The 230,686-nt window shown below is 58.9% G+C and carries 195 protein-coding genes, 4 tRNA genes and 4 pseudogenes (2 of these 203 only partly in view); 98 read left to right on the top strand and 105 right to left on the bottom strand.

What is annotated here, in order from left to right:
• The 3 genes from JN524_RS02445 to JN524_RS02435 form a co-directional block, all read right to left on the bottom strand.
• A protein-coding gene (locus JN524_RS02445) for an extracellular solute-binding protein (protein WP_202368340.1) crosses the window boundary here: on the bottom strand, positions 1-650 show its 5' end (the start). 1,219 nt of this gene lie to the left of the window's left edge; only the first 650 of its 1,869 coding nucleotides appear in the window; its start codon is at positions 648-650; its stop codon lies off the left edge, out of view.
• 135 nt (positions 651-785) lie between these two features.
• Positions 786-1,067: a peptidylprolyl isomerase gene (locus tag JN524_RS02440; RefSeq protein WP_007912303.1), complete on the bottom strand. Its 282-nt coding sequence runs from the start codon at positions 1,065-1,067 to the stop codon at positions 786-788.
• Between the two features lie 96 nt (positions 1,068-1,163).
• Positions 1,164-2,033, bottom strand: coding sequence for an esterase/lipase family protein (locus JN524_RS02435; protein ID WP_202368339.1), 870 nt, complete (start codon positions 2,031-2,033; stop codon positions 1,164-1,166).
• A gap of 337 nt (positions 2,034-2,370) precedes the next feature.
• On the opposite strand from JN524_RS02435, the gene JN524_RS02430 reads away from it, so the two are divergent.
• A complete protein-coding gene (locus tag JN524_RS02430; protein ID WP_202368338.1) occupies positions 2,371-3,549 on the top strand; it encodes a hypothetical protein in 1,179 nt (392 codons plus the stop codon).
• A 73-nt stretch (positions 3,550-3,622) separates the two neighbouring features.
• Here the strand turns inward: JN524_RS02430 and JN524_RS02425 are convergent, their stop codons facing one another.
• A complete protein-coding gene (locus tag JN524_RS02425) occupies positions 3,623-4,687 on the bottom strand; it encodes a 3-deoxy-7-phosphoheptulonate synthase (protein WP_202368337.1) in 1,065 nt (354 codons plus the stop codon).
• 616 nt (positions 4,688-5,303) lie between these two features.
• Here JN524_RS02425 and JN524_RS02420 point away from each other — a divergent pair.
• The 9 genes from JN524_RS02420 (at position 5,304) to JN524_RS02380 (ending at position 11,014) form a co-directional block, all read left to right on the top strand.
• Positions 5,304-6,065 (top strand): carbon-nitrogen hydrolase family protein, encoded by a 762-nt coding sequence (locus tag JN524_RS02420; protein ID WP_202368336.1) that lies wholly within the window; start codon positions 5,304-5,306, stop codon positions 6,063-6,065.
• Positions 6,062-6,505 carry a GNAT family N-acetyltransferase gene (locus tag JN524_RS02415; protein WP_202368335.1) on the top strand — a complete coding sequence of 148 codons (444 nt, stop codon included), beginning with the start codon at positions 6,062-6,064 and terminating at the stop codon, positions 6,503-6,505. The genes JN524_RS02420 and JN524_RS02415 overlap by 4 nt, the downstream gene beginning before the upstream one ends.
• A gap of 127 nt (positions 6,506-6,632) precedes the next feature.
• The gene (gene gacA, locus JN524_RS02410; RefSeq protein ID WP_024012761.1) at positions 6,633-7,274 is read left to right on the top strand and encodes a response regulator transcription factor GacA; all 642 of its coding nucleotides are present in this window, start codon (positions 6,633-6,635) and stop codon (positions 7,272-7,274) included.
• A 2-nt stretch (positions 7,275-7,276) separates the two neighbouring features.
• Positions 7,277-9,100 (top strand): excinuclease ABC subunit UvrC, encoded by a 1,824-nt coding sequence (gene uvrC, locus JN524_RS02405; protein WP_202368334.1) that lies wholly within the window; start codon positions 7,277-7,279, stop codon positions 9,098-9,100.
• Positions 9,101-9,132: 32 nt separating this feature from the next.
• Positions 9,133-9,693, top strand: a complete 561-nt coding sequence (gene pgsA, locus JN524_RS02400; RefSeq protein WP_007965084.1) for a CDP-diacylglycerol--glycerol-3-phosphate 3-phosphatidyltransferase — start codon at positions 9,133-9,135, stop codon at positions 9,691-9,693.
• Positions 9,694-9,753: 60 nt separating this feature from the next.
• Positions 9,754-9,829, top strand: a tRNA-Gly gene (locus JN524_RS02395).
• 46 nt (positions 9,830-9,875) lie between these two features.
• Positions 9,876-9,949 (top strand) — tRNA-Cys (locus tag JN524_RS02390).
• A 194-nt stretch (positions 9,950-10,143) separates the two neighbouring features.
• A tRNA-Leu gene (locus tag JN524_RS02385) sits at positions 10,144-10,230 on the top strand.
• Positions 10,231-10,573: 343 nt separating this feature from the next.
• Positions 10,574-11,014 (top strand): hypothetical protein, encoded by a 441-nt coding sequence (locus JN524_RS02380; RefSeq protein ID WP_202368333.1) that lies wholly within the window; start codon positions 10,574-10,576, stop codon positions 11,012-11,014.
• 152 nt (positions 11,015-11,166) lie between these two features.
• On the opposite strand, the gene JN524_RS02375 is transcribed toward JN524_RS02380, so the two are convergent.
• The 12 genes from JN524_RS02375 to JN524_RS02320 all read right to left on the bottom strand — a co-directional run bounded on the left by JN524_RS02375 (position 11,167) and on the right by JN524_RS02320 (position 22,488).
• Positions 11,167-11,328: a hypothetical protein gene (locus JN524_RS02375; RefSeq protein ID WP_166495875.1), complete on the bottom strand. Its 162-nt coding sequence runs from the start codon at positions 11,326-11,328 to the stop codon at positions 11,167-11,169.
• Positions 11,329-11,529: 201 nt separating this feature from the next.
• On the bottom strand, positions 11,530-12,036 hold the full coding sequence (gene msrA, locus JN524_RS02370; protein ID WP_202368332.1) for a peptide-methionine (S)-S-oxide reductase MsrA: 507 nt from the start codon (positions 12,034-12,036) through the stop codon (positions 11,530-11,532).
• 207 nt (positions 12,037-12,243) lie between these two features.
• Positions 12,244-12,528 (bottom strand): hypothetical protein, encoded by a 285-nt coding sequence (locus JN524_RS02365; protein WP_098964161.1) that lies wholly within the window; start codon positions 12,526-12,528, stop codon positions 12,244-12,246.
• A gap of 107 nt (positions 12,529-12,635) precedes the next feature.
• Positions 12,636-12,866, bottom strand: coding sequence for a hypothetical protein (locus tag JN524_RS02360; RefSeq protein ID WP_202368331.1), 231 nt, complete (start codon positions 12,864-12,866; stop codon positions 12,636-12,638).
• A 122-nt stretch (positions 12,867-12,988) separates the two neighbouring features.
• A complete protein-coding gene (locus JN524_RS02355; protein WP_007964938.1) occupies positions 12,989-13,219 on the bottom strand; it encodes a hypothetical protein in 231 nt (76 codons plus the stop codon).
• Positions 13,220-13,289: 70 nt separating this feature from the next.
• Positions 13,290-14,915: an ABC-F family ATP-binding cassette domain-containing protein gene (locus JN524_RS02350; protein WP_202368330.1), complete on the bottom strand. Its 1,626-nt coding sequence runs from the start codon at positions 14,913-14,915 to the stop codon at positions 13,290-13,292.
• Between the two features lie 146 nt (positions 14,916-15,061).
• Positions 15,062-16,090: a DNA topoisomerase IB gene (locus JN524_RS02345; protein WP_166495871.1), complete on the bottom strand. Its 1,029-nt coding sequence runs from the start codon at positions 16,088-16,090 to the stop codon at positions 15,062-15,064.
• A gap of 69 nt (positions 16,091-16,159) precedes the next feature.
• Positions 16,160-17,239, bottom strand: a complete 1,080-nt coding sequence (gene modC, locus JN524_RS02340; RefSeq protein WP_202368329.1) for a molybdenum ABC transporter ATP-binding protein — start codon at positions 17,237-17,239, stop codon at positions 16,160-16,162.
• A gap of 3 nt (positions 17,240-17,242) precedes the next feature.
• Positions 17,243-17,923, bottom strand: coding sequence for a molybdate ABC transporter permease subunit (gene modB, locus JN524_RS02335; protein WP_003225407.1), 681 nt, complete (start codon positions 17,921-17,923; stop codon positions 17,243-17,245).
• Entirely contained in the window at positions 17,924-18,691 is a 768-nt protein-coding gene (gene modA / locus JN524_RS02330) for a molybdate ABC transporter substrate-binding protein (RefSeq protein WP_202368328.1), read from the bottom strand.
• Between the two features lie 168 nt (positions 18,692-18,859).
• Entirely contained in the window at positions 18,860-19,924 is a 1,065-nt protein-coding gene (locus JN524_RS02325; RefSeq protein WP_202368327.1) for an NAD(P)H-dependent flavin oxidoreductase, read from the bottom strand.
• A 101-nt stretch (positions 19,925-20,025) separates the two neighbouring features.
• On the bottom strand, positions 20,026-22,488 hold the full coding sequence (locus JN524_RS02320; RefSeq protein WP_202368326.1) for an autotransporter: 2,463 nt from the start codon (positions 22,486-22,488) through the stop codon (positions 20,026-20,028).
• A gap of 188 nt (positions 22,489-22,676) precedes the next feature.
• On the opposite strand from JN524_RS02320, the gene acuI reads away from it, so the two are divergent.
• Positions 22,677-23,660, top strand: a complete 984-nt coding sequence (acuI, locus tag JN524_RS02315; protein WP_202368325.1) for an acrylyl-CoA reductase (NADPH) — start codon at positions 22,677-22,679, stop codon at positions 23,658-23,660.
• A gap of 61 nt (positions 23,661-23,721) precedes the next feature.
• The gene (locus tag JN524_RS02310) at positions 23,722-24,180 is read left to right on the top strand and encodes a GyrI-like domain-containing protein (RefSeq protein ID WP_202368324.1); all 459 of its coding nucleotides are present in this window, start codon (positions 23,722-23,724) and stop codon (positions 24,178-24,180) included.
• Here the strand turns inward: JN524_RS02310 and ada are convergent.
• The 5 genes from ada to JN524_RS02285 all read right to left on the bottom strand — a co-directional run bounded on the left by ada (position 24,177) and on the right by JN524_RS02285 (position 27,311).
• A complete protein-coding gene (gene ada / locus JN524_RS02305; protein WP_202368323.1) occupies positions 24,177-25,244 on the bottom strand; it encodes a bifunctional DNA-binding transcriptional regulator/O6-methylguanine-DNA methyltransferase Ada in 1,068 nt (355 codons plus the stop codon). The two genes, JN524_RS02310 and ada, sit on opposite strands and share 4 nt — an antisense overlap.
• Positions 25,245-25,330: 86 nt before the next feature.
• A complete protein-coding gene (gene alkB, locus JN524_RS02300) occupies positions 25,331-25,996 on the bottom strand; it encodes a DNA oxidative demethylase AlkB (RefSeq protein ID WP_202368570.1) in 666 nt (221 codons plus the stop codon).
• Positions 25,997-26,001: 5 nt separating this feature from the next.
• Complete coding sequence (locus JN524_RS02295; protein WP_202368322.1) at positions 26,002-26,712, bottom strand: 2OG-Fe(II) oxygenase; 711 nt, start codon at positions 26,710-26,712, stop codon at positions 26,002-26,004.
• 95 nt (positions 26,713-26,807) lie between these two features.
• Positions 26,808-26,978: a hypothetical protein gene (locus JN524_RS02290; RefSeq protein WP_202368321.1), complete on the bottom strand. Its 171-nt coding sequence runs from the start codon at positions 26,976-26,978 to the stop codon at positions 26,808-26,810.
• A gap of 30 nt (positions 26,979-27,008) precedes the next feature.
• A complete protein-coding gene (locus tag JN524_RS02285; RefSeq protein WP_024164475.1) occupies positions 27,009-27,311 on the bottom strand; it encodes a DUF1883 domain-containing protein in 303 nt (100 codons plus the stop codon).
• 212 nt (positions 27,312-27,523) lie between these two features.
• On the opposite strand from JN524_RS02285, the gene JN524_RS02280 reads away from it, so the two are divergent.
• Positions 27,524-27,880 (top strand): hypothetical protein, encoded by a 357-nt coding sequence (locus JN524_RS02280; protein WP_027612690.1) that lies wholly within the window; start codon positions 27,524-27,526, stop codon positions 27,878-27,880.
• Positions 27,881-27,952: 72 nt separating this feature from the next.
• Positions 27,953-28,183, top strand: a complete 231-nt coding sequence (locus tag JN524_RS02275; protein WP_003225391.1) for a hypothetical protein — start codon at positions 27,953-27,955, stop codon at positions 28,181-28,183.
• Positions 28,184-28,186: 3 nt separating this feature from the next.
• Here the strand turns inward: JN524_RS02275 and JN524_RS02270 are convergent, their stop codons facing one another.
• Positions 28,187-28,474, bottom strand: coding sequence for a hypothetical protein (locus tag JN524_RS02270; RefSeq protein ID WP_007964655.1), 288 nt, complete (start codon positions 28,472-28,474; stop codon positions 28,187-28,189).
• Positions 28,475-28,625: 151 nt separating this feature from the next.
• Positions 28,626-28,811: a hypothetical protein gene (locus JN524_RS02265; RefSeq protein WP_007964653.1), complete on the bottom strand. Its 186-nt coding sequence runs from the start codon at positions 28,809-28,811 to the stop codon at positions 28,626-28,628.
• Positions 28,812-29,069: 258 nt separating this feature from the next.
• On the opposite strand from JN524_RS02265, the gene galU reads away from it, so the two are divergent.
• Positions 29,070-29,909 carry a UTP--glucose-1-phosphate uridylyltransferase GalU gene (gene galU / locus JN524_RS02260; RefSeq protein WP_007912230.1) on the top strand — a complete coding sequence of 280 codons (840 nt, stop codon included), beginning with the start codon at positions 29,070-29,072 and terminating at the stop codon, positions 29,907-29,909.
• A gap of 341 nt (positions 29,910-30,250) precedes the next feature.
• Here galU and JN524_RS02255 read toward each other — a convergent pair whose 3' ends face one another.
• Together JN524_RS02255 and JN524_RS02250 are read right to left on the bottom strand one after the other, a co-directional pair.
• Positions 30,251-31,999 (bottom strand): phosphoethanolamine transferase CptA, encoded by a 1,749-nt coding sequence (locus tag JN524_RS02255; RefSeq protein ID WP_202368320.1) that lies wholly within the window; start codon positions 31,997-31,999, stop codon positions 30,251-30,253.
• 199 nt (positions 32,000-32,198) lie between these two features.
• The gene (locus tag JN524_RS02250; protein ID WP_202368319.1) at positions 32,199-32,381 is read right to left on the bottom strand and encodes a DUF6026 family protein; all 183 of its coding nucleotides are present in this window, start codon (positions 32,379-32,381) and stop codon (positions 32,199-32,201) included.
• A gap of 250 nt (positions 32,382-32,631) precedes the next feature.
• On the opposite strand from JN524_RS02250, the gene gnd reads away from it, so the two are divergent.
• The 3 genes from gnd to JN524_RS02235 are packed head-to-tail and all read left to right on the top strand — an operon-like array spanning position 32,632 to position 35,959.
• Complete coding sequence (gene gnd / locus JN524_RS02245; protein ID WP_337248647.1) at positions 32,632-33,636, top strand: phosphogluconate dehydrogenase (NAD(+)-dependent, decarboxylating); 1,005 nt, start codon at positions 32,632-32,634, stop codon at positions 33,634-33,636.
• On the top strand, positions 33,633-35,156 hold the full coding sequence (gene zwf / locus JN524_RS02240; RefSeq protein ID WP_047598529.1) for a glucose-6-phosphate dehydrogenase: 1,524 nt from the start codon (positions 33,633-33,635) through the stop codon (positions 35,154-35,156). Before gnd ends, zwf begins: the two co-directional genes overlap by 4 nt.
• Positions 35,153-35,959, top strand: a complete 807-nt coding sequence (locus JN524_RS02235; RefSeq protein WP_202368317.1) for an HAD family hydrolase — start codon at positions 35,153-35,155, stop codon at positions 35,957-35,959. Before zwf ends, JN524_RS02235 begins: the two co-directional genes overlap by 4 nt.
• A 100-nt stretch (positions 35,960-36,059) precedes the next feature.
• On the opposite strand, the gene nhaB is transcribed toward JN524_RS02235, so the two are convergent.
• From nhaB to JN524_RS02220, 3 genes are all read right to left on the bottom strand, one after another.
• Positions 36,060-37,562 carry a sodium/proton antiporter NhaB gene (nhaB, locus tag JN524_RS02230; protein ID WP_202368316.1) on the bottom strand — a complete coding sequence of 501 codons (1,503 nt, stop codon included), beginning with the start codon at positions 37,560-37,562 and terminating at the stop codon, positions 36,060-36,062.
• A 67-nt stretch (positions 37,563-37,629) separates the two neighbouring features.
• A complete protein-coding gene (locus JN524_RS02225; RefSeq protein ID WP_202368315.1) occupies positions 37,630-38,919 on the bottom strand; it encodes a hypothetical protein in 1,290 nt (429 codons plus the stop codon).
• Positions 38,920-39,199: 280 nt separating this feature from the next.
• A complete protein-coding gene (locus JN524_RS02220; RefSeq protein ID WP_003225374.1) occupies positions 39,200-39,466 on the bottom strand; it encodes a hypothetical protein in 267 nt (88 codons plus the stop codon).
• Between the two features lie 346 nt (positions 39,467-39,812).
• Between JN524_RS02220 and JN524_RS02215 the strand changes: the two genes are divergently transcribed.
• Positions 39,813-41,138 (top strand): sigma-54 dependent transcriptional regulator, encoded by a 1,326-nt coding sequence (locus tag JN524_RS02215; RefSeq protein ID WP_134786491.1) that lies wholly within the window; start codon positions 39,813-39,815, stop codon positions 41,136-41,138.
• Positions 41,139-41,224: 86 nt separating this feature from the next.
• On the opposite strand, the gene JN524_RS02210 is transcribed toward JN524_RS02215, so the two are convergent.
• From JN524_RS02210 to JN524_RS02170, 9 genes are all read right to left on the bottom strand, one after another.
• Complete coding sequence (locus tag JN524_RS02210; protein ID WP_098964145.1) at positions 41,225-42,547, bottom strand: hypothetical protein; 1,323 nt, start codon at positions 42,545-42,547, stop codon at positions 41,225-41,227.
• A gap of 45 nt (positions 42,548-42,592) precedes the next feature.
• Complete coding sequence (locus JN524_RS02205; RefSeq protein WP_123586475.1) at positions 42,593-43,339, bottom strand: hypothetical protein; 747 nt, start codon at positions 43,337-43,339, stop codon at positions 42,593-42,595.
• A 44-nt stretch (positions 43,340-43,383) separates the two neighbouring features.
• A complete protein-coding gene (locus tag JN524_RS02200) occupies positions 43,384-44,064 on the bottom strand; it encodes a C39 family peptidase (RefSeq protein WP_007964629.1) in 681 nt (226 codons plus the stop codon).
• 63 nt (positions 44,065-44,127) lie between these two features.
• Positions 44,128-45,126 carry a heme utilization protein gene (locus JN524_RS02195; protein WP_098964144.1) on the bottom strand — a complete coding sequence of 333 codons (999 nt, stop codon included), beginning with the start codon at positions 45,124-45,126 and terminating at the stop codon, positions 44,128-44,130.
• A 73-nt stretch (positions 45,127-45,199) separates the two neighbouring features.
• The gene (locus tag JN524_RS02190) at positions 45,200-45,772 is read right to left on the bottom strand and encodes an adhesin (protein WP_098964143.1); all 573 of its coding nucleotides are present in this window, start codon (positions 45,770-45,772) and stop codon (positions 45,200-45,202) included.
• 1 nt (position 45,773) lies between these two features.
• On the bottom strand, positions 45,774-46,223 hold the full coding sequence (locus JN524_RS02185; RefSeq protein WP_139053894.1) for a hypothetical protein: 450 nt from the start codon (positions 46,221-46,223) through the stop codon (positions 45,774-45,776).
• A gap of 335 nt (positions 46,224-46,558) precedes the next feature.
• Positions 46,559-47,083, bottom strand: coding sequence for an AAA family ATPase (locus tag JN524_RS02180; RefSeq protein ID WP_202368314.1), 525 nt, complete (start codon positions 47,081-47,083; stop codon positions 46,559-46,561).
• A complete protein-coding gene (gene pnuC / locus JN524_RS02175) occupies positions 47,080-47,643 on the bottom strand; it encodes a nicotinamide riboside transporter PnuC (RefSeq protein WP_098964140.1) in 564 nt (187 codons plus the stop codon). The genes JN524_RS02180 and pnuC overlap by 4 nt, the downstream gene beginning before the upstream one ends.
• 150 nt (positions 47,644-47,793) lie before the next feature.
• Positions 47,794-49,428, bottom strand: coding sequence for a methyl-accepting chemotaxis protein (locus JN524_RS02170; protein WP_202368313.1), 1,635 nt, complete (start codon positions 49,426-49,428; stop codon positions 47,794-47,796).
• A gap of 303 nt (positions 49,429-49,731) precedes the next feature.
• Between JN524_RS02170 and JN524_RS02165 the strand changes: the two genes are divergently transcribed.
• Together JN524_RS02165 and JN524_RS02160 are read left to right on the top strand one after the other, a co-directional pair.
• On the top strand, positions 49,732-50,562 hold the full coding sequence (locus JN524_RS02165) for an undecaprenyl-diphosphate phosphatase (protein WP_027612707.1): 831 nt from the start codon (positions 49,732-49,734) through the stop codon (positions 50,560-50,562).
• Positions 50,559-50,987, top strand: a complete 429-nt coding sequence (locus JN524_RS02160) for a DUF1294 domain-containing protein (RefSeq protein WP_202368312.1) — start codon at positions 50,559-50,561, stop codon at positions 50,985-50,987. Before JN524_RS02165 ends, JN524_RS02160 begins: the two co-directional genes overlap by 4 nt.
• A 126-nt stretch (positions 50,988-51,113) precedes the next feature.
• Here JN524_RS02160 and JN524_RS02155 read toward each other — a convergent pair whose 3' ends face one another.
• Both JN524_RS02155 and JN524_RS02150 read right to left on the bottom strand, forming a co-directional pair.
• On the bottom strand, positions 51,114-51,473 hold the full coding sequence (locus JN524_RS02155; protein ID WP_139053898.1) for an MmcQ/YjbR family DNA-binding protein: 360 nt from the start codon (positions 51,471-51,473) through the stop codon (positions 51,114-51,116).
• A complete protein-coding gene (locus JN524_RS02150; RefSeq protein WP_202368311.1) occupies positions 51,470-52,378 on the bottom strand; it encodes a LysR substrate-binding domain-containing protein in 909 nt (302 codons plus the stop codon). Before JN524_RS02150 ends, JN524_RS02155 begins: the two co-directional genes overlap by 4 nt.
• A gap of 125 nt (positions 52,379-52,503) precedes the next feature.
• Between JN524_RS02150 and JN524_RS02145 the strand changes: the two genes are divergently transcribed.
• Both JN524_RS02145 and JN524_RS02140 read left to right on the top strand, forming a co-directional pair.
• Positions 52,504-53,115 carry an FMN-dependent NADH-azoreductase gene (locus JN524_RS02145; protein WP_027612710.1) on the top strand — a complete coding sequence of 204 codons (612 nt, stop codon included), beginning with the start codon at positions 52,504-52,506 and terminating at the stop codon, positions 53,113-53,115.
• 238 nt (positions 53,116-53,353) lie between these two features.
• Complete coding sequence (locus tag JN524_RS02140; RefSeq protein ID WP_027612711.1) at positions 53,354-54,391, top strand: alpha/beta hydrolase family protein; 1,038 nt, start codon at positions 53,354-53,356, stop codon at positions 54,389-54,391.
• Positions 54,392-54,483: 92 nt separating this feature from the next.
• Here the strand turns inward: JN524_RS02140 and JN524_RS02135 are convergent, their stop codons facing one another.
• Both JN524_RS02135 and JN524_RS02130 read right to left on the bottom strand, forming a co-directional pair.
• The gene (locus tag JN524_RS02135; RefSeq protein WP_202368310.1) at positions 54,484-55,671 is read right to left on the bottom strand and encodes an MFS transporter; all 1,188 of its coding nucleotides are present in this window, start codon (positions 55,669-55,671) and stop codon (positions 54,484-54,486) included.
• 241 nt (positions 55,672-55,912) lie between these two features.
• Positions 55,913-57,499: an ABC-F family ATPase gene (locus JN524_RS02130; RefSeq protein WP_027612713.1), complete on the bottom strand. Its 1,587-nt coding sequence runs from the start codon at positions 57,497-57,499 to the stop codon at positions 55,913-55,915.
• A gap of 390 nt (positions 57,500-57,889) precedes the next feature.
• Between JN524_RS02130 and lpxO the strand changes: the two genes are divergently transcribed.
• Positions 57,890-58,789 carry a lipid A hydroxylase LpxO gene (lpxO, locus tag JN524_RS02125; RefSeq protein WP_027612715.1) on the top strand — a complete coding sequence of 300 codons (900 nt, stop codon included), beginning with the start codon at positions 57,890-57,892 and terminating at the stop codon, positions 58,787-58,789.
• Between the two features lie 135 nt (positions 58,790-58,924).
• On the opposite strand, the gene ku is transcribed toward lpxO, so the two are convergent.
• Positions 58,925-59,797: a non-homologous end joining protein Ku gene (gene ku, locus JN524_RS02120; RefSeq protein ID WP_202368309.1), complete on the bottom strand. Its 873-nt coding sequence runs from the start codon at positions 59,795-59,797 to the stop codon at positions 58,925-58,927.
• A 189-nt stretch (positions 59,798-59,986) separates the two neighbouring features.
• Here ku and JN524_RS02115 point away from each other — a divergent pair, with 189 nt between their 5' ends.
• Positions 59,987-60,328 carry a hypothetical protein gene (locus tag JN524_RS02115; protein WP_202368308.1) on the top strand — a complete coding sequence of 114 codons (342 nt, stop codon included), beginning with the start codon at positions 59,987-59,989 and terminating at the stop codon, positions 60,326-60,328.
• A 52-nt stretch (positions 60,329-60,380) separates the two neighbouring features.
• Positions 60,381-61,526, top strand: a complete 1,146-nt coding sequence (locus JN524_RS02110; protein WP_202368307.1) for a PQQ-dependent sugar dehydrogenase — start codon at positions 60,381-60,383, stop codon at positions 61,524-61,526.
• A 146-nt stretch (positions 61,527-61,672) separates the two neighbouring features.
• Here JN524_RS02110 and JN524_RS02105 read toward each other — a convergent pair whose 3' ends face one another.
• Positions 61,673-62,782, bottom strand: a complete 1,110-nt coding sequence (locus tag JN524_RS02105) for a peptidase C39 family protein (RefSeq protein WP_202368306.1) — start codon at positions 62,780-62,782, stop codon at positions 61,673-61,675.
• Positions 62,783-62,874: 92 nt separating this feature from the next.
• Here JN524_RS02105 and JN524_RS02100 point away from each other — a divergent pair, with 92 nt between their 5' ends.
• On the top strand, positions 62,875-64,449 hold the full coding sequence (locus JN524_RS02100; protein WP_237402915.1) for a RimK family protein: 1,575 nt from the start codon (positions 62,875-62,877) through the stop codon (positions 64,447-64,449).
• A 7-nt stretch (positions 64,450-64,456) separates the two neighbouring features.
• Positions 64,457-65,380, top strand: coding sequence for a magnesium transporter CorA family protein (locus tag JN524_RS02095; protein ID WP_202368305.1), 924 nt, complete (start codon positions 64,457-64,459; stop codon positions 65,378-65,380).
• Positions 65,381-65,519: 139 nt separating this feature from the next.
• On the opposite strand, the gene JN524_RS02090 is transcribed toward JN524_RS02095, so the two are convergent.
• Positions 65,520-65,855, bottom strand: coding sequence for a DUF2834 domain-containing protein (locus tag JN524_RS02090; RefSeq protein WP_202368304.1), 336 nt, complete (start codon positions 65,853-65,855; stop codon positions 65,520-65,522).
• A gap of 351 nt (positions 65,856-66,206) precedes the next feature.
• Here JN524_RS02090 and ilvA point away from each other — a divergent pair.
• Positions 66,207-67,202: pseudogene (ilvA, locus tag JN524_RS02085) on the top strand (threonine ammonia-lyase, biosynthetic); the annotation flags it as partial.
• 30 nt (positions 67,203-67,232) lie between these two features.
• Here the strand turns inward: ilvA and JN524_RS02080 are convergent.
• Positions 67,233-67,538, bottom strand: coding sequence for an NIPSNAP family protein (locus JN524_RS02080; protein ID WP_003225174.1), 306 nt, complete (start codon positions 67,536-67,538; stop codon positions 67,233-67,235).
• A 22-nt stretch (positions 67,539-67,560) separates the two neighbouring features.
• Positions 67,561-68,046: a serine protease inhibitor ecotin gene (gene eco, locus JN524_RS02075; RefSeq protein WP_202368302.1), complete on the bottom strand. Its 486-nt coding sequence runs from the start codon at positions 68,044-68,046 to the stop codon at positions 67,561-67,563.
• A 370-nt stretch (positions 68,047-68,416) separates the two neighbouring features.
• Here eco and JN524_RS02070 point away from each other — a divergent pair, with 370 nt between their 5' ends.
• Positions 68,417-68,686 carry a DUF1652 domain-containing protein gene (locus JN524_RS02070; RefSeq protein WP_007964586.1) on the top strand — a complete coding sequence of 90 codons (270 nt, stop codon included), beginning with the start codon at positions 68,417-68,419 and terminating at the stop codon, positions 68,684-68,686.
• Here JN524_RS02070 and JN524_RS02065 read toward each other — a convergent pair.
• Both JN524_RS02065 and JN524_RS02060 read right to left on the bottom strand, forming a co-directional pair.
• Positions 68,683-69,081: a hypothetical protein gene (locus tag JN524_RS02065; RefSeq protein WP_202368301.1), complete on the bottom strand. Its 399-nt coding sequence runs from the start codon at positions 69,079-69,081 to the stop codon at positions 68,683-68,685. The genes JN524_RS02070 and JN524_RS02065 overlap by 4 nt on opposite strands.
• 90 nt (positions 69,082-69,171) lie before the next feature.
• Positions 69,172-69,441, bottom strand: coding sequence for a DUF2790 domain-containing protein (locus JN524_RS02060; RefSeq protein ID WP_202368300.1), 270 nt, complete (start codon positions 69,439-69,441; stop codon positions 69,172-69,174).
• A gap of 489 nt (positions 69,442-69,930) precedes the next feature.
• Here JN524_RS02060 and JN524_RS27225 point away from each other — a divergent pair.
• Positions 69,931-70,228 (top strand): annotated as a pseudogene (locus JN524_RS27225) (hypothetical protein).
• 97 nt (positions 70,229-70,325) lie between these two features.
• Here the strand turns inward: JN524_RS27225 and JN524_RS02050 are convergent.
• From JN524_RS02050 to JN524_RS02035, 4 genes are read right to left on the bottom strand one after another with little or no spacing between them, the layout of a single operon-like run.
• Positions 70,326-71,339: a tetratricopeptide repeat protein gene (locus JN524_RS02050; protein WP_237402914.1), complete on the bottom strand. Its 1,014-nt coding sequence runs from the start codon at positions 71,337-71,339 to the stop codon at positions 70,326-70,328.
• Positions 71,339-74,869: a LysM peptidoglycan-binding domain-containing protein gene (locus tag JN524_RS02045; RefSeq protein ID WP_237402913.1), complete on the bottom strand. Its 3,531-nt coding sequence runs from the start codon at positions 74,867-74,869 to the stop codon at positions 71,339-71,341. Before JN524_RS02045 ends, JN524_RS02050 begins: the two co-directional genes overlap by 1 nt.
• A gap of 29 nt (positions 74,870-74,898) precedes the next feature.
• The gene (locus tag JN524_RS02040; RefSeq protein ID WP_202368297.1) at positions 74,899-75,756 is read right to left on the bottom strand and encodes a DUF4123 domain-containing protein; all 858 of its coding nucleotides are present in this window, start codon (positions 75,754-75,756) and stop codon (positions 74,899-74,901) included.
• Entirely contained in the window at positions 75,747-77,795 is a 2,049-nt protein-coding gene (locus JN524_RS02035; protein WP_202368296.1) for a type VI secretion system Vgr family protein, read from the bottom strand. The genes JN524_RS02040 and JN524_RS02035 overlap by 10 nt, the downstream gene beginning before the upstream one ends.
• Before the next feature lie 374 nt (positions 77,796-78,169).
• Between JN524_RS02035 and JN524_RS02030 the strand changes: the two genes are divergently transcribed.
• Positions 78,170-79,471, top strand: a complete 1,302-nt coding sequence (locus JN524_RS02030) for an OprD family porin (protein WP_202368295.1) — start codon at positions 78,170-78,172, stop codon at positions 79,469-79,471.
• Between the two features lie 111 nt (positions 79,472-79,582).
• Here the strand turns inward: JN524_RS02030 and JN524_RS02025 are convergent, their stop codons facing one another.
• The 10 genes from JN524_RS02025 to JN524_RS01980 form a co-directional block, all read right to left on the bottom strand.
• On the bottom strand, positions 79,583-80,200 hold the full coding sequence (locus tag JN524_RS02025; protein ID WP_372241192.1) for a transglycosylase SLT domain-containing protein: 618 nt from the start codon (positions 80,198-80,200) through the stop codon (positions 79,583-79,585).
• A 46-nt stretch (positions 80,201-80,246) separates the two neighbouring features.
• A complete protein-coding gene (locus JN524_RS02020; protein WP_202368294.1) occupies positions 80,247-81,185 on the bottom strand; it encodes a carbohydrate kinase family protein in 939 nt (312 codons plus the stop codon).
• Between the two features lie 13 nt (positions 81,186-81,198).
• Positions 81,199-82,695 carry a xylulokinase gene (xylB, locus tag JN524_RS02015; protein ID WP_202368293.1) on the bottom strand — a complete coding sequence of 499 codons (1,497 nt, stop codon included), beginning with the start codon at positions 82,693-82,695 and terminating at the stop codon, positions 81,199-81,201.
• 151 nt (positions 82,696-82,846) lie between these two features.
• Positions 82,847-84,322: a mannitol dehydrogenase family protein gene (locus JN524_RS02010; protein WP_202368292.1), complete on the bottom strand. Its 1,476-nt coding sequence runs from the start codon at positions 84,320-84,322 to the stop codon at positions 82,847-82,849.
• A gap of 17 nt (positions 84,323-84,339) precedes the next feature.
• Positions 84,340-85,443: an ABC transporter ATP-binding protein gene (locus JN524_RS02005; RefSeq protein ID WP_202368291.1), complete on the bottom strand. Its 1,104-nt coding sequence runs from the start codon at positions 85,441-85,443 to the stop codon at positions 84,340-84,342.
• Positions 85,444-85,561: 118 nt separating this feature from the next.
• Entirely contained in the window at positions 85,562-86,392 is an 831-nt protein-coding gene (locus JN524_RS02000; RefSeq protein WP_098964116.1) for a carbohydrate ABC transporter permease, read from the bottom strand.
• An 8-nt stretch (positions 86,393-86,400) separates the two neighbouring features.
• The gene (locus JN524_RS01995; RefSeq protein WP_003225141.1) at positions 86,401-87,327 is read right to left on the bottom strand and encodes a carbohydrate ABC transporter permease; all 927 of its coding nucleotides are present in this window, start codon (positions 87,325-87,327) and stop codon (positions 86,401-86,403) included.
• Positions 87,328-87,482: 155 nt separating this feature from the next.
• A complete protein-coding gene (locus JN524_RS01990) occupies positions 87,483-88,793 on the bottom strand; it encodes an ABC transporter substrate-binding protein (protein ID WP_202368290.1) in 1,311 nt (436 codons plus the stop codon).
• A 240-nt stretch (positions 88,794-89,033) separates the two neighbouring features.
• Positions 89,034-89,939, bottom strand: a complete 906-nt coding sequence (locus tag JN524_RS01985) for an AraC family transcriptional regulator (protein ID WP_047597152.1) — start codon at positions 89,937-89,939, stop codon at positions 89,034-89,036.
• 92 nt (positions 89,940-90,031) lie between these two features.
• Positions 90,032-91,351, bottom strand: a complete 1,320-nt coding sequence (locus JN524_RS01980) for a glycosyltransferase (protein ID WP_202368289.1) — start codon at positions 91,349-91,351, stop codon at positions 90,032-90,034.
• 277 nt (positions 91,352-91,628) lie between these two features.
• Here JN524_RS01980 and JN524_RS01975 point away from each other — a divergent pair, with 277 nt between their 5' ends.
• A complete protein-coding gene (locus JN524_RS01975) occupies positions 91,629-93,851 on the top strand; it encodes a hypothetical protein (RefSeq protein WP_202368288.1) in 2,223 nt (740 codons plus the stop codon).
• Between the two features lie 48 nt (positions 93,852-93,899).
• Here JN524_RS01975 and JN524_RS01970 read toward each other — a convergent pair whose 3' ends face one another.
• Complete coding sequence (locus JN524_RS01970) at positions 93,900-94,262, bottom strand: response regulator (RefSeq protein ID WP_202368568.1); 363 nt, start codon at positions 94,260-94,262, stop codon at positions 93,900-93,902.
• 262 nt (positions 94,263-94,524) lie between these two features.
• Here JN524_RS01970 and JN524_RS01965 point away from each other — a divergent pair, with 262 nt between their 5' ends.
• The 5 genes from JN524_RS01965 to JN524_RS01945 are packed head-to-tail and all read left to right on the top strand — an operon-like array spanning position 94,525 to position 101,078.
• Positions 94,525-98,025 carry a response regulator gene (locus JN524_RS01965; RefSeq protein ID WP_202368287.1) on the top strand — a complete coding sequence of 1,167 codons (3,501 nt, stop codon included), beginning with the start codon at positions 94,525-94,527 and terminating at the stop codon, positions 98,023-98,025.
• On the top strand, positions 98,025-98,858 hold the full coding sequence (locus JN524_RS01960; protein WP_027612745.1) for a CheR family methyltransferase: 834 nt from the start codon (positions 98,025-98,027) through the stop codon (positions 98,856-98,858). Before JN524_RS01965 ends, JN524_RS01960 begins: the two co-directional genes overlap by 1 nt.
• Positions 98,855-99,448 carry a chemotaxis protein CheB gene (locus JN524_RS01955; RefSeq protein WP_202368286.1) on the top strand — a complete coding sequence of 198 codons (594 nt, stop codon included), beginning with the start codon at positions 98,855-98,857 and terminating at the stop codon, positions 99,446-99,448. The genes JN524_RS01960 and JN524_RS01955 overlap by 4 nt, the downstream gene beginning before the upstream one ends.
• Positions 99,442-100,656 carry a hybrid sensor histidine kinase/response regulator gene (locus tag JN524_RS01950; protein WP_202368285.1) on the top strand — a complete coding sequence of 405 codons (1,215 nt, stop codon included), beginning with the start codon at positions 99,442-99,444 and terminating at the stop codon, positions 100,654-100,656. The genes JN524_RS01955 and JN524_RS01950 overlap by 7 nt, the downstream gene beginning before the upstream one ends.
• Before the next feature lie 44 nt (positions 100,657-100,700).
• Entirely contained in the window at positions 100,701-101,078 is a 378-nt protein-coding gene (locus JN524_RS01945; RefSeq protein WP_007963558.1) for a response regulator, read from the top strand.
• A gap of 42 nt (positions 101,079-101,120) precedes the next feature.
• Here JN524_RS01945 and JN524_RS01940 read toward each other — a convergent pair whose 3' ends face one another.
• The 8 genes from JN524_RS01940 to mexE form a co-directional block, all read right to left on the bottom strand.
• Complete coding sequence (locus JN524_RS01940) at positions 101,121-102,032, bottom strand: halovibrin HvnA (RefSeq protein WP_202368284.1); 912 nt, start codon at positions 102,030-102,032, stop codon at positions 101,121-101,123.
• 240 nt (positions 102,033-102,272) lie between these two features.
• Entirely contained in the window at positions 102,273-103,199 is a 927-nt protein-coding gene (locus JN524_RS01935; RefSeq protein ID WP_202368283.1) for a halovibrin HvnA, read from the bottom strand.
• A 205-nt stretch (positions 103,200-103,404) separates the two neighbouring features.
• The gene (locus JN524_RS01930; RefSeq protein WP_202368282.1) at positions 103,405-105,075 is read right to left on the bottom strand and encodes an ATP-binding protein; all 1,671 of its coding nucleotides are present in this window, start codon (positions 105,073-105,075) and stop codon (positions 103,405-103,407) included.
• Positions 105,072-106,574, bottom strand: a complete 1,503-nt coding sequence (locus tag JN524_RS01925; protein WP_027612749.1) for an ATPase domain-containing protein — start codon at positions 106,572-106,574, stop codon at positions 105,072-105,074. Before JN524_RS01925 ends, JN524_RS01930 begins: the two co-directional genes overlap by 4 nt.
• 140 nt (positions 106,575-106,714) lie before the next feature.
• Entirely contained in the window at positions 106,715-107,770 is a 1,056-nt protein-coding gene (locus JN524_RS01920) for a tetratricopeptide repeat protein (RefSeq protein WP_202368281.1), read from the bottom strand.
• Positions 107,771-108,035: 265 nt separating this feature from the next.
• Positions 108,036-109,457, bottom strand: coding sequence for an efflux transporter outer membrane subunit (locus JN524_RS01915; RefSeq protein ID WP_027612754.1), 1,422 nt, complete (start codon positions 109,455-109,457; stop codon positions 108,036-108,038).
• Entirely contained in the window at positions 109,457-112,645 is a 3,189-nt protein-coding gene (locus JN524_RS01910; protein ID WP_098964106.1) for an efflux RND transporter permease subunit, read from the bottom strand. Before JN524_RS01910 ends, JN524_RS01915 begins: the two co-directional genes overlap by 1 nt.
• 15 nt (positions 112,646-112,660) lie before the next feature.
• A complete protein-coding gene (gene mexE / locus JN524_RS01905) occupies positions 112,661-113,914 on the bottom strand; it encodes a multidrug efflux RND transporter periplasmic adaptor subunit MexE (RefSeq protein ID WP_139053919.1) in 1,254 nt (417 codons plus the stop codon).
• Between the two features lie 425 nt (positions 113,915-114,339).
• On the opposite strand from mexE, the gene JN524_RS01900 reads away from it, so the two are divergent.
• Positions 114,340-115,530 carry a sugar transporter gene (locus JN524_RS01900; protein ID WP_202368280.1) on the top strand — a complete coding sequence of 397 codons (1,191 nt, stop codon included), beginning with the start codon at positions 114,340-114,342 and terminating at the stop codon, positions 115,528-115,530.
• 125 nt (positions 115,531-115,655) lie between these two features.
• Here JN524_RS01900 and JN524_RS01895 read toward each other — a convergent pair whose 3' ends face one another.
• The 6 genes from JN524_RS01895 to hxsD form a co-directional block, all read right to left on the bottom strand.
• Positions 115,656-116,594 (bottom strand): hypothetical protein, encoded by a 939-nt coding sequence (locus tag JN524_RS01895; protein WP_202368279.1) that lies wholly within the window; start codon positions 116,592-116,594, stop codon positions 115,656-115,658.
• 116 nt (positions 116,595-116,710) lie between these two features.
• The gene (locus tag JN524_RS01890; RefSeq protein WP_202368278.1) at positions 116,711-117,124 is read right to left on the bottom strand and encodes a hypothetical protein; all 414 of its coding nucleotides are present in this window, start codon (positions 117,122-117,124) and stop codon (positions 116,711-116,713) included.
• A gap of 51 nt (positions 117,125-117,175) precedes the next feature.
• On the bottom strand, positions 117,176-117,784 hold the full coding sequence (gene hxsA, locus JN524_RS01885; RefSeq protein WP_202368277.1) for a His-Xaa-Ser repeat protein HxsA: 609 nt from the start codon (positions 117,782-117,784) through the stop codon (positions 117,176-117,178).
• A complete protein-coding gene (gene hxsC / locus JN524_RS01880; protein ID WP_202368276.1) occupies positions 117,781-119,016 on the bottom strand; it encodes a His-Xaa-Ser system radical SAM maturase HxsC in 1,236 nt (411 codons plus the stop codon). Before hxsC ends, hxsA begins: the two co-directional genes overlap by 4 nt.
• Positions 119,016-120,503, bottom strand: a complete 1,488-nt coding sequence (gene hxsB / locus JN524_RS01875; RefSeq protein ID WP_202368275.1) for a His-Xaa-Ser system radical SAM maturase HxsB — start codon at positions 120,501-120,503, stop codon at positions 119,016-119,018. The genes hxsC and hxsB overlap by 1 nt, the downstream gene beginning before the upstream one ends.
• Positions 120,500-120,799: a His-Xaa-Ser system protein HxsD gene (hxsD, locus tag JN524_RS01870; protein ID WP_202368274.1), complete on the bottom strand. Its 300-nt coding sequence runs from the start codon at positions 120,797-120,799 to the stop codon at positions 120,500-120,502. The genes hxsB and hxsD overlap by 4 nt, the downstream gene beginning before the upstream one ends.
• A gap of 681 nt (positions 120,800-121,480) precedes the next feature.
• Here hxsD and JN524_RS01865 point away from each other — a divergent pair.
• Together JN524_RS01865 and JN524_RS01860 are read left to right on the top strand one after the other, a co-directional pair.
• Positions 121,481-122,437, top strand: coding sequence for a DUF2971 domain-containing protein (locus tag JN524_RS01865; RefSeq protein WP_202368273.1), 957 nt, complete (start codon positions 121,481-121,483; stop codon positions 122,435-122,437).
• A gap of 116 nt (positions 122,438-122,553) precedes the next feature.
• A complete protein-coding gene (locus JN524_RS01860; protein WP_202368272.1) occupies positions 122,554-122,841 on the top strand; it encodes a hypothetical protein in 288 nt (95 codons plus the stop codon).
• 214 nt (positions 122,842-123,055) lie between these two features.
• On the opposite strand, the gene JN524_RS01855 is transcribed toward JN524_RS01860, so the two are convergent.
• From JN524_RS01855 to JN524_RS01845, 3 genes are all read right to left on the bottom strand, one after another.
• Positions 123,056-124,135 (bottom strand): hypothetical protein, encoded by a 1,080-nt coding sequence (locus tag JN524_RS01855; protein ID WP_202368271.1) that lies wholly within the window; start codon positions 124,133-124,135, stop codon positions 123,056-123,058.
• Between the two features lie 105 nt (positions 124,136-124,240).
• Positions 124,241-125,767, bottom strand: a complete 1,527-nt coding sequence (locus JN524_RS01850; RefSeq protein WP_202368270.1) for a phosphorylase family protein — start codon at positions 125,765-125,767, stop codon at positions 124,241-124,243.
• Between the two features lie 50 nt (positions 125,768-125,817).
• Positions 125,818-126,636, bottom strand: coding sequence for a helix-turn-helix transcriptional regulator (locus JN524_RS01845; RefSeq protein WP_237402911.1), 819 nt, complete (start codon positions 126,634-126,636; stop codon positions 125,818-125,820).
• Positions 126,637-126,981: 345 nt separating this feature from the next.
• Here JN524_RS01845 and JN524_RS01840 point away from each other — a divergent pair, with 345 nt between their 5' ends.
• From JN524_RS01840 to JN524_RS01795, 10 genes are all read left to right on the top strand, one after another.
• Positions 126,982-127,926, top strand: a complete 945-nt coding sequence (locus JN524_RS01840; RefSeq protein WP_202368268.1) for a CBASS oligonucleotide cyclase — start codon at positions 126,982-126,984, stop codon at positions 127,924-127,926.
• Positions 127,923-128,411 carry an HORMA-1 domain-containing protein gene (locus JN524_RS01835; RefSeq protein WP_081360873.1) on the top strand — a complete coding sequence of 163 codons (489 nt, stop codon included), beginning with the start codon at positions 127,923-127,925 and terminating at the stop codon, positions 128,409-128,411. Before JN524_RS01840 ends, JN524_RS01835 begins: the two co-directional genes overlap by 4 nt.
• Positions 128,411-129,307 carry an ATP-binding protein gene (locus JN524_RS01830; RefSeq protein WP_202368267.1) on the top strand — a complete coding sequence of 299 codons (897 nt, stop codon included), beginning with the start codon at positions 128,411-128,413 and terminating at the stop codon, positions 129,305-129,307. Before JN524_RS01835 ends, JN524_RS01830 begins: the two co-directional genes overlap by 1 nt.
• A 64-nt stretch (positions 129,308-129,371) precedes the next feature.
• The gene (locus tag JN524_RS01825; protein ID WP_202368266.1) at positions 129,372-129,920 is read left to right on the top strand and encodes a 3'-5' exonuclease; all 549 of its coding nucleotides are present in this window, start codon (positions 129,372-129,374) and stop codon (positions 129,918-129,920) included.
• A 109-nt stretch (positions 129,921-130,029) separates the two neighbouring features.
• Positions 130,030-131,058 (top strand): hypothetical protein, encoded by a 1,029-nt coding sequence (locus JN524_RS01820; protein ID WP_202368265.1) that lies wholly within the window; start codon positions 130,030-130,032, stop codon positions 131,056-131,058.
• A gap of 75 nt (positions 131,059-131,133) precedes the next feature.
• Entirely contained in the window at positions 131,134-131,418 is a 285-nt protein-coding gene (locus JN524_RS01815) for a hypothetical protein (RefSeq protein WP_202368264.1), read from the top strand.
• A gap of 304 nt (positions 131,419-131,722) precedes the next feature.
• The gene (locus JN524_RS01810) at positions 131,723-133,867 is read left to right on the top strand and encodes an Hsp70 family protein (RefSeq protein WP_202368263.1); all 2,145 of its coding nucleotides are present in this window, start codon (positions 131,723-131,725) and stop codon (positions 133,865-133,867) included.
• A gap of 51 nt (positions 133,868-133,918) precedes the next feature.
• Positions 133,919-135,361, top strand: a complete 1,443-nt coding sequence (locus JN524_RS01805; protein ID WP_337248642.1) for a hypothetical protein — start codon at positions 133,919-133,921, stop codon at positions 135,359-135,361.
• A complete protein-coding gene (locus tag JN524_RS01800; protein WP_202368262.1) occupies positions 135,358-137,316 on the top strand; it encodes a hypothetical protein in 1,959 nt (652 codons plus the stop codon). The genes JN524_RS01805 and JN524_RS01800 overlap by 4 nt, the downstream gene beginning before the upstream one ends.
• Positions 137,301-140,039, top strand: coding sequence for a DEAD/DEAH box helicase (locus JN524_RS01795; protein WP_337248641.1), 2,739 nt, complete (start codon positions 137,301-137,303; stop codon positions 140,037-140,039). Before JN524_RS01800 ends, JN524_RS01795 begins: the two co-directional genes overlap by 16 nt.
• Here JN524_RS01795 and JN524_RS27220 read toward each other — a convergent pair.
• Positions 140,027-140,129, bottom strand: a pseudogene (locus JN524_RS27220) (IS5/IS1182 family transposase); the annotation flags it as partial. The gene JN524_RS01795 and the pseudogene JN524_RS27220 overlap by 13 nt on opposite strands.
• A gap of 604 nt (positions 140,130-140,733) precedes the next feature.
• On the opposite strand from JN524_RS27220, the gene JN524_RS01790 reads away from it, so the two are divergent.
• The 4 genes from JN524_RS01790 to JN524_RS01775 are packed head-to-tail and all read left to right on the top strand — an operon-like array spanning position 140,734 to position 146,459.
• Positions 140,734-142,308 carry a hypothetical protein gene (locus JN524_RS01790; protein WP_202368260.1) on the top strand — a complete coding sequence of 525 codons (1,575 nt, stop codon included), beginning with the start codon at positions 140,734-140,736 and terminating at the stop codon, positions 142,306-142,308.
• A gap of 12 nt (positions 142,309-142,320) precedes the next feature.
• Positions 142,321-142,821: a hypothetical protein gene (locus tag JN524_RS01785; RefSeq protein WP_202368259.1), complete on the top strand. Its 501-nt coding sequence runs from the start codon at positions 142,321-142,323 to the stop codon at positions 142,819-142,821.
• Between the two features lie 14 nt (positions 142,822-142,835).
• Positions 142,836-143,342 (top strand): hypothetical protein, encoded by a 507-nt coding sequence (locus tag JN524_RS01780; RefSeq protein WP_202368258.1) that lies wholly within the window; start codon positions 142,836-142,838, stop codon positions 143,340-143,342.
• A 3-nt stretch (positions 143,343-143,345) separates the two neighbouring features.
• Positions 143,346-146,459, top strand: a complete 3,114-nt coding sequence (locus JN524_RS01775; RefSeq protein WP_202368257.1) for a DEAD/DEAH box helicase — start codon at positions 143,346-143,348, stop codon at positions 146,457-146,459.
• 117 nt (positions 146,460-146,576) lie between these two features.
• On the opposite strand, the gene JN524_RS01770 is transcribed toward JN524_RS01775, so the two are convergent.
• Positions 146,577-147,491 carry a LysR family transcriptional regulator gene (locus JN524_RS01770; protein WP_097087432.1) on the bottom strand — a complete coding sequence of 305 codons (915 nt, stop codon included), beginning with the start codon at positions 147,489-147,491 and terminating at the stop codon, positions 146,577-146,579.
• 269 nt (positions 147,492-147,760) lie between these two features.
• On the opposite strand from JN524_RS01770, the gene JN524_RS01765 reads away from it, so the two are divergent.
• From JN524_RS01765 to pgm, 4 genes are all read left to right on the top strand, one after another.
• Positions 147,761-148,783: a zinc-dependent alcohol dehydrogenase family protein gene (locus JN524_RS01765; protein ID WP_123586427.1), complete on the top strand. Its 1,023-nt coding sequence runs from the start codon at positions 147,761-147,763 to the stop codon at positions 148,781-148,783.
• A gap of 550 nt (positions 148,784-149,333) precedes the next feature.
• Complete coding sequence (locus JN524_RS01760) at positions 149,334-150,806, top strand: hypothetical protein (protein ID WP_202368566.1); 1,473 nt, start codon at positions 149,334-149,336, stop codon at positions 150,804-150,806.
• Between the two features lie 48 nt (positions 150,807-150,854).
• Positions 150,855-152,255 (top strand): aminotransferase-like domain-containing protein, encoded by a 1,401-nt coding sequence (locus tag JN524_RS01755; protein ID WP_202368256.1) that lies wholly within the window; start codon positions 150,855-150,857, stop codon positions 152,253-152,255.
• 96 nt (positions 152,256-152,351) lie between these two features.
• Complete coding sequence (pgm, locus tag JN524_RS01750) at positions 152,352-153,998, top strand: phosphoglucomutase (alpha-D-glucose-1,6-bisphosphate-dependent) (RefSeq protein WP_007963538.1); 1,647 nt, start codon at positions 152,352-152,354, stop codon at positions 153,996-153,998.
• Between the two features lie 183 nt (positions 153,999-154,181).
• On the opposite strand, the gene JN524_RS01745 is transcribed toward pgm, so the two are convergent.
• Positions 154,182-154,877: a pirin family protein gene (locus tag JN524_RS01745; protein ID WP_123586423.1), complete on the bottom strand. Its 696-nt coding sequence runs from the start codon at positions 154,875-154,877 to the stop codon at positions 154,182-154,184.
• A 279-nt stretch (positions 154,878-155,156) separates the two neighbouring features.
• On the opposite strand from JN524_RS01745, the gene JN524_RS01740 reads away from it, so the two are divergent.
• Entirely contained in the window at positions 155,157-157,631 is a 2,475-nt protein-coding gene (locus JN524_RS01740; RefSeq protein ID WP_202368255.1) for a UvrD-helicase domain-containing protein, read from the top strand.
• Between the two features lie 57 nt (positions 157,632-157,688).
• Here JN524_RS01740 and JN524_RS01735 read toward each other — a convergent pair whose 3' ends face one another.
• Positions 157,689-157,961, bottom strand: coding sequence for a DUF1652 domain-containing protein (locus JN524_RS01735; RefSeq protein ID WP_025109621.1), 273 nt, complete (start codon positions 157,959-157,961; stop codon positions 157,689-157,691).
• 263 nt (positions 157,962-158,224) lie between these two features.
• Between JN524_RS01735 and JN524_RS01730 the strand changes: the two genes are divergently transcribed.
• From JN524_RS01730 to JN524_RS01665, 14 genes are all read left to right on the top strand, one after another.
• Positions 158,225-159,040: a helix-turn-helix domain-containing protein gene (locus tag JN524_RS01730; protein WP_202368254.1), complete on the top strand. Its 816-nt coding sequence runs from the start codon at positions 158,225-158,227 to the stop codon at positions 159,038-159,040.
• Between the two features lie 52 nt (positions 159,041-159,092).
• A complete protein-coding gene (locus JN524_RS01725; protein WP_202368253.1) occupies positions 159,093-160,499 on the top strand; it encodes an NAD(P)/FAD-dependent oxidoreductase in 1,407 nt (468 codons plus the stop codon).
• Positions 160,500-160,530: 31 nt separating this feature from the next.
• On the top strand, positions 160,531-160,875 hold the full coding sequence (locus JN524_RS01720) for a cupin domain-containing protein (protein WP_123586418.1): 345 nt from the start codon (positions 160,531-160,533) through the stop codon (positions 160,873-160,875).
• A gap of 55 nt (positions 160,876-160,930) precedes the next feature.
• Positions 160,931-162,016, top strand: coding sequence for a polyamine ABC transporter substrate-binding protein (locus JN524_RS01715; protein WP_202368252.1), 1,086 nt, complete (start codon positions 160,931-160,933; stop codon positions 162,014-162,016).
• A 437-nt stretch (positions 162,017-162,453) separates the two neighbouring features.
• Positions 162,454-163,917, top strand: a complete 1,464-nt coding sequence (locus JN524_RS01710; RefSeq protein WP_202368251.1) for a serralysin family metalloprotease — start codon at positions 162,454-162,456, stop codon at positions 163,915-163,917.
• Between the two features lie 93 nt (positions 163,918-164,010).
• Positions 164,011-164,439 carry an AprI/Inh family metalloprotease inhibitor gene (locus JN524_RS01705; RefSeq protein WP_202368565.1) on the top strand — a complete coding sequence of 143 codons (429 nt, stop codon included), beginning with the start codon at positions 164,011-164,013 and terminating at the stop codon, positions 164,437-164,439.
• A 203-nt stretch (positions 164,440-164,642) separates the two neighbouring features.
• Positions 164,643-166,418 carry a type I secretion system permease/ATPase gene (locus tag JN524_RS01700; RefSeq protein ID WP_202368250.1) on the top strand — a complete coding sequence of 592 codons (1,776 nt, stop codon included), beginning with the start codon at positions 164,643-164,645 and terminating at the stop codon, positions 166,416-166,418.
• The gene (locus JN524_RS01695; RefSeq protein ID WP_007963525.1) at positions 166,415-167,764 is read left to right on the top strand and encodes an HlyD family type I secretion periplasmic adaptor subunit; all 1,350 of its coding nucleotides are present in this window, start codon (positions 166,415-166,417) and stop codon (positions 167,762-167,764) included. Before JN524_RS01700 ends, JN524_RS01695 begins: the two co-directional genes overlap by 4 nt.
• A gap of 2 nt (positions 167,765-167,766) precedes the next feature.
• Positions 167,767-169,131, top strand: coding sequence for a TolC family outer membrane protein (locus tag JN524_RS01690; RefSeq protein ID WP_202368249.1), 1,365 nt, complete (start codon positions 167,767-167,769; stop codon positions 169,129-169,131).
• A gap of 159 nt (positions 169,132-169,290) precedes the next feature.
• Complete coding sequence (gene eprS / locus JN524_RS01685) at positions 169,291-172,242, top strand: autotransporter serine peptidase EprS (protein ID WP_202368248.1); 2,952 nt, start codon at positions 169,291-169,293, stop codon at positions 172,240-172,242.
• 281 nt (positions 172,243-172,523) lie between these two features.
• Complete coding sequence (locus tag JN524_RS01680; protein WP_202368247.1) at positions 172,524-175,610, top strand: autotransporter serine protease; 3,087 nt, start codon at positions 172,524-172,526, stop codon at positions 175,608-175,610.
• Between the two features lie 56 nt (positions 175,611-175,666).
• Complete coding sequence (locus JN524_RS01675; RefSeq protein ID WP_202368246.1) at positions 175,667-177,355, top strand: polyurethane esterase; 1,689 nt, start codon at positions 175,667-175,669, stop codon at positions 177,353-177,355.
• A gap of 199 nt (positions 177,356-177,554) precedes the next feature.
• Positions 177,555-179,408 carry a polyurethane esterase gene (locus JN524_RS01670; RefSeq protein WP_202368245.1) on the top strand — a complete coding sequence of 618 codons (1,854 nt, stop codon included), beginning with the start codon at positions 177,555-177,557 and terminating at the stop codon, positions 179,406-179,408.
• 256 nt (positions 179,409-179,664) lie between these two features.
• Positions 179,665-180,039 carry a hypothetical protein gene (locus JN524_RS01665; protein WP_202368244.1) on the top strand — a complete coding sequence of 125 codons (375 nt, stop codon included), beginning with the start codon at positions 179,665-179,667 and terminating at the stop codon, positions 180,037-180,039.
• A gap of 117 nt (positions 180,040-180,156) precedes the next feature.
• Here JN524_RS01665 and JN524_RS01660 read toward each other — a convergent pair whose 3' ends face one another.
• Entirely contained in the window at positions 180,157-180,381 is a 225-nt protein-coding gene (locus JN524_RS01660; protein ID WP_041064149.1) for a YgdI/YgdR family lipoprotein, read from the bottom strand.
• A 204-nt stretch (positions 180,382-180,585) separates the two neighbouring features.
• Between JN524_RS01660 and JN524_RS01655 the strand changes: the two genes are divergently transcribed.
• From JN524_RS01655 to JN524_RS01640, 4 genes are all read left to right on the top strand, one after another.
• Positions 180,586-182,238 carry a VRR-NUC domain-containing protein gene (locus tag JN524_RS01655; RefSeq protein WP_202368243.1) on the top strand — a complete coding sequence of 551 codons (1,653 nt, stop codon included), beginning with the start codon at positions 180,586-180,588 and terminating at the stop codon, positions 182,236-182,238.
• Positions 182,235-184,526: an ATP-dependent DNA helicase gene (locus JN524_RS01650; RefSeq protein WP_202368242.1), complete on the top strand. Its 2,292-nt coding sequence runs from the start codon at positions 182,235-182,237 to the stop codon at positions 184,524-184,526. The genes JN524_RS01655 and JN524_RS01650 overlap by 4 nt, the downstream gene beginning before the upstream one ends.
• 76 nt (positions 184,527-184,602) lie before the next feature.
• Positions 184,603-186,525: a hybrid sensor histidine kinase/response regulator gene (locus JN524_RS01645; RefSeq protein ID WP_202368241.1), complete on the top strand. Its 1,923-nt coding sequence runs from the start codon at positions 184,603-184,605 to the stop codon at positions 186,523-186,525.
• Between the two features lie 66 nt (positions 186,526-186,591).
• A complete protein-coding gene (locus JN524_RS01640) occupies positions 186,592-187,128 on the top strand; it encodes a hypothetical protein (protein ID WP_007967008.1) in 537 nt (178 codons plus the stop codon).
• Positions 187,129-187,182: 54 nt separating this feature from the next.
• Here JN524_RS01640 and JN524_RS01635 read toward each other — a convergent pair whose 3' ends face one another.
• The 4 genes from JN524_RS01635 to JN524_RS01620 form a co-directional block, all read right to left on the bottom strand.
• Complete coding sequence (locus JN524_RS01635) at positions 187,183-187,479, bottom strand: hypothetical protein (protein WP_202368240.1); 297 nt, start codon at positions 187,477-187,479, stop codon at positions 187,183-187,185.
• 187 nt (positions 187,480-187,666) lie between these two features.
• Positions 187,667-189,010 (bottom strand): cation:proton antiporter, encoded by a 1,344-nt coding sequence (locus tag JN524_RS01630; RefSeq protein ID WP_202368239.1) that lies wholly within the window; start codon positions 189,008-189,010, stop codon positions 187,667-187,669.
• A gap of 7 nt (positions 189,011-189,017) precedes the next feature.
• On the bottom strand, positions 189,018-189,875 hold the full coding sequence (locus JN524_RS01625; RefSeq protein ID WP_202368238.1) for a glucose 1-dehydrogenase: 858 nt from the start codon (positions 189,873-189,875) through the stop codon (positions 189,018-189,020).
• Between the two features lie 205 nt (positions 189,876-190,080).
• Complete coding sequence (locus JN524_RS01620) at positions 190,081-191,235, bottom strand: MalY/PatB family protein (RefSeq protein ID WP_202368237.1); 1,155 nt, start codon at positions 191,233-191,235, stop codon at positions 190,081-190,083.
• Between the two features lie 300 nt (positions 191,236-191,535).
• Between JN524_RS01620 and fdnG the strand changes: the two genes are divergently transcribed.
• From fdnG to JN524_RS01585, 7 genes are all read left to right on the top strand, one after another.
• Positions 191,536-194,601, top strand: a complete 3,066-nt coding sequence (fdnG, locus tag JN524_RS01615) for a formate dehydrogenase-N subunit alpha (RefSeq protein WP_202368236.1) — start codon at positions 191,536-191,538, stop codon at positions 194,599-194,601.
• Positions 194,602-195,537 (top strand): formate dehydrogenase subunit beta, encoded by a 936-nt coding sequence (gene fdxH, locus JN524_RS01610; protein ID WP_135295846.1) that lies wholly within the window; start codon positions 194,602-194,604, stop codon positions 195,535-195,537. It begins immediately after the preceding gene.
• The gene (locus tag JN524_RS01605; RefSeq protein WP_202368235.1) at positions 195,534-196,199 is read left to right on the top strand and encodes a formate dehydrogenase subunit gamma; all 666 of its coding nucleotides are present in this window, start codon (positions 195,534-195,536) and stop codon (positions 196,197-196,199) included. The genes fdxH and JN524_RS01605 overlap by 4 nt, the downstream gene beginning before the upstream one ends.
• Positions 196,200-196,202: 3 nt before the next feature.
• Entirely contained in the window at positions 196,203-197,129 is a 927-nt protein-coding gene (gene fdhE, locus JN524_RS01600; RefSeq protein ID WP_202368234.1) for a formate dehydrogenase accessory protein FdhE, read from the top strand.
• A 49-nt stretch (positions 197,130-197,178) separates the two neighbouring features.
• The gene (selA, locus tag JN524_RS01595; protein WP_202368233.1) at positions 197,179-198,591 is read left to right on the top strand and encodes an L-seryl-tRNA(Sec) selenium transferase; all 1,413 of its coding nucleotides are present in this window, start codon (positions 197,179-197,181) and stop codon (positions 198,589-198,591) included.
• On the top strand, positions 198,588-200,504 hold the full coding sequence (selB, locus tag JN524_RS01590; protein ID WP_202368564.1) for a selenocysteine-specific translation elongation factor: 1,917 nt from the start codon (positions 198,588-198,590) through the stop codon (positions 200,502-200,504). Before selA ends, selB begins: the two co-directional genes overlap by 4 nt.
• 7 nt (positions 200,505-200,511) lie before the next feature.
• Positions 200,512-200,607: transfer RNA gene (locus JN524_RS01585), tRNA-Sec, on the top strand.
• A gap of 49 nt (positions 200,608-200,656) precedes the next feature.
• On the opposite strand, the gene JN524_RS01580 is transcribed toward JN524_RS01585, so the two are convergent.
• The 6 genes and pseudogenes from JN524_RS01580 to JN524_RS01555 form a co-directional block, all read right to left on the bottom strand.
• Positions 200,657-201,178, bottom strand: coding sequence for a hypothetical protein (locus JN524_RS01580; protein ID WP_202368232.1), 522 nt, complete (start codon positions 201,176-201,178; stop codon positions 200,657-200,659).
• Positions 201,175-201,696 carry a hypothetical protein gene (locus JN524_RS01575; protein ID WP_098964065.1) on the bottom strand — a complete coding sequence of 174 codons (522 nt, stop codon included), beginning with the start codon at positions 201,694-201,696 and terminating at the stop codon, positions 201,175-201,177. Before JN524_RS01575 ends, JN524_RS01580 begins: the two co-directional genes overlap by 4 nt.
• Positions 201,693-202,352: a hypothetical protein gene (locus JN524_RS01570; RefSeq protein ID WP_237402910.1), complete on the bottom strand. Its 660-nt coding sequence runs from the start codon at positions 202,350-202,352 to the stop codon at positions 201,693-201,695. Before JN524_RS01570 ends, JN524_RS01575 begins: the two co-directional genes overlap by 4 nt.
• A 277-nt stretch (positions 202,353-202,629) precedes the next feature.
• Positions 202,630-202,713 (bottom strand): annotated as a pseudogene (locus JN524_RS27420) (DUF6124 family protein); the annotation flags it as partial.
• Positions 202,714-202,800: 87 nt separating this feature from the next.
• On the bottom strand, positions 202,801-204,093 hold the full coding sequence (locus JN524_RS01560) for an OprD family porin (RefSeq protein ID WP_202368231.1): 1,293 nt from the start codon (positions 204,091-204,093) through the stop codon (positions 202,801-202,803).
• Positions 204,094-204,293: 200 nt separating this feature from the next.
• The gene (locus tag JN524_RS01555) at positions 204,294-205,676 is read right to left on the bottom strand and encodes an aspartate aminotransferase family protein (RefSeq protein WP_202368230.1); all 1,383 of its coding nucleotides are present in this window, start codon (positions 205,674-205,676) and stop codon (positions 204,294-204,296) included.
• 159 nt (positions 205,677-205,835) lie between these two features.
• Here JN524_RS01555 and JN524_RS01550 point away from each other — a divergent pair, with 159 nt between their 5' ends.
• A complete protein-coding gene (locus JN524_RS01550; RefSeq protein WP_202368229.1) occupies positions 205,836-206,444 on the top strand; it encodes a TetR/AcrR family transcriptional regulator in 609 nt (202 codons plus the stop codon).
• A gap of 6 nt (positions 206,445-206,450) precedes the next feature.
• On the opposite strand, the gene JN524_RS01545 is transcribed toward JN524_RS01550, so the two are convergent.
• From JN524_RS01545 to JN524_RS01535, 3 genes are all read right to left on the bottom strand, one after another.
• Entirely contained in the window at positions 206,451-207,044 is a 594-nt protein-coding gene (locus JN524_RS01545; protein ID WP_202368228.1) for a hypothetical protein, read from the bottom strand.
• Between the two features lie 294 nt (positions 207,045-207,338).
• Complete coding sequence (locus JN524_RS01540; protein ID WP_202368227.1) at positions 207,339-208,010, bottom strand: DUF3313 domain-containing protein; 672 nt, start codon at positions 208,008-208,010, stop codon at positions 207,339-207,341.
• 35 nt (positions 208,011-208,045) lie between these two features.
• Positions 208,046-208,369, bottom strand: a complete 324-nt coding sequence (locus JN524_RS01535; protein ID WP_115989750.1) for a hypothetical protein — start codon at positions 208,367-208,369, stop codon at positions 208,046-208,048.
• Positions 208,370-208,534: 165 nt separating this feature from the next.
• Here JN524_RS01535 and JN524_RS01530 point away from each other — a divergent pair, with 165 nt between their 5' ends.
• The 7 genes from JN524_RS01530 (at position 208,535) to JN524_RS01500 (ending at position 217,206) form a co-directional block, all read left to right on the top strand.
• Positions 208,535-209,245: a response regulator gene (locus JN524_RS01530; protein ID WP_027614282.1), complete on the top strand. Its 711-nt coding sequence runs from the start codon at positions 208,535-208,537 to the stop codon at positions 209,243-209,245.
• Positions 209,242-210,570, top strand: a complete 1,329-nt coding sequence (locus JN524_RS01525; RefSeq protein WP_202368226.1) for an ATP-binding protein — start codon at positions 209,242-209,244, stop codon at positions 210,568-210,570. Before JN524_RS01530 ends, JN524_RS01525 begins: the two co-directional genes overlap by 4 nt.
• Positions 210,571-210,632: 62 nt before the next feature.
• Positions 210,633-211,817, top strand: a complete 1,185-nt coding sequence (locus JN524_RS01520; protein ID WP_202368225.1) for a DUF2252 family protein — start codon at positions 210,633-210,635, stop codon at positions 211,815-211,817.
• A gap of 93 nt (positions 211,818-211,910) precedes the next feature.
• Positions 211,911-213,200, top strand: a complete 1,290-nt coding sequence (locus JN524_RS01515) for an NAD(P)/FAD-dependent oxidoreductase (protein WP_202368224.1) — start codon at positions 211,911-211,913, stop codon at positions 213,198-213,200.
• Positions 213,201-213,213: 13 nt separating this feature from the next.
• Entirely contained in the window at positions 213,214-213,771 is a 558-nt protein-coding gene (locus JN524_RS01510) for a helix-turn-helix domain-containing protein (RefSeq protein ID WP_183779823.1), read from the top strand.
• Positions 213,772-213,792: 21 nt separating this feature from the next.
• Positions 213,793-215,139 (top strand): glutamine synthetase family protein, encoded by a 1,347-nt coding sequence (locus JN524_RS01505; RefSeq protein WP_202368223.1) that lies wholly within the window; start codon positions 213,793-213,795, stop codon positions 215,137-215,139.
• An 819-nt stretch (positions 215,140-215,958) separates the two neighbouring features.
• Positions 215,959-217,206 (top strand): MFS transporter, encoded by a 1,248-nt coding sequence (locus JN524_RS01500; RefSeq protein ID WP_202368222.1) that lies wholly within the window; start codon positions 215,959-215,961, stop codon positions 217,204-217,206.
• A gap of 310 nt (positions 217,207-217,516) precedes the next feature.
• On the opposite strand, the gene JN524_RS01495 is transcribed toward JN524_RS01500, so the two are convergent.
• Together JN524_RS01495 and JN524_RS01490 are read right to left on the bottom strand one after the other, a co-directional pair.
• On the bottom strand, positions 217,517-217,735 hold the full coding sequence (locus JN524_RS01495; RefSeq protein ID WP_134786422.1) for a hypothetical protein: 219 nt from the start codon (positions 217,733-217,735) through the stop codon (positions 217,517-217,519).
• Between the two features lie 222 nt (positions 217,736-217,957).
• A complete protein-coding gene (locus tag JN524_RS01490) occupies positions 217,958-218,875 on the bottom strand; it encodes a LysR substrate-binding domain-containing protein (RefSeq protein WP_202368221.1) in 918 nt (305 codons plus the stop codon).
• A gap of 179 nt (positions 218,876-219,054) precedes the next feature.
• Here JN524_RS01490 and JN524_RS01485 point away from each other — a divergent pair, with 179 nt between their 5' ends.
• Complete coding sequence (locus tag JN524_RS01485) at positions 219,055-219,702, top strand: hydrolase (RefSeq protein ID WP_202368220.1); 648 nt, start codon at positions 219,055-219,057, stop codon at positions 219,700-219,702.
• A gap of 189 nt (positions 219,703-219,891) precedes the next feature.
• Here JN524_RS01485 and JN524_RS01480 read toward each other — a convergent pair whose 3' ends face one another.
• Together JN524_RS01480 and JN524_RS01475 are read right to left on the bottom strand one after the other, a co-directional pair.
• Positions 219,892-221,202: an ArnT family glycosyltransferase gene (locus JN524_RS01480; RefSeq protein ID WP_202368219.1), complete on the bottom strand. Its 1,311-nt coding sequence runs from the start codon at positions 221,200-221,202 to the stop codon at positions 219,892-219,894.
• 518 nt (positions 221,203-221,720) lie between these two features.
• The gene (locus tag JN524_RS01475) at positions 221,721-222,611 is read right to left on the bottom strand and encodes an AraC family transcriptional regulator (protein WP_202368218.1); all 891 of its coding nucleotides are present in this window, start codon (positions 222,609-222,611) and stop codon (positions 221,721-221,723) included.
• Between the two features lie 143 nt (positions 222,612-222,754).
• On the opposite strand from JN524_RS01475, the gene JN524_RS01470 reads away from it, so the two are divergent.
• Together JN524_RS01470 and JN524_RS01465 are read left to right on the top strand one after the other, a co-directional pair.
• A complete protein-coding gene (locus tag JN524_RS01470; protein ID WP_134786418.1) occupies positions 222,755-223,828 on the top strand; it encodes an aldo/keto reductase in 1,074 nt (357 codons plus the stop codon).
• A 42-nt stretch (positions 223,829-223,870) separates the two neighbouring features.
• On the top strand, positions 223,871-224,389 hold the full coding sequence (locus tag JN524_RS01465; protein WP_202368217.1) for a nuclear transport factor 2 family protein: 519 nt from the start codon (positions 223,871-223,873) through the stop codon (positions 224,387-224,389).
• Between the two features lie 181 nt (positions 224,390-224,570).
• On the opposite strand, the gene JN524_RS01460 is transcribed toward JN524_RS01465, so the two are convergent.
• Complete coding sequence (locus JN524_RS01460) at positions 224,571-225,485, bottom strand: LysR family transcriptional regulator (RefSeq protein WP_134786416.1); 915 nt, start codon at positions 225,483-225,485, stop codon at positions 224,571-224,573.
• Between the two features lie 109 nt (positions 225,486-225,594).
• Between JN524_RS01460 and JN524_RS01455 the strand changes: the two genes are divergently transcribed.
• Together JN524_RS01455 and JN524_RS01450 are read left to right on the top strand one after the other, a co-directional pair.
• Positions 225,595-226,407 carry a phytanoyl-CoA dioxygenase family protein gene (locus tag JN524_RS01455; protein ID WP_134786415.1) on the top strand — a complete coding sequence of 271 codons (813 nt, stop codon included), beginning with the start codon at positions 225,595-225,597 and terminating at the stop codon, positions 226,405-226,407.
• 86 nt (positions 226,408-226,493) lie between these two features.
• Complete coding sequence (locus JN524_RS01450) at positions 226,494-227,462, top strand: glycine betaine ABC transporter substrate-binding protein (protein ID WP_202368216.1); 969 nt, start codon at positions 226,494-226,496, stop codon at positions 227,460-227,462.
• 29 nt (positions 227,463-227,491) lie between these two features.
• Here the strand turns inward: JN524_RS01450 and JN524_RS01445 are convergent, their stop codons facing one another.
• Together JN524_RS01445 and JN524_RS01440 are read right to left on the bottom strand one after the other, a co-directional pair.
• On the bottom strand, positions 227,492-230,113 hold the full coding sequence (locus JN524_RS01445) for a bifunctional diguanylate cyclase/phosphodiesterase (RefSeq protein WP_202368215.1): 2,622 nt from the start codon (positions 230,111-230,113) through the stop codon (positions 227,492-227,494).
• A gap of 138 nt (positions 230,114-230,251) precedes the next feature.
• Positions 230,252-230,686, bottom strand: partial view of an anti-sigma factor family protein gene (locus tag JN524_RS01440; RefSeq protein ID WP_202368214.1) — the 3' portion only. 306 nt of this gene lie beyond the right edge of the window; only the last 435 of its 741 coding nucleotides appear in the window; its start codon lies off the right edge, out of view; the stop codon is at positions 230,252-230,254.

The raw sequence follows: 230,686 nt of genomic DNA, 5'->3' as shown, positions 1-230,686 counted from the left end.
AGTGGCGGTTCATAACCACCACCGCCAGCGAAGTCGCGGGTTTTCCACCAGTGCTCGGGGAATACCGGCAGGGTAGCGATGTCCAGCGGCAAGGTGCGGTTCTCATTGCTCTTGAAATCGAAACGCACGGTCAGCGGCGCTTCCACTTCGACACCTTTGACGTCGGCGAACTGCGTGCGATAGCGCAGGCTGCCCTGGGTCATCAACAGGTCATAGGTGTAGCGCACGTCTTCGGCAGTGATCGGCTTGCCGTCAGCGAAACGTGCCTTGGGATCGATGAAGAAGCGCAGCGACAGGCCATCCTGCGAGCGCTCCATCTTTTGCGCCACCAGGCCGTAGACCGTGTAGGGCTCGTCCATCGAGCGCTGGGCCAGCGGCGAATAGAGCATGCCGTCGATCTGGGTGACGCCGATGCCTTTATCTATATAAGGCAGGATGTGATCGAAATGCCCGATCTCTATCGCCGAGCGGCGCATGGTGCCGCCCTTGGGCGCCCGCGGATTGGTGTAGTCGAAATGGCTGAAACCGGCCGGGTATTTGGCAGGTTCGCCATAGACGGTCAACGCGTGTTGCGGGGTGGCGTCCACACCAGCGGCGCCCAACAGCAGGGCCACGGCAGTGAACAGCAAAGTCGGGAAAGCCAGTCGCATTGTCAGCCTTAAAGCCGGGTGATAGATAAGCGCAATTTGTACGCGAGCGGCGCGTCAGTCGCCAGCCGTATCCTGTAACCAAAACACAACGGCCCACCAGAAGGCGGGCCGTTGGGGCAGCAATCAGGCGACTAATCAGTCCTGACGGCTGGTGACTTCGAGCAGGTGATAACCGAACTGGGTCTTCACAGGGCCTTGCACGACGTTGATTGGCGCGCTGAAGACCACGGTGTCGAATTCCTTGACCATCTGGCCAGGACCGAACGAACCCAGATCGCCGCCCTGACGGCTGGACGGGCAGGTGGAGTTGGCCTTGGCGACTTCGGCGAAGTCAGCACCGCCTTCGATCTGGGCCTTGAGTTCGTTGCACTTGTCTTCGCTGGAAACCAGGATGTGGCGGGCAGTGGCTTTAGCCATGGGGAAATTCTCCAATCTATTTCAGTAAAGTGTGGAGCCTACCGGATTCAGTAAGCGATTTCTCGGCAAAGTTCCACTCGGTACATTGACGCACATCTACAGTTGCGCGGCTTTCAGGCGCATCGCGTGTTCGACATAAAGGTCGACGGGATCCGCGCCGGGTATTCGCAACCCGCCCGGATGGCGCAAGCTGCCAAGGTGATTGAGGGGGTAGTCGGAGCGGATGACCCGGCCCAGATGAGAACTGTAACGGCCCACGAAACCATCGTTCTGTCCGGCCTCCGTGACGAAATGGCTGGATAATGCGTGGCAGACGGAATGCACTGGATCCAGTGCCTGCAACAAATTGTCCTGCAGCGTGCCGCTCCAGGAGTAGTAGTGAACGTCATTGACCCGTTCCGCCCCCTGGCCGCCCCAGGTAGAAGGCAGGCCTTGAGGGTATTTTTGGTTGAATTGCCTGACGTCCGCAGTCGTCAGGGCATTGAGTGCGGCTACGGCGTTCTGCGGCAGACCCGGTTGACCGCTGAGCTGCGATAGGAATCGCGCAAACTGTGTCGCAGCGTGCTCCGCTACCTGCTCCGGCAGGCCTCCCGGAATCAGCGCCAGGCGTAAGGCGTCAGCCAGTTCCGAGCCGTGATTGGGGCCGCTGACCGATGTCACTGAGGCGACTTTTTTCGGCGCGAGCGCAGCGGCATAACGGCATGCCAGCGCGCCCTGGCTATGTCCGATCAGGTTGACTTTACCGGCGCCGGTGCCTCGTAGAACGCGTTCGATCTGCAACATCAATTGCTGGCCGCGAACTTCGTTGTCATGGGTTGCGGACAGCTGCGGCACAAACACTTGTCCGCCTGCCTCCCTCAGCGCTTGCTTGACATCATGAAAAAGCTCGAAATGGCCGATACGGTCAAACCCGAACAGGCCATGGACCAAAAGGATGGGGTAGCGGGTTGTCGCATTCCGTTGCATGTTCCTGCCTCTTTTGCAGATGCTTGTCAGTGGTTTGTGCGTGCCACTGTAAAACAGGCCTGCGGGTCGGCGATGTCTGAAAACTCCTCGGTACTGAAAGGAAACTGGGCCAAAAGCGGTACGAATATTCGCTTCTGCTTGAGAGGGTAGTCGGAACATTTGGCAATCTTTTGCCCGGTATCGCTGGATTCTGCTTCGTAAGCCTACGTCATGCGGTGTATTTACCCTGCCGATGGAAGGCGTTGTGCTGACTTCCGCCGAGCGCTGGATGGTGTTCAATGGATTTCGTTCGACGCGGCCTTCACGGCGGCGTTTTATCCAAGGAATGGAGCTACGAATGTCTATATACGAAGCCAACGGCGATTCTTCTGTGGCACCAGCGTCAAGTATGTCCCCGGTAGCGGATGACTCCGGTGGACGCGGTCTTCTGAATTTGAAGGTGGACGGCGAAAACTTCGAATTCTGCTATCGACCCGCGCCTGCAGCGGCATCCTCCCCAGTCTCCTGGCTGCCTGCTCCGATGCTCGAGGTCATGGAGGGCGGAATGCTTGATCCCTCACTGGACAACGCATTTGTCAGGGTGGCGGCTTACCCGAACATGTTGTGCGGCGACAAACTTGTGCTGAGCTGGCAAGGGCTGGATGACGAAGGATTGCCGTATATCCACGAAACTACACGTGCGGTCAGTGAAAGTCAGGTGGGGCAGGAACTCGTCTTTGTCGTAAAGGGTTTGCATATTGCAGCGCTGGAGCGCGGCTCGCTTGAGCTTTACTGGACGCTGTACAGCGCTGCGCTGGCAAAGCCGGTGTCATCCAGTCGTTTGCAGCTGAATGTGGGTGATCCGGAACCCGATCTGCTGGCTCCGATTCTTGAAGAGACGGTGGGCGGGACGCTCGATCCAGCCCGTGTTCCGCAGGGCACTAGCGTTGTCGTGCGACCTTACGCCCGCATGGCTGTCGGGGACCGGGTCGTCCTGTCGTGGCAAGGTGTCGAAGGACTGCCGGTGATCAGTGATGTGCTGCTCGTGGAGCCGTTTGCTGTCGGCGAAGCGCTGTCTTTCTGGATACCCGCAGATCGCATCGCCCCTCATCGTATGCAGGAGGTGAGCGTCAGCTACCGGGTGGAATCAAGGTCGGCGCAGGTGAGGAACTCTGCAACCTCGCGAATTTTGATCGCGCCATTGATGCGAGGCGATCTCGCAGCTCCGCAGGTACTGGAAGCGCAAGATGGTGAGCTGGAGGTAGCAGATGCCGAGGATGGCATTACCGTGGTGATCGGCAATGCCCAGGCCGAGCAGGGGGAGCTGGTTTACTTGAAATGCGATGGTGAGTATTTCAGTCATCGCGATGACCGGGACATCACCCGGGAAACTGCAGGCCAGCCATTGGTATTCATCGTGCCTTACCGTTTCTGGCGGGAACATCGGGAAACTGTGGTGCAAGTGTCGTATTCGGTGGAGCGGCTGGATGATGTCAGCCAGGCTTCCGAGATAACCCGCATTCGGGTGCGGGCATGACCCGGTGGTGAAGGCTGAGCGATGATTCAGCCTTTGCGGGATTTTGATAAGCCCGCAAAGGCTGCTCGGATCATCAGGCTCGAAGTCGTTTGGCGGCATTCGACAGCAACTGCTCCGTCGCGCTGAACCCCAGGCAGCCATCGGTGACCGATACGCCATAACGCAGGGCAGGGCTCAAAGGCTGGCAGCCCTCGAACAGATGGGACTCAATCATCATGCCGATCAAGGTGCGATCACCTTGCAGCCGTTGTTCGAGTACCTCGTTGAACACATCGGGCTGGCGCAGTGGATCTTTGCCGCTGTTGGCGTGGCTGCAGTCGACCATGATGCGGCTCGGAATCTTCAGGCGGTTCAGGTCGGCATGTACCCGGGCGACGCTTTCGCGATCGTAGTTGGGGCCTTGATGACCACCGCGCAGTACCAAGTGCGTATCGGGGTTGCCCGGTGTCTGAATGATCGCCGGGTGCCCTTGGCTGTCGACGCCGAAGTGTCGATGCGGATGGGCCGCCGAGCGCATGGCATCGACGGCTACGGTTACGCCACCGTCGGTGCCGTTCTTGAAGCCAACAGGTATGTTCAGGCCGCTGGCCATTTCCCGGTGGATTTGCGACTCGGTGGTGCGTGCACCGATGGCAACCCAACTGAGCAGGTCGTCAAAGTAGCCGGCCGCCATTGGTTGCAGCAGCTCGGTAGCGATGGGCAGCCCCAGGCGGATCATCTCAAGCATCAATTCACGCGACAGGGTCAGGCCGGCTGCCATGTCATCGCTGCCGTCCAGATGCGGGTCGTAGGCCAGACCTTTCCAGCCAACGGTGGTGCGGGGTTTTTCGATGTAGGCGCGCATTACCAGCAGCATCTCGTCGCTGACCTCATGGGCCAGTCGGGAAAGTTTTTCGGCGTATTCGAGTGCGGAGCGCGGGTCATGAATCGAGCAAGGGCCGACGACGACCAGCAGGCGATGGTCTTCGCCATTGAGAATCGCGCGGACCGCCTGGCGGTGGGCTGCGACTTGCTGGGCGAGGGCGTTGCTCAGGGGCAATTGCTGTTTGAGCTGCAACGAGCTGGGCAGACGCAGGGTCAGTGCTTCGTTGGCAGAGTTCAGTGTGGTCAGTGGCAGAGCAGAAACAGACGAGTTCATATTCGGGATTCCTGGGCTGGCGGCGGGTGCTTCCCGCTCACTCGGCCCTACTGGGGTGTTCGACAATTGGCCGGATTGGCTGCGTGTGTGTGCTTGCCACCTGTGGGTGACCGATCGGAGGCGGCAGGCTGTCCCGAGCGGAGGCTGCTAAATCGCCAGGCGGTAAAAGTGTCGTAACGGTAATAAGTGGCGTAGTTCATGTGTTGATTCCTCAAAGTGTCTGGTGTGTTGCTGAAAAATTCGGGCCTGAAAAAGCAAAACCCCCGGTCGGGAGGCCGACCGGGGGTTGAGAATTCTCTGGTAGGCGACCCGTTTTCATGGGCGCCGTGTGGGTATCAGGCGCGCCAGTGGCTAAACCAATACCCAAAATAAAAGCTCGCTGGAGCGCAAACGTCATTCGCCCGGGCAGCCGCAACCGAGCGCAGGGCGCTGGCGGAACGAAGCTGTGAGAGGGCGTTGAACATGATCTGTCTCCGATGAATGCGCCGAGCTTACTAGAGGCCCGTACGCCTGAGCAATCAGAAATTGCTATCGCTCATTCAAGGCGTTACCTATCGCTTGAGTGCCACAGACGTTGTGACACACTGCGGGTTTGGCACAACCCCAAGGATGAATAATGTCGACGTTCACCATTGCTGCAGCCCAATCGTTTTCCGTTGCCGGTGATCTGGCGGCGAACATCGCCCGTCATTTGCGCTTCATGGCCGTGGCAGCGGAGCAGGGCGTCGAGCTGCTGGTGTTCCCGGAACTGTCGCTGACAGGCTACGAAGGCCAGATGGCCGCAGACCTGGCAATCGATCCGCAGGATGCTGTGCTGCAACCCTTGCGCGATTGCGCTCGCGAGCTGAGCCTCACCGCTGTCGTCGGCATGCCGATTCGCGATAGGAACAGTTCGAAGATATTGATCGGCGCGCTGACATTAGGAGGGGATGGTTCTCTTGAGGTTTACAGCAAACAACATTTGCACAGTGGCGAAGAGCTCTTCTATGCCCCTGGGGCTGGTGGTTCTACCTTGCGGATAGGCAGCGATTCCGTCGCAATGGCGGTTTGCGCTGATTTTTCCCACGCCAGTCACGCGGCAGCGGCTGCCGAGTTTGGCGCCGACCTGTACGCAGCAGGCGTGCTGATTGGCGAGAAAGGTTATGGCGTGGATAGCGCAATACTGCAGGGCTATGCCCAAAACTACTCAATGGCTGTGCTGATGGCCAATCACGCCGGACTCACGGGTGGATGGCAGTCAGCAGGGCGCAGTGCTGTCTGGTCTGAAAACGGCGCACTGGTCGCCGCCGCACCAGGCCCGGGTGAGCTGTTGGTCGTTGCGCGACGTGATGCCGGCGAATGGCAGGGGCAGGTAGTACCTGTGGCGGCGGGGCAATGACCTATCATTTGCGTCGCGCCGAACCGGCAGATCGGGCGTTCGCCCGAGAGCTGACGTGCCAGAACATGCTGCGCTATTACATTGGCCACGATCTGCTGTGGCAGGACCAAGCGTTCGACGTTGCCTGGGATGGCCGTGACAACTGGCTGATCCTTCTTGCTGAAATTCCTGTGGGTTTTTTCAGTCTCAGTCGCGATCGCCGGGCCTTGTACATACGCGAGCTACAAATAGCCGAGGCCTCTCGCAGGCAGGGCGCAGGATCCTGGGCGATTGATCAGGTTGTCGCTCTGGCTTGCAGCGAAAAACGCCCGGCACTGCGATTGACAGTATTCAGAAATAATCCGGCACAAAGTCTGTATGAGAGAAAAGGCTTCAAGGTATGCGGCGAGGACGAGTGTTTCCTGAGGATGCAGCTCGATTTCGGTACACCTGTGCTCTGAAACCCACGGCCGGCAAGCCCTCGATGATGAATTGAAACTTTTTAAATGACGCTTGCCGCTAGGTCTCACCGGCACTTTTTGCTAAGGTGTCCGGCATCCCAATAAGACCATATCGCGAGGTGTCTGCTTGATTAGGGTGCTAGTGGTCGATGACCATGATCTCGTTCGTACAGGCATTACACGGATGCTGGCCGATATCGATGGCTTGCAGGTGGTTGGACAGGCCGAGTCCGGGGAAGAGTCCCTGATCAAGGCTCGTGAGTTGAAACCCGATGTGGTCCTGATGGACGTCAAGATGCCTGGTATCGGTGGCCTGGAGGCCACGCGCAAGCTGTTGCGCAGTCATCCGGACATCAAGGTTGTCGCTGTCACGGTGTGTGAGGAGGATCCGTTTCCTACACGTCTGTTGCAGGCAGGCGCCGCCGGCTACCTGACCAAGGGCGCCGGGTTGCCGGAAATGGTTCAGGCGATTCGCCTGGTATTTGCCGGGCAGCGTTACATCAGCCCGCAGATTGCCCAGCAACTGGCGATCAAATCGTTCCAGCCAACCAACGATTCACCTTTCGATGCCTTGTCTGAACGGGAAATCCAGATTGCGTTGATGATTGTCGGCTGCCAAAAGGTGCAGATCATCTCCGATAAACTCTGCTTGTCGCCGAAAACGGTGAACACATATCGCTATCGGATCTTCGAAAAGCTGTCGATCAGCAGCGACGTAGAGCTGACGCTGTTGGCAGTACGCCACGGCATGGTTGATGCCAGCGCCTGATCATGACTGAAACATTCGATTCCGGCGCCTTTCTGGCGACAGTCAGTGGGCGTCCCGGCGTCTATCGCATGTTCGACAGCGAGGCGCGCCTGCTGTATGTCGGCAAGGCCAAGAACCTCAAGAAGCGCCTTGCCAGCTATTTTCGCAAGACCGGGCTGGCGCCGAAAACCGCTGCGCTGGTCGGGCGTATCGCGCAGGTCGAAACGACCATCACCGCCAACGAAACCGAGGCGTTGCTGCTTGAACAGACGCTGATCAAGGAGTGGCGTCCGCCGTACAACATTCTGTTGCGCGACGATAAGTCCTATCCCTATGTCTTTCTGTCTGATGGCCAATTCCCACGTCTGAGCATCCACCGTGGCGCGAAGAAGGCCAAGGGCAGGTATTTCGGCCCGTACCCGAGCGCCGGGGCCATTCGCGAAAGCCTCAGCCTCTTGCAAAAGACCTTTTTCGTCCGTCAGTGCGAAGACAGCTACTACAAGAATCGCACGCGCCCGTGTCTTCAATATCAGATCAAGCGTTGCAAGGCGCCTTGTGTCGGCCTGGTGGAACCTGAGGTCTACGCCGAGGATGTACGCCATTCGGTGATGTTTCTCGAGGGGCGCAGTCACGCCCTGACCAATGAGCTGTCAACCGCGATGGAAGAGGCGGCAATCAATCTCGAATTCGAGCGCGCCGCCGAGTTGCGTGACCAGATTGCCTTGCTGCGCCGGGTCCAGGATCAGCAGAGCATGGAAGGCGGCACGGGCGATATTGATGTCATCGCCGCCTTCGTCAATCCAGGCGGCGCTTGCGTTCACTTGATCAGCGTGCGCGGCGGTCGTGTATTGGGCAGCAAGAACTTTTTTCCGCAAGTGGGTATCGAGGAGGAGGTTGGCGAAGTCATGGCGGCGTTCCTCGGTCAGTACTACATCAGCAGTCCGGAGCGCGACCTGCCGAGCGAACTGATCGTCAACGTGGTGCCGGAAGATGCCACGGCCTTGATCGAAGCCATCCACGAGTTGCGCGGTCGTGAATTGACCATCAGCCTTCGGGTGCGTGGCACACGGGCGCGCTGGCAGCAGTTGGCGGTCACCAATGCCGAGCAAGCGCTGGGCGCACGCCTGGCCAACCGTCAACACACGGCTGCGCGCTTCGATGCACTGGCTGAAGTGCTGAACCTGGATGAGCCGCCGCAGCGTCTTGAATGCTATGACATCAGTCATTCCAGTGGTGAGGCCACCGTCGCTTCCTGTGTCGTGTTCGGCCCGGAAGGCGCAATCAAATCCGACTATCGTCGCTACAACATCGAAGGCGTTACGGCGGGCGATGACTATGCGGCCATGCACCAGGCGTTGACTCGGCGCTTCAGCAAATTGAAGGACGGGGAGGGCAAGTTGCCGGACATTCTGCTGGTGGACGGTGGCAAGGGACAATTGTCGATGGCCCGTGACGTGCTCAATGAATTGGCGGTGCCGGATCTGATCCTGCTGGGTGTGGCCAAGGGCGCAACACGCAAGGCCGGCTTCGAAACTTTGTATCTTAATGATGCCGCCCATGAGTTCACATTGCGCGGTGATTCACCGGCACTGCACCTGATTCAGCAGATTCGTGACGAAGCTCACCGCTTCGCAATTACCGGCCACCGCGCGCGGCGCGGCAAGACCCGCCGCACCTCGACGCTGGAAGGCGTTGCGGGTGTCGGGCCGACCCGACGTCGGGACTTGTTGAAACATTTTGGTGGATTGCAGGAGCTGTCTCGTGCAAGCATCGAAGAGATCGCCAAAGCACCGGGGATCAGTAAAAAGCTCGCAGAGTCGATTTATGCAAACCTGCATAGCGAGTAGAATGCCAACTCACCTCGTAGCCAGTTGTGCCGATGAATATCCCTAATCTGATTACCGTTCTCCGCGTCCTGCTCATCCCGATCTTCATTCTGTTGTTTTACCTGCCTTACCAGTGGAGCTACATGGCCTCCGCTTCGGTATTCGCCTTTGCGGCGGCAACTGACTGGCTGGATGGCTATCTGGCCCGGCGGCTTGAACAAAGCACGCCGTTCGGCGCGTTTCTCGATCCGGTTGCCGACAAACTGATGGTGGCAGTCGCTTTGGTACTGCTGGTTCAGGAGCACGGCAATTTGTGGCTGACACTTCCCGCAGCCGTCATCATCGGCCGCGAGATTGTCGTATCGGCCTTGCGTGAATGGATGGCCGAACTCGGTGCCCGCGCTCATGTGGCAGTGTCCAATCTCGGCAAGTGGAAAACCGCGGCGCAGATGCTGGCGCTGGTGATCCTGCTGGCCAATCCCCGCGATTTCAGCTTCTGGGTCTTGCTGGGCTACTCCTTGCTGATGATCTCGGCAGGCCTGACATTGTGGTCGATGGTTCAATACCTGCGGGCCGCCTGGCCGCATCTGAAAACTGACGTTGAAAAGAAATAAAACTTTTTTGAATCAAAGGGTTGACGGGGCATCTGAAATCTATAGAATGCGCCACACCAAGCGGGAATAGCTCAGTTGGTAGAGCACGACCTTGCCAAGGTCGGGGTCGCGAGTTCGAGTCTCGTTTCCCGCTCCAAGTTTGTACGCGGTTGTTGTTGTGCTACTAAACAGCGATCGTTTGAGGCCGAGTAGCAAAATGGTTATGCAGTGGATTGCAAATCCACCTACGCCGGTTCGATTCCGACCTCGGCCTCCACTATAAACAAGCTCCGTAGATCCATGATTTACGGAGCTTTTTTATTTTCAGTGCGCTGCAAGATTAAGTCTTGAAATCAGCTACTGTGAACTTGCTTCACCGGGACGTGATGTATATATTTCCCGCTCTGCTTCAACGGCTCAACACAGACAGATTCTCTGGTCGACTGATTTGAGCACTACAACAGCGCTACCGCCCGAATGGCGAAACTGGTAGACGCATGGGACTTAAAATCCCCCGCTCGTAAGGGCGTGCCGGTTCGATTCCGGCTTCGGGCACCATCTCTAAAATCAAGGGTTTGCGGGCGAAAGCTGAGGCAAACCCTTGTTTGTTTCGGATCGCCATTTTTTGACTGGCGCCTCCTCAATTCTTTTCATCCCTTCTTGTTCCTGCGCGCAGAGACCGTTGGTCACTTCTCGATGCAGCCAATCCTGCAAGCGTCTACGTTTGTGGCTTGGTCGAAGATATCAAAAGTCATTGAGTGAACATTTGAGCTTGACCCGATGGCGTTGATATCAGGATGGATCTTGATCACGGCGCGGTGCATCGCTCAGGCGATGGGTATTCAGACGGCCTGTCTGTCACGCCAGACCCGCCATTTTGGACGTGTTAAGGAGAACACCGATGGCAATCAATCAAGTGCACGCAGCAACCGATAAAACCGCTCTCGTCGAAGCCGAGGTGTACCGTTGGTACAATCTCTTCTTTCCGTGGTCGCGCGGTATGTCTTCCCAGTCGGAAGGCGCTATCAAGCCTCTGTACGATGCGTTGGCGAATGACTTCCGTGTGGTACTCACCGATGGACAGATCATGAGCCGGGCGGACTATTGGGAGCGACTTTGGGGCTTGTATGGCAAGCGTGCTGGAAGCCCTGAGTCGCACATCACCAACCTCTCGATCACAGCGCTTCCCGGGGACTGCTTCCTGGCCGTCTTCGACCTTGTCAAAGACGGCATTACCAAGAAGAAAGTCGATTCGGCGCTTATGCGCGTCGACCAGGCCTCGCCATCCGGAGTTTCATGGGTTTATGTCCATGAAAGCGAGCACGAGAGGAGCTTTGCGTAAGTCACTTGAGTTGCACTCTCGTGGCTAAAAAGCCTGGATGTTTTTAACGGTGACGAAAAATCAAGCCCAGCCCCGCGCTGGGCTTTTTTGTATCTGCTGTTCAGCCAGAAACAAAAAGCCCGGACGGATCCGGGCCAGTTGAGGGAATACATTCAGCGCGAATCAACCTCTTTTGCAGCCTGGGCGTTTGATCGTTCCTTGCGCCTGCGCAGCCAGCTGAAGAATGCATGTACCGGGTGTAAAAACGCAGCCAGTACGCACAGTAGCATGATGGTGAAAATGGCAATCAGCGGGAGGCTTTCGTGCGAGAACATGGTGGGGTACTCCTGTAGGCACTATGTTGGAACCCGCAGGCTAGACGCTTTGAGCCATGCTTGCGATGAACGTATGTTCATCCTCGGGCGCTTGAACTGTGCTACGGAAGGCTCACCAAAATGATCGATTCCAGAGGTGCGCAAGCGCCGGCCTTCAGTTGAGGCCAGCGCCGTGCGTTGAGTGATTACGCAGGTATGTTTTCAGCTGCGTTTCGGCAGCTTCCAGTTTGGGCGGATGAAATGGCAGGTGTAACCGTTCGGGATCCGCTCCAGGTAGTCCTGGTGCTCAGGTTCAGCTTCCCAGAAGGGACCCGCCGGTGCGATTTCGGTGACCACGCGTCCCGGCCACAGCCCGGAAGCGTCGACATCCGCAGCAGTGTCTTCGGCGATGTCACGTTGTTGTTCATTGAGATAAAAAATCGCCGAACGATAGCTGGGGCCGAGATCGTTGCCTTGACGGTTGGGTGTACTCGGATCGTGGATCTGGAAGAAGAACTCGAGGATCTGCCGGTAGCTGATCACCGCCGGGTCGAAAACGATCTCGATGGCTTCGGCGTGGTTGCCGTGGTTGCGGTAGGTGGCATTCGGTACATCGCCGCCGCTGTAACCGACGCGGGTTTCCAGCACGCCGGGATAACGCCGCAGCAGGTCCTGCATACCCCAGAAGCAGCCGCCGGCGAGAATCGCGGTTTCGGTTTGTCCGGTCATGATTTTTTGCCTCTAGGTGACGGTGGATATGGTTCTGGTTATGAGGGCGCGTTGGCTATTTGCAAGCCTGATTCAGGGCTACGGGCTGCTCGAACCGGAGTTTTCAACAAAAAGCCCTGACGATAAGGCCAGGGCATTGATGGGTTCGAGCGGTGAATTCGTGGCAATTCACGTCGAGTGATGGACTAAAAACACGACATCAATCGGTTATACGAACGCTTGCCCGAAAAAGCCCCTTGGCAGGCGCTGCGGCCCGGCCAGCGCGGTCAGGCGTTCGATCCACTCCGAACGCCAGTTTGACGCACCGTGATCAGCCTTGGTGTGGCGCGCTGCGCGGCGTGCGGCATTGCGCTGGGTCTTGCGTGCTTCTTTGTAGGCGTCGGTGTTGCGGCAGCTGCGGCATTTGACGCGATTGAGTTCCAGGCTTGAGGCAAGGTTGTCGCCCTTGTGACCACAAGCCAGATGTCCTTCTGTTTTGAAATGGATAACCATGAACCGTCTCCTGGGTGACGTGTACAGGTTTTGACCGCCCACACCTCGGGGCGTTCGGTACATCGGCCAGACGGTACGCCGGTTAGCTGTCGTTTATCGCGGTGCAGTCATCTGAAACGTGGCAGTGGCCGCTCGACCGGTTGTAGCGACGACAGGGTGCTGCGGATCAGCGGTGTGTCTTTTTCGATGTCGTTCAGTCGATCGCGGATGCGCAGGGCAGTCGGATGGCCGCCTTGATGATCGACCCAGTCGGCGATTTCCTTGCAGGCCGCCGCCAGGCGAGACTGACGGGAGTCGAGCAGGGTGAGGAGGGTGGTGATGGACTCTTTTTCGGACATGGAACACCTCCGTTCAGACAAACCGTTGAGAGGCAGCAAAAAGCCCGCGGGCTGCGAGCTCTCTGCCGTTGGGGCGCTGGTCCGTCAGCTGCTTTGAGTATAGACCCCGCCTGTCAATTGCATCAGCCGGCCGATTGTCGCGCCGGCAGCGGCGAGCTGGCCGCATTGAGCCGTCGGCATTCGCGTCGGGCATCTTCCTCAAGATCGTAGCCGTCGCCGATGAAGCCGCCGGTGCGGGTGTCGTTGATCCGAAACCAGCTGCTGGCCTCAGCGGGTTCATGTTGGCTTTCCCCGGCACGGCGGCCGTGAATGATGATCTTGTTGCAGCGTTTTACGACAAAGATGTCTTCCATGGCGTCACCACAGCAAATAGGTGTCAGATCAACTATAGAAGCCCTTGCCAATCGTGCAAAAAATAGCCAGTCAGTTCGTCGGTTGCAGCCGCCACTCTGTGGCATGCCAATCCAGGCGGTGCGTCGGTTTCAACGCCTGTAGAAACTCAGTGTCGTGGGAAACCGCAACAATTGTGCCGGGAAACGTCTGCAATGCCTGCTCGAAAGCCTGAACCGATGGTAGATCCAGATGATTGCTCGGCTCGTCGAGCAGCAACAGTTGCGCAGGCGTCTTGCCCCACAAGGCCACCGCCAGCGCGGCTTTCAAGCGTTCGCCACCACTCAGTGACGCGCTCGGTCGGGTGACCCGTTGCGCGTCCAGTTGCAGATGAGCCAAATGCCCGCGCAATGCACTTTCACTCAACGGACTCTGCAGCGCGAGCAGTTGCTCGATGACGCTGAGACGATCATCCAGCAGCTTTAGATGCTGGTCCAGATAAGCCACGGGAACATGGGTGATGCATTCGCCGCTGGCGGGATGCAGTTGACCCGCGAGCATCCTGAGCAACGTCGATTTGCCGCAGCCATTCGGACCATTGACGGCGACGCGCACTGGTCCGCTCAGCGCGATGTTGAACAGCTGCGCCGGCAACCATGGCACGCACGCATCAATCAGCGTACAGACTTTGCGCGCAGCAGGCACTGCGCTGCCGGGCAGGTTCATCAGCACCACATCGTCCGGGAGTACTTTGGCGTAGGCATCGCGCACCTGCGCATCGAGTTCGGATTTGCGCTGCTGATGACCATGACGCACCTGGCCTATGATCTGCCTCGCGGCACCTTTCAGGCCGGCGCGCTCGAAGCCCGAGACGTTGGCGGTTTTGGCATTGCGCAGTGAGCGGGCGGCATGCCGCTGGATGGTGTCGTGCTCGTTTTGCAAGCGCTGCTGCTCGCGCCGGCGCTCGGTTCGGCTTTGATCCAGCGCCGCTTGCGCCGCTGCCTGATGGATTTGCCGTTGCTGCTGGTAAGCGGAAAAATTGCCGCCGTACACCGTGACACCCAGCGGCGTCAGCTCGACGATACGCTGCATGCGCTCAAGCAATTGCCGGTCGTGACTGACGACGATCAATCCGCCGCGCCAGCGTTCCAGTTCGCTCATCAACCAGTCGCGGCCGTGGCCGTCGAGATGATTGGTCGGCTCATCCAGCACCAACAGGCGCGCCGGACTCAGAAACGCCCCGATCAAGGCCAGCCGTGCCTGCTGGCCACCGCTCAGCGGTAGGGTCAGATCCGTGGGAGCAATGTCCGGCAGACCGGCGTTATCCAGCGATTGGCGCAGGCGTTCGGGCAGATCCCAGCGCTCGCTGGCGATATCGAAATCTTTCGCCGCCGCCTCGCCAGACTGCAGCCGTTGCAATGCGCAAAGAGCGGCCGCGGTGCCCGTGGCGTCGGCCACGGTCTGTCCCGCGTCAGCGGTGAATGTTTGCGCCACATAGGCCAATGGAACTGAGCACGTCACGCTGCCGGCAGTCGGTTGCAAGTGTCCGGCAATCAGCTTGGCCAGCACGCTCTTACCGACGCCGTTGCGCCCGACGATGGCGGTGTGGGTGTGATCGAATTGCAGATTCAGGTCGTTGAAAATCGTCTCGCCATTGGCGAACTGAAAACTGGTTTGATTCAGGGAGACGAGGGCAGGCGTACGCGAGACGTGAGTCATCGGCACCTCCGAAAAATGTCGTGAACACTGACAGGCGCTATTCAGCGCTTATCGCGATTACATTTTCAGAAGGCTTGATTGTTCACTTTCTGCGGTCGTCCTGAAGGGGGGAAAGGTGGCTAGCCTAGATCACCCATCCAGCGCGATCAAGGCGCGTCCATCATTTGCTCGAGAAACATCGCCAGCGCCACTTCCTCGGAGCGCAAGCCCTTGCGCACCCGCGGGCGTGGCAGTTCAGCCAGCGCACCGAGCAGGAAGCGCTCGACCACCGCCGGATGGATGTAGCACTTGCGGCACACCGCCGGGGTGTTGCCCAGCTGTTTGGATACGCTCTTGACCATCTCCACTACGTGCCGTTTCGCCTCGGCTTCCGACTCCCATTGCAGTTCGCGCAATACCGCCAGGGCCAGTGCGCTGCCGGCCCAGGTGCGGTAATCCTTGGCGGTGAAGTCGGCACCGGTGAGGGTTTGCAGGTAGCTGTTGACGTCGTGGGAACTGACGGTGTGCCGCTCGCCGTTTTCGTCCAGATACTGAAACAGATTCTGTCCGGGGATTTCCAGGCAGCGCTTGATGATGCGCGCCAGGCGACGATCCTTGACGGTGATCTGGTGTTCGATGCCGCTTTTGCCGCGAAACTGGAACAGGATCGCGCTGCCGTTGACCTCGACATGTCGGCTGCGCAGGGTGGTCAGGCCATAGGAGCGGTTGTCCCGCGCGTATTGGGTATTGCCGACACGAATCAGTGTGGCGTCGAGCAGCGTGATGACCGTGGCCATGACTTTGTCGCGGCTGAAGCCGGGGGCGTCCAGCAGGGTTTCAAGCTGTTTGCGCAACTTCGGCAATGCCATGCCGAACTCACGCAAGCGCGAGTACTTGTCGGCATCGCGCACCTCGCGCCAGCGCGGGTGATAGCGATATTGCTTGCGGCCCCGGGCATCGCGTCCGGTGGCCTGCAAATGGCCACGCGGATCGGCGCAGATCCACACGTCGGTGTAGGCCGGCGGCACTGCCAGCGAATTGATCCGTTTGATCTCATCAGGGTCGGTAATGCGCTGCCCGGCCGGATCGAAATAGGCGAACTTGCCACGCAGCTTTTTACGGGTGAGGCCGGGCTGGGTATCGTCGACGTAATGCAGGTCGGGCGGTAAGACGTCGGCTAGTGCGGTGTCGGGCATGGCGGTGTCCTTGGCGAATCGCTCTGTTACAGCGATTGACCGCGTGCCGTGCCCGTCGTGCCAACCAATTCAGGCCAGTACGGCGACGGCCTTGATCTGCGCCCATAAATGCTGGCCCGGGTGGATGCCGAGCTGATCCCGGGAAAACCGCGTGATCCGCGCCAGCAACGGTGTGCCGCCGGCATCCAGACGAATCAGCACATGCGCGGCATTGTCCGCCGCCAGCTCGCTGACCACGGTCACCGGCAAGCGATTGAGGATGCTGCTGGCCTCGCTGTTGTGCAGGGCCAGACTGATGTCGCGGGCGTGCACCTTGCAGCGCAGTGCCTGACCGACCGCCATCGGCGCGTGAGTCACACGGATGTTCATGGCAGTCGCCGGCAATTGCAGACTCAGCAACTGGTACTCGGCATCGTAGGCGCTGACCTGGCCTTCGATGATCACTCCGGCGTCATCACCCAACGCCATTGGCAGGTCCAGCCGGGCAAGGGTCTCGCCAATCGGGCCGCTGGCCAGGGCCTTGCCGTCGCTGAGCAGCACCAGATGATCGGCCAGGCGGGCGACCTCATCCTGCGCATGGCTGACGTAGAGCACCGGGATGTCCAGCTCGTCGTGCAGACGTTGCAGGTATGGCAGGATTTCATTTTTACGCTGACTGTCGAGGGCGGCCAGCGGCTCATCCATCAGCAACAGTTTCGGGCTGGTCAGCAACGCGCGGGCGATGCCGACACGTTGGCGTTCGCCGCCGGACAGATGCTGCGGATGACGCTCCAGCAAATGACCGATGCCCAGTAGTTCGGTGGCTTGCGCCATGTCGACCCGACGCTGGGCCTTGGCGATGCGTTTAAGGCCAAATTGCAGGTTGGCCAGCACTGACAGGTGCGGAAACAAACTGGCTTCCTGGAACACGTAACCGATTGCACGTTTGTGCGGCGGGACAAAAATCCGCCGTTCGCTGTCCTGCCAGACTTCGTCGTTGATTCTGATAAAGCCCTGTTCAGCCCGCTCAAGCCCGGCGATACAGCGCAGGCAAGTGGTTTTGCCCGACCCGGAATGACCATACAGCGCAGTCACGCCACGCCCCGGCAAATGCAGATCGACATCCAGACTGAAACCCGGATAAGTGATTTTCAGACGTGCATCAATCATCGATCAGCTCCAGCCCGCGCGGGTCTTGCGGCTGGAGTAGAGCGCCAGCAACACCAGAAACGAAAACACCAGCATCGCCCCGGCCAGCCAATGGGCCTGGGCATATTCCATCGCCTCGACATGGTCGTAGATCTGCACCGAGACCACGCGGGTCTTGTCGGGAATGTTGCCGCCGATCATCAGCACCACGCCGAATTCACCAACGGTATGCGCGAAACCGAGGATCGCCGCCGTCACGAAACCGGGGCGGGCCAACGGCAGGATCACGCTGAAAAAAGTGTCCCAGGGATTGGCGCGCAAGGTCGCGGCCACTTCCAGTGGGCGGGTGCCGATGGCGGAGAACGCGTTCTGCAACGGTTGCACCACAAACGGCATGGAATAGATCACCGAACCGATCACCAGCCCGGTAAAACTGAAGGTCAGAGTGCCCAGACCCAGCCATTGCGTGAAGTGGCCGAGAAAGCCATTGGGCCCCATCGCCAGCAGCAGATAAAAGCCGATCACGGTCGGCGGCAGTACGAGGGGCAGGGCAACGATTGCGCCGATGGGGCCACGCAGCCAGGAACGGCTGCGCGACAACCACAGGGCAATCGGCGTGCCGACGACCAGCAGGATAGCGGTGGTCAGGGACGCCAGTTTCAGGGTCAGCCAGATCGCCGCGAAGTCGGCACTCGTCAGCGACATTTACAGCTGGTAACCGTAGGACTTGATGACCGCAGCGGCTTTCGGGCCTTTGAGGTATTCAACCAGCGCTTTGGCGGCGGCGCTGTCCTTGCCTTTGTTGAGAATCACCGCGTCCTGTTTGATCGGGTCGTGCATGTCGGCCGGAACGATCCACGCCGAACCGCTGGTGACCTTGCCGTCCTTGTAGATCTGCGACAGCGCGACGAAGCCCAGTTCGGCGTTGCCGGTGGACACGAACTGGTAGGCCTGAGTGATGTTCTGGCCTTCGACGATCTTCGCCTTGGTCGCCTCAGTCAGATTGAGTTTTTCCAGCACTTGAGTGGCGGCCAGACCGTATGGCGCGGCTTTCGGATTGGCGATGGACAGGTGCTGGTATTCATTTTTCTTCAGGACTTCACCTTTGGCGTCGACATAACCGTCTCTCGCCGACCACAGGGCCAGGGTGCCGATGGCGTAGGTGAAGCGCGACCCCTTGACGGTGTCGCCTTCTTTTTCCAGTTTTTCCGGCGTGGTGTCGTCCGCCGAGAGGAACACTTCGAACGGCGCGCCGTTTTTGATCTGGGTATAGAACTGGCCAGTGGCACCGTAGGCGGCGACCAGTTTGTGCCCGGTGTCTTTTTCGAAATCGGCAGCAATTGCCTGGATCGGCGCGGTGAAGTTAGCGGCAACCGCCACTTGCACTTCATCAGCCTGAGCGACACCGAAGGCGAATACCGAAAGCAGCGTTGCCAGGCAGGTTGGGGCAAGACGTGGGGCACGAATGGTCATGTAACAGCTCCGTTATGGGCGAGTGCAGAGGGCAGTTATTGTTGGAGGTGGACTGCACCGATGCGAAGGGTGAAACGCTATATAGCGAAATATATAGCGAAATGCCGCTAAACAGGAAGTGCTGTTGTATACAGGATAAGGCTGCACCGTGCCTTATCCTGTATCGGATCAGCGCCGGACCAGTTTTGCCAGCGCGCCTTGCGCCAGTTCCCGGGTCAGATCGGCGCTGCTCAGTTCCTTGCCCAGCGGGAACGCCTGACCGGCCCAGAGGTTACTGAACTGCGCTTCGCTTTTGGCACGCAGCGGCATCAGCGCTCCGCCCGCCAGCGGGAACGCCGGGGCTTTCGGTGACATCGGGCCGATTTCGCGCATCACCCGATTGAGAATGCCGCGAGCCGGGCGGCCAGTGAACAGGTTGGTAATCGCGGTTTCGCTTTCCTTGGCGCTGCGCAGCGCCTGGTGATGCGAGGCGCTGACTTTCGCTTCCGGCGTGAACAGGTACGCGGTGCCAACCTGCACCGCCGATGCACCCAGCATCAACGCCGCCGCCACCCCGCGCGCATCGGCAATGGCGCCGGCAGCGATCACCGGCACCTTCACCGCATCGACGATCTGCGGCACCAGCGCAAAGGTGCCGACCTGGCTGCTCAGTTCATCGCTGAGAAACATCCCGCGATGACCACCCGCTTCGTAACCCATGGCGATGATCGCGTCGCAACCGTTTTGCTCAAGCCACATCGCTTCATCGACAGTGGTGGCGGACGAGAGGATTTTCGCGCCAGTGGCCTTGACCCGATCCAGCAGGGATTTTTCCGGCAGACCAAAGTGAAAGCTCACCACCTCAGGACGAAACTCTTCGAGCACGGCGCACGCTGCCGCATCGAATGGCGCGCGGTTGGAAACCGGTGTCGGTGCGTCGAAATCGACGCCCAATTCGCGGTAGTAAGGCTCCAGCAGATTTTTCCAGTCTTGCGCGCGCTGTTCATCGGCGGCCGGTGGCTGGTGGCAGAAGAAATTGACGTTGAACGGTTTGCGGGTGTGCTCGCGAATGGTCTTCAGCTCTTCGCGCAACTGCTCGATGCTCAGCATTGCGGCAGGCATCGAACCCAGGCCGCCGGCGTTGCACACGGCGACTACCATGGACGAGTTCGTGGCACCGGCCATTGGGCCCTGGATGATCGGCAGTTCAATGCCAAGCAGGTCAAGAATGCGAGTGTCAGGCCATTGGCTCATGAAAGCGGTTCTCCGAACGATGAAGCGGGGCAGGGACGGCAGAGCCGGTTTTTTAACAGCAAAACCGGACTCGGGGCCAGTCTGAATTTTCAATGCAGCCATCAGCGGCGATGAAAACCGCCGCCCCCGCCGCCCCCCAATGAACGGTTCATGACTTGCGAGGAGTTGTGGAAGTTGTTGGTGCGCTGGTTGCCGAAGTTGCGCGCAGCAGACTCGCGATTGAGGTTCTGCAGTTGCGCATTGTTGTTGACCGGCGCCGTGCGGGCCGGGCTGCCCTTGACCATCGATTGCCAGCCGTTGTCGGTTTTCTTGTAGACGTTGCCGTCGCGCCCGGCATAGACGTTGTCGCCAACCCGTGCGGCGCCGCCGTTGCGGCCTTTCACGCCAGCATATTGTGTGGTCTTGTCGGTGTTGGGGTTGTATACCGCGCCACGATTGGCGGTGACCTGGGTGCCATTGCGAGCGTTGCCTGCGGTCACCCGTCCACCGGCGATGGCGCCACCGTTCGGCCCGACCACCTCACCGCTGCGCCCGGCCGCATAATTGCCGTTATAGACATTGTGTACGGCCCCGCGCTGGCCCGCCGCTGCAATGCCGGTGCGCGAGTTATAGGACGAGCCAACCTGACCGGCCCAGCGATTGCCGGTCCAGGCGTTGTATCCGGCGCCATAGCGACTCACCGTCGCGCGATCCCCCCACTGACGATAAATGTTGCCGGTGGTGCCTGCCCAGCCACCGGGCCCCCAGGCCACAGCACCGCCACGATAGCCATAAGCGGCGCCGCCCCAGGCCAGTGGCGCGGGGTACAGGCGCGGGCCCCAGGCGTAACCCCAGCCATAATTGCCCCACCATGGATAAGCGCCCCAGCCCCAACCCATCGCCACGGTGTTGCCGCCCCAGCTCCAGCCGAAGCCGAAACCGAAGGTCCAGCCTGTCCACGGCGTATAGCGCATGGCGACGCCGAAACCGTAGGTCACCGGTGGCCCATACCAGACGCTGCCGACCCACGGCGTGTAAGGATAACCGGTGCCGTAGACCACCACGCCGGTGGCCGGATCCAGATTCGACCCTTGATAACCCGGGGTATAGCCGACCACCACGGTGTCGCCACTGGACTCATAGACTTTGACGTAGGTGAGGTAATGCATCGGCGAACTCGGCGGGATCGAATAGATTACCGCCGGTACCGAACTGGCCACGGCCCATGGCCCGTTCACCGAGGTGGCGCTGAACCAGATACCGTTTTCCACCGCATACCAACTGTCGTTATCGACCCGGATGATCGGTGTCGCGCTGTTGACCACGTACTGCAGCGATGTGCTGCTGATTGCCTTCAACTGCGGTTCGCCATCGAACTGCGGCGCGGTCATTTTTACAGCGCTCTTCTTGATCGCCGAGGTTTGCGGGATGGTCGCCGCGATCGCGGCTTCCTTGGCCTGTGGCGTGCCGGCGACCGAGGCCTTGACGTTCTCTTTCGGGCTGTCGTCCGGGATGTTGGCGAAATCTGCCGGCAGTTTGTCCGCCGGGGTAAATGTCCATGGGCCGTGCATGTCGGCAGCGCGAAACCAGCGCCCGGAAATCAGCACGTAACTGTTCTGGTCGCCGATTTCCTTGAAAATGTGCCCGGTGGTGTTGCTCACGTAAAGCAGGCTGGTGCCCTGAATTGGCAGCCACTGCGCTGCGCCGTCGGTGACGATCAGCTCGGTGGGCGTGGTGGCGATGAAAATTTTCGGCTGCGGCGGTCTGGCCAGATTTGGCACCTTGTCTTTCGGATCACTCTGCCCGGTCAGCAAATCGACCTGACGGTTCTGGATCGCCGCCTGTTTGGCCTTCTCCAGATCGGCCGGCGGCGTGGTCAGACGGGTGTATGCGCCGCTGAGGCTGTCAGCGACCATCCAGCCATCGAACACATGCAGGTAGTGCTTGCCCTCGGCGTCCTTGAGCAATAGCGGGCGAGTGTTGATCACCCGCTGCAGCGCGGTGCCGTCGACCGCCCGGTACACGGCGTCGCCATCGATGTAGACGAGCAGTGCGGGAACGTCGGAACTGATGATCGTCGGCGGGGTGTTTTCCAGCGGCGCGCTGTCGGCTTTCTGCTCGGCCGACAGTACGCCGACGGCGGCTTCAAGTTGATCGAGGGAGATGGTTTTCTTGCGACTTTCGGCATCTTTCTGCAGCGCGCCGAGCCAGACGTCGGCCTGACTGGCGTCGGCAGGGAAGTCGGCCTTGATGATCTTGTACTGATCCAGTGCGACCCAGCGCGTGGCCTTGTCGACCAGCGTGTGCGCGCTGAACTGGACGATGCCGAAGGTGGGTTTGCCGTCGGCGCCGGTGGCTTCGACGGCAGCCCGGGCATTGAGGGTGTAGCCATCCCAGCTGTCGAGTTGCGGCTGGTAAACGGTCAGTTTGGCCTTGCCGCTGGTGATCACTTGCGGCCACGTCGGCGCGCTCGGGGCAGCGTCGGCAGCAGCAGGTTTGCTGGCGGTAGCCGGGGCAGCCCAAGTGTTGCCAACCGTCAGCAGGCACAGCATCAGTATCGCAAGCAACGAGCGCGGGTAAGACATTGTCAGCTCCATCGACAGGGCCGCTTTCAGCAGGATGGCAGCGAAAGCACGACCGTCGAAAAAGCATAGCCGCCCGCTTCACAATTACCGGGCGGATTCGCGAATTGGCGCAAAGTCGGGTGGGGCAATGTGTTGCTTTGTGTTATTTCAGGGTACGAGGATTTGAATCCATTGATTGAGAGGCAGCCATGTTCAACGGCATTTTGATCGACAAAGACGACAGCGGTTACCGCGCCAGCCTGCAGCAGATCAGCGAAGCGCAGTTGCCTGAAGGCGACGTGACGGTGAAGGTTGCGTACAGCACGCTGAACTTCAAGGACGGTCTGGCGATTACTGGCAGCAGCCCTGTGGTGCGCAAGTTCCCGATGGTGCCGGGGATCGATCTGGCGGGTACGGTCGAGGTCAGTTCGCATCCCGATTACCAGGTCGGTGATCAGGTGCTGCTCAACGGCTGGGGCGTGGGCGAGAGTCACTGGGGCGGGCTGGCGCAAAAGGCGCGGCTCAATGGCGACTGGCTGATTCCGTTGCCCAAAGGCTTTACCGCGGCGCAAGCCATGGCCATTGGTACCGCCGGCTACACGGCGATGCTGTGCATTCTGGCGCTGGAGCGTAACGGCGTGTCCCCGGATCAGGGCGAAGTGCTGGTGACTGGCGCCAATGGCGGGGTGGGCAGTTTCGCCATCGCCTTGCTCAGCAAACTCGGTTATCGCGTGGTGGCGTCCACCGGCCGGGTGTCCGAGCATGAGTACCTGAAGCAACTGGGTGCCAGCGAGATCATCGATCGCGCAACTTTGTCTGAGCCGGGCAAGCCCTTGGCTAAGGAACGCTGGGCCGCAGTGATCGATTCGGTCGGCAGTCACACCTTGGCCAACGCCTGTGCCAGCACCCGCGCCGAAGGCACGGTGGCGGCCTGCGGTCTGGCCCAGGGCATGGATTTTCCGGCGTCGGTGGCGCCGTTCATTCTGCGCGGTGTGACCCTGGCCGGAATCAACAGCGTGACCCAGCCCAAGGCACGGCGGATCGAGGCCTGGGCGCGCCTGGCCAAGGATCTGGACTTCGCCCTGTTGCCTTTGATCAGCCATGAAATCGCCCTCAGCGAAGCCATCGACGCGGCGCCGAAGTTGCTAGCCGGACAGCTTCGCGGCAGGGTTGTGGTCGACGTCAATCGCTGACAGAGTAGGCGTCATTGCGGCCCTGTGTGGCCGCACTTCTATACAGGGAGCCGCAATTTCGATGGATTTGAAACGACAGCAAATCGACGCCTTCACCGTTGCTGGGCTGCAGGTTCGCACCACCAACGCCGCAGAGCACCAACCCGAAACCGCGAAAATCGGCCCGATGTGGGGCCGGTTTTTCGGCGAGGAGTTGGCCGAATCCATTCCCGGCAAGTCAGCCCATTCGCCGATTTATGGCGTGTATTCGGCTTACGAGTCGGATGCTTCGGGTGCGTTTGACGTTACCGCTGGCGTTGCCGTGAATGCTTCAGTCAAAGGCTTCGAGTCCGTGCGGATCGAAGCGGGCGAGTATCTGGTGTTCGAAGCACAAGGGCAATTGCCTGATGCGGTCATCACGACCTGGGGGCGGATCTGGGAGTTCTTTGAGCAGAATCCACAGATTCAGCGCCGTTACGCCACGGACTACGAGGCCTATACCGGCCCCGAGTCAGTGGCGGTCTATATCGGCGTCCGCTAAGGCTGCGTTTCGCGCTCCAGCAATTGACGTTTACGCTCTACGCCCCAGCGATACCCCGACAGATTGCCATCGCTACGCACCACGCGATGGCAGGGGATTGCCACGGCCAGGCGGTTGGCGCCGCAGGCCTGCGCCACGGCGCGCATGGAGGTTGGCGCGCCAATGCGCTGGGCGATTTCGGCGTAACTGGCGGTGCGACCCACCGGGATTTCCCGCAGCGCCTGCCACACCCGTTCCTGAAACGCTGTGCCGCGCACATCCAGTGGCAAGTCGAGGCCCAGCGCTGGCGCTTCGATGAAACCCACCACCTTTGCAATCAACTGCTCGAAGCCGGCATCGGCGCCAATCAGGTTGGCCTGACGGAACTGATCCTGCAGATCGCACACCAGTTGATGCGGATCGTCGCCCAACAGAATCGCGCACACGCCGCGCTCACTCTGCGCCACCAGAATTGCCCCGAGGGAACATTGGCCAACCGCAAAATGAATGTCGTTGTTGCGACCGGCAGCGCGGTAGTCACCGGGTTTCATGCCCAGTACCTTGTCGGCTGCCTCATAAAAGCGGCTGTTGGAATTGAATCCCGCGTCGTACAGCGCATCGGTCACCGTGCCGCCATCCGCGAGCCGTTCACGCACCCGGCGCGAACGATGCGCCGCCGCGTAACCCTTGGGCGTCAGGCCGGTAGCAGCCTTGAACACCCGATGAAAATGGAACGGGCTGAGGCCGGCGGTTTCGGCGAGTTCATTGAGTGCGGGCACTGTTTCACTCGACTCGATCTGCCGACAGGCCATCGCCACGGTCGCGGCGTGCTGGCTGGCGACTTCAGTCTGATCCTTGCTGGTGCGCTTGCTTGGGCGGTAACCCGCCGCCTCGGCAGCTTGAGCACTTTCGAAGAACTCGACGTTCTGCGGCTTGGGCAAACGTGAAAGGCTGCTGGGGCGGCAATAGATGCCGGTGGTTTTCACCGCATAGACAAACTGCCCGTCGGCCTGTGGGTCCCGTGCAACGACGGCGGCCCAGCGTGGATCGGTTTCAACGTTGATGATAGGCGAAAGCTTTTTCATGGCGAGTAGTCCGTTGACCTGTTTGATTCAGGTTAACCAGCAGCAATGTTGGTAACACTCCGGGCCTTGCGGTCAAACTTTTCAGATCACCCGGCGACACGCAAGGTCAGGTTGATCCGGCGTTCGCCCAACTGCGGATGCCGCCCGGGTTTGATCGGCAGCACGCCGTGAAAGCGCAAGCGATCAACCCCGCCCCAGACCACCATGTCGCCATGCAGCAGAGGAATGCGCTGGCTTTTGTCGCTACGGGCAAAACCACCGAACAGGAACATCGCCGGCAACCCCAATGACAGCGAAACGATCGGCGCCGCGTAGGCATTTTCGTCTTTGTCCTGATGCAAAGACATTTTCGCGCCGGGTACATATTGGTTGATCAGGCAGGAGTCTGGATGAAAGTCGGCAAATCCAGCGCGCTGTGCTGCTTTGCGCGCCAGTTCTGACAACACTTCTGGCATCGCCGGCCAGGGCTGGCCACTCAGCGGGTCGACGGTGCTGTAGCGATAACCGCTACGGTCGGTGATCCAGCCCAGGGTTCCGCAACTGCTGGTGCCCACCGACATGCTGAAACCGCCCGGGGTCATCATGTGGCGCAACGGTGCTGCGGCGAGAATGGCTTCCAGCGCGGGCAACAGTTGATCGATCACCGGCAGAGCGAAGCCGCGCAACACCCACGATTGTTCGCCGATCTGCTCGGCGCGGGGTTGTTGCTCGGGTTCGTGGTCGGCGAACAGGTCGAAGGTGGTCGGGTGCATGGCGTTCATGATGCGTCGTGGAAGATGATGCCCAGAGTATGCCGATTTCCGCTGTGCAGGCGACTGACGCCGTGACGCATGGTCACTCGATAATCGCCGCGTGTGCCGCTGACCGGGCGTTGGTTGACCGCGAATATAACCGCGTCACCCTTGTGCAGATCCACGACGTGCGGGCGCGACTGCATGCGTGGACGCTGCTCGGTCAGGACGAACTCGCCACCGGTAAAATCCTCTCCGGGCTGCGACAGAAGAATCGCCACTTGCAGTGGGAAAACCAGTTCTCCGTACAGATCCTGATGCAGGCAGTTGTAGTCCTGCGGGCCGTATTGCAGCAGCAAGGGTGTCGGCCGCAGTTGGCCGGCAGCCTGACAGCGCTGCACAAACTCGGAATGGGTTGCGGGAAAGCGTACAGGCAGATTCATGCGTTCGTACCAGCGGTTGGCCAGCGGCACCAGGCGCGGGTAAAACGCAGTGCGCAGACGTTCGATGGCTGTCGGCAGGGGATAGCTGAAGTACTTGTATTCCCCGCGACCGAAACCGTGGCGGGCCATGATGACCTGCGAACGAAACGGTTCGGTCTGCGAATACAGGGCGCTCAAGCGCTCACAGGTTTGCGCCGACAGCAACGAGCGGACGATGGCATAGCCATATTGATCCAGATGCTGTTGGAGGCTTGCCCAATCGAGCGCATCCAGCCGAGACGGGGACATTGACATGCTGACTCCTGAACCCTTTGGTCGAGGCTGTCAGTCTGGGCAAATACCGGCGGCAGAACACTCCGCCGCTTGCGGTCGAATCCCGTAATGTGGTGTTACAGGGCTTTGCTCACGGCGATGTCGCTGATCTCGTCTTCAGTCTGGCCATGGATGGCGTCCAGTGCGGCCTTGGCCTCTTCGACGGTGCCGTTTTCCAGTTGCGCGAACTCGAAACGGCGCTCACCGTTGAGCTTGTATTTGATGACGTATTTGGTCGTTTGGGCCACGGTCGTGCTTACCTTTGTGTCAGGGGCGACTCAGCTCAGTTTGGAGCTGGAGCGGCGGATGATCTTGATCGAGTGGGTCAGGGTCGGCTTGCGCGTGACGCTGATGGCGCGACGGTTGACGGTGTCGATGGTGATGTTCCAGAAACCGGTGCTCGGCGCGGTGATGCGCGCAGGAAACGTGTCGAAAGCGCCGCCGTGGTAGGTGTGGCGGCCGCCGTTCTTGAAAGCGCGGAAGTTGGCGTCGTTCATCAAGCGGATGTTGCAGGTTTGCGAGCATTGGATGACGACGATGTCGTCTTCGTTGAGGTGCTCGCGCTGGTGAATGAATTTCATGGGCGCCTCCAGAAGGGCTTTTTCTACTAAATCAAAACGATAGCATGTGCGATTGGCGCAGTTTATCAGCCCGAACGGGTTATTATCCCGCCGTCGAGCGCTGCTTTGACAATTAAAAACAGTTATTCGCGATTCCATGCGGGTTTAATGGAGTAAGCCTCGGAGAAAAATGGCATTACTGCTGTCCGAGGGTCTTTATGGGAGGTATTTGTATGAAGTGGGGTGTGGTGTGTCTGCCGTTGATGTTGGTCGTGGGTGGTTGCGCGAGTGTTTCCGAAATCAACGAAACCTTGCCCACCATGAGCGTGATTTCCGGCAAGAAACCCCATGAGTATGCTCAGTGCCTGGCCGACAAGCTTGCCAACAGCCGAGGCGCGCTGCAGATGCAGCCGCACAAGGATGGCGTGCGAGTGATTGTTCCCGGGAAATTTTCCACCGGCGCGGCTGCGGTGTTTGATATCGAAGACCGTTCCGGCGGCAGCAGCATCAAGCTGCATGAGCGGATGTCCAATGTGCCGGTTCGTCCCCGTGACGTGCAAAACGCCGCCAATGCCTGTATTTCCGGCTGATAGAATAGCGTCCATCAGCACCGATGCCGTCACAGTCTTGCTGTGGCGGCATTTTCATTTCTGGAGTCGCGCATGAAGCGAGAGCAAGTACGGGAACGGCATGCAGAGGGCCTTATCTCTGCCACGCATGTGATTCAAAATCCGGCGAACCCGGGCGAGTGGATCGTGTTTTTCAAGAAGAGTGCCGGTCGCAGCTATTTTCTGGTGGACGATAACGACGAAGTCGAATCCTTTGCCCGGCTCGACGACCTGATCGAGATCGTGCGCGGGCTCGGGATCAAGTTCGCCGAGATCCACATGTAGGGTCTATTTGCAGACCACCACCACACTGCGGTTCTTGTAGTTGCCGACATCGACTCCCAGGGTCTTGTCGCTTTCCTTGGGCGCCGGTGTGCCGTCGGTACCGACGATGCGATAGCCGGTGCCGGCGCAGGAGGCGTCAGCCTTTTCGTAGCAGGTGGCCCAGGAGTTGGCTTCCCCGGAGCAGTCGATGCTCAAGCCCTGTTCGCCGTTGTTCAGGTAGGTGGTTTCCGAGGTGGCACAGCCACCGAGGGCCAATACCGCGATCAGCGGCAGCATTCTGTTCATGTTCATAAGTGTGTCGTCTTCAGCGAGGGAGGGGCTAAACGCTCTGACAGCGCCAGCATGAAAAGGTTATAGCGATTGGCCACTTGTTTTCATCATGCTGCGAGCGGCCACAAAAAAGCCCTGCACAAGGGCAGGGCTCGGCGCGTGTCGCAACAGATCAGTCCTGATCTTTGCCACGGCGTTTGGACGACGCAGGGGTGTCGGTGAATACCGACGCTACATCAGTCGCCAGCTGCTCGCTGTCGAAAGGACCGGCGATGTGTTCGCCATTGGTCGTGGTCAGGTTCCACTTGCCGTCTTTCTTGTCGATCACATACCCGTTGATGATTTTTACCGCGGCCATCTATCTGTCTCGTTCGCTGGTTCAAAGGCGCCATGATACCGACAAATCCTCACATTGGGGGATGATGAGCGTATGGTGATGCAGCGCATTTGCGTGTTTGAGCTACTCTGTTTTCGCGGGTCGAAGTCGCCAACGGAACTATCGGCGAGAATATTTCTCTATGTTGGCATCGGTTAGCCAGTGCGGGGCATTGTAAGGTGCACGCCGCCTGATTAGACTGCGCCGAAACTCGTACACACAGCCCTTTCAAGGACTTATATGATCAAGAAATGCTTGTTCCCAGCAGCCGGTTACGGTACTCGCTTCCTGCCAGCGACTAAAGCCATGCCCAAAGAAATGCTGCCGGTGGTAAACAAGCCACTGATCCAGTACGGCGTTGAAGAAGCTCTGGACGCTGGCCTGACTGAAATCTCGATCGTGACCGGTCGTGGCAAGCGCGCTCTGGAAGACCACTTCGACATCAGCTATGAGCTGGAAAACCAGATCAAAGGCACCGACAAGGAGAAATACCTGGTCGGCATCCGCAAGCTGCTCGACGAGTGCTCGTTCTCCTACACCCGCCAGACCGAAATGAAAGGTCTGGGCCACGCGATCCTCACAGGTCGCCCGCTGATCGGTGACGAACCGTTCGCCGTGGTACTGGCGGACGACCTGTGCGTCAACCTCGAAGGCGACGGCGTACTGACCCAGATGGTCAAGCTGTACAAGCAGTTCCGCTGCTCGATCATCGCCATTCAGGAAGTCGATCCGCAGGAAACCAGCAAGTACGGCGTGATCGCCGGCGAGATGATCCGCGACGACATCTACCGCGTACACAGCATGGTCGAGAAGCCAAAGCCGGAAGACGCGCCGTCGAACCTGGCGATCATCGGTCGTTACATCCTGACTCCGGACATCTTCGACTTGATCGAACAGACCGAGCCAGGCAAGGGCGGTGAAATCCAGATCACCGATGCCCTGATGAAGCAGGCCCAGAACGGCTGCGTCATGGCCTACAAGTTCAAGGGCAAGCGTTTTGACTGCGGTGGCGCTGAAGGCTACATCGAAGCCACCAACTTCTGCTTCGAGAACTTCTACAAGACCGGCAAGGCTTACTGATAGCGCCGGACCTGCATCGCGAAGGGTGTGAAAGTACCCAAGTGAACGCACCCACAAACGCCCCGACTTGTTCGGGGCGTTTGTTTTTGTGCTGGAACAATCCTTGATCCTGGTGGTGCAATTTACTGGCGCCCTCTGAGCGCGCTGGCTGCTCTTTCAGGGAGGAGGGTACGTGCGAGCATGCTGGCTGCTCCGATTTCCCTCAGGCGGTACAGTAGAGCCCCATAAAGCGGGCTACCTGACCGCCAAAAACGAAAAAAGCTCCGTATCTTGCGATACGGAGCTTTTTCTTTATGCGTTACACCGGTTGCGATCTCTCGAAACCGATGCCTTCCGAGCGGTTACTGCTGCACGACATTCGCTGCGGCAGGGTCGACCTTTTTCGGCTTCATCAGGCTGAAGTCGATCAAGGCGCGCTGCTCGCGTTCGTACGGGTTGCCGATCATCAGCGGACGCGGTTTGAAGCTGTCGCTGACCAGACTCTTGCTGCGATCCAGCTCATCGAAACTCAAACCGGCCATGTCCGCCCAGGTGTGGATCAGGTGCGAGCTGCTGTACGGCCGGCCGAGGTCGGCGGCGAAGTTCCAGTCGTGGTTCTCGCGCCATTTCGGCGACGCCCAGGCCATGAACGGAATGGTGTACATCGGCGCGGTCGGTTTGTTCTCGTTACGGCCGAGGGTGTTGTGGCCGGCGGAGTCGAACACGTCTTCACCGTGGTCGGAGAGGTACAGCAAGAAACCGTTCGGATCGGACTTGGCGTAGTCCTTGATCAGGCTCGACACCACGAAATCGTTGTACAGCACGGCGTTGTCGTAGCTGTTGTAGGTCGGTACCTGATCGTCACGTACGCCGGCCGGCACGCCGGTACGGTCCTGGAACTTGTCGAAGGTCGGCGGATAGCGGTACTGGTAGCTCATGTGAGTACCGAGCAAGTGCACGACGATCAGCTTGCGCTGCGCCGGGTCAGTCAGCGCCTTGTTGAACGGCTCGATCACGTCACCGTCGTACTGCGCGGCGTTCTGGTTGCGGTTGTTGTTCAGGTACACCTGCTCGTCGGCCTGCTCGGAGAAGGTCGTGAGCATGGTGTTGCGCTTGGTCATGGTCTGTTGGTTGGTGATCCAGAAGGTCTTGTAACCGGCCTGTTTCATCATGCTGACCAGCGACGGCGTGGACAGGTACAGATCAGGGTTTTCTTCGTCGGCGAAGGTCAGCACCTGCTGCAGCGCTTCAATGGTGTAAGGGCGCGGGGTGATGACGTTGTCGAACACCGCGAGCTGATCCTTGAGCTTGTCCAGTTCCGGGGTGGTGTTGCGTCCATAGCCGTACAGGCTCATGCGCTGACGGTTGGTCGACTCGCCGATCACCAGCACCAGGGTCGATGGTTTATCGGCATCGGCAACTTTCAGGTTATGCAGCGGCGGCACCTTGCTGGTGCTGTGCAGCATGTCTTGCATGCCGGCCAGAGTGTCGAGGTAACGGTGGTAAGCCACCGCCATCTGCCAAGGCACGGCTGGCTCGATGCGGTCTTCGAATTTCTCGAAACCGCCGGCGAAACTGCCGGTACGCTGGGTCTGCTTGATCAGTGGGTAGCCGACCACGGCGAAGACGATCGCGATCGCGGCCACGAACGCGCGGCCTCGGGGCATGTACACCGGGCGCAGGCGGGTCCACAGGAAGTAGGCGAAAGCGGTATGGGCGAGGAACGCCGGGATCATCCACCAGGCGAAGTACTGCGTCATGTATTCGCCGGCTTCAGAGATGTTCGACTCGAACATGATGAAGATGACGCTTTGCGAGAATTCCTGCTGATAGATGAAGAAATAACCCAGGCTGGCCATTGAGCAGGCCCACAGGACGATACCGATCAGCGCGGCCAGCAGTTTGGTGCGTTTGGGAAACGCCAGCATCGGGGCGAGCCACAGCGCGCTCATCACGAAGGCCTGACGGAAACCGCTGAAACCGGAGGTGCCGGTCAGCTGGATCAACAGTTGGGTGATGCCCGAGAAATACCAGAAGAAAGCGAACAGCCAGAGAACCCCGGCCCAGTCGAAACCTGTCGCAGTCGTTTTGCTGCGTTTGAACAATGCCATTCAGCACTCCAGCTCATCGTCACTAACCACCGTCGGAGCGCTACATCAAACCGACGAACGGAAGCCGCGCGCAAACGCACGGCCAGAATGGGCCGGAGTATCACCAAGGCAGTGTGAAAACTTCGTTAGTTGCCGATCAGGGGCAGGGGAGCATCATGTCGGGAACGACAGGCGCCGTTCCCGAAGCTGGCGGGGCAGGTCAGGCGTGCGGATGGCGCTGGACCACCGGCAGAGGTTTGGGCTGAGCGCTCTGGGTCAGCGAGCGCAGCTGCGCCAGCTCCTGCTTCAACTGGTCGCGCTCGTCTTTCAACTGACGCAATTCATCGCGACGGATCGTGACGTACAGGGTTTGTGGCGGCATTGCTGTGTGTACTGTGCCCATTGCTCACCTCGCAAATGGCGTGTCTCAACTGCAAATCGTCCCCGCGTCGGGGCTACTGACTTGCTATCGGCGCCAATTTTGATTTCTTTTGCCCGTGAATGGAACTTTTTTATTTTTCATGGTCGGTGTGTCTTCGGCAGGATTCGGGGCGTTATCAGTCTGGATCGGGCACAATGCCCGGAAACTTCATCGCAACGCTCTGGACTAACCTCCATCAGTCGCGTTGGGCTATAACCAATGACACACATTTATTTGTAGTAAGGAGCATCAGCACATGCAACTCGGGATTATTGGACTGGGCCGCATGGGCGGCAATATTGCGCGACGTCTGATGCTCAACGGTCACACCACCGTTGTTTACGACCGCAATACCGCCTTTGTCGACACCCTGGCCGCCGAGGGCGCCACGGGCGTTGCCGACCTTCCAGCCCTGGTGGCAGGCCTGGCCAAGCCGCGTGCGGTATGGGTCATGTTGCCGGCCGGCGCGCCGACCGAAGACACCATCAACACTCTGAGCGACTTGCTGGAAGCCGGTGACACCATCATCGACGGCGGCAACACCAACTATAAGGATGACATTCGCCGGGCGAAAACCCTGGCCGAGAAGGGCCTGCACTACATCGACGTCGGTACCTCCGGCGGCGTCTGGGGCCTGGAGCGCGGCTACTGCATGATGATCGGCGGCGACGCCGAGACCGTGAACCGTCTGGACCCACTGTTCGCAGCGCTGGCGCCGGGCATGGGCAACATTCCGCGCACCAGGGATCGCAAGTCCGAGGATCACCGCGCCGAGCACGGCTACATCCACGCCGGTCCTGCCGGTGCCGGGCACTTCGTGAAGATGATTCACAACGGCATCGAATACGGCATGATGGCCGCCTTCGCAGAAGGCTTCGACATCCTCAAGACCAAGTCCAGCGAGCGTCTGCCGGAAGATCAGCGTTTCGACCTGAACGTGGCCGACATCGCCGAAGTCTGGCGTCGTGGCAGCGTGGTCTCGTCCTGGCTGCTCGACCTGACCGCCGACGCACTGGCCAGCGATCCGAAACTCGACGGTTTCTCCGGTTCGGTGGCTGACAGCGGCGAAGGTCAATGGACCATCGAAGCGGCCATGGAGCAGGCGGTGCCGGTTCCGGTGCTGTCCAACTCGCTGTTCTCGCGCTACCGCTCGCGCGGTCAGGGCACGTTTGGCGACAAGATTCTCTCGGCCCAGCGCTTCGGCTTCGGCGGCCACGTGGAGACACCGAAGAAATGACCCATACGATCCGCAGAAAATCCAAGGCAGAACCCGCACCACCGACCACGCTGTTTTTGTTCGGTGCCCACGGCGACCTGGTCAAGCGCTTGCTGATGCCGGCGCTGTACAACCTCAGTCGCGACGGCTTGCTTGACGAGAATCTGCGGATCGTCGGCGTTGACCACAACGCCATTACCGATGAGGCCTTCGCGCAAAAACTCGAAGACTTCATCCGCACCGAAGTGGCGGCGAAAGTCGGCAAGGGCGATCAGATGCTTGATCCGGCCTTGTGGGCCAAGCTCGCCAAAGGTATCAGCTACGTCCAGGGCGACTTCCTGGACGACAGCACTTATTCCGCGCTGGCGGCAAAAATTGCCGACAGCGGCACTGGCAATGCGGTGTTCTACCTGGCCACCGCGCCACGCTTTTTCAGTGAAGTGGTACGCCGTCTCGGCGCGGCCAAACTGCTGGAGGAGACCCCGGAAGCGTTCAGAAGGGTGGTGATCGAGAAGCCGTTCGGCTCCGATCTGCAAACCGCCGAAGCGTTGAACGCCTGCCTGCTCAAGGTCATGTCCGAGAAACAGATCTATCGGATCGACCATTACCTGGGCAAGGAAACCGTGCAGAACATTCTGGTCAGCCGGTTCTCCAACAGCCTGTTCGAGGCGTTCTGGAACAATCATTACATCGACCACGTGCAAATCACCGCCGCTGAAACCGTCGGCGTCGAAACCCGTGGCAGTTTTTACGAGCACACCGGTGCGCTGCGTGACATGGTGCCCAATCACCTGTTCCAGCTGCTGGCAATGGTCGCCATGGAACCGCCGGCCGCGTTCGGCGCTGATGCGGTGCGTGGCGAGAAGGCCAAAGTGGTCGGCGCGATCCGCCCATGGAGCGTTGAAGAAGCGCGTGCCAACTCGGTACGCGGTCAGTACCGCGCTGGCGAGGTCGATGGCAAAGCGTTGAATGGCTATCGCCAGGAAGCCAACGTGGCGCCTGACAGCAACACCGAAACCTACGTCGCGCTGAAAGTCATGATCGACAACTGGCGTTGGGTCGGCGTGCCGTTCTACCTGCGCACCGGCAAGCGCATGAGCGTGCGCGACACCGAAATCGTCATCTGCTTCAAACCGGCGCCGTACGCACAATTCCGCGACACCGAAGTCGACGAGTTGCAGCCGACCTATCTGCGTATTCAGATCCAGCCCAACGAAGGCATGTGGTTCGACCTGCTGGCCAAACGGCCGGGGCCGGCGTTGAACATGGCCAACATCGAGCTGGGTTTTGCCTACAAGGACTTCTTCGAAATGCAGCCGTCCACCGGCTACGAAACGCTGATCTACGACTGCCTGACCGGCGACCAGACACTGTTCCAGCGCGCCGACAACATCGAGAACGGCTGGCGTGCGGTGCAACCGTTCCTTGATGCCTGGCAACAGGATGCGAGTGTGCAGACTTACGCTGCCGGGGAAGACGGCCCGCAAGCCGCCAATGATCTGCTGACTCGCGACGGTCGCGTCTGGCATGGTCTGGGATGAGTGACTCGATCCGTTTTTTATTGAGTGACATGGATGGCACGCTGTTGCTGCCCGATCACAGCCTGAGCCAGCGCACCATTGACGCCGTTCGTTCGCTGCGCGAGGCCGGCGTGTTGTTCAGCCTGGCCACCGGGCGCCCACCCAAAGCCATGTTGCAGCAGATCGAAGCCTTGGGCGTCGATCTGCCGACCGCCGCTTTCAATGGCGGCACCATCGTCAATCCGGATGGCAGCCTGTTGGTGGCGCATTACCTGCCGGTGCCGACCGCGCTGATTGCCCTGGCGTTGTTTGCTGACCAGCCGGATGTGGAGATCTGGGTGTTCAGCGGTGGCGACTGGTTGCTCAAGGATCCGCACGGGCCGATGGTGCCGCGCGAGCAGCACGGCCTCGGTTATCCGCCGGTGGTGGTGGAAAGTTTCGAGCCGTACCTGGAGCGCATCGACAAGATCGTCGCCACCAGTAACAACACCGATCTGCTGATCGAGCTTGAGGCGCGCCTGTTGGCCAAGGTCAGCGGCATGGCTCAGGTCTCGCGTTCGCAACCGGTGTATCTGGACGTGACAGCGCTGGAGGCCAACAAGGGTACCGCACTGGCGACGATTGCCGCCCATCTGGGCATACCGCTGGAACAGACGGCAGCGATTGGCGACGGCGGCAATGACCCGGCGATGTTCCATTGCGCGGGATTGTCGATTGCCATGGGGCAGGCGGACGAGGCGGTCAAGCGCCAGGCTGATGTCGTTACAGCCCCCAACACCGAAGACGGCGTGGCGCAGGCGATCGAAAAATACATCCTCCAGTAACACCTGTAGGAGCTGCCGCAGGCTGCGATCTTTTGATCTTGTTTTTTTGCAGCAAGATCAACAGATCGCAGCCTTCGGCAGCTCCTGCATGAGGTTGTTGTCAGAGCCAGTAACTCACCGCATACCAGCCCAGCAACCCCATCACCACGGTGTACGGCAGCGCCATCCACACCATCCGCCCGTACGACAGGCGCACCAGCGGCGCAATCGCCGAAGTCAGCAGGAACAGGAACGCCGCCTGACCATTGGGCGTCGCCACGCTTGGCAGGTTGGTGCCGGTGTTGATCGCGATCGCCAGGGTCTCGAAATGCTCGCGGCTCATGTGCCCGGACAGGAAGGCCTGTTTCACTTCGGTGATGTAGATCGTGGCGACGAAGACGTTATCGCTGATCGCCGAGAGCAGGCCGTTGGCAATGAACAGCATGCCCGGCTGTTGCTCCGCCGGCAGCGCCAGCACCCACTGGATCAGTGGGGCGAACAGTTGTTGATCGTGAATCACCGCGACCACGGCGAAGAACACCACCAGCAATGCAGTGAACGGCATGGCGTCCTTGAACGCGCTGCCCAGACGATGCTCGTCGGTGATGCCGGTGAACGCAGTGATCAACACGATCACCATCAAACCGATCAGCCCGACCTCCGCGACGTGAAACGCCAGACAACCAATCAGGATCAACGCAGCAGTGCCTTGCACCAGCAGGGCGGCACGCTGACGCGGGGTGCGTTCGGCGTTATCTTCGGCGGCGTAATTGGCCAGCACGGCGCGGACGTTGTCCGGCAGCAGGGTGCCGTAGCCAAACCAGCGCAGTTTTTCCAGCAGCACGCAGGTCACCAGACCCGCCACCAGTACCGGTAACGAAACCGGCGCGACTTTCTGGAAAAACTCCGCGAAATGCCAACCCATCTCATGGCCGATCAGCAGGTTCTGCGGCTCGCCCACCAGGGTGCAGACTCCACCGAGTGCAGTACCGACCGCGCCGTGCATCAGCAAGCTGCGCAGGAATGCGCGGAATTGCTCCAGGTCTTCGTGGTGCAGCGCGGGCAGATGGCGGTCGTCGCTGAACTCGCTGTCCTGACGCGGATCATTGCCCGAGGCCACACGGTGATAGACCGAATAGAAGCCGACCGCCGCGCTGATGATCACCGCGGTGACGGTCAGGGCATCGAGAAATGCCGAGAGGAAGGCCGAGAGGAAGCAGAACATCAGCGCCAACAGCGCCTTGGAGCGCACGCCCAGCAGCAACCGTGAGAACAGAAACAGCAGCAGATCCTTCATGAAGTAGATGCCCGCGACCATGAACATCAGCAGCAGGATCACCGGGAAGTTGTGCACCAGTTCATCGTACAGTGCCTGTGGTGAGGTCATCTTCAGCAGCAGGGCTTCGATCAGCAACAATCCACCGGGCATCAATGGATAGCACTTGAGGGCCATGGCCAGGGTGAAAATGAATTCGATCACCAGCAGCCAGCCGGCGGCGACCGGGCCGACAGTGAACAGCACCACGGCGTTGAGGATCAGGAACCCGACGATGCACGCCTTGTACCAGCGGGGCGAATGCCCGAGGAAGTTATGCGCGAACGCCTGGGCCAGTGAACCGGACATCGGTTGCTCCTTGTATTAAGAAGCGCGCAAGTTGCCGCAAGTGCCTGGCAAGTTCAAGTCTGGAGAGTTATTGATTCAGATAGCGCGCGACCATGGCGCGGTAGTTGCCGTCGAGTGAATAGCCGCCAACCAGGATTTGTCCGTCCGCCTGCACGGCGAGCGAGTTGGCGGTGTCCAGGCTGTGTCCCAAACGCGTGCGGAGCCAGCCGTGCCCGTTGCCGAACCGCGCATCGAGTCGCCCGTCGGGCAGATAACGCGCGACGATGAAGTCCGCTTCGATCCCGCCAATCGTTGCACCCACCGCGATGATGCGTCCATCTGTCATGCGCTGGGCCGCGCTCCATTGGCAGCCACTGGGGCCGATTTCCAGCAGATGCGGATGACCGGCGTTGTTGCGCAACTCCGGTCGGCCGTTGTTGTGCAGGCTCAATGCCAGACAGCGGATCGGATCGCGACTGCTGCCAAAGCAGTGCAGATGCTCCTGCGATTCGATGACCTGACTGACCATGGCACTTTGGCCGTGGGCCTTGAAGGCGAGGAAGCCATCCACCGCGAAACGGTCATCCAGACGCCCGTCAGGCAGATAGCGCGCGACCAGCCCCTCTTGGGGGAAGTCGATTGAACCGGCGACCAGTATCCGCCCGTCCGTCTGCAATAAAAGGCTGCTGAGCCAGGTGTTGAGCAGCAGATGGCGGATCATCACGAAGCCGCGGCCATTGAAGCTTTTATCGGGCTCGCCGTTTGGCATCAGGCGGATCAGCATGCCGGCATGGTCGGCCAGTTCGAAGTGGTGGTTGGCGATCAGCAGAATGTGCCCGTCGTCTTGCACGGCGATGTCGCAGGCTTCGGCGCCAGGCACACCGGGCGGCAGCCAGGTATCGCGGGAGCCAATGGACAGGTCGCCGGGCAGGCGCACCACTTTGCGCCCATTTTCACCAAAGCCGGGGTCGGGGATTCCGTCAGCGCTGAACAGCGCTAGGGCGGGCAGGGTGCGGTGGGCGGTTTGATAATGCAGACCGGCCAGCAGGATTCGTCCATCGGGCAACACCTGAACCTTGCCAGCGGTGGCTTCGAAGCCGGGTTCGAACTCGCCGATGACGCTGCCTTGCTGGCCGAAAGCGAGGTCGGCCGAACCGTCAGCGAGTATTCGCGCCAGACCAAATCGGCTGCCTTGGGCAGTACCGATCTTGGCCGCGACCAGCACGCGTCCCTCTCGATCCAGCGCAACCCCCTGGGTCATGCTGGAAACACTGCCAGCGAAATAGACCTGAGCAACGCCAGTCTTGGCGAATTGTCTGTCCAGTTGTCCGCAGCGATTGAGTAGTGCCGGTCGCGCAAAGGCGTTCTCGGAGGACATGCATGCTTCTCCTTGCAAGTTGACCAGGCCCGAATCGGGCGGGTAACTGCATGAGCGGAACATTCAATCCCTGAATAGACGCGAGTTCAACTGACAGAACTAACAGGTGGAGGGTCGCACTGTGCCATAACAGTGTCTTTTTGAACCAAATGAAAGCATGCCAAGCAGTGGCGCCTGATGCTGTAAAGGAAGTTGTACAGAAGTACTGGAGATAAACTGCTGCAGATAACTAACAGAGCAGTGGGCGGATGACTTGGTAGTCATCCGCCCGATGCTCTGATCAATGTGGCATCGACCACGATTGCAGCAGGTAACCTTCTTTGCTCAATTCGGCGCGGGCCTGTTGCAACAGCAGTTCCAGTTGCGCCGGGTCGGAGTAGGCGCTGCTCGGAATCTGCTGGCGACCGATGTGCGAGTTGGTACGATCAATGACGGTCAGGTTCAGTTCGCCATTGCCGTCTTGTGGGGCCCAGGCCACGCACTGAAAGGGTTTGAACGCGTGGTTGGCAATCAAAAGAGCTTCGTTGATACGGAGCGGGGCGGTCATTGGGGTCTTCTCTCTGTCGTGCCCAATCAAGTGATGTGCCGTCGGTTGGGCTTACCGTTCGGCTGGTTACTTGTACTGATGCACGCAACCCCGTGGCAGGTCACACACGAAACAGAGAAATTTCAACTTAATTGCTCAGGCTCAACATTCCGAACGTTTTTGAAAGCCTGGTGAAAGATAGCAACTCGATAGCTGACTAATAAACTTGCTTCTTATAACTCGTTAGCTTGTACATCTATAAGCAATCGATACAAGGCCCTGTCAATTTCTTGCTAATGTTACAGTCGGGTCTGCCAAATGACTGTTTTTACAATAATTTCCTTAAATTTGGCGCCAAGGAACAGTCATGATCGAAGCGCCTGCGTTACGACGTTTATTGGTGGTCGACCCGTGCGACGACTGTCACCGGTTATTACCTGGTTTGCGCTCGGTGGGCTGGGATGTCGACAGTTGTACCCTGGAAAATGCCGCCGATCGGACATGCGATGTCGGGCTGCTGCGACTGCAACCTTTTCACCTTGAACGTCCCGAAGCGGTCAAGGAACTGATCAGCCGCAGCGGCACCGAGTGGATCGCGGTGTTGAACCAGGAAGTCCTGCGGTTGCAGAACGTCGGTGACTTCGTTTGCGAATGGTTTTTCGATTTCCATACCTTGCCGTTCGATGTCTCACGGGTCCAGGTGACCCTGGGCCGCGCGTTCGGCATGGCGCGTTTGCGCGGGCAAGGCACGATTCATGTCGACCAGCCTGAACACGAGTTACTCGGCGACAGCAAGCCGATCCGTGAGCTGCGCAAGTTATTGAGCAAACTGGCGCCGACCGAATCCCCGGTACTGATCCGCGGTGAAAGCGGAACCGGTAAAGAACTGGTGGCGCGCACGCTGCACCGCCAGTCCCAGCGCCACAGCAAGCCGTTTGTGGCGATCAATTGCGGGGCGATTCCCGAACACTTGATTCAATCCGAACTGTTCGGCCACGAAAAAGGCGCCTTTACTGGGGCGCATCAGCGCAAGGTCGGGCGCATCGAGGCCGCGAATGGTGGCACGCTGTTTCTCGATGAAATCGGCGATCTGCCGCTGGAATTGCAGGCCAATCTGCTGCGTTTTCTGCAGGAGAAACACATCGAGCGCGTCGGTGGCAGTCAGCCGATTCCGGTTGATGTGCGCGTGCTAGCGGCCACCCACGTCGACCTCGAGGCGGCGATCGAGAAAAAGCGTTTTCGCGAAGACCTGTATTACCGCCTCAATGTGCTGCAAGTGGTGACCGCGCCATTGCGCGAGCGCCACGGTGATCTGTCGATGCTGGCCAACCATTTCTCGCATTTTTACAGCCACGAAACCGGCCGCCGCCCGCGCAGCTTCAGTGAGGATGCGTTGATCGCCATGGGCAAGCACGACTGGCCGGGCAACGTTCGGGAGCTGGCCAACCGCGTGCGACGGGGTCTGGTTCTGGCGGAAGGCCGACAGATCGAAGCCCGGGACCTGGGATTGCTCAGTCAGCACACGATTTCGACGCCGATGGGTACGCTGGAAGACTACAAGACGCGCGCCGAACGCCAGGCGCTGTGCGATGTGTTGAACCGCCACAGCGACAACCTTAGTGTGGCGGCGAAGGTGCTGGGAGTGTCGCGGCCGACGTTTTATCGTCTGCTGCATAAGCATCAGATTCGCTAGAGACCAAAGCTCAAAAGATCGCAGCCTGCGGCAGCTCCTACAGGGATTGACTCTGTAGGAGCTGCCGCAGGCTGCGATCTTTTTCTTTAGAAGTAGTACGGGAATTTCAGGCTGAAGGAAAAGTCGGGGGCATCCGGGGTCATGCCGATCGACAGGTTGGGCACGATAGTCAGGTTGTCCGTGGCGGCAATGGTCATGCCGACGTTGAAGTAGCCTGCGTTGGCGTCACTGGACACCACCGATTGCCAATCCCCGCCATCGGGTTTGAGTTTGCTCCTGCGTTGCACCAGATCAGACATCGAAAACGACATGCTCATCTTTTCGTTCAGAGCAAACGCAATACCGGCGCCGATCTGGAAGCTGTCGCCGATGCTGACCTTGCCCGGGGTTTTCTGGTTGACGGTCGAACTGATGTCGTCGAACGACTCTTCCAGGTTGTGGGTGTAGGACAAGCTGCCGAACAGCACTGCCGGGTCGAAGGTCTTGACCAGCGAAACCCCGGGTGTGATCGACCAGACACCGTTACCGGTTGGCAGCGTGTCAGGTACGAACAGGTTGGAGTTGGCGTCCGTCTGACGCAGCTTGATCCCGAACGGGTCTTTGCCGGTAGGTGCCTTGACCCGCAGGGTGACCACGGCGTCCGGCGTGTTGACCGACTCGTCGAGGAACTTGTAGGCAATACCGAAGTTGACGTCGCCGATGGTTGGATCACGCGAAACATCCTGTTCCGTCGTGACGTTGGACGCACCACCGTTGCCGCCACCGGACTGGTAGGTCGATTCGCGGTAAACCACCGGCACGTTCACGTCGAACTGCCAACGGTTGTCGAAGTTGTAGCGCCCGGTCAGATCCAGCGTCCAGGTGTCGGCCTTGATCCGGTCGAGGTTGATGTTGCCCAGAAAGATCGAGTCCAGCGCGAGGAAGCCGTTGAGGATCAGCTGTCGGGTGTCGTAACGCGAATAGGTCACGCCGGTTTCAAAGCTGAATTTACCGCCGCCGAAGAAGCCGCTGGCCTCGTCGTAGAGGTTGGACACACTCTGGGCCGGTTGCGAATCGTCGGCCAGTGACTGGCCGTAAGAAGCGCCGCTGCCCCCGGCGGCGCCCCCCGACGCTGCTGCCGCGCCAACTCCGGGAGCCCCGGTACCGGTCGCGACTTTTGGATTGCCTTTCATGTCAGACGGCGACTTGGCCAGCCGTTTGGGTTGCGGGGCTGCCGGTTGATCTTCGACCTGACGGACCCGTTGTTCGAGCACCGCCAGGGCCTTTTGTTGTACTTCGTATCGTTGCTTCAGCTCCAGAAGTTCCTGTTTCAGGGTCTCCACATCTGCGTCGGGTGCTGCTTGCAGCATCGCCGCGGGTAGAAGAGTACTCAGACATACAGCGGCACGCAGTGATACTGATCGATACATGAATAAGCCGTCCCTTTAAGCCCAATGATCGAGACTCAGCGTAGTTCAATATCCGATATTGCGTAGTGCCCTGAGTTGAGTCAGGTTGCAGTCCAGTGCGCCGGGGCTGATGCCGTTATTGTTAAGCACAACATTGAGTTGGGTCATGTTGTTGACCACGTTGGCGCTGCCCAGCAGGCGGGTGTTCTGCAGCAGGCCACCCTGAGCGACCTGTTGCAGGGCGGTGCCCTGATTTCCCGAGGCCTGAATGGCCATTTGCACGCCACTGTTGCTGGCCGAAACGGCGACACTGCCGGCGGCATTGCTGGCGCCGATGGTCTGCCCGGCCATCAGCGCCTGGCCTTGTGCGGGTGCCAGTGGCGGAGGTGTATTGGCTTCTTTTACGTTGATTGCCACGTTGTTGCTGGCGGTGTTGCCGTCGCCGGCGGCGCGTACGCTTTGGGTCACGCCCTGGCTGCTGTTGAGTGCCGCGCCACCAATGACATTGCCAGTGCCCGGAGTCGGGGTGCTGCCGTTGCCCTGTTCCTTGATGGTCGAGACATAGAATTCCGGTTTGATCGTGGCGGCCTGGATTTGCATCGACGTCGCAGCGCCGATCAGATCACCACTGGCGTTGCGCCAGGTACTGCTCATGACAATGCCGAAGCTGATGATCCGCCCCGGCATGACATAACGACCGCGAAGCTGGGACAGCTCCTGATCCTGAACTTCGATGGGTTTGAATCCTGCATTGGCATAGCCTGACGCGCTCGCTGCCAGGCAGGCGGCGGCCAGCCAGTATGAGGTTTTCATCTGCTGCTCCCGGGACATCCAGCCCCATTCTTTATAATCGGCGATTAAAAGAAGTCGCTCTGTATGAACCCGAAGTCCATCAATTCGGCATCTCTGACAGGGTTGAAGTTATCCAGCTTGTTCTTCGCGGTCAGCGGGGTCGGCGGCATGCGCAATGCATTGGTTTTGTCATAACCGGGGCCGACGATGGCGAAGACGATGCCGTTCCAACCTTTGACAAAGTCATCATGGGCGTAGCGTTTATGGCCTAAGACCGGATCTCCGATATAAACCCAATCCTTGTCCGAACGCTGCAGCACCACGAAATGCTTGTAGCCGCGAATTTCCATCAGTACCACCACCGGGATTGTTACGTCGTCGAGTTTTTCCGGTGGAATCTTGTAGCCCCTGGCGCGCATGCCGATGCTTTCTATGTAGCGTTTCATGTCCAGCATGGAGAAACCTTGGGTACGAACAAGGTCCTGGTCAGCGTTGACCAGCATGCCTTTGATGATGTGCTCTTCATCGACGTCGAGCCAATAAGCCTGGCGCAGTACCGTGGCCAGTGCGGCGGCGCCGCAGCTGAAATCGGTTTTTTGTTCGACGATGTCGGCAAACTTGCGTTCACGAATGCTTTGCACGTTCTTGTAGACGAGTACGCCGCCGGGCAGGGCAGCGACGGGCATCTGGGCAGCCTGGGTCAGGCCGGACAGGCAAAGCAGGGCGATAAAGGCAGTCTTACGCATGATCGATACGCCTTTGCGGACTGAGGAAAAGCCCCGTTTCCGGGGCTTTCGTTTCGATCGCGATTACATGCAGGCTTTGCAACCTGCAGCGATGGACAGCGAGTTGCTTTGTTGGTTGCCAACACCGGCAGCGTTGTTGAAGCCACCGTTACCCGACCAGTTGTTGCCTACGTTGGTCATGCTGGCGTTGTTGGTAACTGGGTTTTTCCAGCCGTCTGGGGTCAGCACTTGTTGCGTGGTTACACCAGCAAGACCGAAGGCACCCACAGCTTCGAAGGTGGCTTTCTGATCTTTGCTGCCGCCATTGCCGCCATGGCCTTTGTCGTCGTTGCCATAACCGCCACCGCCGTGGCTGTCACCTTTAATGGTAGCTTCGCCCACGGCGCCGAATACGCCGACGGCGGCGACAGTGCCAGTGAGAGTGTCTTTTTTGTAGGTCTGAGTGCCGTTGTTGCCGACTTGCAGACCGGTAGTGCTTTGGTTGGCCGCAGCAGCGGCTTGCGCTACACGACCACCGGACACAGCGATTGCCAGGTTGTTTTTCTGTTGGTTGAAGTTGCCGGCAGCGTTGTTCACGCCAATGTTGCCCGAGCCACTGTTGCCGACGTTGTTCATGCCGGCGTTGTTGGTGCTGGAGTAGTTGCCAACGGTGTTGTTGCTGTTGACTTGAGTGGCGCTGGAAGCGGACACCGCAGAGCCGAAGATGAAGCTTTCGTCAGCGGTGGCCAGAGCAGCGGCGTTGTCTTGCTGGTTGCCGTCACCGGCCACGTTGTTGGCGCCGATGTTGCCGTTGGCGCCGTTGAGCGAGCCACTGATGCCGGCGTTGTTCTGGGTGCCCTGGTTCAGGACGGTGTTACCGCCGTTGTTTTGCACGTCGAGCACTGCGGCACCGGCACCTGCGCCGATTTGCAGCAGTTCTTCCAGGGTAGGGCCTTTTGGTGGAGGAGGGTTGTGACCGTGACCACCATTGTTACCATGATCATTGCCGCCTGCTTGAGCCGCCATTGCCATTACTGCTGCAAGTGCGAAAACCAGTGGTTTGAGAGCCATTGTAGTTTTCATGGTGTTTCTCCATCGTGCTTATTAGTTGGTTAAGTGTTGGTACTTTCTAATTGCACTGCTTTTGTTGTTTGGGTCAGTCAGCGACCCGGATGCTCAGGGTGTTAGCCATACGGTTCCCCACCCCGGCACTCTGGTTCACCTGAATCACCCCTCGGCTGCCGGTGAAGGCCTGATCACTTGTGGTGACCTGGCGACTGCCGGGTGAGGTGCCAGTTGCTCCTGAGCTCGGTAAAAGCGCCACGTTCTGTTGCGACAGGGCGCTGTCGTCAACGCTTTGCGGGGCAGCACTGATGCTGACGCGCGTCACGTTGGCCATCTGGTTGTTGGCACCGGCGCCCTGGTTCACGCCCAGGATCCCGTTGCCATTACTGAAAGAGGTGCCGCCAATGGTGGCGCTGGCGTTCATCGACGGGTTGGCAGGGGTATCCAGCTTTTGCCTGACGATGGTGGTGGCACTGGCATTGGTGCCTATGGCGATCGCTTTGGTGTTGGTCTGTTGCATCTGGTCGCCGGCGGCCTGGTTGACGTTGAAGTTGCCGCGGTACTGCACACCGGTATCCTGGATGTCTGCGTTGTTCACGGAACTTGGATCGGCCATGACGCTGGCACAGCTGAAGAGGGCAAGCAGCAGAAGGGAACGATTCATCTCATTGACCTCCAGCCATGCGAGTCAGCGGCGCCAGACCGGTGCTCAGCGAGCGGTTGATCGTGTTGGAGATCGTGCCGCCACCGCCGCCGCCGTGACCGGCACTCATGCCAGGCAGGCCGTTGGGGTTGGTCAGCACGTTCATGCCGGGCATGTCCGAGTTCGGCGTGATCATGTTGCTGCGGATCGAAGCGCCGCTGGCGACACTGGCAAAGTCGCCGTCACTGAGTTCGGTGCTGGTCATCGCTTGATTAATTCGATCGGAAGGGTTGGCGTTGACCGTGGTTGGATACGGGTCTTTGCCACCGCTGCGCCCGATTGCAATGGGCTGGACGTCGCGGTTGAGAACGATCACGCCATTGCCTTCGGCCTGAACGTTGAAACTGATGAATGTGCTGGCGGCTGATCCAATCAGCAGAAGGCAGGTCAGGCCTTTATTGATATTCCCCACGGCGGCAATTCCTTCTTCAGTGGGCTGGCTCTTGTCAGCGTTGGGAAGGAGAGAGCGAAAGCTGTGCCGCTTTTGAGTTGTCTATTGTTTTCAACGGGTTGGCGCTGAGGCACGCAACGTTGATACATAACCTGTTTCAGCGCTGAAACAGTCGTGCCGACCGCGGCGTGGGCAGGGGCGGTGCAAAGCTCTGGAACAACGGTTTGCGCCGGGGTGTTTCACCGGCGTAACAGATACCCTGACAGAATGATGAAGGCCATTTAAACGGCTGCTTTGCGCGGGAGTGGGTGTTTCAGGAATGGACACTTGGGGCCCGAAAGTAGCTGCTTGCCAGGTCAATCAGCCATCAAACGCGCCACGGCTTCGAAAGCCAGAGAGCGACGTTCATCCCAATCGCCCTGAATGATCTGCAACGGTTGCCCGTGCTGTTCAAGCCAATCGCGGGTGGCCTGAAAGAACGCCATGCGTTCGCTGAGTTGCGGCTGGCAGCGCTGGCCGTCGTCGGTCCAGTCGATCTGCTCCGGCGACAACAGCAGGTGCAAGTCGTAATGCCGGGCCAGCAGCTCGGGTTCCAGCCATGCCGGGCAGGCGCCAAACAGAGTCTGGCTCCAGAGGATGTTGCTCAGCAAATGGGTATCGAGAATCAGCAATTGCGGTTGCTGCGCCCGAGCCTGATCTTCCCACTGCAACTGCCCACGGGCGATAGCGGGGATGTCATTGAGGCAGGTGTCGCGTGGATTCTGCTCGATGAACCAGCGCACGTATTCGTCCACCCGCAGGCCGCCGAAGCGCTCCTGGAGGCCTGCAGCCAGCCAGCTCTTGCCGGTGGATTCCGGGCCGGTGAGGACAACCACCTTCATCGCTGCAGCGCCGGATCGGCACGCCATTCGCGCCAGCCTTGCACAGCAATCAGGGTGAACAGGGCATACAGCGCGGCGGTGAGGTACAGACCCTTGTACAGGAACAGGCCGACGAAAATCACATCCAGCACGAACCACAGCGCCCAGCATTGCAGACGTTTCTGCGCCATCCACAATTGCGCAACCAGGCTGAATGCCGTCAGCGCGGCATCGAGCCACGGCTGCGCCGCGTCGGTCCAGTGCGCCATGGCCGCACCCAGCAGCAGGCTGCCGAGGGCGCCTACGCTCAGGCCGAGCAGTATCGAGCGCTGATCCAGGCGCGTGACTTCACGGCCGTCATGCATCGTCCCGGCGCGGGTCCATTGCCACCAGCCGTAGACTTGCAGCGCGGCGTAAATCACTTGCAGCAACATGTCCGAGTACAGCTTCACGTCATAGAAAATCCAGCTGTACAGCAACACCATGACCAGGCCGATCGGCCAGCACCACGGATTCTGTTTGACCGTCAGCCAGACGGCGATCACACCGAGGGCGGCGGCAAACAGTTCAAGCCCGGACATGGGGGTTCCTTGGGGGAATTGACGAGGGAGCGGATTGTACCGAAAAACCTGTAGGAGTGAGCCTGCTCGCGATGGCGGTGGGTCAGCCGCTCTGTGGTTGACTGATACGACGCTATCGCGAGCAGGCTCACTCCTACAGGGGGAACGGGGTCAGACGCGGAACTGGCGCAGCAACTGGTTCAACTGCTCGCTCAACTGTCCAAGCTTTATGCTCGCCACACTCGACTGCTCCGCCGCCAGCGCCGTGCTGTGAGACAGGCCGGCCGCCTGCGTGACGTTCTGATTGATGTCCTCGACCACATGCGCCTGTTGCAGTGTGGCGCTGGCAATCGAGGCGTTCAGGCCATTGAGATTGCGCAGCGCTTGGCCGATGGCATTCAGGCTGGCGCCGGCCAATCCCGCCTGTTCGATGGTCAGTTGCGAGGCCTTGCTGCTGTCGCCAATGACTTTCACCGCTGCTTCGGAATGATTCTGCAGGCGTTCGATCATGCTTTGAATTTCCGCGGTCGACTTTTGCGTGCGCTGCGCCAGCAACCGCACTTCATCGGCCACCACCGCAAAGCCCCGGCCCTGTTCACCGGCGCGGGCCGCTTCGATGGCCGCGTTGAGTGCCAGCAGATTGGTTTGCTCGGCAATCGAGCGGATCACCTCAAGCACACTGCCGATCTGCGTGCTTTCGGCTGCCAGGGTGCGAATCACCTCAACCGCCTGGTCAATGGTTGCGGACAATTTGTCGATCTGTTGCAGGCTGCCGTCGATGTTGATCTGACCCTGCTGCGCCTGAGCTTCGGCATCGCGCATTTCAGCGGCAGCGTGTTCGGCGTTCTTTGCCACATCCTGCACGCCATAGGTCACTTCGTTGATCGCGGTCGCGACCAGTTCCATCTGCTGCGATTGCTGCTGGCTGCGCTGCTGGGCCTGGGTCGCGTCGTTACCCAGTTCACTGGACGACTGGCCGAGCGCACTGGCCGAAACCTGCAAGTCACCGATGACCCGGCGCAACTTGGCGGTGAAGGCGTTGAAGTGATGCGCCAGTTGCGTGACTTCGTCCTGGCCGTGGGTGTCGAGGCTGCGGGTCAGGTCGCTCTCGCCGCTGGCGATGTTGGCCATGGCGTTCACGGTTTCCTGCAACGGACGGACGATGCTGCGGGCAATCAAAATCACCAGCAAGGCCATGATCACGGCGATCACCAAACCAATCACCGAAGCCTTGATCAACTGCCCCCGGAACTCGCTCTGCACATCATCGACGTAAACGCCCGAACCGAGCACCCAGCCCCACGGCTCGAACAGTTTTACGTAGGAAGTTTTCGCCACCGGTTCGCTGGCGCCGGGCTTGGGCCAGCGGTAATCGACCATGCCGGCGCCTTTGCTTTTGGCGATCGCGACCATCTCGTTGAACACTGCGAAACCGTCCGGATCGCGGATCGCCGAGAGGTTCTGGCCTTCGAGTTTGGGGTTGGTCGGGTGCATGACCATCACCGGGGTCAGGTCGTTGATCCAAAAGTAATCGCTCTGGTCGTAGCGCAGGCCGCGAATCGCGGTCAGCGCCTGTTTCTGCGCGGCGTCGCGGGAGAGGGTGCCGGCGGTTTCCAGGTCGTGGTAATAAGTCAGCAGGCCGCTGGCGGTCTGCACCACATGCTGGGTTTTCTGCGCCTTGGCGTGGTACAGGTCATCGTGGATCTGCTTGAGCATCAACACGCCCAAGGTCAACAACATGACCACGGCCACAATCAAAATGAGCCACAAGCGTCGGCTGATCGACACACTGCGCAAGCTGTTCATAACGCTGTCACTCCGATTTCTTTTTCTTGTAATAAATCAACGCCAGCATCCAACCACGTTTGGGTGGTCAGGCATACGCGACCCAAGTCGAATAACGCCGCAGCACTATTAAGGCTTGTCTGTTAGGATTTCGGCCCCGCGCGTGAAAACCTGAATCCAAATTGATATTTCACGGAATTTTGACCGTTTCGTGTGGATGCTGTGTGCGCGGAATCGGTACAGCAACAAACAGCTACGCTGATCGCAGTGAACGTAAAAAATATTATCGGGGCATGCCACCGTGTATCGCTCTTTGGGGGACTGATGGATCTTTGGACCGCCTTGCAGGCACTGATTCTTGGAGTTGTAGAGGGGCTGACGGAGTTTTTGCCCATTTCCAGTACCGGACACCAGATCATTGTTGCCGACTTGCTCGACTTCGGCGGCGAACGGGCCATGGCGTTCAACATCATTATTCAGCTCGGCGCGATCCTCGCGGTGGTCTGGGAGTTTCGCCGCAAGATTCTCGACGTGGTGATCGGCTTGCCGACGCAGCCGAGTGCGCGGCGTTTTACCGCCAACCTGCTGATCGCGTTTCTGCCGGCAGTGGTGCTGGGGGTGATTTTTGCCGACCTGATTCACCAATACCTATTCAATCCGATCACCGTCGCGACCGCGCTGGTGGTGGGCGGTGTGATCATGCTGTGGGCCGAGCGTCGGCAACATGAAGTGCACGCCGAAACCGTGGACGAGATCACCTGGAAGGACGCGCTGAAAGTCGGTTTCGCCCAGTGTCTGGCGATGATCCCCGGCACCTCGCGTTCCGGCTCGACGATCATCGGCGGCCTGCTGTTCGGCCTGTCGCGCAAGACTGCGACCGAATTCTCGTTCTTCCTGGCGATGCCGACCATGGTCGGTGCGGCGGTGTACTCCGGTTACAAGTATCGCCATCTGTTCGTGCCGGCAGACTTTCCGGTGTTCGCCATCGGCTTCATCACCGCGTTCATCTTCGCCATGATCGCCGTGCGCGGTCTGCTCAAGTTCATTGCCAGCCACAGTTACGCGGCATTCGCCTGGTACCGGATCGTTTTCGGTCTGGTGATTCTGGCGACCTGGCAGTTCGGCTGGGTGGATTGGTCGGCGGCGAAACCATGAGTGATTCCCGCGCGCGCCGCCCGGATGGACGCCCGTCCGGTGGCGGCATTCAGCATCTGAAATTGAAACTGGTGGTGCTGCTGATCGTCTGCGCGCTGCCGCTGTTCGGCTCGCTGTCGATGTGGCTGCGCGGCATTTCGCTGGTGCCGTTGACCGCTTATGGCGTGGTCAGCGTGCTGGCGTTTTTCATGTACTGGGCAGACAAGCGCAAGGCCCGCGCCGATACGTGGCGCACGCCGGAAAACATCCTGCATGCGCTGGAACTGGCCGGCGGCTGGCCCGGCGCGCTGATCGCCCAACAGGTGTTCCGGCACAAGACGCGCAAGGTGTCGTTTCAGATTCTGTTCTGGGTGATTGTGGCGCTGCATCAGGTGTTCTGGATCGACCAGTTGTTTCTTGGTTCGAACCTGCTGTCACTGTTCTGAATCACCACAAATCCCCTGTAGGAGCTGCCGCAGGCTCGGGCCGCGTTCGGACGATCTTTTGATCTTGCTTTTACAAGATCCAAGTCAAAAGATCGCAGCCTGCGGCAGCTCCTACAGGGATCGGGTTTAGAGCAGTAATCCGATTTGGGTCTTCTTCGGCAACTTGCCCACCACCAATTGATGCGAACGCGTCAGCAATCCCTGCAGTTCCTCCGCGCCCAGCGGGTAGGGCGGGTGCATGATGATCCACTGCGCCCGTGCCAGATAAGGTGCCGGGTGAATACCCGGGCGGTCGCAATGGCCGAGAAACAGATCCTTGTCGACCTTGAACGCCAATGAATCCCCGCGCAGCCCTTGCAAGGCAAACATCTTGTTGCCGGCAATCGAGAACACCCGCACGCCGCCCCATTTGTAATCCTCCCGCGCACCCGGCAAGGCGAGGCAGAAGGCGGCGACATCCGCTTCGTTCATCTTTCCCTGTTTCATAACAACCGCTCCCCACACGCATTGAACGATTCGACCAGATGATCGATCCATGCCCGCACCGCCGGCATCACCCCGCGCCGATGCGGGTACACCGCCTGCAACCACCCGCCGGGCAACGACCACTCGGGCAACAGTTGCACCAGCGCGCCGCTCTCAAGGTCCGCTTCGCAATACATCATCGGCAGCAGGGTAAAACCCTGACCGGCCAGCACACAGGCCTTGCGCACGATGAAATCATCGATGCCTAGCCGCGCCTCCATGTTCAGTTCGACGCTGTTGCCTTGCTCGTCCAGCAAGCGCACATGCACCATGCGATCGGCCTCCAGCGCGCCGAGCACCGGCAGATGCTTCAGATCCAGCGGGTGGGTGATGGTCTTGCCCTCGACAAAAGCCGGGCTGGCCACCACGACCATTTGTGCCTGGCGCAGACGGCGGGTGACCAGCAACGGATCTTCATCGCCCAACTCGCGTACACGCAAGGCCACGTCGAAGCCTTCGGCGACCAGATCCACCCGGCGATTGAGCAGCACGACCTCCAGTTGCACCTGAGGGAATTTGCCGAGGAATTCACTGATCACCCATGGCAACATTTCCCGCGCCAGACCAGTGGGGCAGGACACCCGCAAGCGGCCACGCGGCTCGCTGGACATGCTGGCGACCGCTTCGTCGGCCATCTCCGCTTCCAGCAACATCGCCTGACAGTGGCGCAGGTAGCGCTCGCCAACAGCGGTCAGGTTCAACTGGCGGGTGGTGCGTTGCAGCAGACGGGCGCCGAGGCGCTCTTCGAGTTCGGCAATGCGTCGTGACAGGCGAGACTTGGGAATGCCCAGCAAACGCCCGGCCGCCGCGAAGCCACCGGCCTCGACCACCTTGGCGAAATAGTAGAGATCATTGAGATCCTGCATGAAAAGTCCACCGTTCTATCAGTGGGACGAACTATCGCATTGTCGGCGGCTAATCAGCTATTGGTTTCTTCCGTAGGATTGTCTCCATTCCGTCGCCGCCGGCGATTCTTTCCAGGAGATTCCACATGAAACTGCTGCACATCGATTCGAGCATTCTGGGCGACAACTCCGCTTCCCGTCAGTTGAGCAGCCAAGTTGTCAAAGCCTGGCAAGCTGCCGAGCCAACCGCCGTGGTCACCTACCGCGACCTGGCCGCCGACGCCATCAGCCATTTCTCGTCGACTACCCTGGTGGCTGCCGGTACCACCGCTGAACTGCGCGACGCCGCACAACAGCACGAAGCTGAACTGAGCGCCTCGACCCTGGCCGAATTCATCGCTGCCGACGCCATCGTCATTGCCGCGCCGATGTACAACTTCACCGTACCGACCCAGCTCAAGGCCTGGATCGACCGCGTCGCTGTTGCCGGCCAGACTTTCCGCTACACCGAAGCCGGCCCTGAAGGCCTGTGCGGTGGCAAGAAAGTGGTGATCGTCTCCACCTCCGGCGGCATCCATGCCGGTCAGGCGAGCGGCATCGCTCACGAAGAATATCTGAAGCTGGTACTGGGCTTCCTCGGCATCACCGACATTGAAATCGTCCGTGCCGAAGGTCTGGCCTACGGTGATGAAGTGCGCAACAACGCGATGAGCGCTGCTCAGGCGAAGATCAGCGAGCAGTTGTTCGCCGCCGCGTAAGCATTGCGTAAAGACCAGCTGCCGTTCAGGTAGCGCCTCAAAAAACTCTGTATTCTGGTTCTGCAAGGGCCAGATGCGGAGTTTTTTGTTTCTGACTGTTGCATAATCTGGCCCGGGTTATGCAGTCAAACGATCAACGTCTGAGTGCAACGCCGCGCCGGATTACCGAACCACCGGGTTTCGGGCGTGTCGGAACACAAAGGATCTTTCGATTGAGTAACACAGGGTGGGCCATCCCATGATGCGTCTTTGTGCAACGTTACTGATTTGCCTGCTCGGCAGCCTCGGTTCAGTGCATGCCGCGCCCGGGCGACACCCTGTCTGGAGTGTCGGTTACCACGAAATGACATTCCTCGATCCGCTGGATCTGCAACCGATGCGCGCCATCGCCTTCTATCCTTCCAGCGACCGCGAACACAGCAGCCTGCTTGAGGGTTACACCGTCGAGGCCGGCGCCGACACCAAGGTTGCCATCGGTCGTTTTCCGATGCTGATGTTGTCCCACGGCAACACCGGCACGCCGCTGGCACTGCATGACCTCGCTACCTCACTGGCACGCAAGGGCTTTGTGGTGGTCGCGGTGATTCATCCGGGCGACAACTCCAAAGACCACAGCCGCCTCGGCACTCTGAGCAATCTGTATGGGCGGCCGATCCAGATTTCCGAAGCGATCACCGCCACCCTCGGCGACCCGATGCTCTCGCCTTTCGTCAACGCTGATCAGGTCGGGGTCATTGGTTATTCGGCCGGTGGCGAAACCGCGTTGATTCTCTCCGGCGCGCAGCCGGATCTGGATCGTCTGCGTCGTTATTGCCAGGAACGTCCGGACGACCATGATGCCTGCAACACTCAGGGTGAGCTGATCGTCGATCGCGATGATTTGCAGCCAGTGGCCGATTCGCGCGTGCATGCCTTGCTGCTGATGGCACCGCTGAGCCTGAAATTCGGCCGTAGCACCCTGGCGGACGTGCATGTGCCGGTGCTGCTGTACAGCGGCGATGGCGACAAACTGGTGGCCTTCGACAAAAACGCCGCGGCTCTGGCGCGCAAACTGCCGACCGCGCCGGACTTCAAGTTATTGGCCGGGGCAGGGCACTTCGTATTCATGGCGCCGTGCAACGAAGAGCAGATCCGCGCCATGCCGGCGTTGTGCACCGACGCCGACGGCGTGGATCGCGAAGACATTCACCGCAACCTGATCTCCGAGGCCGGGCAGTTCTTCTCGCGCACGCTGGGCAAGCCGAGCCGGGCGGGGATGCAGACCGCGGATCAATAAAGATCAAAGATCAAAAGATCGCAGCCTTCGGCAGCTCCTACAAAAATCGAGTGTAGGAGCTGCCGAAGGCTGCGATCTTTTGATCTGGTTTTTCAACTCATCGCCCGGCGCTTGAGCAGCAAGGTCAACCCCAGCCCGATCACCGACAACAGCGCCGCGCTGAAGAAAATCCACGCATACCCCAGATTCAACGCCACTGCGCCCATCAACGGCCCGGCAATCGCCAGCGCCAGATCAAAGAACACCGCATAAGCCCCCAATCCCGAGCCACGGCTGGAACTGGGCACCTGCTTGATCGCCTCGACCCCCAGCGCCGGATACACCAGCGACAAGCCAACCCCGGCCAGTCCCGCGCCAATAAGGGCGAACGCGGTAGAGGGCGCCAGCCACAACAACACCAGGCCGACGGTCTCGATGCTCATGCAGGCGATCGCCGAATTGAAGCCGCCAAAACGGCTGATCGCCGAAATGAACAGCAGCCGCGACACGATGAAACACACGCCGAACACCGTCAGGCAATACGCCGCGCCGCTCCAGCCTCGGTTGAGGTAATAAAGGGTGATGAAGGTGGTCAGCGTGCCGTAACCGATCGACGCCAGACTCAAACTGGCCCCATACGGTGCAATCCGCCCGAACACCGCCCAAAAAGGCAGCCGTTCGCCGCGCACCACCGGCACCGAAGGCTTATTGCGGATCAACACCAGGGCGCCCGCGGCCAATATCGACAAGGCGATACCCAGGCTGGCAAAGCCGTAGTCGGCGACCATCACCACGCCCAGTGGCGCGCCAATGGCAATCGCGCCGTAAGAGGCGATGCCGTTCCAGCCGATCGACCTCGCTGTGTGTTCGACGCCGACCTGGCCCATGCACCAACTGATGGTACCGACCCCGATCAAGCCCTGTGCGACGCCGAGTAGCAGTCGACCGAAGATCAGAATGATCAGGCTCGGCAAAGGAAAATCCTGCAACAGCGTCGAAATCAGCGTCAGTAGCCCGCTCAGGACAATCCCGCACAAGCCATAGACAATCGCCCGTTTAGTGCCCAGCGTATCCGACATGCGCCCGGCCATCGGCCGACTGAGCAGGGTAGCCAGATACTGCGAGCCGATCACCAGCCCCGTAATAATGGCGCTGAAACCCAGCTGCTCATGCACATAACCGGGCAGCACCGCGATCGGCAGGCCGATGCACAGGAAGGCGACAAAGGTGTAGAACACGATGGAGACGATCTGCAGGGTGATCGCCAGGGAGCTTTGCGGAGGCTGTTGCTTCGCAGACATGTGGACTCGTTCGCGGGCGGCGGTGGGAGAGTGGGCATCATGGCTGGGCGTTGAAATAAAAGGAAGCAGGCTAACTATTAAAACGATCGTCCGATCGCAGCACGAGCCTCCGGCAGCTCCTGCACAGATCACAAGCTGACCAGGTAGGAGCTGCCGAAGGCTGCGATCTTTTGATCTTCAGGCCTCTGAAATGTAAAAAGCCCCGTCACATGGACAGGGCTTTCTTCAAAACTGAAACAATTTAGAACACCACACCCTGACTACGCAGGTAGTCATCGTAAGTGCCGCTGAAGTCAGTCACGCCGTTGGCGCTCAGCTCGATGATGCGCGTCGCCAGGGACGATACGAACTCACGGTCGTGGCTGACAAAGATCAGCGTGCCCGGGTAGTTTTCCAGCGCCAGGTTCAGTGCCTCGATCGATTCCATGTCCAGGTGGTTGGTCGGTTCGTCCATGATCAGCACGTTCGGCTTTTGCAGGATCAGCTTGCCGAACAGCATGCGGCCTTGCTCACCACCGGAAATCACTTTGACCGACTTGAGAATCTCGTCGTTGGAGAACAGCATGCGGCCCAGAGTGCCGCGAATCATCTGCTCGCCCTGCGTCCACTGACCCATCCAGTCGAACAGCGTGACATCGTCTTCGAAGTCGTGCGCGTGATCCTGAGCGTAGTAGCCCAGCTCCGCGGCGTCGGTCCACTTGACGCTACCGGCATCCGGGGTCAGTTCGTTGACCAAGGTACGCAGCAGGGTGGTTTTGCCGATACCGTTCGGGCCGATGATCGCTACGCGCTCGCCCGCTTCAACCTGGAAGCTGAAGTCTTTGAACAGTGGCTTGCCATCGAAGCCTTTGGCCATTTTTTCGACCATGACCGCCTGGCGGTGCAGCTTTTTGTTCTGCTCGAAGCGGATGAACGGGCTGACGCGGCTGGAAGGCTTGACCTCGGCCAGCTGGATCTTGTCGATTGCCTTGGCGCGGGAAGTCGCCTGTTTGGCTTTCGAGGCGTTGGCCGAGAAGCGGCTGACAAACGATTGCAGCTCGGAAATCTGCGCTTTCTTCTTGGCGTTGTCCGACAGCAGTTGCTCGCGGGACTGGGTCGCCACGGTCATGTACTCGTCGTAGTTGCCCGGGAACAGGCGCAGCTCGCCGTAATCCAGGTCAGCCATGTGCGTGCACACGCTGTTCAGGAAGTGACGGTCGTGAGAGATGATGATCATCAGGCTGTTACGCTGGGTCAGAACGTTTTCCAGCCAGCGAATGGTGTTGATGTCCAGGTGGTTGGTCGGTTCGTCGAGCAACAGCACTTCCGGATCGGAGAACAGCGCCTGCGCCAGCAATACGCGCAGTTTCCAGCCTGGCGAGACTTCGCTCATCGGGCCGAAATGCTGTTCCAGCGGAATACCCAGACCCAGCAGCAGTTCACCGGCGCGGGATTCGGCGGTGTAGCCGTCCATCTCGGCGAACTCGGTTTCCAGCTCGGCCACGGCCATGCCGTCTTCTTCGCTCATTTCCGCCAGCGAGTAGATGCGATCGCGCTCGGCCTTGACCTTCCACAGCTCTTCGTGACCCATGATCACGGTATCGATCACGGTGAATTCTTCGTAGGCGAACTGGTCCTGGCGCAATTTACCCAGACGCACGTTCGGCTCGAGCATGACCTGACCGCCGGACGGATCGAGGTCGCCGCCGAGGATTTTCATGAAGGTCGACTTGCCGCAACCGTTGGCGCCGATCAGGCCGTAGCGGTTGCCCGCGCCGAATTTGACCGAAACGTTTTCGAAGAGCGGCTTGGCGCCGAACTGCATCGTGATGTTAGCTGTAGAAATCAAAGGTTTTTCCTGCGAAGCATTCTGAGTAGCGAGGGTGCGGCTGGAGCGCTTGGCCCGAGTCAAAGTGCGCTGAAGCGGGACAGTCCCGTCATCAACCAAGGGGGGCGCGTAAAGTTTGGCGGCGATTGTACTGGTCTGGCTCTTTAAACGATAGGGCGATGACGTCGCGCCTGCTGTTTGGCAGATTCAGCGGACAGTTTTTCACAGATCAGGTTCACTATTGGTTACAAAGTATGGCTAAAATGCCATCCGATTACCCAATAGCCGCTAACGGCATGGGCTCAAGGAAGTGCCACCGGGATAGTATTTGTATTCATGCCACTGCATCAGACCCTGGGCCTCCGGCCGGCAGGCGCGCAGTTTGTTCACTTTTGACGTGTGACGATTTCCGTGAAACTCATCATTGCCGCTATTTATGTCATTTCGATTGCATACGTTCACCTTCGTGGCCGTGTGCGTCACAAACTGGGCCGTCAATTGAGCGATCACTCGACGTTTCTGGCCCCGATCAACTGCTTCCTTTACCTGTTTTCGAAGAAGCCGAACAAACCGTATCTCGATCCGTCCGAGTTTCCGGATCTGAGCCCGTTGCAGGCGCATTGGGAAGAAATTCGCCAGGAAGGGCAGGATCTGCTGCGTGCCGGTGAGATCAAGCGCTCGAATCAATACGATGACGTCGGTTTCAACTCGTTCTTTAAAAGCGGCTGGAAGCGTTTCTACTTGAAATGGTACGGCGAGAGCCATCCGTCGGCGATGAAGCTGTGCCCGCGCACCACTGAGCTGGTGCAGAGCATCGGTTCGATCAAGGCGGCGATGTTCGCCGAGCTGCCACCGGGGTCGAAACTGGTTCGCCACCGTGACCCGTATGCCGGTTCGTACCGCTACCACCTGGGTCTCGACACGCCGAATGATGCCGGTTGCTACATCAATGTCGATGGCGAGAGCTACCACTGGCGCGACGGTGAAGCGGTGATGTTTGATGAGACTTACATCCACTACGCCGAAAACACCACCGACAAGAACCGCATCATCCTGTTCTGCGACATCGAGCGCCCGATGAAATATCGCTGGGCGGCGGCGTTCAACAGCTGGTTCAGCCGTACCGTGATGTCCGCGGCCGGTGCGCCGAATGACGCCGGTGACCGCACCGGTGGGATCAACCGCCTGTTTACCAAAATCTACAAGGTTCGCCTGCGTGGTAAAGAGCTGAAAAAACGTAATCGCGCGCGCTATTACATGGAAAAGTGGGCGATCTTTGGCGGTTTGCTTGCGATCTTCATTCTGATCTGACTGCTGTACCGCGCCTGTTTATGTCATCGCCAGCAGGCTGGCTCCTACAGTGGAATTCCAACTGTGTGGAGCTACCTGCTGGCGATGAGTCTCTCAAAGCCAACCTGTCAGCTTCCTGACAGGAACCGCATCTGACTACGCCCCCGAAGCCTTTTTAGTCTTTCTCGCCGGGGCCGCCTTGCTGGCAGGCTTTTCTTTTGCCTTCGCTTTGGTCGGCGCTTTCCCGCCCAGACTGCGCTTAAGCAACTCGGTCAAGTCGATAACATCCGCAGACTTGCGCTCTTCCTCGCCACCCACGGTCTCGACATCCTCGATCTTGCCTTCATGGGCCTTTTTCTCGACCAGGGCCATGATCTTGTCCTCAAACTCGTCCTTGTAATCCTCCGGGCTCCAGTCGCCGCTCATGTCCTGCACCAGACGTTTAGCCATGTCCAACTCGCCCTTGGCCAGTTGCGGTTTGGTCACTTCGCTGCCCAGTTCCAGCTCATCAAGGCCGCGCACCTCCTGCGGCCAGCGCAGTTTGACCAGCACCAGCGCCGATTCCAGTGGCATCAGTGCCGCCAGATATTGCCGAGTGTGCAGGACGACGCGGGCGAGGGCGACCTTGTTGGTTTTGCTCAATGTTTCACGCAGCAACGCGTAGACCTTGCCGCCGCGTTTGTCCGGGGCCAGGTAATAAGGCGTATCGATGTTCTGCAGCGGGATCTGCTCGGCATCGACGAAGGAGAAAATGTCGATGGTCTGCGTCGACACCGGGTGCGCCGAGCGGATTTCTTCCTCGCTGAGCACCACGTAGCGGCCCTTTTCATAAGCCACGCCTTTGACGATGTGTTCCTTGGTGACTTCCTTGCCGGTGACCTTGTTTACCCGTTTATAACCCACCGGATCCATGCTGCGGCTGTCGAGCCAGTCAAAGTCCACGCCGTGCGAAGAGGTTGCCGACACCAGCGCGACAGGGATGTGTACCAGTCCGAAACTGATCGCGCCTTTCCAGATTGCCCGAGCCATGGTGAGTTCTCCAAGTGATAATCAGGTGACCTGTGGCGCAGTGCGAAAGTTTCCGGCATTTGCGTGGCGCGCGGCGTTGCCGGTCAAGCCGTGTTACATCTTGTTTAAGGGCGACGGGTTAACAAATCCGAACCCGGGGCGTAGCGTGGACTCGAAGGCTCTATCACCTGTGCATCGAGAGGCCACCCCATGAAACGACTACTGCCAGGCATTATCGCTCTGCTCCTTGGGGCAGGTCTGGCGCATGCCGGCGTCGCGGCACCGTCCGCGCCGCTATTGCTGGCGCAAAGTCCCACCGGCACCAACAACAATCCCTACAACAGCCCGATCCGCCGGGCCAATCCCAACAGCATGCAGGGCACGCAGCCCAGCGCGCCGGCGATTCGCGGGCCGAATACGGTGCCGGTACCCAGTACGCCCACCGTTGGCAACGGCGGGATTGGCAATGGTCAGCAGCAACGTTCGGTTCCGAGTACGCCGCCCAGATTCATCCCCAACCCAGCGCCACGCGATGGAGACAGCAACCGTTGAACGACGGGACTGCGTTCCTGTCAGCCTTTGAAATGAACAAAAGGAATCGTGCATGTTGCGTAAAACCCTTCTAGCCACGCTGTGCGCCGGCGCGCTGATCAGCGCTCCAGCTTTCGCCGCTGCCCCCCAAGAGCTGCAAAGCGAGCAGGGCACCCTTGAAGTCACCACGATTACTCAAGGCCTCCAGCACCCTTGGGCGCTGGCGTTTCTGCCGGATCGTCAGGGCATGCTGGTGACCGAGCGGCCGGGAACCCTGCGGCTGATTACAGCCGACGGCAAGCGTTCCGAGCCCATCAGTGGCGTGCCGAAGGTCTGGGCCAAGGGCCAGGGCGGTTTGCTCGACGTGGTGCTGTCGCCGGACTTCAAACAGGATCGACTGGTCTATCTGTCCTACGCCGAGGGCGGTGGCGCCGGGGACAAGGCTGGAACGGCGGTGGGGCGCGGCCGACTGTCAGACGACTTGAAGACGATCAGTGATTTCAAGGTGATCTTCCGTCAGGAGCCGAAACTCTCGACCGGCAACCACTTTGGCTCACGACTGGTGTTCGACCGCGACGGTTATCTGTTCATCACCCTGGGCGAAAACAACGACCGACCGACCGCACAGGATCTCGACAAGCTGCAGGGCAAGGTCGTGCGGATCTTCCCCGACGGCAAGGTGCCGGATGACAACCCGTTCGTGGGCCAGTCCGGCGTGCGTCCCGAGATCTGGTCCTACGGCCAGCGCAATCCGCAGGGCGCGGCGCTCAATCCATGGAACGGCACCATCTGGGAGAACGAACACGGCCCCCGTGGCGGCGATGAGGTCAACATCATCGAGCGCGGAAAAAACTATGGTTGGCCGCTGGCGACCCACGGCATCAATTATTCGCTGCAACCGATCCCGGAAGCCAAGGGCAAGAGTGTCGAGGGTGCGGTTGATCCACACCATGTCTGGGAGAAATCACCCGGTGTCAGCGGGATGGCGTTCTATGATGCTGACCGCTTCAAGCCTTGGCAGCAGAACCTGTTTATCGGCGCGCTGGTTAGTCAGGAGCTCATTCGTTTGCAGTTTGACGGGGACAAGGTGGTGCACGAGGAACGGCTGCTGGGTGAGCTGAAACAGCGGATTCGCGATGTGCGGCAGGGGCCGGATGGCTATCTGTACGTGCTGACGGATGAACAGGATGGTTCGTTGTACAAAATCGGTCTGAAATAACTTCACTTCAGACACTCAGTCTCAATTGTAGTGAGGGGACTTATCCCCGATGGCCTGTGCAGCAGGCCCTTAAAAATTCAGGAGGGCTCGCTTCGCGCGCCATCGGGGCGGTGCGACGTTTCGCTAAATCCCCTCACTACAACGGGTCAGCCAGAGATTTCATTCCGGGCATACAAAACCACCGCCGCCCGCAATTTGCCACGCCCAAACCGGCTCATCTTCTCAAACTCGCCATGGCTGACCGGCACGTGTTGGCAGTCCATCGGCTGACGATGCTGGCTGTGATCGACATCCGGATCGTGCAGATAAACGAAGTCTTCATCGCAGTCGGTCACCATGACCCAATGCGGTGATTTGGAGCGGGTCAGGCGATAGCTGCTGATCAGCACCAGAGGCTGTCCGCCAGCCTGTAACAACTTCGGCAAATCCAGGTGGGTGCCAATCTGCCGATCGATGTCGGTTTCGTGCATTTGCGCAGTGAACTCCTCGTGCACCAGGCGCATGACGTCTTTTTTATGCTCATCGCGCACGCCATCGAGAAACAACGGTCCGGCCATACTCAGTTGTAGACTCACCCGAAACCCCCGTCGCCAGGCCGCCAGTGCCAAGCCCTGGGGGCTGCAGCCACCATGGCCGGAAGTCATGAACACCGTGGTCGCTTCACGCCAGATCTGCAATTCCTCACGCCGCTCCAGCAAGCGCTCAGGTTGCAGCGCGCCCATGGCCATCAGCAGACAAGCCGGGCCACAGGTGAACTCAGTGGTTTGCGGGTAATAGGGCACCTTGATGTTGCGCGAATCACGGTGCTGAACAATGCGCTTTTCCAGACGCAACGCATCAGCGTGGTCTTCGTAGTAATCATGAATCAACGCAAAGCGTCGGTAGCCGTTGCGCTCGTAAAGCGCGATGGCGGTGAGGTTGTCGATACGCACTTCCAGGCGCAGGTATGCGCAGTCATGCTCGACGGCGCAGGCCTCGATACGTTGCAGCAACTGTTTGCCCAATCCGCTGCCGCGAGCTTCCCCGGCAATGGCGATCGAGTACAGGCGCGCCAGCGAGGTGCCGCGATGAAACAGCACCAGTGCGTAGCCGAGCAATCGACCGTCAAACTCGGCCACCAGCAATTGCGCGTGGGCGCGAGTGATCATCCATTGAAAGCTGCGGCTGGTGAGCCGGTCGGTGGTGAAACATTGTATTTCCAGGGCCAGCAGCGCTGGCAGATCTTCAACTACCGCCAAACGAAAAACAGCATTCATATGACCACCGTAAAAGTTGCGTAACGAAACGGGACTTTCGAAAAACTTCGTGCTTAATAGAAATGGTCTTGTTCTCCAACGGATCAATCTCTATGTCAGCGGTACAGGGTCATTGGCGCGAAGTATCCGAGCAAAGTTTGCCGGCGGCAACTTTTTTAAATCCAGCCATCAGAACTTCCAGTCAAGTGTTGATTATCGTCGAACGCAAGGAAGACTGGGCCTCGTACTTTCCCAGCGAGGACATCGTCACGGCTCAGGAGTACCTTGAGCAAACCCGTGACAACGAGCCGGGCAAGCGGGTGCAGGTGATCAATCTGTGCCGCAGCTACAAGTACCTGGGCCACGGTTACTACTGCTCGCTGCTGGCTGAGGCCCGCGGCCACAAAGTAATTCCATCGGTGCGCACGATCAGCGAACTGACGAAAAAATCGCTTTACGGTCTGGCACTGGACGACCTAGATAAAACCCTGGAAAAAGCCCTCAGTCATCACCTTTACAGCGATACCGAAGGTTTTACCCTGACACTTTACTTCGGCAAGACCCATATCGAGCCGCTGCAGGATCTGGCTCGACAGTTATTCGAAGTATTTCCGTGTCCGATCCTGTTAGTTGAGTTTCGTCGAACTAACGGTTGGCACATCGAAGGCATAAAGTCCGGCGCGCTGCACAAGTTGCGCGACGATCAGGAAGACCAGTTCGCCAATGCGCTGGACGGCTTCAGCCGTAAAGTCTGGCGGGCGCCACGCTCGCCACAAGTGGCGCGTTACGACCTGGCGATCCTGCACGATCCGCAGGAAGCCTTGCCGCCATCCAACGCCAAGGCACTGGAAAATTTCGTCCGGGTCGGCAAGCGCATGGGCATCGATGTCGAGCTGATCGAACGCAAGGATTACGCGCGGATCGCTGAGTACGACGGCTTGCTGATCCGCGAAACCACCAGCGTCGACAACCACACCTATCGCTTCGCGAAAAAAGCCGAAAGCGAAGGGCTGGTGGTCATGGATGATCCGACGTCGATCCTGCGCTGCACCAACAAGGTCTACCTGACCGACCTGCTCAACAGCCATCAATTGGGCATGCCCGCCACGGAAATTCTCTACAAGGAACGACCGGAAGACTTCGAACGGGTCGGCGAACGCCTCGGTTTTCCGCTGGTGCTGAAGATCCCCGACGGCTGTTTTTCTCGCGGAGTGATCAAGGTCGAAAGCCAGCAGGCGTTGCTCGAAGCCACCGCCGAACTGTTCGAGCACTCGGTGTTGCTGCTGGCTCAGGAGTTTTTCTATACCGAGTACGACTGGCGCATCGGCGTGCTCAACCGCAAACCGATCTTCGCCTGCCAATACTTCATGTCCAAGGGACACTGGCAAATCTACAACCACAAAGCCAAGGGCCAGGACATCAACGGCGAGTGCCGTACCCTGGCCGTTCACGAGGCGCCGCGAGCGGTGGTGGAACTGGCGGTCAAGACCGCCAACCTGATTGGCGATGGCCTCTACGGTGTGGACCTGAAACAGGCCGGCGACAAAGTGGTGGTGATTGAGGTCAACGATAACCCTAACCTCGACGCCGGCATTGAAGACGCCTACTTGCAGGACGATCTGTATTCACTGGTGCTGGAAGAGTTCGTGCGACGGCTGGAGCTCAAACGTCGCGGCCAGGCTTGGTGAAACGCCGATGATCAGCAGTTTCGCATTGAGTCATGGCGCACTGCAGCGGGTCGAGCGGCTGGACGCCGAGGTGATGTTGTTCAGCAATCCCGATGCGGCCGAGCGCGATTTGCTCCACAGCCACTACAAGGTCGACGAACACGCGTTGGCCTCGGCGCTGGACCCGGACGAAGTGTCGCGAATCGAGTTTCACCCCGATCACTTGTTCCTGATCTGGAAACGCCCGGAAAACTATTCCGGTGGTGGCAGCCTGGCGTTTGAAGTGTCGTCCTGTGGCCTGCTGTTTGCGCCCGGCCAACTGCTGGTGATCGCTACCGACGACACGCCGCTGCACGGCATCGGCACGCGCCAGCCGCTCAACGCGCCGCTGGATGTGTTGCTCGATTTGCTGTTCTACAACATCCACCATTACCTTGGCCATCTGAAGGTGATCAAACTGGTGGCCCGCGAGCTTCAACAGAAATTCAACGCCTCGATGCAGAACCAGCACCTGGTGCAGATGTTCAACCTCAGCGAAAGCCTGATCTATTACATCAATGCCCTGCACAGCAACGGCGCGGTGCTGACGCGGCTGCGCAATCATGCGGAAAAACAGCATTTCGGCAGCGAGGCGATCGGGCTGATCGACGACCTGATCATCGAAAATAACCAGTGCTACAAGCAGGCGGAGATCTACTCCACGGTGTTCTCCGGGCTGATCGATGCGCGTGGCAACTTGATGAATAACAGCATGAACAACCTGCTGCGCAAGCTGACGTTGATCAACGTGGTGTTTCTGCCGTTGAACCTGATTGCGAGCATTGGCGGGATGTCGGAATTCAGCATGATGACGGCGGGCACGCCTTGGTGGATTTCCTACCCGGCGTTTCTGCTGTTGATGATGTTGGGGGCAGGGGGGATGTTGTTTGGGTTGCGGCGGCTGGCCAAGTGATCTGTGGTGACTTGGCCTACGCCATCGCTGGCAAGCCAGCTCCCACAGTTTTTTTGGGGGGGCGCGAACCTTGCAGGCAACTCCAGTCTTTGTGGGAGCTGGCTTGCCAGCGATAGCTATTCAGCAGGAAAAATCAGGCTTAGCTCGCTTGAGTCGCCTCAGCAGACTTCCTCTGCTCCCGAACCCCACGCACCACCAGATACAGCAGCGGCCCAATCGACACAAACACCGCCGTCAGCAACAGATATGGCACCACGGACCAGACCGACATCCCCCGCGCTCGCGCATCCTTGACCATCCATACCCCGGCCAGCGTCGCCAGCAGATACAGATCAACCACCACCTGCGCCGTGTCCGGACGCGACATCAGGCTGAGGCCGAAGTCGATCAACGACTGTTCGGCCTGGAGCATCACCGATACGGTGTAGCCAGTAAACGCAATCAACGCAGTGAGGGGCAGGGCGACAGACATCATGCATTCCTTCCTTGGGGTGATGAGCAGAATCGCCAGCCTACCTTGGCGTCCGCAAATAAGCCATTGACTCGCCGGCCGCCGCCGGGCTAATTTCAGGCCCATGACTTCCACCGTATTGCGCTGCCAGCCAAGCATTATTACCGCCATTCCTCATTTGGCGGGCTAGCTCACGACTGCAGCACCCAACCCGCCCTAGAGGCGGGTTTTCATTTTCTGTCTCCAGGGTTTTAACAACGATGGCTCCCTGTAGGAGCTGCCGAAGGCTGCGATCTTTTGATCTTGCTTTGGATTTGAGAAATACAAAGTCAAAAGATCGCAGCCTCCGGCAGCTCCTACACAGAGCGCACGGAGATGACGATGAAATACAGCCCCGACCAGCAAGCCCTGCTTGAGCAGTACGTGAAAAAGATACTCGCCGCGCCGGTCTACGACATTGCCGTGCGTACGCCGTTGCAAGCGGCGCCGGCGCTGTCCGAGGCGCTGGGCAACCGGATCCTGCTCAAGCGCGAAGACCTGCAACCAACGTTCTCCTTCAAGATTCGTGGCGCCTACAACAAGCTGGTGCAATTGAGCGATGCGCAAAAGGCGCGCGGGGTGATCACCGCTTCGGCGGGCAATCATGCCCAAGGCGTAGCTCTGGCAGCGCGGGAACTGGGGATCGCGGCGACCATCGTCATGCCCTCGACCACGCCGGAACTCAAGGTGCTTGGGGTACGAAGCCGGGGTGCCGAGGCGCTGCTGCACGGCGAGAGTTTTCCGTTTGCCCTGGCCCATGCGCTGCAACTCGCCGAGCAGACCGGGCGCACCTTTGTCTCTCCATTCGACGACCCGGACGTGATCGCCGGCCAAGGCACGGTGGCCATGGAAATCCTCCGTCAGCATCAGGGGCCGCTGGATGCGATCTTCGTTCCGGTGGGCGGGGGCGGCCTGATCGCCGGCATCGCGGCTTACGTCAAATACCTGCGTCCGGAGGTGCGGATCATCGGTGTCGAATCGGAGCACTCGGCCTGCCTGAAGGCGGCGCTGCAAGCGGATGCGCGCGTTGTGTTGCCCAGTGTCGGAACGTTCGCCGATGGCGTGGCGGTGGCGCAGATCGGCGCTTATGGTTTTGAGGTGTGCCGGTTTTGCGTGGACGAGGTGGTCACTGTCAGCAATGACGAGCTGTGCGCGGCGATCAAGAATATCTACGACGATACCCGCTCGATCACCGAGCCTTCCGGGGCATTGGCGGTGGCCGGGATAAAGCAATACGTGGGACGCAGCGGTGTTCGCGGGCAGACCTTCGTCGCGATCGACTCCGGCGCGAATATCAACTTCGACAGCCTGCGCCACGTCGCCGAGCGCGCCGCGGTGTGCGGCGTCCCGGCGTGATACCGCTCAGGGCAGCAGTGGGCGCAGGAAACTGCGCTCGTAGCTGACGATGAATTTCTTCTGCACCAGTGATTCCACCAGCGCCGTGCTTTCCGGGTCGGTCAGCGCGATGTGCCGGTAGCTTTCGTAATCGGCCAGCGAAGGAAAGCTGAACAGGCAATAAGCGATGTTGCTCGCGCCCTCGGAGGGCAGAAAATAGCCGTGATGAGTACCGCCCAAGCGCTCGACGATGCCCAGCCAGGCCTTGGCGTAGGCCTCGAATTCGGTCAGTTGGTACGGATCGATCACGTATCGCACATGGCAGGTAATCACGGTTGGTGCTCCCTGTTTCAGATCATTCCACGATGGCGGTGCCGACCTTGTCCGAAGCCGACCAGATGCGATAGCGCACCTCGACATCTTTCGGCGCGTAAATCACCAGCGGCAGCTTGCTGTTATAGCGCAGCATGAAGCCGTCACCGACGACCGGAACAAACGCGCGTTTCTTCGCGGTGCCGGGTGGGCAGGCCATCATGGTACTCATCGGGCCAATGGCTTTTTCCAGACGGTAGAACGGATAGCCCCAGCCTTCGAGGTTTTTCTCGTCCAGAGCGCCGCCCAGGCGCTGGCGATTGCAGTCGACATCCAGGGTTTTGCCGGCGAGCACTTCAACCTGGAAGTTCTCCTCCTGATCCTGTTTGGGCAGGTAGATGACTTGGCGGGTGAAGCCGTTTTCCGCCTTGGGATACGGCGCGACGTCTTCGAGTTTGGCCGCGTGGGCGAGGGTAGACAGGCCAGCAACGAGCAGACCGATTGTCGCGCGAGCGCGTAAAGAACCCATGAAAGCCTCCTGGCGGGTGTAGGGTGGATGTCGGGCATTCTCACTGTCATCAGCGATGAATGCAAACCGGCGTCGACTTGCAAATTGCAGTGCTCAGGAGAGTCGATCTTGCATTTTGCAACTGGCCAACTGCTGGCCACCGCGCCAAGTGCTTGATTTCATGAGGGTCGAAATGACCCGATGAAAGGCACGTTTTATGCGTCGCTTTGGTGCAGCGCACCGGCTTCGGGCGCCTACACTCCAATGGGCATTTCGCAGTACAACCGTTTGCCGCACCAGGGAATCAGCGGGGACACACCCGTGAAGGGGCAGCAAAAGCGGTCAACGTGAAGAGTTGATTGGCAGTTTCATCAATAAGGAGAGGTTCACCATGTTTCTGTCTGCCTTGGAACTACGCAATATCATTGAAAGCAGTTTTCTGCCTAAACGTTGCCAGTGCACGCTGTCGCCAGACCTGTCGATGACCGTCAAGGTCTTCGGCGACCACCAGACTGACCAGGTTGATCTGCACGTCAGCGGTATCGACGCCAGCCATCTCAATGGCTGTCGCGAGATCAACGAACTGATTGCCGGCCTGCGCTCGGATCTGGCGCAACAAACCACGCCACAGCATTACAGTCCTCGCTCCAGAGCGCTTTAACTCACCGTTTCACCCAGTTCGACCGTCACGCGCCGGGCCTGCACAAAGCCAAGGCCCAGCGCGAACTCGACCAACACCGCGAGCAGAATCCCGGGGCCAGCATGGCCGTTCAGCCATTCGCCAAAACCCAGTACCGCCAGACCAAAACAACCGACGGTAAACCCGTTGCTCAGGGCATTGCGACCCAGCGACGGCGGTGCGCTGCGCACCAGATAAAACATCACCCCCAACGCCGCAAACAGCACCGCACTGCGCCGCGCTACAAAACCGGCAGCGAACGAATACTCAATGCTCCAGATCGCCAGCAACACCTGCGGGAAAAAGCCCCAAGCCAGCGCCAGCACGAAACACAACAAAGACGTGATGATCGACAACGTGCGAAACGACAACTGCATGGCGTGTCCTTGCGGCAGTGAGAAGTGACCCCGAGCATAACCCGCGAACCCTTCACCGCCTACCGCAAAGCCGCAAATCAGAGCCTTCTGTCAGTTCTGGAAGCTGCAGGCGTCAGACATTTTCCGGTAGGTGATTTCCGCCGGCTTGCCTGCATTGTCGATGTACTTCATGTCGGCGGTGATGACCTTGCACTGCTGAGTCTGTGGCTCGGTCAGGGAAATCACTTTGTTCACATGCAACGGCATGCCGTACTGATAGGGAACGGGCTGGGTAGCAGCGTTGGTGTCATTGGCCTGAGCCAGCCCGGCGAATGCGCTGCAGGCGAGGGCGGAGGTAAACAATAGCGTGCGAATGTTCATGAATCAGACTCCCGTGCGACGGAATGAGCGTTCGGCGCCATACGGCCGAACCTGCCGCACTCGGCGCCAGCCAGGGGCTGAGGTGTGCGGTTCAGTAAAGTCTTGGACTGCGGCGTTAAGCGATGGTTAACCTGGCTGAACGCCGGCTGTCTGGCAGAGGGAGGATTTCTTGGGGATGCGGTGCCGATTCCTACAAGGATGGATGCTTTGTCTGCTTCCGGCGGCGGGAACGGGGCGGTTATGGTTTGGCGTCGCTGCAAAATCAGCGATTCGGGTTTGGTCACCTGAGAATAATCGATTGCATATGTGCCATCATTTGCACCGCGGAGTTCTTTGACCGTGTAGTGCATTGCTGTGGTGGCCGTGTGCAGGACGCCTTCGGGCGAGCTGAGTTGATTGTTCTCGGTTGACCAAGCCTGTACACGGTCCGCCTCCCATCGTTTGGTCACGGTGCTGGCGGGTTACTTTCGAAACAATCGAGTAATCAATATGCCAATACTAAATCCGGTTCCAAACCGCTATCACCCGCTAAACAGCGGCGTCACCGACAGCGCGCCAATTGTCATCAACACCCTAGCCAACCCCCAAAGACATCCTCGAGTCCGCCGTCCAGCGCATCCGCGCCTGCAGCGACCTGCTCGAAACTCTGCATTGCATGTGCTTCCGGCATGGCGATGTTCAGGACATTCCACACATTACCCATGCGCTGTACCTGCTGGCGCAGGACGGCAATGATTTGCTGCAGGTGGCACAGCAGCAGATGCTGGATTGGAAGGCGCCGGCTTGATGTTGTAGCAAGAAGCGAATGAGTGAGGTTGAAGTAGAGTTCATACAACTCACTCTTTCCGTTATTTACGGCATTTCTTTCGCAGAAATAATTGATTTTAACGTCCCAGTTTGTCGGGGAAAAAGGAGAGGGGCGGGTGACTGTCTTTCCATTTTTTAGCGACTGCTTTTGAGCTTTCAATCTGTTCGGAAGTCATCTTCGCCCCAATCTCTTCAAGAGTATCCTGAACGAAATCCTGAATGGCACCACCCCCATCCAGCTCTTTGAGCAGGCTAATCAGTGCATAGCCCTTAACCAAATCCAAAGGGTAACCAACCTGATCAGGCGCATGAGCAAGGTAAGAGCCATAGCTGCTGATTGCTTTTTGATCCCCTGTTTCAGCCGCTACTTGAAGCCAATGACGGACGCCCTCGAGATCGTTGTTTTTATAAAGGATCTCAATGTAATCCATCATTGCTTTTGGATTCCCTCCCTCAGAAGCCGCTTTCAACCATCGGCTTACTGATGCTTCCCGCTTCCCGGGAAGAAGGAAAAACCCCTCACCTTGCCGATCACCGACGGCCATCCAATACTGCGCGAGTGCGTAGCCTGAGCTAGCCGATTTTTCTAACCAGGTACGATCGAAAGTTATTTCATACATCAAATACAAAGACTCAGGATCGCCTTTGCTTGCTCCCTTCATAGCTTGATCTTTTGCGTGGCTCAACCATTCGGCGCTTGATTTTTCGCTCGGGGGGCAGTTGTTCATTTTTTTGCAAAGATCATTGTTTTGGCGACCTAATTGAATCATCGCAAATATAGACCCATTGTTCGCAGCTTTTTCATACCATTGCTGTGCTTCGCTCGTCATGTAGCGATTCCGCTTTCGAAGAGCCTCTCCTAAGTAATATTGGGAATCTATATCGCCGGCCTTTGCGTCTTTTTCTAATTGTGGAATGGCAGCGTCGATTTTTAATTGGTTGTATAAGATGATTCCGCTAATTTTGTTGCGGTTACTCTGACTGTCTGGCGTGGAAGCAAATGCTGCAGTACTTACGCTCTGAGAGAAAATAACAGACCAGATGATTAGCGAGCGAAGCGCCTTATAAATACTCATATTTTCTGTGCTCATTAGAAATTTCTTAAAAATGGTGACGCTCCACTACTAGAGTAGTTTGGACGAGGAACGAAATTTTTCTGGCAATACTCTGAAAGGTTTGCGCCAAGCAGCCTTACGTGATTTTTGTAACGCTCTCTGGCACTGTTGCTTTGTTTGTCTAGTAAGTTTTGAACGCCTTCTGCCATGAAGCTATCTAGCGCAAATCGATTCTTGCAGTAATCTTGCTCTGAGTTAGCAGCTCTTACGCCGAATTCATTCATCGACATACACGCCATCTCAAACTGGCTTTGTGCTTTGTCAATAGTGTTGTTCTTCTGTGCGTTTTTAACAATCCAACCTAAAATCCGCTCGATGGCTTTCTGTTGAAGTGCATGAGCTTCCGATTGTGGATATGTCCGTTTTGAACCTTCGCTATTTACAGAGAACGCCTCAGGCGGGCTACTTAATGTTCTAAGTAGCGGGCCCAATGCGCTAGGGATTGCATTAATACACCAGTCCTCTAGCTCGCTCTGGTTGCCGTACTCAACAATCGCATCCGCAATTGGGCCACCCTTGCCACTACGAGTCAGCGCCTCATATAGGCTCATCACAACATCCCAACGCATCATGTACGCCATCGCCACGTTCAACCCGGCAGCACCCAATGCATTAAGCGCTGACGCATATTCACTCGCTTCAGGATCCATCCACTCGACCTTACTACCTTTAGTCTTGTGAAGTTCCTTACGGTACAAGTTGATGATATCAACCACCGCCTCATAACCAATCTCAAACTTAAAGCTGCCGTTAGCACCTGGGCCCAGCACTACCGCAGCCTTCAGATTGAGAATAAAGCGGCCCTTATCCACAGAAATCTGCGCCGTTCCCTGGAATCCTGCGCCCAGCGCAACGCCCACAGACCCACTCAGCTTGGCAAGGGTTAGCCATGGATTGGCTTTTTTCGCGTCTTTATCGCTGCCGATACCCATTGTTGGAGCGGTGCGCAGTGCGATCAGTTCTTTAGGTGGTGCCCAGTTCAGTGCGCCGGTGAGTTCGATGGCGGCTTGCAAGCCTCCGAAAACATTGAAAGTCGCTTTCGCTCCGTTTTCGATCTGGACATTGGCGGCACGCCCGGTCAGCACTTGGTCTGTGCTTTTGGTGCTGGCCACGGTTCCGGATTTGGACTTGTGTTCAAGATCGGGAGTAGGGCTGTTGTCGCCGCTGTCGGCCTTGGCTTTCTTGGCCGCATCGTGATCTGCACGTTCTTCTTTGGCTGATGCGTCTTCACGCTGTGCGCGTTTGACCGGGCTGAGGGAGGCGCCGTATTTGACGTTGCCGAGGATGGGGCTCAACTCGACAGTACCCGCCAGTAGCAGCGATGCCCCGGCGTACCCCCAAGCTTTCACACCAAAGTGAAAGGAGAACCGGCCGAAGCTCATTTTCTGCGGCACGCCGTCCAAAGAATAATCCAGCGTTATATCTTTAGCGCTCGTTTTGGCAGGCATGTCGATTTTCATCAACTGTACTTCGCCGCGTGCCAGGTCCAGGCTCAGACCTACGTTGGCCGACATCTGAAAGCCTTCGGCCGCGGACATTTTGGGGCCTTCCAGCTTTACTTCACCGTGAATGCTTGGCTGGGGAGGAGTCAGGCAGCGGACGAATTGCGCCTGAGGGCTGTTATCGAAGAGTCGGATTTTTCCGCGAACGCTTTTCCGGAAGACCAACTGCTGCAGGTGCTTGCCCCAACTGGTCAACGCTGCACTGTTCTCCAGTTCAGTGACGGTGTAGCCCTGTTTTTTCAAATAAGTGTAGAAATCGTTGGCTTTAAACCAGCCCTTTTCATCAAAACAGTCACCTACTTGGTCGCTGAACTTGACTGCGCCCTGCGCGAGGAGCCATTCGCGGAATGAGCTGGTTTCACTGTTTTTATCAGAATCTTCTGTCGCGTCGGTAGGTGGGCTTTTTACGACCTTTTTTAACGAGCCGCCTAAACTTTTTCCATCCTCCTTCAGGATTTTTTTAGCATCTTTCAGGTTTGTCATGCTGAACCAGCCCAAAGGCGTACCCTTGGCGTCCGAAAGGCTTACCTCTCGAAGAGGAAACCCGGGTTTAACCATGCGGTCGACGGGTTTAGGCTGGAACTCTTCTGGCTCCCAGATGAGATGACGCCCAGGCTTGGTTGCACTGACATTACTTTGGGCTGTTGCCTGAAGGTCGTCCTTGATTTTTTGCAGGCGATCCCACTCGGCTCGCTCCACGTCAACCAAGCCCGCAGGCGCTTGGGCATTTTGACCGGTCGCCTCGATCCAGCGTTTGTATTTTTCCTGAAGCTGAGCCGTGACTTCTGCCTGCTTCTTCTCTGTGTCCAGATACAACTTGAATTGCGCGATGCCCGATGGAAGGCCGTCACTGATAAGCGCGAACTCCGGAAGTGCGATACCGTACTCCGAAACTTTGATGATGGACTCAGTGTAAGCATGGTAATTCAGTGCGTCGGCGTTCTTGATCAGCGTGTAGACATACCCAGACATGTCCGCTGTACAGTCGCTCATACCGCTGCATATGCTTTCGTAACTTTTTTTCTGCTCAGCTAGCGCCTTTGCAACGTCTTCAAGGGGAACTTGTTTGAAGTCTTTATTGCTGAGTATTTTTTTTCGCGCTTCAAGATATGCTTGCACGCGCGCGCGGGCTTCAATTGCCTCCTTGGAGTACAGCGATCCACTTTCGTAGGAGTAGCCCTGAAGCTTCGCCGCTTTTATCGCTTCCTTTTTCAGCTCAAGCCACTCAGTCCGCCGTTTGTGGAAATCTACAAACTCTTTGCGAATATTTTGCTGGGTAGCTATGTCCGCATTCAAACGGTCAATGCGCGATTGTGCAGTGTCTTCCTGCGGAGGTTGCGCAGGTGCGGCTACCGGCTTGTTTCGATTGGCTTCGTTTTGTCTTTTCTTAGCGGTTGCGGGATCGATTTCGATCTCATCTCCCATCGCCTCGAACTCTTCCATACGCGTGCGCTGAGCGCCCGTGAGGAAATTGCTCAACTTTGGTTCGAGGAAGTATTGAAGTAGACCTGACTCCTGCAGCCCGTTGAGGCGTGCATCACGCGCCTTGTTTGGTGCGATCATTTTCTCCAGCGCGAACATCGACTCTTTGATGGCGGACTTTGCCCGCTCAGGGAGTAGCCAGAACTCTTGTTCCTCTGTCGCATAAATGGCGCTCGCAAAAGTCTTGGAGCAGGGTGGGGCGTGAGGCTTGAAGGTCTTTGAGGAACCATCGGGAGAGTCCTTGACCGGATCCAGCTCAACCAAGTCTTCCGCAGAGCACTGCGTTGCAGCATTCGGAGCCGTCTCGGCAGGCGCTTTAGGCGCAGCGGGTGTCGAAGCAGCGGGTGAAGCTGAGGCGGTTTGCGCGCTTTTAGGGACGCTCAGGTTCCATCCGACTTTGACGTTGTTCGGATCGGTGATGAATGGGTTGAGTTGGCGAAGTTGCGCCACGGTGCTGTTGTAGCGCGAGGCAATCTGGCTCAGGGTTTCGCCGGGCATGACGGCGTGATTCGTGATTTCCATGGTGATTCCGTTCTGTTGTCGCGTCGCCGTTAACGTTGGGCGACGGCGGCTGATTCCAGGAGCCGATCTACTTTGATAAACGACTCGTCCTTTGATTGCAGGATCGCCATGATCTCCGGCTGTGTTTCAAACAGTGGGCCGTTCACGGCATGTCCAAGCTTGAGCAGGTGATCACCTTCATAGATGTTGCTCTTGAGCAGCAGGTCGAGGTTATCGGCGATATCGTTCAGACGATCATCACTTGGCTCTTCAAAAGCTGTGTATTCCTCGTCTACCCAATACACCCAGCCGAGGCGAGCTTGAACTTGCGCGGCTGCCTCCGGAAGGTTGAATGGTGCTTTGTCACCTGGCCATGTCGATTCTTTGTTGGCTATCCAGGCCAACCATGGACCACGCTGCTCGCCGAAGTTCTTTGGCGCCGGGGAGTAAACGGCGCTCCAGCAACCCAGTAACTGGTCAAAGGTTTTACCGGCGGTGTAAGCCAATGCTGCCCACAGGCTCGGTTTGTGGAAGCTCAACAAACTCTGCCCGCCAGAACCGTCGTTGACTCTGAGGAGCCAGCGTGCGTGAGCCAGGGCTTTTTCCGGGTCAGGTGTTGAGATCGCAATTCCCGAAAAGTGTTCCTCACAAAGTTTTGTCGCTTCTGCAGCCAGTTTGCTGCCTCTGGAGGCGATCAACCACAACGGCCCCTCAGGAATTTCGGCGAAGTCAGTACCGAAGAACAGCCCTTGGGAAACAACGGGTTCACCTACTCGGTAGAGCCGACTCAAGGCTTGCGGCTGCAGGCCCTGATCGATGATGAAGCACAGCGATTCGCTGGCAGCGGGCAGATCCGAGAAGTTGTAGCGAGGCTCTGCCAGCAGAGCGCTCAGCGCTTTTACATGCATGTGCAATCCTTACGGCTGCAAGCGCCGTTACTCTGTTTGCCGCACAACGGTGTGATGCCTGATTCATTGAGACGAGCGGGGAGCGGTGCTTTGCCCGCCTTATCCGCATCCGCCACCTTCATCGGCCCTGGCAGCAACGGCGCGGCCGGCGTACCTACGCCCGGCGCACCGCCGGTATTGACCTTCACCTCGGCGCCGCTGATGGTCACGCCACCGGCGTCGACCTTGACGAAGCTGCCGCCGGCTTTGGCGGTCAGTTCCATTGCGCCTTCGACGACGACTTTCTGGCCGGCGTAGTAATGGATTTCGCTGCCGGCTTCGACGAATTGCGCCGTGCCCACTTTGAGGTGCTGGGTGACTGCGACGGTCAGGTGATCATCTGCGCGCATTTCACTGACGCGATTCAAATGGGTGATGCGGTGCTCTTCGACTTTGAATTCGCTGTAGGTGTTGGCCTCAACCGTGTCATGCCGCTCATTGCCCACGCGGATCTTCTGGTCGTGCTCGATGTTCTCGTCCCAATCGCGCTGGGCATGGATGTAGATCTGCTCGGCACCCTTTTTGTCTTCAATCCGAAACTCGTTGTAGCCCTTGCCGCCCGGGGAGCTGAGGGTTTTGAAGGTGCTGCGGGTCTTGTTTGCCGGCAGGTCGTAGGGGACGACGTTTTCTTTGTGGTACAGGCAGCCGGTGACGAGTGGCTGGTCGGGGTCGCCTTCGAGGAAGGTGACGAGGACTTCCATGCCGATGCGCGGGATGGCAATGCCGCCGTAGGCCGCGCCGGCCCAGCCGCTGGCGACGCGTAGCCAGCAGGTGGTTTTGTCGTCGGACTGGCCGTCGCGGTCCCAGTGGAACTGGACTTTGATGCGGCCGTACTGGTCGCAGTGGATCTCTTCGCCGGCCGGGCCGGTGACGATGGCGGTCTGGCTGCCGAGGACTTTGGGTTTCGGGTGTTCGAGGGCAGGGCGGTAGTGCGCGTCCCATGGGGTGGCGAGGAAGCTGTTGCGGTAGCCCTGGTGGAAATCGCTTTTGTTGTCGGTGACGTCGCTGGTGACGTTTTCACCGAGCACTTGCGGTTGTTTGCCTTCGTGGAAGACTTCCAGCAGCAGCCACAAGTCGTTCCATTCGCCGCGCGGGTGTTCGGCCAGGGTCAGGAAATGGCCGCTGGTCAGGGTCGGTTCGTCACCTTTGCCTTCGGCGAGTTTGTAGTCGCTGCGATGACGTTCAAGGGCGCGGGTCGAGAGGAATTTGCCGCGCTCGCGGGTGGTGAAGCGACCGGGGTAATCGTAGTCCTCAAGGTCCGGGGCGAACTCGGATTTGACCGCGCCTTCGGGCAGGATCTTCGGTTTTTCGAAGTCGTAGTCGCGGCGGCTGACGCGGGTGGTGCGGGTTTCCAGGCGCAGGTTGAAGCGTTTGATCACCGGTTTGTCGGCGCTCATGCCGGAGTCTTGCTGGTAGCTCACGGCCTTGAGTTTGCGAAACACCGTCTGGTCGTCGCCGAACACCAGTTTGTGCCCGCTGCTGCTGTGCTGGAAGTGGAAGTGAATGCCTTCCTCTTCGCACAGGCGCTGGATGAAGTGCAGGTCGGACTCGTCGTACTGCACGCAGTAATCGCGTTGCGGGTACTCGGCGTTGAGCTGGAAACTGTAGGCGTCGGCGAGGATGCCGCGATCTTCCAGCACCTGGGCGATGATCTTCGGCACCGTGAGGTTCTGGAAAATCTGCTGGTCATGGTTGTGCCGCAAATAGGCCAGTTGCGGCACCAGGCTGATGCTGTAGCGGGTCAGGGTCTTGCCGGAATCGCCTTGTTCGATGCGATACACCAGGCCATGGATCTGGCCTTCGCCGGTGGCGCCGAAGGTCAGGACGCCAGGCTTGTGCAGCAGCTCTTCGAGTTTCAGGTCGGGGCGGGCGCTGACCAGTTCGAGGTCAAAACGGAAAGGCTCGTTGAGGGCTTCGCGACCGGTGAAGCTGAGCACTTGCAGGTCGGCGGAGGCGCCTTCGAGCGTAAGGGTAATGTGGGTAGCGTTGGCGTCCAGCATGCCTTGAATTCCGTCCATTGAATAAGCAGGTGACGGATGATGGAGGATTAAACCGCCCCGTTCAAGGCGCAAATGCCGTAGGGACGGGGCCCGTGGGGTATAGGGAAAACCCCTATGCCGGCGTTTTCACCCAATGAAACCGGGGATTTCGCAGTCGTGAGCCACTGGCCGGCACCTGGTTTGAGCCCATCGCAGGCCGAAGAATCGCCAGTCAGTTTCAGACTAAAGTCGCCTTCAGACCGTCAAAGCCATCTGCCATCATTGCCCCTCACCCCTGCGTGTCCACTTCTTCCCGGCTGTTTTTGACCCGGGACGGGAGCTATTTTTCTGGCTGACTGCGCCCCGGCGCAAACGCTGTACTGTTGGAGTTTTTCATGCGTCCCCCATTCCCTCTCATCACCCCGCGCCAGTCGTTTGGCTTCGGAGCCGTTGTGCTGTGCGCCGGTTTTGCCGCGCAGGTTCAGGCCAGCGGTTTTCTCGAAGACACCACGGCGAAAATCGAATCGCGCACGGTGTACTTCAACCGCGATTTCCGTGATGGGCACACCTCCAGTGACCAGGGCGCTTCCAAGCGTGAAGAGTCGGCGCAAGGCTTTATTCTCAATCTGCAATCGGGTTACACCGAGGGCACGGTCGGCTTCGGTATCGATGCGCTGGGCATGCTCGGTTTTCAGCTCGACTCCAGCCCTGATCGCAGCAACAGCGGCTTGCTGCCGTCCAGTGGCGAGAACCCGCGCGGCTCGAAGGGTCAGTACGCGAAAATGGGCCTGACCGCCAAGGTCAAGGTCTCGGACACGGTGTTGAAGTACGGCGCGCTGCTGCCGGATCTGCCGTTGCTCAAGTACAACGACGGCCGCTTGCTGCCGACCATGTTCAACGGCGCCATGCTGACCTCCAGGGAAGTGAAGGATCTGACCTTCATGGCCGCGCGTCTGGACAAGTACACCGCGCGCGATTCCACCGATTCGCAAGACATCCGCGTGCACTGCAAGAACAAGCGCTACGCCTGCAACACCACCGCCGATCATTTCGACATGTACGGCTTCGACTACAAGATCAACGATCGCCTGACCGCGCAGTATCACTACGCCGAGCTGGAAGACATCTACCGCCAGCACTTCATTGGCTTGCTCGGCAACCAACCGCTGGGTGACGGTGTGCTGAAGGCCGATCTGCGTTTGCTGAAAAGCGCCGACAGCGGTGATGCGAAGGCCGGCTCCATCGACAACCGCGCCTTGAGCGGCATGCTCTCGTACGGCATCAGCGGCCACACCTTCAGCGCCGGCTGGCAGCGCATGAACGGCGACAACTCGATGCCGTACCTCGATGGCAGCAACCCGTATCTGGTCAACTACGTGCAGGTCAACGACTTCGCCGCGGCGCAGGAACGTTCCTGGCAGCTGCGTTATGACTATGACTTCAAGGCCATCGGCATCAACGGCCTGAGCTTCCTGACCCGCTATGTCAACGGTGATCACATCAAGGTCCCGGGCAGCGATCAGGAAGGTAAAGAGTGGGAACGCGACAGCGAGTTGAAGTACGTGATCCAGACGGGCACGTTCAAGGATGTCAGCCTGCGCCTGCGCAATGCGACTTACCGCACCAACTATGAAAAGTTTGCCCGGGATGTGGATGAGACCCGGTTGATTGTGAGTTACAACTTCTCCGTCCTGTAAACCTCACCCCTGTAGGAGCTGCCGCAGGCTGCGATCTTTTGATCTTGATTGTAAAAAAACAAAATCAAAGATCGCAGCCTGCGGCAGCTCCTACAGGGGATCTTCGGCGGGCTACAACCAATGCCAGAACCGGCTCCAGAAGCCGCGATTCAGATCCTCTTTGCACCCGGCATACTGCCGCGCATACACGTCGGAACGCGCCTGCACCTTGCGCGCAGTCGGCATCAACCAGGCCTTGCTGGCGTAGGTCTTGTTGCGGAAGCCGCCCCAGCCTTCGTGGTAGTTCAGGTACTGGTTATAGGCGTCGTACTTGTACACGCCGTTGATCGAAGTGGTCTTGTCCATGTACCAGCCGACGAAGTCGATGGCGTCATCGAAGTCTTCGCGGTCGGCGCCGTGTCGGCCGGTGCTTTTCTGGTAGTCGGACCAGACTTCATCCTTGGCCTGGGCGTAGCCCGAGGCCGTGGTGACCCGGCCCCACGGAATCACCCACAGCAGGTATTTTCGCGGCGTCTTGGCGTCGTAGCGGTAGCCGGACTCCTGATACATGATCGCGAAGGGCACCTGGATCGGCACGCCCCAGCGCTTTTGCGTGACTTGCGCCGCATCGTACCAGTCGCTTTTCTCGCGGAAGATCGCGCAGATGTCTTCCGGCGAACGCGGCGGCGAGGTGCCGCAGCCGCTGAGTAATCCCGCCAGTATCAAAAGTCCCGCCGTCCGCCCCGACATCAAACCGTCATCCCCATGCGCGCAAAAAGGCCGACAGTCTACGCGCTCAGCTCAACTGGTGACGATAGGGTAAATCCGGGCCGGTCTTGCTGCACGTAAGGGCGGCGGCCTGCACGGCAAACCTGAGCATCGCGTCGATCTGCTCGCGGCTGAGCTCCTGAACACCTGCGACCGAGTCCAGTCCTTGCTCGGTCAGCCAGGTGATCAACGCTGCTTGAAAGGTATCGCCGGCGCCGACGGTATCGGCGATCTTCACCGAGCACGCCGGTACTGACCACGAACCATGAATGCGGCTGAAAACCGTTGCGCCTTCGCCGCCACGGGTCAGGAATACCAACTGGCAGCGATGCTGCAGCCAGCCTTCGATCACGCGCTGCGGGTCCTGTTCGGGATACAACAGGCTCAGGTCTTCGTCGCTGACCTTGATCATGTCGGCCAGTTGCACCAGGGTCGCCACGCGCTGGCGCCACAAGTCGATGTTTGGCTCCGGGTTGAGCCGTACGTTGGGATCGAGAGTGATCAGGCGCTTGCCGCTTTCGCGCTGCACCAGAGTCAGCAGGGTGTCGGCGATCGGCTGCACCACCAGCGAGAACGAGCCGATGTGCAGACCACGCACGTCATCTCCGAGCTGCGGCAGATGGGCGAGGCTTAATTGGCGATCAGCACAGCCCTCGCCGCGAAAACTGTAATGCGGCGAACCGTTGGCACCGACCGCGACCATCGCCAGCGTGGTTGGCGCGGCGAAGTCGATCAGGTAGTCCGCACGCACGCCTTCTTCCTGCAGCACCTGCTGCAGACGTCGGCCCAGATAGTCGGTGGACAACCCGGCAAACAGCGCCGAATCCACACCCAAACGGCGCAAGCCGACCGCGACGTTGAACGGCGAGCCGCCGGCAATCGCCTTGAAATTGACTTTCGAGGCCAGACCGCTGGCATCGTCTTCGCTGAAGAAATCGAACAGGGCTTCGCCACACACCAAATACATAATTGTTTGCTCTTTATAGGGTTGCGACATGCTGTTGATAGCGTTCATAGGCCTGCTGGAACGCCGCGACATGGGCGGCGACCGGCAGGGTTTCACTGTGCAGATCGAGCTTCACGCAGCGCTGGCACAGGTCGGCCAAAGTGTCTTCGTGGCCGTTCGACCATGACTTGCACCACGCCGCCTGAATCGCCGCGCCAAGGGCTGCGGCTTCGCTGTGTTCGGTGCAGATCACCGGGGTGTTCATGATGTCGGCGACGATCTGCCGCCATACCGCGCTTTTCGAACCGCCGCCGATCAGGCAAATGCTGCGGCTTTGTAAACCATTGTGGCGTAACAGATCCAGCCCATAACGCAAACCGAAGGTGGTGCCTTCAACCACAGCGCGACACAGGTTGGCCTGGGTCAGGTTGCTCAGGGTCAGGCCGTGCAGGCTGCCGGTGGCATGGGGCAGGGCGGGGACGCGTTCACCGTTGAGGAAAGGCAACATGCTCACGCCCTCCGCGCCGATCGGCGCCTCGGCCACGAGTTGATTGAACTGCTGCAGATCGAGGTCGAACAGTTCGCGGATCGCACCGGTGGCGTTGGTCAGGTTCATGGTGCAGATCAGCGGCAGCCAGCCGCCGCTGGACGAGCAGAAGGTCGCGACCGAAGCATCCGCGCTGACCTGCGGCGCCTCCGCGTAGGCGTACACCGTGCCGGAGGAGCCGAGGCTCATGGTGATCGCTCCCGGCTGAATATTGCCGGTGCCGATGGCGCCCATCATGTTGTCGCCACCGCCGCTGGCGACCAGCGCATTCGGGTTGAGGCCGAGCTGTTCGGCAATCGCCGGCAGCAGCGTGCCGACCGCCTGATGCGCGTCGATCAGCTCCGGTAACGCGGCTTGCAGGCGACCCGTGGCGTCGATATCGCGCAGCAGTTGCAAGTCCCACTGACGGCTGCGCACGTTGAAATAACCGGTGCCGGAAGCGTCGCCATACTCGCTGCAGGCGCGGCCGGTGAGCCAGAAGTTCAGGTAGTCGTGGGGCAGCAGGACGCGCGCAATACGCGAGAACACCTCCGGGTGCTGTTCCTTGGTCCACAGCAGTTTGGACACGGTGTAGCCCGGCGCGATGACCACGCCCAGACGCTCCAACGAGCCTTTTTCACCGCCCAAGTGTTTGAGCAGACGGTCGTTTTCATCGGTGGTTTCGGTGTCGCACCACAGCTTGGCCCGGCGCAGCACCTGGCCCTGATCGTCGAGCAGCACCAGACCGTGTTGCTGGCCGGAGACGCCAATGCCGAGGATCGCCTGACCGTCGACATTGGCTGCGAGTAAGGCGCGGCGGGTGGCGAGGGCGAAGGCGTCCAGCCACTGTTGGGTGTCCTGCTCGCGCCGGCCGTTGGCACCGCTGATCATCGTATGCGTGGCCGCGCCTTCGCCGAGCACCTGACCGCTGCTGGCATCGAGGATGATCGCTTTGGTGCCCTGGGTGCCGCAGTCGATGCCGAGGAAGAGTTGTCGGGTGGTCACAGTGAGGTCCTCAGGGTGTCAGTGAGTCAAGGTGAAGCCAATCGCTGGCAAGCCAGCTCCCACAGGTTCTCGGTTGTACACAAAATCCATGAACGATTGAAAACCCTGTGGGAGCTGGCTTGCCAGCGATGGCATCGGTGGTTTCACCGCATCACTCAGCCAGCACCCGCTCCAACGTGCGCGTCACCCCCACCTCACGCAAGCTGTTGCAGCACCATTCAAATGCCGCCACAAACGCCGCCGAACGCGGTATCGCCGTGCCGAAGATCTCCTCAACCGCCAACAACCGCTGGGTGATCAACGCATCATCCGCCACCAGCCCCTGACAGAATTCCGCCCGTGGATCAGGAATCGAATAAGTGTCGCCATTCTCATCCACGCCCTTCAGATAAAGCGCCCAGGCTGCCACCACCAACGCCGCACGCCTGGTTTCCTGACCGTCGGCAATCAAGCGATTGATCGTCGGAATAGTGAACTTGGGAAACTTCGACGAGCCATCCGAACACACCCGCTCCAGCTGATCGGCAATCGCCTGATTGGAAAAACGCGCCACCAATGTGTTTTTGTAGTCGGTCAGATCGATGCCCGGCACCGGCGCCAGTTGCGGGGTGACGTCGAGGTCCATGTAGGCGCGCATGTAGCGCACGAACAGCGGGTCGTTCATGGTCTCGTGGACGAAGCGATAGCCCTTCAAAAAGCCCAGATACGTCAGCGCCAGATGGCTGCCGTTGAGCAGTTTGATCTTCATTTCTTCGTAGGGCGAAACGTCGTCGGTGAACTGCACGCCAACCTGTTCCCAGGCCGGGCGCCCATTGACGAACTTGTCTTCCAGCACCCACTGCACAAACGGCTCGCAGACCACCGGCCAGGCATCGTCGACCGCGTGTTTGTCGGCCAGTTGCAGACGATGCGCGGTGCTGGTCATCGGCGTGATGCGGTCGACCATGGCGTTGGGGAAACTGACGTTCTGCTCGATCCAGTCGCGCAGCCCCGTGTCACGCAGGGTGGCGAAGGCCAGCAGTGCCTTGCGGGTCACCGCGCCGTTATGCGGCAGGTTATCGCAGGACATGATCGTGAACGCCGGTGTGCCCGAGCCACGGCGTTTTTCCAGCGCCGCGCAGAGAAAACCGAACACGGTTTTCGGCGTTTGCGGATGTGCCAGATCGTGTTGAATCTGCGGCAGGTGCGCCATGAATTCGCCGTTGCTGTCGTCGATGCAGTAGCCGCCTTCGGTGATGGTCAGCGAGACGATACGAATCTGCGGATCGGCAAGTTTGTCGATCAGCGCCTGCGCGCCATCCTCGGCCAGGAGCATGTCGCGGATCGCACCGATCACCCGCACTTCGGTGTCGTCGTTATCGCCGAGTTCGAACAGGGTAAACAGGTAATCCTGCTCCTTGAGGTCGTCACGGGCGCGGCGGTCTTCCGCGCGCAAGCCGACCCCACAGATCGCCCAGTCCAGCGCCTGGCCGGTGTTCATCAGCGCATCGGTGTAATACGCCTGATGCGCGCGGTGGAAGCCGCCGACGCCAATGTGCGCGATGCCCTGACGGGTGTCGCTGAGGTTGTAGGCCGGCAGTTGCACCTCGGGGGCGAGGCGATGCAGGTTTTGTTCATTCAGTTTCATCGGGCAGGTCTCGAAATTCAGGCCGCCGCGCGCAGCGGGCGGGTCAGCGCCACGCCATCGGCGTCGAACAGGTGGCAATGGCTGGCGTCCAGGTGCAGGTTCAGTTGCTCGCCATAGCGGCTGGCCAGATCACCGCGCACGCGCAGGGTCAGGGCTTCGCCGGCGTTGGTGGTGACGTGGCAGAAGGTGTCGCTGCCCAGGCGTTCGCTGACGTCAGCGGTGACTTGCAGGGTGCAGTCGCCCGCTTGCGCCAGTTCCAGATGTTCCGGGCGAATGCCCAGGGTCACCGCGCTGCCGACGCTCAGGTTGGCGGCGTTGAATGGCAGGGTGATGCGCGTGCCGGCATCCAGCGAGGCCTCGCAGGTCTGGCTGTCGACACGGGCGATTTTGCCCTTGAGGAAACCCATTTTCGGCGTGCCGAGAAAGCCGGCGACGAACAGGTTGGCCGGGTTGTGATAGAGGTCCAGCGGCGAGCCGACCTGCTCGATTTTGCCGCCGTTGAGCACCACGACTTTGTCGGCCATGGTCATGGCTTCGACCTGATCGTGGGTCACGTAGATCATCGTGGCTTGCAGGTCCTTGTGCAGACGCAGCAGCTCCAGACGCATCTGCACGCGCAGCGCGGCGTCGAGGTTGGACAGCGGTTCGTCGAACAGGAAGATTTTCGGGTTGCGCACAATTGCCCGGCCGATCGCGACCCGTTGCCGTTGGCCGCCGGACAGCTGTTTGGGCTTGCGCTCGAGCATCGGCCCGAGTTCGAGAATGCGCGCCGCTTCGCCGACCTTTTTCTCGACTTCGGCTTTCGGGACACCGGCCAGATCGAGGGCGAACGACATGTTTTTCTTCACTGTCATGTGCGGGTACAGCGCGTAGGTCTGGAACACCATCGCCAGATCGCGCTTGGCCGGGCTGACTTCGGTGATGTCGCGGCCATCGAGCTCGATGGTGCCGCCGCTGACTTCTTCCAGCCCGGCAATCAGTCGCAGCAGGGTGGATTTGCCGCAACCGGACGGGCCGACGAAGACCACGAACTCCTTGTCATTCACCTCAAGGTCGATGCCCTTGATGATGGAGAAACCTTCGAAGCCTTTTTGCAGATTCTTGATTTTCAGGTTGGCCATTTTGATGGGCCTCCGCATTGTTGTTTTTTTTAAGATCAAAAGATCGCAGCCTGCGGCAACTCCTACACAGTGCCCCTGTAGGAGCTGCCGCAGGCTGCGATCTTTTGCTTTTAAATCTTCATTTCACGGCGCCGAACGACAGGCCGCGCACCAGTTGTTTCTGACTGATCCAGCCGAAGATCAGGATCGGCGCACAGGCCAGGGTCGAGACTGCCGACAACTTGGCCCAGAACAAGCCTTCAGGACTTGAGTACGAGGCGATCAGCGCGGTCAGCGGCGCGGCTTTCGACGAGGTCAGGTTCAGCGACCAGAACGCCTCGTTCCAGCACAGGATCAGCGACAGCAGCACGGTGGACGCGAGGCCGCCCTTGGCGATCGGCAGCAGCACGCGAACCATTTCCTGCCACAGCGTGGCGCCGTCGAGGCGAGCGGCTTCGAGGATGTCCTTGGGGATGTCCTTGAAGTAGGTGTAAATCATCCACACCACGATCGGCAGGTTGATCAGGGTGTAGATCACGATCAACGCGATGCGCGTGTCGAGCAGGCCGAAACTCTTGGCCAGCAGGTAGATCGGCATCAGCACGCCCACCGGCGGCAGCATCTTGGTCGAAAGCATCCACAGCAGCGTGCCCTTGGTGCGCTGGGTTTCGTAGAACGCCATCGAGTAAGCGGCAGGCACCGCGATCAGCAGGCACAGGGCCGTGGCGCTGAACGAGATCACCACCGAGTTCCAGGCAAAACTGAAGTAGTCGCTGCGCTCGTTGATGTGCAGGTAGTTCTCCAGCGTTGGTGTGAAGATGAACTGCGGCGGCGTGGCGAAGGCGTCGATTTCGGTCTTGAAACTGGTCATCACCATCCAGAAGATCGGAAAGAAAATGATGATCGCGATGGCCCAGGCCAAAGTGCCGAGCAGCAGGCTTTGCAGCCGGCGGGATTGTTGAAGAGTCATGGCAGGCCTCAGGCTTTGTCAGTCAGGTTTTTGCCGATCATCCGCACCAGAATGATCGCGGCGATGTTGGCGATGACCACGGCAATCAAGCCGCCCGCCGAGGCCATGCCGACGTCGAACTGCACCAGCGCCTGGTTGTAGATCAGGTAGGCGAGGTTGGTCGAGGCGTAGCCGGGGCCGCCGTTGGTGGTGGTGAAAATCTCGGCGAACACCGACAGCAGGAAGATCGTTTCGATCATCACCACCACGGCGATCGGGCGTGCGAGGTGCGGCAGGGTCAGGTGCCAGAAGATCGCGACGGGGCCGGCACCATCGAGACGCGCTGCTTCTTTCTGTTCCTGGTCGAGGGACTGCATGGCGGTCATCAGGATCAGGATCGCGAAGGGCAACCATTGCCACGAAACAATTATGATGATTGACAGCAGCGGGTAGTGCGCCAGCCAGTCCACCGGCTCGGCGCCGAACAGCCGCCAGACGTAAGCGAGAATCCCCGAGACCGGATGGAAAATCAGGTTCTTCCAGATCAGCGCGCCGACCGTGGGCATAATGAAGAACGGCGAGATCAGCATCACCCGCACGATGCCGCGACCGAGAAATTCGCTGGCCTCGAGCAACGCGCTGATCAGCACACCGAACACCACGCTGATCAACAGCACGCTGCCCACCAGCAACAGAGTGTTGGTGGCGCCGGGCAGGAACCCGGAGTCGGTCAGAAAGTAAGTGAAGTTCTCCAGCCCGACGAATTCGTTGACGCCAGGATCGAGCAGGTTGTAGCGAATCATCGAGAAGTAAATGGTCATGCCCAACGGCACGATCATCCACAGCAGCAACAGGGCCACCGAAGGGCTGACCAGAAACCAGCCGGGATTGCGTACGCGGACCTTGCGCTGGGGTTGCGACAGGTCGAGGTGGGCTTTGGCAGTTGAAGTATTCATGGTGATCACAACCGAGTCATACAGACCTATGGAGATCCCGTGTGGGAGCGAGCCTGCTCGCGAAAGCGCGGGATCAGTGCCATGTGTATTGGCTGGCACGACGCCTTCGCGAGCAGGCTCGCTCCCACAGGAGGCAGGAGCAAGTCGTTCAGTGGTTACTTGGGATAACCGGCGCGCTTCATCTCGCGTTCGGTGGTTTGCTGCGCGGCGGTCAGGGCCTGATCCACCGTGGTCTGGCCGATCAGCGCTGCCGAGAACAGCTTGCCGACCTGGGTGCCCACGCCCTGGAATTCAGGAATGGTCACCAGCTGAATACCGATGTAGGGCACCGGTTTCAGCGTCGGTTTGCTCGGGTCAGCGGCCTTGAGCGATTCCAGCGTGACCTTGGCGAACGGTGCCGCGCTCATGTACGCATCGCTGTACGTCGAGGTGCGGGTGCCCGGCGGCACGTTGGCGATGCCGTCGGTCTTGGCCACCAGCTCGCCGTATTCCTTGGAGGTGGCCCAGGCGCTGAACGCCTTGGCGGCGTCCTTGGCCTTGGAACTGGTGGGAATCGCCAGTGCCCACGAATACAGCCACGCCGAACCTTTGTCGGTGACCTGATGCGGAGCGAAGGTAAAGCCGACGTGGTCGGCGACCTTGCTTTGGGTCTTGTCGGTAACGAACGAGCCGGCAACGGAAGCGTCCACCCAGATCGCGCATTTGCCGCTGTTGAACAGCGCGAGGTTTTCGTTGAAACCGTTGCTGGAGGCGCCCGGCGGGCCGGATTTCTTCATGGTATCGACGTAGAAATTCAGCGCGTTTTTCCATTCCGGGCCGGTGAATTCCGGCTGCCATTTCTCATCGAACCAGCGCGCGCCGTAAGCATTGGCGACAGTGGTGATCAACGCCATGTTCTCGCCCCAGCCGGCCTTGCCGCGCAGGCAAATGCCGTACTGCTCTTTGTCCTTGTTGGTGAGTTTTTCGGCGAAACCGGCGATCTGTTCCCAGGTCGGGCGCTCGGGCATGCTCAGCCCGGCATCCTTGAACAGGTCGGTGCGGTAATAGGTGATCGAGCTTTCGGCGTAGAACGGCAGGGCGTACAGCGAACCCTTGACCGACAGGCCCTCACGCACCGACGGGAACACATCGTCGAGGGCGTAACTGGCCGGCAGGTCCTTCATCGGTTCCAGCCAGCCTTTGGCGCCCCAGAGTGCCGCTTCGTACATGCCGATGGTCAACACATCGAACTGTCCGCCCTGAGTGGCGATGTCGGTAGTGAGACGCTGGCGCAGGACGTTTTCTTCCAGTACCACCCAATTGAGCTTGATCTCCGGATGCTCGGACTCGAAAGTTTTCGAGAGCTTTTGCATGCGGATCATGTCGCTGTTGTTGACGGTGGCGATGGTCAGGGTCTGGGCGCCAAGGCTGACGCTGCTGAGGGTCATGCAGGTGAGGGCTAGCAGAGCTTTTGCAGTGGGTTGCATCGTGCACTCCTTTTCTGCGTCCGTGGGGAGGCAGAAGGACAGTTATTGTTTTTGTGTCTTCCGAATGCAGGAAGAATGTGTGCTGATTACAGCCCTCAATCGACGGACTGACAAATCATCCGTCGCACTTGAACCGATACTTTTTTGCACTGGCTAAAAATCAAAAGATCGCAGCCTGCGGCAGCTCCTACACCGATTCCTGTAGGAGCTGCCGCAGGCTGCGATCTTTTGATGTGGCCGTTAAGCGTGATTCTGTTCGGTCAGGCGTTGCACCGCGAGGCGTCGATAGTGTGACGGCGTCATGCCCTTGAGTTGCTGGAAGCGCCGATTGAAATTGGAAATGTTGTTGAACCCCGACTCGAAACACACCTCCGTCACCGGTTTGTCGCCATCGGCCAGCAGTTCGCAGGATTTGCTGATGCGCAGACGATTGACGAACTCGATGAAGTTGCGCCCGGTGGCCTGTTTGAATACGCGGCTGAAATAGGTCGGTTTCATCCCCAGATGTTCGGCGACTTCTTCCAGGGTCAATTCGCGGGCGTAGTGGCTGAAGATGTAATCGACCGCGCGGTTGGTGCGGTCGATGTTGTGCTCGTCGGCCAGTTGCGTGTTGGTGGCGCCGGACAACAATTGATAATCGTCAGTGGCCGCCAGCAGCTCCATCAGAATGAAAAAGTGCCCGAGACGAGTGATGCCGCGGCTGTCGGCAATCAGCTGCATCAGTTTCATCGCCTCGCGGATCGTGTCCTTGTCGCGAAATTCGATGCCGTACTGCGCGCGTTCCAGCAACGGCGTCAGCGTCTTGAGTTCGGCGAATACCTGATGGCCGCTTTCGAACAACTCGTCGGTGAAGTTCACCAGCATGTCGCGCTTTTCCACCACTTCGTCTTCGGCCACCTGGCTGATCCAGTTGTGCGGCAGATTGGGGCCGGTGAGAAACAGTGTTTGCGGGTAGAAGTTGCCGATGTAGTCGCCGATGAAGACCTTGCCGGAACTGGCGACGATCAGGTGCAGTTCGTATTCCTTGTGGAAATGCCAACGCACCAGCGGGCACGGAAAACCATGCTGACGGTAGATGATGGACAACCCGTTATGGTCGTCCATCAGCTCATAGGAGGGATCAGTGATTCTGGTGGCCCGGGTCATGTCCGATGCGTCTTGTTGTGGTGTTCAAGTGCCCATCATGCACGCGCGACAAGGACAGTTCCAGCGCCTCAGCCCGGGCCTTGCTGAGACCCTCAGACTGATTGACCTGTTGGCAATGACCGATCTTTCTGGTTTTTTGCTTCGATCCACTGCGCCATGTACTGGGTGCTTTTATGCAAATGGTGACGCAACATGCTGCCAGTAAAGTTGGCGCGACGTAACGCTGACAAGTTGTCGCGGCAATGTTGCAGGCGATCGATCAGCGCCGGGCCGTGATCAGCCTGCCGATAGCGCGCGTTCAACAATACGACGCCGGCCTGTTGTGCGTCAGTCCAGCGCAGTTTGTCTTCGTGCAGTGCCACGGCGGCGTCGGCCAATGCTTGAGCCGATCGAGCCACCGCACCAGGCCAGGGCAGTGCGTCGCCCATGCCTTCGGCGCCGATGGGCGTCGTGACATTGGGCGTGCCGCAGAGCATCGCATCGACGATCTTGCCCTTGATCCCTGCGCCGAAACGCAAAGGCGCCAAGCAAACCCGGGCTTGTGACATCACCTGCAGCGCATCTTCTGCCCAGTTCATCACATGAAACCCCTGCGCCGCGTTGTGCAGGGCTGTGGCCTTGGGCGGCGTATAGGCACCGTAGACATGCAGTTGGGCGCCGGGCAATTGCTGGCGGATCAGCGGCCAGACGGCGGTCTTCATCCACAGCACGGCGTCCCAGTTGGGCGCGTGACGGAAGTTGCCAATACTGAGAAAGTGCGCGCGCTCCTCAAAGGGTACGAACGAATCGCGCGGTGGTTCGAGCATCAGCGGGCACCAGTGCAGCAGCTCGCCCGGGACTTGAAACTGCTCGACCAGCAACTGGATTTCCACTTCGGAAATCATCAGATTCAGATCGCAGCGATACAACGCGGCGATTTCCCGTTTGGCCAGGTCAGTATCGGCCATCAGCTCGAATTCTTCGCGCAGCGCCGGTGCGAACAGGGCACTGAAATCCTGATTGTCCGGGTCGTCTTTCAAACGCTCCTTGAGCCGGTGGTGGCGGGCATGGCGCAGGCTCTGCAGGTCGGATGTCTCCAGGACGCGCAAGGCGTTCGGGCATTGCTTTTCGACACGCCAGCCGAACTGCTCTTCCATCATGAACTGGTCGAACAGCACGATATCCGGGGCCAGTTCACTGATGAAACTATCGAAGCTGCTGTTGTTGAGTTCGATCGGCACTTCGCGGATGCCCAGCGCGGTCAGGTCAGCCTTGTGCTCGCCCGGGCCGGCCGGGCTGCTGAAGGTGATGTCCCAGCCTTGCTGCAGAAACGTCTCGAGAATCTGCATCACATGCCCACTGGCCGCTGAAGAACGCGGTTCGGGCCAGACGTAACCGATGACCAGAACTTTGGTGGCGGGAGATGCGGGCATTGACGGGTGTTCCTTGCAGGCAGGCGGGTAAAAACGCGGCGCAATTAGACCACATCTGAGTCAAGTTTTTACAGGGCAGGAAGTTGACCGACTTGCGGGTTTGACCGTGTCATCTAACGCGGAAAGCGTTTTTTCCGAAATTTTATTGTTGTCGAAATATTGGAAAAGTTTACTGACTTAACTTTTCTTAATTTTTATTTTTAGCTCGGTATGTTGTACACGGCTCAATTAACTCAAGTCGGCATCAGTGCCTGATCTCTTACCGGGAAGTCAAATTATGAAAATGGATGCAGATGTTTTTGATCTGGGTGCCGCAGCATCTGAGAACTGCGGCTTATTGGCGCTGCTGGATCCCTGGGGAACACAAGGCAACTCGAACGAACCACGCGTGGAGGCGCTCACAGAGGTACCCGCCGGACAAAACGCCGAAGACTTCATCGATGCGGTGAATATCAAGGAACTGGCTGACAAAATTGCCATTCATTGTGCCGCCCTGACGGATCCTGCCAGTTTTCACCCGGCCTACTTTATCCGCACCCGCATCGAAGATACGGCACGTGCGCTGGTCACTGCCCCCAAGGAGCTGGCCCAGATCACCTATGATGCGATCATTCCTGTCAAATATCTGGAACATGATGCGGTCAATCGCAGCGATTCGCTGAAACCCGAGAAACCACCGGCCAAGTGGCGTCAGAAGAACTTCACGCTGGCCGAGATCTGTACCGATCACCATCTGGTAGTGCTGAAGGAACATGGCTACAAGGAGATTCTCTGGCCTTCGTTCTATCCCAAGGCATTGATCGAGGCCTTTCTGGATGCCAACTACCAGGACGATTTCAAACAGTATGTAAGGGATAACCTTTTACCTGACGGCGCCCGGGTATTCGGCAACTATCTGAAGCGAACGGAACTGATAAAACTGGTGGTCGAATTTATCAAGGACGAGAAGCAGTCTGTCGATGATCGGCAAATAGCCTTTGCGTTTTTGAAAGGCACCCTGACGCCGCGCACTCTGTTCTTGCACAGTGACCCGAGTCTGCCAGTCGACAACGCGGTTTTCATCGGGGCCGACAATTTGGCCAAAGGCATTCTGTTCTTTCTGGGCGAGGACAGGCAGGCCATGGTTTTTCCGGCCGGACATGACGCTAGGGGGGCGTTTCTCGAAAGCAATGCCCGACTGCAGACATTACTGCTCAAGCGGGTATCGCTTCGCGCGCAACAACAGGCGCATGTCAGGGACTTCAAATATCGCGGCAGGGAAATGCCGTTGTTCGCGACCAGACCGCATTATCGGGAGCTGGTGTTCAAGCCCAGCAGTAATATCGGTCGCAGCCTGTACGAGCTCCAGGTCGTGCGCGCATGGGCGGATATCGATACCCTGGTGTCGACATCGGAGGAGCGCATAACCGACCTGGCGCTCGAGGCTGCGGGGCACGTCCTGCAATGTCTGGCATTGGCTGCTTCGATGCCTTGGGGGGGCAGCGGTGTGCTGGCCTCGACCTCGGTGAAAGTTCTGGTATCCCTGCTGGTGGGACTCGGAGCGGCATCAACCGATCTGATCCGTGCGGAAATTGCCGACGATCCCGCCGAAACCGACCGTTTGCGCATCTCTGCCGCGATCGGCGTACTGGCTGAACTGGCGGGTCCTGTCGGCGAGAGATTGATCGGCAAAGCCTTGTCGGCGGCGGCGAAAAAACGCTTGAGCCAGCGCATCCTCAATACCCTTGGCCAGGCGAACAGGCCCTCGTTGTTGCGTCGGCCGGGCGGGACTCTGTCGCATCACCTGGCGAGTACGGCTGGCAAGGAAATACCGGACGTGGCCAAAGGCGCGGTCGTCGCCGGTCAACTGCAGGAGCTGGCGGGAGGGCCGAGTGTCGCGCAACTGATCGCCAATGAAACTCAGCTTGTGCGCCATGCCGGGCCACAGAAGGGATTTGTGTATCAGGGCTTCACCTTTCGCGGCGACACCCGTGATCCGTCGATTATATTCAAGGAAGGTTTTCGCCAGCGCACGCCCATCACGGACCTCAATCAGGTCAACGGCTTCAAGGGTGGCTACGGCGGCGCGCACGATGCGTTGGCACCGGACGGTGCCGGCATTTCAACGTCGGCATTTTACAAGAAGGATGGTGCTGGAGCTTTTGTCTACGGTGGCGCCAAGGGCGGCCACACTTACTTCATCGATGCCCGGCAACTGGAAGGGTTTCACTTGTATGCCAACACCGAGCTGGCGTTTCGGCCAAACTCCGGCCTGAAGATATTGCCACCGCTGGAAATCAACTATGCAGTAGATATTTCCCCCCGACTGATCCTTGGGGCCTATGACAGTGCGGGTAAATTCATTCCCAATCCACAGGCGCTGCGATCGGCGATCCAGGCGAGTCAGAACGGCGTCAGTAACGGGTTCGGCCGGGATCTTGCAAAAAAGGTCGGCGGTGCGGCTGATCAAATGATTCCCACCGAGGGTCTGGCTTACGGCAATGAAGCCGGGGTCGAGTAAATAACGATGCCCGGGGGCAATCGGTTTGCCCCCGGGCTTCGTCCGCGATTAATTGCCCAGAATGCCCTTGACCTTGTCACGCAGTTGATCGATCGAGAATGGTTTGCCGATCACGTGCATATCCGCAGGCACGTCGATGTTTTCGGCGTATCCGCTGGCGAACAGCACGGGCAGGGAGGGGCGCATTTGACGTGCCTTTTCGGCGAGTTCACTACCTATCATGTCCGGCAGACCGTGGTCGGTCATCATCAAGTCGATAAGCTTGCTCTGATCCCGGAGAGTGTTCAGCGCAGATTCGCCATCTGCCGCCTCCAACACCTTGAAATCCAGCTCCTCCAGCACATCGACGATGAGCATGCGTACGATGTCGTCGTCTTCTACTACAAGGATGGTGGACTCTGGGGTGGACATAGGGATAGCTCTCAAGAAATGAAATCGGAACGGCGACCGGTCGAAAATGCCGGGCTCTTGCATGAGTAAGTGGCGCATGGCCACAAGTTCCCGAGCGGATACGAAAAAGATTAGCTGCAGATCGGGGCGGCAAGGATACCCGTTGCCTGATCGGGAAGTGCAGCAAATGTAGGAAATTGCCATCATGGCGGTGAGAAAAATGGATCCATAGTACCGTTTTGGGGCAAACTCCCGGGTTTCGACAGTTCGACAAGGCTGCCTCATGTCCACTCGGTCTACAGTTGACGAAGCACGGTTCCGTAAACTCCTGACGCGCAACATCAGTCTGCCCTTGGGCGTCGGCGCGATCAGTGCTGTGTTTTTCATTTCGCTGATCACCTATTTGCTCTCGGTGATCCAGTGGGTGGAACACACCGACCGGGTGATCAATAACGCCAACGAAGCGGTGAAACTCACCGTTGATCTGGAAACCGGCATGCGCGGCTTCCTGCTCAGCGGCGACGAGCACTTCCTCGACCCGTACGAGACTGCCAAGCCGCGGATCAACGTGGCGCTCAATACCTTGCTCGAATTGACCGCCGACAATCCCGTGCAAACCGATCGTCTGCGGCGTCTGCAGGCCTTGCAGACCGAATGGAGCAACTACGCGCAATCGATGATCGATCTGCAGCGCTCCAGCGGTGACTACCGGGGCGCGGTCAAGGCCGGGCGCGGCAAGCGCCTGACCGATGAGATCCGCAAGCAGTTCGAAGACGTGATCGACATGGAGCAGCAGTTGCGCACCACGCGCAACGAAGAGGTGCGCCGCACCACGATCTGGAGCATCACTCTGTACCTGCTGTTCATCGCCGGTATCAGCGGTTTGCTGGCCTATGTCGGCCGGCGCGATCTGGTCAGCCTGTCGGACAGCTACAGCGCCAACCTTGCGGCGCAGCAAGCCAGCGCCGAGCGTCTGGAGCGCCAGGCGTGGATGCGTAGCGGCCAGACCGAACTGGCGGAACAGGTGCTGGGGCAACTGACGCTTAACCTGCTGGGGCGCAACATCCTGCAGTTCTGCGCGCAATATCTGGGCACTGCGGTGGCGGCGCTGTACGTACGCGAAGAGCACGGCGGCCTCAAGCGCGTGGCGTCCTATGGGTTCTCCCGCGAACAGGAAGAAAAAGATCAGCAGATCTACAGCGGCGAAGGCATCGTCGGCCAGGTTGCCGAGCAGGGACAACTGATTCGCCTGGATTCGGTTCCGGACGACTACTTCAAAGTCAGCTCCGGCCTGGGTGCGGGCCTGCCGCGCAGTGTGCTGGTGGTGCCGACCAGTGATGATGACCGGGTCAACGGCGTGATCGAACTGGGCTTTCTGCGCCCGCTCACCGAGCGCGATATCGATTTGCTGGAACTGATTGCCGGCAACATCGGCACCTCGATCGAAGCGGCGCGTTATCGCCAGCGTCTGCAGGAAGTGCTGGCCGAAACCCAGCAGCTCAACGAAGAGTTGCAGGTGCAGCAGGAAGAGCTGAAAACCGCCAACGAAGAGCTGGAAGAACAGTCGCGGATTCTCAAGGAATCCCAGGCGCATCTGGAAACTCAGCAAGTCGAGCTGGAGCAGACCAACGAGCAGCTGGCCGAACAGGCGCAAACCCTGGCCGAGCAGCGCGACGCCATGGACCAGAAGAACACCGAGCTCAATCAGGCTCAGGTGCAGCTCGAAGAGCGCGCCGAAGAGCTGCAGCGTTCGAGCAAGTACAAGTCCGAATTCCTCGCCAACATGTCCCACGAACTGCGCACGCCGCTGAACAGTTCGCTGATCCTCGCCAAGTTGCTGGCCGAGAACCCGCAGGACAATCTCACGGCCGAACAGGTCAAGTTCGCCGAGTCGATCTATTCGGCGGGCAACGATCTGCTGAACCTGATCAACGACATTCTCGACATTTCCAAGGTCGAGGCCGGCAAGCTGGAAGTGATCCCGGAAAACACCAGCGTCGCGCGTCTGGCCGACGGCCTGCGCAGCGTGTTCGAACCGCTGGCGGCGGACAAGCAACTGACGTTCAGCGTCGAGTTGCAGCCGGATGCGCCGATCATGCTGTACACCGATCGCCAGCGTCTGGAGCAGGTGATCAAGAACCTGCTGTCCAACGCCGTGAAGTTCACCGAACACGGCGCGGTCAGCCTGACCATCGCCGGCCAGCCGAACGAACGCATTGCGTTCATCGTGCGCGATTCGGGGATCGGTATCGCTGCAGATCAACAGGAAAGCATCTTCGAAGCGTTCCGCCAGGCAGACGGCACCACCAACCGCAAGTACGGTGGCACCGGTCTGGGCCTGTCGATCTCGCGCGATCTGGCAGCCTTGCTCGGCGGCTCGATCAGCGTCAGCAGCGCACCAGGGCAGGGCAGCGTGTTCACCCTGGTGCTGCCGCAGCAATACAGCGAGCCGGGTGACAGCCCCGCAGCTACGCTGACCTTGACGCCGCCGGCATTGGCTCCGACACCGGTGGTTCAGCCGCCATCGATCGCGGTGTCGCCGCTGGCGCCGGTGCACATCCCGCGCTTTGCCGACGACCGTGGCAAGGCGCCGTTCGCCACGCGCTGCATTCTGGTGGTGGAAGACGAGCCGAATTTCGCCCACATCCTTTACGACCTGGCCCACGAACTGGGTTATCAGTGTCTGGTGGCGCACGGAGCGGATGAAGGTTATGACCTGGCCCGCGAGTTCGTGCCGGACGCGATCCTGCTCGACATGCGTCTGCCGGACCATTCCGGGCTGACCGTACTGCAACGCCTGAAAGAACACGCCGAAACCCGGCACATCCCGGTGCACGTGATCTCGGTCGAAGACCGCGTTGAAGCGGCGATGCACATGGGCGCGATCGGTTATGCAGTCAAGCCGACCACCCGCGAAGAGCTCAAAGACGTGTTCGCTCGTCTCGAAGCCAAGCTGACCCAGAAGGTCAAGCGCGTGCTGCTGGTCGAAGATGACGATCTGCAACGCGAAAGCATTGCCCGCCTGATCGGTGACGAGGACATCGAGATCACCGCCGTCGGTCTGGCGCAAGACGCGCTGGAGAAGCTGCGCACGACGATCTACGACTGCATGGTGATCGATCTGAAGCTGCCGGACATGCTCGGCAACGATCTGCTCAAGCGCATGTCGACCGAGGACATCTGCTCGTTCCCGCCGGTGATCGTCTACACCGGACGCAACCTGACCCGCGACGAAGAGGCCGAGCTGCGCAAGTATTCACGCTCGATCATCATCAAGGGCGCGCGTTCGCCGGAACGTCTGCTGGATGAGGTGACACTCTTTCTGCACAAAGTCGAATCGCAGTTGTCCCATGAACGGCAGAAGATGCTCAAGACCGCCCGCAGTCGCGACAAGGTCTTCGAAGGCCGCAAGGTGCTGCTGGTGGACGACGATGTGCGCAACATCTTCGCCCTGACCAGTGCGCTGGAGCACAAGGGCGCAGTCGTGGTGATCGGCCGTAACGGTCGCGAAGCGATTGATAAGTTGAATGAAATCGAGGACATCGACCTGGTGCTGATGGACGTGATGATGCCGGAGATGGATGGTTTTGAAGCCACCATTGAAATCCGCAAGGATCCGCGCTGGCGCAAGCTGCCGATCATCGCGGTGACGGCCAAGGCCATGAAGGACGATCAGGAGCGCTGCCTGCAGGCGGGCGCGAACGATTACCTGGCCAAGCCCATTGATCTGGATCGCCTGTTCTCGTTGATTCGTGTGTGGTTACCGAAGATGGAACGCATTTAGTGGATAGCAGTCACTCCGCGGAGCGCAACAGCGAAATCGAATTACGCCTGTTGATTGAGGCTATCTACCTCAAGTACAGCTACGATTTTCGCGATTACTCGGGCGCTTCGATCAAGCGCCGGGTGCAGCACGCCTTGAGTCAGTTCGAATGCGCGACGATCTCGGCGTTGCAGGAGAAAGTCCTCCACGATCCCACGGCGTTCATGCAGTTGCTGCAGTTGCTGACGATCCCGGTCAGCGAGATGTTCCGCGACCCGTCGCACTTCCTGGCAATCCGCAAGGAAGTGGTGCCGCTGCTGCGCACTTATCCGTCGCTGAAAATCTGGATCGCCGGGTGCAGCACTGGCGAGGAGGTCTATTCGATGGCGATTCTGCTGCGCGAAGAAGGCCTGCTCGACCGTACGATCATCTACGCCACCGACATCAACCCGCGCTCGCTGGACAAGGCCAAGCAGGGCATTTTCTCGATGGAGAACGTGCGCGCCTATACCGCCAATTACCAGCAGGCCGGCGGTCAGCGTTCCTTTGCCGATTACTACACTGCAGCCTACGGTTACGCGATTTTCGACAAGAGCCTGTGTGAGAACGTGACCTTCGCCGACCACAGCCTGGCGACGGACAGCGTGTTCTCCGAAACGCAATTGATTTCCTGCCGCAACGTACTGATTTACTTCAACAAGAAACTTCAGGACCGTGCCTTCGGTCTGTTTCACGAATCGCTGTGCCACCGTGGTTTTCTGGTGCTGGGCAGCAAGGAAACGCTGGATTTCTCCGGCTACTCGAACCAGTTCGAGCCGCTGGTCAAACAAGAACGGATCTACCGCAAATTATGAACGATGCCGTGGATTTGCCTCGCGTCGAGGCCATTGTGGTGGGGGCTTCCGCCGGAGGGGTCGAGGCCCTGCTGACGCTGCTCGCGCCGCTGCGCCGGGGTTACGTGTTGCCGATCATTGTCGTGTTGCACCTGCCGGAGGAGCGCCGCAGCCAATTGGCCGAGGTTTTCGCCCGGCGCCTGATGCTGCCGGTGGCAGAGGCGACCGACAAGCAGGACATCATGCCCGGCACGGTTTATTTCGCCACGCCCGGGTATCACCTGTCGGTGGAACAGGATCGCAGTCTGTCGCTGAGTCTTGAAGACCGCGTGCACCATTCCCGTCCGGCCATTGATTACTTGTTTGAATCCGCCGCTGATGTTTACGGCGAAACCCTGGCTGCCGTGTTGCTGACCGGCGCCAATCACGATGGCGCTCGCGGCCTGGCGCAAGTCAAGCAGCGCGGCGGACTGACCATCGTTCAAGACCCGCAAGATGCACAGGTCGCCACCATGCCTCAGGCTGCGCTGAAAATTCAGCAGCCTGACCATGTCCTACCCATTCACGGCATCGGCCGTCTGCTTGTCGAGCTGGAACGAATCGCATGCTGAGTAATATCCAGGCCAAATTGCTGATCGTCGACGATCTGCCGGAGAACCTGCTGGCCCTCGAAGCGCTGATCAAGCGCGAGGACCGCACGGTGTACAAGGCGCTGTCGGCGGACGAGGCACTTTCGCTGCTGCTGCAACACGAGTTCGCCATGGCCATCCTTGACGTGCAGATGCCGGGCATGAACGGCTTCGAACTCGCCGAGTTGATGCGTGGCACTGAAAAAACCAAGAACATCCCGATCATTTTCGTCAGCGCCGCCGGCCGTGAACTGAACTACGCGTTCAAGGGCTACGAGAGCGGGGCGGTGGACTTCCTGCACAAGCCGCTGGATATCCACGCGGTGAAGAGCAAGGTCAACGTGTTCGTCGACCTGTACCGCCAGAGCAAGGCCATGAAACAACAGGTCGAAGCCCTGGAGCAGGCGCGCCGCGAGCAGGAAGCGCTGCTGCAACAATTGCAAAGCACGCAGTCAGAGCTGGAGCAGGCGGTGCGCATGCGCGACGACTTCATGTCGATCGTCGCCCACGAAGTGCGCACGCCGCTCAACGGCCTGATACTTGAAACCCAGTTGCGCAAGATGCACCTGGCGCGGGACAACGCTGCGGCGTTCACCCTGGACAAGATGCACGCGATGGTCGATCGCGACGAGCGCCAGATCAAAAGCCTGATCCGGCTGATCGAAGACATGCTCGACGTTTCGCGTATCCGCACGGGCAAGCTGTCGATCCGGCCGAATCGCTTCGATCTGTCGCAACTGGTGGGCAACCTGCTGCAGAATTTCGCACAGCAGATAGAGGCGGCCGAGACCGAAGTATCGTTCACCGCGTCCGGGCCGGTGGAAGGTTATTGGGACGAATTCCGCATCGAGCAGGTGGTGTCCAACCTGCTGACCAATGCCTTGCGCTACGGCGGTCGCAGCCCGATTCAGGTGCGCGTGTACCGTGAAGGCGACGAGGCGCGGGTCGAAGTTCAGGACCGTGGCATCGGCATCAGTGAAGAGAATCAGAAACGTATTTTCCAACAGTTCGAACGGGTTTCCGCCAAGACGGTAGTGGCTGGTCTCGGGCTGGGTCTGTTCATTTCCGAGCAGATCGTCGCCGCCCATGGCGGTTCCATCGTCGTCGAGAGTCAAATCAACGAAGGCGCCCTGTTTCGCGTTTGTCTGCCAATCCAGGAAAACGGCATATCCGACGCAACCTCTGAGTGACCGCACGGTCGTATCAGCAGCTATTGACCGAACAAAGGCTTCCCATGAGCGTAGATGCACAAGATGTAGTACTCGTCGTCGAGGACGAACCGGTTATCTTGATGGTGCTGACAGATTACCTGTCTGGGCAGGGGTACCGCGTGTTGCAAGCCGAAAACGGCGAGCAGGCGTTCGAGATTCTCGCGAGCAAACCGCATCTGGACATGTTGATCACCGACTTCCGCCTGCCGGGCGGGATCTCCGGTGTGCAGATCGCCGAGCCGGCAGTAAAACTGCGCCCGGATCTGAAGGTAATCTTCATCAGCGGCTACCCGCAGGAAATCCGCGAGACCGGCAGCCCGATCACGCAAAAGGCGCCGATCCTGGAAAAACCGTTCGATCTGGATGTATTGCAAGAAAAGATTCAGGAATTGCTGGCCTGATCCGTAGCGGCTGATGCTCCTACAGTTGTTTTGGGGAAAGTTCTAATAAAACTGATCCGCTTGATTGAAACTGAACGTGGCATCCGCCGCCGGCGTGGATGGCAAAACGATCCTGATGATCGGCACTACTTTGCCGCCCGTCGAATTGAAAAAATCTTTCTGATCAAACTGCGCCCCGGCCAATCCTCCATCCAGATAAAAGAACGCCTGAATTGGCAGCTCTTTCGGAATGTTTTGCGCCCAGGTCGCCAGAATCAACTCGATATAGTCATGTTGACCGGCGAAAAAACCGCCCAGCTGATGAGCACGAATGGTCTGGTAAAAAGAGTCCGCGCCCAGGTGATTCATCGAGTCACGCACATCGAAGCTGCAAATATTCCAGCTATTCGCCCGACGATTGGCTAGCCAGCCTTCGGCTGTGCCTATGCCAATGGTCTGGCAGCGTCGACTGCGATCGGGTGAGTAGGGGTGTGCGCCGCAACCGGGCGCAATTCTCAATTGCGTGGCGCCATCGAGTGGATAGGAGCAAAGCACTTCAATTTGCCGTGTGCCGGTGGGGCGCGATATCACGGGGAAAAAAATGAAGCCGTTCTTCTGACCAAAAACCAGTCCCGTGAACTTGGCGTCTTTGCTCAGGAATGAAAAGGACACACCGCCACTGGTCTGAGAATGAGGGCTGGGGTTCCAGGCCTTGTAAGCCGTGGAAGGAACGGTTGAGCGCAGCATGATCCCGCGACAGAGAAACGCCGGCATCGAAGCTGAGCCGCAATTGAGCCGCACATCGTTGTAACGCGCCGTCAGATCCGCGGCGACCTGCGGGCCAGTCTGTGCCGTACTGGAGGCCGCACTGGATACGCCGATCCCACTGTCGGTTTTTACCTGTGCCTGTTCGGGGGGCAAACAGCCCGCCAACGACAGCGACAGCATCAATATCAGTGCAAGATTTCTATTCATTGTGCCTTCCTCTGTTTCGCTCATGTGTCAAGCAGGCACGGCTTCCCTAGACAGGGGCGGAGCACCTTTCTCAGCGATTCAAACAAGGGTGACTGCAGCTGGATAGCTGTCAGAGTTGACAGGTTTCAACCATGAAATAGCGGCCTATGCTGAGCAGTTGGTTGCTGACGAGCTTCAGTTGTTCTGCCATGTTCAGGCGTCAGCATCGAATCATCTCCCGCACCGTGGCGGGTACGTCTCTCAATAAAGCTGATCCGCTTGGCTGAAGTTGAACGTGGCGTTCGCCGACGGGGTGGATGGCAAAACGATCTTGATGATCGGCACCACCATGCCTCCAGTGTGGTTATAGAAATCACGCTGGTCGTGTCGAGCATTCGCCAGACCGTCGTTGATGTAGAAGAAGGCCTGGATCGGCAGTTGCTGCGGCACGTTCTGCGGCCAGGTTGCAAGAATCAATTCATTATGTTGATGAAACCAGGAATCCCCCAGCATGTTCCTGACGCGTATCGACTGGTAGAACGAATCCGCCCCAAGATTATTCATACTGTCTCGAACATCAAAACTGCACTGGTAGGCTGGACCATTTCCGGGAGTCGGTACAGCTCGCCAGTGCGCCATCCACTGTTCAGCTGTGGTGATGCCGAGGGTTTGACAGCGTAGGCTCTGCGTCGGGTAGTAGGGATGTCCGCCACATCCCGGTTTATCGCGTAGCTGGCTCCAGCCATCAATCGGATAGGCACAAAGTATCTCGATTTTCAGTTTTCCCGGAGGGGTGGCGAGAATCGGATTGAAAATAAGTCCGCTATTTTGGCCGAACAACAAATTCTGGAATTTTGCGTCTTTTCGTAGATAAGAGAAGGACACCCCGCCGCTCTGCTGTGAGTGGGGACTTGGATTCCAGGTTGAGTAGCCGGGGCCGGGTACGGTCGAGCGTAATATGACTCCAGAACACAAAAACGCAGGTGTTGAGGCTGAGCCACAGTCGATCCTTACATCGTTGTAGCGCGCCGTCAGGTCAGCTGCGACCTGAGAACCGCTCTGTGCCACGCTGGATGCAGCACCGGTGGCACCCATGTCGCTTGGCGTTTTTACCTGTCCTTGCTCAGGGGACAAGCACCCCGCCAACGCCATACTCAGCAGCAATGTCAGTGCGAGATTTCTGTTCATCATGCTTTCCTCGTCCGCGCCCATACATTGAGTCGGTACGGCTCCCTGGACAGGGCGCAGCACCTTGCGCAGCGATTCAAGCAATAATGAATGCCGCTGGATAGCTGTCAGAGTTGACAGGTTTCAGCGATAAAAAAACGGCCTATGCTGAGCATTTGGCCGTTGATGCGACGCTTCGGTTTGTCAGGATTGCCCAGTGTCAGGGTCAGGCACGAATCATCTCGCGCACTTTCGCCGTCAACAGATCGAAAGTGAACGGCTTGGTGATCATCTGCATGCCCGGGTCAAGAAAACCACCGCGCACTGCCGCGTGCTCGGCATACCCAGTGATGAACAACACCTTCAACCCCGGCCGATACTGCCGGCCGATCTCCGCCAGTTGCCGGCCATTCATGCCTGGCAGACCGACATCACTGATCAGCAGGTCGATGCGCTGCGCCGAGTTGAGGATCGGCACTGCACCATCGGCATCGCCGGCTTCGACAAACGCATAACCCAACTCACTGAGCACCGCGCTGACCAGTACGCGCACGGCGGGGTCGTCCTCGACGATCAACACGGTTTCGCCATCCATTGCTTCCGGGGCCTGCTGAATATCGGACACCGGATGCTCAAGCTCTTCGCCGCGAAAGCGCGGCAGGTACAGTTTGACCGTGGTGCCCTGATCGATTTCGCTGTCGATCGAGACGTGACCACGGGACTGCTTGCTGAAGCCGTAAATCATCGACAGACCCAGCCCGGTGCCCTGGCCGATCGGCTTGGTGGTGAAGAACGGATCGAACGCGCGGCTGACCACGCTCTGCGCCATGCCACTGCCGTTATCGGTGACGCTGAGCATCACGTAGTCGCCGGGTTCGAGATTCGGGTAGGCCTCGGTGAACTCCGGCTTAAGCACCTGATTGCTGGTTTCGACCACCAGTTTGCCGCCCTCGGGCATTGCATCGCGGGCGTTGAGTACCAGGTTGAGCAGGGCGCTTTCCAGTTGATTGGGATCCGCTTCGGCGATCCACAACTGGTCGTTGAGGCGCATGTCCAGCTGGATACTTTCGTTGAGGCTGCGTTGCAGCAGCTCGCCCATCGACAGCACCAGTGTGTTCATCTGCACGGCTTTGGAGTCCAGCGATTGCCGGCGGGAAAACGCCAGCAAACGGTGGGTCAGGCCGGCCGCGCGGTTGGCTGAAGTGACACCGAGATCGATCAGGCTGTCGAGGTCATCAAGGCGTCCGCGAGCCAGCCGCCGGCGCAGCAGTTCAAGGCTGCCGATAATCCCGGTGAGCATGTTGTTGAAGTCGTGAGCGATGCCGCCGGTCAACTGACCGACCGCTTCCATTTTCTGTGACTGGCGCAGGGCTTCTTCGTTGTGGCGCAGTTGCGCGGTGCGTTCCTCGACCTGTTGCTCAAGGGTTTCCAGGGTCGATTGCAGTCTGCGTTCGCTTTCACTCAGATCAATCAGGCGATCGCGGGCTTCGTACTGTCGTCGTCGCCCGCGCAGGGCGGTGGAGACCAGACTGACCAGGGTCGCCGGATGAAACGGGCGCTCAAGGAACGTGACGTTGCCCAGCAGTTTGCTCAGGCGCGAGGAGGGGCCCGGTTCCGGGCCGCCGTGGTGGGTCAGCAAGACGATTGGCAGATCGGACCAGGCCGGCTGCTGCTCCAGAAAATGCAGAAGACTTTCCAGCTCGGGGCCGCGCAGGGCTTCGGTGGCAATCAACAAGAGTCCGGCGCCAGGCTCCAGTTCTGCGCACAGTGCGCCCAGATCCGGGGTGATGACTCCGCCATAACCCGCCTCATTGAGGATCATCAGCGCCACTTGGCTGTCCCGACCCATGGGCGCCAGAATCAGCGCCCGTTCTGGCAGTGATACGGAGACTGTCACAAGGTTTCTTCCCGCAACAGCGGATTGCTCGCGCCGAGGTAAGTCGGTACGCCACGCAACACGCCCTGGAACGCTTCCAGCGGTTCGCCGATGGTCATGCCCTGGCCCGAAATGCGGTATTCACGAATGGTCGACTCGTGGCTGCCGGTACGTTTCTTGATGATGGAAATGGCTCGACGGACCTTGCCGATGGCTTCGAAGTAGCGCAGCAGGATCACCGTGTCGGCCAGGTAAGTGATGTCGACCGGCGCCTGCATGTCGCCGACCAGGCCATGCTGGGCAACCGTCATGAAGGTCGCCGCACCTTTGCGGTTGAGGTACAGCAGCAGCTCGTGCATGTGCAGCACCAGCGCGTTTTCTTCCGGCATTGCGGCCTGATAACCGTTGATGCTGTCGATCACCACGGTCTTGATATTGCCCTCATCTACGCAGCGGCGCACCCGGTGCGAGAACTCGCCGGGGGACAGCTCGGCGGCATCCACTTGATCGATCAGCAGGTTGCCGGTGGCTTGCAAGGCCTTGAGGTCGATGCCGATGTTTTTCATGCGCTCGAACAGCAGGCCCAGCTCTTCATCAAAGATGAACAGCGCCGCTTTTTCGCCGCGTGCTACGGCAGCGGCGGCGAAGATCATCGAAATCAGCGATTTGCCGGTACCGGCCGGGCCGAGAATCAGCGTGCTGGAACCGGTCTCGATGCCGCCGCCGAGCAGGGCGTCCATTTCTTTGATGCCGCTGGTCAATTGCAGGCGCGGGTAGTCGCTGCGGTGTTCGGCGGCGACCAGTCGTGGGAACACATGCACGCCGTCGCCCATGATGGTGAAGTCGTGGTAACCGCCACGGTACTTCTGCCCGCGATACTTGACGATGCGCACGCGGCGGCGCTCGGCGCCGTAGTTGGGTGTCAATTCTTCGAGGCGGATCACCCCGTGGGCGACACTGTGTACGGTCTTGTCGAGGGACTCGGTGGTCAGGTCGTCAAGCAGCAGTACGGTGGCGTCGTAACGCACGAAGTAATGTTTGATCGCCAGAATCTGCCGGCGATAGCGCAGCGAACTCTGCGCCAGCAGGCGGATCTCCGACAAGCTGTCGAGCACCACGCGGGTCGGCTTGAAGCGCTCGACCACTTCGAAAATCTGCTTGGTGGCTTCGCCCAGCTCAAGGTCGGACGAGTACAGCAGGCTTTGCTGATGCTCGGCGTTGAGCAGGCTTTCGGGTGGCGTCAGCTCGAAGATTTCAATGTTCTCGTTCAGCTCCCAGCCGTGGGAGGCCGCGCCTTGACGCAATTCACGCTCGGTTTCCGACAGCGTGATGTACAGACAGCGTTCGCCGGCACGGGCGCCCGCCATCAGGAAATGCAACGCGACGGTGGTTTTGCCTGTACCGGGTTCACCTTCGAGCAAAAACACATGCCCTCGGGACAGACCACCGGCGAGGATGTCATCCAGGCCAATGATGCCGGTGGCGGCTTTTGCACTGATCAACTCGTTGGACGTAGACAAAGAATGCCCTCTCATGACTAGGGGAATCGAGGCAGCAGGCTGTATCAGCCGTTGTGCTCTACCTGATTACTTGACCGCTGCCAGTCATGACGGTTCCGATGTTTCGATATCAAAATGTCATTGAATTAATGGGTAAAGGCTCAGAGTCCCTGCTGTAACGCCGGGTCATCAGGGTTCATCTGCTCCAGTTGCGCGAGCAGAATCTGCACGTTCTGCAACTGGCCGCTTTCCTTCCAGTAATTGATCAGCAGCACTCGCGCCTTGCGGTCGGCTGGGTGACGCTGGACGACTTCCTGCAACTGCTTTTGCGCCGCTTCCAGCTCTTCGGCAGCGTGCAGGGTGGTGGCGAGGTCGTAGCGGTAATCCTTGTTGTCAGGCTCAAGTTCTACCGCTTTGGACAAGCCGAGCAGGGCGAATTCACGCTGGCCGTGGTGCAACAGCCACAGCCCGAGCGCGTGTTGCAGATAGGCGGAGTCCGGTTGCGCCTGCAGCTGTTTGGCGAGCAGCTGGCGGGCGGCGTCACTCTGGCCCTGGCGGTCGAGAACATCGATCTGCATCACCAGCGCCTGCAGATTGCCCGGTTCCAGCCGCAGGGTATTGTCCAGCGCTTGTTGGGCCTGTTTGAGTTCGGCGTTGTGCAGATACAGGCGTGCCAGTTGCGCATAGATGGCGGCGCTTTCCGGTTGCCCCTTGAGCACGTGTTCCCAGCCATCGATGGCTTGCTGCAGCGGGGCGAAATACAGCCCCAGTTCATCCGGCGTCAGGCCGAGCAGAGCGTTGATGGCGGCGAAGCGTACGCGTTGGTCTTCATCGTCGAGCATCGGCCCGAGCAGCAGACTGCGTTGTCCGCCAGGCACCAGCCCGATTACACTTTGAATCGCCGCCAGCCGTACTTCGGGGGCTCCGTTCTGCAGGTGGGCGTCGGCCAGTTTCAGCGCTTGCGGGCTCGGATAGTTGGGCAGCTCGGCCAGCAGCCAGACACTGCGTTTGACCGACAGGTCCGGGCGACCCAATTGCTGATACAACTGCCGCGCGGCTCCCGGCTGACCGGAACGGGCGGCCGTCAGGGCTTCGCTGTAGCCGCGCTTGATCGCTTCCGGCACCACCGGGGCGGTGGAGCGCAGCGATAACCAGGCAATGACGACGAGCAGCACAAGGCCAAGGCTGATGAGCAGGTAGCGGCGGGACTGAGGCATGCAGATTTCCGTGAACTGGCGTTCTTTAGCAGAGGGGCAAGCTTCGGTCAGAGAAGGCCATGAGTCAAACCCGTGCTTGCGAATGGACCTGTAGGAGCTGCCGCAGGCTGCGATCTTTTTATGTCGCTTCTGAAAAACAAGATCAAAAGATCGCAGCCTTCGGCAGCTCCTACAGGGGCGGGCATAAAAAAGCCCCGCGACCGAATGATACGCGGGGCAAAAAATTGGTTGGTTGCGGCCAACCAAAGGAGCTCTTTGAAAACGCTTACTTGCTGGCGACGGTTTCCGGCTGCCAGCCACCCCCGAGGGCCTTGTAGATCGCGACGATGCCGCGATACAGATCAACCTCGGCCTGGGCCTGGCTGTCTTCGGCATTCAGGCGCTCACGCTGGGCGTCGAGCAGCACGAGGAAGTCGGTGGTGCCTTCGCGGTAGCGGATTTCCGCCAGGTCGGCAGCCTTGCGGCTCGATTCACTCTGGCGAATCAGCGAGATCAGCCGCTGCTGACGCTTGCCGTAATCGCTAAAGGCATTTTCCGATTCTTCCAGCGCCAGCAGCACTTGTTGCTCGTAGGTGGCGAGTGCGCCTTCGGCGTCGGCATCGGCGCCGCGCAGACGAGCGCGCACGCTGCCCAGATCGAACGCCGCCCAGGTGATGCTCGGGCCGAGTGCCCAGGCGTTGGCCGCCGAGGAGCCGATCTGCGAACCACGCCCGGCCGTCCAGCCGAGGAACCCGCTGAGGCTGACCCGTGGAAACAGATCAGCCTTCGCCACACCGATTCGCGCGGTGGCCGAGGCCAGTTTGCGTTCGGCGCTGAGGATGTCCGGCCGACGTTGCAGCAGTTCACCCGGATCGCCGATCGGCAAGGCCTTGGCAATCGCCGGCAAGTCTTTCGGGCTCAGATCCACGGTCAGTTTGTCCGGACGCTCGCCCAGCAGGGTCGCGATGCGGTTTTTCTGCCGAACCTGTTCCGCCTGCAATTGCGGCACGCTGGCTTCGACCGAGGCCAGACGCGCATCGGCCCGTTCGACGTCGAGCTGATCGCCCACGCCGGCGTCACGCAGGCTGATGGTGATCTTGCGCGACTCCTGCTGGTTTTCCAGGTTGGCCACGGCGATCTTCTCGCGCAATTGCGCACCGCGCAGTTGACCGTAGGCGTCCACCAGTTCGGCAATCATGGTGACTTGCAACTGGTACAGATCGGCTTCGGCCGCCTGCTGATCGGCGTCGCTGGCTTCCAGATTGCGCTGGATGCGCCCGAACAGGTCAAGCTCCCAAGCCATGTCCAGACCCAGGTCGTAGCGTTCGCTGTTGACCCGTTTGGTGGTCTGGCCGGGAATTTGCCCCTTGGCCAGATCACTGCTCGCGCGGCTGGTGATGGTCGGCATCGCGTCGTTGCTGACGTCGTCGCGGATCGCCCGGGCGGCTTTCCAGCGGGCGAACGCCACGCGCAGTTCACGGTTGCCTTGCAGCGATTGCGTCACCAACTGGTTGAGGGTCGGGTCATCGAATTGCTGCCACCAGATGCCTTCGAATTTCGAACGGTCAAAGTTCTTCTGACCGGCAGCGCCGTCGGTGGCGGTCGTGATATTGGCCGCCTCCGTGGCTGGGGTCTTGTAGTCGGGGCCGACGGCGCAGGCGCTCAATGCCAGCACCAGCAGACTCGGCAGGAAGACTTTCAGACTCATTATTGCGCCTCCAGTGGCTTTTGAAGAGCTTGCGCCTTGGCCGCTTTGCGGGCTTCGCCACGCTCGACGAAATTACGGATCAACACGTAGAACACTGGCGTCAGCAACAGACCGAAGAAGGTTACCCCGAGCATCCCGGAGAACACCGCCACACCCATCGCGTGACGCATCTCGGCACCGGCACCGCTGGAGAACACCAGTGGCACCACACCCATGATGAACGCGAAGGAGGTCATCAGGATCGGCCGCAGACGCAGGCGGCAGGCTTCCAGTACCGCAGCCAGCGGATCGAGACCTTCCAGCTGTTTATCCTTGGCGAACTCGACGATCAGAATCGCGTTCTTGCACGCCAGGCCCACCAGTACGATCAGGCCGATCTGGGTGAAGATGTTGTTGTCGCCGCCGGAGACAATCACCCCGGTGATGGCCGACAGCAGGGTCATCGGTACGATCAGGATCACCGCCAGTGGCAGGCTCCAGCTTTCGTACTGCGCCGCGAGCACCAGGAACGCCAGCAGTACGCAGAGGGGGAACACGAACAGTGCGGTGTTGCCGGACAGAATCTGCTGGTAGGTCAGGTCGGTCCACTCGTAGGTCATGCCGTTCGGCAGTTCATCTTTCAGCAGTTTTTCGATGGCTTTTTCGGCCTGGCCGGAGCTGTAGCCGGGGGCTGCCGCACCGTTGATTTCTGCGGTGATGAAGCCGTTGTAGTGCATCACGCGATCCGGGCCCGAGGTGTCGCTGACCTTGATGAAGGTCGCCAGCGGGATCATTTCGCCCTTGTTGTTGCGCACTTTCAGTTGACCGATCTGGTCGGATTCGAGGCGGAACTGTTGCTCAGCCTGAACGTTGACCTGATAGGTGCGTCCGAAACGGTTGAAGTCGTTGGCATACAGCGAACCCAGGTAAATCTGCAGAGTGTCGAAGATGTCGCTGACGGCCACGCCGTGGGTCTTGGCTTTTTCGCGGTCGATGGCAGCATCGACCTGCGGCACGTTCACGGTGTAGCTGGTGAACAGCCCCGCAAGCTCAGGCACGCTGTGGCTCTTGGTGATGATGTTCATCGTCTCTTTGTACAGCTCGTCGTAGCCCAGGTTGCCCCGGTCTTCGATTTGCAGGCGGAAACCACCAATGGTGCCCAGACCTTGTACCGGCGGAGGCGGGAAGATCGCCATGTACGCTTCCTGAATGTTCGCGTACTGACCGTTCAAGGCTCCGGCGATTGCACCGGCGGACATGCTCGGGTCCTTACGTTCGTCGAATGGTTTCAGGGTCACGAACACGATGCCGGCGTTCGGGCTGTTGGTGAAGCCGTTGATCGACAGGCCCGGGAACGCTACGGCGCTTTCCACGCCCGGCTGTTTCAGCGCCAGGTCGGACATGCGCTTGATCACGTCTTCGGTGCGATCCAGGCTCGCGGCGTCCGGCAGTTGCGCGAAGGCCACCAGGTATTGCTTGTCCTGGCCAGGTACGAAACCGGTCGGCGTGCTGGAGAAACCGAAGAACGTCAGCACCATCAGACCCGCATACAGCAGCAGGGCGATGCCGCTGCCACGGATGACCCGGCGCACTGTACCGACGTAACCGTGACTGGCCTTTTCAAAGAAGCGGTTGAACGGACGGAACAACCAGCCACCAAAGATCTTGTCGAGCACTTTGGAGAAGCGGTCTTTCGGCGCGTCATGACTTTTCAGCAACACAGCGGCCAGCGCTGGCGACAGGGTCAGCGAGTTGAACGCGGAGATCACGGTCGAGATCGCAATGGTCAACGCAAACTGCTTGTAGAACTGCCCGGTGAGGCCGGAGATGAACGCCGCCGGAACAAACACCGCACACAGTACCAGCGCGGTTGCGATGATCGGGCCGGTCACTTCACGCATCGCTCGCTTGGTCGCTTCGACCGGGGTCAGTCCGAGCTCGATATTCCGTTCGACGTTCTCCACCACCACGATGGCGTCGTCCACCACGATCCCGATCGCCAGTACCAGGCCGAACAGCGACAGGGCGTTGAGCGAGAAGCCGAACAGGTGCATGACTGCAAACGTACCGATCAACGATACCGGCACCGCCACCAACGGAATGATCGAGGCGCGCCAGGTCTGCAGGAACAGGATCACCACCAGCACCACGAGGATCAGCGCTTCGAAGAGGGTGTGAACCACCGCCTCGATCGAGCCGCGTACGAAGATCGTCGGGTCATAGACGATGCTGTAGTCCATGCCTTGAGGGAAGCCTTTCTTCAGCTCTTCCATCTTGCCGCGAACTTCGTTCGAGATATCGATGGCGTTGGAGCCTGGACGCTGGAAGATCGGGATCGCTACAGCGGGCTGGTTATTCAGCAGCGAACGCAGGGCGTATTGGCTGGAACCCAGCTCGACGCGCGCGATGTCCTTCAGACGAGTGATTTCACCGTTATCGCCTGCGCGAATGATGATGTTCTCGAACTCTTCTTCAGTGACCAGACGGCCCTGAGTGTTGACCGACAGCTGGAAGCTTTGGGCATTCGGGGCAGGGGGCGCACCGAGTTGACCGGCAGCGACCTGACGGTTCTGTTCACGAATTGCGGTCACCACGTCAGTGGCAGTCAGGTTGCGCGATGCGGTCTTGTTCGGATCGAGCCAGACCCGCAGCGAGTAGTCGCCCATACCGAACAGTTGCACGTCACCGACACCGCCCAGGCGCGCCAGCTCATCCTTGATGTTGAGGATCGCGTAGTTGGACAGGTAGAGCATGTCGTAACGTTTGTCCGGCGAGGTCAAGTGCACAACCATGGTCAGGTCGGGCGAGGCCTTGTCGACGGTGATACCGATGCGCGTCACTTCCTCGGGAAGTTTCGGCTCGGTCCGGGTCACCCGGTTCTGCACCTGCACCTGCGCGTTGTCCAGGTCAGTGCCCAGCGCGAAGGTGATGGTCAGGGTGATCTTGCCGTCAGCGGTGGACTGCGAGGACATGTACAGCATGTTCTCGACGCCGGTGATGGCCTGCTCCAGCGGAGCGGCCACGGTTTCACCGATGACTTTGGGGTTGGCGCCCGGGAAGTTGGCACGCACCACCACGGTCGGTGGCACGACTTCCGGGTATTCGCTGATAGGCAGCTGGAACAGCGAGATCGCACCGGCGATCAGGATCAACAGCGAGAGCACCGCTGCGAAGATCGGCCGTGAAATGAAGAATTGGGAAAAATTCATCGGAGTTGTCGTCCCTTAACCGCGTGGGGTCGTAGCGGCCAGCTTCACAGCCGTACCCTGTGCACCTTTGGCGGGTGCGACTTTGGGCAGGTTGCTGGCTTCCAGCGCTTGACGTTGTTGAGCCAGAGCGGCAATGGTCTGCTCGCTGGCCATCGGGATCACTTCAGGGGTCACCGGCGAACCCGGACGTACCCGCTGCAGACCCTTGACGATGATCGTGTCGTCCTTGTTCAGACCGGTGCGCACAATGCGCAGGCCTTCGATCTTCGGCCCCAGTTCGACGGCGCGGTAAGCGGTCTTGTTGTCCGCATCCATCACCAGCACGAACTTCTTGCCCAGATCGGTACCGACCGCTTCGTCGTTGATCAGCATGGCGTTGTAGGTGCCGCTGCCGACCAGTTTCAGCCGCGCGTACAGGCCCGGGGTGTAGGTGCCGTCGCTGTTGTCGAACACCGCGCGACCACGGATGGTGCCGGTCTTCGGGTTGACCTGGTTGTCGACGAAGTTCATCTGACCGAGGTGCGGGTTGCCGTCCTCGTTGGAAAGGCCCATGTACACCGGAGTGGTGGCGCCACGTTGGCCGTTGCGAGCGAGTTGGGTGTATTTGAGGAACACACGCTCGTCGGCGTCGAAGTAGGCGTAGACCTTGTCGGTGGAGACCACGCTGGTCAGCGGGGTGGTGTCGGCAGTCACCAGGTTACCGGCGGTGATCTCGGCACGGCTGACGCGACCGCTGATGGGCGCGGTGACGCGGGTGAAGCTCAGGTTCAGCTTGGCCAGATCCAGTTGCGCCTGCAGGGCGCCGACGGCGGCGCGGGCTTCCTGGGCAGCGCTGGTGCGCGAGTCGGCCAGTTCAGCGGAAATCGCGTTGCTCGCACGCAGACGTTCGCCACGACCGGCTTCGTTTTCACTGCGGGTGGCATTGGCACGCGCTTGGGCTACCAGGGCTTCGAGGCGGCGCACCTCAGCCTGGAAAGGACGCGGATCGATCTGGAACAGCAGGTCGCCTTTCTTGACCAGCGCACCTTCGGTGAACGCGACCTCGTCGATCTGGCCGGAGACTCGCGGACGGATTTCAACGGTTTCCGGCGCTTCGAGGCGCCCGGTGAATTCGTCCCACTCGTTGACCGGTTGTTCCAGCACCTTGGCCACGCTGACTTTAGCAGCGGGCATAGTGGCGGCAGTCTCCGGAGTCTTGCCGCAAGCGCTCATCACCAGCACGGCCAGCATGGCCAAGGGGAAGCGCAAATGTTTGAGTGACTGTTCCATGGAATCATCCGCCAATGTATTGAAGATGGGCGGATGATGCTCGGCAGGCTGTGATGGCACGAATCGAATGAAGCAAAGGTAACTATCATTCGGAATGATATAAGACCGATTCGAGCCCTCTAGCATGCACCTTTCGTTAGGGGGCTATCAATTGGTTTGATGACAAATGTGTGTTGCGGGTCGAGCAAGAATCTACGAGCGTAAAATCGCGGGCGCGGAAAACAGATTCGCCGGACCCATATTTGGGTTCTTGTTGACCCTGTACTACTGGTAAATGAGCATGCAGGACGGGTTCTTGTGGCTTGTACATTTAATCCAGCGTCCCCTGAACGCATTCGGCAATCGGTGTACAAGTCACCGACAGATGGGCACAGATCGCTTGCGTACATTCACGCGCGGTCATCGAAGAGTAATACGACGTTTAAATGAGTGATTCTACGGCGACAAACAACGGCAACTGGTACGCAGTCATTGCCTTGGCACTGGCTGCGTTCGTGTTCAACACCACCGAGTTCGTCCCGGTCGGTCTGTTGAGTTCGATCGGCAGCAGCTTCGACATGTCGACCGCCCAAGTCGGCCTGATGTTGACCATCTATGCGTGGGTCGTGTCTCTGACGTCGCTGCCGATCATGCTGCTGACGCGCAACGTCGAGCGGCGGAAATTGCTGATTGTGCTGTTCGGGATGTTTATCGCCAGTCACATTCTGTCGAGTCTGGCGACCAGCTTCGGTGTACTGCTGGTGAGCCGGATCGGTGTGGCGTTGTCGCACGCGTTGTTCTGGTCGATCACCGCGTCGCTGGCCGTGCGTCTGGCGCCACCGGGCAAGCAGGTTCAAGCCTTGGGCTTACTTGCAACCGGTACTTCACTGGCGATGGTGCTGGGTATTCCCCTCGGTCGCTTGTTGGGCGAGGCCATGGGCTGGCGCACCACGTTCATTGTGATTGCCGGCTTTGCCGCAGCGCTGGTGTTCTGCCTGGCGAAGGTACTGCCGCTGCTGCCCAGCCAGAACTCGGGCTCGCTCAAGAGCCTGCCTGTATTGCTGAAGCGACCCGCGCTGTTAGCCGTCTATGTTCTGACGGCGATGGTGGTGACGGCACAGTTCACTGCCTACAGCTACATCGAACCGTTCGTACTGACCGTGGCCAACATGAGCGGCGACGTGGTCACGCTGCTGCTGTTGCTATTCGGCGGCGCCGGCATTTTCGGCTCGCTGCTGTTCAGCTACCTGCACAGCTATAACCCCCAGCGCTTTCTGATCATCTGCGTATCGGTGCTCGCCTTGTGCCTGGCTTCGCTGTTGCCGTTGAGCGGCAATGTCTCATACCTCGGCGTGCTGAGTGTGTTCTGGGGCATGGCAATCATGGGGTTCGGTCTGGCGTTGCAGTCAAAAGTCCTGGTGCTGGCGCCGGACGCCACCGACGTGGCGATGGCGCTGTTTTCAGGCATCTACAACATCGGTATCGGCGGCGGGGCGCTGGTCGGGAGCTGGGTTGGCAGCCAGTTTGGCTTTGCTTATATCGGGGTGGTGGGGGGGATGCTGGCGGCTTCGGCGCTGGCGTTTTACTGTCTGTCGATTTATCGCAACAGCCGGGCTGGGGCTGGGGCTGGGGCCTGAGTTTGAGGGGGAGGGTTCGCCACCAGGGATATTTTTAGTTCGAATGCTGATTGTGTCTGTTTCTGGCAATGCTCTGCTATTTGCCTAATTTCTCAAATTTTCGTCCTGTTCGCTCGAAAACTGGTCTAGCGCAGAATCGAGTCAGACTGCGTTGAAGCAGCGCCGAGCAGCCAAACCAACGCAGGAGATTTTTTGACGTGTTCTGCCATGGTTGTCATTGCAACCTTGAGAGGCGGAATAGTAGACACGACGACATCGTAATTCTCGGCAGGCTGTAAACGAACGCCAATGATGACACTTTTGTCTTCTTTTTCGCGAGCATAAGCAATGAAGCCATTTTCCAACGGGTGTACATATTCTCCAGTCCGTACGTAGGGATAGTTTGGGACCTTGTGGAAGTCACTTCGCAGTGCGATGACTTTGGTCACGGCCTTGAAGGCGGGGCTGAAGTTGTCGGTAAGGTAGCCGTAGCTCATGGTAAATAGCACGCTAATGATAAGTGCGCCTGCAGCGTGGAACATGATCATGCTGCGCGATTGCTTGAATTTAGCTTGAAATCCGAGGAATGCAGCCAACTGGGTCATATGTTGCCAAGCTGCTTCGAATAGCAGGCTGATCATCGCGATGACCGTGATCAACATTGCTGTCAGGCCAAGAAGTATTGCGACCACAAACAGCCACGATGGAATGTAGAACAGCAACGCGAGAAAGCTGACAGTCAGATCAAAGCTTTGAGGGGGCAGACCTAACGTCTCAGCAACTGCGAAACGTGCGCATGCTGTCGATATCAGCATTGCAAGCAGATGCATGATTATGATGGGCGTTTTGGCAAATGGCTTGTCCCAAGCGGTATGAAGCCAGCGAGAGAAAGGGATGCACCAAGCAATGAATCCGCACATTATCAATGCAGCCGCGACTGTCGTCCCGATGGTAACCGTGGATGTACCGGTGCAGAGGGAAGCTACAAACGTGATGAAGTACGTAACTACTGAGGCAAGGTAGAACCGCTGAGATACGGAATACTGCTCGAATTTGACGAGCAGCATTGCTTTCAGTGCTTTCATTTTCGTCCTTGAATTTCCTTTCACGGCTTCCAAAATCCCGGCGGATAGAAATACCTGGCCGCCTTGATATACGTTTTGTCGAGGCGGTGCCGCGTTGCAAACATATCAGGCGTTGTTCAGGGTAGCAGCCAAGTGCTGTTTGGGGTGGTTGACCGGATTCCGACTGCCTGGCACCGCTCCAGAATCGGCAGAATGTAGGTGATGTTGGTGCGGCCTGGCTTGCCTTCTGCTCTGTAACGAGCCGCCTGGCAAAGTGGGCCGGCTTTTTCGTACGTATGGTTGGAGCTGATTTCCACAGCTTGTGCTTGGCCGAAATGATTGTTACCGGCGAGGTAGTCCAACGTTTGCTGGAAAGCTGCTCGAGTCAGCGCCAACTGCGAGTCTTCCGATCCGGTCTCAATCACAACGCGATTTGCATCGACGGTCGTGATACGGAAACGGGCGCTATGCGATGGTGTTTGTAGTTCCTTGCCTTGCAGGCGACTGATCAATGCCCAGAGGGTGTTGTCGACTTGAACGATGTGCTGCATGAAATAACTCCTTGGTTCCTGGACGGACGCTAGCTTTTAACCGGAAGCAATTTATGGGACCTTGATACCTAACGCGTTCAGCGATGGCGTATCCATCCGGCCATTTACGGTCAGTCCAGTGTCCGCCTGAAATGCCATTAACGCTCCACGTGTTGCCTTGCCCATCACTCCATCAATAGTGCCTTGGTAATACTGGCGTACCATCAGCGCGGTCTGCACACGTGCGACCAGATTGCTTTTCTGCTCATTGGTCGCGCGGCTCTTTGAAGTATTCGAACTTGTCCCGCTGGTAGTGCCAGACGACTGATAAAAGCTATTGCTGTTTGAGGTGCTGCTCGAAGCACTCGGCGCGCTGTAACTCCGGGTACTGGGGGCGGGTGGGCTGTAGTAGCGAGGTGCGCTATAACCACCCGAGCCGCTGTAGTGAGAACTATGCGAACTGTGGGATCGGTGTGAACTATGCGAACGATGTGCCGCATAGATGTTGACGGTGCCTGGCGCATTGAGCGTATCGGCAAATACTGGGGGCTGTAGTTTGTCGTTGGGTTGCCAGTTCGCATCGGCGAGCGAGAGATGGCCCGCCTGTGCCAGGGTGGTACCTGCCATTGGCAGCAAACTGATCCCACTGATCAGGACTTTCCAGCGGTCGAGCAATTTCACTGTGCACTCCTTGCATAGGCGCTAAAGGCCTCGGTCGATAGTAGTTGTACGCCGCGGCTCTGCCAGCGGTCGGTCTGGGATTTGAAGAAGCCAGAGCAATGTTTGACGGCAGCGCATTGTTGGCAGGTATCGATGAACAGATTCTTCCAGTCCGAGATGCTCTGGCGGGCGAAACGCGAGAGGTGGGCCGGGATCGGGAACAGGGGCAAGTTGTAGATCGAAACCGGCACTCCGCGGTTGAACAGGAAATACACGGCCTGGCTCAACGACTCTTGATAGTCCAGCGGGTCAATCCACAGTTCTTCGTAGTTTTTCCTGGCTAGGCCGGTGCTTTCGATACCCATCAGCGCAACATGCCGCACGAAGGGCAGGTTCCTGAACACGTAGTGGGCGAGCTCGGGCAAGCGTGGCGCGGTCAGGCGATTGAGCACCACGCGTATCTCGATGATCTGCTTGGCGCGCGCCAGGTTGTAAAGACCTTGCAGGGTTTCGCTGAACGCGCCTGGAGCCTGCACCACATGGTCATGGTCTTCGGCATTGTCGGCATACAGGGGGATGCCCCAGCTCAACTGAGGGTGGCCGATTGCAGAGAGCGCTGCGATCCAGCTCGGGTCTTGGAACAGACGCCCGTTGCTGAGTACATGAATGGATTTCTGTGGCAAAACGGCTTTGCACTTGGCCAGGATTTCGAGCAGGCCGTCGCGATAAAGCGTTGGTTCTCCACCGCTGATTCCCAGATTTTCTTCGCCCGGGTCCATCAGGTCGATCAGCCGTAGGTTCTCTTCGATGTGCCAGCGGTCATCGATATTTTTGGGCGGCTGCGAGCACATCAGGCAGAGGCTGTTGCAACGATCGGTCATGAACAGCAGGTTGCTGTCTGAGCCTCGCCGATAGAGCACTCGCACCAACGCGTTGCCTGGTGTGATGGCAATGACATCGCCGGGCTGCACGACATCCGCATCTTTGGGGGTGTGCAGGTATGGCCGCGTGCAGTCGAAGTCGCCGATCAATGGCTCCGGGATCAGGAATCCACCCACTGGTAATAAGAGCAGATGCGGGCTCCGTAGCCGTTCTTCGTTTGGCAGCCAAAGCAGCAGGTCACCGAACTCAGCGCTTCCGGCACAAACAGCCAGGCCTTGCTCGATGAACTCATCCAGAGTGATGACCTTGAGCAGTTTCGGCTCATTCAGGTGATGGATTTCGAAGCGAGTATCTTTGCGCAGCATCGCCATCAGCCCCTGTAACCCGGAAATCGAACATCGTTGTAAGAGCGCCTGTTCAACCAAGACAGCAGCACTCTCTGCACGTTGTCGTCGCCATCGCAAAGCAGGCCGAAGAGATGCTTCAGCAGCCCCATATTTTTCCTGCAGAAGCTGCTGAACACTCGGTGTCCGATCGGGTCAGCTTGGCGGGCATAGTGTTCGATGGGGTCAGCACCACAGTACGGGACAAGTGCGCAGTCGGAGCAGCCCGGCAGCGCCTCTGCTACACCACTGGCGAGCAACGCATTCATAACGGGCGATGTGAGTAATTCAGACAAGGGTTGCTGCACGGTGCCAAGTTTCAAGCCGTCTTCACCCATCTCCAGCAACATTCGGGCTTCGTCCGAGGGATAGACGTAACCGTCATAGTTATAAACCAGCGCCGCAGTGCCTGCGCCAGCAGGGGAACGCAGGTCTACATAGCCGGAGGAGAAGGGTGTCAGGATATTCTTCAGCAACAGGCTCGTATAACTCTCTGAGAGGTATACGCCCTGCTGGTTGACATGCAGCAAATAGGCCAGTGCCTTCTTGTAGAAGGCCAGGTATTGCTCAATAGGGTAATCAAGTCGATGGGCACTCTTGGTGGCAAACCCATAAGGGCTCAGAGGCCGAAGCGAGATGCTGGAGAAGCCCTGACTTACATACTCATCGATGATCGCTTCAGGCTGTTCGAGGCTTCTTGAAGTCAGCGTGGTCAACGCGGAAACTGCATCATGGCCAAGGCGCTCACGGACCCATTGGATGCCTTTTACTGTGCGTTCGTAGGAGTCTCGTGACGGTGTAGGGCGGTTCGCATTGTGCAAGGGCGCCGGCCCATCGAGCGAGGTCGAAAACTGGATGCGATTTTGTTCTGCGAAGTCGAGTATTTCCTCCGTCAGGTGGTGCAGCGTTGTGGTGATGACGAACTGAATATCCCGTTGTTCGACCACGTTCCGTTCAACGATCCATTCGACAATCTGGCGGACGCGCTCGAAGGCCAGAAGCGGCTCGCCACCCTGAAACTCCACAGTCAGGGCGGGAGCGTTCGATTCGAACAGGCGATCGACCGCCGCCTGTGCATCCTCTTCCGACAGGTCGTGGCCGGATCCTCCCAGAGGAGCCCGCGACACCTGGCAGTACTGGCAGGTGTGGTTGCAGCGCAATGTAACTACGAACAAGTGCAGTGCTGGGCCCTGGAAGAGGAAGTCCTTGCGGCTGCGATACTGCGCAGCCATTTCCGGGAACGGGTCGTGTTGGCCTGGTTCGTAGATGAAGTGGCGGGCCAGCAGGTCCCTGTAAAAAGGCGTACTTGCTTGAACGTCGAAGTAACTGAGGGCTCGTAATTGCGCGTCGTTCACGTGCATGTACTCACCGGTATCAGAGGTGAGCAGGATGTCACGGTCATGTCCCGTGTTCATGCGCATGAATCGAAAAGGCAGCAAGCGGTAGTGCTTGGCGTCTGTCGCTATCAGTGTCACTGCGAAACCCCACATCCAGCGAGCGCGGCGCGGGCCAGGACTTCTCGCAACCCTGCTGTTTCGCGGTTGATATGGTCGCGTAGGGCGAAGTCGTTCAGGTGCTGGAGGATCAGTGAGTGAGCCTGCTCCGGGGAAAGCGTTAACCTTGCTTCAGCGGGGTGGGCCGTGAGGCTAATTTGCTTGGCTTCAATACCGATCTGAATTGCGACAGTGTCGGCCAGTGAATAAGCGGCGCGTTGCACCACGCTGAGTGGGTAGGCTGCGCTGTCGAGTTTCAGCGTGACTGGCCATGTCATCGGAACCGGTCCTTCAAATCCGTTGGGAACGTGTGGATTTTGCCGGTTGCCGAGGCATTATGCTATTATAATTTTGCACGCATTTGTCTAGTGTGGTGGGTGGTGTGCTCACTACGGCTCGGCCATTGATACGGGTAGGGCCGAGTGTTCATATCTCCCTCAATCCACGCATCCTCATCAATAGCCAGCTTGGTCTCAGGCTGGGTACATCCTTTTCAAACCATCCAAAGCATGCCTTCAGATGTGCCCCCAATGTAGCCATCCACTGGAAGTGAATGGATCTCCATGGTCTATGAAAAGTCAGAAATGATCAGCTGAACAGCCCGCCCGACGACGCCTAAAGACTCTCAGGGTCGCCAAAGAACATTTTGACTAGGCTCTAGGACGGTAGTTTCACAACAAAAAAAGTGCATTGTGCCCCCATTTTTGCCCCCAGTCGCGTCGAGTGTGCGAGCGACTGGGAATGGCGATTTATGAAAGCTACTAATACGGCACTTGCTGGCTTTCAGTGTGTCCACCCACTATGAGGGGGAGTGGCGGCTACGCGCTTGCGATGAGCTGGGCCCCCCTGATTTCAAGTCTACAATACGGCCTGCTCATGATACCGATGGGACAAATAAGCGTAACCCAGATGTGATAACGTCTCGCGCCTCAGCAAGCCGCGTAGACAAAGGAGTTCGTGTGGATAGGGATTGGGTAAGAGATCTGATTGAGAATTTTTCTTCGGCCACTATCGGTGACATGGACATCCCGAAGCTAATTAACGACAAGTACCTGCACACACCCAATCGACTGTTCAAAATCAGAACCTGCAGCAAGCTCGCGCTGAAGAATCTGGCTGAGAAAACACTCTATCTGAGCGTAGCCAATGGATTCAACGATCCCTACGACACGGCTTTCTGGGTTGACTACCGAAAGCTCGCCGCTTGGGAAAAACTCGACGAATTGGGTTTTAGCGAAGATCAAATCGCCACTACGCTTAAATCCGAGGATCCCATCGCAGCTGCAGTAGCACTGGCTTCGGCTCAGGAGCCACCCACCCTGAACGTTAAGCACTGGCTTCATGAAGTCGGAGTATTGGCGCCAAATCACCAGGCCGGGCAGCTCCCATGGCTAATTGACCAACTCAAAAGCAGCTACAAAATCTGCAGCCTGAGCGAACGTGTGGATTCGGTGCTGATGTGGAGCCACTATGGCCTCGACCACACCGGATTCGCCATGGAGTACGACTTCACAGGCCTTCATCGAAATCACCTTTCGACCCTTACGCTATGGCCCGTCGCATACTCAAATCAACTGTTCGACATCACGCACATTCTCAGAGCCCAACGCCGGGAGAAAAACTACAACGAGCTTTATGGAATTGCCGCCTCTCTGTGCAAGGCTGTCGATTGGCAGTACGAGCGAGAGTGGCGTTTAGTGGTTCCAGACGACGATAGAGAAGTCAAAGGATTCAATGTCCCTGCGCCCCTGAAGGCCGTTCATCTCGGGGCCAAAATCTCGGATCATGATGGGCTCAAGATCTTGAAGATCTGTAGTGAAATCGACATCCCTGTCTACAGGGTCAGGCTTGCACCCCACGAGTACCGGATGATCTCGGAGCTTACTAGCCTGGACGATTGGTGTTCCTATCGTTGAAGGAAAGGTGCCAACGTACCTGGTAGACACCATCGTCCCTAGTCTCTAAATTTTGAAGGGGTCTCTGCGAGACCCTTACGCATCAATTCACGGAAAATCACAATCAGGAGATGTGCATGGACGTGAAGTGGGAACCGTTGGTTGTAAAAAACACAGGACTAGGCACCCTTCGGGGCTACTTGACAGAAGAAGGGAAGCTGTTTGTGGAGAACACGCCGGACGCTAACCTAGTAGGCTTTATGCCGGGAGAAATGCGCCCGGTGGGCGAAGCTGTGAAAAATCCTGAAAATGCCCTTATCGTCGCGGGCCCACAGGCGTTTGTGGGGGAATGGCTGTGGGAAGGTCGGGACAATAGTGCGAGAAATCCATTTACGCATCCCCCATTCATTTTCTGCCGAAAATGAGGGTGGCTTAGTTATTTCTGGACTCCGGCCTCTTGTCTGAGAAAGCCAAGTTCCAGATTCGGTTAAGTAAACTCATCATGTCTGTACCCCAGCAGCTACCGCGAAAAAGCAATGGTGTGGGCGTCGAGCCGGGATGGCTACGGGTTTGAATGGGGGGGATGGCAAGAGCTTTACGAGCCGCTACACCACACGGCTTGTGAAACTCGATCGGGATTTACGGTTCGAGTCCGAGCGCTTGCCTCATTCGGATGATCGCCATATCCGCCTCGCCGTTGGGCAGCGTCTCCGCTCGATACGGGACGTCTACACGTGAGCCTGGCGGCACCTCAGTCAAGGTAACCTCGATTCCCACCGTCCGAAGTGCATCCACAATGACCTCTACAATTGGGTCAAGGCTGGCAAGGCCATCCCAAGAAACTCTTGATTCCCAAGCATCGCGCAGTGCTCCTAACAGCGCGTCGAAGTGCTGGGTCAGATCGCTGGCCATTTCGCAGCGTTCCTCAAGGTCGACAGCCTCGTCAATACCCTCAAGATGGCCCATGAGATAGGCCGCCATCTTGAGTGGCATCGCTGTCTCGCGTCCGGTTTCTACCAACAGTCGAGCAACGTCGCCGTGAGTCCTAAATTCTTTGATCGAGGCACGTGCTCGGTCTACAGCACCGTCAAGAGACGTTTCTAGGCCCTGAACGTAACTGTCGGTCACAAGCGTTCCCTGACTGACCAGCGCGCTAAGCCGGCAGGCTGCGTATTCCTCCCAGATGATGTGGGCTGTTTCCCGCAGTGTGCTTGTTGCCCAGTCTCCTTGATGCGGTTCCAGCATGATTCCCGGGGAGTGTGCTTCAAACCAGCCTGCTGTCTGCACGTGGCCAAGCTCATGGGCAATGAAATTGGCTGCAGCCCAGAACTCATCGGTCTCGAGTTCATGCTCAACAAGACCGAGCAAAACGCTTCCCTTCAGCACAACGTGCATTTTGACCTCGCCATCCCGGCGAACCCTGAGGGCCTTACCAACACCCACAAGTCCATCCTGGTTGGTGTACTGCTTCGCAATCGTTGAGTCGTAACCCAAGTCGACAGAGGCAATCGCGTCGTCGTAGTCGAGGCCAATCGTGATGCCGTCCAAATTGGACAGGTTCATGTATCGACCAGAGGCTTCAACCACCTTTTGAACAATGGCGATGAATTTTTCCTGCCATTCAATACCTTCAGGTATGCCCCGAAATGATATTTGGCATGATGCAGGGATGGAGCAGGGCGGAAGTGGCTGGTCTTCGGATCGGACGTCATCAGTCAAGTTCATGTCTCCTTGCATAGTCCGGCCCTTACGCCGGAGCAGGTTGCTCTTTATGGTGAAAGCGCCCTTGGCCGAAGGGCGCTCAACTTAACAAGAGACAATGGCTCAGATAGCCGGTCTGCGGCTCCATCCGTGGGTGGCGTAATCCAGGGTCACGATGGCAGCAGCCTCGGAAGCCACCTTGTGGAAAGTGTTGTCCTTGGTCTTGTCACCGTAATCGCTGATGCCGCGTACGACTATCACAGGCACGTTCTGCTTGTCGCAGGCGTCGAACACCCCGTAGGCCTCCATTTCAGCTACCACAGCTTTGTCGTGAATGCCTTGGAAACTCTCGAAAAGTTTCGGGTCTCGAATTAGCAGTTCGCCGGAAGCAATGGTTGCAGGGGATACTTTTAACTGGGCAGCAACCTCACCCGCTATGGACGCTACCGGCATCGCGAAGCCAAGCTTGTTCGCATGGTCTTGCAGACGATCGGGTAAGGACGCGGTTGCGAAGTAAGCATTGAGATCTTGCTGGGTAGAGAGCCCAGGTCGAGGCATTTCCGGTCGCGCTGCAAGCTTGCCACCGGCAAGCGCTGCTGCCCCTTCGTAGTACACGACGCGCTCGGACAAGATGACTTCACCAAGGCTCAGTTTTTTACGCCGGCCCGCTGCGATCCCCATCATCAGAACTTTTTTGGGTTTCAGCTCCGACAGCAGGAGCGTTGTGATGGCGGTTGCATTGACGTTGCCAGCATTGCCGAGAGAAGCGATGACGCAAGAAAGTGGGCCGTCAGGTCGTTGAATTGTCACGGGCCAATAGTGGACGCCATGTGCGGTGAAGCGCGTTGGAACATCTTCGCCAACACCGAACATTTTCTTTGCTGCTGCCAGCTCAATGGCGATGGCCGTGATGACCAGAAGGTCTGGAGAGCGTGCCGCTTCCCTGGCCACGATCTCATCTTGGAACATTCCTACGGAAAGATCTGCCAGCTTGTCCAGGCTGTGCAGCGGCTCCTGCAGAGACATGCTGTCCAGTCGGCCTTTCACCTGCTCGCCCGTGAACGGAAACAACGTCAGGGGCTCCTTGAAGAAGTTTGCGTGAAGGCCGAGCGCTCCTTGGCCGTCCTCGCTGAACCCACCAAGGTTCAAATCAAATGGCAGCACGGGCAGCTTTCGTTTGCGCATCTTGCGGGCTCGGTCTGAAACACCTTTACCGCCACCCAGCGCAATCATCGCCGTGGCAACTTCCACTTGTTCATCACCGATGTTTCCGCCGGTGACCACGTCGTCTTCGAGGTAGATGATCTCCGCGAAATTTTCAGCCGAGAGCCGGCGGGTGAACATTCGCTGCTCTGGAGTCATTTTTTCCTGCATGGCCAACTTAGAGGTCACAATCTTCAACTGGCGGGCAGGGGTGTAGCTAGCCAACAGCTTTTCCGCCTCGTAGGCCACCGTCCAATCGAAGGTCAGCGCATCACCACCTTCATTGGTGGGGCAGCCTGCCAAGTAGACGACCAAGCCACCCTGTGCATCCAGGACGCTCTTAGTCACCGCGCGAGTGAAGTCATGCGCGAGGTCGATCGAGGCCTTCTCTGTCTTCTTGGAGATGCTGCCTGCGATCAGAATGAATTCATTTTCAAGATTTGCCATCGTGACAATTCCAGTAGCTGATGTGGTGAGTGTTGGCTGGCTTCTAATCGTTATGGGTGTAGCAGGGCATAAATCTCATCCCTATTTTTGAGTGCCAGTTGAATGACTTCGGGACGTTGTACAGCTTGATCCTCCGTGAGGTTGAGGTGGAAAAGCAGGTAGAGCAGCAATGCTTGGCGGCACTCCAGATGCATTTCTCCCTTTTCCATTGAATAGTCACTTTCGATCAGCCGACGCTTAGCAGGGCTGAGCTTGGGGTGAGCCGTGAGAACAACGTCGACCACCTTGTTCCAAGCTGTATCCATCGATGCCCGCTCATGATCCGGGCCTGCATATTGGGCACGCTTAATACGTGTCAGCGAGAAATCTCGGAAGTCATTACGTTTATGGCAGTACGCTCGTGCATGCCAGCGATTTCCGTCATGCACTAACGCATGAGGGGTCAGCTTGCGTTCGCTCCCTTCGGGATCAGTCATGGACTGATACGTGACCTCCACTGAACCATTCTCACGAATGGCTCGCAGAATCTCACCGACGATCTCGGCGTTCAGACGACGTCCCAGCTTGGGAACTCCTGCGACGGGGGATTGCCACCCTAAAAAGCTCCCGTAAGGCACATCTGGTTGAACAGCAACGCGCAACAGATCTTCGAGGTAGCGCTCAACAGCACTGGACTGGAAAACCGGCTGGAATGCCTCCGTCGCTCGGTAAACACGCGCTCGCGTGTCGTACTCAATGTTGTTGGAGGCCAGCTTCGTGTACTCGGTTATATCCAGCGAAGCTTGTGGCACGGAGATGCCGAAGAAGTCAGTGAGATTGCTTCGATTGATTTGCCCATCCCACCGCAAACGATAGTCGATGAATTCCAAGCGACGCTCCTGGCCCCAACGCGCTCCTTGCCGCCCCTTAGTGGGTTGCTCGTCCGTGGGATTGGAATCGTTTGTCATGTCGAACCTCGATAGCGTATAAAAACTAGACTGCATCTAAAAACTATGCGTATAGTAATCATACGCTAGCAACCTGTTAGGTGCAATTTCTCCCTGCGATCCACCGATTTGGTGCGTTGTAGGAGGGTGGCGACTGACAGCGAGCCGTTTGAATGGTGTGTGCATGAAGCAGGCATCGTTCCGCCAACTCATCCGTCGGCATGTGGTGTAGCTGCTGGTAGGAAGGCTGTTGCAACTATCTCAACCATTTCTAGGAGGGAGCGGCCGATGCCACTTACCAATACGCAGGTCAGGTACTACGACAGTAACGTTTTGCGCTTGCCGAAGGACAAGCGTGAAACCTACAACGCCCAGGTCGATCGGCTGATTGCTGCGTTGCGCGATAGCCTAAAGAAGCAGGACAAGATCACCATTAAACGTGTGGTGAAAGCCGGATCGTTCGCCAAGCACACCATCCTTCGGAAGACCTCTGAGGACGCCGTCGATGTAGATGTGGTGTTTTACATCAGCGGCGAAAAGTTAGATGAGGAAACGTTCTCAAGCCTGAGCCAAAAAATCTATGAGGCGCTGATCAAGCTATATCCGAATAAAGCTGTTGAGGACTTTGAAATCCAGCGCAAGGCCGCAACCGTCACCTTCGTTGGTACCGGGCTGGACGTCGACATAGTTCCAGTCATTGAAAACCCGAACAAGGAGGGTTACGGCTGGCAGTTTGACCGTGTTGATGGCTCGAAGACCGAGACTTGCGCTCCGTGCCAGGTGAAATTCGTGAAGGATCGCAAGGATCAAGATCCTGACTTCCGCACCCTTGTGCGCTTGGCCAAGCGCTGGCGTACGAAGGCCGAGTGCCCACTTAAGTCCTTTCACATTGAACTCATCATGGCTCACGTGCTGGAGGTGAACGGAAAAGAGGGTTCTCTGGAAAAGCGCTTTCGAGATTTTCTCCTCTACATCGTCGAGTCGGGCCTACAGGACGTCATCAAATTTCCAGAGAACCGAACAATCTCCGAGTTTACCGACCCAGTCGTGATTCTTGATCCCGTATGTGACACGAATAACGTGGCCAGCCGGATTACTGAAGCTGAACGCGAAGAAATTGTTCGGATCGCTGATGCGTCTTGGGAAACAGCGAATTTTGCGTCCGTCGAAGGGGATTTCGAAATCTGGAAAGAGTTGTTCGGTCGATCGTTTAAGGTGGAGGATGCAGCATGACCCAGAGCTCCACTCAGACTACAACATTCACCACCACGGATGTCGAAGCGGTGGTTCGGCGTATCACCGCTGACCTAGTAATGATCGCTTCCAGCAGTGGCGCTGTCACTGAAGAGCGTGCTCGCGAATGGGGGAATGACATCGAACTGCTGGCCAAGAACGGCTATCTAAATTACGTCGATCTCACGCTCCTCAGTCACGGGGTCGAACAGAAGGCAACTCGCTTTTACGTCAATGAGTCGGGGACGCTAGCTAACGATCGTCCTGGCGATGCCCGCTGGCCGAAAGTTGCTGGGCCCCATCTGCGAATCGTACTGTCTCACCACAGCACTTACGATCAACAAGCACAAGAAAAATTGGCCGGGAGAATGAAGATCTCCTGGACGACGAGCAACGACGATATCAGTCACTCGCGGCTGACACAGAGCGGTGGGCGTGAATACTCCAGCAATGGCTACGGCATGCAACGCAAGGACTACACCTGATGACTAAGAACAGCGTATTCGATGCCGCAATCGACTTGCCGCAGCGGCAACTAACCGAGCGTGAGGGCGTGCTGCTTGGATTTGATAGTCGCTATGAGCGTATCCACAACCAGCTTCGCCTGTTGCTCAACCAAGGCCAATTGCAGGAGTGGAGCAATACTCATCACAAAAGCGTATTGCCCATCTGCAATCTGATAGCTGACCAATATCCACTTGTGATTTTTTACGGTGACGTGGGGACAGGCAAGACAGCAACAGCAGAGTGCATTGCGAACCGAATCGTCCGTGAGTCGCGCACTGAAGATTCCGTATTGTTCAAACTGAGCAATCGGGTGCGCGGTTCCGGCAAGGTCGGTGAAATGGGAACGCTGTTGACTCAAGCCTGGGCAGAGGTGGTAGAGGCCGCGGGCAAGAACCGCCGTGCAATCTTGATCATCGACGAGGGGGATTCGATCGCTGCTTCCAGGTCTCAAAGCCAGAGTCACCACGAAGACAAAGTCGCAGTGAACACGCTAATTCAAGGTGTCGATGACCTACGGAAATACGGTGGTCGTGTTGTGGTGATCCTCTGCACTAATCGGTTGTCGGTGCTTGACGCTGCTCTACGCCGACGTGCTGCCATCGTTGAGGAGTTCACTCGCCCTGACGTTGCTGAGAGAAAAGCGCTCTTCAGCATGGATCTGGCGGGGATGGGGCTTTCGGATAAACAACTTGGTGAGTTGGCTGCTGCGACGGGAGAGCGGGGAAATCAACCCGCCTGGACATACTCCGATATTCGCACTCGGTTATACCCATCAGCAATGGCCAAGGCTTTTCCAGATCGAGCCTTGAGCTTCAAGGATCTGACTGAGTCCCTTTTGTCGATGCGTCCGTCTCCCGTCATGGAAGACAACTGACGCATGCTGTCCATGGTAGCGGTGCTACCCACGCGTAGAACATTCCAATGCAAGCGGAGCATGTATGAAGGCAGGTAAAGAGATATTCGTGTCGGTCGACGTTGAGGCTTCAGGCCCAATTCCTGGCAAATACAGCATGCTTTCTATAGGGGCATGCGTCGTCTCAGACGTCGACGCTCAGTTTTCCTGCTATATCAAGCCCATTTCCGATGACTTCGTCCCGGAGGCAATGGAGGTTACGGGTCTCTCGCTAGAGAAGCTTCGTGCAGAAGGTCTGGAGCCGAAAGAGGCAATGTCTCGCTTCAAGACCTGGATCGATTCATTGGCTTCCGATAGCGAAACCGTAGTATTCGTGGGATTCAATGCATCCTTTGACTGGGGTTTCGTGAATTATTACTTTCACCAATTTCTCGGTGAAAATCCATTCGGTATAGCCGCGCTGGACATCAAGTCGATGTATTTTGGTGCTTCAGACTGCGCATGGAAAATGACGCGATCTAGCGAAATCGCAAAGGTGGTTAATCCTGCGAGTGCCGGCGACCACGATGCCTTGCATGACGCTATTTACCAGGCAGAATTGTTTTCTCTGATCCGTAAAAAAATTATGGAATAAAACTCCTTCGCAATCTCGTTGATCTGGGTTTTATTAATCGTAACTAGCTTAACTCTGCTCTGGCGGGGAGGGCAGAGTGTGCCTCCTCCAACGAGTGTAAGGAAGGGAAATGGGATCTCGTGGCTACTTGAGTTTTATTAAAGATAATCCAGTTTACAAAAACTCTGAAAAGGACTGGCATGTTGAACTGACGGACTACACAGTTTTTTGGTTTGATCTAGTAGTAAATCCACCCGAAGGTGTCGACTACCAGAAACGCATTTCAGACCAGCTACGCGCCTACCGAAAAGAAGTCGAGGAATGTAATGACAAGCGCTTTGTCTACTTCATTACGTCTAGAGATAAAGTGCGGTTTAGTACCAAGAAGGCCCCTGAGTATAGCTGGACTAAGAAAGAAGTAATTATTCACCTAGAGGTGGGTTCGAAAAGAAAGCCCAAGAAAGTCCGACTTCCAGCTTTGCCCGAGCTGATAGGTGTTCAGCTTCCAGTAATTTTCGATGAAGGTCGATTCATCGGGCTTTTTGGCCCTGGTCATTCCTATGCAACAGGATTCACTGTGCATGAGTTTTTGATGATGCATAACATAAATCTTGGAATCGACACGGAGGTTCTATACGTCGGATCCACCGACGATCCTGCTCGCCGCCCGTTAAAACGAGATCACCGCGGCTACAGTGACTCACTGTATGGTATCTCTACAGCAGAAAAAGACATATTTGTTTATTATAATCTTTTCAAGGCCCTTTCCGTTACCAAGGAGAGCCCGTATGCACTTCATTTTATGTTAGGTAACTCAATAATTGATGAGGTGCAGAAACAAGAGGAAGGCCTTCTGCTTGAACATGGCCTTATCCATTATTTTGGAGCGGAAAGCCAAGAGAAGAGTAGAGAGCAGGAATATGGCAGGCTGCGAGAGGGTATGAGCAGGCTGAAGGAAAATTATAAGATCGCGTCTATTAATTTTCACATGGAAGCAGAAACCTCGACGGAATATTGGACGCTCTTCTCCAGTCAAGTGCAGAGTGAGCACCGTCACTGTTTCTCTCTTACGTTGGATGGTTGCCAGGTAAAAACTGGCGAAGTACAAAGCCCGTTCATGCAGTCTAGCGATACTGAGCCTTCTGTGATGAAAACGTAGTTGTGGTGGTGTGTTTAGCAATCATGGCTTTTGATTTTTTTCTTGTTCTTATGATGGTAAACGGGGAGTGCGATAATGTCTGTATTTATGGTGACGTGGAATCTTAACAAAGAGGGGCCGAATTATAGTGAGGCTCGACGTTTGTTTGTTCAGCACTTGGATCGCTATGAGAGTATTAGAGACATAGGTCTTGATTCTGTCAGGTGGGTAAGATCGGCAGGCACTGCAAAGCAAGTCTCCGATGATTTATCGACTAAAATTGATAGTAACGACCGTCTGGTTGTGACCAAAATGAACCGAGATGAATACTACGGTTGGCTGGATAAAGGGACATGGGACTGGATTCAGGCGCTCCTATAATGGCCTGCCAAAGAGACACGTAGGTAGATCAGATAGTAGCTGGCTACGCTACTTGGAATTAAGTGCCAAAGATGTGCAAAATGCCCTGAAAAAGCTTGGCTGGCCAACCTAAAAGTCGCGGTTCAAGCAGTCGATGCTGCCGTGCAGCGCTTGGACAACAGGGGCAAATTAAAGGGGGGCAAGATTTGACTCCCCTGGCGCCTAAGGCGTTTTGACATCACTCTCTCTTTGTGAGAAAAGTCCTGGCTCCAACATGGCCGCACCTAGGGCAGCGCGAGCGAGCGTCGGATTACAGGAGTAGAGCGTGAAAATCGGTGTTGATTTCGGTACGAGCTTTTCCAGTGCTGCGGTTTGCATAAATGGCAAGGTTCAGTACATCACGTTTGGCCAAGATCGGCAGTTTCGCACTGCGGTGTTTTTCCCGGATCGGCACGTAGATGAATCGCTGTTCAGCCTCACTGTCGAGCACGAACGCGAGATCGACAACGCGATCAGGGCCCGTAAAAGCCGCTATTCACAACATCTGTCCGATTATGAAATGCGTCTTGCCGCGGTGGTCGGCGAGGAGCGCAAAAGGGCGCGCGAGGGTGACCCGTATTCGCCCCTGGAGAAAGAAGCGCGGCGTTCGACACTGATCAAGCCTCGACGTTTCTCCGAAGAAGAGATGCGCCAGGCAGAGCTCAATGCTATCCGCCGGCGCTGGCGCGATCAGCAACGCGAAAGCATCGCCCAGGAAGGTCTGCACGTCAGACAGGCGACAGGTGTGTTCGGTGAGGATGCCATCGATGCGCTGTATAACAGCGAACTTGGCAGGATATTCCAGTCGCCCAAATCCATGCTGGGCTTCAAGCTGGAGCAGCCCTATCTGGACGATGTGACCAGTGTGGTGGCGCAAATCCTGGCGCATATTCGCCGCGCCGCTGAACAGCAGCTGGGTACTGAAGTTCGATCGGTGGTTCTCGGGCGACCTGTCGAGTTTCGAGGCACGGGGGCTAGCGTCGATCACCAGGCCCCGCAGCGTCTGCTAGAGCAAGCGGCGAGGGACGCAGGCTTTACCCAGGTTGAGTTTCTCGAGGAACCCTGCGCTGCTGCCTTGGCTTATCACGTCGGCGAGCCTGTCGCACACGAGGCGCTCATCATCGATATGGGCGGCGGTACTACCGATGTCGCTTACGCAACAGTCGGTGGCAACGCTGCCATGCCAGTTATCCATCGCGTCTGGGGCAAAGGGTTCGGCGGTACGGACGTGGATGTCGAGCTGTCCATGCGCGTGGCTATGCCTTTGTTTGGCCACGGGAATGAGCATGGGCTGCCGTTGTATGCCTACCGCAGTGCCGCAAAGGTTGCCGATTTGAGCCGCCAGCAGGCGTTTCTCAAGTATTGCATCAAGCGTGTGGTCGAGCCCTTCAAGACACGCCTGAAAATTCTGGGTGAAAAGGGCGCGACCGTCAGGCTTAACCGGGATATCGAACAGCTCAAGATCGAATTGAGTGACGACCGTACTGCTGGCCTCTCGCTCGACTTCATTGAACAGGGTTTGGCGGTGCATGTTGAAGACGTTGCGCTGACCACAAGCGCGCAGGGTTTCCTGGATAAAGTTGGGCAACTGCTCGAACAGGTACGTAACGACCTCCCAGAGGCCAACCCTGTCATCTTCATGACCGGTGGTATGTCCAGGGCGCCTTATGTGCAGGACTGCGTGCGCAAGTACTTCGGTCTGTCGCGGATCGTCTTGGGCGATGCCTCGTTTGGTGTCGTGACCGGGCTTGCGCAGTTTGCCCAGCCTTTCGAAGCGGCAGACCCGCTGCAAGAAGAAAAACGCATGACCCAGTTGCGCGAGCGGTATGCGCGGGCCGTGGCGCACGCTGACGAGTCGGCAGCCCTCTACCAGAACAAAGTGGATGACTTCGAGCGTCAACTGCAGGTGCAGAGGAGCATTTTTGCCGGCACCAAAATTGCCAAATACCTGGACCTTCTCGAAGAGCAGGTGAGCAGTACCTATGAGGCCAACCAGTTGGCAGGCTGGCTGCCGCACGGCGACAAGTTTACTGAGCTCGAGTATTTCGAAGCGCTCGTTCGCCAGGACCGTGGCGCCCGGCGCTACACGTCGTTGTCCAATGTGCCTGGGTTCTTGCGCCATGAGTTCGAGGATTGCGACGAGCACTCTTTCCGATCTTATGCCGATGAACTCCGGCAGGAATGTCGGAATGTCTACGGCTGGGTGACCGAGTCGCGGGAAATCATGGAAGACCAACCGGGCTTCGACGATTTCTTCGATGAGCTCGGGTCCTGGCCCGACGAAGTAGTAGCGAAGAAACGTCATGCCGACCTGGCGCTTACACTGTTCGATAATCTGTATGAAGGTTGGCAGCGCTGCCAGAAGGCAGGCCTTGATTTGCTGCAAATGGCCAACTACCGCACCGATGACTTCGACCCCACCTTGCAGTAAGAGCAGCGGGATTCTTGATAGTCCCCGCTCGTAACCTATGTAGTGCCACTGGTGCAGCAAAGCCTGTGCTGCCTGGTCGTGCTGTCGATATCCTTCGTTTTGAGTAATCCCATGCGGTTGAGCCAATACCTGACTGAATATGATGAAGACCTCAGTGGCGACAGCCAGATCGATCCGTTGGGCGTGCTGATCATATGGTCTGCCTTTGGCCAGCAGATTTTTCGCAACCGGGTCAACGCGGTTTCGAACGATGTACGGAACTACACGCTCAATCTGTTGCATCATGCCGTTATCAAGGACTTGTTGGACGATGTTGATACAAGCCTGAGCAAAGCGCTGGACGAGCAGTCTGGAGGGCGCCATGGCCTGGCGCTGCGGCAGGCTTGCCTGGTCTATCTGGAAAACATTTTCACGTATGCCGTGGTGACTGCGGCGCAAGACTCCGGCGTTGACAGTCAAGGCGTGCTGGGTGCCAGCAAAGCCCGTGCGCGCCTTGAGGTCGACAGCAACCCGTTTCTGCGCTTCACCCATAAAACGGCCGGGCACCTGTTGGTACGTCAGTTAGGCTTGGGTGTGAGTGGGCGCTACAAGACGCCGTTCATGCAAATAGGCTTCTTCAACGACCGCTATAACTACCATTACAGTCAAGAAGCAGCGCAGTTGTGGTTGAAAGTTAAGGCGATGATTCAAACTCACGCGCCGTTCAGCGTGTTGTTCCAAGAAGCACGCATGCATTTGCAGGGGCTTTTCCGGGGCTTCAAGGCAGGTGGCGGCAGTGCGCTCAAGCAAGTACCTGACAGCCTTATTGAGGCCTACCGAAGGGCATTGCCAAACTCGGCGCAAGTAGGCGCTGACACGCGCGATTTCTGGTTGGGCCTGACCGGCCTCGACACTGGCGCTGCGGGCGCTCTGTTGCAGGTACTGGATGATCAGGCACAACACCATCCAGGCAGCGACATGCCGATCCAGCAGTTGTTCTCCGTGGCCGAAAAAAACTGTAGCGAAGTGCCCGAGCGGCGAAAGCTTGTGCACGTGCAGCAGGTTGAACCACTGCTTGCGCAGGCCGATCTGCTGTTTACGCTGGCCTGCCATGGCCGGCACCAGAGCCTCGACGAAATCGAGGCGCACTGGCGGGGGCTGGGACGCGACGCCGGTACCTTGCCAGCTGCCGCCGCGCGTATCGACGCGCATCCAGAACTGCTCGACATTCCTTCGCACACCGGCCGCCGGCGGCTGGAGCGGCTCATGCGCTTGGCGCGTCAAGAGCACTTCAGCGACCAGCTCCGCGACCTGATGGGCTACCACGCGGCGGTGATGCGCGAGCGTGGCCAGTTGCCCTGGGTGCAAATCGAGCAGGCCGAAAAGGTCAAGCTCAATGCACGCACCAAGGCGTTGCCAGAGGCGCAAAATACGCCCATGCATCGCTGGGTGAACACCTACTACATCCACCAATTCAACAATCTGGTGACCGGTTATCGGGGAGGCCAGGCATGAAACTGCATTCAGCATTCGCCGAGCAAGTGAAGGCCTGCGGCCAGTTGCGCAGGGTATGGCTCACCAGTTTCAACATCGATATCGAATTTATCGAAACCTATGTGTTGCCAACTGTGCTGGGCGCCGAGATTCCCCGCACGCGCATGGAGTACGAGGCGCTTCAGTTGGCCCTGACTGAGCAGGAAATCGATCTGAGGGTCTTTTGTGATCGACGTTTCATCGGTGCCGACCAGAACAAGCGCACGGCGCTCCAGGTGCACGGTGTCTGTACTGCGCAAAAAACGGAGTGGAGCTACCCAGGCGTTGACGCAGACAGCCTGTTGCATGCAAAGGTGATCTACCTGGAAGGTGACCAGGGGCGTGTGCTCGGCGCGGGCAGTGCCAACCTCACGCTCAGCGGGTGGGCGCGCAATCAGGAGGTATTCCACTTCCAACCGATCGACGCGTTTTCGCTTTATCAATCCGTCAAAGTGTTCTTCCAGGCACTGTTTAACAATGTGGGTACACCGTGCCCGTTGGAGAACAGGCGCAGTAGCTCGTTCGCCAGCGCTGAGTCATCCGTGCAGTTCTGTCACAGTTTTCAGAGGCAACCGTTTCTGGCGCAATTGCTGGGCGAGCGTGCTTGCCATCACCTGGCCGTCTGGTCCCCTTATCTACCCAGGGATCTGGCACAGTTCGTCAGCCACCTTAAGCGCAGCTACGAGCAGCCGCGCATGAAGGTCAGTCTGGTGCCTGATCGGTTCGATGGGCAGTTCCTGCGCACAGGTTGGACCGAGGCGCTTGGAGATCTTCTCGCCAACGATGAGTTGCGCTTGCGGCACAACCCGAGCACGGTCGATGACCGCTCGCCGATGACCCATGCCAAGCTTTGGAAAACCTCCACCCACCTGGCCATCGGCTCATGGAATTTCACCCGGGCGGGCAGTAACTCGCTGCTCGACTCACGGGGCAAGCGGTTACCCGGCAACAACATCGAGGCGGGGTTCATCCTGGCGAACAACAGTGCCGTGGAAAGCGTCCTCGGCCCCGCGATGGACACCAGCCCGGCGTCGTTCTTGAGCGCTGAAGCATTGCAGGCGCAAGCGTTGCAAATCCCGCAGAACCTTCCCTTCGACATCGTGGTGGTGTTTGACTGGGCAGAGCAGGTGTACCAACTGCGCGGCCAATGGCATACAGCAGGAGAACCGGACCAAGGGTATCGGATAAAACTGCCGGACATCGACGTTGCAATCGCGCTTGGCTGGAAACCCCGCAGCCGCGAACTGCGAGAGTGCAGGGTGCCGGTGGCGAACGCGCACGCGCTGTTGTTCGATCACAGCTTTCAGGTGCTCAAGGACGGCCGGGTGTGCTTCGTGGGCATGTTGCTGGAGACTACCCCCGAGTTCCGTCGCGCGCAGCGATACGACGACCTACTTGGGTTGGTCGACGCCATGGCGCAGATCGACATTGTGCCCAACCAGGATGATGTCGGTTTCCGCGTGCGCGAATCAGAGACGGGTGAGCTACAGGTCGATGGTGGGAGCGCCGACGAAGACACTGGATCAAGCGAGCAAGACGGTTCAGCCCCTGCACACATCAGCTACTTTCGGCTATTCACAGCGAGCTACCAGTTTGCGGCCCGGTTGCATGGGCTTGAACAGTTGTCGGCGCTCGAACAGTGGGTATTCGTGCGACCGGGATGCCTGCAGGAATGGGTAGACAAGACCCGCCAGCGCCTCAGCGGGTCTACGCCCAATGTCTTCGACTGGTTCCTGGCCCAGGAGGTTAACGGGCTCTGCAAGCTGGCGTTGGCGCTTCGTCATCGCCTGCCCAAGGGTGACCGCAAAATTGCCTTGTCGCGTTGGCACACACTGAAGGTCGATATGCCGCCGTTACCAGCCGAGGCCAACGATGATTATCGGCAAACGCTCGAGCAGGAATTTGGCAGATTGGAAAGCAAATGGGGTGGGGCATGAGTCGATTTGAAGAGAGCGTGCTCACCCCTGAATCCGTGTCGCAGTGGATCAACTTCAAAGGGCGCAAGGATCCTGACTGGCGCTATCTGGCAGATGACCGCCAGTCCATGGCAGCCAAGCAGACTGAAGGGGTCGCCTACCTGTGGAACCTGTTGGCAGCGGACAAGGTGGCGCTGCTGGCGGATGAAGTCGGCATGGGCAAGACTTTCCAGGCGCTGGGTGTGGCGGCATGGCTGTGGAAAAACAAGCCTGATGCCAAGGTGCTGGTGATGGCGCCCAGCCGACATTTGTGCGGGCATTGGCGCAGGGAGTTCGAAGGCTTCGTTCGCGAGCACATTCGCCAAACCGATGGCAGGGTCAAGACCGCCGATGGCATGCCGGTACCTACGGTCTGTGAGCGCTACAAGCTGGAAGACCTGGTGCAGGCGGTGCAAAACGATGAAGGGCAGCTTTACCTCACCACCGTCTACGCGCTCAGTGACTTGCTCGACCCCGCGCGGCGAGCTGAAGGTGCTCAGGGGGCAGGCAGGATCGCTGCCGATTTTCATCAGCAGTTGAAGCAGCACCTGGGTCCCTCGGGGTTTGACCTGATCATCGTCGATGAGGCGCATTACCTGCGCAACGTGTCGGGTGGATCGCAGCGCGTGAGTGCCGCAAGGGCACTGTTTGGCAACACTGACAGCCGCCTGGGCGCCTGGAACCTTCTGCTCACCGCGACGCCCAGCCATACCCGGCTGGACGATGTGCAGAACATCCTGGGTTATTTTACCCGGATCGATCGTGACGCTGGCCTTGAAGCCATGAACGGTGCCGAACACACTCGCCATTTGCTGCAACGGCACGCCTTGCGGCGCCTGCGGTTGATGGAGGGGCAGGGCGGTTTGTATGGTAAGCGGCACTACCGCCACGAAAAAGCTGTACCTGCAAGCTTCGATGGGCGCCCGGATGCCGAGATGTTCTTTGCCTTGTATCAGAAGCGGTTGGTGGCCGACCTGGGCCGGCAGAAGGAGAACAAGAGCCTTACCTATGGCTACCTGGAAGGGTTCGAGTCTTTTGGCTGGAAACCGCAGATCGGCGTTGGTGCCGATGCAGATTATCAGGACGCGGTCGAAGATCGGGTGGTCGAGGATTTCACCAAGGCCACCGATACCGAACTGTTGCGTGACCTCACCCGCAGCTATCACGATCAGTTTCACACCTTCCCCGATCACCCCAAGTACGGCTTGTTGATAGACCAGTGCGTGCCCAAGGCAGTGGGTGGCCTCTGCACCGCGCTCGAAGACTTGAAACACCTGATCTTCGTTCGGCGTATTCCCTCTGTCCGCGAGTTGACCCAGCGCATCAACGAGCGCTATGACGAGCTGTTGGCCGGCATGATTGTCAATGCATGGGGCAAGCAATCGGACGATCCTGCAGTCAAGCACTGGCGCGATCAGGGTTGGTCGCGCGATGGCTATACCCAGTTTCTTAAAGGCGTGAAGCATTCGTTTGCTGAAGTGGACGCGCACGAGGAGGCAGAGCAAGACGAGGGAGAGGGAGAGGGCACGCAACTGGCGTCGCGGATCGCCGAGCTGTTCGTGGTCAAGAAAGGCGTTGGTGGGCAAACCGATTGTGCCAATGTGCGCCTGCGCTTCAGCAAACCGGAAAGCGTCTTTGCACTGTTCCTGGAACCGGCATCGGACTACTTGATTGGCGGTTACACCGCGTTCTACGTCAAGACGGAGACCGGCCGGGTTGATTATGCCAATGCCGCCAAGTATGTGCGTTTGCACGGTTGGGACGGGGCGCAGATCCACGATACCGCTGCCCGCAAGCGCGGTGCGCCGCATGACCACCTGGAGCATCCGCTGCACAGCGTCTGGTCGCTGTTGGTACCGCGCTTACCGCAGACCCTGTATCGCAAGCTCGAAGGCTGGGCGCGCGACAACAAGGCGATCGCGGAAAACTTCGCGAACTACATCAAGGCCGGGTTTCTTTATGCGAGTCCTGTCGTCGTCGAGCTTTATGCCTGGTTTGTCGAATACTGGCAGCAGACCCATGAGCGTGAAGCGCAGCGTGCGTACCGTGGTTTTCATGAGTGGGTAAGCGCACGTGTCGATGACTCGTTGATGCTGCGCTATTTCATCGCTGCGTTGGAGACGTTCGACACGCTGTGCGGCAAGATCATCGACCATGGTTTAGAGCAGTGGGACGAGGAGTGGCGCAGCCTCAAGCGCCTCACCAGCCCATGCTGGTATGCCTGTGGCGACAACAACGAAGGGCGCCCGCGCCTCATCCTGGGCTTCAATAGTCCGTTCTATCCCAACGTGCTGGTCTCCACTTCGGTACTCCAGGAAGGGGTCAACCTGCATTTGCAGTGCCACCAGATCCATCATTACGGCCTGGCCGGCTCACCCGGTGACAATGAGCAACGCGTGGGGAGGCTGGATCGCCTGTTTGGCTGCGTGAACCAGCGGCTGCAGCGGTCAGGCAACGCAGAGCTGAGCATTCACTATCCGTTTCTGCAGGGATCGGTCGATGAAGACCAGGTTGCTTCGTTCATCGAGCGCAAGCATCAGGTGGAAGAGCAAATGGATGCGTGCGTGCAGGTGCACTTCGACAAACAGCTAAGGATCAGTGACGCGCAGCAGTGGCGTAGCTTCCTGCGCAGACCGGTACCCATCAACGATGAGCGTTTGCAGGATCCTTATGGTGCTGTGTTTCCCGGGCTGGGCCAACAGTAGGTGCAAGCATTTGAGCATCTGATCGAGCGCTACTTGGTTTCGCCAGCCCCGGAAACGTTGATACACCGTGGACCGCGAGCCGAATTCCTTTCCGTTGATGGTGGGTGACTCTACAAAATCTCAGCGTTCGAAGGGCGACGATTGGGTTTCTAGGGGTTTCGTACAACGCCTACTCTGCGCCTACTGCCCCGGGCAGCCATTGCTCAATGGGTACGCTGAGCTTGCTCTCAAGTTCATGAGGGCGCAGGGGAGGTGTGTTGGGAGGCTTCAGACGAAGCAAGCGTCTCAAACGCTTGAGCGCGATCTGACACGCATTGAGTGGATGCGCGGGCACGCAGGCACAGCATGTGTTGGGAAATCGGTGAGTCCATCGCCTTGGGCTTCCTTGTGCGCGTGCCGTAGGCAGGAGCGTTAACGGTGCGACACCTGACGCATGACCGTGCGTTGGTTGTGGGTATGGCAGAAAGCCTCTAACATAAGGATTTCAACGCGTTTGCGGAACCCGGCCGGAGCGGTGGGGGGAATGAAATTATCCTCATGCCAAGCCAGCGCAGCGCCATGCGATCTGGCGCATTGAAAAGTGCGTTTTAACACTTCTCACAGCCGTACATTGCAGGGATTCCGATCCGGGCCGATAGCATTGTCATCGGATGCTGAAGGCCCGAGCGCGAAAGCCGCACTAGCAGTCCGCAACATGACCCGAATGGCAATATTTATCAGCCTATCAATGGATGGAGATGCTGGCTTGCTCGATTTTTTTTCACGACTAATGAACGCGTTTGAGCCTTCTCTATCAGGGCGTGACACTCAGCCGGAGCGCACGCGTCGCGCAGCTTCCCCCTCACGCCCCCCTAAGGGTCCGAGTACTTCGCTTGGCGTGGAGAACTGTGGAAGGATCGTTGCAGGTAGCGTCGTAAAGATTTTGCCGAAATCTGTGTTGGTAAAGTATCAAGACACGACCGTCCTGATTCCTCAACATGAATTGTTGAGCCCAAACGCCAAGCTCGAAAATCCCGTCAGTCTATTCAGCGTGGGCGACAACGTGGAGTTCGTGCTGACCAGCCGGGACGAGAAGGGCTGGCGGGGCAGTGTTCACGCGCTTGCCGAGGCCCGGATGCGTAAAGCCTTGGGCTACCTGCAGCCAGGCACGGCAGTGCGTGCGCGGGTAGAGCGTTTTGATGATCGAGGCGCCTGGCTGTTGGCTGGGGAGGTTCTGCTCCGGGTGCCATTGGGTGAGATCAGTTGGAGCTGGATAGATCATCCTTCAGAGGCGCTGGATCTTGCTCAAGAATACAATGTGCAGATCAGTAATATCCTGCTTGAGGAAAATTGGCTGACGGATAAGCGTGCTCGCAACGGGCGTGTTACTGCCAGCATCAAGGCTTGCTTGCTACAGCCTGAGTCGCCACAAATCCCGTTGTATTTCAAAGCAACCGAGTTTCAGGTGCGCACGTTCGCGCGGGTCCCCAGACGCTGCGACGCGGTAGCACTTTTCGCTCTTGAAGCGTTGAACCAGCATTTGAGCGTAAGTGAAATCGCCGAGCTGACTGGCCTTCCGTTGGTTTCAGTCCAGGAGATTGTGGCGTTGCTTAGAGAAGAGGGCCTGGTGGCCGGTGAGATCATCACTCACTCGGGCGAGCGATTGTTGGCAGGCGTGGCCACCTCAAAACTGCTCAATGATTCTGGCGTCGGCGGATTGTTTGCAAGCGCGGCACCTGCAGAGCAGCAAATTCATCCCATTGACGCTGTGGCTCAAACGTACCCTCGACATCTTCCAACGCCGGTATTCAGCCACAAACAACAGAGCCGTTTCATGCGATTGAGGGGGGATGAGCTGCCTGATGGTTTGCTGGCCCGCGCTCAAATCGGCGAGGCGCAACGTGAACAGCTTACGGCCATGCTCCGCAATCCCCACGTCCACTTGTTCCTGTCGAATACCCCCAACTGGAGAGCCTTGAAACTTGATGTACCCCAGCATTGGGTGCTCGCAGGGCTGTGGAAAAATTTTCAGGCGGTAGGGCGACCACCCTTCAGGCCGTCGCCCAAGGAGAGGGGGTGTGACGCGTTGCTCATGGTTCGTTATATGGAGGCAGAGCAACAGCTCTTTTGGGAGCCTGCAACCTGCACACTCTGGGCGCTGCGCGAGGGCGGCGTGAAGGCCCAAGAGGCTACCGTGTGTGCGGAGGACATCATTCAACACATGCCTGACGACATCGCTCAGCGCTTGGCAAAGGCAGGCCCTGGGAAATGGTGTTGGGTTCAGCTTTGAAGTGGAAGGACTATGGGCACTCAGTTACCAAGGCATGCGTTCTATTTTACAAAAACCTTCATCTCGGCCGCCAGTCGACATGGCATTGCAGGAGGCCTGAAGAAAGCGACTGCAGGCGCCAACCCGGTGATGATGAGCATTGAAGCCGCATCAGCGGTATTGGGGGCAATCGACTCCTACTTGAATTTACGCCAAGCCCGGGTGCACCGGGACGGCTTGAAGGCTCTGATCCCCAAGGAAGAAAAACGTCTGGAGCTTGAGCGTGAGGCGCTGGCCCAAGACATTGATCTGGCTCGAAGGGAGATGACTCAAGCAGCAGCTGTTCGTCAGGTTGTGGGGCGGATGACGCTTCGTTGCGTTCAGCTGACCCGCCATTGCCTAGATGAATTGGTGCTGATCAGGAAGGGCGACTTGCCTGACGCTCAGTCATTTGAAACGGCTCTGGAGCGGTTAATGGAGGCTGATCAAGGCCTGCGCCGTAGCGTGGAATATTTCAACACCAGTGTTGCTTGAACGGAGTCTCAACCATGACCAATGAACGATTTAAATTACCCGCCAGCCTTTCCAAGGCTACACCACGCAGCAAGTCCACCAACGGGGGGAATGATGCCCTCGACCTGGCCAAGGAGCAAACGCGCCAAGCACGGATCAAACGTGATACCGCAATGAGTGGCGATCGCGCCCAAGTGATTACTGAGGGTATTGGTCTACTTCGTGATCTGGTTGGTGTATTGCATTCGGCCGTGGAGCTGCACAAAACCTCAATTGAATGGAGGGGCCGCGTAAGCCTGGCCGAGGCGCAAGTGCAACAAGCGCAAAAAGAACTCGAAAAAATTCAAGCGCAGAATGCGCCCGAGCTTCAACGGTTGAGCCAGGTTGACGATGTGCTCAAGCCCCTTCTGAGAGTCTTCGAGAAGCTTGAGGCCGTCATGGATCCTTCCTTGATCAACGACGATCACCAACGCGAGGTACGGGCGAGCATGGAGGTGTTGGTAGGCCGCCTGGTCGAGCTGGTCCAGCCAGGGAAGCGCTGATCAATGTTCATGCTACTGCTGGCTGGCATCACCCTGACTTCCACCGCCATCAGCTGGTGGAATGGGAAACGTCTGGATGACGTAAACACCGAGATTGAAGTGTTAGAAGCTGAACTGGCCGCCATTCATCGTGCACACGAACGCAAAACCGCTGCGCTAATTCGTCCATACCTGGTTCAGCTCGTGAAGATGTTTGAAAGTGAGTTGGCGATGCGGTCTGAAATCGCCAGTGAGTTGGAACGGGCACACGCCCGGGCCAGACAGATATTGAAAGCCCAGTTCGGCGCGCGTGAGTCCGCTAGCTTCCGTCAGATGATGCTTGAAATCGAGCTTGCCCGTGGTCGCGTCACAGCCGAACGCGCCTATCTTCAATCCACCGCGCAGTATATTCGTACCTTGTTTGGTGAGGTGCCCGCACAGTTACCGACCGTCGCCTGGCTGGAAATGCCTGCGGATTTCCCTTGCGAGGGCGCCGTTATTTCGTTGCCACACGGTCTGCGCGGGCGTCTTCAGAATTATGCCATCGAGGCCGAAGCGTTTGATGGGCGAGGGGTATTCTACGCGGTTGATCATGAAGCACGCTTCGCCCGCATTGGCAGTGACAAGGTGAAATTGTTGGACGCTGCGAGAGCAAGCAGTGGCGAGCCGTTGACGGCGACAGTCGTTCGCCTGGATAACAATGAGGCCCAGTTGCAGATGCAGGATGTCACCTTGCGTTTGCCACTTGGCAGGCAGGAAGGGCAATGGATAAAGCCGGGCGTGGAGCTGGAAGTATTTGCTGACGGCTGGACGCTCGCTGACGTGCTCGGTGATTCGCGGTCCCACAGTTTGCTGGTGAGATTGCATCCTCGTATCTCGGGCTTGGAAGAGTATTGGTGGCCGGTCGCGCTGAGCATCAAAGATGAGCACATACCCCTGATCCATCAGATGTGGGACTACTTTCAAACACCGGCAATCCAGGACAGGCCTTGGCACATTTATGAGAATGATGGCGGCCGTCTCGTCTTTCAATTGGGCCGTTACGCCCTAGTCACTGAGACCGATGCGCAGCACCGATGTTTCAGGTTGTTGCACGTGCTTGAGGGCGGTGAGTCGCCTGAAGACGTTTTGCGGTGCTACGTGGCCCTTACCCCCGTTTTGATAGGAAGTACGGATGACGAATTGGCCAACCGCAATCGCTTCCAGTCTTTCGTGTGTGCCTTGAATGAAGAGCGGCTTGGCCAGCGCGACGCTGCCCGCCAACGAGAGGTTGCCCTGCATTTACGTAAGCTCTCGTTGGTGTACCGTGAGCAGCAGCTGTACCTGGACCAAAGTGCAAGCTGTGGTTTTCTTCCCGGCCTGGTCGAGGAAAACGGGCGCAAGGTGACAGGTTTGCTCGGTTCCCAGGGCGTTCCTAGCTGGTTGAAAGACACGATGGGCGAGCAAGGCGCGCCTCGTCTGCGAGCGGTCGGACGAGATCGTGTATGGCCTCTGCAGTCGTTCAAGCTTCTGGATTCCCAGCTTGGTATTTGCGAATTCACACTGGCCACGCATAAACGGATGAACGAAGCCGAGATCAACCCTTTCGATTTGTTTCGGCTTGAATTAGTCAGGGAAGGCAATCAAAAGGAAACGCTATCCAAAGCACTTGAGAAGGCGATCACCGGTGATTTTGTGGCGCCCTCGGTTCACAGCGCCATCTTCACACTTGATCCGGAGCCCGTCGAGACGCCAAATCTGGGGCAGGACGCAGTGCTTCAAATCTTGGCGTCGCGTGAGCCCGTAGTGGCGGTGTGGGGGCCTCCAGGTGCCGGGAAAACCACCACGTTGGTTCAGTGGCTCAAGACACTGTTCCCCGAACAAGCACCCCACCTCTGGCCGCGCATCCTGATTACCGGCCCTACTCACGTCGCGGTGACCAAGCTGATTGAGGATCTGCTCAAGGCGGCAGAGTATTTACGGCCAGTCACAGTGCGTTACGGTAAGCAGGACAAGATCAGTGAGGCGCTTGAGCCCAATTGGCACCAAATCAAAGTCGATGCCTTGAGCGCAGGAGATGCGCAAATCAATCCTCAGTTGCACGAGGCCTGGCTGTCTCTGCTGAAGTCTCGAAAGGGGCGTGAGGCTGCTAGTCGCTGGACGTTCCGTGACAAGTTGATCCACGGCGCCACGTGTACGGGCATGGCGCGTACTGATTTCGCCTTGCTAAAGGAGCCGTTTGATTGCGTGATTGTCGATGAAGCAGGCAAAGCCTTTGCTGCCGAACTGATGATCCCAGCGGCCATTGCTCGGCGAGTAGTCCTTGTCGGGGATCACAACCAGTTGCCGCCAACGGTGACCACTGATGTGCTAGATGAGCGCATCGGGTATACGTTGCCGTTGGCGGAGGTGGAAACCCTACTGCGCAAGAATTTTTTCCAGGAATTGTATGAGGGGTTGGAGCCGCAAGCCAAGGGTATGCTAACCGTGCAATACCGGATGCATGAAGACATTGGTGATCTAGTCAGTGCTCTGTTTTACGAGAACCAACTGAAGTCGCATCGCAAAGGGGGGACCTGGTCCCTGACCTCTGCCCGCGCACTGTTTGTAGATTTTTCCAAGATGCAGAACTACCGGCACAGGAAGGCAGGTACAGGAGATACGCCTTCATCGTTGCTCAACTCCACGGAGCGCGCCGCGCTTTATCAATTGCTGAATGCTCTGCACAAACGGGTTAGTACAACAACAGTCCCCTTGAAGCTATTGGTGGTCTGTCCATACAAGGGGCAACTGGAAATCGTCACGCGTGATACCGCGGACAAGCACTATGCGTTCCAGCTGTCGGTTGCAACTGTCGATGCTGTACAGGGGGGGGAAGCCGACATGGTGATCCTGCTGATGACGAGAGCAAGCGGGGACACCCAGTTTCTCCTGGATCGCCATCGATTGAATGTTGCGCTCTCCAGAGCTCGTGATTCAGTCATCATCCTGGGACACCTGGACTGTCTGGCAGCCGGCGGCACGGGGCCAGTGGCAGAGCTGATCGCGGCGGGGTGTGCGAAGAAAAGCTTAAAGGTCATTTCGCTCCCCGGTGAGGCAAAATTTCACAAGGATCTGGTACCGGCGGTATTCCCAGTCTCAACGGCTTTGGCGACTTGATGTATCCGTCCGGGCAACACACCATCCCCTTAAGCGTTGGCATCAGGAAGGTGTGTTGCCCGTACGGTTACTGTGAAAAAGCAGAACGGATCAGCTGTACACCCTGTCCGACGACGCCTAGAGACTGTCAGGGTCGCCAAAGAACATCTGAATCCGCGACCGCAACCAACGCTCCCCCGGATCGTTATCCTGCGATCCACGCCAAGCCATATGCAGCTCAAACGTACGCGTCGGCAACGGTGGATCCTCCGCCCGCACACCGCCGGCAGCCGTCAGCGCATCCGCCGTGTAATCCGGCACCGTCGCGACGATGTCGGTACCGGCAAGTAACGTGCTCAAACCATTGAACTGCGGCACGGCCAGTACCACGTGGCGCTTACGTCCGAGTTTCTCCAGCTCTTCATCGATGAAGCCACTCAGGTCACCGGCGAACGACACCAGCGCATGCGGACGCGCGCAGTAATCATCCAAACTCAGCGGCCCCGGCACGGTGTCGGCGCGCAGCAGTTTCGGCTGGCTGCGGCGCAGCACCTTGCGTTTGGCGTTGGCCGGCAGGTCGGTGGTGTAGCTGACGCCGATGGAGATTTCGCCGGAGGCCAGCAGGCCCGGCATCAATATGTAGTTGACCCGACGCACGACGAGGACGATGCCCGGTGCTTCGGCGCGCAGGCGTTTGAGCAGCATCGGCAGCAGGGCGAATTCAACGTCGTCGGACAGGCCGATGCGAAATACCGAAGTACTGGTGGCCGGGTCGAATTCAGCCGCGCGGCTGACAGCCGTTGAAATCGAGTCGAGCGCCGGGGAGAGCAGGGCGAAGATTTCCACCGCGCGGGCGGACGGTTCCATGCTGCGTCCGGTGCGCACGAACAACGGGTCATCGAACAGGCTGCGCAGGCGTGAGAGCGCCGCACTGATCGCCGGCTGGCCAAGAAACAGCTTTTCGGCGGCGCGGGTCACGCTGCGTTCGTGCATCAATGTTTCGAATACGATCAACAGGTTCAGGTCGACACGACGCAGGTCATTACGATTCATCTGGAGTCCTGGCAGAGTCATCAAGCTTGACGAGAGCGACCATATGAGAACAATGGCCGGCATGAATATTACGGGGAAAGGCTGGTACTCTGCACCGCTAAATTCAGCTTTACCGAGCTGGTGGCGGCATTTTTTCATCGATTTTTCCAATGCCGTTCATACTGCGGAATCAATGACAGGCATGTCGACTATTAATAGCCACTGATAGTCTTGGGTCAAAAGCCCAGATAGAGTTCAGGGCATTAGAGGTTACTTTGACGAGGTTTGCGATGTCCCGCACGATCCGTTTTCACAAGTTTGGTCCGGCCGAGGTGCTCAAATGCGAAGAGCATGCGGCCGCTCAGCCAGGTCCTGGCGAAGTGCAGGTGCGTGTCGAGGCGATCGGCATCAGCTGGTACGACATTCTCTGGCGTCAGAACCTGGCCTCGTCCCAGGCACGCTTGCCGTCCGGTCTCGGCCATGAAATGGCCGGTGTGGTGACCGCCGTCGGTGATGGTGTGGACGATCTGTCGGTTGGCGACAAGGTGGCCAGTTTTCCGGCCGAAAGCCCGAACGACTACCCGGTGTATGGCGAGCAGATCGTGCTGCCACGCACCGCGCTGACCCGTTATCCGGATGTACTCAGCCCGGTTGAGGCCAGTGTGCATTACACGCCGTTGTTGATCGCCTATTTCGCCTATGCCGATCTGGCGCGGGTCAAACCCGGGCAGTTTGCCTTGGTCACTGACGCCAGCCATTGCGCCGGTCCGTCCTTTGTCCAACTGGGCAAGGCCATGGGGGTGCGGGTGATTGCCGCGACGAAAACCGCTGATGAGCGTGAATACCTGCTGTCACTGGGCGCCGAGAAAGTCATCGTCACTGAGGAAGAAGATCTGTTGATGCGAATCAACAAGATCACCGACAACCGTGGCGTCGATGTGGTGTTCGACGGTCTGGGCGGTCCGCAGATGTCGTTGCTCGGCGATGTCCTCGCACCGCGTGGCAGCCTGGTTCTGTATGGTCTGCAGGGTGGTAACCAGACACCATTTCCGGCCTGTGCGGCGTTTCAGAAAAACATCCAGTTCTTCGTGCACTGCATCGGCAATTTTACCGGTAAACCGGAACTCGGCATCACTCAGGACCACGTCGCCTTGCAGCGTGCCCTGCGTGACATCAACCAGCTCACCGCCGACCGCGTACTGCTGCCACTCAAGACTCGGGTCTTCCCGTTCAACGAGTTCGTCGAAGCACATCGCTACATGGACGAATGTCCATGCCGCGAACGGGTCGCCCTGCAGGTCGAACCCGCGTAACTCCCTCCGAACAGAGTCCGTGACCCCACGGACTCTTTGCGTTTTACCCCCCCCCCCACATAATCAGGCATACCGAGCACGGTACGTGGCCGGTTGTACATCTGAACCGGTTTTTGTCCGCTATCTGTATCTTCTAATCGGTCTATAAGTCCTGATAATTGAATGATTACTTTCATCTCAAGGAATGAGCCATGTCTGTGCATTCTGTTTTTTGTTGCGTGTTTAATAGTTCCTCTCGTGGGCGATATACCGGTTTCTGTTTAATGGCTGTAGGTAGTTTCCTATTGTCGGTCTGCTTTTCTTGTACTCAATGTTCGTGGGACGTTGTAAGAAGTTTCCTCAGATATTTTTACTTCAGGAAAAATCCAATGGTGGCGGGGGTTTGCGTTACCTAGGGCGACGATTCTGCCGACTTCTTTGTGTCAAGTGTTTCAAATAACTACAAAAGCATAAGTGTTAGTATTTGATCGTCTATTACTTATTGATGAATTTATTGCGCCAGCTCACCGCTGATGCGCGATATGAATTTTTTACGCCGGGTAAAGTACTGATGAGCACGATCCATGATCAGGCAATGAACTATGTCTACCAGCAAGTATTGCAGCGTCTGTTGAGTTTTTTTTCCAGAGCCGAACGGACAGCGCTGCAATTGCTGATTCAGCGGCTGGTGGTCGCCGCTGGCGGAATGGAGCGCATGGGTGACTACAAGGTCATGGTGACACCGTCCGGTACCCGTGACAGTTGTTACACCCTGGCGCTGCTGCGCGCCGCGCAGCTGAGTATCGCCGGCCGTGCACCGGCCACTTTTCAGTTGCGTGTGGCCATGTTGCGCAGGAGTGGATCGGGGGCGGCACCCGGCAATATGCACCGCAGTTTCGCTGCTCTGTTTCTGTATGACGACCCCCGTGTCGAGTTGCTGATGGTGGATCATCGTCACGTGTTGCCATTCAATCACCTGACGCCACCTGACAAGGACAGTACGCAAGCCAATCGCACCAACCTGCTGATGATGGGGCATCGACGGGGCGCGGACGAGAAGATCGAGTTGTGGGGCGAGGCCTGCCTGGCCCGGGCGGAGTTTTGCGGGCAAATCGCTCGCTGGGGAAAGGGTGTTGATGCCTGGGTTGCCAGTGAGTCGTTGCGTCGCCAGAAACAATTCATCGACAACCTCGATCGTGCGGTGCAAAAGGCTGGTATTGGTGCGCTGCCGCCCAATGCCGGGACATTCGATGAGTTGTTCGCCTTGCTCGACGGATTGGGAGGCGACTTGTACCGCGGTTTTTACGCCGAAGCCGAACGACTGTCCTGGCGTCCCGAGGACGGGTTCGAGTCATGCCGTCGCACGACGTTTGTCGACATTCACGACATGGTGGTGGGTAACCTAGAAGAACGTTGGCCATTGCTCAGTGAGTTTCTTGGGTTTCAGGCAGAGGAATGGCTGTTCCACCAGGACGAAGGCGAATACGCCGACCCGTTGATCGAGGCCCATTTACGCGGGCTGGAAGCCGAGTTTGTCGATGGCCGCAGCTATGAAGCCGGATTTTCGCAACATGTTCAGCACATGCTGGTGTCCATGCAGCAGCAACGGGTTCCGGAACCGGTATGTGAGCAGATGATTGCCCGATTGGGGCCGCAGTCAGCGCTTGATGAACTGCGCGAAGCGGCGGCGAACTGCATTCAAGCCACGTACGGCTTGAATGAAACTCAATGGATCTGCCTGTTGTTTTCGCCGTTTATCAACCGTGGAGCCGGCCTCGAACGGTTCCTGCGCAGCTGTCATCCCGGCATGTTGGTAGCGATGCCTGATTTGCATCGTGCAATGCAGGGGCTGCACGGCCCGGAGCAAGTGCTGCAATGGATGATGGATGTCAGTGGTTTACCGGTCAGGCTGATCAGTCGTCTCTACGCCATGGAGTCATTGCCGGTGTGTGGGGCTGCCCCACATGCATCGGGCGCTGCACAGCAAACAGCGGATCTCGATGGCATCGACATCAGCGTGGGTGACCGGGCAGTGGAACGTTGAGGTGAGTGATCAATCCTCCGGTGCAGCCGTGTCAATGGTATTGAGCTCATGAGGGCTGTACGGGAGCCTGGTTTCGCTTATCAGGCCGTCTATCGCTACCTGATACGACTGATAGCGGATTCGGCCGAAGCAGGCAACGTCAGGCTGCCGTCACTGCGTCAGCTGGCAGATCGCCTGAACGTATCAATCTCGACCATTCAATACGCGTATTCGCTGCTGGAGAAAGAAGGGCGGGTCTATTCCGTCGCCAAGTCCGGGTACTACGCCCAAGCGATTGCGGGGCTGACACCTCAGGCCATTGGTAACGATCTGCTTGAGGCGCTTTACATCAATGCGCGACGCCCGGGGATGCGTTTGTTAAGCGCAGAAGAACCGGTTTCAGTACAGTCGCTGGACAGTCCATTGCTGTTGCTGGAACGCGAACTGCTGCGTCAGTACCCCCGCAGGCCGCTGGCGCTTGATCAGCCCAGCGGGGAGCTGGAATTACGCGCCGCTCTCGCGGCTCGCTACACCACTTCGCCGAGACAATGCTGGCACGCCGAGGATGTCTACATTGGCGCGGATTTACGCGGAGTACTGGAAATCCTGGTGGCTGTTCTGCAGCTTAAACACGCCACCATTCTGGTTGAGTCGCCCTGTGACTGGGTGATATTGCGATTGCTGCAGGCGGCAGAGGTGCGGGTGATCGAACTGCCGTTGCAGGCCTGTGGAGGACTGGATCTGCAACGCCTCGAAGCGCTGCTCAACACTGTAAACGTGCGGCTGATTCTGCTTTCTTCGGGCCTGTGCATGCCGCGCGGTACCCGGGTTCCTGCGGAAAACCGCAACATCATCGCCAGTATGCTTGCCGAGCATGGTACCTGGGTGCTGGAGAACGATTGTTATGGCGAGCTTGGCGAGATCATGGGCGACGAACGTTTGCGTGATCGGCTGGATCCTGACCGGCTGTTGATCTTCTCTACGTTCGAGAAAACCATCGGCATCGAGGCACCTTACGGGTTCGTACTGTCGCGCCAATGGAAAAGCGAGATGTTGCGGCATTTTCTGCTGCGTTCGTTCCGACTATCGCCAATCCGCCAGAAGGCGATCGCGCGACTGTACGGAAATGGTCGGATTGATCAGCATCTAAACGTGCTGCGCCGACTCCTCAAGGAGCGTCGAACTCCGATGATCCACTTGCTGCGCGAACGTTTGGGCGATGCCCTGCAGGTCGTCGAGCCGCAGGGCGGTGCGACCGTCTGGGTACGGGCGCTGCGACCGGTGGACATGCACGATGTGTTTCAGCGTCTGCTCAGACAACAAGTGTTGATCGCGCCGGGCGAACTGTTCAGCGTGCAGGGATTACATCGTCGTTATCTGCGTCTGAGCCTGCTGGATCAGAGCGAAACCGGATTGGCCGGGGCGATCGCCATGCTCGGCGATGCACTGCGTTTGGCACCTTTGGAATGAACGTTGAAATCTGTCGGATAGATCCCGTCGCGCTGTGGTCGAACTGCCAGTAAACTGCGCTGTATTTCCTGAACCACTCTATTTCAGAGGTTTTGCATGACTATCAGTCCTTTTGCGGGCAAACCGGCACCGGCAGAATTGTTGGTCGATATCCCGCGACTGGTAACGGCTTATTACACCGGCCAACCGGATGCTTCGATTTCCACCCAGCGCGTGGCGTTTGGTACTTCCGGGCACCGCGGCAGCTCGTTCGATCTGAGTTTCAATGAATGGCACGTTCTGGCAATCAGCCAGGCGATCTGCCTGTACCGCGAAGCCCAGGGCATCGACGGCCCGTTGTTCGTCGGTATCGACACCCACGCGCTGTCGACCCCGGCCGGGGCCAGTGCACTGGAAGTGCTGGCGGCCAACGGCGTGACCGTGATGATCGCCGAAGGTGACGAATACACGCCGACACCTGCAGTTTCGCATGCAATTCTCTGCTACAACCGTGGCCGTACCTCGGGCCTGGCCGATGGCATCGTGATTACGCCGTCGCACAACCCGCCACAAAGCGGGGGCTACAAATACAACCCTACCAACGGTGGCCCGGCCGATACTCACATCACCAAGTGGATCGAAGCCAAGGCCAACGAACTGCTGGCCAACAAACTGGCAGGCGTCAAACGCATCAGCTACGAGCAGGCGCTCAAGGCCAGCACCACCCACCGTCATGACTATCTGAACACTTACGTCGCAGACTTGATCAACGTGATCGACTTCGATGCCATCCGTGACGCCAAGCTGCGTCTGGGCGTAGATCCGTTGGGCGGAGCAGGGGTGCGCTACTGGTCGGCGATTGCCGAGCATTACCGTCTTGATCTGGATGTGGTGAACAAACAGGTCGATCCGACTTTCCGCTTCATGACGGTCGACTGGGATGGACAGATCCGTATGGACCCGTCGTCCAGCCATGCCATGCAAGGTTTGATCGGTCTCAAGGAACGTTACGACGTGGCCTTCGCCTGCGACCCGGATCACGATCGCCATGGCATCGTCACCCCGTCGGGTGGTCTGCTGGCACCGAACAACTATCTGGCGGTGTCCATCGATTACCTGTTCCAGAATCGTCCGCAATGGCGCGCCGACGCCGCCGTGGGTAAAACCGTGGTCAGCAGTGGTCTGATCGATCGTGTGGCCAAGCGGCTGGGGCGTCGTCTGTACGAAGTGCCGGTCGGCTTCAAATGGTTCGCCGATGGCCTGTTCGATGGCTCGCTGGGTTTTGGTGGCGAAGAAAGCGCTGGCGCTTCGTTCTTGCGCAAGGATGGCGGCGTCTGGAGCACCGACAAGGACGGTCTGATTCCGGCGTTGTTGGCGGCTGAAATGACTGCCCGTACCGGCCGCGATCCAAGCCAGGCCTATCGCGCCCTGACCGATGAGCTGGGTGAACCGTTCTCGGTGCGCGTCGATGCCAAGGCCAACCCTGAGCAGAAAGCGCTGTTGAGCAAGCTGTCGCCGGAGCAAGTGACGTCGACCGAGCTGGCAGGCGAGAAGATTCAGAGCATTCTCAGCCATGCGCCGGGCAACGATCAGGCCATCGGCGGTTTGAAGGTGATGACCGAGAACGGCTGGTTCGCCGCACGTCCTTCGGGCACCGAAGACATCTACAAGATCTACGCCGAAAGCTTCATTGGCGATGACCACCTCAAGCAGTTGGTTGCTGAAGCGCAAACGCTGGTGGATGGCGCAATCAGCACCAAGTGATCTTCAGAGAGGTGAGTTCTTCCTGTGGTGAGGGGATTTATCCCCGATGGACTGCGTAGCAGTCCGCTCCATTGAAAAGAAGGCCGCTTGGCGGCCTATCGGGGATGAATCCCCTCGCCACAAAAGCTGCAAAAAAGGGGCGACCATGACGGTCGCCCCTTTTTTTACCTGCATATCAGGCGATCAAGCCAGATCCACCAGAACGATTTCGCTGTCTTCGAGTGCCGTCACCGTCAGCACCGACTCATGCTCGACGGCAACGCCATCTCGAGCTTGTGCGCGCAAGCCATTGACTTCAATCAGACCGGTGGCGGGTACCAGATAGGCTCGGCGTCCCGCATCCAGTTGATACTCAGCGGTTTCTCCCGCCTTGAGATTAGCTGCGACCAAACGCGCATCGCCGCGAATGCGCAGGCTCTGGTCGTCGCCGTCCTTGCCGCTGGCGAGGGTCACGAAGCCTTCGCGCTGGCCTTTGGGGAACGGTTTGGCACCCCACGATGGCGGCGCGCCAGTTTCCGTCGGCAGAATCCAGATCTGAAAGATTCGGGTCTCCTTGTCTTCCAGGTTGTACTCGCTGTGTGCGATGCCGGTACCGGCGCTCATGACCTGCACGTCGCCTGCTTCAGTGCGCCCCTTGTTGCCAAGGTTGTCCTGATGGGTGATCGCACCTTCACGCACATAGGTGATGATTTCCATGTCGCGGTGCGGGTGCAGCGGGAATCCGGTGCCGGCGGCGATCACGTCATCGTTCCACACCCGCAGATTGCCCCAGTTCATGCGTTGCGGGTCGTAGTATTCGGCGAACGAAAAGTGGTGATGGGCATCCAGCCAGCCGTGATGAGCGCCGCCCAGCGTGTTGAAAGGTCTGAGTTCAAGCATGATCGTCTCCTCAAAAGGTTCGTCATGGGGCGTAACGCCAGAGCCACGAAGCGAGACCGTCGGTTAATGACGGGCATCATCCATCAGGCAACCATCGAGAAAAAGCGTAAAAAGTGCGGCATTCTCATCGAATCCGTTGATGGGAAACCGGCTCAAAATAATCTCACGCAACTTTCAGTTCATCGCCTAAACCAATGAGCTGTAAGCATTTCGCTAGAACTCATGAGCAAATAAAGCCACCATAGCCCCCAACAGCCTCACACACTGGAGCCCCTCAGCGTGGCGCAACACACTCCCGATCTTCCTCCCGAACTTCGTCCATTGGCCGAGATGCCATGGTTCAAGCGTCTCGCCGCACGTTTCTTCGGCCATGGCCTGACACGCTTGCGCGCTCAACACCGTGCGTCGTGGCTGCACGGCCAGGCGGACGGTTTTCGCAGCGGCCACACTGCGGGTGTGGAGTACGGCTTCAAAGAGGGAAAACTCGAAGGCCTGGAAGAAGGCCGGCAGGTGCTGTTGATTCGTGACAGTCGCAGCACCGAGCATCGTCCGCCGAGCGTCGATAATCATCTGTTCGACGACTGGCGTCTGCCACTCAGCGCCGAGCTGAAGAAACGCATGAAAGCCGATGTGGCGCGCCTGCTGCCCGCGCATGCCCAGCCAAGCCTCGCACAATGGAAGATGATCTTCAGCGACACCCCCTCGACCTCGGTGATCGCCGGGGCGGGGGCAGGCAAGTCGACCACGCTGGTGCTGCGTATTCTGTTACTCACGCACTATCTGGGCTTTGAGCTGGATTCGATGACCGTGGTGACCTTCACCCGTGAGTCGCGCAAGGATTTCATCAATAAGCTGATTGAGATGTTCGCGCTCTGGGGCCAGCCATTGAGCCTGCAACAGGCGCGGGAACTGGTGCGCACCTTTCACTCACGCATTCTGCCGATGGTACGCAGCCTGGCGGGGTTCGAACGCTTGCAGGCTTTTGAAAATCTCAGCAATCGGCCACAAGGCGCTGACGAGGAGGTCGACAGCAACCCGTTCGATCTGCGGATCAACGATGCCCAGCGCCAGCAGCTCAATGCGTGCTACCACCGGTTATTCAATCAAGACGAACGTTTCCGCCAGTTGATTCAACCGCTGGCCAAAGCTGCCTTGCAGCTCAAGGAGCTTGAGCGCGATCACCCGGATGTGCAGAAGCGCATGGCGGTGACCGAACTGGCGGCCAAACGCGACGAAGAACTGTGCGATGCCATCGAAGACCTGTGGTTTCGCGCAGGTGCCTGGCCGATCAAAGGCATCGAACCCAGCCGTCAGACCTTCGAGATCAACGGTTCGACCTTTCACTGCCACGGCTACATTCCCAGCCTCGATGCCTGGGTGGTGCTCGGCTTCGATCCCCGGGAAAACCCGCAAATCTGCCGCCCCAACGCCAAGCTCAGTGTGCGCGCTGAATGGGCTGTGAAGCGCACCCTGTTTCAAGCTTTCTGTCGTAAGCCGTTGATTTGGCTGAATGACTACGAAACATCAAAGCGGGTTTTGGCGACATTGGCCGGCGACGCGAGCGCCGGTCCAGGCTTCGATTACAAGGTCAAAGGTGAACTGGTCTCGGCGCCGCTGCTGGACTGTTTTGTCGCGGCGGCCGGTTTCATCGAAAACCTTGGGCTGGATGTGCCGGACGCTGTCGGCCGAATGAGTTTTGCCAAGGACGACCCGGACCGATTCTTTTTTGAGGCGCTGAGCCTGTTCTGGCGTGCCCTTGAAGATCATCTACTCGATCAGAAACCTCCGGTGATGACCTACAACCGAATGTTTGCGCTGTTCAGCGAGCACACGCCGGAGAACCTGAAGCTGCTGAGTGATGAGCTGCTGCGACCGATGTCGCACCTGATGATCGACGAATTTCAAGACGTATCGCCACAGATCGTCTCGTGGATCCGCGCCAGCCTGGCGGAAATTCGCAGTCGTGGCCCGGCCATGCATGTCGGGCGGGGTGCGCAGCGTTCTTCATTGCTGTGCGTCGGTGATGACTGGCAGTCGATCTACGGCTGGCGCGGCAGTTCGCCGAGTTACTTCATGGAATTCAACAAGGAATTCCCGTCACCGAGCACCACGCGGGTGATGCTCAGTGACAACTATCGCAGCCATCAGCACATCATCGATGCCGCCGAACACATCGTCCGCGCGGCGCCGGCAATCCCCGGCAAGAAGGCCAAGGCCAGCGGTGCCCCCAAGGCGTTGCAGCCGGTAAATGTGCTGGAGCGCGATGATCAGGCTTTAGGTCTGCGCCTGGCGGAGCATTACAATCGCGGTGATTCAATCTTGATGCTCTATCGAAAAAGTAGCGATAAGTTATTGATAGAAAAGCATATTCAGCCGGTAGTTAATGTTGATTCGAGCTTGCCGTACGAGGCTCGACGCCTAAAGCAACTGACCTACCACAGTGCTAAAGGTCTGCAAGCCGATGCGGTATTTCTGCTGGGTGACTGTCAGCACCTGACCAGTTCGCCGTACAAGAACCAGGTGTATCGGATGGCTGGCCTGGGCAAGGCTGGCGACAGTGAGCCTTATGACACGGCGCAGAAGGACGAGATTCTGCGGCTGGCCTACGTTGGTATTACCCGGGCGGTCAGCCATTGCTACTGGTACGTCGAGCCGCAGGATACCCAGGCCGTGAACATGCCAAAGGCGTCCGATCGGGTTGCCCAAGGCAAGGCGTTCTTCGTCGATCACCGGAAACAGCCGCAAACCGCGTAGCGCGCGCACAAAAAAGCCCGCCTGATTTGGCGGGCTTTTTCATGTAAAAACAAAAGCTTACGCATAACTCTTGAGAGATTCCGGAGGAATGAAAGCTTCCAGTTCATCTTCCACCGCTTCGATAATGCGCTCGACGTCTGCCGCGTTCATCACCGTGGCACACGGAATGCCGGCGATGGCGATCATTGTTTCACCGCTGGCACGATCGAACAGACGGGCAATCATGCTGCCCGGCGCATCCATCGTTGCCTCAAAACCCATGGGATGAAAGTGCCAACGCATCAGTTGGCACGCATTGGGAAACGTGACTTTACTGGAGCCTTTATTCATGTGTTGCCCGCCTTCTTCATCGAGCGCTTCCTTTTGCTCATGTTAGGTGGGAAGAGCCTTCATTGGCTCAACCGGTCAGTGACGTTAAAAGTAGCACCCGCATGTGAATTTTCCGTGAGATTTTTCAGTTCATTTTGCGATTGCTGCGCGTTTTTTGATGTAAGTCACGTCGGGATCAGTCATCGCCAAATGGCCACTACGGTTTGCTCGTTGATCGTTTTGTCGAACTTGGGCAAGCTCGGTTCTTTTGCGCCGAGCCCTTTATGCACGCCGACGATGACGGCCCAGAACAGACTCCGGCCACGGCCGCTACGGTCATGCGCTATCACCTGAGCTGGAAACACCGCGATCTGGACAGCGTCATGGCGCTGTATCACCCAGACGTCCAGTACAACGATTTTTTCCAGAACCGGGTCCTCGGCCTCGACGAGTTGCGTGAGTACGTGCGCGTGAGCATGCCGCGAGAATCCGACGAAGCGCTCGAACATTGCGACCGGATCCGCGTGGATGGCAACACCGCGTTCATTCAGTACGAAGTGACCCTGCGCGGCGGTGACGGGCTGGTGTCGTTCCGTTCCAGTGAAGCGCTCACGGTCAAGGACGGCTTGATCTGGAGGGTCAACGAATACGCTTCGCTGGTTCGCGCACAAACCAATGGCGCCGCCGCACCCAGTGAGCGCCCGGCGGTGAGTCGCCTGGGTTTGTCGCCGCGCCAGATCAGTTTCATGGCCGAGGATCTGCAGCAGTACTTCGAACGCCAGCAGCCGTACCTCGATCCGGAACTGGACCTGCAGCGGGTGGCGAAGGAGTGCGGCTACAGCCGCAATCAGATTTCCTACCTGCTCAATCAGGTGCTCGGCCAGAGCTTCTATCGCTACGTCAACCAGGCCCGCCTGCAGCACTTGCTCAAGACGCTGGATCAGGCCACGCCACCGCTGCGTATCGACGAACTGGCGTTTGCCGCGGGTTTCAACTCGCTGTCAGCGTTTTACAGTTGTTTTCGCCAGCACACCGGCCAGTCGCCGAAGGCCTACGCCAAACAAATTTCTTTGCGGGCACGCGCGCAAGACAGTGATTGAAGTCACGCACTAGGATCGACGCCATCGAAGGTTTTCAGTGGCGGAGTCTTGCATGCCGGCGTGGCGCACTATCAGTTTGTGGATGGATCAACTCGACGAGCCGCTGATTGCGCGGCCGGCGCTGGAGCAGGATCTGGACGTCGATGTGGCGATCATCGGCGCCGGTTATACCGGGCTGTGGACCGCGTACTACCTGAAAAAACTAGCCCCCGGTCTCGATATCGCCATCGTCGAGGCGCAAACCGCCGGTTTCGGCGCGTCCGGGCGCAATGGCGGCTGGCTGATGGGTAACCTGCTGGGCGAGGATCGACTGCTCGCCGGTCTTTCTCCAGAACAACGTCGCGCATCGTTTGATCTGCTGCACAGCATCCCGGATGAAGTGGAAGTTGTCCTCGAACGTGAGGGCATCCACTGCGATTACCGCAAAGGCGGGGTGCTGTACTGCGCCGCCCGCTACCCGGAGCAGGAAGTCAGCCTGCGCGAATACCTCGACAAACTTCATGCCCAAGGCCTGACCGACAACGATTACCGCTGGCTGAACCCCGAACAGCTGGCGCAACAGATTCGTGTGGCGAAACCCTACGGCGGAATTTATGCGCCACACGTGGCGACCATTCACCCCGCGAAACTGGTGCGCGGTCTGGCGCGGACCGTGCAGAACATGGGCGTGAAGATCTACGAAAACAGCCCCGTAACGCATTGGCAGTCCGGCAGTTTGCGCACGGCCAGGGCCAGTGTGCGCAGTCGCTGGATTGTGCCGGCGGTCGAAGGCTATTCGGTCACGCTGCCGCCGTTGGGTCGCTATCAGTTGCCGGTGCAAAGCCTGATTGTCGCCACCGAACCGTTGTCGGCAGCGACCTGGGATGAAATTGGCCTCAGCCGTGGCCAAGCGTTCAGCGAGTTCAGCCGTCAGGTCACCTATGGCCAGCGCAGTGCCGACAATCGCCTGATCTTTGGCGCCCGCGGCGGTTATCAGTTCGCCGGCAAACTGCGCCATAACTTCGATCTGACCCGTGATGAGGTTGAGCTGCGCCGCTATCTGTTCGGCGAGCTGTTCCCGCAGTTGAAAAACGTGCAGATCACCCACGCCTGGGGCGGCAACCTCGGCATGTCCCGGCACTTCAAGCCGCACATGCTCTGCGATCGCGCCAATGGCATTGCGCTGTCCGGCGGTTATGGCGGGGAGGGTGTGGGTGCCAGCAATCTCGGCGGTCGCACCCTGGCCGATCTGATTCTCGAGCGCGATACCGAACTGGTGCATCAGCCGTGGGTGCTGCCGGATGGCGGGATCCATGCACTGCGCGCCTGGGAGCCGGAGCCGTGCCGCTGGCTCGGTTACAACGCGATCATCAAAAGTTTCGTCCACGAAGACCAGACCCTGGCCAACCCGGCCAGCGCACCTTGGCGGCGCAAGCTTGCCAGTCAGGTCGCGGGGTTCATGGAAGGTTTCATGCACTAACCGCCGTTTTCTTCACAAGACAGGTCCCACCATGAGCATTACGCAGTTCAAGAACACCGCCAGTCTGCAACTGGATGAATCCAACCCGGTCGCCGTGCCACTCGGCGAGCCGGTCGCGATTGCCTCGACCACCAGCGTCGAGCGCGACGACGGCGTCGAAACCGGCGTCTGGGAATGTACTCCGGGGCGTTGGCGCCGGCAGATCACCGCGCAGGAGTTCTGCCATTTCATTTCCGGGCGTTGCACGTTCACCCCGGATGACGGCGGTGAAACCCTGCACATACAAGGTGGCGACGCACTGATGTTGCCGGCCAACACGCTCGGCATCTGGGATATCCAGGAGACCGTGCGCAAGACCTACGTTCTTATTTTCTGATTGTTTGATCCTTTGATTGCCTGCCAACAAAAATAGCCACTACAGGAATCACCTCATGATCCAGAAAACCCTCGCTCTGGCGCCGCTGCTGCTGGCCGCCTCCATTAGCCATGCCGCCGAAACGGTGAAGATTTACAACTGGTCGGACTACATCGCGCCGGACACCACGAAAAACTTCCAGAAAGACACCGGCATCGGCGTCACCTATGACGTCTATGACAGTAACGAAACCCTCGACGGCAAGTTGATGACCGGCAAATCCGGTTATGACGTGGTGTTCCCGTCCAACCACTTCATGGCGCGGCAGATCCAGGGCGGGGCACTGAAGAAGCTCGACAAGAGCCAGTTACCGAACTGGAAAAACCTCAACCCGGTATTGCTCAAGGCCTTGCAGGTCAACGACCCGAACAACGAGCACGGTTTCCCGTATCTGTGGGGCAGCACCGGCATCGGCTACAACGTCGCCAAGGTCAAGGCGGTACTGGGTGACAACGCGCCAGTGGATTCCTGGGATCTGATCTTCAAGCCCGAATACATGGAGAAACTGCAGAAGTGCGGCGTGGCGATCCTCGATAACGGCCCGGAACTGCTGCCGGCCGCCCTCAACTACCTGGGGCTGCCGCCCCACAGCAAGAACCCCGAGGACTACAAGAAAGCTGAAGCGCTGCTGGTGAAAGTGCGGCCGTATGTCAGCTACTTCCATTCCTCGAAATACACCAGTGACCTGGCCAACGGTGACATCTGCGTGGCGGTCGGCTTCTCCGGCGACATCCTGCAAGCGGAAAACCGCGCCAAGGAAGCGAAGAACGGCATCGACATCGGCTACGCGATTCCCAAGGAAGGCGCGGCGATCTGGTTCGACATGGTCGCCATGCCGGCCGATGCGCCGGACGAGAAGGCCGGTTACGCGTTCATGAACTACCTGCTGCGCCCGGACGTGATGGCCGGCATCAGCAATTACGTGCACTACGCCAACGGCAACCAACAGGCCGACAGCCTGATCGATCCGGCAATCAAGGGTGACACCAAGGTCTATCCGAGCCCGGAGATGATGGGCAAGCTGTTTGCGCTGGAGGCAATGCCGCTGAACATTGACCGGATCCGCACGCGGGTGTGGAACAAGATCCGCACCGGTAGCTGAGCCAACCCCAAACCCTGCAGGAACTGCCGCAGGCTGCGATCTTTGATCTTGAAATCGAACGATCGCAGCCTGCGGCAGCTCCTACAGAAAATCGCGTTAATTTAGTTGATATCAATACACTGGCATCGCACTAATAGAGTGCAGGAAAGTGAGACGTACCCATCAAAAAGCAACTTACCAATATTTAATATTTAAATAGAAAATCGTCAGACAATTGGGCGATGCCTAATCCGTTAAAACAATCTTTCGACCCCGCAGGCTTTGTTTACGGCAGTTTTGCGCAACAGTGCAATTTGATCTCAAAAAAACGCTAGACGACAGATTTCAAATTGTGTCAGGTTTCTTACGCCTTCATTGGGCGAGTGATAGGACGATCTCGCCAGGGATTGTCGCTATCTGACAAAAACTGTTCCATTGCTAAACAAGGAAGTGTGTTTATGTCGAAAGTAAAAGCTAATGCTGTTTATATCACCGCAGACACATTCGTGCCTGTCGGCGCAGCGCAATCTCTGGCTGCGACCAGCTCTGCCTGGAACCAGATCAATAGCTTCAGCCATCAATACGATCGTGGCGGCAACCTCACGGTCAATGGCAAACCGTCCTTCTCGGTGGATCAAGCCGCCACTCAATTGTTGCGCGACGGTGCCTCCTGGCACGACCTCGACAACAGCGGCAAGATCGAACTGACCTACACCTTTCTGACCGCCAAAACCGCTAACTTCAGCGGCCTGGGCGTCACCGGTTTCAGTCAGTTCAGCTCCCTGCAGAAAGCCCAGGCCGTGCTCGCCATGCAATCCTGGGCGGATGTCGCCAACGTGACGTTCACCGAATCGGCCCGAGGTGGCGACGGTCACATGACCTTCGGTAACTACAGTGGCGGTCAGGAAGGCGCGGCGGCGTTTGCGTTCCTGCCAGGCACCGAGCCAGGCTATGACGGTCAATCCTGGTACCTGACCGGCAGTGGCTACGACGTCAACAAAACCCCGGGTCTGAACAATTACGGGCGTCAAACCCTGACCCACGAAATCGGCCACACCCTGGGCCTGTCTCACCCTGGCGACTACAACGCCGGCGAAGGCAACCCGACTTACAAGGATGCTTCCTACGGGCAAGACACCCGCGGATACAGCCTCATGAGTTACTGGAGCGAAAGCAACACCGCCCAGAACTTCAGTAAGGGTGGTGTGGAAGCCTATGCTTCCGGCCCGCTGATGGATGACATCGCGGCCATCCAGAAGCTGTACGGTGCCAACATGAACACCCGTACCGGTGACACCACCTACGGCTTCAACTCCAACGCCGGTCGCGATTTCCTCAGCGCCTCGTCGTCGAGCGACAAGCTGGTGTTCTCGGTGTGGGATGCGGGCGGCAAGGACACCTTCGACTTCTCGGGTTTCACCCAGAACCAGAAGATCAATCTCAACGAAGCCTCGTTCTCCGACGTTGGCGGCATGATCGGTAACGTGTCCATCGCCAAGGGCGTGACCATCGAGAACGCTATCGGCGGTTCGGGCAACGACCTGCTGATCGGTAACAGCGTGTCCAACGAGCTGAAGGGCGGTGCCGGCAACGACATCATCTACGGCGCCGGTGGTGCGGACAAACTGTGGGGTGGTGCGGGTTCGGACACTTTCGTGTTCGCGTCCAGCTCCGACTCCAAACCGGGTGCAATCGATCAGATCCTCGATTTCGTCAGCGGTCTGGACAAAATCGACCTGAGCGCCATCACCAACGGTTCCGGCCTGCACTTTGTCAGCAGCTTCACCGGTTCGGCCGGCGATGCGATCCTGACCTCGTCGGGTGGCAACAGCCTGTTGTCGGTGGACTTCTCCGGGCACGGCGTGGCGGACTTCCAGGTCAGCACCGTGGGCCAGGCAGCGACCAGCGACATCGTGGCGTGATGTAAAACGGGAAAGCGGCGCTTGATGCGCCGCTTTCTTTACTTGCATCGTCCTGGCCGCTGGGCAAGGCTACGTGCCGGAGCGAATTTTCTGATGATCTATAAAGCTTTTACTTACAAGGCAATGGCGTGGCTTTCGGCGGCGCTGATCATGATTTCTGGAGAAACAACCATGGCAAGCAGCCTCAGACTTGAAGATCCATCGGTGTTTGCCGGGCAATGGCAGGCTGTATTGACTGCGCCCGACGACGCACCACAGGCGCAGGCATTGCAGGACAAGCCGTCGAACACTTGCCTGATCGATCTTGAACCGAACCAGACGCTGGGCAAGGGCGCCGAATGCCTGGGGGCATGGCTTGAGCAAGCGCCGATTGGCTGGTTCCCTGATCCTGACGGCCTGTCGATTACCGGCAAGGAAGGTTCAAGAATCCAGTTCTTCAGCCGACAACGTGATGGGCTTTATCTGAGCACTTTGAAGTCGGGGCTGGTGATTACGCTGACGCGCCATACGCCGCAGCCATGAACAGCGGTACCGACTGAGCAGTTGACTATAAGGTTTGATGTTGCAGTTATAAGCAAGAGTTCAATGCAACGAGTGGCGTTGAAATGTTGAAAGTTGTTATTGAAGTGTAAATGCAAGTTGCAAGAACCCGTCCGGTGTGCGCACGGATAATTATTGGAAGCATCTCGCCAAAGAATGGCGGGGATTACATTCAGGAATAATCAATGAAGATGGCGAAGGCCCCAGCCACCGCTCCCTTATTCAAGGCTTTGGGTGACTATAAAAGCATTCTGATCAGCGTCGGGTGCTTTACCGCACTGATTAACGTGCTGATGCTGGTGCCCTCCATTTATATGCTGCAAGTCTATGACCGCGTGCTGTCTTCGCAGAACGAAACCACCTTGGCGATGCTGTCGTTGATGGTCGTCGGGTTCTTCGCATTCATCGGCATGCTGGAAGTGGTGCGCAGTTTCATCGTGATCCGCATCGGCAGCCAACTGGAACGCCGCTTCAACCTGCGGGTGTATCAGGCAGCATTCGAGCGCAACCTGTTCAAGGGCGAGGGCAACGCCGGGCAATCGCTGGGCGACCTGACTCACATTCGACAATTCGTCACCGGCCCGGCCCTGTTCGCGTTTTTCGACGCGCCGTGGTTCCCGGTCTATCTGTTTGTCATCTACCTGTTCAACGTCTGGCTGGGCGTGCTCGCCACGGCCGGCGCGCTGCTGCTGATTGCGCTGGCCTGTCTCAACGAATACATGACCAAAAAGCCGCTGGGGGAAGCCGCCGGTTACTCGCAGAGGTCCAGCCAACTGGCGACCAGCCACCTGCACAACGCCGAAACCATTCAGGCCATGGGCATGCTCGGCGCGTTGCGCAAGCGCTGGTTCGGTGTGCACTCGCGTTTCCTCGGCTTGCAGAATCAGGCCAGCGACACCGGTGCGGTGATCAGCTCGATCAGCAAAACCCTGCGCCTGTGCCTGCAATCGCTGGTGCTGGGCCTCGGTGCGTTGCTGGTGATCAAGGGTGACATGACTGCCGGGATGATGATCGCCGGTTCGATCCTGATGGGCCGCGTGCTGAGCCCGATCGACCAGTTGATCGCCGTGTGGAAGCAGTGGAGCGGGGCGAAGCTCGCCTACCGTCGTCTGGATTCGCTGCTGCAGGCGTTCCCGCCGAGTGACGACGCCATGGCGCTGCCGGCACCGAAAGGCCAGATTGCCTTTGAGCAAGTCAGTGCCGGCCCTCCGGGGCAGCGCGCGGCGACCCTGCACATGGTCAACTTCGCGATTGGCGCGGGCGAAGTGCTGGGCGTGCTCGGTGCTTCCGGTTCCGGCAAGTCGACTCTGGCCCGAGTGCTGGTCGGCGTGTGGCCGACTCTCGGCGGCACCGTACGCCTGGACGGTGCGGACATCCATCGCTGGAACCGCGACGAGCTCGGCCCGTACATCGGCTACCTGCCACAAGACATCGAACTGTTCAGCGGCAGCATCGCCGAGAACATCGCCCGTTTCAGCGAAGCCAACCCGGAAAAGGTCGTGGCTGCCGCACAGCAGGCTGGCGTGCACGAAATGATTCTGCGGATGCCACAAGGCTACGACACGCAACTGGGCGAGGACGGCAGTGGCCTGTCCGGCGGCCAGAAGCAGCGCGTCGCGTTGGCGCGCGCCATGTATGGCGATCCGAGCCTGGTGGTGCTCGATGAGCCGAACTCCAACCTCGATACCGTCGGTGAAGCCGCACTGGCCAGTGCCATCGCCCAGCTCAAGGCCAAGGGCACCACGGTGGTGCTGGTCACGCACCGTTCTTCGGTGCTGGCCCAGGCCGACAAGTTGCTGGTGCTCAACGACGGACGTTTGCAGGCCTTCGGCAACAGTCAGGATGTACTCAAGGCGCTGTCCGGCGCCCAGGAACAACAACGGGAAAAATCTGCGCAGGCACCGGGCGGGCTCAGCATGAGCCGGCAGTACCAGCCCACGACAAGGAATTCGGGTGTATGAGCAGCGCCAGCATGAACACTGAAAACGAAGCCTCCATGGAACACGCGTACGTCACCGAGCGCCCTGAGCGCGATGCGAAATTCTTCGCGCGCATGGGCTGGATTCTGGCCATCGTCGGCGCTGGCAGTTTCTTCACCTGGGCCGCACTGGCGCCGCTGGATCAAGGCATCCCGGTGCAGGGCACCGTAGTGGTCTCGGGCAAGCGCAAGGCTGTGCAATCAATGAGCGCCGGCGTGGTCAGCCGGATTCTGGTGCGCGAAGGCGAGATCGTGAAGCAGGGCCAGCCGCTGTTTCGCCTCGACCAGACCCAGGTCGCGGCCGACGTGCAGTCGCTGCAAGCCCAGTACCGCATGGCCTGGGCCAGCCTTGCACGCTGGCAGGCCGAGCGCGATAACCTCAAGCAGGTGACCTTTCCGGCGGAGTTGAGCAACGACCCGGATCCGCGTCTGGCGCTGGTTCTTGAAGGCCAGCGTCAACTGTTCAGCAGCCGTCGCGAAGCGTTCTACCGCGAGCAGGCCGGGCTGCGTGCCAGCATCGAAGGCGCCACCGCGCAACTGGCGGGCATGCGTCGCGCCCGCACCGACCTCAACGCCCAGGCCGATTCGCTGCAGCAGCAACTGAGCAACCTGCAACCGCTGGCGGACAATGGCTACATCCCGCGCAACCGCTTGATGGAGTACCAGCGTCAGCTGTCGCAAGTGCAGCAGCAACTGGCGGAAAACACCGGTGAAAGCGGCCGGGTGGAGCAGGGCATTCTCGAATCGCGCTTGAAACTGCAACAGCATGGCGAGGAATACCAGAAGGAAGTGCGCACCCAACTGGCCGACGCGCAGCTCAAAAGTGTGACCCTGTCGGAGCAACTGACCTCGGCCGGTTTCGACCTGCAACACAGCGAGATCCTCGCCACCGCCGACGGCGTGGCGGTCAACCTTGGCGTGCACACCGAAGGCGCCGTGGTGCGTCAGGGCGAAACCCTGCTGGAAATCGTCCCGCAAGGCACCACCCTGGAAGTCGAAGGGCACTTGCCGATCAACCTGATCGACAAGGTCGGCACGCATCTGCCGGTCGATATCCTGTTCACCGCGTTCAACCAGAGCAAGACCCCGCGTGTACCGGGTGAGGTCAGCCTGATTTCCGCCGACCAGATGGTCGACGAGAAAACCGGCGTGCCGTACTACGTGTTGCGCAGCAGCGTCAGTGATCAGGCGATGGAAAAACTCCATGGCCTGGTGATCAAGCCCGGTATGCCGGCGGAAATGTTCGTGCGCACGGGCGAACGGTCACTGCTCAACTACCTGTTCAAACCATTGCTCGATCGCGCTGGCTCTGCGTTGACTGAAGAATAAGGATGTTCGGCTGTATGAATAAGCTTTCGATGTTGGGAGCAGCGTTCGCGCTGCTCGCAGGAAACAGCGCGCTGGCGGCCATGGGGCCATTCGAAGTCTACGAACAGGCATTGCGCAACGATCCGGTGTTCCTCGGCGCGATCAAGGAGCGCGACGCGGGCCTGGAAAACCGCACCATCGGCCGCGCCGGGCTGTTGCCGAGACTGGGTTACAACTACAACCGGGGTCACAATACCTCCAAGGCCACGCAACTGACCGCTCGCGGCAACCTGACCGAAGACCGCAACTACAACAGCTATGGCTCGACGCTGACCTTGCAGCAACCGTTGCTCGACTACGAAGCCTACGCGGCGTATCGCAAAGGCGTGGCGCAGTCGCTGTTCGCCGACGAGGCGTTTCGCGGCAAGAGTCAGGAGCTGCTGGTGCGGGTGCTGGACAACTACACCAAAGCCTTGTTCGCTCAGGATCAGATCGACATCGCCCAGGCCAAGAAGAAGGCTTACGAGCAGCAGTTCCAGCAGAACGAACACATGTTCAAGCAGGGCGAGGGCACGCGCACCGACATTCTGGAAGCCGAGTCGCGCTATGAACTGGCGACCGCCGAAGAGATCGAGGCACGCAACGAGCAGGACGCGGCGCTGCGTGAACTGGGGGCGCTGGTCGGCGTGCAGACGGTGGACATCAGCGAGCTGGCGCCACTGGATCAGAATTTTCAGACCTTCGCGCTGATGCCAGCCAACTACGACACCTGGCATGAGCTGGCGATCAGCAACAACCCCAATCTGGCGTCGCAACGCCAGGCGGTGGAAGTGGCCAAGTACGAAGTCGAGCGCAACCGCGCCGGGCACCTGCCGAAAGTCAGTGCCTACGCGTCGATCCGCAAGACTGAATCGGACAGCGGCAACACCTATAACCAGCGTTACGACACCAACACCATCGGCTTTGAAGTCAACGTGCCACTGTATGCCGGTGGCGGGGTGTCGGCCTCGACCCGTCAGGCCAGCCGCACCATGGAGCAGGCGGAATACGAGCTCGATGGCAAGACCCGCGAAACCTTGATCGAACTGCGTCGTCAGTTCAGCGCCTGTTTGTCGGGCGTCAACAAACTGCGCGCCTACCAGAAGGCCCTGGCCTCGGCTGAAGCGCTGGTGGTGTCGACCAAGCAAAGCATTCTCGGCGGTGAACGGACCAACCTCGATGCGCTGAACGCCGAACAGCAACTGTTTACCACCCGCCGCGATCTGGCCCAAGCGCGCTACGACTACTTGATGGCCTGGACCAAGCTGCATTACTACGCAGGGACGTTGAACGAACAGGATCTGGCGCGGGTGGATGAGGCGTTCGGACAAGGCCCGAAAACCCGGTAACACGGAAAATCCTGTAGGAGCTTGAAGCAGAGCAAAAGATCGCAGCCTGCGGCAGCTCCTACATAGAACACAGCAATCCCTGTAGGAGCTGCCGAAGGCTGCGATCTTTTGATCTGGCTGTCAGTGCCTGCAAAACAATAAGAAAAGTGAGTGGTGAACATGGACGTACGCATCAAGCCGGCAGCGGTCGGCACCCTGTTGCTCGCAGTTTCCATCGCGCAAGCCCATGCGCAGTACCTTGAATCCGGCAAGCCCGGCGATCCGGCCAGTTGGCGCAGCGCCGAATTCCAGCGCGACTGGGGCCTGGCGCGGATGCAGGCCGATCAGGCCTATGCGGCCGGCATCACCGGCAAAGGCGTGAAGATCGGCGCCCTCGACTCCGGCTTCGATGCCGCCCACCCCGAGTTCGCCAGCGACCGCTACCACCCGGTGCTGGCCTCCGGCAGTTACGTCGACGGTTCGCTGTTCAACGTCAACGGCATCCTCAACCCCAACAACGATTCCCACGGCACCCACGTGGTCGGCACCATGGGCGCGAGCCGTGATGGCACCGGCATGCACGGCGTGGCGTACAACGCGCAAATCTACGTCGGCAATACCAACAACAACGACAGTTTTCTCTTCGGCCCCAAACCCGATCCGCGCTATTTCAAAGCGGCGTATGACGCGCTGGCCGCTGCCGGCGTACGGGCGATCAACAACAGTTGGGGCAGCCAGCCGCCGGATGTCAGCTATCGCACCCTGGCCGATCTGCACGCCGCGTACGCTCAGCACTGGAATCAGGGCACCTGGCTCGACGCGGCGGCGGACGTCTCGCGCCGTGGCGTGATCAACGTGTTCAGCGCCGGCAACAGCGGCTACCCGAACGCCAGCGTGCGCTCGGCGTTGCCGTACTTTCAGCCGGATCTCGAAGGCCACTGGCTGGCAGTCTCCGGGCTGGACCAAAGCAATCAGCAGAAGTACAACCAGTGCGGCATCGCCAAATACTGGTGCATCACCACGCCGGGGGCGAAGATCGACAGCACCATTCCGGGTGGCGGTTACGCGATCAAGTCCGGCACCTCGATGGCCGCGCCGCACGCCACCGGGGCACTGGCGTTGGTGATGGAACGCTACCCGTACATGAACAACCAGCAAGCGCTCGAAGTGCTGCTGACCACCGCCACGCAACTCGACGGCTCGGTCACCGATGCGCCAACCGAACGGGTCGGCTGGGGCGTGGCCAACCTCAATCGGGCGATGCGCGGGCCGGGGCAATTGCTCGGCGCGTTCGATGCCAATCTGGCCGCCGGGCAGAGCGATGTCTGGAGCAATGACATCTCCGACAAGGCATTGATTCAGCGCCAGCGCGAAGACCTCGCCGAGCACCGCGCCTGGCAGCAGACCCTGCAGGACAAGGGCTGGCAGAACGGTGTCCCGGCCGGCGCGAGTCAGCAGGATCAGACCGACTACGCCGTCGGTATGGCGCGCGATGCCGCAGCGGCGACGCGGGTCTATCAGGGCAGCCTGATCAAGTCCGGGGCAGGGCATTTGCTGCTGACCGGCGACAACACTTTCCGCGGCCCGACCACGGTCAATGGCGGCTTGCTCAGCGTCAACGGCTCGCTGGCCTCGGCGGTGACCGTCAACGACAGCGGCACTCTCGGCGGTGCCGGGCGGATCGCCTCGTTGCTCGCCAACAGCGGTGGCCGCGTGGCACCGGGCAACTCCATTGGCACGTTGAACGTGGCTGGTGACGTGACCTTTGCCCCCGGTTCGACCTACGCGGTCGAGCTGTCGCCGACCAGCAGCGACCGCATCGTTGCCGGCGGCAGCGCGAGCATCAGCGGTGCCACGGTCAGCCTGTCGCTGGAAAACAGTCCGACCCTGCTCAGCACCACGCAAGCGCGCAGCCTGCTTGGGCATTCGTACGACATTCTGCAAGCGGCCGGCGGCATTCAGGGCCAGTTCGGCGCGGTGCTGCCGGATTACCTGTTCATCGGCGGCAGTCTCGACTACACGGGCAACGCCATTCAGCTCGACATCCAGCGCAACGCCACCTCGTTCGCCAGTGTCGGGCAAACCCCGAACCAGCGTGCGGTGGCGGCCGCCGTCGAAGGCCTCGGCGCCGGCAATTCGGTGTACGAAAGCCTGCTGCTGTCGGCGTCTGCTGCATCGGCGCAGCAAGCCTTCCAGCAATTGAGCGGCGAGATCTACCCGGCGCTCGGCTCAATGCTGATCAATGACAGCCGCCAGTTGCGCGACGCGGTCGGTGAACGCCTGCACGATGCCAACGCCACGCAAAGCAATGGCTGGATCAAGGCCCTCGGCGCCTGGGGTTCGACCAACTCCGGTAACGACACTTCGCGCTACAGCACCTCGATCGGCGGCTTGCTCGCCGGTGTCGACGGCGCGCTGGATGAGCAGACCCGCATCGGCCTGGTCACCGGTTACAGCGACAGCTCGCTGAACATGGGCTCGGACACGCATTCGTCGGCCAAAGTCGACAGCTATCACCTCGGCGCTTACGCCGGTCATGACATCGGCGCCTGGCGCCTGAGCACCGGCGCGGCCTACAGCTGGCATCGCGCCGATGTGAGGCGCGATCTGCAATACGGCGACGTCAGCGCCAAACAGAAAGCCAAGGTCGATGCGGCCACCACCCAGGTCTTTGGCGAAGCGGCTTACCGGCTGAACCTGCAGCCACTGGCGCTGGAGCCGTTCGCCAACCTCGCTTACGTGCATCTGGATACCGAAGGCTTCACCGAAAAGGGCGACGCGGCGGCGCTGAAGAGCTCCGGCGAGCAGCGTGATGCTGTGCTCAGCACCCTCGGTGTGCGCGCGGTCAAGCGCTTCAATTTGTCGACTCAACAGGCACTGGACCTGAGCGGGCATCTCGGCTGGCAGCACAGCCTGAGCGACATCGACGCCGAACAGCATCTGCGCTTTGCCAGCGGCAGCACGCCGTACTCGGTCGAGAGTTCGGCATTGGTCCGTGACGCGGCGCTGGTCGGCGTGCAAGCCAGCCTGGCGTTGAGCAAGGACGTGCGGGTCAACCTCGATTACAACGGACAACTGGCCAACCGCGAGAAGAGCCACGGCGTGGGGCTGAGCCTGAACTGGCAGTTCTGACGAAGGGCGTACGCGTATCCCTGTAGGAGCTGCCGAAGGCTGCGATCTTTTGACTTTTATTTTTTAACAACAAGATCAAAAGATCGCAGCCTGCGGCAGCTCCTACAGGGGGATGTGAGCACACACCTGTGGTGAGGGGATTCATCCCCGATAGTCGTCCGGGCGTGCGACTGCTGCGCAGTCGATCGGGGATAAATCCCTCGCCACAAGCGTTATTTCCCATGCCCGGGTGTGGGCCTGGTACACGGATTTTTCGCAACAACACTAAGGAAGGTCGCTGGATGAATAACAACAATACCCCCGCGCAAACGGGCGGTCGCTTCGCCATGAAAACCCTCAATTGCGCCGTACTCTGTGCGCTGACCAGCTGGGGCAGCGCGCACGCGGCGCCTTATGTGGAAAGCGGTCGCAGCGGCGATCCCGCCAGTTGGCGCAGCGCCGAATTCAAGGCTGACTGGGGCCTGGGCGCCATCGGCGCGGATTACGCCTACGCCGCCGGTTACACCGGCAAAGGTGTGAAACTGGGGATCTTTGACCAGCCGGTGTACGCCGCGCACCCGGAGTTTTCCGGTGCCAACAAAGTCATCACCCTGGTCACCAGCGGAGTCCGCGAATACACCGACCCTTACATCCCGGTCAAAGCCGGCGATGCGTTCCGTTATGACGGTTCGCCTTCGGTCGGTTCCGACGGCAAGCTCGGTGCCCACGGCACCCACGTCGGTGGCATCGCTGCCGGTAGCCGTGACGGTGGGCCGATGCACGGGGTGGCGTTCGGTGCGCAGATCATCAGCGCCGACAACGGTGACCCGGGGCCGGAAGATGGCATCGTCCGTGGCAACGATGGCGCGGTGTACAAGGCTGGCTGGGATGCGCTGATCGCCAGTGGCGCGCGGATCATCAACAACAGCTGGGGTATCGGCATCACTGACCGTTTCGACCTCGGCGGCCGCGACCCGGCGTATCCGCACTTCACCGTCAACGACGCGCAATTGCAGTTCAACGAAATCCGCACATTGCTCGGCACCAAGCCGGGTGGTGCCTACGACGGCGCCATCGCCGCCGCCCGCAGCGGTATCGTGACGATCTTCGCCGCCGGTAACGATTACAACCTGAACAACCCGGACGCCATCGCCGGCCTCGGTTACTTTGTGCCGGACATCGCGCCGAACTGGATCACCGTCGCCGCGTTGCAGAGGAACCCGGACCAGGCCAGCGCCAATCCGTACATCATGAGTACGTTCTCCTCGCGTTGCGGCTACACCGCGAGCTTCTGCGTCTCGGCGCCGGGCACGCAGATCTATAGCTCGATCATCAGCGGCACCAACGCCGACAACCTGACCACCGGCTACAAGAACTACAACGGCACCTCAATGGCCGCGCCACACGTGGCCGGCTCGATGGCGGTACTGATGGAGCGCTTCCCGTACATGACTGGCGATCAGGTCGCCACGGTACTGCGTACCACCGCCACCGACCTCGGTGCTCCGGGCATCGACGCTTTGTACGGCTGGGGCATGATCAACCTGCGCAAGGGCATTGATGGCCCGGCGATGTTCGTCACCGAGCAGGACATTCCGGAAGAATTCCGCATCCAGGGTGCCTACGGTTCCGGGCAGTTTGTCGCGGACTTGCCGGGCATCGGCGCGATCATCGACCAGGGCAAACCGACCGAGCGCCTGTGCACCGACATCACTTGCGGCCTCGACACCTGGCGCAACGACATTTCCGGTCACGGCGGCCTGACCAAGCAGGGCATCGGCACGCTGGTGCTGACCGGCAACAACACTTACAGCGGCCCGACCCTGGTCAATCAGGGGCGTCTAGCGATCAATGGCTCGCTGGCTTCGGCGGTTACGGTCAACGACAGCGGTATCCTCGGCGGTAACGGCCGCATCGGCGCGCTGATTGCGAAAAGCGGCGGTACCGTCGCGCCAGGCAACTCGATCGGCACGCTGAACGTCGCCGGTGACGTGACCTTCGAGCGCGGTTCGACCTATGCGGTGGAAGTCTCGCCGACCAGCAGCGACAAGATCGTTGCTGGTGGCAAAGCCGTGATCGATGGCGCCACGGTCAGTCTGTCGCTGGAAAACAGCCCGACCTTGCTGACGACGACTGAAGTGAAGAGCCTGCTCGGTTCGCAGTTCAACATCCTGCAAGCGGCCGGTGGCATCCAAGGCCAGTTCGGGCAAGTGCTGCCGAACTACGCGTTCCTCGGCGGTACCCTGGCGTACTCGGCAAACGGCGTGCAACTGGACGTCGGGCGCAACGGCGCGTCGTTCGCCAGTGTCGGCCTGACGCCGAATCAGCGTGCGGTCGGCGCGGCTGCCGAGGGTCTGGGCGCGGGCAATGCGCTGTTCGAAACCCTGCTGCTGTCGCCGAATGCGGCCTCGGCGCAACAAGCCTTCCAGCAATTGTCCGGCGAGATTCATCCGGCCATCGGCACGATGCTGATCAACGACAGCCGCTACCTGCGTGAAGCAGTGGGCGAGCGTCTGCGTGAGCGCGATCTGTTCAATGCCAACGCACCGACCGACGACCGCAGCAACGCCTGGGTCAAGGTGCTGGGTTCGTGGGGCAAGAGCGATGGCGGCCACGAAAACGCCGACTCCAACAGCTCCATCGGCGGGCTGCTGGCCGGTGTCGACGGTTTGATTGCTGAAGATACCCGTCTGGGTTTCGTTACCGGTTATAGCGACAGCTCGTTGAACATGGGCGGCGGCACGCATTCGTCGGCCTCGGTCGACAGCTATCACCTCGGTGCGTACCTGGGGCATCAGATCGATGCGCTGCGTCTGACCGCCGGAGCGGCTTACAGCTGGCACCGCGTGGACGTGAAGCGTGATCTGCAGTTCGCGGGCGTCAGCGGCAAAGAGAAAACCAAGCACGATGCGGCGACCACTCAGGTGTTCACCGAAGCGGCTTACGATCTGCGCCTGCAACCGATGAATCTGGAGCCGTTCGCCAACCTGTCGTACGTGCACTTGAACACCGACAGCTTCACCGAAAAGGGTGATGCGGCGGCGCTCAAGAGCTCTGAAGACAACCGCGATGTAGTGCTGTCGACCCTTGGCGTACGTGCCAAGCGCAGCTTCGCGCTGTCGGACAAACATCAGCTGGAACTGGGCGCGACCCTCGGCTGGCAGCACAACCTGAGCAGTGTCGATGCTGACAGCCACCTGGCCTTCGCCAATGGCAACAGCGCGTTCACCGTACGGAGTGTGTCGATGGATCGTGATGCGGCGGTGGTCGGCGTACGCGCCGGGCTGGCGCTCAATCGCGATGTCCGGGTCAACCTGGACTACAACGGACTGATCGGTAACAACGAGAAAGACCACGGTGTGGGTCTGACCCTCGACTGGCAGTTCTAAAGGCGTGCCGGCAGTCCCTTGGGGGCTGCCGGTTTTGAAGGAAGAGAGAGCACAACATGGGATTGTTCGATTATAAAAATGCCGACGGCAAAGCGTTGTACAGCGACGCCATCGCACTGACGCTGTATGCCTACACGCCAACCGGCCAGCCGTTGCCGGCCACCGCCTGGAAACCGCTCAGCGCGACGGCGCTGGGTTATCAGGGCAAGGTCGGCGCGCAAGGCACGTTCTTCGGCGAGAAGGAAGGCTTCACCAGCGCCGAGGCCGAAGTGCTCGGCAAGTACGACGCCGGCGGCAAGCTGATCGGCCTCGGCGTGGCCTTTCGCGGCACTGGCGGGCTGGGTTACAGCGACACCTTCGGCGACATGAAGAACAACCTGCTGGCCGCCATCGGCCCATCGGATTACGCGAGCAACTACGCGAAAAACGCCTTCGACAACCTGCTCAAGGCTGTCGCCGCGTTCGCCATGGCTAACGGCATCGCTGCCAAGGACGTGCTGTTCAGCGGCCACAGCCTCGGTGGCCTCGGGGTCAACAGCGTGGCCGAGTTGAGCGGCGGCAATTGGGGCGGGTTTTTCAAGGACGCCAACTACATCGCATTCGCCTCGCCGACCCAGAGCAGCACCGGCAACAACGTGCTGAACATCGGTTACGAAAACGATCCGGTGTTCCGTGCACTGGACGGCACCACGTTCAGCAGCGGTTCGCTGGGCAAGCACGACGGGCCGCACGAGTCGACCACCGACAACATCGTCAATTTCACCGACAACTATGCGTCCACCGCGCAAAACCTGGTGCCGTTCAGCATCGTCAATCCGCTGAACTGGTCGGCCCACAGCTCGCTCGGGTATGCCGATGGCTTGAACCGGGTGATCGATTCGAAGTTCTACAACCTCACGCACAAGGACTCGACCCTCATCGTCTCCAACCTTGAGGAATCGTCCCGGGGCAAGACCTGGGTCGAGGATCTGGGGCGCAGCGGCGAGCCGCACACCGGCAGCACCTTCATCATCGGTACGCAGAGCAACGACTGGCTCAAGGGCGGGGTGGGTAACGACTTCCTTGAAGGGCTGGGCGGTGACGACCGGTTTCGTGATGACGGCGGTTTCAACATTCTTCTCGGAGGTCAGGGCCACAACACCTTCGAGCTGCAGAAACCGCTGCAGAACTTCAGCTTCGCCAACGACGGTGACGGCACGCTGTATGTGCGCGATGCCTACGGCGGCATCAGCATGACCCGCGACATCGGCGCGCTGGTGAGCAAGGAGTCGGGGTCGTGGTGGGGCAGCAAGGAAATCACCTGGGGCGTCACGGCCAAGGGTTTGACCAATGGCAGCGAACTGACCCAGTACACCCATTCGCTCAACGGCGATGCGTACGGCAATGCGCTGCACGCCAGCGCCGACGGTGACTGGCTGTTCGGCCTGGGCGGCGATGACAAGCTGATCAGCGACAAGGGCCACGTGACCTTCGTCGGCGGCGCCGGCAACGACGTGATGACGGCGGTGGGGGGTAACAACACCTTCCTGTTCAGCGGCGCGTTCGGTTTCGACGCGATCAATGGCTACCAGGGCAGCGACAAACTGGTGTTCATGGGCGTCGAAGGCGCGGGGCAGGGTTATGACTACAAGCAGCATGCTGCCCAGTCCGGCGCTGATACCGTGCTGAAGATTGGCGAGTATGCCGTGACCCTGGTCGGGGTGGGAGTGGCTAACCTGTCGGACTCGGCGTTCGTGTTCGCGTAAGCCGTCATCTGTAGGAGCTGCCGAGTGACACGAGGCTGCGATCTTTTGATCTTGCTTTGAAAAATCAAAAGATCGCAGCCTTCGGCAGCTCCTACAGGGGCTGGTGCAAGTAGTACTGAAATGCTCCGGGGCGTGCCCGCGAGGGGCGCCCTGGCTGTGAGCTATCTCTGACAATTCCAACAAAAGAGAGGCAATAGCAATGGGTGTGTATGACTACAAGAACTTCGGCACAGCCGATTCCAAGGCGCTGTTCAGCGATGCCATGGCGATCACGCTGTATTCCTATCACAACCTCGATAACGGCTTTGCCGCCGGTTATCAGCACAACGGCTTCGGTCTCGGCCTGCCGGCCACGTTGGTCACCGCACTGCTCGGCGGTACTGATTCGCAAGGGGTGATTCCCGGTATTCCGTGGAACCCCGACTCGGAAAAACTCGCCCTCGACGCCGTGAAAAAGGCTGGCTGGACACCAATCACCGCCTCGCAGCTGGGCTACGACGGCAAGACCGACGCGCGCGGAACCTTCTTCGGCGAGAAGGCCGGTTACACCACCGCCCAGGTGGAAATCCTCGGCAAGTACGACGCCCAGGGCCATCTCACCGAAATCGGTATCGCCTTTCGCGGCACCAGCGGGCCGCGGGAAAACCTGATCCTCGACTCGATCGGCGACGTGATCAACGACCTGCTGGCAGCTTTCGGTCCGAAGGACTACGCCAAGAATTACGTCGGCGAAGCGTTCGGTAATCTGCTCAATGACGTGGTGGCGTTCGCCAAGGCCAATGGCCTCAGCGGCAAAGACGTGCTGGTCAGCGGCCACAGCCTCGGCGGGCTGGCGGTCAACAGCATGGCTGACCTGAGTGGCGGCAAGTGGGGCGGGTTCTTCGCCGATTCCAACTACATTGCCTACGCCTCGCCGACCCAGAGCAGCACCGACAAGGTGCTCAACGTCGGTTACGAAAACGATCCGGTGTTCCGCGCCCTCGACGGCTCGACCTTCACCGGCGCCTCGGTCGGCGTGCACGACGCGCCCAAGGAATCGGCCACCGACAACATCGTCAGCTTCAACGATCACTACGCCTCGACCGCGTGGAATCTGCTGCCGTTCTCTATCCTCAACATCCCGACCTGGATCTCGCACCTGCCGACCGCTTACGGCGACGGCATGAACCGCATTATCGAGTCGAAGTTCTACGACCTGACCAGCAAGGACTCGACGATCATCGTCGCCAACCTGTCGGACCCGGCGCGGGCCAACACCTGGGTGCAGGACCTCAACCGCAACGCCGAAACCCACAAGGGCAGCACGTTCATCATCGGCAGCGACAGCAACGACCTGATCCAGGGCGGCAGCGGCAATGACTATTTGGAAGGTCGCGCCGGCAACGACACGTTCCGTGACGCTGGCGGTTACAACGTCATCCTCGGTGGCGCCGGCAACAACACCCTCGATTTGCAGAAATCGGTGAACACCTTCGACTTCGCCAACGACGGCGCCGGCAATCTGTACGTGCGCGACGCCAACGGCGGGATCAGCATCACCCGCGACATCGGCAGCATCGTCACCAAGGAGCCGGGCTTCCTCTGGGGCCTGTTCAAGGACGACGTGACCCACAGCGTCACGGCCAGCGGTCTGAAGGTCGGCAGCAACGTCACCCAGTATGAGTCCAGTGTCAAAGGCACCAATGGCGCCGATACGCTCAAGGCGCATGCCGGCGGTGACTGGCTGTTCGGCCTGGACGGCAACGACCACTTGATTGGTGGCGCGGGCAACGACGTGTTTGTCGGTGGCGCCGGCAATGACCTGATGGAGTCCGGGGGCGGGGCAGATACGTTCCTGTTCAACGGCGCGTTTGGTCAGGATCGGGTGGTGGGTTTTACGTCGAACGACAAACTGGTATTTCTTGGCGTGCAGGGTGTGTTGCCCAATGATGACTTCCGCGCGCATGCCTCGATGGTGGGGCAGGACACGGTGCTGAAGTTTGGCGGGGATTCGGTGACGCTGGTTGGGGTGGCGCTGAATAGCCTCAGTGCCGATGGAATTGTGATCGCCTGATGGTGAAGTGGCGTCTGTAAGGACGCCATCGCGGGCAAGCCCGCTCCCACAGGGTTTTGCGGCGTACACAAGCTTTGTGAACGGCCTATAACCTGTGGGAGCGGGCTTGCCCGCGATTGAAGGATTACTCGGTATCAAAAGTGACTCGACAGCCACACCCTGACTCAAAAGCTGTGCAAACAGCAAAAGCGGCCTAAAGCCAGCACGTGCACACACGTTCTATAGCCAGCCGCCATTGAGTACAGGAGATGCACACGTGAAAAGGTTCAAGGGGTATGTCGGGATTGTCGGACTGGCGCTGTTATCGGCCAATGCCTGGGCCGATCTGCCTCAAGCCTCAATTCTGAGCCGCTACGGCATCAGCAGCGATCAATTGCCGAAACCGGCGAAGACCGAAGCAGCCGAGCCGGTCGAAGAGAAAAGCCTGTTTCAGATCCAGCCCGAACAGCCGTTCGTGACCATTCGCCTGGGTGACGGCAAACAGCAGCAGGCCACTGGCAATCTGAGCATTGACCGAATGACCCAGCAGGATCTGGAGCGCTGCCGACGTCTGCAAGCCGAGCTGGCACGGCGGGGTGAACAGTATTTCAGCTGTGATCACAGCATTGTGGGTTTGCCTGCTTCCGAATAACCCACGCTTTGACTGCCTTCTGTAGGAGCTGCCGAAGGCTGCGATCTTTTGACTTTGATTTTTAAAAACAAGATCAAAAGATCGCAGCCTGCGGCAGCTCCTACACGTACATCGGGGTCAGTCTTCCTTGCGCACCGTCGCCACTTCGTCAGAGCGGACCTTCACCTTGGTCCCGGAAATATCCTCGAACTCATAGAACCCGTCCTTGTTCTTGGTTTTCGGCATGTCCTTGGTCAAATACTGAGTACCGTTCTGCAAGGTCACCACGGTCGGTGTCGAGCAGCCGCCCAATGCCAGGAAGGCTGCTACCGCCAGGGGAAGACCCAGAGTCTTGATGTTCATACCCACCTCAAATCCCTCATTCCATATCAATTGACCGACTTCGGTCTCTAACGCGGTTGGTGCGATCGAACCGGGAAAAGTTCGATGGCACCCTGAAAAAATCCCGATTGCCGTGCCACTGATCTTTTTCCGTTTGCACGCGACGGGGCAGAGCTGGTATCTGTACGCATAACCAGTATTCGCTCGCCATGGCCCTGAATTACCGTGACTGCCAACTCGCTCGACGATCCGTTCTATTACCTCAACAACTTCCGGCAAGTGCTTGATTGGCTTGAACTTCGCTATGCCGATGTGATGAGCGAATCCGAGCACGGCTTTATCCGCGACTTCAAGGCCTTGCCACGCGCTTCGCAGGGTTTGCTGGTGCGCATGATAATGCGCAAGGGCGTGCATTTCCGCTTCGGCAAACTCAACTACCCGGAAATCGGGGACATCAGCAACGCCGCGCAGCCGTTGTTGCGTCACGGCTGGCTCGACGATCAGGCTCTGTTGAGCGTGGCCGAAGTGTTCGACGTGTTGCTCAAGGCTGAACTGCTGCAGGCGTTCGGCAGCTTTATCGAGCAACCCAAGGGCCGCAAGGACGACTGGCTGCCGGCGCTCGCCGAGCAATTCAGCGAGTCGCGCAGCCTCTGCGATTGGGCACCGACGCTCGGCGACCGCTTGCTCAGCCTGACCATCATGGACCTGTGCGACCGCCTGCGTCTGATGTTCTTCGGCAATCTGTATCAGGACTGGTCGGAATTCGTCCTCGCCGACCTCGGGATCTTTACCTACGAAAAAGTCGAGTTCTGCGCCGACTCCCGTGGTCTGCGCAGTCGAGAGGACGTTGACGCCTGTCTGTTCCTGCATCAGTGCCAACTGCGTTTCGAAGCCGGTGAACCGTTGGAGCCCATTGTCGAGCAGGTCCGCGCGTTGCAGTTCGACAACCCGTGGCTGCAGCGGCGGCGCGGCAAGGTGCTGTTCCAGATCGGCCAGTATTGCGAGCGCGTCGCCGAGTTCGCCCTGGCGTTGAGCATTTACCGCGATTGCACCTACCCCGGCGCCCGTCAGCGAATGATCCGCGTGCTGGAGCGCTGCGGCGAATACGCACTGGCGCTGGAGCTTGCCACTCTCGCCGAACAGGCGCCGGAAAGCGCCGCCGAACAGCAGAGTCTGCAGCGGATGCTGCCCCGCCTGCGACGCAAACTCGGCGGGCCACCGCTCAAGCGCGCAACGCCGCGCCCGGTCGAGCGCCTCGATCTGCAATTGCCGCGCACCGATCCGTCGCTGTCGGTGGAGTTTTACGTGCAGGCGCATCTGCACGAAGACAGCGGCCCGGTGCATTACGTCGAGAACAGCCTGATCAACTCGCTGTTCGGCCTGCTGTGCTGGCCGGCGATTTTTGCGCCGCTGCCGGGGGCGTTTTTTCATCCGTTTCAGCGCGGGCCGGTGGATCTGCTCAACGAAGACTTCCAGCAACGCCGGGCCGAACTGTTCCAGGCCTGCCTCGAGCAACTCGACGATGGCCGTTATGCGGCGACTATTCGTGAATGCTTCGTCGCCAAATGGGGCGTGCAGTCGCCGTTCGTGTTCTGGGGCGCGTTGAATGAGCAACTGCTGGAGCAGGCATTGGCGTGTTTGCCGGCGGAACACCTCAAGCACTGGTTCAATCGCCTGCTGCTCGACATCAAGGCCAATCGCGCCGGCATGCCGGATCTGATCCAGTTCTGGCCGCAGCACAAGACCTACCGGATGATCGAGGTCAAAGGTCCCGGTGACCGCCTGCAGGACAACCAGCTGCGCTGGCTGGAGTTCTGCCACCAACACCAGATGCCGGTCGCCGTGTGCTACGTGCAATGGGCGGAGCAGAGCGCTTGAGCTACAGCATTGCCGTCCGCGCGCTGTGCGAGTTCACCGCCAAGACCGGCGACCTCGACCTGCGTTTTACCCCTTCACCGACAGCGCTCGAAGGCATGCTCGGGCACCGCACCGTGGCCTCGCGGCGCAGCGACAAATACCAAAGCGAGGTGGCACTGGAAGGCGAGTTTCTGCAGTTGAAGGTCAGGGGCAGGGCGGACGGCTACGACCCGGCGCAGAACTGTCTGGAAGAAGTCAAAACCTATCGCGGCGACCTGAGCAAGCAACCGGCCAACCATCGCCAGCTGCATTGGGCGCAGGCGAAAATCTATGGCTGGCTGATGTGCCGCAAGCTGGAGCTTGAGCAGATCAATCTGGCGCTGGTGTATTTCGACATCGTCAGCGAAAAGGAAACCTGTCTGGTCGAGGCCTTCACTGCGCCGGTCTTGCAGGAATTTTTCGAACAACAATGCCGGTTGTTCCTGAACTGGGCCGAGCAGGAAATGGCTCACCGCGAGGCGCGCAATCTGGCCGCGCAGCAATTGAGCTTTCCCCACGCCGACTTTCGCCCCGGCCAGCGACATCTGGCCGAATCGGTGTTCAAAGCGGTCAGCACCGGCCGCTGCCTGATGGCCCAGGCGCCCACCGGGATCGGTAAAACCCTTGGCACGCTTTTCCCGATGCTCAAGGCGCTGGCGCCGCAGCAACTGGACAAGGTGTTCTTCCTGACCGCCAAGACCCCGGGGCGCAAACTGGCGCTGGATGCCAGTCAGGTGCTGTTCGATCAGTCTGAACGCTTGCCGCTGCGGGTGCTGGAGATGGTCGCCCGCGACAAGGCCTGCGAACACCTGGACAAAGCCTGTCACGGTGAGTCCTGCCCGTTGGCCCAGGGCTTCTATGATCGACTGCCCGCCGCTCGGCAAGCGGCCAGCCGGATCCATCTGCTGGATCAGGCGGCGATGCGGGAAGTGGCCCGTGAGCACACGGTTTGCCCGTATTACCTGAGCCAGGAAATGGCGCGCTGGGCCGACGTGGTGGTGGCGGACTACAACTATTACTTCGATTTCAGCGCGCTGCTGTTCGGCCTCGCTCAGCTTAACCAGTGGAAAGTCGCGGTGCTGGCCGATGAAGCGCACAACCTGGTCGAACGCGGGCGTTCGATGTACAGCGCCAGTCTTGATCAGGCCGCGCTGGCCAGCGTGCGCAAGAGCGCTCCCGAGGTGCTGAAAAAATCCCTGCAACGGGTCAACCGTGAATGGAACGCGCTGCATCAGCCGCAACTGGCGCCCTATCAAGCCTACGACAAGGCCCCGGAAAAACTGCTGCAAGCGGTGTCGCTGTGCAGCGCGGCCATTGGCGATTACCTCAATGATCATCCGCAGGGACTCGACAGCGCGCTGCAAACCTTCTACTTCGACATGCTGCAGTTCGGCCGGGTGGCGGAGCTGTTCGACGAGCATTACCTGTTCGACATCAGCAAGCGCGACCTTGAGCGCAAGCGGCCGCTGTCGCAGTTGTGCCTGCGCAACGTGGTGCCGGCGGCGTTCATCGGCCCGCGCCTGAAAGCGGCGCGCAGCAGCGTGCTGTTTTCCGCAACGCTGAGCCCACGGCGCTATTACGCCGATCTGCTCGGCACGCCCGCCGACACGGTATGCATAGACGTCGAATCACCCTTCAGCGCTGAACAGCTGCAAGTGCAGATCGTCAGCCGTATCTCCACGCGCTTCAATCATCGCCAGGCGTCGCTGGAACCGATCGTCGAGCTGATCGCCCGCCAGTTCAGCGAGCGCCCGGGCAATTACCTGGCGTTCTTCAGCAGCTTCGATTACCTGCAACAGGTGCTGACGCTGCTCGCCGAACGCCATCCGCAGATCAATCTGTGGCAGCAGTCCCGGGGCATGGCCGAAGGACAGCGGCAGGCATTTCTCGATCAGTTCACCGCCGACAGTCAGGGCATCGGCTTCGCCGTGTTGGGCGGTGCGTTTGGCGAGGGCATCGACTTGCCCGGAGCACGGCTGATCGGCGCGTTCATCGCCACCCTGGGGCTGGCCCAGCTCAACCCGGTCAACGAACAGTTGAAACGGCGCATGGCAGCGATTTTCGGCGCCGGTTACGACTACACCTATCTGTATCCGGGCGTGCAGAAAGTGGTGCAGGCCGCCGGGCGGGTGATCCGCACCCGTGAAGATCGTGGCGTGGTGATGCTGATCGATGACCGCTTTGCCGAACCGCGCATTCAGCAACTGTTGCCACGCTGGTGGTCGCTCGATACAGACTCGTGCGCAACGAGTACTTTGTTCACGTCGTGAATTGACGCGCGTTTGCACCTTCCCATGGCGCCGGATTGCCGCATACTTGCGCTAATGAAAAGCAGCGGTGAACCTGATGAGTGACAACCCGAGCAAAACTGCCGCGATCGAGGGGATGCGTTTCCGTCTGCTGATCGATGCGGTGGTCGATTATGCGATTTACATGATCGACCCGGACGGCATCATCACCAGCTGGAACTCCGGCGCCAAACGCTTCAAGGGCTACGAAGAGGCGGAGATTCTCGGCGAGCATTTCTCGCGCTTCTATACCGCCGATGATCGTGCGGCTGGCCTGCCGCAACGCGCGCTCGACACGGCGCTGCACGAAGGACGGTTCGAAGGCGAAGGCTGGCGGGTGCGCAAGGATGGCACCAGCTTCTGGTGCCACGTGGTCATCGATCCGATCATTGATCCCAACGGCAAAGTGCTCGGCTATGCCAAGATCACCCGTGACCTGACCGACCGCAAGATGGCCGAGGAAACCCTCAAGCAAAGCGAACAGCAGTTTCGCCTGCTGGTGCAGGGTGTCACCGATTATGCGATCTACATGCTCAGCCCCGAAGGTCGTGTGAGCAACTGGAATCAGGGAGCCCAGCGGATCAAGGGGTACCAGCCGGAAGAAATCATCGGCCAGCATTTTTCGATTTTCTACACCCCGGAAGACCGCGTGGCCGGCGAACCGCAACGGGCGCTGGAGATTGCCACCCGCGAGGGCCGTTTCGAGAACAAGAGCTGGCGCATGCGCAAGGATGGCACGCGGTTTCTGGCCCACGTGGTGGTCGATGCCATTCGCGGCGAAACCGGCACGCTGCTCGGGTTTGCCAAGATCACCCGCGATGTCACCGAAGCCCATGAGTCGCAAGTGGCGCTGGAAAAGACCCGTGAGGCGTTGTTCCAGGCGCAGAAGATGCAGGCCATCGGTCAGCTCAGCGGCGGCATCGCCCATGACTTCAACAATCTGCTGACGGTGATTCTGGGCAATCTGGAGATTCTGCAAAAACGCATCGGTGACGACCCGAAAAACAGTCGTCTGCTGGAAAACGCCACGCAGGGTGCATTGCGTGGTGTATCGCTGACCCAGCGCATGCTGGCCTTCGCCCGCCGTCAGGAACTCAAGACCGAGCCGGTCGATATCCCGCAACTGGTGCAAGGCATCACTGGGCTGTTGCGCAGCTCGATCGGCCCCGGGATTCGCATCGAGACACGCTTTCCCGAGGATCTGCAACCGGTGCTGGCCGACAGCAACCAACTGGAACTGGCGTTGCTCAATCTGGCGACCAACGCCCGCGACGCCATGGTCGACGGTGGCAGCCTGTGCATTACCGCGCAGCCGGAAGTCGTGCTTGAGCAAAGCCATTCGTCAATGGCGGCCGGGCACTATGTGTGCCTGAGCGTGATTGACACGGGTGAGGGCATGGACGAAGCTACGCTGGGTTCGGCCAGGGATCCGTTTTTCACCACCAAGGGCGTGGGCAAGGGCACCGGGCTGGGCCTGTCGATGGTGCATGGCTTTATCGAGCAACTGGGCGGCCGTTTCATTCTCAAGAGCGAAAAAGGCCATGGCACCCGCGCTGAAATGTGGATACCGGTGGCGCTGGCCGGGGAGACGGCAAAAAACCTCTACCCGGCGGTCAAACCGGTGTTGGTGCCGCGCCTCAGCGTGCTGGTGGTGGACGACGATTCGCTGGTGATGACCAGCACCACGCTGCTGCTCGAGGATCTTGGCCATCGGGTGATCAACGCCACATCCGGTGCCAGGGCGCTGGCGTTGTTCGAGCAGGGCGAAGTCATCGATCTGATGATCACCGACATGGCCATGCCGCAGATGAGCGGCGCGCAACTGGCGCATGCGGTGCGCCTGCTCAAGCCGGATCTGCCGATCATTCTGGCCACCGGTTACGCCGAACGTCTGGAAGGCTTTGCCGCGCAATTGCCGCGTCTGCCCAAGCCGTTCACCCAGCTCAATCTGGTGGAAATCATCGCGCAGTCGATGAAGTGAATCCGCCTGAACTTGTCCGTGGCGAGGGCCTTCTAAAAGGTTTCCCCGCCACGGAGTGCGCGTCCCTTGCCTCGCATACTGACTGAGCCCAGCGCTGAAGAGCACCTGACTGAACACGACGCCAAGATGTTCGGCTCACCCAAGGAACGCCTGGACTTCTATCGCAAGGAGATCCAGTACGAAACCAGCATCCTCGCCAACCGCACCGATGCCTATCTGGCGGCGCAGTCGTTTCTGGTGATTGCCTTTGCTTCGTGCATGGCCAACCTCAACCCCGAGTGGGGCAAGCTGTTCACGCTGGTGGTGCCGCCGTTTCTCGCACTGCTCGGGCTGCTCAGTTCGCTCAACGCCTGGCCGGGGATTCGTGCGGCGTACGACATCATCGATCACTGGCACTACAAGCAGAGCGAGTTGTTGCGCAGCGAGCCGATCATGGGCATGGCTTACGACGAGTCGCCGCTTTTCAGTGAAATGGAGTCGAGCCACAAGGGCTATCGCAAGTCGCTGTTGTTTTCGGTGCGCACGCCATGGATCTTCGCCACGTTCTGGATCCTGCTCGGGGCTTACGCGGTGTTCATTCAGGTGACCAACCCCGGGGGCTGAACGCCGCCCAAAGAAAAAGCCCGGACATCGCTGCCGGGCTTTTTCTTGTGTGCTTTATTCGACGGTTTCAAGTTGCCGACGCAATTCCTGCGAGTGATGCGGCGACATTGGAATCGGCGGGAAGTCTTCGTTGAGGACACACAAGTGATCGATGGCTTCCTCGAACTTCGCATCGGCTTTGCGGCGCAGTGCTCGATAGTGCTCAAACTGTTCGAAGTCCAGATTATCCGCTTCCAGCTGCTCGTAAGCCGCTCGGTTCAGGGCGTGGGCATCTTCGAACAGTTGACGATTGCGTTCCAGGGCCAAAGCCCTGCAAGCCTTGATTTGTGCAGGAGTCGAGCATTCTTTCATGACCGTGACCTTGTTATCCAAAGATTCCTATTCATGGGCTGCAAGCCGCAGGGGAACCGAACCTGCCGGACCCCGCCGAGTGCATCCAGCGAGGGGTTATGGTTGTGACTGTCGGTTTTGGCCGAGGGATCCATTTATTTTCAGAAAAAACTTCGATGTATTTCCCGAGATATCGCCGCCGGAAAAATCAGTTTTTTCGTTTTTGCCGTTGTTCGTAGCGCGCCAGCAGCGGCTGGGTGCTGATGCCATGCAGTAAAATGCTCAGCGCTACCACGGACAGGGTGATGTTGGTGCACAACGTCGCGACCGAGGGACTCAGGCCATGGTTCAAGGCGTAAAACAGATAGAACAGGCTGCCGATCCCGCGAATGCCGAACCAGCCGATCAACAGCCGCTGACCACCGTCGAGCAAACTGCCCCATGGCATCAGCGCAACGCAGGCCGGACGCACCACGCAGAACAGCACCGCGCCAATGACCAGTGCGCGCCAGTCCCAATGCGGCACCAGCACCACGCCGAGCAGGGTCACCAGAAACACTTCCATGGCCCGTTCCACCAGACTGCCGAACGAGAGCATGTCGCCCATCATGATTCCGGCCGCGACCTGGCTGCTTTCCAGTCGTTCGGTATCACCGTGCACCGCGTGCTGCGGTTCGATGTTCTGATGGCCCACCACCGGTTGCACCAGGTGTTCGGCCGGCGGCTGGCTGGCGCCGGTGGATTTGACTTCTTCCTGACGCAAGCCGAGGCCGGCGGCGAATACCGACAGAAAACCATAACCGCCAATCGCATCTGCGCCGACGTAAGCCAAGGCAATCAGCGACAGCGCCAGATAATCATTCGGGCTCAGGGTGCTGTCGTCGTTACGGATGCGCAGCGACAGGGTCAACCGACCGATGCCGCGACCCATCCAGTAACCGGTGAACAAACCGACCGGCACCGCCCAGAGCAAACCGTGCAGCACCCAATCGGTCAAGGCGCCGGGTTGCGCATCGGCCTGCAACAGCAGCAAGCCGAGAATCACGAACGGGAACGCGATGCCGTCATTGAGCCCGGCTTCTCCGGAAAGGCCAAAGCGCACGCTGTCGACATCCCGCGCATCGTTGACCTGCACCAGCGCGGCCAGTACCGGGTCGGTCGGCGCCAGCATCGCCCCGATCAGCAGCGACGGCCCCCACGACAGTTGCAGGCCCCAGTGCAGCAACACGCTGACCCCGGCGATGGTCAAGACCATCACCGGGCCGGCCAGCCCGAACGCAATCCGCCAACGCTTGTCGCGCAGCGGCAGACGCAACTTCAGCCCGCAGACAAACAGCGAAAACAGCACCGCCACTTCCGTGAGGTGCTCCATCCATACGGAAGCGTTTTCCAGTGACAGCTTCAGCAGATCCAGGCCGCTGGGGCCGATGCCGATCCCCAGCAGCAGGCACACCGCTGAAGTGGTGACCGGCATCCAGCGCAGGTACGACGAGGTCAGCGCGAGGGTCAGCAACACCGCGCCAAGCACCGCGACCCAGATGACAAAGCTCATTGGAGGCTTACAACATCGGCTTGCCGCCGGTGACGCCATAGCGCTGACCGGTGATGTAACTGGCTTCATCGGAAGCCAGCAGCACATAGATTGGCGCCACTTCCACCGGTTGTCCGGGGCGCCCGAGCGGGGTTTCGCTGCCGAAGTTCTGTACTTCTTCATCGGGCATGGTCGAGACAATCAATGGCGTCCAGATCGGCCCGGGGGCCACGCAGTTCACGCGGATCTCTTTCGGCCCAAGGATCTGCGCCAGACCGCCGGTGAAGTTGGCAATGGCGCCTTTGGTGGTGGCATAGGCCAGCAGGGTCGGTTTGGGCATGTCCGAGTTGACCGAGCTGGTGTTGATGATCGAGGCGCCGGGGCGCATGTGTTTGATCGCCGCCTGACACAGGCGGAAAATCGCCGTGATGTTGACGTCGAAGGTCATCACCCATTCTTCGTCGGGGATTTCTTCGAAGGTTTCGTGGGTCATCTGGAACGCGGCGTTGTTGACCAGAATGTCGATGCGCCCGAAGCGTTCGACGGTCTTGTCCACCAGTTCCTGACAATGGGCCTTGTGCGCGAGGTCGCCGGACAGCAACAGGCACTGGCGGCCTGCCTGTTCGACCCAGCGCGCGGTCTCTTTGGCATCGTCGTGTTCATTCAGATAGGCCACGACCACGTCAGCGCCTTCACGGGCGAAGGCGATCGCCACCGCGCGGCCAATGCCGCTGTCGGCACCGGTAATCAGCGCAATCTTGTCGGCCAGCCGCCCGGAGCCGACGTAGCTTTGCTCGCCGCAGTCGGGGTACGGCTGCATTTTGCTTTGCGCACCGGGGACGGCTTGGGCTTGTGCGGGGAAGGGTGGTTTTGGGTAGTCGGTCATCATCAATCTCCGAGGTCTCAGGGTAGGTATGGGTGGTTGACCCGGACGGTTTGCCGTGAGTTCGATCGGATTTGCGCTGCACACCAACAGCAAACACAAACCCCCTGTAGGAACTGCCGCAGGCTGCGATCTTTTGATCTTGTTTTAAAAAACCAAAGTCAAAAGATCGCAGCCTGCGGCAGCTCCTACAGGAGAGGTGGTGTTTTCAGGTATTGCGCTGGGTCAGGGCGCGCTCCATGCGGCGGATGCCTTCTTCGAGCAACGAGCGCGGGCAGCCGAAGTTCAGGCGCACGAACTGTTGGTGCTGATCGCCGAAATCCAGCCCGGCGCTCAGACCGACCCTGGCCTGTTCAAGGAAGAACTGCTGCGGATTGTCCAGGTCCAGCGCCGAGCAATCGAGCCACGCCAGATACGTCCCTTGCGGCACATTGATCGTCACCCTCGGCAAGCGGCTGCGCACCGCATCCACCAACCAGTCGCGGTTGGCCTGCAGATAGGTTTTCAGTTCGGCCAGCCACGGTGCACCTTCGCTGTAGGCGACGCGGGTGGCTTCCATGCCCAGCGGGTTGACGCTGTCGACCATCCCGCAACGGGCGTGGTTCACGCGCTCGCGCAGGGCGGCGTCCTGGATGATCATGAACGAGGTCTTGAGGCCGGCGATGTTGTAGGCCTTGCTCGCCGACATCAGGGTGATGGTGCGCTTGGCGATTTCCGGGCTGAGGGACGCGGTCGGAATGTGCACGCGGCCGTCGAAGCACAGCTCGGCGTGGATCTCGTCGGAGATGATCCAGGCGTCCTGCGCCGCACAAATATCCGCTACGGCTTGCAGCTCCTCACGGCCAAACACCTTGCCGATCGGGTTGTGCGGGTTGCTCAAGAGCAGGGCGCCGCCACCGTTCAGCGATTCGCGCAGGGTCTCCAGCGGCGTGGCGTAAGTGCCATCGGCCTGGGCGACGAATTCCAGCTCGACCTCGTTCAGCCCCCAATGCCCCGGCGCATGCCGCAGCGGCGGGTAGTTCGGCACCTGCACCACGACGTTCTGTTGCGGCTGTACCAGGGCTTTCAAAGCCATGTTGAAACCGGATTCAACGCCCGGCAGGAAGATCAGCTCCTGCGGTTTGACCTTCCAGGCGAACTTGTTCCACAAGTCGGCGACGATGGCTTCACGCAGGTCGTCCTGCGCCACGCTGTAACCCACCAGTGGGTGCAACAGACGCTGCTGCAACGCCTCGATGATCACCGGTGGCGCGGCGAAATCCATATCAGCGACCCACATCGGCAACACATCGGCCGGGTAGCGGCTCCACTTGGTGCTGCCGGTGTTGTGGCGGTCGAATAGCTGATCAAAATCGAAAGTCATGCGCGGTCTCGTGAAGGCGGGTTGTTCATGGGCGTCATGATAAACCCGGAACCCCTGTAGGAGCTGCCGAAGGCTGCGATCTTTTGATCTTGTTTTAAAAAACCAAAATCAAAAGATCGCAGCCTTCGGCAGCTCCTACAGGGGAATGGGGTTACCCGACAAACGGCCGACGGTCGGTTTTCACACAGAGTGTGTGGTCATTGTCTACAGTGAAAAAGCCGGCAGGCATTCTGCCGTAACCGTGTTTGTCCAGAAAAAGCCCGGCTCAAGTACCGGGTTCCACCTGATCAGGAGTGCACGATGGATCTCAGCCGTCGTCAATTCTTCAAGGTCGCCGGTATCGGCCTTGCAGGCTCTAGCCTGGGCGCGTTGGGCATGGCCCCGACGCTGGCCTTCGCCGAGCAGGTGCGTCACTTCAAGCTTGCCCACACCCATGAAACCCGCAACACCTGCCCGTATTGCTCGGTCGGTTGCGGGTTGATCATGTACAGCCAGGGCGATGCCGCGAAGAACGTCGCGCAAAATATCATTCACATCGAGGGCGACGCCGACCACCCGGTCAACCGCGGCACCCTGTGCCCGAAAGGCGCGGGCCTGCTGGACTTCATTCACAGCCCGGGCCGCTTGCTGTATCCGCAAACGCGCAAGCCCGGCAGCAGCGAATGGACCCGGATCAGCTGGGATGAAGCACTGGATCGCATCGCCGACCTGATGAAGGCCGACCGCGACGCCAACTTCATCGAGAAAAATTCCACCGGGCAAACGGTGAATCGCTGGCTGACCACCGGGTTCCTCGCCGCGTCGGCAGCGTCCAACGAAGCCGGTTACATCACCCAGAAGGTGATTCGCAGTCTCGGCATGCTGGGGTTCGATAACCAGGCGCGTGTCTGACACGGCCCGACGGTGGCAAGTCTTGCCCCGACGTACGGCCGTGGAGCCATGACCAACACCTGGACCGATATCGCCAACGCGAATCTGATCCTGGTGATGGGTGGCAATGCCGCAGAAGCGCATCCGTGCGGCTTCAAATGGGTGACCGAGGCCAAGGCGCATAACGCTGCCCGGCTGATCGTGGTCGACCCGCGTTTTACCCGGACCGCTTCGGTGGCCGACTATTACGCGCCGATCCGCACCGGTACCGACATTGCCTTCATGGGCGGGCTGATCAATTACCTGCTGACTCAGGACAAGATCCAGCACGAATACGTGCGCAACTACACCGACGTGTCGTTCATCGTCAAAGCCGGGTATGGCTTTGAGGACGGCATCTTCAGCGGCTATGACGCGGCCAAGCGCAGCTACACCGACAAATCCGGCTGGGGTTACGAGTTGGGCGAGGATGGCTTCGTCAAAGTCGACCCAACCCTGCAGGACCCGCGCTGCGTCTATCAATTGATGAAGCAGCATTACAGCCGCTACAACATTGAGCTGGCGAGCCAGATCTGTGGGATGCCGGTCGATGCCATGCAGAAAATCTGGGATGAGATTGCCACGTGCTCCACGCCGGGCAAAACCATGACCATTCTCTATGCACTCGGCTGGACGCAACACTCGATCGGCGCGCAGATCATCCGTAGCGCGGCGATGGTGCAACTGCTGCTGGGCAACGTCGGCATGCCGGGTGGCGGGGTCAATGCCTTGCGTGGGCACTCGAACATTCAGGGCCTGACCGACCTCGGGTTGTTGTCCAACTCGCTGCCGGGCTATCTGACCCTGGGTGGCGATGGCGAGCAGGACTACAACGCCTTTATCAAAAAACGTACGCAAATGCCGTTGCGTCCGGGGCAGCTGTCCTACTGGCAGAACTACAGCAAATTCCACGTCAGCCTGATGAAGTCGTGGTACGGCGCCAACGCGACGCTGGAGAACAACTGGAATTACGACTACCTGCCGAAACTGGATATCCCCAACTACGACGTCCTGAAGATGTTCGACCTGATGAGCCAGGGCAAGGTCAACGGCTACATGTGTCAGGGCTTCAACCCGATCGCCGCGCTGCCCGACAAGAACCGGGTGATGGGCGCGCTGGCCAAGCTCAAGTGGCTGGTGGTGATGGATCCGCTGGCCACCGAAACCTCGGAGTTCTGGCAAAACGTCGGGCCATACAACGATGTGAAAAGCGCCGAGATCCAGACCGAAGTGATTCGCCTGCCGACCACTTGCTTTGCCGAGGAGGACGGCTCGCTGGTCAACAGCAGCCGCTGGCTGCAATGGCACTGGAAAGGCGCCGACGGCCCCGGCGAAGCGCAGACCGACATTCGCATCATGAGCGAACTGTTCCTGCGCCTGCGCAAGCGTTATCAGGCCGAGGGCGGCAAGTTCCCCGATCCGCTGCTGAACCTGTCGTGGCCGTACAAGATCCCCGACGAGCCATCGCCGGAGGAGCTGGCCAAAGAGATCAACGGCAGCGCCATGGTCGACTTCACCGATGCCAGCGGCGTGGCGGTCAAGGCCGGATCGCAACTGGCCGGGTTCGGCCTGCTCAAGGACGACGGCAGCACCGCGTCCGGTTGCTGGATCTTCGCCGGCAGCTGGACCGAGGCCGGCAACCAGATGGCCCGGCGTGACAATGCCGACCCGTATGGCATGCATCAGCATCAGGGCTGGGCCTGGGCGTGGCCGGCCAACCGGCGGATTCTCTACAACCGCGCTTCGGCGGACGTCGCCGGCAAACCGTGGGATCCGAAAAAACGCCTCGTATGGTGGAACGGCAAGGCCTGGGGCGGCACCGACGTGCCGGACTACAAGGCCGATGTGCCGCCGGAAGCGGGGATGAACCCCTTCATCATGAACCCCGAAGGCGTGGCGCGGTTCTTCGCCGTCGACAAGATGAACGAAGGGCCTTTCCCCGAGCACTACGAGCCATTCGAAACGCCGATCGGCATCAACCCGCTGCACCCGCAAAACAAGAAAGCCACCAGCAACCCGGCGGCGCGGATCTTCGATTCGGTCTGGGAAAGCCTCGGCGAAGCCAAGGACTTCCCGTACGCCGGCACCAGCTACCGGTTGACCGAGCACTTCCACTTCTGGAGCAAGCATTGCAAGTTGAATGCGATTGCCCAGCCTGAGCAGTTCGTCGAAATCGGCGAAGTGCTGGCGAAGGAGAAGGGCATCGCGGCCGGGGATCGGGTGCGGGTCAGCTGCAAGCGCGGGTTCATCGAGGCGGTGGCGGTGGTGACCAAACGCATCCGGCCGCTGCAGGTCAACGGCCAGGTGGTGCATCAGATCGGCATCCCGCTGCACTGGGGATTCACCGGTCAGACGCGCCACGGTTACCTGACCAACACCCTGGTGCCGTTCCTCGGCGATGGCAACACACAGACCCCGGAATCCAAGTCATTCCTGGTCAACGTGGAGAAACTGTAAATGGCCAGCCAAGACATCATTGCCCGCTCGGCCACCACCACGGTGCCGCCCTCGGTGCGGAATCAGCAGGAAGTCGCCAAGCTGATCGACACCACCAAATGCATCGGCTGCAAGGCCTGCCAGGTCGCCTGCTCGGAATGGAACGAGCTGCGCGACGAGGTCGGCCACAACCACGGCACCTACGACAACCCGCAGGACCTGAGCGCAGAAACCTGGACCTTGATGCGCTTCACCGAACACGAAACCGATGCCGGCAACCTGGAGTGGCTGATCCGCAAGGACGGCTGCATGCATTGCGCCGAGCCGGGGTGCCTCGCGGCATGCCCAAGTCCCGGGGCGATCATCAAGCACGCCAACGGCATCGTCGATTTCGATCAGGATCACTGCATCGGTTGCGGTTATTGCATCACCGGTTGCCCGTTCAACATTCCGCGGATCTCGCAGAAGGATCACAAGGCCTACAAATGCACCTTGTGTTCCGACCGCGTCGCGGTGGGGCTGGAACCGGCCTGTGTGAAAACCTGCCCGACCGGCGCCATTGTCTTCGGCACCAAAGAAGACATGAAGGAACACGCCGCCGAACGCATCGTCGACCTGAAAAGCCGTGGCTTCGACAACGCCGGGCTGTATGACCCGGAAGGCGTCGGCGGCACTCACGTGATGTATGTGTTGCACCACGCCGACACACCAAAGATCTACGCCGGGTTGCCAGAGGCGCCGGCCATCAGCCCGCTGGTTGGCCTGTGGAAAGGCATCAGCAAACCGCTGGGTCTGCTGGCGATGGGCGCGGCGGTGCTGGCCGGGTTCTTCCACTATGTGCGTATCGGGCCGAATCGCGTCGAGGAAGATGAACATCCGACGCCGCCGGATACTTCGGTGCATGTCGTCGATCCGGCGGTGCACACCTTCGATCCACGCGGGGAGGACCGGCCATGAGCAACAAGACGATCCTGCGTTACACCGCCAACCAGCGCACCAATCACTGGCTGGTGGCGATTCTGTTCTTCATGGCCGGGCTGTCCGGGCTGGCGTTGTTTCATCCGTCGATGTTCTGGCTGACTAACCTGTTCGGCGGCGGGCCGTGGACGCGGATTCTGCACCCGTTCATGGGCGTGCTGATGTTCGTGTTGTTCCTCGGCCTGGTGTTCCGCTTCTGGCGCGCGAACTTCTTTATCGACAACGACTGGAAGTGGATGCGCCGCATTGATCGGGTGCTGGTCAACGACGAGGAAAGCGTGCCGCCGGTGGGCAAGTACAACGCCGGGCAGAAGATGCTGTTCTGGACTTTACTGCTGTGCATGCTCGGTCTGCTGTTCACCGGTCTGGTGATCTGGCGCGCGTATTTCAGTGCTTACTTCGGCATCACCGTGATCCGCTGGGCCATGCTCCTGCATGCGCTGGCCGGGTTTGTACTGATCCTCAGCATCATCGTGCACATCTACGCCGGCCTGTGGATCAAGGGTTCGGTGGACGCGATGCTGCATGGCTGGGTCAGCCGCGCCTGGGCCAGGAAACACCACGAACTGTGGTATCGCGACATCACCCGCGATGAACGCAATCCGGACGTGCCGGAGCGACCGATCACCAAAAAGGGCTGACTTTTGGCAACCATTCTTGAACCCGGGGAAATCGAAGCGGCGGCCAGTTCGCCGCCGTTTCTGCACCTGCCGCCGCACAATCTGTTCACCCTGCGCGCCCAGCGCCTGGAGCAATTGGCTCAGGGGCATCCGCTGGCCGATTACCTGCGGCTGATCGCCGGATTGTGCCGGGCTCAGCAGCAGGTTTTCGACGATCCACCGCTGACGGCACCGTTTGATCAGCAAAGGATCGAAGCCTGTCAGTTGCATGGTTTGCCGCCGTTTGCTGCCGACACACTGGTTCGCGAAGACGCTTGGCGGGCTTATCTGGATGCTTTATTGCAACGTTACGTGGCGCCCGATCAACCCGCCGTAGTCGACGCGCTCGCCACATTGCGCGGTGCCAGTGTCGGGCAATTGCGCGCGTGGGCCGTGGCGCTGGTCAGCGGTCAGTATTCAATGGTGCCGGCGGCGCTGGTGCCGTTCCTCGGCGCCGGGCTGCAAGCGGCGTGGAGCCATTGGCTGCTCAGCGCACCGAACCTGCAACTGAAACCCGGCGACAGCCTCAGCCAGTGCCCGGGCTGTGGTTCGCCGGCGATGGCCGGGGTGATCCGCCATCGCGGCAAACACAACGGTCTGCGTTATCTGGTGTGTTCGTTGTGCGCCTGCGAATGGCATGTGGTGCGGGTCAAGTGCGTGTATTGCGAGTCGAGCAAGGGCCTGGATTACCTGAGCCTTGAGGATGATCGACATGCGGCCAATCAGGCGCCGATTCGGGCGGAGGTCTGTCCGAGCTGCAACAGCTACCTGAAATTGCTGTACCTGGAAAACGATGCCGAAGGCGAAGCGTTGTCGGCGGATCTCAGCAGCCTGCTGCTCGACATGCGTCTGGCGCAGGACGGCTATCAGCGCCTGGCACCGAATCTGTTGCTGGCGCCGGGAGACGAATGACCAGAGCGTCTACACTCGCCGGACAGTCTTGTTTTTTCGGGAGTGGCTGATGTCTTCGAGCGTTGCCCTGCGGTTGCCTTCCATTGATGGGTTGTTGCGTCACCCGGCGTGTTTGCCGTTGGCCGAGCGTTATGGTCGTGAGTCGTTGCTGGCCAGTTTGCGCCAGCTGCTCGATGAGTTGCGTTCCGGCGTGTTGAGCGGCCAATTGTCAGCCGTTGAAATCAGCCCTGACGTGCTCGCCGGACGGGTTGGCGAGCGCCTTGCCCAGCAACAGCGCAGCAACGTGCGGCGGGTGTTCAACCTGACCGGCACGGTGCTGCACACCAACCTCGGTCGCGCCTTGTTGCCCGAAGAAGCCATCGACGCGGTGCAGATGGCCGCCCGTTATCCGCTCAATCTGGAATTCGATCTGGCCAGTGGCAAACGCGGTGATCGCGATGACCTGATCGAAGGCCTGATCCGCGAACTGACCGGCGCCGAAGCCGTCACCGTGGTCAACAACAATGCCGCTGCGGTGTTGCTGACGCTGAACAGCCTCGGCGCGCGCAAGGAAGGCATCATCTCGCGCGGCGAGCTGATCGAAATCGGCGGCGCGTTCCGCATCCCCGACATCATGGCCCGCGCCGGTGTGCGCCTGCATGAAGTCGGGACAACCAATCGTACCCACGCCCGCGACTACGAGGCGGCGATCAGCCCGCGCAGCGGCTTGATCATGCGTGTGCATGCGAGTAACTACAGCATCGAAGGCTTTACCGCCCGGGTGCCCACCGCCGAACTGGCCGAGCTGGCTCATCGGCACGGCTTGCCGCTGCTGGAGGATCTGGGCAGCGGCAGTCTGCTGGACCTGACCCGCTGGGGTCTGCCGGCGGAACCGACGGTACGACAAGCGCTGCTAGATGGCGCGGACATCGTCACCTTCAGTGGCGACAAGTTGCTCGGCGGGCCGCAGGCCGGGTTGATTGTCGGGCGCAAAGAACTGATCGCGAAGATCAAGAAGAATCCGTTGAAGCGTGCTTTGCGGGTCGACAAGTTAACCCTGGCCGCGCTGGAAGCGGTGCTCGGCCTGTATCGCGACCCGGATCGCCTCGCCGAACGTCTGCCGAGTTTGCGGCTGTTGACTCGCCCGCAAGCCGAGATCCTCGCCCAGGCCGAGCGCCTGCTACCGGCACTGGTACAGGTTATCGGCGAACCGTGGAATGTCAGTGCAGTGAAAGCGCTGGGCATGATTGGCAGCGGCAGCCAACCGGTGGCGCGGTTGCCGAGTGCGGCGCTGTGCCTGCGCCCGCAGGTGTCGAAACGCATGCGCGGGCGTTGTCTGCTGAATCTGGAAGCGGCATTGCGTGCGTTGCCAATCCCTGTGCTCGGGCGCATTGACGACGATGCGCTGTGGCTCGATCTACGGCAACTCGACGATGAACCGGCGTGGCTGGCGCAGTTGCCGCAGTTGCAGGTCGAGTCGTGATCGTCGGCACCGCCGGGCACATCGACCACGGCAAGACCTCGTTGCTGCAAGCGCTGACCGGGCAAGCCGGCGACCGCCGCCCGCAGGAGCGCGAGCACGGGATGACCATCGACCTCGGTTATCTCTACGCGGAGCTGGAACCCGGTGCCGGGCTGACCGGATTCATCGATGTGCCGGGCCACGAGAAATTCACCCACAACATGCTTGCCGGGGCGCAGGGCATTGATCTGGTGTTGCTGGTGGTGGCGGCGGACGACGGGGTGATGCCGCAGACCCGCGAGCATCTGGCGATTGTTCAGTTGCTGGGCATTCCCCGGGCGCTGGTGGCGATCACCAAATGCGATCGGGTTGAAGCGGGCAGGGTGGAGGAGGTGCAGCGCCAGGTTCTCGATCTGCTCGAAGCCGGGCCATTCGCCGATGCGCCGACGCTGGCGGTGTCGAGCGTGACCGGGCAGGGCGTCGATGAACTGCGCCAGAGCTTGCTGCAGATTCAAAGCGAAGTGCATGAGCGCAGCCGCGAAGGTGGTTTGCGCCTGGCCATCGACCGCGCCTTCAGCGTGGCGGGCGCCGGGATTGTGGTGACTGGCACGGCGTTGTCGGGCGCGGTTTGTGTCGGGGACAAACTGGCCCTCGGGCCGTCCGGGAAATCGGTGCGGGTGCGAGGACTGCACGCGCAAAATCAGGCCGCCGAGCAGGCCTTCGCCGGGCAACGGGTGGCGCTGAACATCAGTGGCGATCGATTGACCCTGGAGCAGATCCATCGCGGCCAATGGCTGTTGGCCGAATGGCTGCACGCACCGACGCAACGGGTCGATATCGAATTTCAACTGTTGCCCGGTGACCGCACCTTCGAACACTTTCACCCGGTGCACGTGCACCTCGGTACGCAAGACGTCATCGCCCGCGTGGCGTTGCTCGAAGGCTCGCGCTTGAGTCCCGGTCAGCGCATGTTCGCGCAATTGCTGATCAACGCCCCGGTGCACGCGGTGAAGGGCGATCGCCTGATCCTGCGTGACCACAGCGCGCAACGCACCCTCGGTGGCGGTCAGGTACTCGACCCGTTCGCCCCGGCTCGTCAACGTCGCAGCCCGGAGCGGCTGGCACAACTGCAAGCGCTGGTGGGCAGCGATAGTCTTGAACAAGCGCTGCCGCTGTTGCTCGACCACAGCGCTGGCGGCCTCGATCCGCAACGAATTGAGCGCCAGTTCAATCGCCCGCGTGAAGACTGGGCACTACCGGCCAACGTGCGCCTGATCGACACCCGCCAGGGCCCGGTGCTGTTCAACGTGCAGCGCTGGGGGCAGTTGAAGTTCATCCTGTTGGAACAGTTGGCGAAATTGCACGAGCTGGAACCGGACCAGATGGGGCCGGATCGCGACCGCCTGCGACGCTTCAGTGGTCTGGCGCTGGAGCGTTCGACCTTTGTCAGCCTGCTGGAAGAACTGCGCGCTGCCGGGTCGATCAACGCCAGCGGGCCGTGGTTGCATTTGCCCGATCATCAGGTGCATTTGAATGCCGAAGACGAAACCCTGTGGCAGCGCATGCAGCCGCTGTTCGAACAGGCCGGGTTTGATCCACCGTGGGTACGTGATGTCGCCAACGTGTTGGGCGTGGAAGATGCCGTGGTGCGCCTGTTGCTGCGCAAACTGGCACGCTTGGGATTGATGCACCAAGTGGTGCGCGACCTGTTTCTGTCTGACGGGCAACTGTGGCGCATGGCCAACATTCTGTTGCAACTGGAGCAGGAAAATCCGTCGATCCAGGTGACAACCTTCCGTGATGCGCTAGGCTTGGGACGCAAACGCTGTATTCAGTACCTGGAATACTTCGACCGCCTCGGCCTGACCCGGCGCATCGGCGAATCCCGGGTGATCCGCCACGACAACGCGCTGGCCAATGCCGACGCACCCTGAGTTCAAAGGAAGGCAATCGCGCCCGGTGGCGCGGCCGGGCTTCAAACCCGGTTGGGGACGGCATCCGTTCCCGGGCAGGTTCGACTCCGGCTGCCTTCCGCCAATAAATTCCCGTCCTCGCCGCTTTGATGCTTGCTGTCGCGGCGCAACGGTCAAGGCTGATAGGGAATCAGCTTGTCCTTCTCCAACTCTCCCAAAAACTGATCCAGCATCTGCTGCTTGTTTTTGTTGTTCGGGATCGGCACGTACCACGCCATCACGCTCCAGCCTTCGCGGGAATAGTTATAGGTCTTGAGCAGTTTACCGTCCTTGAAGACCGAGCTGCGCAAGTTGTCCTGGTAGTGATAAGGCACTGGGAGGGTGAACAGGGTCAGAACATTGAACATGGCCAGATAATGGGTTTCGCCCGACCACGGCTGGGTAATCAGCAGGCTGTAGCCGTTGCGGGTGTAACCGCCGTCGAGCATGGAAAACGCACCGGAGTCTTTCAATGCAGAAATGGTTTCACGCTGACGATATTCTTCGTGCCGGGTATTGGCCGGGCCCAGGCTCAACGTCACCGGCACATAGGCTTGCGTAGCGTGATAATCGAGAGGCGGCAGGGTGTTGGCGCAACCGCCGAGTGCCATTAGCGCACTGAGCAGGGCGGCGTTCTTGATCAAGGCCAGCTTCATTGGGCACTTCCCACAACAGGGATCAACCGGTCATGTTGAACGTCCTGGGCAAAGGCCCGTGCAATACGGCTGAGGTTCTGTCCTTCCAGCTCGCCACCCTGGTCGAGCAACCAGGTGTATTTCTGGGTGTTATTGCGATAGGTGTACTGCTTGAGGCGCTTGTCGCCTTGATACACCGAGAACTCGGCCTGCGTGTCATATTCCTTCGAAAGCGGCAGCATGAACAGTGTGGCGCAACTCAACAACACCACTGGGAACGGCGGGAACTCGCGTTGCATGTTCAATTTGACTTGGACGTTGTACGCATCGTTTTGGCCGGACCCGGTTTCGACGTTGCGAAATACGCCAGTTTCGCGCAGATGATTGCGCAACGACGAAGACTGCAGAGGGTCGTCGATCATGACGTGGATCGGTGCCAGATAATCCTGTCCGTCGGCCAGTGTGCGCTCTGGCAAGGTGTTGGTGGCGGTACAACCGGCCAGCAGAGCGACGGTGGCAAGCGTGGTGATTTTTTTCATGGTTTGATGTCCGCGGCAACACCCGGCGGGGTATCGGCAAAAATATAGGGTTCGGCGCTTGTCAGATCGAGCTTCAGTGATTGCAGAGGTGGTAGTCCGGGAACCTGGCGCTGGGCGATCACGGCGTCGCGTGCGCGCTGATCGCGCCAGAGGAAGGTGCAGCCGATGCCGTTGAGGCAGAGCGAGCGATATTCACCCATGTAATAGGCTTTTCCGGCTTCAAGACGTAGCGGAAGGTTGAATTTCTCACGCGCTTCCATCGAACTGTAAACGGTGCCAAGCCCCGGTGTGTATCGCGCAGAGAAGAACTGGAAATCGTAGAACTCGTAGTCGCCCGGTTTCAAAGCAAGGACGAAGACACTCGCGGCACCGCTAGCGTCCTGAATATCCTGCGGCGTTGAATAGGCACCGGCCATTTTCCAGATACCGGCAGCGCCGTACTGGGAGCCACGTTTGCGTATAAACAGGCGTTGGTTATCCGCCGGAGACAGTTTGAGCGAGCGCGGCCCGATAGACCCGATCAGATAAGCCACAGGCTCATTGGCCTTGGCCTGCAATGGTTCGCTGACCCATGACGCGCTTTCGGTGATACAACCACTGAGCAGCGAGGCCAGCAGGCCGGCGACCACTATTTTGAAGACATGAAACATGAACATCCCTGAATCTGCGTGATTGATGACGTTCAGTTGCGAAGGCCAATCAAAGCCCTCCTGGCCGAACGTTTTTGCGGGGCGCGCAGACTAAGTGATGTAGTGGCATTTGGCTAGCCAATAACGCAGGTCGGCTTCCGTCCGCGAATCACGCAATGTTCAAAATGTCACTCGATCCCCTGGTTGGAGCCAGCCTGCTGGTGATGGCCGGTGTGTCATTAACTCAAAGTCGGCTGATCGGCCGCTTTCGCGAGCAGGCTCGCTCCCACAGGGGATCGGGGTTTCAGGCGGGCGGGTCGAGGTTGTCGAGGGCGCGGTTGACGGTCAGTTCGCCGAGCATCACCTCTTGCTGAATGCCCAGCAGGGCTTCGTTGTCGGCGGCTTCGTGAAGTTTTTTGAGTCGATGGATTCGTAGGGCGACCTCGGGTCTGAGTCCGGGTTTAATCACGGGCCATCAGAACCCCAACGGGTACTGAATCACCACATAAATCCGGTCGATATCATCCCCGGCCTGTGCCTCGTTGGCCCGGTGCGAGACGTGCGACAGCTGTACCGACAGGTCCTTCGCCGTGCCCGATTGCACGATGTATTTCAGATCGATATCCCGTTCCCAATGCTTGCCGCCAGCGCCTTGCTGCGGCTGATAGTCGCCAGTCTCAGCATCGAACGGGTTATACGCGCCGCCCTTGGGCGCGTGAGTGCCGTCGATGTGGTCGCCGGAGACGTAGCGGGTCATGAAGGTCAGGCCGGGGATGCCGAGAGCGCCGAGGTCAAGGTCGTAGCGTGCTTGCCAGGAACGTTCGCCGGCGCCGTTGAAGTCGGCGTATTTGATCGAGTTGGCGAGGTAGATCGAGTCGCCGCCCATGAAATCGAACGGCGTGTCGCCATTGATGCGTTGCCAGCCGAGCATGACCGCGTGCGGACCGAAACTGTACTTGCCGGACAGGCTGAACGCGGTGTTGTCGATGGCGCCGGCCAGCGCGCGACCGGTATCGCGGGTGTGGTAGAGGTTGGCATCGAGCAACAGGCCGGACTGTTTGAAGTGCAGATTGGCGTAGTACTGATGCCAGGTGTCGCTCAGGTCTGAGGCGTAAAGCGATCCACCCACCGGACTGTCACCGAACAGATCGGCGCCGAGAAAACTGATTCCGCCAGCCTCGGTAGTGGCGCCGTAACCGGAAAAGTCGCCGCGCCCTGAGGAGCTGTCCTGATTCTTGAATGCGGTGAAGTGGCCGGCCGTGAAGTTAACGTTGTCGATTTCACGACTGTTCACTAGCAAACCTGTGGCGTATTCCGGTTGCAGGCGTTTGTCCGAGGTGTCGAACACCGGCGTTTCCACGGTCATTTCGCCGAACGCGAGGGTGGTGCGCGAAGCTTTCAGTTTGAACGCGCCGCCCGCGCTGGAGTAGTTCGGTTCACTGCGACCATTGCTGTCGACCGGCAACAGCCCGGTGCCGGAATGTCCTTTGCCGCCATCGAGTTTCAGGCCGAGAAAGGCGTGGGCATCGATGCCGAACCCGACAGTGCCTGGCGTGTAGCCAGAGGTGAACGTGCCGATAAAGCCCTGGGCCCATTCCTGTTTATAGTTTTTGCCGGAGGGAGAGGGCGAGCGGTAGTCGTTGCTCAGGAAGAAGTTGCGGCTGAGCACTTCGGTTTTGGCGTCGTCGAAGAAGTCATTGGCCAAAGCACTGTCGCTCGCTGCGCAAAGCAGTGCCAACAATGCAAAGTGTGGTGTTGAGGAAGCCATCAAGAGAGACCGACAATCAGGGAAGGTCTCTGATGATGGGCAGGAACGACCGGGCCGGATTGAGCCGATGTGCTGAGTTCAAGGCATACCTGATTTCCCTTGTAGGCCTTCGCCTGCTCGCGATAGCGGCGTGTCATTCACATCGATCTAAACTGATCGACCGCTATCGCGAGCAGGCTCACTCCTACAGGGGATATGCGTTACAGCACGCCATACTCGCGGGCGGTGCGATCCACGGCGATCCGTGTTTTGTCGACCAGTTCATCCAGCTCCGCCCGTGTGGCGATCAGCGCCGGGGCCATGATCATCCGGCCCAGCGTCGAACGAATGATCAGGCCTTCCTCAAAACCAATCGTGCGGCAGCGCCAGGCGATGTCGTTCTCGTTGGCAAAGCGCTTGCGCGTGGCTTTGTCTTCGGCGAACTGCAACGCCGCCACCAACCCGACACCCTGAATCTCACCCACCAGCGGATGGTTGCCGAACACCTCGCGCAGGCAGTTCTGCAGGTACGGGCCGGTGTCGGTTTTCACCTGAGTGACCACGCCTTCATCGCGCAACGCCTTGAGGTTGGCAATCGCCACCGCAGCCGCCACCGGGTGGCCGGAGTAGGTCAGGCCGTGAGCGAACACGCCGCCTTTTTCCACCAGTGCCTCGGCCATGCGCCGCGACAGGATCAAGCCGCCCATGGGGATGTAGCCGGAGGTCAGGCCCTTGGCGATGGACAGGGTGTCCGGCTCGAAACCGAAGGCCTGATGCGCGAACCATTCGCCGGTGCGGCCAAATCCGCCGATGACTTCGTCAGCACACAGCAGCACGTCGTATTGGCGGCAGATGCGCTGGATTTCCGGCCAGTAGGTGGCGGGCGGGATGATCATGCCGCCGGCGCCCTGGAACGGTTCGGCGACGAACGCGGCAACCTTGTCGGCACCCAGTTCGAGGATCTTGTCTTCCAGTTGCCGCGCCGCCCGCAGGCCGAATTCTTCGGGGCTGAGGTTGCCTTCGTGAGCGAACCAGTACGGCTCGTCGATGTGCGCGACGTCAGGGATGGTGCCGCCCATTTCGTGCATGAATTTCATGCCGCCCAGCGCCGTCGCGGCCAGGGTCGAACCGTGGTAGCCGTTCCAGCGGCCGATCATGATTTTCTTCTCGGGTTTGCCCATCACCTGCCAGAACTTGCGCACGGTGCGGATCAGCACCTCGTTGGCTTCCGAGCCGGAGTTGGTGTAGATCGCGTGGCTGTAGTGCTGGGGCAGCAGGCTGAACAACAGCTCGGAGAGCTCGATCACCTGCGGGTGAGTGGTGTGGAAGAACATGTTGTAGTAGGGCAGTTGTTGCAGCTGCGCGGTCGCGGCAGCGGCCAGGTCCTTGCGCCCGTAACCGAGGTTGGTGCACCACAGGCCGGACATGCCGTCCAGGTAGCGATTGCCGTCGTTGTCCCACAGCGCCAGGCGATCACCGCTGACCATCACCCGCGGGCCTTCCTCGTTGAGGGCCTTCTGATCGACGAACGCGTGAATGTGGTGGGCGGCGTCGGCGGCCTGGTAATCGCGGGTGCTGCGGGTCGGATCGAATTCGGCGGACATGGCGGTTCTCCAGAGAAACGGGGCAAGTGGGTGCGCGTTCATTCAAGCGGTGCACGGTTAATATTTGTCACTTAAAAATATTTTTGTAAAGAAAATATTTGTCGGTGAAAAAATAAATCCGTAGGCTGACGACCATCAGCAAGTCAGGACAAAGGCACCATGAGCGGGCTCAGAGAGCGGCAAAAGGAACAGCGCAGGGAAGTCATCGCGCAGGCAGCGCTGGAGCTGTTCAAGACCAACGGTTTTGCGGCCACCACGCTGGACCAGATCGCGGTCCAGGCCGGGGTGTCTGCGCCGACGGTGGTCAATTACTTTGGCGGCAAGCAGGAGATCTTGCTGGCCTTGCTCAAGCAACCGGACGAGCAGGCCATGCGTGAGGCGCGGGCCAATCTGGATGACGACAGCGATCCGCTGGAAGCGCTGTGCGAGTTCGAAGGCCTAATGACCGACTACCAACTGCAAGCCATGCCGGCCTCGCTGTGGCGTGAATTGGCACCGTTTCTACTGACGGGTGAGTTGGCGCTGGCGTTGAGCCCGTGGAATGCGGCGGTGATCGAAGAAACCAAGGCCCTGCTCGGGCATTTTCAGGCGCAGGGCAAGGTGCGGGCGACGGTAGATCTGGACGTGGCGGCGACGCTGTTCAACCAGTACGCGAATATGGCGTTTATCCGTCTGGCGACCGAGCCTGAGCCGGACAGGGCGGCACATGCCGAACACATGCGCGGTGTGCTGGGTTTGATCTGCCATGGCATTTTGAGCAGCGAGTAGCGGTTTTCAGGTTTTCGGCAACCACGGCTGCATCTGCTCCAGCATCCCGCGTCCGCCACGGCGCAATCCGGCGGCCATGGTCAGCCACGACAGCTCGGTAATGATCACTTCGCGGACATGCAGCAAGCGCACTTCGCCCGCCGTGCCACCGGCCGTTCCGCCATCCGGCATGTACACCGTCATCCAGTCACCGAGACTTTCCACCACCAGACACAGGCGCCAGCCTTGTTCTTCGGCAATCAGGCCGACCTTCGAGCCGTCGGGGTTTTCCATCCCGGCAAAGCGTGTGGTGGTGTCCTTGAGCAACTGGTAACCCGGCAGATTGCTCAAGACCTTGTCTACGGTGTTTTCGATCGCTCGGGCAGCGGTGGAAGTGCGGGCCAGCAAACCGGCGAGAAAACACAGCACAATCAAACCGAACAATGTCGCCAGCGTGATCAGGGTCACGCCGGCAACGTCGTGCCCGGCAAACATCGGCAGTAGCTTCTCTACGGGGCCACGCAACAGGTGGATGGCTTTTTCCAGCAGGACGAAAATCAGCACCAGAGGCAGAATGAACAGCAGCCCGCCGATCACGGTGGTTTTGATGAACTTGAACATGGCAGCTCCTTGCTGAATTCCTTCAGTGACACAAAGCAAGGCTAGCTGAATAAAATTCCGAGGCCGACTGGCGACGAACAAGGAGCAGGGCGCATGAGCGCTGGCGCGACATCTGGCTCGATTGCACCCAGAGCATGAGTGGATTCAGCGATTGCAAACACCTGAAAAATACTCCCGACCCAACAAATGAACTGTGGCGAGGGAGCTTGCTCCCGCTGGGGCGCGAAGCGGCCCCGCTTTTGAGGAGGACTGCTGTGCAGTCCAGCGGGAGCAAGCTCCCTCGCCACAAAATGTCTAGCGGCGGATCGCCAGGTATGACTGGCCCAGGTCGCCGGCCCAACCATCGAGAACAGCCTTGACGTCATCGGCGGTCAGTACCTGTTTGTCGTTTTCCAGCGGCAGCCCGGTGCCCTTGCGCACGACTTCGGCGACCACTTCGCCGGTTGAGCCGTCTTCGAATGAGACTTCGGTGGTGATTTCACTGTCCTGGTCGCGGATGCCGGTGGCGGTGCTCACGCCGGCGGCAACCAGCGTCACCGGAAGCCATTCATAAAAGCGCAGGCCCTGGGTGCTGGCGGCGACGCGGGTGATCGCCGGTCTGATGGTCAGGGTGTTCGGGCCGGGTTGCGGCATCAGGCGCATGACCTTGCCCAGTTCCAGCCTGAGCGCGGCGTCGTAGTAGTCGGTGACGCCGGACAGCGTGCTCAGCGGGATCCGCTCGGTCGGCGCGGCGCTCGGGTAGAACTGGCTGGGCGCCAGATAGGCCTGGGTGTAACGCCCCCGCGCCAGCGCCGGGCTGACCCAACCCAGCACCGTCTGCCCCGATGGCGACTGGCGCTCGCTGAGCACGCTGTAATCGTGCAGAAATCCGGTGTACTTCTGCGGTTCGACGGTTTTGCTGCTGCAGGCCGACAGGCTGAGGGACGCCGTACACAGCACCGACATCAAGCAATGGCTTCTGATCATGCGAATCCTTGTTTTGCGCTTTTGCCCCGCGTCGTTCAAGCGCGGGCTGTGATGGGGGAGGAGAGTGGCGGGGTGTTGTCCGAGCATTCGATGTGCAGCTGGCCGTGGCTCATGATCCACTGGATCAGGTCGGCAGCCGGAATCGAATGCACGTACTCCACCCATTGCGAATCGCTGGGGCCGTACTGCTCGAAATAGCGGCGCAGGACGATTCGGCTTTGATCATCTGACAGGCCCAGGCAAAACTCCTGAAACAACAGCGGCGTATCCTGCTCGGGCGCGCTGGTGCGCTGGCTGAGAATCAACGGATAGCGGGCGTCGTGGCCCTCGGCGGTATAACGGTTGTGCAATGCGCTCATTGAAAGCCCCCCGGTTGTCGATAGCGTGCAGGGTGCCCGAGGGGTTTTGCCGCAGAATGTCCGCTTGATGTCCGGGGCGACGGAATGTTGCTCGATTGAAATATATGACCCGCCCGCCAGAATAGTTTTAGATGCGTTCTTTTTTGGCCTGAGGATCCTGTGCCCGTGAGCAGACTGCTGATCGTCGACGATGACGTGGAAATTCTTGCCCTGCTGAAGAAGTTCTTCGTCCAGCACGCCTACGAGGTCGATGTCGCTGCCGACGGCGCAGCGATGTGGGCGGCGATTGCCCAGCAGCGCCCGGACACGATCATTCTCGACCTGATGCTGCCCGGCGAAGGTGGCCTGAGCCTGTGCCAGAAAGTGCGGGCGCAGATGGGCATTCCGATCATCATGCTGACCGCCATGGGCGAGTTGAGCGACCGGATTGTCGGCCTCGAACTGGGCGCCGATGACTACGTCACCAAACCGTTCGCCCCGCGTGAATTGCTGGCTCGCCTGCGCGCCGTGCAGCGCCGCGCCGGTGAGCAGGTCAGCCCTGCGAGCGAGCCGTCACGGCCGGTGATCGCCTTCGCCGGTTGGCATCTGGACATCACCTGTCGCGAGCTGCGCTCCCCGGAAAACGTGATGATTCCGCTGTCCGGTGGCGAGTTCGATCTGCTGGTGGTGTTTCTCGAACACCCGCAGCGCATCCTCACCCGCGAGCAACTGATCGACCTGTCTCGCGGTCAGGGCCACGACGCCTTTGATCGCAGCATCGACGTGCAGGTCAGCCGCTTGCGCCGCAAGATCGAGCCGGACAGTAAGCGCCCGGACCTGATCCGCACCGTGCGCAACGGCGGTTACATGTTCACCGCCAAGGTCACTCGTTCATGATCCGTCGATTCCTGCGCCGTGATCCGCTGAGTCGGCGGATCGCCCTGACCATCGTCGCGGCCATGCTCGCGTCGCTGGCACTCAATTTCCTGTTCGTGGAGGTGGCCGGGACCTGGGCGCGGCCACCGATTGAACGCACCGGGTTGCTGGAGCAGATCGCCGCGACCGTCAAGGTCATCGAGGCTGCACCCGCGCCTTTACGCCCGAAACTGGCGCACGCGGCAACCGGCCCGACGCAGGAAGTGACCTGGAGTGCGCAACGCGACGAACTTGGATTGCCTGCGGGTGGCACGCAGCTCATCGCCAACAAGACGTCGGGGTTGCATCAGTTGTTGGGCGATGAGCGAGACATTCGGGTGTTCAATCCCGCTGACTGGCCGAGCGGCAGTCCGCTGGCGCGCTATGCGGCGCTGATTCAACTGCCGGATTCCAGTTGGCTGTTGTTCTCTTCGCCCGAGCGCTCCTGGGGCCTGGACATCGGCACGCGCATCGCGATCATCATCGCCCTCGGCCTGATCGCCACCGTGCTGGTGGCCTGGCTGGCCACGCAGCAACTGGTCAAGCCACTGCAACGCTTTGCCAGCGCCGCCCGGCGTTTTGGCAGTGATCTGCGCGCACCGCCGATCAAAGTCGAAGGCCCCGACGAGATCCGCCAGGCGATCATCGCCTTCAACACCATGCAGGCGCAGATTCAGCACTACATCAGCGAACGCACGCACATGCTCGCATCGATTTCCCACGACTTGCGCGCACCGCTGACCCGGATGCGCCTGCGCAGCGAGTTCATGGAGGACTTTGATCATCAGGGCAAACTGATCCGCGACATCGAAGAAATGCAGTCGATGATCAACGCGGCACTGGCGTTCTTTCGGGAAGATACTCAGCCGGAGCAAAGCACCGCGTTCGACCTGTCGGAACTATTGCAGACGATCATCGACGACTACCGCGACCAGAACATTGCCATCGATTTCAACGGCCCGGCGCATCTGGTCTACGAGGGCCGGCCGCTGGGGATCAAACGGGTGATCGTCAATCTGCTGGAAAACGCCGAAAAGTACGCGCAGCAGCCGGCAATCGCCCTGAGCAGCGACGGTTACAGCGTGTGCATCGACGTCAGTGACAATGGGCCGGGAATTCCCGAAGCGTCGTTGCAGCGGGTGTTCGACCCGTTTTTCCGCCTGGAAACCTCGCGCAACCGGGAAACCGGTGGTGTCGGGCTCGGGCTGTCGGCGGCGCGGGCGATTGTGCGCGAGCAGGGCGGCGAACTGAGTTTGAGCAATCGCAGCAGCGGTGGTCTGCTGGCTCGGGTTGAGTTGCCTTTGTAATACTTTGAAACATTTGCTCGTGACGGGCGGTCAACAGGACACATTCACTGCAAGAAGCGTCCATGAAAACCCCACGGCCCTCCGCACGTCTTGAACCGCTGTCACAACTGCGCAATCTGAAAATGGCCCGCTCCGCCCACGCCTATGTCCGTGGCAGTACGGTGCAGTTTTATGAGTGGCTGCACAGCCAACCGGGCCGCAACTTACCGAAGGGGCCGGCGGTGTGGATCTGCGGCGATTGTCACGCCGGCAATCTCGGACCGACCGGCGACCTGAAAGGGCGCATCGACATCCACATCCGCGACCTCGACCAAACCGTTATCGGCAACCCCGCGCATGATCTGGTACGCCTGGCGCTGTCCTTGGTCACCGCCGCCCGAGGTTCGGACCTGCCCGGCGTCGCCACCGCGCGCATGCTGGAAGAGATGATGCGCGGCTATGAGCAGGCGTTTGAAGACGACGTCGACAAAGAGCCGCCAAGACCCGCGCAGGTGAAGGCCGGCATGCGCAGCGCGGTGCAGCGCACCTGGAAGCATCTGGCCCAGGAGCGCATCGAGAGCACCAAACCAACTATTCCGCTGGGCAAGCATTTCTGGTCGCTGTCACGCGAAGAGCGCAGCGCGCTGAAGACCCTTTGCGCCACGCCAGACCTGCACACGCTGGTGACCTCATTGAAGGGCCGCAACAAGGACGATCGGGTGAAAATGCTCGATTCGGCCTACTGGGTCAAAGGCTGCAGCTCGCTGGGGCTCAAGCGTTATGCGGTGTTGCTGGGGGTGGGCGAGGGCGATGATCAGGAATATTGCCTGCTCGATATCAAAGAGGCAGTTGCTGCCGCCGCCCCCCGGGTGGCGCGAGCAGCGATGCCCCGCGACAACGGCAAACGTGTGGTCGAAGGCGCGCGTTTTCTTTCGCCGGGTCTGGGCAACCGGATGATCGCCACTCGGGTGCTTGACCATGGTTTCTTCATTCGTGAACTGCTGCCGCAAGACATGAAACTGGAGCTCGATCAACTGAGCCAGACCGATGCCATGCTCGCCGCCGGGTATCTGGCCCGGGTCGTGGGGCTGGCCCATGCGCGGCAGATGGACATGAGCACACGGGCGTCATGGATGCGTGAACTGCAAGCGTGCCGCTCGAAGACACTGGATGCGCCGTCGTGGCTGTGGACCAGTGTTGTGCAGTTGGTTGGCAAACATGAGAAGGGTTATCTGGAGCATTGCCGGCGTTATGCGTTGGAGCATTGATCTGTGTGAGTGAAACAGTTGTCGGTTGCCGATATGAAATTTGTTCTGTAGATTTTCATGAAATTATAAGAAATAAATTTCATGAGGCGCCGAATGTTTCAGCAATCCCAGCGGCATGTCGCCAGTTATTACGCCCACAGTTGCGCCGATATTCTCAGCACACGGCCGGCGCTGAAAGGTGCGCACGACACCGACGTGGTGATCATCGGTGCCGGTTTCAGTGGGCTGCACACCGCGTTGCGTCTGGCCCTGGCCGGCAAGCGCGTCACTGTGCTCGAAGCCAGTCGCGTGGCGTGGGCCGCCTCGGGGCGTAATGGCGGGCAGGCGATTCTGGGCTGGTCGTGCGACATGCCGCCACTGGAGGCTGCGCTTGGATATGAGCGCGCCAGGCGTCTGTGGGACGGCATGCGTTGGGCCGCACAGGAGCTGCGTGAATTGCCCGGACGGCATGGTTTCGATTGCGACTATCGCCCCGGCCATTTGTGGACGTCGGTGATGCCGCGTCGGGTCCGCCTGCTGACTGAATGGCAACACGAAGCCAGTCACAAATGGGGCCATGACGGTCTGCAGTTCATTCCTCGTGAAGACTTGCCGCAGTGGGTCGCCAGCGATCGTTATCAGGCGGGGCTCTTTGACGCCGAAGGCGCACACCTCAATCCGCTGAAACTCGCCCTCGGGCTGGCCGCCGCCATCGAGCGGGCCGGCGGGCGTATTCATGAGCAAAGCAAAGCGTTGAGTTATCAGCAGGAGGGCAGCGGTTTCCGGGTCAATACCGAGCGCGGTGCGGTGAAGGCCGACGTGCTGGTGCTGGCCTGCAATGCCTATCTCGATCAACTCGACCCGCAACTCTCCAGCTGCATCCTGCCGGTCGGCACTTATCAAGTCGCCACCGCGCCACTGACACCGGAGCAAGCCACCGCGCTGCTGCCGAGTAACGTTTGCGTGACCGACAACCAGTTCGTTCTCGATTACTTCCGTCGTACCTCCGACAACCGTCTGTTGTTCGGGGGCGGCTGCACTTATCTGGGCGGTATGCCCAAGGATATTGCAGCGGCGACCCGGCCGTTTCTTGAGCGCGTGTTTCCGCAGCTCAAGGGCGTTGAGCTGCAATTCGCCTGGGGCGGGCACATCGATCTGACCATGAACCGTACGCCGGATGTCGGCGGCGAGGGCAACCGTTATTGGCTTCAGGGGTATTCGGGCCACGGCGTGCTGCCGACGCTGGCTGCCGCCCGTGCGGTGTCCGATGCGATTCTCGGCGACGCGGATGAACTGGCGTTGTACCAGGGCCTGAGCAATGGCCGTTTCCCCGGCGGCAAATACTTCGCTGCACCGCTGGAAGCCATCGGCAAAGCCTGGTATCGGCTGCGCGACAGCATTTGATGAGATTTTGATCATGAACAAGCAAGAAGAAATCGCCGCGCTGGCGATCCTGATCCACGACTTGCGCAAGCACAAGAAGTACACCCTCAAGGATCTGGCCGACAAGATTGGCCGTTCCGTGGGTTTTCTCTCGCAGGTTGAACGTGGGCTGTCGCGCCCGACTGTGGCCGACCTCACCGCGATCAGCGAAACCCTCGGCGTGCCGACCACCTATTTCTACAGCCTGCCCAAAGCCAAACAAGTGCCGTGGGTCACCCGTCCGGACGAACGACGCACGTTGTATTACGCCAACGGCATCACCGACATTCTGGTGTCGCCACAAATGCGCGCCTCGTTTTCCATGCTCGAAAGTCATCTGGAACCGGGCGCAAGCAGCGGCGACCGCCACATGAGCGACAGCTCGGAGCAGGGCGGCTACGTGCTCGAAGGAGAACTGACCTTGTGGCTGGGCAACGACGACGAGCCGGTCACCTTGAGGGCCGGCGACAGCTTTCAATTCGACAGTCACACCCATTGCCGCTACGGCAACCTCACCGGGCAGCTCACTCGCGTGCTCTGGGTCTACACCTGATAACAACAAAGGAAATCCAAGATGGACGCTGTCTGCTCTGACCTGCTCGCCGAAGTGCGCGCGTTTCGCCAACGCTACCCCGAGGTGCGTTATGTCGACCTGATTTCCCTGGACATTCCGGCGCATTTTTACGGCAAGCGGTATCCGGTGGACATGCTCGAAAAAGTTGCGGCGGGCAGCGCACTGAAGCTGCCGCAGAACTGCGTGCTGCTCGGCGTGCAGGGCGGTCTGTTCAAGATTGGCGATTACTGCTTCAACGACGGCGACCCGGACGCTGTGCGCCGCTTGGTGCCCGGCACACTCAAGCCCGTGACTTGGGAAGCACAACCGCTGGGGCAGATGCTGATTACCTCCGACGGCACCGCCAAACCGATCGAATTCGAACCCCGCGAGGTATTGGCGAAAGTGCTGGATCGATTGGCGGGCAAAGGCATTCACCCGGTGGTGGCCTTCGAACTGGAGTTCTATCTGTTCGACAAAAAACTGCGCGACGGCCTGCCGCAATTCCCTCGCGACGAGCTGACCGACGACGCCGATGATCAGCCAAACATGCACATCGAACGCCTGTCGCGTTTCGCCCCGGTGCTCGACGAAATGGTTGAAGCAACGCGGGCGCAGGGTATCGACGCCACGGTGATCACCGCCGAGCTGGGGCCGGGGCAGTTCGAAATCAATTTCGGCCATCTGGACGACGGCTTGCGTGCCGCCGACTGGGCGGCGCTGTTCTGTCGCAGCACCCGTGGAGTCGCGCTCAAGCATGGCTATCGCGCCAGCTTCATGGCCAAACCGTACGTGGAGCATCCGGGCAGCGGCATGCATGTGCATGTCAGCCTGTATGACGCCGCTGGCAATAACCTGCTGGCCGCCAATCACCAGCAAGCGCTGCGCCATGCGGTGGCCGGCTGCCTGGATCTGCTGCCGCACAGCATGCCGATCTTCGCTCCAAACCAGAACGCCATGCGCCGCCTGAGCGGCACGGTGAACACCGCGACCCAGGCGAGCTGGGGTTACGAAGATCGCGACGCCTGCCTGCGCATCCCTGAATCAGACACGAAAAACCTGCGCATCGAATACCGTCTGGCCGGCGCCGACGCCAACCCGTATCTGGTGCTGGCGGCAATTCTGGTGGGCCTGGAACATGGTCTGGCATCAGGCAAGGAACCGATCCCGCCCCTCAACGACGATCGCAACAGCGGCATCGATTTCCCGACGGAAATCCTCGACGCGGTGCGCGCCTTGCAGCATCAGCCACAACTGCGTGCGGGACTGGGGGCCGAGTTTGTCGACGTGTATTGCGAGAACAAACGTCAGGATCACCTGGCATTCATGCAGGAGATCAGCGCGCGGGAGTATCGCTGGTATTTGTGATCACTGGTTCAGCACACCACGTGAATCGGGTGCAGGGGCCGCGATGACCGGATGGAGTTCAGTACCGGTGAATTCCATCGCTCATCAAAATTGAAGAGCGTGCCACGAGGTATTTTGAACACGGGGCGTGAGGATGGCGAAAGAACGGCTTGAATGACGTCTGGAGAAAATCCAACGCCATCCCATGCGGTGTCTGCGCTGAGTTGGAAATAGTTGACTTTGGCTGGCAGCTATCGGCCAGAAGGGGTCATTCAAAGGATGGTTGTCAGTCTCTAACCATTATTTCTTCACACTTTTTTTGCTTTATGGAGGTGCACCAAATAATTCATATGCGCTCCTTTTTGATGCTGTTGCAGCCACATCTCCACAATTAAAGGCTTCGTTGGTCGTGGTTTATTTGCCAAAATGGTGCATAAAAAAATAGTTTGACAGCGCAGTTCGGTTGAACATTAATTATCAGGGCGCTCAACTGGAATGTGAAACACACTCTGCTACGGTTCGTGTTTAAGGGTTGCTACTTCGTATTGAGCAGTATGAGCGATTGGGAACTCGACCGATTGAGGCCGTTTTCTACGATTGGCAGCTTGCGACTGTGGTAAGGGGGTTGACCATGTTTTTCGGCGTAAGAGGTATGATCGAGAGTACTTCGAAAAGAATCGAGATATATACAAGAATAAAATGCACGGCCACATCTTTTCTAAGTTTGGCGTGAGCGCAGAAAGCTTTAAAGTCAATCATTTTGTAGCAGGCTGATTCGTGTGAAGGGGTCGCCATGGCAGGGAGCTATAGCGGCCCTCATACGAAGAAGGAAATTATGAATTGAGTACATTTCGAACGTATCTATACCTGGAGTTATTGCTCTGGATCTACCTCGGATGTTGGAACACAACGCTGCCTCTGATTATTGTACAGCGGGGCAGCCTGTTTGAACTGGCTGTCTACGAAACAGCACTCGCATTCGCAGCGATAATTTCAATGTTGTGCTTTGCGCCACGCGTTGAGTCGATGCGCCGTAGTACTGCTCTTAAGGCAGGTTGTATTGTAATCTTGTTTGCCAGTGCATTGCGGTACTTATTTGCTTCTAACTGGTATTCGCTTGACGCCCTGATTCTCATAGACGTTATCGCCGTAGCAGCATTTGGAGTGGTCCAGCCTCTTTTTGGCATCTATCCTGCTGAAACTGTTGATAAACATCAAACGAGTGCTGCATTTCGCATTCGGCGTATCGTTGTTACCGTGGGTAGGGTTGCGGGGCCTTTGTTAGCGGGCATTGTAATCGCGGTGTATTCATTGGACATCTCGCTACTTTTTTCTTCAATACTGGGACTGGTAGCCGTAGTAATAGCAATGGCTCTACCGATAAGTGAAGCCCCCACAAAGCCGAGATCAACATCACATCGTATTAATGACATATTTCTTGGGCTTAAACTTAAATGCATTCTTCCGCCTGAACAATTTTTGACCTGTTCTGGGCTGCTACTTGGTTTGACCGTCACGGCGATCGTGCCGATGCTGGTTCCAACACTTATACATACTCGCAATCTTGCGGAAGGCAGTGCAGGCCTGTTGAATGCTGTCTTCGCGAGTGGAGCTATTGCAGGCTTGTTAATTTTGAGCCCAATTATTGCTAAAAGACAAAATCAGCGCAAAAAGTATCTTGGATGTTGGTCGTTACTGACTTTTTCACTTTGCGCGACGACGCAAAGCGACGAAGTTTGGCTATTGATTCCTTGGCTATTTTTCGCGGGGGCGGCCAGTGCTTGTATTACCTTGATCGGAATGGATAAAAGAGTTGTGTCTATACCTTCGGGTGCACGCGTAAGATTGATGGCGTCCACGTTGGTTATTAGTCAGTTGGGAAGCTCGGTTTCATTCGTGATAACTGGCGCTATCATGTCTAAATTCGGCACGGCGAGTCTGGTATGGCTGTATCTGGGAGTGTTTGCAGTTATCGTTTTATACTCCATGCGTTCAAAAGAGGTATGGCAATTCCTGGAGAATGATGCTGAGGTGGAGCTGTATTATCAAAATAAACATCCGAAACTCGCGGCAGTTATGGCTACATGACATAGGCTTCAGGTAAGTGGAAGGGTTTATTGTAAAATATCAAGGGATTGTGGTTGCTCGTGTACGTCATACAAACATGACCTTACCGTGATGGGCGCTCCATCGAGTAAAGGGCGTATTTCAGGTCTAGGACAGCTCTTGTAGGGGATGGGGGTGTCGACTAGACGTCGGGCACCTCATATAGGTTGGAAGAGAGGCAGATACTACACAAATGCCAATACGTCAGCTTCTGGCCCAGAGTGTGTAAAAACGCAAGATCTCCTCTCGGTCTTCAAGGCTGACCCTGCTCTCGCGAAACGCGGGGTCGAAGTTATCTGATTTGGAACAGGCGGGAGATCGCGGTTATGGCCTTGTCTCCGTCAGTTTCATAGAGACCGAACAGGCGCGTTTGGTCGCTCAGACGATGAAGCCGAAAATGGTTATAGAACGCTTGGCCTAAGCGCTGATTATCGAATACACCGCGTTCCCAAAGAGTTAAAAACTCTTGATACGCAACGCGCTCAATTTCCAGTCTCGGCATGCTTTCCATATACACATCCATTTATGTCAGCGATGACCGAATCCTACTGACGCCGGACAGATGCGGCAATGCGTGTTTGGGGGCGATTTTTAATCATCCGAACTGGCTTTGGAGTTTTTATCGGGCAACTTCCGGTCAGAAGGCGACACTCGCGAGTGACCGCTTTCCCATAGCGGCCCTGCGCGAATGGCAGATAAAGAGGAATGTCTGTCGCTCTCGCTTAGCCCAACCTCATGCCAGCGCATCATCCTGATGTGACAGCGGCTGCACCGCCAGGTGTGGCGTTTCGCCGAAGAACTCAATCAGCAGTTCAGTGAGCACACGAATTTTGCGCGCAGGGTGCGGACCCGGCGGGCGGATGATGTAGGCACCGGCCGGAGGGGGAGGATGGTTTGTCATGATCGGCACCAGTGCGCCGGATGCCACGTGTTCATGGGTGAGGCAGTCGGGCAGGTAGGCGACACCGAGGCCTGCGGTCGCGGCGGCAACCAGGGCGATGCCGTTGTCGGCCTTGAAGCGGCCTTGCGGACGGACCGTGATGACGTTGTCGCCATCCATGAATTGCCAGGCTTCGGTGCCCTGCATGAGGGCCTGATGGGCAATCAGTTCATCCGGCGTCTGGGGTTCTCCATGCGCGTTGATGTAGGCGGGGCTCGCGACGAGCTTGGTGTAGACCGGGCCAATCCGTCTACCGATCAGATTGGAGTCCTGCATATAGCCGACCCGGATGGCGCAATCGTACCCCTCGGCAATAAGGTCAACGAAGCGATCGCTGTAACAGGTCTGGATGTGCAGTTGCGGATGCCGACGCGCCATTTCTGCCAGCATCGGGGCGAAGTGACTCTGGCCGAACGACAGCGGCACGGCCACGCGCAAGCGGCCGCGGAGGGCGCCGGCGGGCAGGATCGTTTCCTTGGCGATGTCGATCTCGGTGCAAACCCTGGCGGCGTAGTCCCGGAACGTCGCACCGGCCTCGGTAAGCGCCGCCCCGCGAGTGGAGCGTGCCAGCAATTGCACACCCAATTCGGTTTCAAGCCGAGCCAGGCGGCGGCTGACGATCGATTTCGACACGCCAAGACGCAGGGCAGCCTGCGAAATGCCCCCGGCATCAGCCACTTCCACGAAGGTCTGCAGTTCTTCGATATCCACGCTTGCGTTCCTCTTTTCGCGACACAGCACGTCGCGCAATGCTACTACTGCGGCAAACATGGGAACAGCACAATGGATTTGCCGGGCATGGCGTCATTCGCACGTGTCTCGGAACCCATCACCCGCACAGGCTCCGGCCTGATTCACAAACGTGCGTCACCCATGAAAAGGATTTACCAATGGCAAGCGAGAATCTCCGCAACCCCCATACCGATCAGCTACTGACCCCGGAAAACTCGGCGTTGATCATCATCGATTATCAGCCGGTTCAGGTTTCTTCGATCCGCTCGATGCCGCGTGATGAACTCGTCTTCAACATAACCAGCGTCGCGAAGGCGGCGGTCAACTACAACCTTCCGATCATTCACTCGACAGTCAATGTCGCGACCGGCCGCAACAAGCCGCCGATTCAGGAGCTGCAAAAGGTGATTGGCCATCTGCCGACCTATGACCGCACGTCGATCAACAGTTGGGAGGACACGCAATTCAAGCAGACAGTCAAGGCGCTCGGGCGCAAGAAGCTGATCATGACTGCACTCTGGACCGAAGCGTGCCTGACATTCCCGGTGCTCGACGCGATCCAGGAAGGTTATGAGGTTTATGTGCCTGTCGATGCGGTCGGCGGTACATCGCTCGCCGCGCACGAGGCGGCGTTGCGCAGAATGGAACAGGCGGGCGCGAAGCTCATCAGCCGGGTGCAAATGTACTGCGAACTACAGCGCGACTGGGCGCGAGAAGTGACCGTGCCGGGATTTCTGGGCGTATTCGAGAACTTCGACGGGTTCAACGCTGAAAAAGCGCTGGAAGAGGCGGACAAGATGGCCTGATTAGCGGGCAGGGGATGAAGGTGTCGCTCGCGAAAGCGGGCGCCACCTTATTTTTTTACTGCTGCAAACGACTGCTTTTGTGCCGGCCCCGCCGCCGATTCAGTACCCTGAATGCGTCATGACCCTGTCAGATATCAACATGTGGATACTGGACAGTCGTGTCGCTAACTCATGTCTCAGGAAGGGGCTTCACCAAAACCAATACGGCAGAAACTTCGGTGTGGGTTCGATCATGAGTTCCAGGTGGTAGGTGATCGGGTTGAAGAAAAACATATCCAGTATCAGAAAAGCCGCTACGCCAAACGACAGCGTCATGAACTCCCGATAGGGATGCTCGGCGAAGTACTGGTGTTTGCCATGGTAGAAGCTCAGCAGCGCAGACAATCCCAAGACTACGCCCAGGTAGTTGGGCTGTAACGGAACATCGGCGAAGTTGTTGTAGACCAGCACCGCCACCAGCATCCCCAACCCAAGCAGAGGCAACTTCAGGCAGAAATTCATCAGGCTGTTTTTGGCGCGGACCAAGGCGGCTTCCTTGCTGACGAAAAGGTAGGCGGCCAGCAGCGAAATGGCCGGGGTGATTGCGAGGATGTAGCGCGCTTTCTTCGAGCTGGGGATTGTAAACAGCACCAGCAGCAGCACCAGCCACCCGGTCAGATACAACAGCAGGTCGATGTCTTTATCGCGGGTCGAGCTGAAGAACAGTTTGTACTTCTTGAGAATTACATTAATGGCGTAAAACACCGTGATGCCGTAGGTCAACAAGCCTGCGGAGAAGTAGAAGTAATAGCGTGGCGCGTGGTCGGAACCGAAGCGTCCGATGCCCTGCATGTTCAGCACTTCCTCAAGGAACGCTTGCCCGCCTTGCAAGTAGGCGGCCCATGCCAGCAGCGCAACCCCAACAGTCAGAATCACGCCCGAGAGCAATGAATACAGCAGCAACATGCGCCACTGCCGGCTCAGCAAGTAATAAGCGCCGATGACAGTCGCGGGTCCGATCAAGCCAATAGGCCCCCGAAAGGCGAAACCCAGTGCCAACCCGAGGTACAGCAATGCAAGGCGACGCGGGTCCTTTTTTACATCGGCCGCATAGGCAAAGTAGAAGCACATCACCGTTAACAGCGCCGGATAGATATCCAGTGCCAGTGAGTTGACGCCGTCAAGAAAAGCCCAGGTGAGCAGGCTGAAAAGAACGCCATATGCACCCCATTTCTTGCTGTGCAACGCGCCCAGCCGATAAATGAATACCAGCATCAGCGACGCAGCCACGCAGGATGGAAAACCCATGGAAAGAATGGACACCCGGCCGAATGGTAGGGAAACCAGATAGACCAACAAGGTATTAAGGACCGTGTAGTCGGGATAAGGCTTGAGGTCGTCGGCAATCGGGAACAGTGTGATGCCGTGCAGCAACATGTACTCGGCAAAGTCGACAAAACGTGTTGTGTAGTTGAGGACAGCGGGTTTGTGCTGCAACGCCATGAACACGGCCAGAGTCATGAAAAAAATGCTCAGGCATGGATTTCTCGTAATCAATCCTTTGAACAACACTGCCTGCCAAGTGCGCTCTACAACAAGCGGGGCCTCATATCGATCCATCGGTAACCCTTTAGTGAAGTTGTTCTTTTTTACCGCAGTCCTGAAAGCCCGGTAAGCCGTAAGTGAAGTTGTGTATTTCGGAAAATTGAATTTGAGCCTAGCCCACGGCATGGACTATTCAAGCATGACGTGTCTAAACACTCCCTGAACAAGACTAATCAAAGTCGACAAAAAACATTATTAACGAGGCGCGTCGAGCCGGGCTTTCTACGTATTTCGTGCTCGGCAATAATGGCGGTAGGTAGAAAAGGTTTGATGTGAGTTGATCCCTGTTTAATCTTGAAAGTAACAGCGGACTCCATCTGTGCCAGTCAGTAGGCAATGGGGTCGAAGCTCACTTTTTGATTGTTCGAGAACATAACTATTCCACCCAGACTACCGCGTCCAGGGTGAAAGCACTTTTGCACCTGGCAAATTAGCTAGGCCATGGCACCGCTGCGCAAGCGCCCGGCATCTCGGGCAGGAGGCAGGCCAAACATTCGCGCGTAGTCACGGCTGAATTGGGACGGACTCTCGTAGCCCACGCGGTAACCGGCACTCGCCGCATCCAGTGCTTCAGCCACCATCAGGCGCCGGGCTTCCTGCAGCCGAAGCAGACAGCGAAATTCGATCGGACTCATCGACGTCACCGCTTTGAAATGAGCATGAAAGGTGGAGCGGCTCATGCCTGCGATGTCGGCAATATCGTCAATGCGCAACGGTTCCTGATAATGGGCACGAAGCCAAGTAATCGCTTTGGCGATCTGGCCGAGGCGGCTGTCGGCCTTGGCCATTTGCCACAGCATGCCATTGCCACGGAGGGTGAGCAGGCGATAGAGCACCTCACGTACCACCAGCGGAGCCAGTTCGGCTGCGTCTTGCGGCGTGTCCAGTAAGCCAGCCAGCCTGGTCACCGCGTCGAGTAGCTCCGGCGTGCTGCCATTGAGTTCGATGCCGGTCGACACCACGGACTTCTCGTGGCTGGTCGGAGGATTGCGCAAGGCCAGTTCGCTTAGCACCGTCATGTCCAGATCGAGCACCAGGCATAAATAGGGTTCTGCCTCGCTGGCTTCGATAACCGAACCCATCACCGGAATATCCACCGAGGCCACCAGGTAGTTGGCCGCGTCGTAAACGTAGGTCGTGCTGCCCACCAACACTTGCTTGCGGCCTTGCACGATGTAGCAGAGCGTCGGCTCATAAACCACGGGCATGGGCACTGTCGGGGTATCAGAACGCACCAGAGTAACGCCTGCCAGTGGTGTCAGGTGAAAACCATTTGACGGTGCATGACGGCTGATGAGGTCGATCAGCTTGTGCCGCGGATTCATGGCGTTTCCCAAAACGTTCTACTACGGAACGCAAAATGGTTCGGAGGATGATGCAAGGATGCTGGACGATACTGATACGTGCAAGTCGCGATCTCCACGCAAAATCTCCCTACAGAAAAACCTGTGTTTCGTAAGGAGTTCCTATGTCTACTCGTTCAGCACTCGATCACTACCGTCTGCTCGGCCGCTCCGGCATTCGCGTTTCCCCGCTCGCATTGGGCACGATGACCTTCGGATCTGACTGGGGGTGGGGGACGGACGCCGCCGGCGCCCGGCAAATTTTCGACGCCTATGTCGAGGCGGGTGGAAACTTTATCGACACCGCGGTCAATTACACGAACGGGGCTTCCGAGCGCATTCTTGGCCAATTGATGAAGGGCCGGCGCGAGCGCCTGGTTATTTCAACCAAGTACACCATGGCCCGTAATCCCGGTGATCCCAACTCAGGCGGCAATCAGCGCCTGAACCTGATGCGTTCGGTGGAAACCAGCCTTCGTCAACTGGACACTGATCGCATTGACCTGTTGTACCTGCATGCATGGGACTTCACCACGGGTGCGGAAGAAGTGATGCGCGGCCTGGATGACCTCGTGCGCAGCGGCAAGGTGGTGTATCTGGGCATCTGTAACACGCCCGCGTGGAAGGTGGCGCAAATGCAAACGCTTGCCGAGCTGCGCGGTTGGTCGCCCCTCGTGGCACTGCAAATCGAATACAGCCTGGTGGAGCGCACGGTGGAGCACGAGCTGCTGCCAATGGCGCGAGAAATGGGACTGGGCGTAATGCCGTGGTCTCCGCTGGGCGGCGGTGTTCTGACCGGCAAATACGGGCGTGACGACCTGAGCAACAGTAACGAAGCCGGCATAGCGGCAAATCGCAAGGGCGTGATCAGTTCATCGGGCCACTTGACCGAGCGTTCGTTGCAAATCGCCAGTGTGGTGGTTGATATCGCTGGGGAGATCGGCGCGAAGCCGTCCCAGGTAGCGCTTGCGTGGACATTGCAAAACCCGGCCGTGGTGGCGCCCATTATCGGCGCGCGAACATTGGCGCAAGCCGAGGACAACTTGAAAGCACTGAGCATCGAGCTGGATCAATCGCATATCGCCCGCCTGGATCAGGCAAGCGCGCCGGAGCTGATTTTTCCAGGCCGGTTTGTGGCCAAGCCGATGGTTCAGCAATTGGTATTTGGCGGCATCAAGCTGCAGGGGCGAGCGGGCTAAGTGCCGCAAGCAGGAACACTATCGATAGCAGGAGCAAATACCATGGCCAGAATCCGTTTCGCCAATCTCACCTACAAGCTTGTGTTCAGTGCTTTGCTTGCCTGTTTTGCGACTTGCGCCTCGGCCAATCTCGAGCAAGGACAGGGGGCGGTGGTCGCAAGCAACAAGGCCTTTGTTGCCGCGGCGTTCGACCGTTGGGCGGCTGGTGGGGCTGACTTCTTCAACGATGCTGTGGCCCCCAACGTCGTGTGGACCATTGAGGGATCAGGACCTCACTCCGGCACTTACCGTGGCCGCAACGACTTGATGGAGCGAGCCGTTCGCCCCCTGACCGTCCGCCTCAAGACGCCCATCCGGCCAGTGTCAAGGCAGCTTTGGGCCGATGGTGATTACGTCATCATCCACTGGAAAGGCGAAGCCGTCGCTCACGACGCAAAGCCCTATACCAATAGCTACGTCTGGATCTTCCGCATGGAGCAAGGGCGTGCGACAGAGGTGACGGCGTTCCTCGATCTGTCTGCTTATGGCGATGTGTTACGTCGAATTCCCCCGTCAGAGTAAAGCCAGGCGCCATGGTGAGCAGGTCGTTAATCTGTTCGGCTGTGGGTCGACATCATCGAGGAAGGATTTGAGAAGTTTTCCAGCGCGTTCAAGCGCTGGATCGAGTCGAAATTGTTTCAGCGCCAAGGTGGGCCATCTGAGACTTTACGGGCTCCGACTGCCGCTTGAGGCATGGCAAATCTCAGCTTGTGGCAAACGGCTGCCGCTCCTTGAACCACGTCAGCGCCTGTTGTTTGAACGCCTCGGCCGGCGGTGTCAGTGGATAACGCTGGTCGTGGGCGAGCACGATGCGTTGCACCGGCAATGGCTCGCGAATGGGGCGGCAGACCAGTGGCTGGCCGTCGTAACTGTGATCGCCGAAGGGCCGGGTATAGGTCAACGCCACGCCAAATCCGTTGGCCACCAGACTGCGCTGAAACTCGAAACTGTGGGTGTGCTGGACGCTGGCCGGGGCATAGCCATGGAAGTTGAACAAGTCCAGCACGTGCTGCCAGCTGTGGATCTGATCCGTCACCACCAGAGGGCATTCGCTTAGTGCTTGCAGGCAGACCTCGGCCGCACTGGCCAGCGGATGATCGGCCGGCAGCAGGGCGTGTGCGCGCAGCTGACAGAGCTCGACGCATGTGGTGTTGGCCGGCAAGCCCAGATCGTAGGTCAACGCCAACTCCAGCGTGCCCTCGGCCAGACGCTTGCCGAGATATTCGAACTCGCCTTCGCGCATGTCCACCGTGACCTGCGGGTGTTCCTGCTGCAAACGTCGCAGGATCTGGGGCAGGCAGTACGGCGCCAGATCCGCGTAGCAGCCGAGCACCAGTTCTCCGGAAAAATCCGTGCTGTCAGCACCGATGTCGGCGAATGCCCGAGCCTCGCTCAACACGCGCTTGGCCTGAGTCATCAGCGTGCGCCCGAACGGCGTCAGCGAGACCCCGAGGCCTCGTTGACGAACGAACAACGGCTGGCCGAAAAGCTGTTCCAGTTCGGTAATCGCGGTGGAGATCGAGGGCTGTGAAACATGCAGTTCCTCGGCCGCCAGTGTCAGGTTGCCGTGCTTGGCCGCAGCGAGTGCGTAACGCAGTTGTCGCAGGCTGAACTTCATAAGATTTTCTTCGGTGACAGATCAAGACATATTATTTTCTCTTGGCTGAGTGTCATGGAATATTTGCCCTGCGCCTACTTTTATTTCTTGCGTGAGGGAGTTTCAGGTCATGACAGCCAGCGCTTACACCGTTAATGAAAAAGACATCGAAGCCTTCCAGCGCGATGGTGCGGTTTGCCTGCGCGGAGTGTTCTCCGGGTGGATCGACACGATTGCCGCCGGCATCGAGCGCAACCTCGCTGAACCGGGCGTGTATGCGAGCCGCTACGTTGAAAAAGATGACCAGCCGGGCGGATTTTTCGACGACTACTGCAACTGGCAACGGATCCCGGAATTTCGCCACATGGTCGAACAGTCCCCGGCCGCATCGGTCGCCGCTGCGATCATGCGTTCAAACTCGGCACAGTTCTTCCATGATCATGTGCTGGTCAAGGAGCCAGGCGCGCAGAAAGCCACGCCTTGGCATCAGGACATTCCCTATTACTTCGTTGAAGGCAGCCAGAGCGTGAGTTTCTGGATTCCGGTCGACCCGGTTCGCGAGTCGACGTTGCGCCTGCTGGCCGGGTCGCATCGTTGGGAGAAAGGCATCAAACCGGTGCACTGGGCTGATCAGAGTGACTTCTACCGCGATGCCGATGGCTATCGTGAAGCGCCGGATCCGGATTCGGAGGAGGGCATGCAAGTGCTGGAGTGGGAGATGCAGCCGGGCGATGCGGTGCTGTTCGATTTTCGCACCGTGCATGGCGCCCGAGGCAACGCGTCGGCGCAGCGTCGCCGGGTGCTATCGCTGCGCTGGCTCGGCGATGACATGCGCTACTTCGAGCGGCCGGGGCGGACTTCGCCGCCGTATCCGGGGCATGCGATGCAAACCGGTCAACGACTGCGCGAAGACTGGTTTCCGACGATTCATCGGCAAGCCTGAGTTGTGAATTGCTGACAGGTGCGCGTCACGTCGTGATGAGCACCTGCACCGCCGTAATCCTGTTCACTGTGTTGGAGCGTGCGATTGTGAAAAGAACAAACAGCCTGTTGGCCCCCCTGTTTTCCATCGGCCTGTTGGCCGTCAGTGCGTCGAGCCAGGCCGCCGGTTGGTGCGAGTCGGGCAAACCGGTGAAGTTCGCCGGGCTCAATTGGGAAAGTGGCATGTTGCTCACCGAGGTGCTGCAGATCGTGCTCAAGGATGGTTACGGCTGTGCCGTCGACACGCTGCCCGGCAACTCCATCACCATGGAAAGCGCCTTGGGCAGCAACGATATCCAAGTGTTGGCGGAAGAGTGGGTCGGGCGCAGCGAGGTCTGGAACAAGGCCGCCAGCAGCGGCAAGGTCGTGGGTGTCGGTGCGCCGATCATTGGCGCCACCGAAGGCTGGTATGTGCCGCGGTATCTGGTCGAGGGCGATGCCAAACGCAACCTCAAGCCCAAAGCGCCGAACCTGAAAAACATCGCCGATCTGCCGCAGTACGCCGCGCTGTTCAAGGATCCGGAAGAACCGGGCAAGGGCCGTTTCTACAACTGCCCGGCCGGTTGGACCTGCGAACTGGAAAACAGCGAGATGCTCAAGAGCTACGGCCTGCAAGCCAGCTACACCAACTTCCGCCCCGGCACCGGCCCGGCGCTCGATGCGGCGGTGCTGTCGAGCTACAAGCGCGGCGAGCCGATCCTGTTCTACTACTGGTCGCCAACCCCGCTGATGGGTCAGGTTGATCTGATCAAACTGGGCGAGAAACCCGGCGTCGATAAACAGATCAGCATCAAGGTCGGCCTGTCCAGCGTGTTCCATGCGCAGGCACCCGAACTGGTCGGGATACTGGAAAAGGTCAATCTGCCCATCGATCTACTGAACCAGAACCTGGCCCGCATGACCAACGAGCACATCGACTCGCCGAAACTGGCGAAGATATTCTTCAAGGAACATCCGGAAATCTGGCACACCTGGGTCAGCGATGCAGCGGCGAAAAAGATCGACGCGACGCTTTAGTTCGAATCCGGGCAGGGACGCCCGCTTGGCTAGATGACGCGACCTTTCTTCGACGGCGAATGATCGGCCGGCCCGGTTCTGGCGGTTTGCAGCAACCTTGCGAACGCCGCTTTGTCTATTGGTCGACTCATGAAGTAACCCTGCACCTCGTTGCATTGATCCTTGCCGAGAATCTCCAGTTGCTCCTCGGTTTCCACGCCTTCGGCGGTGACGGTCAGGCCCATGGCTTTGCCCAGGCCGATGATCGCCTGCACCACGGCGCGATCGTTGGCGCCGTTGCTGATCGAGGCGATAAAGCGCTTGTCGATCTTGATCCCGTCAAACGGGTAGGCGCGCAGGTAGCCGAGGGACGAATAGCCGGTGCCGAAGTCGTCCATGTTCAGGCGCACTCCGAGTTGCTTCAGCGCATTCATCGTGGCCAGCGCACCGTCGGTGTCGACGAGCATCACGTTTTCGGTGATTTCGAGTTCCAGGCGACTGGCCGGGAAACGGGTCTGGATCAGCGCTTCGCGCACGTCTTCAACGACATCGCTGAGGGCAAATTGCGCCGGGGACAGATTGACCGAAAGCAGAATGTCCGACGGCCAGCTCAGTGCGGTTTCACAGGCTTCGCGCAGTACCCAGCGCCCCAGCGCGACGATCAGGTCGGTCTGTTCCGCCAGGCCGATGAACACGTCCGGCCCCAGCAGGCCCTTGGTCGGATGCTGCCAGCGCACCAATGCCTCGACCGAGACGATGTGCTTGCCGTCGACGGTGTAGCGCGGCTGGTAATGCAGGATGAATTCGTCATTTTTCAGCGCACCGCGCAGATCGCTTTCCATTTGCCGGCGGGTCTGGATCTGGTCGTTCATGTGCGCTTCGAAATAGCACCAGGTGTTCTTGCCCTCGGACTTGGCCTGATACAGCGCGATGTCGGCGCAACGGATCAACTCGCTGGGCACGAAGCCCTGGCGGCGGCTCAGAGCGATACCGATGCTGGCGCCGACGTGCAACGGGTGATGCTCGAAGACCATCGGTTGATGCAGGCTCTCGACCAGCCGGGTACAAAAGCGGTCGACCTCTTGCCGAGTGTCCATGCCATTGAGCACCACGACGAATTCGTCACCGCCCAGGCGCGCGACGATGTCGTGCTCACGGGTGCATTCGCGCAGGCGACTGGCGACTTCCTGCAACACCGCATCACCGGCCGGATGGCCGAGCGAGTCGTTGATCGGCTTGAAGTTGTCCAGATTGATCACCAACAACGACAGTGGCGGGGCATGCTCTTTTAGCAGCAGCGCGTCATCCAGATAACGCGACAATTGATTGCGATTGGGCAGGCCGGTCAAGGCGTCGTGCATCGACAGGTGCTGGATCTGCGCATGGGCAGCGACTTCGTCGGTGATGTCACTGGCGGTGCCGCGATAGCCGACCACGCTTTGTTTCTCGATGATCGGCCGCGCTGATAGCCGACAGTGGCGTTGCTGCCCGGCGTGATCGCGGTAGGTGCAGCGCAGGTCGCTGGCATTGCTGTCTTCGGTGAGTTTTTTCAGCCACAGCTCCAGCGGCGTGGTATCGCAGGACACCAGTTGCCCGATGCCTTGCCCCAGCCACTCGGTTTGCGGGTAACCGGTCACCTCGCTGAAGCGCGCCGAGAGATAGGTCAGGCGCAGCTTATTGTCGACTTCCCAGATCCAGTCCGATGCGGCTTCGGCCACCGCGCGAAAGCGTTCTTCACTGGCTTCCAGCGCGTGGTTGGCCGCCTCGAGCGCCTGATTCGAGGTCTTCAACGTGCTGAAACTCTGATCAACGTAGGTCGACGATCGCACGGCGTGACGCAGGAAATAGGCGGTCAACAGCATCAGCACTGCCAGCACGCTGCCGAGTGTTGGCAGCAATGACCACAACAATTGCTGCCCGGGTCGCTTCAGATCTGCCGTCAAGCTGAAACCCGTGCTGTCCAGCGGCACGCGTGGTTGCTCCCCGCTGAGCTGGTCATCCGGCATCAGAGTCAGGTTGTTCAGGCCGTAGGCCACGCCAAGCGCTTGCAGTTTGGCCGGTGTCAGCTTGTCGACGAATACCAGCACCGACGTCTGTTGCGGATCGCCCACCGGACGCTCATCGTTGGGCAGAATGGCCGCCGCCGTGACCAGCGCCGGCCAGCCGTCGAACAGCGAGTAAGTGCTGACAGGCACAGTCAGATCAGACTGGTTTTGCACCTGATCAATCAACGACGCGGCAGGCACTGCGAGCCAGTGCGCGATGTCCGCGTCTTCCTGCTGTCCCTGCACCACGGCGTATTTGGTGCGCTGCCGATCCAGCACGAACACGCCGTCATAACCGTCAGTGGTGAACAGCGTCTTGCCGATGTTCTGCTGGGTGTAGGCCCAGTCGGTATCGACTTGGTTGTGCAAGTGCTCGTAAGCCGTGGTCCAGTCGGCGTAACTGGTGATGTAGCTCTTTGAGGTGCTGATGCGGTTTTCCAGGGCGCGGGCCGTGTAGAAACGGTTCTGCTCGACATCCTCGCGATCCAGGCGAGCGGCAATGCCGAGCAGGGTACCGACAGCGGCAATCACCCCGACGATAAACAGCGTGCCGACCGCAAACGCCAGGCGGCGGGTGATTGCGCTTTGCTGAGGCGGAACCGGCGTGGCAGGAGCGAAACTGTCCATATGCTCGTCCTTGGTAGCTTGGGTTTGCTCATCTGGAACAGCGGCCCGAGCGCAATGTTCAATCTGTTGCTGACGATTGCGCTGCGGCGGATTTCTCAAGCGTAGTGAATGCGCGAGGATTTTGCCTTTGAGGCCACGCTATTGCGCTCTGAGCAACTGCCCCAACGCCTGCAGCTCAGCTTTCTCCACATCCGACACCAGCACGAAACGCATATAACTGGCCTGCCACGACACCACATTGAAGCCGCGCAAGCTTTGGCTTTGCACGGCTTTATCAGCCTCGCTCGTCGGCAGGATGAACACGTTGATGATGTGCTTGCCATGCCCATAGCTCAGGGCAGCGGTGGTCTGGTGTTGCAGGTAATCCAGGCGCCCGCCGAGCAAGGGAAAGCCCTGCGCCGAGTAGTCGGAAACCGGGGGCGAGAAGTCGAGTTTGCCGGTGAACCACGGTTTTACGGTGTGGCGGTCGGATGACACCACGTCGTTGAGATGTTCGCCCATCAACGAGCGCACATGGCTAGACACGGCCTCGTCGATCAAGGGTTGCTCGCTGCCCGGAGTGGCGACATACAG

Origin of the sequence: Pseudomonas sp. MWU318 (assembly GCF_016756945.1) — a bacterium.
Classification (GTDB): Bacteria; Pseudomonadota; Gammaproteobacteria; order Pseudomonadales; family Pseudomonadaceae; genus Aquipseudomonas; species Aquipseudomonas putida_A.
The sequence above is the reverse complement of the archived record's forward strand: the minus strand, read 5'-3'. Positions and strand labels throughout refer to the sequence as shown.

Excerpts from the sequence above, each read along its gene's own strand:
- JN524_RS02440 (WP_007912303.1), bottom strand. The coding sequence starts at position 1,067 with ATGGCTAAAGCCACTGCCCGCCACATCCTGGTTTCCAGCGAAGACAAG.
- JN524_RS02435 (WP_202368339.1), bottom strand. The coding sequence starts at position 2,033 with ATGCAACGGAATGCGACAACCCGCTACCCCATCCTTTTGGTCCATGGC.
- JN524_RS02430 (WP_202368338.1), top strand. The coding sequence starts at position 2,371 with ATGTCTATATACGAAGCCAACGGCGATTCTTCTGTGGCACCAGCGTCA.
- JN524_RS02425 (WP_202368337.1), bottom strand. The coding sequence starts at position 4,687 with ATGAACTCGTCTGTTTCTGCTCTGCCACTGACCACACTGAACTCTGCC.
- JN524_RS02420 (WP_202368336.1), top strand. The coding sequence starts at position 5,304 with ATGTCGACGTTCACCATTGCTGCAGCCCAATCGTTTTCCGTTGCCGGT.
- JN524_RS02415 (WP_202368335.1), top strand. The coding sequence starts at position 6,062 with ATGACCTATCATTTGCGTCGCGCCGAACCGGCAGATCGGGCGTTCGCC.
- uvrC (WP_202368334.1), top strand. The coding sequence starts at position 7,277 with ATGACTGAAACATTCGATTCCGGCGCCTTTCTGGCGACAGTCAGTGGG.
- pgsA (WP_007965084.1), top strand. The coding sequence starts at position 9,133 with ATGAATATCCCTAATCTGATTACCGTTCTCCGCGTCCTGCTCATCCCG.
- JN524_RS02380 (WP_202368333.1), top strand. The coding sequence starts at position 10,574 with ATGGCAATCAATCAAGTGCACGCAGCAACCGATAAAACCGCTCTCGTC.
- JN524_RS02375 (WP_166495875.1), bottom strand. The coding sequence starts at position 11,328 with ATGTTCTCGCACGAAAGCCTCCCGCTGATTGCCATTTTCACCATCATG.
- msrA (WP_202368332.1), bottom strand. The coding sequence starts at position 12,036 with ATGACCGGACAAACCGAAACCGCGATTCTCGCCGGCGGCTGCTTCTGG.
- JN524_RS02365 (WP_098964161.1), bottom strand. The coding sequence starts at position 12,528 with ATGGTTATCCATTTCAAAACAGAAGGACATCTGGCTTGTGGTCACAAG.
- JN524_RS02360 (WP_202368331.1), bottom strand. The coding sequence starts at position 12,866 with ATGTCCGAAAAAGAGTCCATCACCACCCTCCTCACCCTGCTCGACTCC.
- JN524_RS02355 (WP_007964938.1), bottom strand. The coding sequence starts at position 13,219 with ATGGAAGACATCTTTGTCGTAAAACGCTGCAACAAGATCATCATTCAC.
- JN524_RS02350 (WP_202368330.1), bottom strand. The coding sequence starts at position 14,915 with ATGACTCACGTCTCGCGTACGCCTGCCCTCGTCTCCCTGAATCAAACC.
- JN524_RS02345 (WP_166495871.1), bottom strand. The coding sequence starts at position 16,090 with ATGCCCGACACCGCACTAGCCGACGTCTTACCGCCCGACCTGCATTAC.
- modC (WP_202368329.1), bottom strand. The coding sequence starts at position 17,239 with ATGATTGATGCACGTCTGAAAATCACTTATCCGGGTTTCAGTCTGGAT.
- modB (WP_003225407.1), bottom strand. The coding sequence starts at position 17,923 with ATGTCGCTGACGAGTGCCGACTTCGCGGCGATCTGGCTGACCCTGAAA.
- modA (WP_202368328.1), bottom strand. The coding sequence starts at position 18,691 with ATGACCATTCGTGCCCCACGTCTTGCCCCAACCTGCCTGGCAACGCTG.
- JN524_RS02325 (WP_202368327.1), bottom strand. The coding sequence starts at position 19,924 with ATGAGCCAATGGCCTGACACTCGCATTCTTGACCTGCTTGGCATTGAA.
- JN524_RS02320 (WP_202368326.1), bottom strand. The coding sequence starts at position 22,488 with ATGTCTTACCCGCGCTCGTTGCTTGCGATACTGATGCTGTGCCTGCTG.
- acuI (WP_202368325.1), top strand. The coding sequence starts at position 22,677 with ATGTTCAACGGCATTTTGATCGACAAAGACGACAGCGGTTACCGCGCC.
- JN524_RS02310 (WP_202368324.1), top strand. The coding sequence starts at position 23,722 with ATGGATTTGAAACGACAGCAAATCGACGCCTTCACCGTTGCTGGGCTG.
- ada (WP_202368323.1), bottom strand. The coding sequence starts at position 25,244 with ATGAAAAAGCTTTCGCCTATCATCAACGTTGAAACCGATCCACGCTGG.
- alkB (WP_202368570.1), bottom strand. The coding sequence starts at position 25,996 with ATGCACCCGACCACCTTCGACCTGTTCGCCGACCACGAACCCGAGCAA.
- JN524_RS02295 (WP_202368322.1), bottom strand. The coding sequence starts at position 26,712 with ATGTCAATGTCCCCGTCTCGGCTGGATGCGCTCGATTGGGCAAGCCTC.
- JN524_RS02285 (WP_024164475.1), bottom strand. The coding sequence starts at position 27,311 with ATGAAATTCATTCACCAGCGCGAGCACCTCAACGAAGACGACATCGTC.
- JN524_RS02280 (WP_027612690.1), top strand. The coding sequence starts at position 27,524 with ATGAAGTGGGGTGTGGTGTGTCTGCCGTTGATGTTGGTCGTGGGTGGT.
- JN524_RS02275 (WP_003225391.1), top strand. The coding sequence starts at position 27,953 with ATGAAGCGAGAGCAAGTACGGGAACGGCATGCAGAGGGCCTTATCTCT.
- JN524_RS02270 (WP_007964655.1), bottom strand. The coding sequence starts at position 28,474 with ATGAACATGAACAGAATGCTGCCGCTGATCGCGGTATTGGCCCTCGGT.
- JN524_RS02265 (WP_007964653.1), bottom strand. The coding sequence starts at position 28,811 with ATGGCCGCGGTAAAAATCATCAACGGGTATGTGATCGACAAGAAAGAC.
- galU (WP_007912230.1), top strand. The coding sequence starts at position 29,070 with ATGATCAAGAAATGCTTGTTCCCAGCAGCCGGTTACGGTACTCGCTTC.
- JN524_RS02255 (WP_202368320.1), bottom strand. The coding sequence starts at position 31,999 with ATGGCATTGTTCAAACGCAGCAAAACGACTGCGACAGGTTTCGACTGG.
- JN524_RS02250 (WP_202368319.1), bottom strand. The coding sequence starts at position 32,381 with ATGGGCACAGTACACACAGCAATGCCGCCACAAACCCTGTACGTCACG.
- zwf (WP_047598529.1), top strand. The coding sequence starts at position 33,633 with ATGACCCATACGATCCGCAGAAAATCCAAGGCAGAACCCGCACCACCG.
- JN524_RS02235 (WP_202368317.1), top strand. The coding sequence starts at position 35,153 with ATGAGTGACTCGATCCGTTTTTTATTGAGTGACATGGATGGCACGCTG.
- nhaB (WP_202368316.1), bottom strand. The coding sequence starts at position 37,562 with ATGTCCGGTTCACTGGCCCAGGCGTTCGCGCATAACTTCCTCGGGCAT.
- JN524_RS02225 (WP_202368315.1), bottom strand. The coding sequence starts at position 38,919 with ATGTCCTCCGAGAACGCCTTTGCGCGACCGGCACTACTCAATCGCTGC.
- JN524_RS02220 (WP_003225374.1), bottom strand. The coding sequence starts at position 39,466 with ATGACCGCCCCGCTCCGTATCAACGAAGCTCTTTTGATTGCCAACCAC.
- JN524_RS02215 (WP_134786491.1), top strand. The coding sequence starts at position 39,813 with ATGATCGAAGCGCCTGCGTTACGACGTTTATTGGTGGTCGACCCGTGC.
- JN524_RS02210 (WP_098964145.1), bottom strand. The coding sequence starts at position 42,547 with ATGTATCGATCAGTATCACTGCGTGCCGCTGTATGTCTGAGTACTCTT.
- JN524_RS02205 (WP_123586475.1), bottom strand. The coding sequence starts at position 43,339 with ATGAAAACCTCATACTGGCTGGCCGCCGCCTGCCTGGCAGCGAGCGCG.
- JN524_RS02200 (WP_007964629.1), bottom strand. The coding sequence starts at position 44,064 with ATGCGTAAGACTGCCTTTATCGCCCTGCTTTGCCTGTCCGGCCTGACC.
- JN524_RS02195 (WP_098964144.1), bottom strand. The coding sequence starts at position 45,126 with ATGAAAACTACAATGGCTCTCAAACCACTGGTTTTCGCACTTGCAGCA.
- JN524_RS02190 (WP_098964143.1), bottom strand. The coding sequence starts at position 45,772 with ATGAATCGTTCCCTTCTGCTGCTTGCCCTCTTCAGCTGTGCCAGCGTC.
- JN524_RS02180 (WP_202368314.1), bottom strand. The coding sequence starts at position 47,083 with ATGAAGGTGGTTGTCCTCACCGGCCCGGAATCCACCGGCAAGAGCTGG.
- pnuC (WP_098964140.1), bottom strand. The coding sequence starts at position 47,643 with ATGTCCGGGCTTGAACTGTTTGCCGCCGCCCTCGGTGTGATCGCCGTC.
- JN524_RS02170 (WP_202368313.1), bottom strand. The coding sequence starts at position 49,428 with ATGAACAGCTTGCGCAGTGTGTCGATCAGCCGACGCTTGTGGCTCATT.
- JN524_RS02165 (WP_027612707.1), top strand. The coding sequence starts at position 49,732 with ATGGATCTTTGGACCGCCTTGCAGGCACTGATTCTTGGAGTTGTAGAG.
- JN524_RS02160 (WP_202368312.1), top strand. The coding sequence starts at position 50,559 with ATGAGTGATTCCCGCGCGCGCCGCCCGGATGGACGCCCGTCCGGTGGC.
- JN524_RS02155 (WP_139053898.1), bottom strand. The coding sequence starts at position 51,473 with ATGAAACAGGGAAAGATGAACGAAGCGGATGTCGCCGCCTTCTGCCTC.
- JN524_RS02150 (WP_202368311.1), bottom strand. The coding sequence starts at position 52,378 with ATGCAGGATCTCAATGATCTCTACTATTTCGCCAAGGTGGTCGAGGCC.
- JN524_RS02145 (WP_027612710.1), top strand. The coding sequence starts at position 52,504 with ATGAAACTGCTGCACATCGATTCGAGCATTCTGGGCGACAACTCCGCT.
- JN524_RS02140 (WP_027612711.1), top strand. The coding sequence starts at position 53,354 with ATGATGCGTCTTTGTGCAACGTTACTGATTTGCCTGCTCGGCAGCCTC.
- JN524_RS02135 (WP_202368310.1), bottom strand. The coding sequence starts at position 55,671 with ATGTCTGCGAAGCAACAGCCTCCGCAAAGCTCCCTGGCGATCACCCTG.
- ku (WP_202368309.1), bottom strand. The coding sequence starts at position 59,797 with ATGGCTCGGGCAATCTGGAAAGGCGCGATCAGTTTCGGACTGGTACAC.
- JN524_RS02115 (WP_202368308.1), top strand. The coding sequence starts at position 59,987 with ATGAAACGACTACTGCCAGGCATTATCGCTCTGCTCCTTGGGGCAGGT.
- JN524_RS02110 (WP_202368307.1), top strand. The coding sequence starts at position 60,381 with ATGTTGCGTAAAACCCTTCTAGCCACGCTGTGCGCCGGCGCGCTGATC.
- JN524_RS02105 (WP_202368306.1), bottom strand. The coding sequence starts at position 62,782 with ATGAATGCTGTTTTTCGTTTGGCGGTAGTTGAAGATCTGCCAGCGCTG.
- JN524_RS02100 (WP_237402915.1), top strand. The coding sequence starts at position 62,875 with ATGTCAGCGGTACAGGGTCATTGGCGCGAAGTATCCGAGCAAAGTTTG.
- JN524_RS02095 (WP_202368305.1), top strand. The coding sequence starts at position 64,457 with ATGATCAGCAGTTTCGCATTGAGTCATGGCGCACTGCAGCGGGTCGAG.
- JN524_RS02090 (WP_202368304.1), bottom strand. The coding sequence starts at position 65,855 with ATGATGTCTGTCGCCCTGCCCCTCACTGCGTTGATTGCGTTTACTGGC.
- eco (WP_202368302.1), bottom strand. The coding sequence starts at position 68,046 with ATGGGTTCTTTACGCGCTCGCGCGACAATCGGTCTGCTCGTTGCTGGC.
- JN524_RS02070 (WP_007964586.1), top strand. The coding sequence starts at position 68,417 with ATGTTTCTGTCTGCCTTGGAACTACGCAATATCATTGAAAGCAGTTTT.
- JN524_RS02065 (WP_202368301.1), bottom strand. The coding sequence starts at position 69,081 with ATGCAGTTGTCGTTTCGCACGTTGTCGATCATCACGTCTTTGTTGTGT.
- JN524_RS02060 (WP_202368300.1), bottom strand. The coding sequence starts at position 69,441 with ATGAACATTCGCACGCTATTGTTTACCTCCGCCCTCGCCTGCAGCGCA.
- JN524_RS02050 (WP_237402914.1), bottom strand. The coding sequence starts at position 71,339 with ATGAGCACAGAAAATATGAGTATTTATAAGGCGCTTCGCTCGCTAATC.
- JN524_RS02045 (WP_237402913.1), bottom strand. The coding sequence starts at position 74,869 with ATGGAAATCACGAATCACGCCGTCATGCCCGGCGAAACCCTGAGCCAG.
- JN524_RS02040 (WP_202368297.1), bottom strand. The coding sequence starts at position 75,756 with ATGCATGTAAAAGCGCTGAGCGCTCTGCTGGCAGAGCCTCGCTACAAC.
- JN524_RS02035 (WP_202368296.1), bottom strand. The coding sequence starts at position 77,795 with ATGCTGGACGCCAACGCTACCCACATTACCCTTACGCTCGAAGGCGCC.
- JN524_RS02030 (WP_202368295.1), top strand. The coding sequence starts at position 78,170 with ATGCGTCCCCCATTCCCTCTCATCACCCCGCGCCAGTCGTTTGGCTTC.
- JN524_RS02025 (WP_372241192.1), bottom strand. The coding sequence starts at position 80,200 with ATGTCGGGGCGGACGGCGGGACTTTTGATACTGGCGGGATTACTCAGC.
- JN524_RS02020 (WP_202368294.1), bottom strand. The coding sequence starts at position 81,185 with ATGTATTTGGTGTGTGGCGAAGCCCTGTTCGATTTCTTCAGCGAAGAC.
- JN524_RS02010 (WP_202368292.1), bottom strand. The coding sequence starts at position 84,322 with ATGAAACTGAATGAACAAAACCTGCATCGCCTCGCCCCCGAGGTGCAA.
- JN524_RS02005 (WP_202368291.1), bottom strand. The coding sequence starts at position 85,443 with ATGGCCAACCTGAAAATCAAGAATCTGCAAAAAGGCTTCGAAGGTTTC.
- JN524_RS02000 (WP_098964116.1), bottom strand. The coding sequence starts at position 86,392 with ATGACTCTTCAACAATCCCGCCGGCTGCAAAGCCTGCTGCTCGGCACT.
- JN524_RS01995 (WP_003225141.1), bottom strand. The coding sequence starts at position 87,327 with ATGAATACTTCAACTGCCAAAGCCCACCTCGACCTGTCGCAACCCCAG.
- JN524_RS01990 (WP_202368290.1), bottom strand. The coding sequence starts at position 88,793 with ATGCAACCCACTGCAAAAGCTCTGCTAGCCCTCACCTGCATGACCCTC.
- JN524_RS01985 (WP_047597152.1), bottom strand. The coding sequence starts at position 89,939 with ATGACCCGGGCCACCAGAATCACTGATCCCTCCTATGAGCTGATGGAC.
- JN524_RS01980 (WP_202368289.1), bottom strand. The coding sequence starts at position 91,351 with ATGCCCGCATCTCCCGCCACCAAAGTTCTGGTCATCGGTTACGTCTGG.
- JN524_RS01975 (WP_202368288.1), top strand. The coding sequence starts at position 91,629 with ATGAAAATGGATGCAGATGTTTTTGATCTGGGTGCCGCAGCATCTGAG.
- JN524_RS01970 (WP_202368568.1), bottom strand. The coding sequence starts at position 94,262 with ATGTCCACCCCAGAGTCCACCATCCTTGTAGTAGAAGACGACGACATC.
- JN524_RS01965 (WP_202368287.1), top strand. The coding sequence starts at position 94,525 with ATGTCCACTCGGTCTACAGTTGACGAAGCACGGTTCCGTAAACTCCTG.
- JN524_RS01955 (WP_202368286.1), top strand. The coding sequence starts at position 98,855 with ATGAACGATGCCGTGGATTTGCCTCGCGTCGAGGCCATTGTGGTGGGG.
- JN524_RS01950 (WP_202368285.1), top strand. The coding sequence starts at position 99,442 with ATGCTGAGTAATATCCAGGCCAAATTGCTGATCGTCGACGATCTGCCG.
- JN524_RS01945 (WP_007963558.1), top strand. The coding sequence starts at position 100,701 with ATGAGCGTAGATGCACAAGATGTAGTACTCGTCGTCGAGGACGAACCG.
- JN524_RS01940 (WP_202368284.1), bottom strand. The coding sequence starts at position 102,032 with ATGAATAGAAATCTTGCACTGATATTGATGCTGTCGCTGTCGTTGGCG.
- JN524_RS01935 (WP_202368283.1), bottom strand. The coding sequence starts at position 103,199 with ATGAACAGAAATCTCGCACTGACATTGCTGCTGAGTATGGCGTTGGCG.
- JN524_RS01920 (WP_202368281.1), bottom strand. The coding sequence starts at position 107,770 with ATGCCTCAGTCCCGCCGCTACCTGCTCATCAGCCTTGGCCTTGTGCTG.
- JN524_RS01915 (WP_027612754.1), bottom strand. The coding sequence starts at position 109,457 with ATGAGTCTGAAAGTCTTCCTGCCGAGTCTGCTGGTGCTGGCATTGAGC.
- JN524_RS01910 (WP_098964106.1), bottom strand. The coding sequence starts at position 112,645 with ATGAATTTTTCCCAATTCTTCATTTCACGGCCGATCTTCGCAGCGGTG.
- mexE (WP_139053919.1), bottom strand. The coding sequence starts at position 113,914 with ATGGAACAGTCACTCAAACATTTGCGCTTCCCCTTGGCCATGCTGGCC.
- JN524_RS01900 (WP_202368280.1), top strand. The coding sequence starts at position 114,340 with ATGAGTGATTCTACGGCGACAAACAACGGCAACTGGTACGCAGTCATT.
- JN524_RS01895 (WP_202368279.1), bottom strand. The coding sequence starts at position 116,594 with ATGAAAGCACTGAAAGCAATGCTGCTCGTCAAATTCGAGCAGTATTCC.
- JN524_RS01890 (WP_202368278.1), bottom strand. The coding sequence starts at position 117,124 with ATGCAGCACATCGTTCAAGTCGACAACACCCTCTGGGCATTGATCAGT.
- hxsC (WP_202368276.1), bottom strand. The coding sequence starts at position 119,016 with ATGGCGATGCTGCGCAAAGATACTCGCTTCGAAATCCATCACCTGAAT.
- hxsD (WP_202368274.1), bottom strand. The coding sequence starts at position 120,799 with ATGACATGGCCAGTCACGCTGAAACTCGACAGCGCAGCCTACCCACTC.
- JN524_RS01860 (WP_202368272.1), top strand. The coding sequence starts at position 122,554 with ATGGACGTGAAGTGGGAACCGTTGGTTGTAAAAAACACAGGACTAGGC.
- JN524_RS01850 (WP_202368270.1), bottom strand. The coding sequence starts at position 125,767 with ATGGCAAATCTTGAAAATGAATTCATTCTGATCGCAGGCAGCATCTCC.
- JN524_RS01840 (WP_202368268.1), top strand. The coding sequence starts at position 126,982 with ATGCCACTTACCAATACGCAGGTCAGGTACTACGACAGTAACGTTTTG.
- JN524_RS01835 (WP_081360873.1), top strand. The coding sequence starts at position 127,923 with ATGACCCAGAGCTCCACTCAGACTACAACATTCACCACCACGGATGTC.
- JN524_RS01830 (WP_202368267.1), top strand. The coding sequence starts at position 128,411 with ATGACTAAGAACAGCGTATTCGATGCCGCAATCGACTTGCCGCAGCGG.
- JN524_RS01825 (WP_202368266.1), top strand. The coding sequence starts at position 129,372 with ATGAAGGCAGGTAAAGAGATATTCGTGTCGGTCGACGTTGAGGCTTCA.
- JN524_RS01820 (WP_202368265.1), top strand. The coding sequence starts at position 130,030 with ATGGGATCTCGTGGCTACTTGAGTTTTATTAAAGATAATCCAGTTTAC.
- JN524_RS01815 (WP_202368264.1), top strand. The coding sequence starts at position 131,134 with ATGTCTGTATTTATGGTGACGTGGAATCTTAACAAAGAGGGGCCGAAT.
- JN524_RS01800 (WP_202368262.1), top strand. The coding sequence starts at position 135,358 with ATGAAACTGCATTCAGCATTCGCCGAGCAAGTGAAGGCCTGCGGCCAG.
- JN524_RS01795 (WP_337248641.1), top strand. The coding sequence starts at position 137,301 with ATGGGGTGGGGCATGAGTCGATTTGAAGAGAGCGTGCTCACCCCTGAA.
- JN524_RS01790 (WP_202368260.1), top strand. The coding sequence starts at position 140,734 with ATGACCCGAATGGCAATATTTATCAGCCTATCAATGGATGGAGATGCT.
- JN524_RS01785 (WP_202368259.1), top strand. The coding sequence starts at position 142,321 with ATGGGCACTCAGTTACCAAGGCATGCGTTCTATTTTACAAAAACCTTC.
- JN524_RS01780 (WP_202368258.1), top strand. The coding sequence starts at position 142,836 with ATGACCAATGAACGATTTAAATTACCCGCCAGCCTTTCCAAGGCTACA.
- JN524_RS01775 (WP_202368257.1), top strand. The coding sequence starts at position 143,346 with ATGTTCATGCTACTGCTGGCTGGCATCACCCTGACTTCCACCGCCATC.
- JN524_RS01770 (WP_097087432.1), bottom strand. The coding sequence starts at position 147,491 with ATGAATCGTAATGACCTGCGTCGTGTCGACCTGAACCTGTTGATCGTA.
- JN524_RS01765 (WP_123586427.1), top strand. The coding sequence starts at position 147,761 with ATGTCCCGCACGATCCGTTTTCACAAGTTTGGTCCGGCCGAGGTGCTC.
- JN524_RS01760 (WP_202368566.1), top strand. The coding sequence starts at position 149,334 with ATGAGCACGATCCATGATCAGGCAATGAACTATGTCTACCAGCAAGTA.
- JN524_RS01755 (WP_202368256.1), top strand. The coding sequence starts at position 150,855 with ATGAGGGCTGTACGGGAGCCTGGTTTCGCTTATCAGGCCGTCTATCGC.
- pgm (WP_007963538.1), top strand. The coding sequence starts at position 152,352 with ATGACTATCAGTCCTTTTGCGGGCAAACCGGCACCGGCAGAATTGTTG.
- JN524_RS01745 (WP_123586423.1), bottom strand. The coding sequence starts at position 154,877 with ATGCTTGAACTCAGACCTTTCAACACGCTGGGCGGCGCTCATCACGGC.
- JN524_RS01735 (WP_025109621.1), bottom strand. The coding sequence starts at position 157,961 with ATGAATAAAGGCTCCAGTAAAGTCACGTTTCCCAATGCGTGCCAACTG.
- JN524_RS01730 (WP_202368254.1), top strand. The coding sequence starts at position 158,225 with ATGCACGCCGACGATGACGGCCCAGAACAGACTCCGGCCACGGCCGCT.
- JN524_RS01725 (WP_202368253.1), top strand. The coding sequence starts at position 159,093 with ATGCCGGCGTGGCGCACTATCAGTTTGTGGATGGATCAACTCGACGAG.
- JN524_RS01720 (WP_123586418.1), top strand. The coding sequence starts at position 160,531 with ATGAGCATTACGCAGTTCAAGAACACCGCCAGTCTGCAACTGGATGAA.
- JN524_RS01715 (WP_202368252.1), top strand. The coding sequence starts at position 160,931 with ATGATCCAGAAAACCCTCGCTCTGGCGCCGCTGCTGCTGGCCGCCTCC.
- JN524_RS01710 (WP_202368251.1), top strand. The coding sequence starts at position 162,454 with ATGTCGAAAGTAAAAGCTAATGCTGTTTATATCACCGCAGACACATTC.
- JN524_RS01705 (WP_202368565.1), top strand. The coding sequence starts at position 164,011 with ATGATCTATAAAGCTTTTACTTACAAGGCAATGGCGTGGCTTTCGGCG.
- JN524_RS01700 (WP_202368250.1), top strand. The coding sequence starts at position 164,643 with ATGAAGATGGCGAAGGCCCCAGCCACCGCTCCCTTATTCAAGGCTTTG.
- JN524_RS01695 (WP_007963525.1), top strand. The coding sequence starts at position 166,415 with ATGAGCAGCGCCAGCATGAACACTGAAAACGAAGCCTCCATGGAACAC.
- JN524_RS01690 (WP_202368249.1), top strand. The coding sequence starts at position 167,767 with ATGTTCGGCTGTATGAATAAGCTTTCGATGTTGGGAGCAGCGTTCGCG.
- eprS (WP_202368248.1), top strand. The coding sequence starts at position 169,291 with ATGGACGTACGCATCAAGCCGGCAGCGGTCGGCACCCTGTTGCTCGCA.
- JN524_RS01680 (WP_202368247.1), top strand. The coding sequence starts at position 172,524 with ATGAATAACAACAATACCCCCGCGCAAACGGGCGGTCGCTTCGCCATG.
- JN524_RS01675 (WP_202368246.1), top strand. The coding sequence starts at position 175,667 with ATGGGATTGTTCGATTATAAAAATGCCGACGGCAAAGCGTTGTACAGC.
- JN524_RS01670 (WP_202368245.1), top strand. The coding sequence starts at position 177,555 with ATGGGTGTGTATGACTACAAGAACTTCGGCACAGCCGATTCCAAGGCG.
- JN524_RS01660 (WP_041064149.1), bottom strand. The coding sequence starts at position 180,381 with ATGAACATCAAGACTCTGGGTCTTCCCCTGGCGGTAGCAGCCTTCCTG.
- JN524_RS01645 (WP_202368241.1), top strand. The coding sequence starts at position 184,603 with ATGAGTGACAACCCGAGCAAAACTGCCGCGATCGAGGGGATGCGTTTC.
- JN524_RS01635 (WP_202368240.1), bottom strand. The coding sequence starts at position 187,479 with ATGAAAGAATGCTCGACTCCTGCACAAATCAAGGCTTGCAGGGCTTTG.
- JN524_RS01630 (WP_202368239.1), bottom strand. The coding sequence starts at position 189,010 with ATGAGCTTTGTCATCTGGGTCGCGGTGCTTGGCGCGGTGTTGCTGACC.
- JN524_RS01625 (WP_202368238.1), bottom strand. The coding sequence starts at position 189,875 with ATGACCGACTACCCAAAACCACCCTTCCCCGCACAAGCCCAAGCCGTC.
- JN524_RS01620 (WP_202368237.1), bottom strand. The coding sequence starts at position 191,235 with ATGACTTTCGATTTTGATCAGCTATTCGACCGCCACAACACCGGCAGC.
- fdxH (WP_135295846.1), top strand. The coding sequence starts at position 194,602 with ATGGCCAGCCAAGACATCATTGCCCGCTCGGCCACCACCACGGTGCCG.
- JN524_RS01605 (WP_202368235.1), top strand. The coding sequence starts at position 195,534 with ATGAGCAACAAGACGATCCTGCGTTACACCGCCAACCAGCGCACCAAT.
- selA (WP_202368233.1), top strand. The coding sequence starts at position 197,179 with ATGTCTTCGAGCGTTGCCCTGCGGTTGCCTTCCATTGATGGGTTGTTG.
- JN524_RS01580 (WP_202368232.1), bottom strand. The coding sequence starts at position 201,178 with ATGAAGCTGGCCTTGATCAAGAACGCCGCCCTGCTCAGTGCGCTAATG.
- JN524_RS01575 (WP_098964065.1), bottom strand. The coding sequence starts at position 201,696 with ATGAAAAAAATCACCACGCTTGCCACCGTCGCTCTGCTGGCCGGTTGT.
- JN524_RS01570 (WP_237402910.1), bottom strand. The coding sequence starts at position 202,352 with ATGTTCATGTTTCATGTCTTCAAAATAGTGGTCGCCGGCCTGCTGGCC.
- JN524_RS01560 (WP_202368231.1), bottom strand. The coding sequence starts at position 204,093 with ATGGCTTCCTCAACACCACACTTTGCATTGTTGGCACTGCTTTGCGCA.
- JN524_RS01555 (WP_202368230.1), bottom strand. The coding sequence starts at position 205,676 with ATGTCCGCCGAATTCGATCCGACCCGCAGCACCCGCGATTACCAGGCC.
- JN524_RS01550 (WP_202368229.1), top strand. The coding sequence starts at position 205,836 with ATGAGCGGGCTCAGAGAGCGGCAAAAGGAACAGCGCAGGGAAGTCATC.
- JN524_RS01545 (WP_202368228.1), bottom strand. The coding sequence starts at position 207,044 with ATGTTCAAGTTCATCAAAACCACCGTGATCGGCGGGCTGCTGTTCATT.
- JN524_RS01540 (WP_202368227.1), bottom strand. The coding sequence starts at position 208,010 with ATGATCAGAAGCCATTGCTTGATGTCGGTGCTGTGTACGGCGTCCCTC.
- JN524_RS01535 (WP_115989750.1), bottom strand. The coding sequence starts at position 208,369 with ATGAGCGCATTGCACAACCGTTATACCGCCGAGGGCCACGACGCCCGC.
- JN524_RS01525 (WP_202368226.1), top strand. The coding sequence starts at position 209,242 with ATGATCCGTCGATTCCTGCGCCGTGATCCGCTGAGTCGGCGGATCGCC.
- JN524_RS01520 (WP_202368225.1), top strand. The coding sequence starts at position 210,633 with ATGAAAACCCCACGGCCCTCCGCACGTCTTGAACCGCTGTCACAACTG.
- JN524_RS01515 (WP_202368224.1), top strand. The coding sequence starts at position 211,911 with ATGTTTCAGCAATCCCAGCGGCATGTCGCCAGTTATTACGCCCACAGT.
- JN524_RS01510 (WP_183779823.1), top strand. The coding sequence starts at position 213,214 with ATGAACAAGCAAGAAGAAATCGCCGCGCTGGCGATCCTGATCCACGAC.
- JN524_RS01505 (WP_202368223.1), top strand. The coding sequence starts at position 213,793 with ATGGACGCTGTCTGCTCTGACCTGCTCGCCGAAGTGCGCGCGTTTCGC.
- JN524_RS01495 (WP_134786422.1), bottom strand. The coding sequence starts at position 217,735 with ATGGAAAGCATGCCGAGACTGGAAATTGAGCGCGTTGCGTATCAAGAG.
- JN524_RS01485 (WP_202368220.1), top strand. The coding sequence starts at position 219,055 with ATGGCAAGCGAGAATCTCCGCAACCCCCATACCGATCAGCTACTGACC.
- JN524_RS01480 (WP_202368219.1), bottom strand. The coding sequence starts at position 221,202 with ATGACTCTGGCCGTGTTCATGGCGTTGCAGCACAAACCCGCTGTCCTC.
- JN524_RS01475 (WP_202368218.1), bottom strand. The coding sequence starts at position 222,611 with ATGAATCCGCGGCACAAGCTGATCGACCTCATCAGCCGTCATGCACCG.
- JN524_RS01470 (WP_134786418.1), top strand. The coding sequence starts at position 222,755 with ATGTCTACTCGTTCAGCACTCGATCACTACCGTCTGCTCGGCCGCTCC.
- JN524_RS01465 (WP_202368217.1), top strand. The coding sequence starts at position 223,871 with ATGGCCAGAATCCGTTTCGCCAATCTCACCTACAAGCTTGTGTTCAGT.
- JN524_RS01460 (WP_134786416.1), bottom strand. The coding sequence starts at position 225,485 with ATGAAGTTCAGCCTGCGACAACTGCGTTACGCACTCGCTGCGGCCAAG.
- JN524_RS01455 (WP_134786415.1), top strand. The coding sequence starts at position 225,595 with ATGACAGCCAGCGCTTACACCGTTAATGAAAAAGACATCGAAGCCTTC.
- JN524_RS01445 (WP_202368215.1), bottom strand. The coding sequence starts at position 230,113 with ATGGACAGTTTCGCTCCTGCCACGCCGGTTCCGCCTCAGCAAAGCGCA.